Source organism: Amycolatopsis sp. WAC 04169, assembly GCF_003947535.1.
GTDB classification, from domain to species: Bacteria; Actinomycetota; Actinomycetes; order Mycobacteriales; family Pseudonocardiaceae; genus Amycolatopsis; species Amycolatopsis keratiniphila.
Map to the genome: position 1 here is coordinate 173015 of NZ_QHJI01000010.1, position 230686 is coordinate 403700.

General features: G+C 69.7%; 191 protein-coding genes, 2 tRNA genes, 1 pseudogene and 1 riboswitch (2 of these 195 cut by a window edge). Of the genes and pseudogenes, 79 read left to right on the forward strand and 115 right to left on the reverse strand.

Features of this window, described 5'->3' with window-relative positions; all coding sequences use genetic code 11:
- Positions 1-176 carry the end of an excinuclease ABC subunit UvrA gene (locus DMC61_RS28240; RefSeq protein ID WP_233594983.1) on the forward strand. It extends 2173 nt beyond the left edge of the window, so the window shows 176 of its 2349 coding nt (coding positions 2174-2349); its start codon lies beyond the left edge, outside the window; its stop codon occupies positions 174-176.
- Between the two features lie 86 nt (positions 177-262).
- Here DMC61_RS28240 and yidC read toward each other — a convergent pair whose 3' ends face one another.
- The gene (gene yidC / locus DMC61_RS28245; RefSeq protein WP_125692706.1) at positions 263-1039 is read right to left on the reverse strand and encodes a membrane protein insertase YidC; all 777 of its coding nucleotides are present in this window, start codon (positions 1037-1039) and stop codon (positions 263-265) included.
- Positions 1040-1106: 67 nt separating this feature from the next.
- A complete protein-coding gene (locus tag DMC61_RS28250; protein WP_125692708.1) occupies positions 1107-1463 on the reverse strand; it encodes a DUF6412 domain-containing protein in 357 nt (118 codons plus the stop codon).
- A 63-nt stretch (positions 1464-1526) separates the two neighbouring features.
- Between DMC61_RS28250 and DMC61_RS28255 the strand changes: the two genes are divergently transcribed.
- From DMC61_RS28255 to DMC61_RS28265, 3 genes are all read left to right on the forward strand, one after another.
- Entirely contained in the window at positions 1527-3146 is a 1620-nt protein-coding gene (locus DMC61_RS28255) for an ABC-F family ATP-binding cassette domain-containing protein (protein WP_125692710.1), read from the forward strand.
- 104 nt (positions 3147-3250) lie between these two features.
- Positions 3251-4264 carry a YdcF family protein gene (locus DMC61_RS28260; RefSeq protein WP_125692712.1) on the forward strand — a complete coding sequence of 338 codons (1014 nt, stop codon included), beginning with the start codon at positions 3251-3253 and terminating at the stop codon, positions 4262-4264.
- Between the two features lie 135 nt (positions 4265-4399).
- Positions 4400-5221, forward strand: coding sequence for a class I SAM-dependent methyltransferase (locus DMC61_RS28265; RefSeq protein ID WP_125692714.1), 822 nt, complete (start codon positions 4400-4402; stop codon positions 5219-5221).
- A 4-nt stretch (positions 5222-5225) separates the two neighbouring features.
- Here DMC61_RS28265 and DMC61_RS28270 read toward each other — a convergent pair whose 3' ends face one another.
- Positions 5226-6827, reverse strand: coding sequence for an ABC-F family ATP-binding cassette domain-containing protein (locus DMC61_RS28270; RefSeq protein ID WP_125692716.1), 1602 nt, complete (start codon positions 6825-6827; stop codon positions 5226-5228).
- Positions 6828-7197: 370 nt separating this feature from the next.
- Between DMC61_RS28270 and DMC61_RS28275 the strand changes: the two genes are divergently transcribed.
- Positions 7198-8001, forward strand: coding sequence for a DUF2382 domain-containing protein (locus tag DMC61_RS28275; protein WP_016335133.1), 804 nt, complete (start codon positions 7198-7200; stop codon positions 7999-8001).
- Positions 8002-8019: 18 nt separating this feature from the next.
- On the opposite strand, the gene DMC61_RS28280 is transcribed toward DMC61_RS28275, so the two are convergent.
- The 3 genes from DMC61_RS28280 to DMC61_RS28290 all read right to left on the reverse strand — a co-directional run bounded on the left by DMC61_RS28280 (position 8020) and on the right by DMC61_RS28290 (position 11186).
- Positions 8020-9687: a serine/threonine-protein kinase gene (locus DMC61_RS28280; protein ID WP_125692718.1), complete on the reverse strand. Its 1668-nt coding sequence runs from the start codon at positions 9685-9687 to the stop codon at positions 8020-8022.
- A complete protein-coding gene (locus tag DMC61_RS28285) occupies positions 9684-10472 on the reverse strand; it encodes a hypothetical protein (RefSeq protein WP_125692720.1) in 789 nt (262 codons plus the stop codon). The genes DMC61_RS28280 and DMC61_RS28285 overlap by 4 nt, the downstream gene beginning before the upstream one ends.
- Before the next feature lie 171 nt (positions 10473-10643).
- Positions 10644-11186 (reverse strand): hypothetical protein, encoded by a 543-nt coding sequence (locus tag DMC61_RS28290; protein ID WP_233594984.1) that lies wholly within the window; start codon positions 11184-11186, stop codon positions 10644-10646.
- On the opposite strand from DMC61_RS28290, the gene DMC61_RS28295 reads away from it, so the two are divergent.
- Positions 11143-11445 (forward strand): hypothetical protein, encoded by a 303-nt coding sequence (locus tag DMC61_RS28295; protein WP_016335137.1) that lies wholly within the window; start codon positions 11143-11145, stop codon positions 11443-11445. The two genes, DMC61_RS28290 and DMC61_RS28295, sit on opposite strands and share 44 nt — an antisense overlap.
- Before the next feature lie 2 nt (positions 11446-11447).
- On the opposite strand, the gene DMC61_RS28300 is transcribed toward DMC61_RS28295, so the two are convergent.
- The 5 genes from DMC61_RS28300 to DMC61_RS28320 all read right to left on the reverse strand — a co-directional run bounded on the left by DMC61_RS28300 (position 11448) and on the right by DMC61_RS28320 (position 16831).
- Positions 11448-11885 carry a response regulator gene (locus DMC61_RS28300; protein WP_125692724.1) on the reverse strand — a complete coding sequence of 146 codons (438 nt, stop codon included), beginning with the start codon at positions 11883-11885 and terminating at the stop codon, positions 11448-11450.
- Positions 11882-13405 (reverse strand): ATP-binding protein, encoded by a 1524-nt coding sequence (locus tag DMC61_RS28305; RefSeq protein WP_125692726.1) that lies wholly within the window; start codon positions 13403-13405, stop codon positions 11882-11884. The genes DMC61_RS28300 and DMC61_RS28305 overlap by 4 nt, the downstream gene beginning before the upstream one ends.
- A complete protein-coding gene (locus DMC61_RS28310) occupies positions 13402-14628 on the reverse strand; it encodes a PP2C family protein-serine/threonine phosphatase (RefSeq protein WP_125692728.1) in 1227 nt (408 codons plus the stop codon). Before DMC61_RS28310 ends, DMC61_RS28305 begins: the two co-directional genes overlap by 4 nt.
- 256 nt (positions 14629-14884) lie before the next feature.
- On the reverse strand, positions 14885-15868 hold the full coding sequence (locus tag DMC61_RS28315; protein ID WP_125692730.1) for a TerC/Alx family metal homeostasis membrane protein: 984 nt from the start codon (positions 15866-15868) through the stop codon (positions 14885-14887).
- A 159-nt stretch (positions 15869-16027) separates the two neighbouring features.
- The gene (locus DMC61_RS28320) at positions 16028-16831 is read right to left on the reverse strand and encodes an LLM class flavin-dependent oxidoreductase (protein ID WP_125692733.1); all 804 of its coding nucleotides are present in this window, start codon (positions 16829-16831) and stop codon (positions 16028-16030) included.
- A 150-nt stretch (positions 16832-16981) separates the two neighbouring features.
- On the opposite strand from DMC61_RS28320, the gene DMC61_RS28325 reads away from it, so the two are divergent.
- The gene (locus tag DMC61_RS28325) at positions 16982-17422 is read left to right on the forward strand and encodes an SRPBCC domain-containing protein (protein ID WP_125692735.1); all 441 of its coding nucleotides are present in this window, start codon (positions 16982-16984) and stop codon (positions 17420-17422) included.
- On the opposite strand, the gene DMC61_RS28330 is transcribed toward DMC61_RS28325, so the two are convergent.
- Genes DMC61_RS28330 through DMC61_RS28350 form a run of 5 tightly spaced genes read right to left on the reverse strand, consistent with a single transcriptional unit; the run spans position 17388 to position 21309 of the window.
- Positions 17388-17819, reverse strand: coding sequence for a MarR family winged helix-turn-helix transcriptional regulator (locus DMC61_RS28330; RefSeq protein WP_125692737.1), 432 nt, complete (start codon positions 17817-17819; stop codon positions 17388-17390). The two genes, DMC61_RS28325 and DMC61_RS28330, sit on opposite strands and share 35 nt — an antisense overlap.
- Entirely contained in the window at positions 17816-18190 is a 375-nt protein-coding gene (locus DMC61_RS28335; protein WP_125692739.1) for a hypothetical protein, read from the reverse strand. Before DMC61_RS28335 ends, DMC61_RS28330 begins: the two co-directional genes overlap by 4 nt.
- A gap of 28 nt (positions 18191-18218) precedes the next feature.
- Complete coding sequence (locus DMC61_RS28340) at positions 18219-19445, reverse strand: glycosyltransferase (protein ID WP_125692741.1); 1227 nt, start codon at positions 19443-19445, stop codon at positions 18219-18221.
- On the reverse strand, positions 19442-20275 hold the full coding sequence (locus tag DMC61_RS28345) for an SDR family NAD(P)-dependent oxidoreductase (protein WP_125692742.1): 834 nt from the start codon (positions 20273-20275) through the stop codon (positions 19442-19444). Before DMC61_RS28345 ends, DMC61_RS28340 begins: the two co-directional genes overlap by 4 nt.
- Positions 20272-21309, reverse strand: coding sequence for an alpha/beta hydrolase family protein (locus tag DMC61_RS28350; RefSeq protein ID WP_125692744.1), 1038 nt, complete (start codon positions 21307-21309; stop codon positions 20272-20274). Before DMC61_RS28350 ends, DMC61_RS28345 begins: the two co-directional genes overlap by 4 nt.
- A 447-nt stretch (positions 21310-21756) precedes the next feature.
- On the opposite strand from DMC61_RS28350, the gene DMC61_RS28355 reads away from it, so the two are divergent.
- The 4 genes from DMC61_RS28355 to DMC61_RS28370 are packed head-to-tail and all read left to right on the forward strand — an operon-like array spanning position 21757 to position 29870.
- Positions 21757-22416: a hypothetical protein gene (locus DMC61_RS28355; RefSeq protein WP_125692746.1), complete on the forward strand. Its 660-nt coding sequence runs from the start codon at positions 21757-21759 to the stop codon at positions 22414-22416.
- A gap of 37 nt (positions 22417-22453) precedes the next feature.
- Positions 22454-24190 (forward strand): fatty acyl-AMP ligase, encoded by a 1737-nt coding sequence (locus tag DMC61_RS28360; RefSeq protein ID WP_199750126.1) that lies wholly within the window; start codon positions 22454-22456, stop codon positions 24188-24190.
- Entirely contained in the window at positions 24187-28383 is a 4197-nt protein-coding gene (locus DMC61_RS28365) for a type I polyketide synthase (RefSeq protein WP_125692749.1), read from the forward strand. The genes DMC61_RS28360 and DMC61_RS28365 overlap by 4 nt, the downstream gene beginning before the upstream one ends.
- Positions 28380-29870, forward strand: a complete 1491-nt coding sequence (locus tag DMC61_RS28370; protein WP_125692751.1) for an MFS transporter — start codon at positions 28380-28382, stop codon at positions 29868-29870. The genes DMC61_RS28365 and DMC61_RS28370 overlap by 4 nt, the downstream gene beginning before the upstream one ends.
- Here DMC61_RS28370 and DMC61_RS28375 read toward each other — a convergent pair.
- Positions 29845-30264, reverse strand: coding sequence for a VOC family protein (locus DMC61_RS28375; RefSeq protein ID WP_125692753.1), 420 nt, complete (start codon positions 30262-30264; stop codon positions 29845-29847). The genes DMC61_RS28370 and DMC61_RS28375 overlap by 26 nt on opposite strands.
- A gap of 88 nt (positions 30265-30352) precedes the next feature.
- Between DMC61_RS28375 and DMC61_RS28380 the strand changes: the two genes are divergently transcribed.
- Entirely contained in the window at positions 30353-30937 is a 585-nt protein-coding gene (locus DMC61_RS28380; protein ID WP_125692755.1) for a TetR/AcrR family transcriptional regulator, read from the forward strand.
- 157 nt (positions 30938-31094) lie between these two features.
- Here the strand turns inward: DMC61_RS28380 and DMC61_RS28385 are convergent.
- The 8 genes from DMC61_RS28385 to DMC61_RS28420 form a co-directional block, all read right to left on the reverse strand.
- Positions 31095-31169: transfer RNA gene (locus DMC61_RS28385), tRNA-Val, on the reverse strand.
- Positions 31170-31205: 36 nt separating this feature from the next.
- Positions 31206-31280, reverse strand: a tRNA-Val gene (locus DMC61_RS28390).
- Between the two features lie 79 nt (positions 31281-31359).
- The gene (locus tag DMC61_RS28395) at positions 31360-33204 is read right to left on the reverse strand and encodes a serine/threonine-protein kinase (RefSeq protein WP_125692757.1); all 1845 of its coding nucleotides are present in this window, start codon (positions 33202-33204) and stop codon (positions 31360-31362) included.
- Positions 33205-33213: 9 nt separating this feature from the next.
- Positions 33214-35097, reverse strand: a complete 1884-nt coding sequence (locus DMC61_RS28400) for a serine/threonine-protein kinase (protein ID WP_125692759.1) — start codon at positions 35095-35097, stop codon at positions 33214-33216.
- Between the two features lie 49 nt (positions 35098-35146).
- Complete coding sequence (locus DMC61_RS28405) at positions 35147-37357, reverse strand: cation-translocating P-type ATPase (protein ID WP_125692761.1); 2211 nt, start codon at positions 37355-37357, stop codon at positions 35147-35149.
- 149 nt (positions 37358-37506) lie between these two features.
- A complete protein-coding gene (locus DMC61_RS28410) occupies positions 37507-38628 on the reverse strand; it encodes a DUF6801 domain-containing protein (RefSeq protein WP_125692763.1) in 1122 nt (373 codons plus the stop codon).
- Between the two features lie 63 nt (positions 38629-38691).
- Positions 38692-39924, reverse strand: a complete 1233-nt coding sequence (locus DMC61_RS28415; protein ID WP_125692765.1) for a DUF6801 domain-containing protein — start codon at positions 39922-39924, stop codon at positions 38692-38694.
- Between the two features lie 249 nt (positions 39925-40173).
- A complete protein-coding gene (locus DMC61_RS28420; RefSeq protein ID WP_125692766.1) occupies positions 40174-40404 on the reverse strand; it encodes a hypothetical protein in 231 nt (76 codons plus the stop codon).
- 7 nt (positions 40405-40411) lie between these two features.
- On the opposite strand from DMC61_RS28420, the gene DMC61_RS28425 reads away from it, so the two are divergent.
- Both DMC61_RS28425 and DMC61_RS28430 read left to right on the forward strand, forming a co-directional pair.
- Positions 40412-40984, forward strand: a complete 573-nt coding sequence (locus tag DMC61_RS28425) for a hypothetical protein (RefSeq protein WP_125692768.1) — start codon at positions 40412-40414, stop codon at positions 40982-40984.
- Positions 40985-41020: 36 nt separating this feature from the next.
- The gene (locus tag DMC61_RS28430) at positions 41021-42238 is read left to right on the forward strand and encodes a lipase family protein (RefSeq protein ID WP_125692770.1); all 1218 of its coding nucleotides are present in this window, start codon (positions 41021-41023) and stop codon (positions 42236-42238) included.
- 246 nt (positions 42239-42484) lie between these two features.
- Here DMC61_RS28430 and DMC61_RS28435 read toward each other — a convergent pair whose 3' ends face one another.
- Positions 42485-43681: a CdaR family transcriptional regulator gene (locus DMC61_RS28435; protein ID WP_125692772.1), complete on the reverse strand. Its 1197-nt coding sequence runs from the start codon at positions 43679-43681 to the stop codon at positions 42485-42487.
- Positions 43682-43995: 314 nt separating this feature from the next.
- On the opposite strand from DMC61_RS28435, the gene DMC61_RS28440 reads away from it, so the two are divergent.
- The 4 genes from DMC61_RS28440 (at position 43996) to DMC61_RS28455 (ending at position 49341) form a co-directional block, all read left to right on the forward strand.
- Complete coding sequence (locus DMC61_RS28440; protein ID WP_125692774.1) at positions 43996-45207, forward strand: CdaR family transcriptional regulator; 1212 nt, start codon at positions 43996-43998, stop codon at positions 45205-45207.
- 341 nt (positions 45208-45548) lie between these two features.
- Positions 45549-46538, forward strand: a complete 990-nt coding sequence (locus tag DMC61_RS28445; protein ID WP_125692776.1) for an alpha/beta fold hydrolase — start codon at positions 45549-45551, stop codon at positions 46536-46538.
- Positions 46539-46877: 339 nt separating this feature from the next.
- Positions 46878-48068 (forward strand): helix-turn-helix domain-containing protein, encoded by a 1191-nt coding sequence (locus DMC61_RS28450; protein ID WP_016335166.1) that lies wholly within the window; start codon positions 46878-46880, stop codon positions 48066-48068.
- 37 nt (positions 48069-48105) lie between these two features.
- Positions 48106-49341 (forward strand): CdaR family transcriptional regulator, encoded by a 1236-nt coding sequence (locus tag DMC61_RS28455; protein WP_125692778.1) that lies wholly within the window; start codon positions 48106-48108, stop codon positions 49339-49341.
- Positions 49342-49480: 139 nt separating this feature from the next.
- Here the strand turns inward: DMC61_RS28455 and DMC61_RS28460 are convergent, their stop codons facing one another.
- The 11 genes from DMC61_RS28460 to DMC61_RS28510 are packed head-to-tail and all read right to left on the reverse strand — an operon-like array spanning position 49481 to position 59366.
- A complete protein-coding gene (locus tag DMC61_RS28460; protein ID WP_125692780.1) occupies positions 49481-50101 on the reverse strand; it encodes a hypothetical protein in 621 nt (206 codons plus the stop codon).
- 11 nt (positions 50102-50112) lie between these two features.
- Positions 50113-50616 carry a hypothetical protein gene (locus DMC61_RS28465; protein ID WP_125692782.1) on the reverse strand — a complete coding sequence of 168 codons (504 nt, stop codon included), beginning with the start codon at positions 50614-50616 and terminating at the stop codon, positions 50113-50115.
- Positions 50617-50621: 5 nt separating this feature from the next.
- Positions 50622-51722: an MCE family protein gene (locus tag DMC61_RS28470; protein WP_125692784.1), complete on the reverse strand. Its 1101-nt coding sequence runs from the start codon at positions 51720-51722 to the stop codon at positions 50622-50624.
- Positions 51722-52699 (reverse strand): MCE family protein, encoded by a 978-nt coding sequence (locus DMC61_RS28475; RefSeq protein ID WP_125692786.1) that lies wholly within the window; start codon positions 52697-52699, stop codon positions 51722-51724. The genes DMC61_RS28470 and DMC61_RS28475 overlap by 1 nt, the downstream gene beginning before the upstream one ends.
- A complete protein-coding gene (locus DMC61_RS28480; RefSeq protein ID WP_125692788.1) occupies positions 52696-53700 on the reverse strand; it encodes an MCE family protein in 1005 nt (334 codons plus the stop codon). Before DMC61_RS28480 ends, DMC61_RS28475 begins: the two co-directional genes overlap by 4 nt.
- Entirely contained in the window at positions 53700-54710 is a 1011-nt protein-coding gene (locus DMC61_RS28485; protein ID WP_199750127.1) for an MCE family protein, read from the reverse strand. Before DMC61_RS28485 ends, DMC61_RS28480 begins: the two co-directional genes overlap by 1 nt.
- A complete protein-coding gene (locus DMC61_RS28490; protein ID WP_125692790.1) occupies positions 54707-55720 on the reverse strand; it encodes an MCE family protein in 1014 nt (337 codons plus the stop codon). Before DMC61_RS28490 ends, DMC61_RS28485 begins: the two co-directional genes overlap by 4 nt.
- Positions 55717-56940, reverse strand: coding sequence for an MCE family protein (locus tag DMC61_RS28495; protein ID WP_125692792.1), 1224 nt, complete (start codon positions 56938-56940; stop codon positions 55717-55719). Before DMC61_RS28495 ends, DMC61_RS28490 begins: the two co-directional genes overlap by 4 nt.
- On the reverse strand, positions 56937-57776 hold the full coding sequence (locus DMC61_RS28500) for an ABC transporter permease (protein ID WP_007033208.1): 840 nt from the start codon (positions 57774-57776) through the stop codon (positions 56937-56939). The genes DMC61_RS28495 and DMC61_RS28500 overlap by 4 nt, the downstream gene beginning before the upstream one ends.
- A gap of 4 nt (positions 57777-57780) precedes the next feature.
- The gene (locus DMC61_RS28505) at positions 57781-58584 is read right to left on the reverse strand and encodes an ABC transporter permease (RefSeq protein WP_016335176.1); all 804 of its coding nucleotides are present in this window, start codon (positions 58582-58584) and stop codon (positions 57781-57783) included.
- A gap of 2 nt (positions 58585-58586) precedes the next feature.
- The gene (locus DMC61_RS28510) at positions 58587-59366 is read right to left on the reverse strand and encodes a hypothetical protein (protein WP_125692794.1); all 780 of its coding nucleotides are present in this window, start codon (positions 59364-59366) and stop codon (positions 58587-58589) included.
- 237 nt (positions 59367-59603) lie between these two features.
- On the opposite strand from DMC61_RS28510, the gene DMC61_RS28515 reads away from it, so the two are divergent.
- Positions 59604-60548, forward strand: coding sequence for an ATP-binding cassette domain-containing protein (locus DMC61_RS28515; RefSeq protein WP_125692796.1), 945 nt, complete (start codon positions 59604-59606; stop codon positions 60546-60548).
- Positions 60545-61399, forward strand: coding sequence for an ABC transporter permease (locus tag DMC61_RS28520; protein ID WP_016335179.1), 855 nt, complete (start codon positions 60545-60547; stop codon positions 61397-61399). Before DMC61_RS28515 ends, DMC61_RS28520 begins: the two co-directional genes overlap by 4 nt.
- A gap of 119 nt (positions 61400-61518) precedes the next feature.
- Here the strand turns inward: DMC61_RS28520 and DMC61_RS28525 are convergent, their stop codons facing one another.
- Genes DMC61_RS28525 through DMC61_RS28545 form a run of 5 tightly spaced genes read right to left on the reverse strand, consistent with a single transcriptional unit; the run spans position 61519 to position 74081 of the window.
- The gene (locus tag DMC61_RS28525) at positions 61519-62649 is read right to left on the reverse strand and encodes a glycosyltransferase (RefSeq protein ID WP_125692798.1); all 1131 of its coding nucleotides are present in this window, start codon (positions 62647-62649) and stop codon (positions 61519-61521) included.
- Positions 62646-63431: an alpha/beta fold hydrolase gene (locus DMC61_RS28530; RefSeq protein WP_125692800.1), complete on the reverse strand. Its 786-nt coding sequence runs from the start codon at positions 63429-63431 to the stop codon at positions 62646-62648. Before DMC61_RS28530 ends, DMC61_RS28525 begins: the two co-directional genes overlap by 4 nt.
- A 4-nt stretch (positions 63432-63435) precedes the next feature.
- A complete protein-coding gene (locus DMC61_RS28535; RefSeq protein WP_125692802.1) occupies positions 63436-63735 on the reverse strand; it encodes a phosphopantetheine-binding protein in 300 nt (99 codons plus the stop codon).
- Between the two features lie 15 nt (positions 63736-63750).
- Positions 63751-67779 (reverse strand): beta-ketoacyl synthase N-terminal-like domain-containing protein, encoded by a 4029-nt coding sequence (locus tag DMC61_RS28540; protein ID WP_125692804.1) that lies wholly within the window; start codon positions 67777-67779, stop codon positions 63751-63753.
- Positions 67773-74081: a type I polyketide synthase gene (locus DMC61_RS28545; protein WP_125692806.1), complete on the reverse strand. Its 6309-nt coding sequence runs from the start codon at positions 74079-74081 to the stop codon at positions 67773-67775. Before DMC61_RS28545 ends, DMC61_RS28540 begins: the two co-directional genes overlap by 7 nt.
- Before the next feature lie 303 nt (positions 74082-74384).
- Between DMC61_RS28545 and DMC61_RS28550 the strand changes: the two genes are divergently transcribed.
- Both DMC61_RS28550 and DMC61_RS28555 read left to right on the forward strand, forming a co-directional pair.
- A complete protein-coding gene (locus tag DMC61_RS28550; protein ID WP_125692808.1) occupies positions 74385-75185 on the forward strand; it encodes an SDR family oxidoreductase in 801 nt (266 codons plus the stop codon).
- Positions 75186-75187: 2 nt separating this feature from the next.
- On the forward strand, positions 75188-76153 hold the full coding sequence (locus DMC61_RS28555) for an aldo/keto reductase (protein ID WP_125692810.1): 966 nt from the start codon (positions 75188-75190) through the stop codon (positions 76151-76153).
- Positions 76154-76533: 380 nt separating this feature from the next.
- Here DMC61_RS28555 and DMC61_RS28560 read toward each other — a convergent pair whose 3' ends face one another.
- From DMC61_RS28560 to DMC61_RS28570, 3 genes are all read right to left on the reverse strand, one after another.
- Positions 76534-77043, reverse strand: coding sequence for a TetR/AcrR family transcriptional regulator (locus tag DMC61_RS28560; RefSeq protein WP_233594985.1), 510 nt, complete (start codon positions 77041-77043; stop codon positions 76534-76536).
- Positions 77044-77096: 53 nt separating this feature from the next.
- Entirely contained in the window at positions 77097-78302 is a 1206-nt protein-coding gene (locus tag DMC61_RS28565) for an MFS transporter (protein WP_125692812.1), read from the reverse strand.
- 122 nt (positions 78303-78424) lie between these two features.
- Positions 78425-81001, reverse strand: a complete 2577-nt coding sequence (locus tag DMC61_RS28570; protein ID WP_125693130.1) for an exo 1,3/1,4-beta-D-glucan glucohydrolase — start codon at positions 80999-81001, stop codon at positions 78425-78427.
- A gap of 339 nt (positions 81002-81340) precedes the next feature.
- Between DMC61_RS28570 and DMC61_RS28575 the strand changes: the two genes are divergently transcribed.
- The gene (locus DMC61_RS28575; protein ID WP_125692814.1) at positions 81341-82147 is read left to right on the forward strand and encodes an NmrA family NAD(P)-binding protein; all 807 of its coding nucleotides are present in this window, start codon (positions 81341-81343) and stop codon (positions 82145-82147) included.
- Between the two features lie 497 nt (positions 82148-82644).
- Here the strand turns inward: DMC61_RS28575 and DMC61_RS28580 are convergent, their stop codons facing one another.
- Positions 82645-83121 (reverse strand): Rrf2 family transcriptional regulator, encoded by a 477-nt coding sequence (locus tag DMC61_RS28580; protein ID WP_016335192.1) that lies wholly within the window; start codon positions 83119-83121, stop codon positions 82645-82647.
- Between the two features lie 113 nt (positions 83122-83234).
- Between DMC61_RS28580 and DMC61_RS28585 the strand changes: the two genes are divergently transcribed.
- Positions 83235-83966 (forward strand): SDR family oxidoreductase, encoded by a 732-nt coding sequence (locus tag DMC61_RS28585; protein ID WP_125692816.1) that lies wholly within the window; start codon positions 83235-83237, stop codon positions 83964-83966.
- A 53-nt stretch (positions 83967-84019) separates the two neighbouring features.
- Here DMC61_RS28585 and glpD read toward each other — a convergent pair whose 3' ends face one another.
- From glpD to DMC61_RS28600, 3 genes are read right to left on the reverse strand one after another with little or no spacing between them, the layout of a single operon-like run.
- A complete protein-coding gene (gene glpD, locus DMC61_RS28590; protein WP_125692818.1) occupies positions 84020-85732 on the reverse strand; it encodes a glycerol-3-phosphate dehydrogenase in 1713 nt (570 codons plus the stop codon).
- A gap of 5 nt (positions 85733-85737) precedes the next feature.
- Entirely contained in the window at positions 85738-87255 is a 1518-nt protein-coding gene (glpK, locus tag DMC61_RS28595; protein WP_125692820.1) for a glycerol kinase GlpK, read from the reverse strand.
- Positions 87256-87266: 11 nt separating this feature from the next.
- Complete coding sequence (locus DMC61_RS28600; protein WP_125692822.1) at positions 87267-88088, reverse strand: MIP/aquaporin family protein; 822 nt, start codon at positions 88086-88088, stop codon at positions 87267-87269.
- Positions 88089-88239: 151 nt separating this feature from the next.
- On the opposite strand from DMC61_RS28600, the gene DMC61_RS28605 reads away from it, so the two are divergent.
- The 5 genes from DMC61_RS28605 to DMC61_RS28625 all read left to right on the forward strand — a co-directional run bounded on the left by DMC61_RS28605 (position 88240) and on the right by DMC61_RS28625 (position 94150).
- Positions 88240-89007: an IclR family transcriptional regulator gene (locus tag DMC61_RS28605; protein ID WP_125692824.1), complete on the forward strand. Its 768-nt coding sequence runs from the start codon at positions 88240-88242 to the stop codon at positions 89005-89007.
- 13 nt (positions 89008-89020) lie between these two features.
- Positions 89021-90973, forward strand: coding sequence for a glycerol kinase GlpK (gene glpK / locus DMC61_RS28610; RefSeq protein WP_125692826.1), 1953 nt, complete (start codon positions 89021-89023; stop codon positions 90971-90973).
- Between the two features lie 175 nt (positions 90974-91148).
- Positions 91149-91418: a hypothetical protein gene (locus DMC61_RS28615; RefSeq protein WP_125692828.1), complete on the forward strand. Its 270-nt coding sequence runs from the start codon at positions 91149-91151 to the stop codon at positions 91416-91418.
- Between the two features lie 355 nt (positions 91419-91773).
- Complete coding sequence (locus DMC61_RS28620; protein WP_233594986.1) at positions 91774-93264, forward strand: metallophosphoesterase family protein; 1491 nt, start codon at positions 91774-91776, stop codon at positions 93262-93264.
- Between the two features lie 79 nt (positions 93265-93343).
- Positions 93344-94150: a serine hydrolase gene (locus tag DMC61_RS28625; protein WP_199750128.1), complete on the forward strand. Its 807-nt coding sequence runs from the start codon at positions 93344-93346 to the stop codon at positions 94148-94150.
- On the opposite strand, the gene DMC61_RS28630 is transcribed toward DMC61_RS28625, so the two are convergent.
- Complete coding sequence (locus DMC61_RS28630) at positions 94107-94742, reverse strand: MerR family transcriptional regulator (protein WP_125692832.1); 636 nt, start codon at positions 94740-94742, stop codon at positions 94107-94109. The two genes, DMC61_RS28625 and DMC61_RS28630, sit on opposite strands and share 44 nt — an antisense overlap.
- A gap of 344 nt (positions 94743-95086) precedes the next feature.
- Here DMC61_RS28630 and DMC61_RS28635 point away from each other — a divergent pair, with 344 nt between their 5' ends.
- The 4 genes from DMC61_RS28635 (at position 95087) to DMC61_RS28650 (ending at position 98243) form a co-directional block, all read left to right on the forward strand.
- Positions 95087-95950, forward strand: coding sequence for an alkaline phosphatase family protein (locus DMC61_RS28635; RefSeq protein WP_125692834.1), 864 nt, complete (start codon positions 95087-95089; stop codon positions 95948-95950).
- Positions 95951-96182: 232 nt separating this feature from the next.
- Entirely contained in the window at positions 96183-97172 is a 990-nt protein-coding gene (locus DMC61_RS28640; RefSeq protein WP_125692835.1) for a PD40 domain-containing protein, read from the forward strand.
- A gap of 9 nt (positions 97173-97181) precedes the next feature.
- A complete protein-coding gene (locus DMC61_RS28645) occupies positions 97182-97730 on the forward strand; it encodes a cysteine hydrolase family protein (protein WP_125692837.1) in 549 nt (182 codons plus the stop codon).
- A gap of 12 nt (positions 97731-97742) precedes the next feature.
- Complete coding sequence (locus tag DMC61_RS28650) at positions 97743-98243, forward strand: VanZ family protein (RefSeq protein ID WP_125692839.1); 501 nt, start codon at positions 97743-97745, stop codon at positions 98241-98243.
- Here the strand turns inward: DMC61_RS28650 and DMC61_RS28655 are convergent.
- From DMC61_RS28655 to DMC61_RS28670, 4 genes are all read right to left on the reverse strand, one after another.
- Positions 98207-99898: an NAD(P)/FAD-dependent oxidoreductase gene (locus DMC61_RS28655; protein ID WP_125692841.1), complete on the reverse strand. Its 1692-nt coding sequence runs from the start codon at positions 99896-99898 to the stop codon at positions 98207-98209. The genes DMC61_RS28650 and DMC61_RS28655 overlap by 37 nt on opposite strands.
- Complete coding sequence (locus tag DMC61_RS28660) at positions 99895-100650, reverse strand: carbon-nitrogen hydrolase family protein (RefSeq protein WP_125692843.1); 756 nt, start codon at positions 100648-100650, stop codon at positions 99895-99897. Before DMC61_RS28660 ends, DMC61_RS28655 begins: the two co-directional genes overlap by 4 nt.
- 118 nt (positions 100651-100768) lie before the next feature.
- Entirely contained in the window at positions 100769-102805 is a 2037-nt protein-coding gene (locus tag DMC61_RS28665) for an acyltransferase family protein (RefSeq protein ID WP_125692845.1), read from the reverse strand.
- Positions 102806-103274: 469 nt separating this feature from the next.
- A complete protein-coding gene (locus DMC61_RS28670) occupies positions 103275-103838 on the reverse strand; it encodes a DinB family protein (RefSeq protein ID WP_125692847.1) in 564 nt (187 codons plus the stop codon).
- A 92-nt stretch (positions 103839-103930) separates the two neighbouring features.
- Here DMC61_RS28670 and DMC61_RS28675 point away from each other — a divergent pair, with 92 nt between their 5' ends.
- The gene (locus tag DMC61_RS28675) at positions 103931-104878 is read left to right on the forward strand and encodes a YafY family protein (protein WP_125692849.1); all 948 of its coding nucleotides are present in this window, start codon (positions 103931-103933) and stop codon (positions 104876-104878) included.
- Positions 104879-105008: 130 nt separating this feature from the next.
- On the opposite strand, the gene DMC61_RS28680 is transcribed toward DMC61_RS28675, so the two are convergent.
- Complete coding sequence (locus DMC61_RS28680; RefSeq protein ID WP_125692851.1) at positions 105009-106826, reverse strand: NAD(P)/FAD-dependent oxidoreductase; 1818 nt, start codon at positions 106824-106826, stop codon at positions 105009-105011.
- A gap of 157 nt (positions 106827-106983) precedes the next feature.
- Here DMC61_RS28680 and DMC61_RS28685 point away from each other — a divergent pair, with 157 nt between their 5' ends.
- Both DMC61_RS28685 and DMC61_RS28690 read left to right on the forward strand, forming a co-directional pair.
- The gene (locus DMC61_RS28685) at positions 106984-108186 is read left to right on the forward strand and encodes a GAF domain-containing protein (RefSeq protein ID WP_125692853.1); all 1203 of its coding nucleotides are present in this window, start codon (positions 106984-106986) and stop codon (positions 108184-108186) included.
- A gap of 44 nt (positions 108187-108230) precedes the next feature.
- Complete coding sequence (locus DMC61_RS28690; protein WP_233594987.1) at positions 108231-109475, forward strand: sodium:proton antiporter; 1245 nt, start codon at positions 108231-108233, stop codon at positions 109473-109475.
- A gap of 122 nt (positions 109476-109597) precedes the next feature.
- Here DMC61_RS28690 and DMC61_RS28700 read toward each other — a convergent pair whose 3' ends face one another.
- Both DMC61_RS28700 and DMC61_RS28705 read right to left on the reverse strand, forming a co-directional pair.
- Complete coding sequence (locus tag DMC61_RS28700) at positions 109598-110107, reverse strand: SRPBCC family protein (protein ID WP_125692857.1); 510 nt, start codon at positions 110105-110107, stop codon at positions 109598-109600.
- 145 nt (positions 110108-110252) lie between these two features.
- The gene (locus tag DMC61_RS28705) at positions 110253-110888 is read right to left on the reverse strand and encodes a DUF4230 domain-containing protein (protein ID WP_125693134.1); all 636 of its coding nucleotides are present in this window, start codon (positions 110886-110888) and stop codon (positions 110253-110255) included.
- A 111-nt stretch (positions 110889-110999) separates the two neighbouring features.
- On the opposite strand from DMC61_RS28705, the gene mptB reads away from it, so the two are divergent.
- Positions 111000-112439 carry a polyprenol phosphomannose-dependent alpha 1,6 mannosyltransferase MptB gene (mptB, locus tag DMC61_RS28710; RefSeq protein ID WP_125692859.1) on the forward strand — a complete coding sequence of 480 codons (1440 nt, stop codon included), beginning with the start codon at positions 111000-111002 and terminating at the stop codon, positions 112437-112439.
- On the opposite strand, the gene DMC61_RS41240 is transcribed toward mptB, so the two are convergent.
- Positions 112343-112888, reverse strand: a complete 546-nt coding sequence (locus tag DMC61_RS41240; RefSeq protein WP_158634144.1) for an SRPBCC family protein — start codon at positions 112886-112888, stop codon at positions 112343-112345. The two genes, mptB and DMC61_RS41240, sit on opposite strands and share 97 nt — an antisense overlap.
- Before the next feature lie 60 nt (positions 112889-112948).
- Between DMC61_RS41240 and DMC61_RS28720 the strand changes: the two genes are divergently transcribed.
- Positions 112949-113530, forward strand: a complete 582-nt coding sequence (locus DMC61_RS28720) for a TetR/AcrR family transcriptional regulator (RefSeq protein ID WP_125692863.1) — start codon at positions 112949-112951, stop codon at positions 113528-113530.
- A gap of 2 nt (positions 113531-113532) precedes the next feature.
- Here DMC61_RS28720 and DMC61_RS28725 read toward each other — a convergent pair whose 3' ends face one another.
- Positions 113533-114435 carry a LysR family transcriptional regulator gene (locus tag DMC61_RS28725; RefSeq protein WP_125692865.1) on the reverse strand — a complete coding sequence of 301 codons (903 nt, stop codon included), beginning with the start codon at positions 114433-114435 and terminating at the stop codon, positions 113533-113535.
- 82 nt (positions 114436-114517) lie between these two features.
- Between DMC61_RS28725 and DMC61_RS28730 the strand changes: the two genes are divergently transcribed.
- Together DMC61_RS28730 and DMC61_RS28735 are read left to right on the forward strand one after the other, a co-directional pair.
- The gene (locus tag DMC61_RS28730; protein ID WP_125692867.1) at positions 114518-115729 is read left to right on the forward strand and encodes an MFS transporter; all 1212 of its coding nucleotides are present in this window, start codon (positions 114518-114520) and stop codon (positions 115727-115729) included.
- A 79-nt stretch (positions 115730-115808) separates the two neighbouring features.
- Positions 115809-115877: riboswitch (guanidine-III (ykkC-III) riboswitch) on the forward strand.
- Between the two features lie 11 nt (positions 115878-115888).
- Entirely contained in the window at positions 115889-116203 is a 315-nt protein-coding gene (locus DMC61_RS28735) for a multidrug efflux SMR transporter (RefSeq protein WP_063277207.1), read from the forward strand.
- 94 nt (positions 116204-116297) lie between these two features.
- Here the strand turns inward: DMC61_RS28735 and DMC61_RS28740 are convergent, their stop codons facing one another.
- Both DMC61_RS28740 and DMC61_RS28745 read right to left on the reverse strand, forming a co-directional pair.
- The gene (locus tag DMC61_RS28740; RefSeq protein ID WP_125692869.1) at positions 116298-117623 is read right to left on the reverse strand and encodes an alpha-lytic protease prodomain-containing protein; all 1326 of its coding nucleotides are present in this window, start codon (positions 117621-117623) and stop codon (positions 116298-116300) included.
- Between the two features lie 134 nt (positions 117624-117757).
- Entirely contained in the window at positions 117758-118741 is a 984-nt protein-coding gene (locus DMC61_RS28745; protein WP_125692871.1) for a LysR family transcriptional regulator, read from the reverse strand.
- 162 nt (positions 118742-118903) lie between these two features.
- Between DMC61_RS28745 and DMC61_RS28750 the strand changes: the two genes are divergently transcribed.
- Both DMC61_RS28750 and DMC61_RS28755 read left to right on the forward strand, forming a co-directional pair.
- Positions 118904-119692, forward strand: a complete 789-nt coding sequence (locus DMC61_RS28750; RefSeq protein WP_125692873.1) for a hypothetical protein — start codon at positions 118904-118906, stop codon at positions 119690-119692.
- Positions 119693-119849: 157 nt separating this feature from the next.
- Positions 119850-120164 (forward strand): hypothetical protein, encoded by a 315-nt coding sequence (locus DMC61_RS28755; protein WP_125692875.1) that lies wholly within the window; start codon positions 119850-119852, stop codon positions 120162-120164.
- Between the two features lie 15 nt (positions 120165-120179).
- Here the strand turns inward: DMC61_RS28755 and DMC61_RS28760 are convergent, their stop codons facing one another.
- The 4 genes from DMC61_RS28760 to DMC61_RS28775 all read right to left on the reverse strand — a co-directional run bounded on the left by DMC61_RS28760 (position 120180) and on the right by DMC61_RS28775 (position 124778).
- Positions 120180-121367 (reverse strand): sodium:proton antiporter, encoded by a 1188-nt coding sequence (locus DMC61_RS28760; RefSeq protein WP_125692877.1) that lies wholly within the window; start codon positions 121365-121367, stop codon positions 120180-120182.
- 92 nt (positions 121368-121459) lie between these two features.
- On the reverse strand, positions 121460-123730 hold the full coding sequence (gene secD / locus DMC61_RS28765; protein WP_125692878.1) for a protein translocase subunit SecD: 2271 nt from the start codon (positions 123728-123730) through the stop codon (positions 121460-121462).
- Between the two features lie 55 nt (positions 123731-123785).
- On the reverse strand, positions 123786-124172 hold the full coding sequence (locus tag DMC61_RS28770) for a hypothetical protein (RefSeq protein WP_233594988.1): 387 nt from the start codon (positions 124170-124172) through the stop codon (positions 123786-123788).
- A 30-nt stretch (positions 124173-124202) separates the two neighbouring features.
- Positions 124203-124778: a TetR/AcrR family transcriptional regulator gene (locus DMC61_RS28775; RefSeq protein ID WP_125693136.1), complete on the reverse strand. Its 576-nt coding sequence runs from the start codon at positions 124776-124778 to the stop codon at positions 124203-124205.
- Between the two features lie 81 nt (positions 124779-124859).
- On the opposite strand from DMC61_RS28775, the gene DMC61_RS28780 reads away from it, so the two are divergent.
- Entirely contained in the window at positions 124860-125189 is a 330-nt protein-coding gene (locus DMC61_RS28780) for a rhodanese-like domain-containing protein (RefSeq protein ID WP_016335231.1), read from the forward strand.
- Here the strand turns inward: DMC61_RS28780 and DMC61_RS28785 are convergent.
- Positions 125180-125830 (reverse strand): maleylpyruvate isomerase family mycothiol-dependent enzyme, encoded by a 651-nt coding sequence (locus DMC61_RS28785; protein WP_125692882.1) that lies wholly within the window; start codon positions 125828-125830, stop codon positions 125180-125182. The genes DMC61_RS28780 and DMC61_RS28785 overlap by 10 nt on opposite strands.
- Positions 125831-125937: 107 nt before the next feature.
- Here DMC61_RS28785 and DMC61_RS28790 point away from each other — a divergent pair, with 107 nt between their 5' ends.
- On the forward strand, positions 125938-126351 hold the full coding sequence (locus tag DMC61_RS28790) for a RidA family protein (RefSeq protein WP_125693138.1): 414 nt from the start codon (positions 125938-125940) through the stop codon (positions 126349-126351).
- A 77-nt stretch (positions 126352-126428) separates the two neighbouring features.
- Here the strand turns inward: DMC61_RS28790 and DMC61_RS28795 are convergent, their stop codons facing one another.
- The gene (locus DMC61_RS28795) at positions 126429-132809 is read right to left on the reverse strand and encodes an Ig-like domain-containing protein (RefSeq protein WP_125692884.1); all 6381 of its coding nucleotides are present in this window, start codon (positions 132807-132809) and stop codon (positions 126429-126431) included.
- 237 nt (positions 132810-133046) lie between these two features.
- On the opposite strand from DMC61_RS28795, the gene DMC61_RS28800 reads away from it, so the two are divergent.
- Positions 133047-133973 carry a hypothetical protein gene (locus tag DMC61_RS28800; RefSeq protein WP_233594989.1) on the forward strand — a complete coding sequence of 309 codons (927 nt, stop codon included), beginning with the start codon at positions 133047-133049 and terminating at the stop codon, positions 133971-133973.
- Here DMC61_RS28800 and DMC61_RS28805 read toward each other — a convergent pair.
- The 7 genes from DMC61_RS28805 to DMC61_RS28840 all read right to left on the reverse strand — a co-directional run bounded on the left by DMC61_RS28805 (position 133960) and on the right by DMC61_RS28840 (position 146051).
- The gene (locus DMC61_RS28805; RefSeq protein ID WP_125692886.1) at positions 133960-134799 is read right to left on the reverse strand and encodes an alpha/beta fold hydrolase; all 840 of its coding nucleotides are present in this window, start codon (positions 134797-134799) and stop codon (positions 133960-133962) included. The genes DMC61_RS28800 and DMC61_RS28805 overlap by 14 nt on opposite strands.
- Complete coding sequence (locus DMC61_RS28810; protein ID WP_125692888.1) at positions 134796-136499, reverse strand: ABC transporter ATP-binding protein; 1704 nt, start codon at positions 136497-136499, stop codon at positions 134796-134798. Before DMC61_RS28810 ends, DMC61_RS28805 begins: the two co-directional genes overlap by 4 nt.
- Positions 136496-139015 carry an ABC transporter ATP-binding protein/permease gene (locus DMC61_RS28815; RefSeq protein ID WP_125692890.1) on the reverse strand — a complete coding sequence of 840 codons (2520 nt, stop codon included), beginning with the start codon at positions 139013-139015 and terminating at the stop codon, positions 136496-136498. Before DMC61_RS28815 ends, DMC61_RS28810 begins: the two co-directional genes overlap by 4 nt.
- The gene (locus tag DMC61_RS28820; RefSeq protein ID WP_125692892.1) at positions 139015-139713 is read right to left on the reverse strand and encodes a TetR/AcrR family transcriptional regulator; all 699 of its coding nucleotides are present in this window, start codon (positions 139711-139713) and stop codon (positions 139015-139017) included. Before DMC61_RS28820 ends, DMC61_RS28815 begins: the two co-directional genes overlap by 1 nt.
- Positions 139714-140054: 341 nt before the next feature.
- Positions 140055-141593, reverse strand: coding sequence for a S8 family serine peptidase (locus DMC61_RS28830; RefSeq protein WP_125692896.1), 1539 nt, complete (start codon positions 141591-141593; stop codon positions 140055-140057).
- Positions 141594-141620: 27 nt separating this feature from the next.
- Positions 141621-143078, reverse strand: a complete 1458-nt coding sequence (locus DMC61_RS28835; protein ID WP_125692898.1) for a serine protease — start codon at positions 143076-143078, stop codon at positions 141621-141623.
- A 159-nt stretch (positions 143079-143237) separates the two neighbouring features.
- Positions 143238-146051 (reverse strand): AAA family ATPase, encoded by a 2814-nt coding sequence (locus DMC61_RS28840; RefSeq protein ID WP_233594990.1) that lies wholly within the window; start codon positions 146049-146051, stop codon positions 143238-143240.
- Positions 146052-146436: 385 nt separating this feature from the next.
- Between DMC61_RS28840 and DMC61_RS28845 the strand changes: the two genes are divergently transcribed.
- Together DMC61_RS28845 and DMC61_RS28850 are read left to right on the forward strand one after the other, a co-directional pair.
- Positions 146437-147027 carry a papain-like cysteine protease family protein gene (locus DMC61_RS28845; RefSeq protein ID WP_016335241.1) on the forward strand — a complete coding sequence of 197 codons (591 nt, stop codon included), beginning with the start codon at positions 146437-146439 and terminating at the stop codon, positions 147025-147027.
- A gap of 4 nt (positions 147028-147031) precedes the next feature.
- Positions 147032-147784 (forward strand): hypothetical protein, encoded by a 753-nt coding sequence (locus DMC61_RS28850; RefSeq protein ID WP_125692902.1) that lies wholly within the window; start codon positions 147032-147034, stop codon positions 147782-147784.
- 38 nt (positions 147785-147822) lie between these two features.
- Here DMC61_RS28850 and DMC61_RS28855 read toward each other — a convergent pair whose 3' ends face one another.
- Genes DMC61_RS28855 through DMC61_RS28865 form a run of 3 tightly spaced genes read right to left on the reverse strand, consistent with a single transcriptional unit; the run spans position 147823 to position 151093 of the window.
- Positions 147823-149304, reverse strand: a complete 1482-nt coding sequence (locus DMC61_RS28855) for an NAD(P)/FAD-dependent oxidoreductase (RefSeq protein WP_125692904.1) — start codon at positions 149302-149304, stop codon at positions 147823-147825.
- Entirely contained in the window at positions 149301-150149 is an 849-nt protein-coding gene (locus tag DMC61_RS28860) for an SDR family oxidoreductase (protein WP_125692906.1), read from the reverse strand. Before DMC61_RS28860 ends, DMC61_RS28855 begins: the two co-directional genes overlap by 4 nt.
- Complete coding sequence (locus tag DMC61_RS28865; RefSeq protein WP_233594991.1) at positions 150146-151093, reverse strand: patatin-like phospholipase family protein; 948 nt, start codon at positions 151091-151093, stop codon at positions 150146-150148. Before DMC61_RS28865 ends, DMC61_RS28860 begins: the two co-directional genes overlap by 4 nt.
- 48 nt (positions 151094-151141) lie before the next feature.
- On the opposite strand from DMC61_RS28865, the gene DMC61_RS28870 reads away from it, so the two are divergent.
- Positions 151142-151774, forward strand: a complete 633-nt coding sequence (locus DMC61_RS28870; RefSeq protein WP_125692908.1) for a TetR/AcrR family transcriptional regulator — start codon at positions 151142-151144, stop codon at positions 151772-151774.
- 99 nt (positions 151775-151873) lie between these two features.
- On the opposite strand, the gene DMC61_RS28875 is transcribed toward DMC61_RS28870, so the two are convergent.
- The 5 genes from DMC61_RS28875 to DMC61_RS28895 form a co-directional block, all read right to left on the reverse strand.
- On the reverse strand, positions 151874-152818 hold the full coding sequence (locus DMC61_RS28875; protein WP_125692910.1) for an AraC family transcriptional regulator: 945 nt from the start codon (positions 152816-152818) through the stop codon (positions 151874-151876).
- 91 nt (positions 152819-152909) lie between these two features.
- Positions 152910-153725, reverse strand: coding sequence for a CoA ester lyase (locus DMC61_RS28880; RefSeq protein ID WP_125692912.1), 816 nt, complete (start codon positions 153723-153725; stop codon positions 152910-152912).
- Positions 153722-154501, reverse strand: coding sequence for a MaoC family dehydratase N-terminal domain-containing protein (locus DMC61_RS28885; RefSeq protein ID WP_125692914.1), 780 nt, complete (start codon positions 154499-154501; stop codon positions 153722-153724). Before DMC61_RS28885 ends, DMC61_RS28880 begins: the two co-directional genes overlap by 4 nt.
- On the reverse strand, positions 154498-155652 hold the full coding sequence (locus DMC61_RS28890; protein ID WP_125692916.1) for a CaiB/BaiF CoA-transferase family protein: 1155 nt from the start codon (positions 155650-155652) through the stop codon (positions 154498-154500). The genes DMC61_RS28885 and DMC61_RS28890 overlap by 4 nt, the downstream gene beginning before the upstream one ends.
- A gap of 17 nt (positions 155653-155669) precedes the next feature.
- Positions 155670-156818 (reverse strand): acyl-CoA dehydrogenase family protein, encoded by a 1149-nt coding sequence (locus DMC61_RS28895; RefSeq protein WP_125692918.1) that lies wholly within the window; start codon positions 156816-156818, stop codon positions 155670-155672.
- Positions 156819-156904: 86 nt separating this feature from the next.
- Between DMC61_RS28895 and DMC61_RS28900 the strand changes: the two genes are divergently transcribed.
- The 3 genes from DMC61_RS28900 (at position 156905) to DMC61_RS28910 (ending at position 160036) form a co-directional block, all read left to right on the forward strand.
- Positions 156905-157852 (forward strand): LysR family transcriptional regulator, encoded by a 948-nt coding sequence (locus DMC61_RS28900; protein WP_125692920.1) that lies wholly within the window; start codon positions 156905-156907, stop codon positions 157850-157852.
- Entirely contained in the window at positions 157849-158631 is a 783-nt protein-coding gene (locus DMC61_RS28905; protein WP_125692922.1) for an alpha/beta fold hydrolase, read from the forward strand. Before DMC61_RS28900 ends, DMC61_RS28905 begins: the two co-directional genes overlap by 4 nt.
- Positions 158632-158695: 64 nt before the next feature.
- Positions 158696-160036, forward strand: a complete 1341-nt coding sequence (locus DMC61_RS28910) for an MFS transporter (RefSeq protein ID WP_125692924.1) — start codon at positions 158696-158698, stop codon at positions 160034-160036.
- A gap of 747 nt (positions 160037-160783) precedes the next feature.
- Here the strand turns inward: DMC61_RS28910 and DMC61_RS28915 are convergent.
- The gene (locus DMC61_RS28915) at positions 160784-162022 is read right to left on the reverse strand and encodes a DUF222 domain-containing protein (RefSeq protein ID WP_370456434.1); all 1239 of its coding nucleotides are present in this window, start codon (positions 162020-162022) and stop codon (positions 160784-160786) included.
- Positions 162023-162085: 63 nt separating this feature from the next.
- Entirely contained in the window at positions 162086-163132 is a 1047-nt protein-coding gene (locus DMC61_RS28920; RefSeq protein ID WP_125692926.1) for an NAD(P)/FAD-dependent oxidoreductase, read from the reverse strand.
- A gap of 81 nt (positions 163133-163213) precedes the next feature.
- On the opposite strand from DMC61_RS28920, the gene DMC61_RS28925 reads away from it, so the two are divergent.
- On the forward strand, positions 163214-163777 hold the full coding sequence (locus tag DMC61_RS28925) for a TetR/AcrR family transcriptional regulator (RefSeq protein WP_125692928.1): 564 nt from the start codon (positions 163214-163216) through the stop codon (positions 163775-163777).
- On the opposite strand, the gene DMC61_RS28930 is transcribed toward DMC61_RS28925, so the two are convergent.
- From DMC61_RS28930 to DMC61_RS28955, 6 genes are all read right to left on the reverse strand, one after another.
- The gene (locus tag DMC61_RS28930; RefSeq protein ID WP_125692930.1) at positions 163774-164769 is read right to left on the reverse strand and encodes a TerC/Alx family metal homeostasis membrane protein; all 996 of its coding nucleotides are present in this window, start codon (positions 164767-164769) and stop codon (positions 163774-163776) included. The two genes, DMC61_RS28925 and DMC61_RS28930, sit on opposite strands and share 4 nt — an antisense overlap.
- Positions 164770-164809: 40 nt before the next feature.
- Entirely contained in the window at positions 164810-165724 is a 915-nt protein-coding gene (locus tag DMC61_RS28935) for a LysR family transcriptional regulator (RefSeq protein ID WP_125692932.1), read from the reverse strand.
- Positions 165721-166902: a glycine C-acetyltransferase gene (locus DMC61_RS28940; RefSeq protein ID WP_125692934.1), complete on the reverse strand. Its 1182-nt coding sequence runs from the start codon at positions 166900-166902 to the stop codon at positions 165721-165723. Before DMC61_RS28940 ends, DMC61_RS28935 begins: the two co-directional genes overlap by 4 nt.
- Positions 166902-167933, reverse strand: a complete 1032-nt coding sequence (gene tdh / locus DMC61_RS28945; protein WP_063276890.1) for an L-threonine 3-dehydrogenase — start codon at positions 167931-167933, stop codon at positions 166902-166904. Before tdh ends, DMC61_RS28940 begins: the two co-directional genes overlap by 1 nt.
- 70 nt (positions 167934-168003) lie before the next feature.
- The gene (locus tag DMC61_RS28950) at positions 168004-168684 is read right to left on the reverse strand and encodes a GNAT family N-acetyltransferase (protein ID WP_125692936.1); all 681 of its coding nucleotides are present in this window, start codon (positions 168682-168684) and stop codon (positions 168004-168006) included.
- A gap of 55 nt (positions 168685-168739) precedes the next feature.
- Positions 168740-169423: a TetR/AcrR family transcriptional regulator gene (locus tag DMC61_RS28955; RefSeq protein WP_063276892.1), complete on the reverse strand. Its 684-nt coding sequence runs from the start codon at positions 169421-169423 to the stop codon at positions 168740-168742.
- Between the two features lie 66 nt (positions 169424-169489).
- Here DMC61_RS28955 and DMC61_RS28960 point away from each other — a divergent pair, with 66 nt between their 5' ends.
- Positions 169490-170248: a sigma-70 family RNA polymerase sigma factor gene (locus DMC61_RS28960; RefSeq protein ID WP_125692938.1), complete on the forward strand. Its 759-nt coding sequence runs from the start codon at positions 169490-169492 to the stop codon at positions 170246-170248.
- A gap of 2 nt (positions 170249-170250) precedes the next feature.
- Here DMC61_RS28960 and DMC61_RS28965 read toward each other — a convergent pair whose 3' ends face one another.
- Entirely contained in the window at positions 170251-171990 is a 1740-nt protein-coding gene (locus DMC61_RS28965; protein WP_233594992.1) for an ABC transporter ATP-binding protein, read from the reverse strand.
- Between the two features lie 73 nt (positions 171991-172063).
- On the opposite strand from DMC61_RS28965, the gene DMC61_RS28970 reads away from it, so the two are divergent.
- A complete protein-coding gene (locus DMC61_RS28970; RefSeq protein ID WP_125692939.1) occupies positions 172064-172633 on the forward strand; it encodes a TetR/AcrR family transcriptional regulator in 570 nt (189 codons plus the stop codon).
- A 52-nt stretch (positions 172634-172685) separates the two neighbouring features.
- A complete protein-coding gene (locus tag DMC61_RS28975) occupies positions 172686-173567 on the forward strand; it encodes a CPBP family intramembrane glutamic endopeptidase (protein ID WP_125692941.1) in 882 nt (293 codons plus the stop codon).
- Positions 173568-173637: 70 nt separating this feature from the next.
- Here the strand turns inward: DMC61_RS28975 and DMC61_RS28980 are convergent, their stop codons facing one another.
- A complete protein-coding gene (locus tag DMC61_RS28980) occupies positions 173638-174687 on the reverse strand; it encodes an NAD(P)-dependent alcohol dehydrogenase (protein WP_016335269.1) in 1050 nt (349 codons plus the stop codon).
- A gap of 88 nt (positions 174688-174775) precedes the next feature.
- Here DMC61_RS28980 and DMC61_RS28985 point away from each other — a divergent pair, with 88 nt between their 5' ends.
- Together DMC61_RS28985 and DMC61_RS28990 are read left to right on the forward strand one after the other, a co-directional pair.
- A complete protein-coding gene (locus DMC61_RS28985) occupies positions 174776-175378 on the forward strand; it encodes a TetR/AcrR family transcriptional regulator (RefSeq protein ID WP_125692943.1) in 603 nt (200 codons plus the stop codon).
- An 89-nt stretch (positions 175379-175467) separates the two neighbouring features.
- Entirely contained in the window at positions 175468-176823 is a 1356-nt protein-coding gene (locus DMC61_RS28990) for an MFS transporter (protein WP_125692946.1), read from the forward strand.
- 6 nt (positions 176824-176829) lie between these two features.
- Here DMC61_RS28990 and DMC61_RS28995 read toward each other — a convergent pair whose 3' ends face one another.
- The 6 genes and pseudogenes from DMC61_RS28995 to DMC61_RS29020 form a co-directional block, all read right to left on the reverse strand.
- On the reverse strand, positions 176830-177285 hold the full coding sequence (locus DMC61_RS28995; protein WP_125692948.1) for an ATP-binding protein: 456 nt from the start codon (positions 177283-177285) through the stop codon (positions 176830-176832).
- A gap of 90 nt (positions 177286-177375) precedes the next feature.
- On the reverse strand, positions 177376-177987 hold the full coding sequence (locus tag DMC61_RS29000) for a TetR/AcrR family transcriptional regulator (protein WP_125692950.1): 612 nt from the start codon (positions 177985-177987) through the stop codon (positions 177376-177378).
- Entirely contained in the window at positions 177987-178820 is an 834-nt protein-coding gene (locus DMC61_RS29005) for a class I SAM-dependent methyltransferase (RefSeq protein ID WP_125692951.1), read from the reverse strand. The genes DMC61_RS29000 and DMC61_RS29005 overlap by 1 nt, the downstream gene beginning before the upstream one ends.
- A gap of 72 nt (positions 178821-178892) precedes the next feature.
- Positions 178893-179672 (reverse strand): annotated as a pseudogene (locus DMC61_RS29010) (hypothetical protein); the annotation flags it as partial.
- The gene (locus DMC61_RS42025) at positions 179573-181645 is read right to left on the reverse strand and encodes a YhgE/Pip domain-containing protein (RefSeq protein WP_125692953.1); all 2073 of its coding nucleotides are present in this window, start codon (positions 181643-181645) and stop codon (positions 179573-179575) included. The pseudogene DMC61_RS29010 and the gene DMC61_RS42025, both read right to left, overlap by 100 nt.
- A complete protein-coding gene (locus tag DMC61_RS29020) occupies positions 181645-184341 on the reverse strand; it encodes an MMPL family transporter (RefSeq protein WP_125692955.1) in 2697 nt (898 codons plus the stop codon). The genes DMC61_RS42025 and DMC61_RS29020 overlap by 1 nt, the downstream gene beginning before the upstream one ends.
- Positions 184342-184457: 116 nt before the next feature.
- On the opposite strand from DMC61_RS29020, the gene DMC61_RS29025 reads away from it, so the two are divergent.
- Both DMC61_RS29025 and DMC61_RS29030 read left to right on the forward strand, forming a co-directional pair.
- Entirely contained in the window at positions 184458-185111 is a 654-nt protein-coding gene (locus DMC61_RS29025; protein WP_125692957.1) for a TetR/AcrR family transcriptional regulator, read from the forward strand.
- Positions 185112-185292: 181 nt separating this feature from the next.
- Positions 185293-185733 carry a hypothetical protein gene (locus DMC61_RS29030; RefSeq protein WP_125692959.1) on the forward strand — a complete coding sequence of 147 codons (441 nt, stop codon included), beginning with the start codon at positions 185293-185295 and terminating at the stop codon, positions 185731-185733.
- On the opposite strand, the gene DMC61_RS29035 is transcribed toward DMC61_RS29030, so the two are convergent.
- From DMC61_RS29035 to DMC61_RS29050, 4 genes are all read right to left on the reverse strand, one after another.
- Positions 185705-188587, reverse strand: coding sequence for a BTAD domain-containing putative transcriptional regulator (locus DMC61_RS29035; protein WP_199750129.1), 2883 nt, complete (start codon positions 188585-188587; stop codon positions 185705-185707). The two genes, DMC61_RS29030 and DMC61_RS29035, sit on opposite strands and share 29 nt — an antisense overlap.
- A gap of 20 nt (positions 188588-188607) precedes the next feature.
- On the reverse strand, positions 188608-189270 hold the full coding sequence (locus DMC61_RS29040; RefSeq protein WP_125692963.1) for a response regulator transcription factor: 663 nt from the start codon (positions 189268-189270) through the stop codon (positions 188608-188610).
- Positions 189267-190433, reverse strand: a complete 1167-nt coding sequence (locus DMC61_RS29045) for a sensor histidine kinase (RefSeq protein WP_125692965.1) — start codon at positions 190431-190433, stop codon at positions 189267-189269. The genes DMC61_RS29040 and DMC61_RS29045 overlap by 4 nt, the downstream gene beginning before the upstream one ends.
- 112 nt (positions 190434-190545) lie before the next feature.
- Positions 190546-190917 (reverse strand): MmcQ/YjbR family DNA-binding protein, encoded by a 372-nt coding sequence (locus DMC61_RS29050; RefSeq protein WP_125692967.1) that lies wholly within the window; start codon positions 190915-190917, stop codon positions 190546-190548.
- 113 nt (positions 190918-191030) lie between these two features.
- Here DMC61_RS29050 and DMC61_RS29055 point away from each other — a divergent pair, with 113 nt between their 5' ends.
- From DMC61_RS29055 to DMC61_RS29065, 3 genes are all read left to right on the forward strand, one after another.
- Positions 191031-192245, forward strand: a complete 1215-nt coding sequence (locus DMC61_RS29055; protein ID WP_125692969.1) for an SGNH/GDSL hydrolase family protein — start codon at positions 191031-191033, stop codon at positions 192243-192245.
- Positions 192246-192455: 210 nt separating this feature from the next.
- A complete protein-coding gene (locus DMC61_RS29060; protein WP_125692971.1) occupies positions 192456-193841 on the forward strand; it encodes an FAD-binding oxidoreductase in 1386 nt (461 codons plus the stop codon).
- Positions 193842-193868: 27 nt separating this feature from the next.
- Positions 193869-195131, forward strand: a complete 1263-nt coding sequence (locus tag DMC61_RS29065; protein WP_125692973.1) for a class I SAM-dependent methyltransferase — start codon at positions 193869-193871, stop codon at positions 195129-195131.
- 5 nt (positions 195132-195136) lie between these two features.
- Here the strand turns inward: DMC61_RS29065 and DMC61_RS29070 are convergent, their stop codons facing one another.
- A complete protein-coding gene (locus tag DMC61_RS29070; protein ID WP_125692975.1) occupies positions 195137-196747 on the reverse strand; it encodes a thiamine pyrophosphate-binding protein in 1611 nt (536 codons plus the stop codon).
- Positions 196744-197520 (reverse strand): cyclase family protein, encoded by a 777-nt coding sequence (locus DMC61_RS29075; RefSeq protein ID WP_125692977.1) that lies wholly within the window; start codon positions 197518-197520, stop codon positions 196744-196746. The genes DMC61_RS29070 and DMC61_RS29075 overlap by 4 nt, the downstream gene beginning before the upstream one ends.
- Before the next feature lie 97 nt (positions 197521-197617).
- Here DMC61_RS29075 and DMC61_RS29080 point away from each other — a divergent pair, with 97 nt between their 5' ends.
- The gene (locus DMC61_RS29080) at positions 197618-198094 is read left to right on the forward strand and encodes a GNAT family N-acetyltransferase (protein WP_125692979.1); all 477 of its coding nucleotides are present in this window, start codon (positions 197618-197620) and stop codon (positions 198092-198094) included.
- 114 nt (positions 198095-198208) lie between these two features.
- Entirely contained in the window at positions 198209-199453 is a 1245-nt protein-coding gene (locus DMC61_RS29085; protein WP_125692981.1) for an HNH endonuclease signature motif containing protein, read from the forward strand.
- A 54-nt stretch (positions 199454-199507) separates the two neighbouring features.
- On the opposite strand, the gene DMC61_RS29090 is transcribed toward DMC61_RS29085, so the two are convergent.
- The 3 genes from DMC61_RS29090 to DMC61_RS29100 form a co-directional block, all read right to left on the reverse strand.
- Positions 199508-200863, reverse strand: coding sequence for a deoxyguanosinetriphosphate triphosphohydrolase family protein (locus DMC61_RS29090; protein WP_125692983.1), 1356 nt, complete (start codon positions 200861-200863; stop codon positions 199508-199510).
- A 127-nt stretch (positions 200864-200990) separates the two neighbouring features.
- Positions 200991-201854: a sigma-70 family RNA polymerase sigma factor gene (locus DMC61_RS29095; RefSeq protein ID WP_125692985.1), complete on the reverse strand. Its 864-nt coding sequence runs from the start codon at positions 201852-201854 to the stop codon at positions 200991-200993.
- Between the two features lie 9 nt (positions 201855-201863).
- Positions 201864-202778: a glycoside hydrolase family 16 protein gene (locus DMC61_RS29100; RefSeq protein WP_125692986.1), complete on the reverse strand. Its 915-nt coding sequence runs from the start codon at positions 202776-202778 to the stop codon at positions 201864-201866.
- 121 nt (positions 202779-202899) lie between these two features.
- On the opposite strand from DMC61_RS29100, the gene DMC61_RS29105 reads away from it, so the two are divergent.
- The 3 genes from DMC61_RS29105 to DMC61_RS29115 are packed head-to-tail and all read left to right on the forward strand — an operon-like array spanning position 202900 to position 207345.
- Positions 202900-203610, forward strand: a complete 711-nt coding sequence (locus DMC61_RS29105) for a GntR family transcriptional regulator (RefSeq protein ID WP_043848210.1) — start codon at positions 202900-202902, stop codon at positions 203608-203610.
- Between the two features lie 52 nt (positions 203611-203662).
- Complete coding sequence (locus DMC61_RS29110; protein ID WP_125692988.1) at positions 203663-207058, forward strand: TM0106 family RecB-like putative nuclease; 3396 nt, start codon at positions 203663-203665, stop codon at positions 207056-207058.
- Positions 207055-207345: a hypothetical protein gene (locus tag DMC61_RS29115; protein WP_072026510.1), complete on the forward strand. Its 291-nt coding sequence runs from the start codon at positions 207055-207057 to the stop codon at positions 207343-207345. The genes DMC61_RS29110 and DMC61_RS29115 overlap by 4 nt, the downstream gene beginning before the upstream one ends.
- Position 207346: 1 nt before the next feature.
- On the opposite strand, the gene DMC61_RS29120 is transcribed toward DMC61_RS29115, so the two are convergent.
- Positions 207347-210430, reverse strand: a complete 3084-nt coding sequence (locus DMC61_RS29120) for a BTAD domain-containing putative transcriptional regulator (RefSeq protein WP_125692990.1) — start codon at positions 210428-210430, stop codon at positions 207347-207349.
- A gap of 118 nt (positions 210431-210548) precedes the next feature.
- Here DMC61_RS29120 and DMC61_RS29125 point away from each other — a divergent pair, with 118 nt between their 5' ends.
- The 5 genes from DMC61_RS29125 (at position 210549) to DMC61_RS29145 (ending at position 214415) form a co-directional block, all read left to right on the forward strand.
- Positions 210549-211418 carry an alpha/beta fold hydrolase gene (locus DMC61_RS29125; protein WP_125692992.1) on the forward strand — a complete coding sequence of 290 codons (870 nt, stop codon included), beginning with the start codon at positions 210549-210551 and terminating at the stop codon, positions 211416-211418.
- A 62-nt stretch (positions 211419-211480) separates the two neighbouring features.
- Positions 211481-212101 carry a hypothetical protein gene (locus DMC61_RS29130; RefSeq protein WP_125692994.1) on the forward strand — a complete coding sequence of 207 codons (621 nt, stop codon included), beginning with the start codon at positions 211481-211483 and terminating at the stop codon, positions 212099-212101.
- Between the two features lie 107 nt (positions 212102-212208).
- Positions 212209-212706, forward strand: coding sequence for a hypothetical protein (locus DMC61_RS29135; RefSeq protein ID WP_125692996.1), 498 nt, complete (start codon positions 212209-212211; stop codon positions 212704-212706).
- 144 nt (positions 212707-212850) lie between these two features.
- Positions 212851-213540 carry a sigma-70 family RNA polymerase sigma factor gene (locus tag DMC61_RS29140; protein WP_125692998.1) on the forward strand — a complete coding sequence of 230 codons (690 nt, stop codon included), beginning with the start codon at positions 212851-212853 and terminating at the stop codon, positions 213538-213540.
- A 95-nt stretch (positions 213541-213635) separates the two neighbouring features.
- Positions 213636-214415, forward strand: a complete 780-nt coding sequence (locus tag DMC61_RS29145) for a hypothetical protein (protein WP_016335303.1) — start codon at positions 213636-213638, stop codon at positions 214413-214415.
- Here DMC61_RS29145 and DMC61_RS29150 read toward each other — a convergent pair.
- Complete coding sequence (locus DMC61_RS29150) at positions 214405-214926, reverse strand: hypothetical protein (protein WP_125693000.1); 522 nt, start codon at positions 214924-214926, stop codon at positions 214405-214407. The genes DMC61_RS29145 and DMC61_RS29150 overlap by 11 nt on opposite strands.
- A 38-nt stretch (positions 214927-214964) precedes the next feature.
- Here DMC61_RS29150 and DMC61_RS29155 point away from each other — a divergent pair, with 38 nt between their 5' ends.
- Both DMC61_RS29155 and DMC61_RS29160 read left to right on the forward strand, forming a co-directional pair.
- Complete coding sequence (locus DMC61_RS29155) at positions 214965-215402, forward strand: MarR family winged helix-turn-helix transcriptional regulator (RefSeq protein WP_125693002.1); 438 nt, start codon at positions 214965-214967, stop codon at positions 215400-215402.
- A 60-nt stretch (positions 215403-215462) separates the two neighbouring features.
- Positions 215463-216635, forward strand: a complete 1173-nt coding sequence (locus tag DMC61_RS29160) for a CdaR family transcriptional regulator (RefSeq protein WP_125693004.1) — start codon at positions 215463-215465, stop codon at positions 216633-216635.
- On the opposite strand, the gene DMC61_RS29165 is transcribed toward DMC61_RS29160, so the two are convergent.
- Positions 216632-217015, reverse strand: a complete 384-nt coding sequence (locus DMC61_RS29165) for a hypothetical protein (protein ID WP_016335307.1) — start codon at positions 217013-217015, stop codon at positions 216632-216634. The two genes, DMC61_RS29160 and DMC61_RS29165, sit on opposite strands and share 4 nt — an antisense overlap.
- Positions 217016-217239: 224 nt before the next feature.
- Between DMC61_RS29165 and DMC61_RS29170 the strand changes: the two genes are divergently transcribed.
- The gene (locus DMC61_RS29170) at positions 217240-218274 is read left to right on the forward strand and encodes a DUF3068 domain-containing protein (RefSeq protein WP_158634145.1); all 1035 of its coding nucleotides are present in this window, start codon (positions 217240-217242) and stop codon (positions 218272-218274) included.
- On the opposite strand, the gene DMC61_RS29175 is transcribed toward DMC61_RS29170, so the two are convergent.
- A complete protein-coding gene (locus tag DMC61_RS29175) occupies positions 218268-218966 on the reverse strand; it encodes a class I SAM-dependent methyltransferase (protein ID WP_125693149.1) in 699 nt (232 codons plus the stop codon). The genes DMC61_RS29170 and DMC61_RS29175 overlap by 7 nt on opposite strands.
- Positions 218967-219129: 163 nt before the next feature.
- Here DMC61_RS29175 and DMC61_RS29180 point away from each other — a divergent pair, with 163 nt between their 5' ends.
- Positions 219130-220362, forward strand: coding sequence for a glycosyltransferase family 4 protein (locus DMC61_RS29180; RefSeq protein WP_125693151.1), 1233 nt, complete (start codon positions 219130-219132; stop codon positions 220360-220362).
- A gap of 925 nt (positions 220363-221287) precedes the next feature.
- Here the strand turns inward: DMC61_RS29180 and DMC61_RS29190 are convergent.
- The gene (locus DMC61_RS29190; RefSeq protein WP_016335312.1) at positions 221288-221467 is read right to left on the reverse strand and encodes a hypothetical protein; all 180 of its coding nucleotides are present in this window, start codon (positions 221465-221467) and stop codon (positions 221288-221290) included.
- Positions 221468-221470: 3 nt separating this feature from the next.
- Positions 221471-223162 carry a hypothetical protein gene (locus DMC61_RS29195; protein ID WP_125693006.1) on the reverse strand — a complete coding sequence of 564 codons (1692 nt, stop codon included), beginning with the start codon at positions 223160-223162 and terminating at the stop codon, positions 221471-221473.
- A gap of 69 nt (positions 223163-223231) precedes the next feature.
- Between DMC61_RS29195 and DMC61_RS29200 the strand changes: the two genes are divergently transcribed.
- Together DMC61_RS29200 and DMC61_RS29205 are read left to right on the forward strand one after the other, a co-directional pair.
- Positions 223232-224431 (forward strand): lipopolysaccharide biosynthesis protein, encoded by a 1200-nt coding sequence (locus DMC61_RS29200; protein ID WP_125693008.1) that lies wholly within the window; start codon positions 223232-223234, stop codon positions 224429-224431.
- 118 nt (positions 224432-224549) lie between these two features.
- Positions 224550-225491, forward strand: coding sequence for a hypothetical protein (locus DMC61_RS29205; RefSeq protein ID WP_233594996.1), 942 nt, complete (start codon positions 224550-224552; stop codon positions 225489-225491).
- On the opposite strand, the gene DMC61_RS29210 is transcribed toward DMC61_RS29205, so the two are convergent.
- A complete protein-coding gene (locus DMC61_RS29210; RefSeq protein WP_125693010.1) occupies positions 225459-229385 on the reverse strand; it encodes an alpha-(1->3)-arabinofuranosyltransferase in 3927 nt (1308 codons plus the stop codon). The genes DMC61_RS29205 and DMC61_RS29210 overlap by 33 nt on opposite strands.
- Before the next feature lie 40 nt (positions 229386-229425).
- Between DMC61_RS29210 and DMC61_RS29215 the strand changes: the two genes are divergently transcribed.
- On the forward strand, positions 229426-230130 hold the full coding sequence (locus DMC61_RS29215; protein WP_125693012.1) for a class I SAM-dependent methyltransferase: 705 nt from the start codon (positions 229426-229428) through the stop codon (positions 230128-230130).
- Here DMC61_RS29215 and DMC61_RS29220 read toward each other — a convergent pair.
- Positions 230124-230686 carry the final stretch of a hypothetical protein gene (locus DMC61_RS29220; protein ID WP_125693014.1) on the reverse strand. It continues 1183 nt past the right edge of the window, so only the last 563 of its 1746 coding nucleotides appear in the window; its start codon lies off the right edge, out of view; the stop codon is at positions 230124-230126. The two genes, DMC61_RS29215 and DMC61_RS29220, sit on opposite strands and share 7 nt — an antisense overlap.

A 230686-nucleotide genomic window follows, 5' to 3' on the forward strand; every position in this document is an offset into this window, starting at 1 on the left:
ACATCGGGCCGGGCGCGGGTGCCGAAGGCGGGACGGTGGTGTTCGAAGGCACGCCATCGGCTTTGGCCGAGCACCCCACGTCGCTCACCGGACGTCATCTGCGAACGCGTTCCCGGCGCCGGACGGCGCCGGGAACACCCACCCGCCCGGGAACAGTTCCCGGGCGAGCGCGATGATTCCCCATCGGGCTTTGCCCGACACGCCGGTACCGAACAGTTCTTGGCCCTGGTTCACGTGATCTGGCCGACACACCACCGGCCGGTCAGCGGCCTGCCTCCTCCCGGTCGACGACCTTGGTGAGGAAGTGCTGCTGCCCCAGCGTCCACACGTTGGTGGCCAGGAAGTACACCAGCACCCCGATCGGCACCGGGAAGAACGCCCCCGACACCAGCATGCCGACCGGCGCCAGGTACATCATCAGCTTGGTGATCCCGGCCGTCTCGGGAGAGGCCTGCCGCGCGAGTCCCGACCGCATCGACAAGAACGTGGCCAGGCTCGCGATCAGCATCAGCGGCACTCCGACGGCGATCATGTGGACGTGGTCCGTGCCGAACGCGGCCAGTTCCGCCGCGGGTTGCGAAAGCCAGTTGCCGAGCTTCGCGCCGAACAGGTCGGCGTTCAGGAACGACCGCACACCGGCGTGGTCGAAAACGTGGTTCGAAACGGCTCCCGGGGTGAAGTCGCGCAGGACCCAGTACAGCGACAGGAACACCGGGAGCTGGATCAGCGCCGGGAGACAGCCGCCCAGCGGGTTGGAGCCGCTTTCGGCGTGCAGTTCTTGGATCTCTTTCGCCATGCGCTGGCGGTCTTTGCCGTACTTCTCCTTGATCCGCCGCATCTCCGGGGCGAGCGCTTGCATACGGCGGCCCGCGCGCAACGCGCCGAGAGCCGGCTTCACCAGCAGGAGACGCAGCGTGAAGACGAGAAACACGATGGACAGCACCCAGGCGATGCCCGAGTCTGGGCTCGACACGGCACCGAAGACCTTGTGCCAGAACCAGAGAATGGCGGAAACGGGGTACAGGAAGACATCGAACATGACCAGGTCACTCCGTCGGTCGAAGGTATGCGGGCAGGAGTGACTGCCTCACCTTCGAACGAAAAGGTCAGGCAGTCGCGATGCCCGCTGACGGAGCCCTTGGCCGGACGCGGCCGCGTGCGTCGGGGTCGCGCAGGCTCAGGAACAGCTGCGCGCGTTCGCGCAGGCTGATGGCGCGCACCCGCATCGCGGCGGCCGCCGGTTCCAGGCGGAAATGCACCGCGAGCGCGAGCAGGACGGCGGCGAGGGACGCGGTCAGCGCGGCGGCCAGCCCGAGCGGGTTGGCGACCGCCACCGACGCCGTCAGCGCGGTGGCCAGGCTCAGCGGGTTGATCCCGCCGACGACCGGGAGCACGACGAACAACTCGGGCAGGAACAGCGCAAGCATCAGCTTGAGCCGCACGCCGAAGTAGGTTCGCTCCACGTCACCGACATTACCGGAGATATTGCGTTGCGTGACTCCCGAGCGCGCGGGCAGGCTGTCGCCATGGGTCACGTGGAAGTCGCGCACGTCGAGTACCACCTGCCCGACGGACGGCTGCTTCTCGACGATGTCTCGTTCCGGGTCGGGGAGGGCGGTGTCTGCGCGCTCGTCGGCGCCAACGGGGCGGGCAAGACGACGTTGCTGCGGCTGATCTCGGGGGAACTCTCCCCCAGCGCGGGTTCCGTGACCATCAGCGGCGGCCTCGGGGTGATGCCCCAGTTCGTCGGGTCGGTGCGCGACGAACGGACCGTGCGGGATCTGCTCGTCTCGGTGTCGCCGGACGCGCTCCGCGCCGCCGCGCGTGCCGTCGACGAGACCGAATTCGCCTTGATGGAACGCGACGACGAGGCGAACCAGATGGCGTACGCACAGGCGCTCGGCGACTGGGGCGACGCCCGCGGCTACGAGGCCGAAGTCGTATGGGACAAGTGCACGACGGCGGCGCTCAACCTGCCGTACGAGAAGGCGCGCTGGCGCGAGGTGCGCACGCTGTCCGGCGGCGAACAGAAACGGCTGGTGCTGGAGGCGCTGCTCCTCGGCGGGGCCGGCGTCCTCCTGCTCGACGAGCCGGACAACTACCTCGACGTCCCCGGCAAGCAGTGGCTGGAAGAACGGCTGCGCGAGACCCAGAAGACCGTGCTGTTCGTTTCGCACGACCGGGAACTCCTCGCGCGGGCGGCGAAGAAGATCATCAGCGTCGAACCCGGGCCCGCCGGTGGCGACGTCTGGGTGCACGGTGGCGGCTTCGACACCTATCACCAGGCGCGTGCGGAAAGGTTCGAACGCTTCGAGGAACTCCGCCGCCGGTGGGACGAAAAGCACGCCCAGCTCAAGAAACTCGTCGCCGACATGCGCCAGTACGCCGCGCGCAGCGACGAGATGGCCTCGCGCTACCACGCCGCGCAGACGCGGCTGCGGAAATTCGAGGAGGCCGGGGCGCCCGCCGCTCCCCCGCGCGAACAGAAGATCACCATGCGCCTGCGCGGCGGCCGGACCGGGGTCCGCGCCGTCACCTGCGCGGGGCTCGAACTCAGCGGCCTGATGAAACCCTTCGATCTGGAGGTCTTCTACGGCGAACGGGTCGCGGTGCTCGGCTCGAACGGCTCCGGCAAATCGCACTTCCTGCGGTTGCTGGCGGGTGAGGACGTCGCGCACGACGGACAGTGGAAGCTCGGCGCCCGCGTCGTCCCCGGTCACTTCGCGCAGACGCACGCCCACCCCGAACTGCTCGGGCAGACGCTCGTCGAAATCCTCTGGACCGGCTATGCCCGGAGCCGCGGGCCCGCGATGAACATCCTGCGCCGCTACGAACTCGACGGGCAGGGCGACCAGCGGTTCGAGAAGCTGTCCGGCGGTCAGCAGGCGCGGTTCCAGATCCTGCTGCTGGAGATCGGCGGCGCCACCATCCTGCTGCTCGACGAACCGACCGACAACCTCGACCTCGCTTCGGCGGAAGCGCTGCAACAGGCGCTGGAAGCCTACGAAGGCACCACCATCGCCGTGACGCACGACCGCTGGTTCGCGCGATCCTTCGATCGGTACCTCGTGTTCGGCTCGGACGGGCAGGTGCGGGAAACGACGGAACCGGTGTGGGACGAGCGGCCGGTGCAACGCGCGCGGTGACCCTCTCGGGTCAGTAAGAGCGACACACCAACGGGAGGTGCCTTCGGCGGCTCCGTCGTGTGCTTGAATGCCGCCGCCCGCATCGTCCCAAGGCTGGAGTTCCCGTGGAGGCCGCTGCCATCCCCTTCGCCATCGCGGCCCTGTGCTGCGCGGCGTTCCTGGTGAGCTTCCTGCGCGACCGGCGCCGGTTGCGGAACGGCTTCTACCTCTTCTTCGCGCTGCTCTTCCTCGGCGTGACGTTCATCGCGCTGCTCGCCTCGGTGTCTCCCGAGGCCGCGGGTTTCGTCGCGGTCGGGGTGATCCTGCTGATCATCCCGACGGTCCTCGCGCTGACGGTCTTCCTGATCTTCAACGGGATCACCATGCTCCGCCGGGAGGGACGCAGGCTGGCCAACGTCCTTTCGCTGCTGACGGGGATCGGCATCTGCGCGCTGATCGTCTTCAACGCGACGGTCACGCAGCTGGCTTGGGAGCCCCTCGACATCGTGCGGGGCATCCTGAACGGCCTCGTCGTCTACTTCTCGTTCCTTTTCGTCTGTTTCCTCCTGTACTCGATCGTCTACGGCCGCATCCGCACCGAGAAGGGCGTGGACTTCGTGGTGGTGCTGGGGTCGGGGCTGCTGGACGGTCACCGGGTCCCGCCACTGCTGGCCGGGCGCCTGAACCGCGCCCGGCGCGTGCTCGACGCCGAAGCCCGCCGCGGCGGGGAACCGATGGTGGTCACCTCGGGCGGGCAGGGCCCCGACGAGGACCTGCCGGAGTCCCACGCCATGGCCGAGCATCTGGTCGGGAACGGGGTGCCGAGGGAGCGGATCCTGCTCGAAGACCGGTCGCGGACGACCTTCGAGAACCTCACCTTCAGCGCCGAGATCATGCGGCAGCGGAAGGCGGACTATCGCTGCACGGTCGTCACGAACAACTTCCACGTGCTCCGCGCCGCCCTCATCGCCCGGCGCGCCAAGGTGAACGGCCAGGTCATCGGGTCGCCGACGGCTTGGTATTTCTGGCCGAGCGCCACGATCCGCGAATTCGTCGCCATCGTGGTGGAGCACAAGTACAAGAACCTGGTGGTGTGCGGGCTCATCGTGCTTTCGCAGGTTTCCCGCGCCTTCTCGTGAGCCCCGCCTTCGAATACCGGCCATCAGAGGAATTGACACCCCGGATCGAATTCCGGGTACCCCCACTCAAGCCCGCATGACAAATATCCGCCATCCGTTTGACAACACCGTTTTCGCCGGGCCATCGTCCTGCGCATGAGCGCTTACACCCGGCAGGCGATGGCGCGGCTGTTCGACCGGACGGCGGAGACGTACGACGCTCTCGGCGTCGACTTCTTCGGCACGTTCGCCGAAGAACTGCTCGACCGGGTCGCGCTCGTCCCCGGCGAGCGGGTGCTGGACGTCGGCTGCGGCCGGGGCGCGGTGCTGTTCCCGGCGGCCGAGCGGGTCGGCGCGAGCGGATCGGTGCTGGGGATCGACCTGTCCGCGGAAATGGTCGAGCGCACCGCGAAAGACATCGAGGCGCGCGGCGCGAGCGCCTCGGTTTCCCTTATGGACGCCCAAGAACCGACCCTGCCCGACGCCGCCTTCGACGTGGTCCTCGCGTCGTTCGTGGTCTTCTTCCTGCCCGATCCGGTCGCCGGGCTACGGTCATGGCATCGCGTTCTCGCACCTGGCGGCCGGCTGGGCGTGACCACCTTCGGCGCCGACGATCCGCGCTGGGCCGCCGTGCGTGAGGTGTTCAAACCGTTCGTACCGCCGGAGCTGGCCTGGACGCTCGCCATCAGGTCGGGCCTGTTCGCCACCATCGAAGGTTTCGGCCAGGCCGTGGAGTCGACGGGCTTCACCGGTGTCACGTCCGTGGAACGCGTCTATCCGGTGAAGTTCGCCGACCCCGGGCACTGGATCACCTGGTCCTGGTCGCACGGCCAGCGGATGTTCTGGGAGCTGATCCCGCAAGACCGGCTCGACGCCGTGCGCCGGGCCGTGCTCGCGGAGCTCGAACCGCTCCGCGAGCCCGACGGCAGCGTGGTGCTGGCGCAGACCGTGCGCTACACCCTCGCCCACCACGATTGACGGTTCACAACGCGAGCCTCGGCCAGGACGCCGTGTCCCGTGAAAGCTGCCGGTCGTGCGTCGCGATCACCACCGCGGCCGGTGTCGTCCCGAGCGCGGCGGTCAGTTCGTCGACGAGCGCGGCGGACAGGTGGTTGGTCGGTTCGTCCAGCAGCACGACGTGCGGGCGAGCGGCCAGCACGAGCGCCAGGTCCAACCGTCGCCGGGCGCCGACCGACAACTCCTCCACCGGCCGGTGCCGGTCGTAACCGGCGAGCAGGCCCAGTTCACCCAGTCCCGGGCCGGAGATCCCCGTCCTGGCGAGCCGTTCGTCGTACAGCTCCATCGCCGTCCGCCTGCCCGGCAGGTCGGATTCCTGTCCCAGCCGCCCGATCCGCGCCGACCGGGAGCGGGTGACCGTGCCCGTGTCCGGCTCCAGTTCCCCGGCCAGCACGCTCAGGAGCGTCGACTTGCCCGCTCCGTTGGGGCCGGTGACCACCAGCCGGTCGCCGCTTTCCAGCGCCACGTCGACCGGACCCGCGAGCCGTCCGGCCACCGTGATCCCGGCGGCACGGAGCAGGACAGCGCCTCCGTGTGACGGCAAGTCCGGCATGGAGAACCGGGCGGGCGGCGGCGGGACGGCCACGACGTGCCCGGCCAGCTCTTCCTGCCGCCGGTGGACCGAGCGGACCAGTCCGGGCGCGCGGGTGGCACGGACATGCCTGCCGGTGCCCTTGGGCGGGCGCCAGTTGTCCCGCAACCGGTTCCGGGCGGCGGACAGATCGTCGGCCAGCCGTTGCCGCTCGGCGATCTGCTCGGCGTGCTCGGCTTCCCAGCGGGCGCGTTCGGCACGGCGCGCCTCGACGTAACCCGCGTACCCGCCGCCGTGGACGCGCGGCCTGCCGTCGCTCGACGGATCGAGGTCGATCACCGTGGTGGCGACGTCCGCGAGCAACGCCCGGTCGTGGCTGACCAGGACCACCACACCCGGATGCGCGCGCAACCGCTCGGTGAGGTGGTCGAGGCCCGCCGCGTCGAGATGGTTCGTCGGCTCGTCGAGCAGCAGGACCGGATGCCCGGCGCCGAGCAGGCAGGCCAGCCGGACCCGGTGGCGCTGCCCGACCGAGAGTGTCCCGAGTGGACGGTCACGGTCGTCCACGGCGTTCAAGGCCGCCAGCGACACTTCGACGCGCCTGTCGGCGTCCCACGCGTCGAGGGCTTCGGCCTGTTCCAGCGCGGCGGCGAAAACCTCGTCCGCGCCCGGAAGACCGTCGCTGAGCGCCTCCGTGGCGGCCTCGAGACGAGCCAACGCCGCACGGACGGCGGTCAGTTCGAGGTCGATCAGCGCGCCGACGGTGTCGGCCGGGCCGAGCGGGATCTGCTGGTCGGCGACGCCGACCGAACCCGAGCGGTGCACCTCGCCGCGATCGGCGGGCAGGTCGCCGGCGAGCACCCGGAGCAGGGTGGTCTTGCCGCGACCGTTCTCGCCGACGATGGCGACCCGGTCACCGGCCGCGGCGACGAGATCGACGCCGGAGAGCACGGGCCGTCCCCCGAAGGAGAGGTGGACGCCGGACAGGCGGACGTGCGCCGCGCGCACAGGCGCGGGCGAAAGAGGGGAATGCATGAAGGAACTGCCTCCGGTGAAGGTGATGAGCAGGAAGAACGAACTCCGGTACCGCGGCTCGCGGTACCGGTGGAGGCGTCGTTCCTCAGAGGAACAGCAGTTGCTGCATCACGCCCACGAGGGTAGGACACGGCCGGAAGCCCCCGCATCCGATTTTCGGAATCACACCTTCGCGCCATCCCCCAGGCGTGCTCAGCACCACCCGGACACCCGCTTTCACCTGCGACGACGCCCTGCTCCTAGCCCGCGAGCGTCGCTTCAAACCACCACTTTCCGGGGTCACCCACAGGTGCACCACGACGGTTGCCATGATCACCGGCCCGGCCGACGGTGGGCTTCTCAGCAGCATCTTTCGAGAGGAGCAGGACCGATGGCGAAGACCATGCAGCCGCAGGAACTCATCGACAGTGCCGTGGTCGACCCGACCGGGAACAAGCTCGGGAAGGTGGGCAACGTCTACCTCGCCGACGCGACGCGCCAGCCGGAATGGATCACCGTCAAAACGGGCCTGTTCGGCACCAAGGAGAGTTTTGTCCCGCTGTCGGGAGCGCATGCGGACAAGGAAGGCGTGCACGTCCGCGTCGACAAGGACGCGGTCACCGACGCGCCCCGTATCGAGGCCGACGGCCACCTGTCCGCGGAGGAGAGCGCGCAGTTGTACCGGCATTACGGACTGCCGATGCCGAGGACGTCCCCGGACGGCCGGATGGACGACCGGACGCAAGGCCGGGGCGACACCGGTCGTGGCAAGGCCGGCATGGACCCGGGCACACGCGCGGACACCGGCAAGCGGGACCGGGACGCCGAACCCGCCATGACGCGCTCCGAGGAACGGCTGAACGTCGGCACCGAGCAGGTCGAGACCGGCCATGTCCGGCTGCGCAAGTACGTCGTCACCGAAGAGCAGCAGGTCACCGTTCCGGTCAGTCACGAGGAGGTCCGGATCGAGCGGGAGCCGATCACGAAGCCGGGCGGCGAGCGGGCCGAGATCGCCGAGGACGAACAGGAAGTCGTGCTGCACGCCGAGAAACCGGTGGTGAACAAGGAAACCGTCGCGGTCGAGCGGGCGAGGCTCAAGACCGAGACCGTCACCGAGGACCAGACGATCTCCGGCAAGGTCCGCAAGGAACAGTTCGAGGTCACCGACGACGAGGGCAAGCACCGCAAGTCGTGACCCGGGGCGGTCCGGGCGTCAGCGCGTGCGCCGGACGCGGGCGGCCGCGACCACGAAACCGGTCGCCACGGCACCCGCGATCGCGCAACCGACGCCGAAGAGGACCGCGGGCTCGTGCACTCTCAGCACCGAGACGCACAGCCACGCCGTCGCACCGAACAGCAGGCCGAGCACCGGCCCGCCGGCGAGCGCGCCCCGCCAGCGGTGTCCGTTCCGGATGGTGCGCAGCCCGGATTCCAGGTACGCCAAAGCGAACAGGGCGAGGATCAGGCTGCCCGCGCCGAGCGCGCTCGCGAGCGGATGCTGTTCGGTGACGACGGTGAAGGTCCGCGGGACACCGTCCGCGGTCAGGGTCGCGGTGACGGCGCCGCCGGCGATCCACCGGGTGAGCCCGGGGAAGGCGAGATCGGCGCGGAAGCCCTCGCCCTCGGGTTTCGGTACCGCCGACGCGGAACCGAGCGGGATCCCGGCGGCGGAAAGGGCGAGGGTGACCTGTCCCGGGTTCCCCTCCCCGGTCACCGCGAACGTCTTGCTGAGGTCGAGGGATGCCGACGAGGCCGCGACGCCGTCGATCTTCAGCGTCGTGGCCTCGTGCGGCAGCCGTTCCGGCGTGAGCAGGGTGAGCAGCACGAGCACGATCGCGGCGGCCGCCGCGGCGAGCCGGAACCAGAGCACCGTGCCGGAGCGTTTCCTCGGCTCGAGATCCGCGCGGGTCGCCGACACCGTCGGATCCGGTGCGGGTCGGCGGACCGGCCGGGTCGGGCCGTCTCCGGCAGGTGCCGGGGCACCGATCGCGGAGATCACCCTCGGGGTGAGGTGCCGGACGGGCACGCGGGAGCGTTCGAGCCAGCCCGGCCCATACACGGCGGTGGCGGCGGAGGCGAGGTCGGCGGCGAAGGTCTCCGCGTCGCGGTACCGGGAGTCGAGTTCGCGCGAGAGACTGCGCATCACGACCCCGGCGAGCGGTGACGGCACGCCGTCGATCGGACGCGGATCGGTGAACATGTGCTGGCGCATCATGCTGATCGCGCCACGGGTGTTGTCGAACGGCAGCTTCCCGGAGAGCAGTTCGTAGAGCACCGTGCCCGCCGAGTAGACGTCCGCCGCCGGGCTCAGCGCGTTGCCCATCGCCTGCTCGGGCGCGATGTAGGCGGGCGTGCCGAGGACTTCGCCGCCGTGCGTGACGAGGGTGGCACCCTCGCTGATCACCTTCGCGATACCGAAGTCGGCCACCTTCATCACGCCTTGGGTGGTGAAGAGCAGGTTCTTCGGTTTGACGTCGAGGTGCAGCACGCCCGCTTCGTGCGCCGCGTGGAGCCCCGCGAGCATCGCCAGCCCGATCGCGCAGGCCTGTTCCCCGCCGATCTCCCCACTGTGGAACCGGCTGTGCACCGTGCCACCGTCGAGGCGTTCCATCACCATCAGATGCTCACGGCCGGTACGCACGTAGTCGTACACCGGCACGATGTGCGGATGGTCGAGGCTGGCCAGCACCCGGGCTTCGCGGTCGAAGAGTTCGCTGCTGACGGCGTGGTTCAGCACGTCCCACGGCAGTTGCTTGATGGCGACGTCGCGGCGCAGCGAACGGTGGACGCCGGCGAAGACGACCCCCATCCCGCCCTGGCCGATCGCGGCCCCGATCTCGTACTGCGGTAGCGCGGCGACGACCTCGGCGGGTGCGCTCATCGGTTGAATTCCTTGGTGGCGTCGGGAAAGCGGACCGTCTCGTCGCCACCGGGACCCGGCGCGGGATGCGGGGTCAGGTAGCCGAGCAGGAAGGCGATCACGGCGGCGCCGAGGACCACCGGGATCTCGATCGCCGGCTCCGGCGGGACGAGCCGCAGCACCGACAGCGAGACGACGGCGACGAGCCCGGTGCCGAATCCGGCGGGCAGGAAACGCAGGCCGCGCCGCCACCGGTTGGCGGGAAGTCGGTGGCGGGCCAGCGCGAGCAGGGCGGTCAGCCACGCCAGCACGGTGAGCACGAGCATCGCGAGCCCGAAAGCGCCGTAGACGGACCAGAAGGAGCCGCGGATGTCCGCGACGGTGGTCGCCTCGCCGAGCGTGCCGCGCTGGGCGTCGAGCAGTTCGACCGTCGACGGGAGCAGCCCGATCGCCTGACCGGACAGGTCGGCCATGTCCAGCACGAAGGTCCGGGTGACCCGGCTGTGCGCGGGGACCTCGAACGGTGCCGTGGTGTCGTAGGCGAAGAAGGTCAGGGCCAGCGCCACGCCGGACACCCGCACGCTGCGGACCTTGAGAGCGGTCCCTCCGCTGTTGGTCGCCGTGACGGTGAGTTCGACCTGTTTCGCCGGATCGATCATGACCGTGGCGTTGGCGATCGGCCGGTCGTCGAGGGTGACCGCCAGGTCGAGCTTGCCACGGGCGACGTCGTCCGCACTGGCCGGTGGTGAGCCCAAGAGGACCGCGCACAGCCCCAACGCAACCCCTGCCGCGATGACACGTCCCATTTTGCGCATCCCCTGTTTTCCTCGGCCGACTGGTCCGGAATGCTACAGCGAGTACTTACCGGAGAGGCACGTCCCAATGCGTATCGTGGTTCGCCTGATATTCGGCACCGTGACCGGGTTGTTGTTCCTGCTTTCCCAGGTGGGAACGGGAAACGCGCAGCAGTCCCCGTATCAGTCCACGGTTGGTTTGAAACCTTCGAGCGGACCCGCCGGGAGTTCTTTCACCATTTCCTGGAATTTCTCGCCCTGCAAAGGACCTATTTCTTTCACGTGGGACGGAACGGCCGTCACGTCGGTCAGCGCCCCCAGTGGACAGGTCGGGACGACGGTGCCGGGCAACGCGGCACCCGGTAGCCACACGGTCACGGGCACCTGCACGAACGCCCGGACCGGCCAGCCCCTGACCGGGAGCGCGATCTTCCGCGTGACCGGGACCGTCACCACAGCCCCGCCGACGACGAAGGTGCCGCCGGCGACCAAGCCGTCGGTTCCGGTGACGACCCCGACCAGACCGGGGACGACCACCACCCCGGTCACCACGACGACACCGCCGCCCACCACCACGACAACGCCACCGTCCACAACGGACACTCCCCCGCCGCCGACGGACGTCCCGTCGACGAGCAGCACCCCGCCGGGCCCGAACGACCTGATCCTCGACCGGCCGAGCGTGCAGCCCGGCGAAGCGTTGTCCGCGACCGGCAAGGGCTGCACCCCCGGCGAACGCGTCACGCTGACGTCGGACGGCGAACGCGTCGGCGGCGCCTACGCCGACGGCACCGGCGCCTTCACCGCGGCCGTCGAATTCACGCGGATCGAAGCGGGCAGGCACACCGTCGTCGCGGACTGCGGCGTCCGGCTGACCGGCGCCGTCGAACAGGTCGTGACCAGTTCATCCGGCGGGCACAGTGGAACCCTGGTGGTGCTGGTGTTCTTCGTGCTGGCCGGGATCACCGTGATCCGCTTCCCCTGAGGTCAGCGCGGAAGCTTCACCACGGTGACGAAGAAGTTGTCGATCTGGCGCACCACGTCGATGAACCGGTCGAAGTCGACCGGCTTGGTGACGTAGGCGTTGGCGTGCAGGTCGTAGCTACGGAGGATGTCCTCTTCGGCTTCGGAAGTGGTGAGCACGACGACCGGGATGGTGCGCAGTTCCGGCGACGCCTTGACCTCGCTGAGCACCTCGCGGCCGTCCTTGCGGGGCAGGTTCAGGTCGAGCAGGATCAGCCCCGGACGGTCCGCGTCCTCGTACGGCGCTTCCCTGCGCAAGAACTGCAAGGCCTGCTCGCCGTCGGAGACGACCGAGAGCGTGTTGCGGATCTTGTGGTGCTCGAACGCCTCCTGCGTCATGAGGACGTCGCCGGGGTCGTCTTCGACCAGCAGGATGTGGATCGGTTCCAGAGACTCGGTCATGCTTGCTCGTTTCCTTCGTCGGAGTTCTGCGCTGCGGGCAGGGTGAAGCAGAACCGGGTCCCGGACGCGACGGTGGTGTCCAGCCAGATCCTCCCGCCATGGTGTTCGACGATCTTGCGGCACAGGGCCAGGCCGATCCCCGTGCCCGGGTATTCGCCGCGGCCGTGCAGCCGCTGGAAGATCACGAAGATCCGCTCGGCGTACTCGTCGCTGATGCCGATCCCGTTGTCGGCGACGGAGAAACGCCAGTCATCGCCATCCCGCTCAGCGGAGATCTCGATCTCCGGCGGCTCCTCGCCGCGGAACTTGATCGCGTTGCCGACGAGGTTCTGGAAGACCGCCACCAACAGGGATTTCTCCCCGCGTACGACGGGTAGCTCGCCGTGGGTGATGTCGGCGCCGGACTCGGCGATCGCGTCTTCGAGGTTGCCCAGCGCGGTGTCCAGCAGTTCCCCGGACTCCAGCAGGACACTTTCCCCCGGGCGCCGGCCGACGCGGGAGAAGGCGAGCAGGTCGTTGATCAGCGCCTGCATCCGTTTCGCGCCGTCGACGGCGAAACCGATGTACTGGTCCCCCCGTTCGTCCAGTTTTCCCTGATACCGCTTCTGGAGCAGCTGGCAGAAACTGGCCACCTTGCGCAGTGGCTCCTGCAGGTCGTGCGAAGCCACATAGGCGAACTGCTCCAGGTCCGAGTTCGACCGCTCCAGCTCGCGGGTCCGGGTCACGATCAGTTCCTGCGCCCGCTCCAACCGCGCGACCTCTTCGAGGACCCGCGAACGCAGTGACTCCACATCGGACGCCAGCTCTCGCATCTCCTTCGGACCGGAGCCGCGGACCTCGCGATGAACGTCGGTTTGCGCGACGTCCCGGACCTCGGAGGCCAGCTGACGGATCGGCTTGATCAGTTTCCGGTGCAGGACCAGGAAGACCAGCGCGAACGCGGCGCAGAGCAGGACCGCGATCACGACGAGCATGGCCCGCAGGACGTCGGCGGAGGCCGCCAGGTCCTCCCGCGCGTCCAGCCGGTCGGCCTCCAGGCGGTTCTGCAACACACCGAGCGCCGCGCGGACCTCGTCGAACAGCGGTTTGCTCGCGTCCACCTGCGCGCCGGTGGCCGGAACGCCGGCGAGCACGGGTTCGATGACCGTCCTTCGCCAGGTCGCGGCGGCGCTCAGCACCCGGTCCAGCTCGTCACCACTCGCGGTACCGGGGACGACGCCGAGCCGCCGCAGCTCGGCGACGGCCGCGTCCTGCGCCCTCAATCCGTCCCGGTACGGCTCCAGGAACTCGGATCGTCCGGCCAGGATGTAGCCGCGTACACCGGTCTCCTGGTTCAGCATCGCCGTCGAGAGGGAGGTGGACTGCAGCACCTGCGGACCGGTGACGTCCAGCAGCCTGGCGCGCGAATCGGTGAGGTTCGTCAAGGCCAGCGCGCCGGCCACGATCGCGCCCCCGAGCAGCAGGCCGGCGATCACCCCGGACAGCACGGCCCAGCGGCTGATCGACCAAACGGGCTTCATCGCGGCGGCTCGCCGGAATCGAACGTGAGCAGTGCCAGCGCGACGTCGTCGTCCAGGGGCCCGCCGTGCAGGAGGTCCATCTCGCTGATCAGGCGATCGAGTGCCGCGGCGGAGTCGCCCTCGGCGTTCAGGCTGTCCAGCGCGGCGGCGGCCATCCGTTCGAGCCCGACCCGTTCGCCGCTGCCCTCGACGCGACCCTCGAAAAGGCCGTCGGTGTACAGCAGCAACGACCATCGCGGCCCCAGGGGCACCATCAGCTCCTGCCACCCCGCACCCGGCGCGACGCCGAGCGGCGGGCCGAGTTTCTCCCTGGACAGCAACCTGCCGCCCGAGTCGTCGACCAAGAGCGGCTGCGGATGACCGGCCAGTGCCATCCTCAGTGAGCGGCGGTCCGGGGCGACGGTGATCATGCAGACGGTGGCGAACAGCGGCCCCAATGCCTCGTGCCGCAGCATTTCCTCCACCATCGCCAGTGTTTCCGCCATCGGCAGCCCGGCGAGCACGACCGAACGCCACGCGATCCGCAGCGCGACACCGAGCGCCGCTTCGTCCGGACCATGCCCGCACACGTCCCCGATGACCAGTTGCAGGGTGCCGTCGGGGAGTTCGACGGCGTCGTAGAAGTCGCCGCCCAGCAACGCCCCGTTCCGGCCGGGCCGGTATCTCACCGCGAGTCCGAGCCGGGGATCGGTCACCAGCGGTGTCGGCAGCAGACCCCGTTCGAGGCGCGCGTTCTCCCTGGCCTGCAACTGATGCTGCAACAGTTGCTGCTCGACACGTTCGGCGCGGCTGCGTTCCCAGGAGTACCGGAGGGTCCGCGCCAGAAGCCTGCCGTCGACATGCTGTTTGACCAGGTAGTCCTGGGCACCCGCGCCCAGCGCCGCCACCCCGGTGGCCTCGTCCTCCTGGCCGGTCAGGACGATCACCGCGGTCGACGGCGCGTGCTGCCGGAGCCTGGTCAGGCCGGTCAGCCCCGTCGCGTCCGGAAGCTGGAGATCCAGGAGCACGCAGTCGGCCGTGATCGGCCGTGCGAGGGCCCGTTCGAGCGTCGTCACCCTGTCGAGGACGACCTGTTCCAGGTTTTCGACGGCGTCCGCGAGCATTTCTTCGACCAGCAGCGCGTCGACGTCGTCGTCCTCGACCAGCAGGACATGCAACCGGGTCGGCTGGAAAGAAGATCTACGGGGCGGGGACTGCTCGCCGTAACGCACGGCGTTGGACAAGGACAGCCACCTTTCCTCACCGGATTTTCCGGCGCGCGAACAGAAGACGGCTGTCTTCTCAACCACCGGGAGCGTACCGGCCGTACCGGACATGCCGTCGGTCCGGACTACCGACACGCCAGGTTTCCTGCGGTCAGGGACCACGCGGCGGCCGCGGCGGCCGCATCGCCGCGAAGACCAGGAGCAACGCGGCCAGGAAGAGGGCGGCGACCGCAAGATCGATCAGGAAACCGACGACGAGTTCGGTGATCATCACTCACTCCCGTGCCGCCCGGGCGGCTTCGCGACGACGCGCGTACAGGCTGGTGAACGACACCGTGACGAGGACCGCGACGATCACGCCCAGCGAGGCCGGGGTCGGGACCTGCGGCACCGACGGCCAGATGCCGTGCGCCCAGTGCAGCACCAGCTTCACCCCGATGAAGGCGAGGATGATCGCGAGGCCGTGGTTCAGGTGGACCAGCTTCGCGAGCGCCGAGTGGAGCACGAAGTACAAGGCGCGCAAGCCCATCAAGGCGAAGGCGTTGGTGGCGAACACGAGGTACGGGTCTTCGGTGATGCCGTACACCGCGGGCACGGAATCGACCGCGAACACCACGTCGGTCGCGAAGACCGCGACGACCACGACCGCCAGCGGGGTGAGCGCGCGGCGTCCGTGTTCACGCACGGTCAGCCTGGTGCCGCGATAGTCATCCGTGACCGGCATGAGCCTGCGCAGCAACCGGACCGACCGCAGTTGCGACAGATCCATCTCACTCTGACCGCCGGACATGGCCTCGCGCAGGATCTTGATCGCCGAGACGAACAGGATCACGCCGAAGACGAGGAACGCCCAGGTTCCCGCCGACAGCATCGCGGCACCGGCCGCGATGAACACGCCGCGGAGCACCAGCGCGCCCACGATGCCGTATAGCAGCACCCGTTGCTGCACCTCGGACGGCACCGCGAAGGCGGCGAGCAACAGCATGAAGACGAACAGGTTGTCGACCGACAGGGATTTCTCGACGACGAACCCCGTCATGAACTCGAGCGCCTGACCGCCGCCGAACTCGAGCCACAACCAGAGCCCGAACACCACCGGAAGCGCGAGGTAGAAGACCGACCAGCCGGCGGCCTCCCGTATCGACACCTCGTGGGGGCGCCGGGTCACCGCGAAATCGGCGACGAGCAGTGCCAGCAGGACGGCGATGCTGATCGCCCACAACCCCGGCGATCCCACGGTTGCCACGGACTCGGGCATGGAGCCTCCTCGAACTCGAAGTTCGAGGTCTCCTTCACCCGGCGGGGGCGGCCTCCCGGGGACACCGGCGGGGTGTCCGTACTGACCGGGCAAGCTCTTGGGAAGTACTCCCCTCGTCGGTCCAGTATCGCATTTAGTAAAGAGATATTAAAGCTTGGGTCAAGAAGGGCCCTCCCTCAAGACGCCGCGCACCGCGTCGACGGACAGGTCGTCCCAGGGAAATTCGGCCATCCACCAGGTCGCCCCCGCGCGCTCGTAGGGTGCGAGATCCGTGCCCGCCGGCACGCCGATGGCGAAGTCGTACGGCGTCTCGTCGCCCTCGCGCAGTGCGGTGATCGTCTCGACCGCCTCGGCGAACTCGTCCGCGTGCGGCAGGTTGACCGGGAAGAACCCGTCGTAGCGCGCGGCCCGGCGCATCGGCTTCGTCTTCCCCGGGAAACCGGCCAGCCACACGGGGATCGGGCGGGCGGGCCGAGGCAGGAAGGTGATGTCGTCGACCGTGTAGTGCGCGCCGTGGTGCCGCACCGGCTCACCGGACCAGGCGGCGGTGAGGATCTCGAGCGATTCGTCGAGCATCTCGGCGCGCTTGCGATCGTCCGGTTCGTCGCCGGTCCTCGAGAACTCCTCGCCGAAGCGGTCACTGCCGAGCCCCGCGCCGAGGATCAGCCGTCCGCCGCTCAACCGGTCCAAAGTGGCCGTCTCGCGGGCGAGCTTGACCGGACGGCGACGGGCCAGCGGCGTGACCATCGGACCGAACGCGAGGTTCTCGGTCGCGGACGCGACGGCGGCGAGGGTGATCCACGGATCGGCGATCGCGCGCACCGGCTCACGCCACCGGATGTGGTCCCAGACGAACAAGCCGTGCCAGCCCGCTTCTTCGGCTTCGGCGGCCAGGCGCGCGATGATCACCGGATCGGCGAGTTCGTCGAAGATCGGGAGCCAGAGTGCTGAACGCAGTGTCATGCCTGCGACCGTACGGACCGGCACCGACGTTCAGGCCGGTTTAGCGTGACCGAGTGGACGCCACGCGTGCTGCCCGGTTGACAACGCTACTAGAGTTCAACCAGGGCATTGATTAACCTATCGGTTGAATACCTGCGGAAGAGAACCACGATGACCGACCTGACGATCACCCGTCTCCTCGACGCACCGCGCGATCTCGTCTTCCGCGTGTGGACCGACCCGGACCATCTCGCGCAGTGGTGGGGCCCGGCCGGCTTCACCGGCAAGTCCTGCACCGTCAACCTCACCGTGGGCGGCAAGTGGCGCACCTGCATCAGCGACGGCGAGACCGAGCTGTGGATGTCGGGCGTCTACCACGAGATCGTCGCGCCGGAGCGGCTCGTCTTCAGCTTCGCCTGGGAGGAGCCGGAAGGCTTCCGCGGGCACGACACCCTCGTCACGGTCGACCTCTCCGACCTCGACGGCAAGACGGAAATGTCGTTCCACCAAGCGATCTTCGAGACCGTGGCGGAGCGCGACAGCCACCACGAAGGCTGGCAGTCCTGCTTCGGCCGCCTCACGGAGCATTTAGCTGATGCGAGCGGTCGATGAGTTCGCTCATGGCCCGCTGAAGCTCGCTTCGCCGCTTCTCGCTCCATCCGTCGGTGAGCTGATCGAAAATCTGTTCCTGCCATCGGTGGGCCTGATCGAGCATGGACCGGCCCGCCGCGGTCAGCGAAACCTCGCGGCGGCGCCCATCGTTCCGCGAGGCCTCCATGGACAGGCAGCCCGCCTCGATCGCGGCCTTGACCAGCCGCGACGCGCCGCTCTGGTCGAGGCCGATCTCGACGGCGATCGCGTTCACCGTCGTCTCGGCCCCGCGCCCGGCGAGAGAATGGGCCGCCTCGCAGACGAGGACGAGACGCCCCTGGTCCGCGACTGCCGCCGTCCGGCGCGACCAGTGCCGCACGAAGGCGAACAGTGCCTGGCCCGGACCTGGGGCGCTCATTCGGTCGCCGCCATCTCGCGGCAGATGTAGGCCAGTTCGAGCGCGGACTTCAGATCGGGCAGCCGGAGCGCCGCGGTGACCTTGCCGCCGCCCACCCGGAACACGGTCGCCACCCGGGTCGGTCCCGCGCTTTCGGGCCAGGTCGCGTCCTCCTCCACCACCATCAGGTGATCGCTGACCGGATGCCACGATCGCGGCTTCAGCCTGATCCCCGAGCGATCCACCCAGTCGGCGAACTGCGCGGACGTGATCGGCCCGGCGCCCTTCGGCCCGAGAACGACGACGGGATCCCCGACCGCGTCCGCCGCTCGCCTCAGGTCGCCTTCGTTGACGCTCTCGTGCCATTCGTTGATCGCTGTCTCGAGGTCCATGCCCCAACTATATGCGAAACGCATACATTTAGCCCACCGATCGCAGCACCTGCCGGGCCCTTGCCACCCCGTCCTCGTCACGCAGTCGCGCCGCGACGTACTGCGCATCGCGACGGAACAGGAGGTTGCCGGACAGCTCCAGCAGCCGCGCGGTCAGCGAATCCGCGGTCAGCTCCCGTAGCGGCAACGGTCGCGGCCCGGCGCCGAGGCGGAAGACCCGGTCGCCCCAGTAGGGCTGGTCGGAGAAGACCGGGCAGACCAGTGAGGGAACACCCGCGCGCAACGCTGCCGCGGTCGTGCCCGCGCCACCGTGGTGCACCACCGCCGCGGTACGCGGGAACAGCCACGCGTGCGGAACGTCCCCGACGGTCAGCAGATCGTCGTCGTCGGCTCGGGCCTCGGTACCGAGCAGACCGCGCAACCCCACCCGGCGCAACGCGGTGCGGACGGCCGCGAACGTCCGTTCCGCCTCCGACGGCCGCATACTGCCGAAACCGACGTACACCGGAGGCGGCCCGGACGCGAGGAAATCACGCAGGCGCGGGTCCGGCCGCCAGGCCGCGGGCGCCTCGAGAAACCAGTACCCGGTGACATGGACCCGTGAGGGCCAGTCCTTCGGCCGGGGAACCACGGCGTCGGAAAACCCGCACAGCACCGGGGTTTCCGTCCGCCGGGGCCCGCGCAGCCCCGCCGCGGGCAGACCGAGTGTCCGCTCGCGCCATCGATCCACCTCCGGCCGCAGCACCTGCCAGGCGACGGCGTCGACGGCGCGGAAGCTCAGCCGCCTGCCGCACGGCCCGGTCCTGGCCGCCCACGGCACCAACGGATGGGCGAAGGCCCCCGTCGGCACGCTGGGCTGGTAGTGCAGTTCGACGTCGGGAACACCGAGCGACGCGCCCAAGTGCGCGCCGAGGAATCCCAGCGTCGGGGCGAGCACGAGGTCCGCTCCCGCCGCGCCCTGGTGGACGTCGGCCAGCAGACGCTCCATCACCGGGGCCAGCGCGCCGCGCAACCCGCGCAGGAAGGTCGCGGACGTGCGCCCCTCGGTCCATTCGCGCCCGCCGTCCGAACCGAGGACCTCCGCCGGATCGGCCGAGAGGGGCGCGAAATCCAGGCCGTGCGACGTGACCAGGGTCCGGAACCGTTCGGCCGCCAGCACCCGCACCCGGTCACCGTCAAGGCCACGGCCCAAGGCGATGCACGGCTGGACGTCACCCCGCGAGCCGGGAGCGACGATCACGGCGAGCCGGCTCATCGTTTCGCCGCCGTCAGCCGGTAACGGAGGCGGAACGGCAGATTCGCCAGCACCGCCGCGATACGCGCGTCCTTGCCCACCAGGTATCGCGGCGCGACACGGCGTGCGGTCAGCGCGTGGACCACGACCCGCGCCGCCCGCTCGGGCGGAACACCGTTCCGCGCGGACCGCTCGGCACTGCGTTCGGCCTCGTCCAGTTGCGCCGCGTACCTTTCCCGCGCGGCCTCCGGCAGCGCGGCGCGCACCTCTTCGGCGGCGGCGCGGGCGCGCGACCAGATCGAGGTGGCGACGGCGCCGGGCTCGACGAGGACGACGCCGATCCCGGACGGGGCGAGCTCGGCGCGCAGGCTGTCGGTCAAGCCGACCAGGGCGAACTTCGACGTGTGATACGGCCCCACCATCGGCCCCGCGATCCGCCCGCCCATCGACCCGACCGTCACGACCCTGGCACCGGACGCGGCACGCAGCGCGGGCAGCATCGCCTGTGTGACGGCCAGCTGACCGGTGACGTTGACCTCCAACTGGTGCCGGAAATCGTCGAGCGGGACGTGTTCCAGTGGCCCCGGCCGAGCCATCCCGGCGTTGTTCACCAGCCCCCGCAAGGGGCCCGCCGCCGCGACCTTCTCCCCACAGGCCGCGATCGACGCCGGATCCCGGAGATCCATCCTCAGCACGGTGACCGCTTCACCGAAGGTCCGCGCGAGGTCGGTTTCGTCCGCGTCGGTGCGCACGCTGGCCCACACGTGGGCGTCCCGCCGGACGAGTTCGGCCACGCACGCCCGGCCGATCCCGCTCGACGCCCCGGTGACCACAAAGGACGGACGGGTCACGACGCCTCCCCCGTCTTCACCGGCGCGGCGAGGGCACGCAGCATCCGCGGCCACGTCTTGTGCAACTGGTCCTGCCAGTACGCCCAATGATGCGTGCCGGCCCCGTAGAAGTCCGTCATGACCGGGACACCGAGCCGGTTCAGCCGGTCGGCCATCGCGGTGGTCTGGCCGGAGCAGAGGAATTCGAGCAGCATCGCGCCGGGCAGCACGTCGATCGGGAGCTTGCCGTCGAACGGACCCGGAAGACCGTTGCCGGTGGACAGGTACAGCTCGGTGCCGCGCAGTCGGTCGGCGTTCACCAGCGGATCGTGCGCGTCCCAGCGCGACGCCTCACGACGGCGGTCGCCCCAGAGCGCTTCGGGGTCTTGCCGGGCGGAGGCGACGATCGCGTTGGTCAGCAGCTCGCCGTACGGACCCGTGGGGTTGAGATTGCCGCTGAACGACCCGGCGAACCGGAAGACCCCCGGCCGCCGGGCCGCGAGTTCGACCGCGCCGTAGCCGCCGAGCGAGAGCCCCGCCGCCACCCGGCGGCCGTCCCCGCGATAGCCGCGATCGATCAACTGCGGGATCTCGACGGCGGTGAACGTCTCCCATTGATTGAGCACGACGTCCTTGCCGTAATTCCACCAGTCGGAAAAGAACCCCGCGGAACCCGAGCCCGGCATCACCACCAGCGCGCCGGAGTCGTCGGCGAGCTTCCGGATGTCGGTGTTGGCGGTCCAGCCGCGATAATCCTGCAGCCGCGTCTCCCCGGCGAGCAGGTACACCGCCGGCCACTTCCGGTCCGGCTCGGCGGCCCACCCCGACGGCAGGATCAGCCGGACCATCGCGTAACTCCCGACGCCGACCGAGCGCACGGTGAGGTCCAGTATCCGCGGGTCACCGTCCACAGTGGTCTGGGCCACGACGTGCGAGCCGTCGTCGGCCCTGGCGTCCGGGACACCGCTCTCGGCCCGCGCCGGAGCCACGACGACGGCCGGCAGCAGGCAGGTGACGGCCGCGACCGCCCACAGCCGCCTCGAAGTATTGCGCATACGTAATCCTTTGTCCCGGTCGTTCGACAGAATTCGAAAATGTGACGGCGATTACCCGAGAAAGAAAATCAGAGGTGGCGACACGTTAAGCGGAACGAGCCCCTCCAGGCAATTGTCCTGCCCACAATCCGGGAGGACAATATGAATGCCAGGGAAACAAGAAATCCCTCGACCTCCCCCAGTCGGGTGACCCATCACTCACGGACAGTGAGCGACTGTGGCACGGGAGTACCAGACCGGCGCGCACACCTGCGAAAAGGCCGATACTCCCAGGTCACACCCTGTACACGAAGGACATTTACGTTCTCTTGACACCTTCCGGTATTCGATTTCCCGTCGTAGCCTTCGTCGTGCCGCCCGGGTTCGGCGTTCCCTGACGCGACTCCGGCGCCCGCGTCCCACCGAAGGGACCACACCTCCCCAAGGACCCTTCCGAAAGGGCTATTCATGGCTGCCCGAATTCGCGCACTCGTCGTGTCCGCCGCCGCGGTCGCGACCATTTCCGGCGCCCCCGGAGAATCGATTCAGGCCGCACCCGCCCCGCCTTCGCCCACCGTCCCGGAGGCCGCCCTGCTGCCACCGGGAACCGTCCCGCGAGCGTCCGCGCGCGACGGTTTCGACGTGGCCTCGGCACTGTCCACCCCGGACAGTCGCGAGAGCAGGGTCGACGTCGGTGGTTGCGAAGACGTCGTCCACGGCCGGCTGGTCGGCGACGGCGCCGCCGGCCAGGGCTTCCAGTCCGCCGTCCCCGGCGGCCAGGTCTCCGAACTGGTCGCCCGAATGACGAACCCGCCCGATCTGGCGGCCTGGGCCGCGCAGGCCGGGCGGTGCTCGAAGGTGACGGTCGACGACGCGGCCGGTACCGCGGTGTCGACCGTCACCGTCCACCCGGCTCCCGCCGTGCCGGGTGCGAAAACCCTTTCCTACGAACAACTCCTGACGCTTCCCGGACAGCCCCCCGAGTTGCCGGGGCTGCGTCTGCGCACCGTCGCCATCGCCGCCGACGACGTGCTGGTCGTGCTTCGTGACGCCGGGACCACCGGCCTCGATCTCGACGCGCTCGCCGTCGACGCCTGGCGGCACGCCGCCGGTCCGCTCGGCCGTTGATCCCCCGCACCACCCCGCCGAACCCCGAGGAGACGTCATGTCCTTGGCCCCCGAAAACCTGCCCGCCACGGCCGGCCCCACCCTCCCCGACTGCCTCCGGCATTGGGCGGACACCGACGGCGACCGGCCTGCGGTCACCTTCACCGACTTCGCGACCGATCGCGCCGGGCGACGGCGGACGCTGACGTGGAAACAACTCAAGGACCGTGTCGACGCCGTCGCGGGCGCGCTGCCCGTCCGGGCCGGTGACCGGGTGGCGATCCTGTGCCCGCAGAGCGCCGAGTACGTCGTCGCCTTCCTCGGCGCGATCACCGCGGGCGCGATCGCCGTGCCGCTGTTCGATCCCGGGCTGCCCGGGCACGCCGGACGGCTCGCCGCGGTACTGACCGACTGCTCCCCCACCGCGGTGATCACCACCGCCGCGGCCGAAGACGCGGTCCGCGAGTTCCTGGCGGGCCTGCCCGGCGGCGAGCACGTCACGGTCGTCGCGGCCGACAAGGCGGGACCCGTCCGCGCCTGGCCCGCCCCGGCGGCGAGGCCGGACGACGTGGCGTACCTGCAGTACACCTCCGGCTCGACGCGCAGCCCGGCAGGAGTGGTGCTGACCCACGAGAACGTGCTCGCCAACGTCCGCCAGGCGGCGCACGGGCTCGGGATCGCACCGACGGGGACCACGGTGTCGTGGCTGCCGCTGTTCCACGACATGGGTCTCGTACTCGGCTTGATCACGCCGCTGGCGCTGGGCATGCGATCGGTGCTGATGGATCCGCTGGCCTTCATCGAACGTCCGGTGCGCTGGCTGGAACTGCTCGGCGACCACAACGGGAGCTGGAGCGCCGCCCCGAACTTCGCCTTCCACTACGCCGCGAGCCGGGTGCGCGAGGAAGACCGCGCCAAGCTCCGTCTCGACCGGGTCGCCGCGATCGTCAACGGCGCCGAGCCGATCAACCCCGGCGTGCTCGACCGGTTCCACGAAACCTTCGCCGAAGCCGGGTACACCCCGGACAAGACCCGGCCCGCGTACGGGCTGGCCGAGGCGACCGTGTTCGTCACCACCGGCCCCGGCGTGCCGCCCCGGGTCACCACGTTCGACCGCGCCGCGCTGGGCGCCGGAACGGCACGGCCGTCGGACGACGGCCTCAAGCTGGTCGCCTGCGGTGTCCCGGTGGGCCAGCAGGTCGCGCTGGTCGATCCCGAAACCGGCGTCGCGCTGAAGGACGGTTCGGTCGGCGAGATCTGGGTCCACGGCCCGAACGTCGGCACCGGCTACTGGCAGAAACCCTTGGAGAGCACCGAAACCTTCGGCGCGAGGCTGACCGGCGACCACGAGGGGCTGCCGGACGGCCCTTGGTTGCGCACCGGCGACCTCGGCGTCCGATACGACGGCGAGGTCTACATCGCGGGCCGGATCAAGGACCTGCTCATCGTCGACGGCCGCAACCACTACCCACAGGACGTCGAAGCGACCGCGGCCTCGGCCGACCGCGACATCCGCCCCGGCAGTGTCGCCGCGTTCGCCGTCGAAGGCACCGACACCGAAGCCGCGGTCGTCGTCGCCGAGCGCCGCGGCCACAGCGCGCTGACCACCGAGGACGAGCGGACGCTCGCCGCGGCGGTCCGGCGGCTCGTTTCCGACGCGCACGGCCTCGCGCTGCGCGACGTCGTGCTCGTCCCGGCGGGTCTGGTCCCGCGGACCTCCAGCGGCAAGATCGCGCGGAGCGCCTGCCGCGACCGTTACCTCGCCGGCGATTACGGAAAGGCCCTGGTGCGATGAGAAACCCGTCGTTCGACACCCCCACATTGCGCCGCTGGCTGCTGGACACGGTCGCCGGGCACACCGGCGTCGACGCGGCCAGGCTCGAAGCCGACCGCCCGCTCAGCGACTACGGCCTGTCCTCCCGCCAGGCCGTCGGTATCGCCGCCGACCTCGAAGACCTGCTCGGCACCCCGCTCCCGGCCACCCTGCTGTGGGAGAGCCCGACCATCGACCACCTGGCCCGCTCGCTCACCGGCGGCACCGAGCCCGAACCCGAACAGCCGGGCACGGATCGTCGCCGGACCGATCCGATCGCCGTCGTCGGCCTCGGCTGCCGCTGGCCCGGCGCGGACGGCCTCGACGAGTTCTGGGAACTGCTTCGCAGCGGGCGGGACGCCGTCCGGACCGCGCCGCCGGGCCGGTGGAGCGCCGACGCGGCCCCGATCGTCGGCGGTTTCCTCGACGACGTGGCCGGTTTCGACGCGGACCACTTCGGCATCACCCCGCGTGAAGCGTCCACAATGGACCCACAACAGCGGATGCTGCTGGAGGTCGCCTGGGCAGCGCTGGAACACGCGGGGATCGCCCCGGCCTCCCTGCGCGGCAGCCGGACCGGTGTGTTCACCGGGATCTCGACCCACGACTACGGCCACCTCACGATGGCGGGCGGTGGCGTGGATCTGTGGACCGCCACCGGCGCGGCCGGGAGCATCGCGGCCAACCGGCTCTCCTACGTCTACGACCTGCGCGGGCCGAGTATGGCGGTGGACACCGCCTGCTCCTCGTCGCTGGTCGCGGTACACCACGCGGTCCGCGCGCTGCGTGACGGCGAGGCGGATCTGGCCTTGGCGGGCGGGGTGAACCTCATGCTGCTGCCCGGTCCGACGGCCGCGTTCGCCGCGGCGGGGCTGCTCGCCGGGAACGGCCGATGCAAGACGTTCGCCGCGGACGCCGACGGCATCGCGCGCGCCGAGGGCTGCGGTGTCGTCGTGCTCAAGCGGCTGGCCGACGCCGAATACGACGGGGACCGGGTGCTGGCGGTGATCCGCTCCACCGCGGTCAACTCCGACGGGCGCTCACAGGGCATGGCCGCACCGAACCCCGTCGCGCAACAGGACATGCTGCGCACGGCGTACCACGGCGCCCGGCTCGATCCGTCCACTGTGGACTACGTCGAGGCACACGGCACCGGCACGTTGCTGGGCGACCCGATCGAGGCCCGCTCGCTCGGCGCGGTACTCGGCAAGGACCGTCCCGCCGACGCACCGCTGCTGATCGGCTCGGTGAAGACGAACATCGCGCACGCGGAGGCGGCCGCGGGGATCGCCGGGCTGATCAAGGTCGTGCTCGCGATGACCCGGGACGAACTGCCGCCTCAGCTGCACTTCACCGCCCCCAACCCGCACATCCCGTTCGACGACCTGCGCCTGAAGGTGGTGACCGAACCGACGCCGTGGCCGCGCCGGTCCGGCCGTGCCACGGCGGGTGTGTCCGCGTTCGGTTTCGGCGGGACCAACGCACACGTCGTCCTCGAACAGGCGCCGCCGCCGGAGCCGGTCCCGGACCGCGGCGACGTCCGCATCGGCCTGCTGTCCGCCCGTACCCACGACCGCCTCACCGAACGCGCGACGCAGCTGGCGAACTGGCTGGAAGCCACACCGTCGCTGTCCCTGGCCGACGTCACCCACACCCTCTCCCGGCGCGACAACGGCGGTCCGCACCGCGCGGCCGTCGTCGCCGGGGACACGGCCGAGCTGGCCGGGCTGCTGCGCGCCGTCGGCTCCGGCGCCGATCCGCTGCCCGCGGGCGCGGTCACCGGCACCGGGCGGAGCACCGACGGGCCGGTGTTCGTGTTCTCCGGCCACGGCTCGCAGTGGCCGGGCATGGGGCAGGGACTGCTGGCCGCCGAACCCGCGTTCGCCGCCCAGGTCGACAAGCTCCACGACCTGTTCACCGAGCACACCGGCCGCTCGCTGCGCGCGCTGCTCACCAGCGGGGATCCCTTGTCCCTGCCCGAAACCCAGACGGCCATCTTCGGGATCCAGATCGCGCTCGCCGCCCAGTGGGAGGCGCTCGGCGTCCGGCCGGCGGCCGTCGTCGGGCACTCCCTCGGCTCCGCGGCGGCCGCCGTGGTGAGCGGCGTGCTCACCCCCGACGAGGCCGTCCACCTGGTGGCGACCCGGGCCCGGCTCCTGGGCACCATCGGGCCCGGCGGCGCGATGGCGGCGGTCGAACTCGCGCCGGAAGAGCTGGACCTGTACCCGGACATCGAACTCGCCGTCGAATCCGCACCCGGTCAGCTGACCGTGGCCGGGGACGCGACCGTGCTCGACCTCCTGGTCGCGGAGCTCGAAGCCGTCGGCCTGCGGGCGCGCCGGCTGCCGGTCGAGGTCGCCGGCCACTCCGCCCGCGTCGACCCGGTGCTGCCCGCGCTCCGGGAGGCGCTCGTCGAACTGGGCGGCCGTCGTCCGACGGTTCCGTGGTACGACACGGTTCTGGCCGATCCGCGGGAGCTGCCGGACTTCGACGCCGGGTACTGGGCCACGCATCTGCGTCGTCCGGTGCGGTTCCGGCAGGCCGTGGCGGCCGCCGCCGCGGACGGACACCGCGTCTTCCTCGAAGTGTCGCCGCATCCGATCCTGCGGGGTTCGGTGGCGAGAACGCTCGAAGCCGAGGAGATCGGCGACGCGCTCGTCACCGGGACCTTGCGCCGGGGCCAGGACGAGGTCCGCGCGCTGGGCGCCGCCGCGGCCGAGCTGTACTGCGCGGGCACCCGGATCACCACCGCCGATCCGGACGACGGGGCCCGGCTGGTCGACGTCCCGCCGATGCCGTGGCGGCACGAACGGCACTGGTACACCTCCGCTGAGGAAGCACCGTCGTTCGCGGCCCGCACCCCCGAGCCCGAACCCGTGCGGAGCGGCGGAGGCGACCGGCTCACCGAGATCGTCGCCGCCGTCATGGGGCTGCGCCCCGACCGCCTCGACGCCCACGTCCCGCTGGTGGAGCTCGGACTGGATTCCCTGATGGCGAACCGGATCCGCGAGGCCGTCCGCCGGGAGTTCGGCACCGAACCCGACTCGGCCGCCGTGCTCCGGGGCGCCACGCTCGCCGATCTCAGCCGCGATCTCGCGCCCCGGGAGAACGAGGAACCACTGCCGTCGCGCGGTCGCGCCTGGGACGCGGCGGACCGGCTGGTGCTGCGCCTGTGGCAGGAGCACACCGGCACCGAAGCGGCGGGCACGCACGTCCGGCTGACCGAGACGGCCGCACCGGACCGGCTGGCCGAGCTGCTCGCCCAGGGGCTCGGCACCGAACTCGCCACGGCTGTCGACGCCGCCGAACTCCGTCGGCACGACACGCTCGCGGCCATCGCCGACGTCGCCCGCGCGGTTCTCGACACGCGGGAGGAGCGGGGTCCGGTGCACGTCCTCGCGCCCGGTGAGGCCGGAGTCGCGCCGTTGCTGCTGTTCCACCCTGGCGGCAGCACTTGCACCGTGTACCGGCCGCTGCTGGAGCGGTTGCCCGCCGGTGTGCCGTGCGTCGGGTTCGAACGCGTTCCCGGTGTCAGCATCGAAGAGCGGGTCGAGCAGTTGCTGCCGTTGGTGCGGGAACAACGTCGAGGCCGGCCGTACCGGCTGGCGGGCTGGTCGTTCGGCGGGGCGCTGGCGTACGGCGTCGCCGCGCGGCTCGCCGAAGAAGGCGAGGAGGTCGAGTTCGTCGCGCTGATCGACACGATGCTCCCGCTTCCGGAGCCGGATCTCGATCCGCGGGCGTCATCGGCGCGGCGGTTCCTGCGCTTCACCGGATACGTCGAGGGGACCTACGGCCGTGAAGTGCGGCTCGGCCACGAGGAGCTCGCACCGCTGCCCGAAGAGGAGCAGATCGAGCTGACCATGCGGCGGGTCGCCGAAGCGGGTCTGCTCAGCCCCGGCGTGCTCCGGCACCAGCGTCAGTCCTTTTTGGACACACTGGCGGCCGAACGCGGTACGCCCCGCCGCTACGACGGCCGGGTGGTGCTCTACCGGGCGACCGAGCAGTACGCGGCCGGGCTGGCGATGGAACCCCGGTATTCGCGCACGGATCTCGCGGCGGGCTGGGCGGAACTGTGCCCGGGGCTGGAGATCGTGCCGGTCGAGGCGCATCACCTGTCGGTGGTCGACCCGCCCCACGTCGATGTCGTGGCGAGGCATCTGACGGGACTCCTGTGACCACGGCCCGGGCCGAGCGAGCGGTCGACCGCGCCTGGCCGCTTTTGGCGGTACTCGGCGCCGGGCTCTTCCTCGTGGCGGTCGACGCGACCGTGCTGCACGTCGCGTTGCCCGACCTCGTCCGGCAGCTGCGGCCGGGCGCGGCGGCTCAGGTGTGGATCGTGGCGATCTACCCGCTGACCGCCGCGCCGCTGCTGCTGCCGTTCGGCACCCTCGGCGACCGGTACGGGCGGCGGCGCGTACTGGTCGCCGGGTACGTCGTGTTCGGGATCGCGTCGCTCGGCTGCGCGTTCGCGCCGAACGTGTCGGTGCTGCTGGGCTGCCGCGCGCTGCTCGGCTGCGGCGGCGCGATGATCATGCCAGTGACGATGTCGCTGCTCCGCGAACTGTTCCCGGACCAGCGGCGTCGCCGCACGGCGATCGCGGTGTGCAGCGGGATCGCGGGCACCGGCTCGGTGTTCGGGCCGATCCTCGGCGGCGTGCTCGTCGAGGTGTGGGGCTGGCGGGCCACGTTCCTGCTGAACCCGCCGGTGATCCTGGCGGCGGTCGTCCTGGCGCTGCGCTGGCTTCCCCGGAACCCGCCCGGGCGGCGGCCGTGGGACGCGGTCAGTGCGGCGCTCGCGGCGGGCGGTGTCCTCGGGATCGCTTTCGCCGTCGGGCATCCGGGCGCCTGGACCACGGCCGTCGCCTCGGGCGTGACCGGATGTGTCCTCATCGGACTGTTCCTGCGGCGCCAGCGCCGGACCGACCCGCCGTTGCTGGACCTCGCCCTGTTCCGGCGACCGGGCGTGCGGGCCGCGGTCGCCGGGGTGCTGCTGGTGATGAGCACGCTCGTCGGGCTCGGCCTGCTGTTCGCCCAATACCTGCAGGTGGTGCTCGGGCTCTCGCCCACGGCGGCGGCGGGCCGGCTGCTCCTCGTGCTGGGCGCGTCGGCCGTCGGCAGTGTGGTAACGCCTTCGCTGCTGGGCCGGTTCGGCAACGCCCGGGTCCGCACGGCCGGGTTCGCGGTGGCGGCCGTCTCGTTGCTGGTCCCGGCGGCGGGTTCGGCGGCCATGACGTCGCCGGTACTGCTGGGTGCCGGGCTGACCGGGCTCGGCCTGGGGATGGCGCTCGCGCTGACTTCGAGCACCGACACCCTGCTTTCGGCGACGTCGGCGGACCAGGCGGGCGGTGCCGCGGCGGTGGAGAAGACCGGCTACGAACTCGGTGCCGGCTTCGGGACGACGGTGTTCGGTTCCCTGGCCGCCGCCGTGTACGCGGGACACCTGGCCGTCCCGGCGGGCGTGCCGGAACCGGCGCGAGCGCTCGCTCTTTCGGGGCCGGCTCAGGCGGAGGCGGCCGCCTCAGGCCTCACGGCGCAGTTAGCCGACGAATTGCTCGACGCCGCGAGGGCCGCCTGCACCACAGGGCTTCAGGTGTCGGCGGCGGTCGCTTGTGGACTGTTCCTGGTGGCCGTGCTCGTCAGCTCGGGCGTGCCTCGTCGGTGAACTGCCCGGCGAACTCGCCGGTCGGCGGGATCTCCTGGATCACGTCGATCAGGACGCCGTTGGGGTCGGCGACGATGAAGTGCCGCTGCCCGAACTCCTCGCTGCGCAGCGAAAGCGCCTCGGGCAGCCCGGCGTCTTCGACCAGCCGCCGGTGCTCGGTGTCGACGTCTTCGACCTCGAAGTTCAGCAACAGTCCCTGCACGGGTTTGCCCGCCCCGCCGGGAATGGTGTCGTGCCCCGGGGCGAGGATCGCGAGCTCCCACTCACCGCGTTTGAGGCTGACGTACCAGTCGGCCTCGAAGGTGAGCTCGAAGCCGAAGTGATCACGGTAGAAGTCCCGTGTCTCGGCGATCTTCTCGGTCATGAGAACGGGATAAAAGCTGGTCAGACGCATGATGCCGCCTTGTCTCGCTAACAATACCGACCGTCGGTTTGTTTTTTCGAAGTTAGCCAACCGACGGTCGGTATGTCAAGATCCAGGTATGGCCCGCACGAAACAGCAGCAGCGCGAAGAGACGATGGAGGCGTTGACCGCCACCGCCCGCCGGCTGTTCGCCGAGCACGGGTACGGCAAGGTCGGCCTGGAGACCATCGCGCAGACCGCGGGTGTGAGCAAAGGCGCGCTCTACCACCACTTCAGCAGCAAGGCGGAGCTGTTCCGGCATGTGCTCGGCGTCGTGCAGCACGACGTCGGCGAGCAGATCGCGCGAGCCGCGGACGCCGCGCCGGACTCGTGGGCCGGACTGCTCGCCGGCTGCCGCGCGTTCCTCGCCGCCGCGACCGATCCGGAGACCCAGCAGATCATGCTGCTGGACGGTCCGTCCGTCGTCGGCTGGCAGGACTGGCGCGAGCTGGACGCGGAATCCTCCGCCCGGCACCTCGCCGAAGCCCTGACCGGCTTGATGACCGAGGGCGTTTTGGCGAAGCGCCCCGTCGAACCGTTGGTACGCCTGCTTTCCGGCGCGATGAACGAGGCCGCCGTCTGGCTCGCCCACTCCCCCGACCCGAAGGCCGACCTCGCCGCGACCATGTACACCCTGACACCGATGATCGAAGCGCTCCGCTAAGCCGGAACTCGCGTGATCAGAGGCGTAACTCGCGTGATTGGGGCCGCATCACCGAGTTCGGCGTCCAATCACGTGAGTTACGCCTTCAATCACGCGAGTGACGCGTTCGGTTACAACGCGAAAAGGCCCCACCCGGTGTCGGATGGGGCCTTTTCGGTGGTGGGCGATACTGGGATCGAACCAGTGACCTCTTCGGTGTGAACGAAGCGCTCTCCCCCTGAGCTAATCGCCCGTGGTACGAACTTCGGTCCACCGGAGGAAGCGAACCTGGTGCGCGATACTGGGATTGAACCAGTGACCTCTTCCGTGTCAGGGAAGCGCTCTCCCGCTGAGCTAAACGCGCGTGGTGTTTCGTTCGTACTGGCGATAGCTTAGCGGACCCCGTTTCCGAAGCCTCACAGGGGGTTCCCTATCCGCGAAGCTCAAGGTCTCGGCAGCCGTGAGGCGATCGAGCCCGCGATCTCCTTGGCCCGGTCGCAAGGGCTTCCGCTCCCCTCGCGCGCCAGAAGACGGACGGCGACGTGTTCGACCTCGCGGTCCGGCAGCGGCCGATGCTGCCAGGTGACGGCGCAGTTCGAACCGCCGAACTCCCGCATGTCACCGGTGACACCGCTGCCGAGGTCGACCGGCGATCCTTCCGGCGCGTAGGCGCCTCGCTGCAGCTCGACGGTCAATGTGTCCCCGCCGCCCACCCACTCGCAGATCCGCAGCGTCCGCGGCGCGGGCTGCGCGTTGGGCACGGCCTTGCCGAGCACCGCGGGGTCGCCGACCGTGCACGGGTCGAGCGGCAGGATGCTCGCCGGATCACCCGTACGGTCGACCTCGTGCGTGCGCAGCCGGGTGAGCGCGGCGCTCAGCATGTCGTCGGCGGCCTTGCAGGGATCACCTTCCCGCCCCGGATGGGACACGACGACGCCGAGCCGCCGGTCCGCCGGCAGTTGCGCGACCGAATCGCAGCCGCCGCTGATGGTGCTGCGCAGCAACGGCAGCCCTTCGGCCGTGCGGTCCGTCCGCTCGACGCTGCTGGTGCTCACCCCTTCACCGAGCCGGAGTTCGAAGCTGACGCCCTTGAGCCCGGTGTACCTGCAGCGAGCCGGGTAGATCGGGCCCGTTTCCGGTTTCAGGGTGCCGAATTCCTGCACGAACCGGCCGGCGAGCACCTTGCACGGATCCACCAGCCGCAGGCGTTCCGCGGCGAGCGCATCGTTCGCCGACAGCGACGTGACCCCGGGATTCTCGGGTTTGGCGTGCTCGGCGATGGCGAGGCCGAGCGCGACCATCCCGGCGACGACGAGCAGGACGACCGCGGCGAGCGAGCCGAACAGGATCTTCTTGGTCCGCGGCGCCATCTTCTTGGGCGGCGGCCGCCAGATCGGCAGCGGCAGAGCCAGCACCGAGCGCACTTCGGTGTCCTGCTGCCGGATCCGGGCGTGCACGGCGGGCGGCCAGGGCGCCATACCTGGCGGCACGGGACCGAGGAAGTCCAGGATCTGTTCGGGAGTCGGCCGCCGCGCCGGGTCCTTGGCCAGACAGGGTTCGGCGACCCGCCGGATCTCGTCCGGGACCGCGCTGAAATCCGCCGTGGCGTGCACGACGTTATACAGCGTCTGCGGCGCGGTCGGGCCGGTGAACGGGCCACGGCCGGTCGCGGCCATGACGAGGATCGCGCCGAGGGAGAACACGTCGCTCGCGCCGGTGATCTGCCCGCTGCCCGCCTGTTCCGGGGACATGAAAGCGGGCGAGCCGATGATCGCGCCCGTCCCGGTGAGGTCCTGCGCCTCCTCCGCCACCCGCGCGATGCCGAAGTCGATCACCCTCGGCCCGTCACTCGTCAGGATGATGTTGCTGGGTTTGAGATCCCGGTGGATCAGCCCGGCACGGTGGATCTCGGTCAGCGCCGCGGCGAGCCCGGACGCCAGCAGCCGCACCGACTCGGCGGGCAGTGGTCCGGCCGCGTCCACGGCCTCCTTCAAGGACGGTCCCGTGACGAAGACCGAGGCGAGCCACGGCGTTTCCGCTTCCGCGTCGGCGTCCATGACCGCGGCCGTGTACGCGCCGGAGACCAGCCGCGACGTGGCGACCTCGCGCCGGAACCGCTCACGGAAGCGCGGGTCGTGCGCGAACTGGGCGTGCAGCTGTTTCACCGCGACGAGCCTGCCGTCCGGGGCGAGGCCGAGCACGACGCGGCCCATCCCGCCTTCGCCGAGTTCGGCGATGATCCGGTACGGGCCGATCTGCCGGGGTTCGCCGGGGTTCAACGGTTTCACTGACCAGCCCTAGGGTTTCGGAAGTTTCTGCAGCAGCACCCCGGCGAAGGCCTTGGCCTTCTCGCAGGCTTCGTCGGCGGTCATCTTCGTACCACTGGTCCCGACGGTGAGCTCGACGTTCTCGCCGTCCCGGTCGCTGACGGACCGATGCTGCCAGGTCAGCGAGCAGGTGGAACGGGCGACGCCGTCGTCCTTCTTCGCCAGGTACACCTTGGCGCCGCCGAGATCGAGGGTGGCCGTCTCCGTGTAGTACGAGTCCTTCGACTGGGACGGCGGGTACGCCCGCACGAGGCTCAGCCGGACATTGCCCGCCGCGTCGTACCGGCATTGGTGCAGATGTTCGCGGATCGTTTCGACGACCGGTCCGATCAGCCGGTCCGTCGTCACGGGGCCGACCAGCGCACACGGGTCCAGCGGCGCCAGGGTCCCGGCGGGGAGGTCGCGTTCCTGGCCGCCTGCCCGGATCCGCTTCACCGCGTCGGCGAGCGCGGCCTTCACCACCGAACACGCGGCGTCCTTTGTGGACATCGAGTTGACGTCGACGGTGAGCTTCGTGTTCGGCAGGCCGGAGACCGGGACGGCGACCGCGCACGCGTCGTCGGATCCCTTGATCCGCAACGGAAGCCCTTCCAGCTCGCCGCCCGCTTCTCCTTCGACCAGGTCGCCGCCGACGGCGAGCTCCAGCCACTTGCCCGCGGGCGAAGAGTACGTGCACGAGTCGAACTGCATGTCGATCTTGGTGCTCAGCTTGCCGAACCCGGGCACGTCGCGGCCTTTCAGGACCTTGCACAGGTCGACCCGGCGCAGGTTGTCCGGGCCGAGCGGGTCCTGGTTGACCGGGGTGGTGATCGGCTCGTCCGGTTGCGGCGGTGAACTCGGCGCGACGGCCGCCGGCGGCGGATCGTCGCCGCTCAGGGAGACCGCCGCGACGACGCCACCGACGAGCAGCACGACGGCGGCCGCGGCGAGCCCGGCGTACAGGCCACGCCGGGATCGCTTCGGCGGTGGCGGGTTCAGCAGCCGCTGGACCTCGGCCTGTTGCGTGGCGATGAGGTGGGACACCACCGGCGGCCACGGGCCGGCCATCGGCGGGATCGGGCCCAGCCGCTCCAGCACCCAGGACGGCGACGGCCGGTCCGCCGGGTTCTTCGCCAGGCACGGCTCGACGATCTGCCGGATTTCGGGCGCCAGATGCCGCAGGTCGGGGTGGACGTGCACGACGTTGTACAAGGTGTGCGGGGTGGACGTCCCGGTGAAGGGATTCGCTCCGGTCGCGGCCATCACCAGGAGCGCGCCGAACGAGAACATGTCGCTCGCCGGGGTCAGCGGCTTGCCCTCGGCCTGTTCCGGCGACATGAACCCGGGCGAACCGATGACGGCGCCGGTATGCGTGAGTTCGGAGTCGCCTTCGACGGCGCGGGCGATGCCGAAGTCGATCACCCGGGGGCCGTCACCGGTGAGGATGACGTTGCTCGGCTTCAGGTCGCGGTGGATCAGCCCGGCCCGGTGAATGTCGCCGAGCGCCAACGCGAGCCCGGCGGCGAGATGCCGGACCGCCACCGGAGGCAGCGGACCGCCGGCGGCGACGGCCTCGGACAGCGCCGGTCCCGGCACGAACACCGAGGCCAGCCACGGCGTCGGCGCGTTCGGGTCGGCGTCCATGACCGGTGCGGTGTACGCGCCGGACACCAAGCGGGAGGTTTCGACCTCGCGGCGGAATCGCTCGCGGAAGCCGGGGTCCTGCGCGAAACCGGGATGGATCTGCTTGATCGCGACCAGGCGGCCGTCGGAGGACGTCCCGAGCAGCACCCGGCCCATCCCGCCCTCGCCGAGCGCGGCGAACACCCGGTAGCGCCCCACGCCGGTGGGTTCGCCGGTGTTCAACGGCTTCACGAAGGCCCCCTTGTTCCGAGGGGCGATGGTACAAAACCACCCGGAAGTGTCACGCGGCGCGTCGGAAGTCCTTGAGCCGGAGGCTGTTGGACACGACGAGCACCGAGGACAGCGACATCGCCGCCCCGGCGATCAGCGGGTTCAGCAGGCCCAGCGCGGCCAGCGGGATCGCGGCGACGTTGTAGCCGAACGCCCAGGCCAGGTTCCCCCGGATGATCCGCAGCGTGCGGTCGGCGAGCCGGATGGCGTCGGGGACCACGCGCAGGTCTTCGCGGACCAGCACCATGTCGGCGGAGCGGACCGCGATGTCGCTGCCCCGCGCCATCGCCATGCCGAGATCCGCGGTGGCCAGCGCCGGACCGTCGTTGATCCCGTCGCCGACCATCGCGACCCGCGCTCCCCCGGCCCGCAGTTCCTCGATGACCGCGGCCTTCTCCGCAGGAAGCACCCCGGCGCGTACGTCGGAGACGCCGATCTCCTCCGCGACCACACGAGCGGCGGCTTCGTTGTCGCCGGTCAGGAGCACGGTCCGCAGGCCGAGCGCGTGCAGGGCCTCGACGGCGGCCGGTGCCGACGGCTTCACGGCGTCCCGGACCTCCAGGTGCCCGGCGACCCGGCCGTCCACCGCGACGAGGATCGCCGTCGCGCCGTCCGCCACCGTGAAGTCGCCGGGGATCCCCCGATCGGCGAACAACCGCGCGTTGCCGACGAGGACGTCACGCCCCTCGACCTCGCCCTGCGCGCCGAGCCCGGGCAGCGCGGTGAAGCGTTCGACCGGGGGCAGGTCCGGCAGCTCGGCCCGCGCCGCGGTCACCACGGCCGCCGCGATGGCGTGCTCCGAACCGGCCTCCAAGGCCCCGGCGAACCGCAGCAGCTCGCCGGTGGTGAACCCGTCGGCGGGGCGGCACGCGGTGACGGTCATCTTCCCGGTGGTGACGGTGCCGGTCTTGTCCAGCACGACGGTGTCCACCGTGCGGCTCGCCTCGAGCGCGTCCGGGCCCTTGATGAGGATGCCGAGCTGGGCGCCGCGGCCGACCCCGGCCATCAGCGCGGTCGGCGTCGCGAGCCCGAGCGCGCACGGGCAGGCGATGATGAGGACGGCGACGGCCGCGGCGAACCCTTCGCGCGCGGGTGCCCCGCCGAGCAGCCAGACCGCGAGCGTCAGCGCGGCCACGCCGAGCACGGCGGGGACGAACACCGCGCAGATCCGGTCGACCAGACGCTGCACCGCGGCCTTGCGGGCCTGCGCGCGTTCCGCGAGCGCGGTCATCTGGGCCAGCTGGGTATGCGTGCCGACCGCGGTCGCGCGGACGACGAGCCTGCCGTCCCGGTTCACCGAAGCACCGATGACCCGGTCGCCGGTGGTGACCTCCGCGGGCACCGGCTCACCGGTCACCGCGCTGACATCCACAGTGGACAGTCCGTTGTGGACGACGCCGTCGGCGGCGATGGACTCCCCCGGCTTGACCACGAACAGGTCGCCGACGGCCAGTTCGCCGATCGGGACCATCCGCTCGGCTCCGTCCCGCAGCACCCGGACGTCCTTGGCGGCCAAGGCGTCCAGCGCGGCGAGAAGCCCGGCGGCGCTGCGCCGGGACCGGCTCTCGAAGTACCGCCCGGCCAGCAGGAAGGTGGTCACCCCGGCGGCGACGTCGAGATAGATGGCGTCGGCACCGGCCGCCGTCGGGCCGAAGCCGATCCAGTAGCCGGGTTCGGTGCCGCCGGCGAAGGCGGACCACGCCGACCACGCGAACGACGAAAGCACGCCCAGCGAGACCAGGGTGTCCATACTGGACGACCGGTGGCGGAGGTTCCGCAGCGTGGCGCGATGGAACGGCAGCGCGGACCAGAAGACGACGGGCACGGCCAGCACGAGGCACAGCAGTTCCCAGCCGGGGAATCGCAGCCGCGGCACCAGGGCGAGCGTGATCGAGAGGTTCCCCAGCGGGATCGCCAGCAGCGCGGCGACGACCAGCCGCCGGCGGAGATCCCGGACCCGCGCGAAACCGGTGTCCGGATCCTCGTCGCCGCGGATCTCCGCCGTGTAGCCGGATTTGCGGACCCGCTCGATGAGCACGTCGTCGGCCAGCGTTCCGGGGACCTGCACGGTGGCGCGTTCGGTCGCGTAGTTCACCGACGCGCGCACCCCGTCGAGCTTGTTCAGCGTGCGTTCCACCCGCGCGGAACAAGCGGCGCAGGTCATCCCCGACACGGTCAGCTCCACCGTGCGGACGGTGGCCTCCGGCGCGGAAATCGTCATTTCGTAGCACTCCCAGGTTTCACCGATGGTTCCTCGGTGGTGGAACAGGTGTCCCTGGTGGTGTCGCGACGCAGATTACCGGCGGCGGGAACCGGACCCGCCGCCGGGCCGACTACTACGGTGGTGGTGCAACAGGTGTCCCCGAGGTATCAGGCCTGGCGTGGGGTCAGTGCGAGTTCGAAGGTGTTGCCGTCTCCCTGGAAGAGGGTGCTCACGTACGAGGTGAACGCGCCGCAGCCGGTCAGCGGCGCGAGCGAGTAGGTGCCGGCGAGCGCGCCGCCTTTCGCCATGGTGAAGCCCTCACCGGTACGCAGTTCCGCCGTCGACGGCGCCGAAGTCCGGCAGGACGGCCCGGTGCTGACCGGCATGCCGACGAGGGTCACGAGCGGAAGCACGGTGGTGAACCGGGGCCGCGCGACGAAACCGGTCCCGGCGAGGTCGCCTCCCTGCGGTCCGTCGGCGACGAACTCCAGATCGGCCGAGCCCGGCAGGAAGCCGAACAGCCGGAAGTCGGCATGCGCCTTGTCGAACACCGGGCCGCCGCTGAACACGGTGGCCGCGGTGGGGCTCAGGTCGAAGGTGCCGGTGAGCGGCGCCGCTGCGCCCAGCGCTTTGACGCCGGTCTTCCCGGCGACCGCGTACCGGTGTCCCGCGGGTTTCTCACCGAGTTCGAAGGAGAGCAGGATCGGGTCCTGGCCGGGGTCGAGCGCGCAGTCCGAGGTGAACGAGCCGAGCCCGGTGAAGGAACCGTCGGCCTTCTTCGGGGTGAGACGGGTGGTGAAATCGCCGACGGTCAGCGTCGTCTTGCCCGGTTTCGCCAGCGTGATGGTGGGCACCGAGCCGGTCGCCACCGTGGCGAACGTACCGGACGGCGGGAGATCGGTCTTCGCGACATTGAGCGGGATGCGCACGGGAAGCGGGTTCGCGTCGCCGTTGACCAGTGTCACGCCCGCCGCGGCGGTGCCTTCGATGGTGGTGGCGCCGACGAGGTTCAGCCCGCGGGCCGCCTTGTCCGGCACGGTCACCGTGATGGTCAGCCCGGAGGTGGTGAGCGTGCCGCCGGGCGCCGTCGGTACTTCGAAGTCGGCCTTGATGTCCACATCGAGCTTCTGCAACCCGATCAGCGGGAACGGGCAGGTGAACGACAGCTTCTTGTCGACCGGCGTACCGGCCGCCGCGCTGCGGACGGCGACGAACAGCAGGCAGCCGGCGGTGATCAGCACGACGAGGCCCGCCGCGAGCAGCATCCGGACGTTGGCACGAAGGGGCATGGTCGCCTTCCCGAAAACGGCACCGGCCCCCGTCGCGGGAGGCGACGGGGACCGGCTGCTGACTTACTTCTTGGTGAGGTTCAGGTCCAGCGTGTTGCCGTCGCTCTTGGCGAACGCGCTGACCCAGTCGTTCAGCTGACCGCAGTTCTGCAGGGCGGACAGCGAGTAGGTGCCGGTGAGCTTCCCGCCCTTGAGCAGGTCGAAGTCCGGACCCGTGGTCATCTCGCTGGTGGACGGGCTGACCGTGCCGCACTTCGGGTCGGTGCTGATGGGGATCCCGAAGATCTGCACGCTCGGCAGGAACACGTTGAACTTGATGTGCGCCTTGAACCCGGTGCCGACGAGCTCACCGGTCTGCTTGCCGACCTGTTCGACCTTGATCTCCGAACGCCCGTCGATGAACCCGAACAGCTTGAACTGGGTGGACGACGGGTCGAGCTTCAGGTCACCGGTGAACGTCTTCGAGGCGAGGTCCACGTCCGCGTCGAAGCCACCGTTGATCGCGGCCGTGCTGCCGAGCGACTTCAGCGCGGTCTGTCCCTTGATGCCGAACGCGTACTTGATTCCGCCGCCACCGGGGGTGGAGGTGGGCGGAGTCGTCGGCGTGGTCGGCGTCGTGGGGGTGGTGGGCGTGGTCGGGGTGGTGGGCGTGGTCGGGGTGGTCGTGCCGCCACCACCTTCACCGATCTTGATCGTGGCCAGGGTGTTGTTCTGGCCGGGATCCTGCGTGCACGGCGCGTCGATCGTGCCGTCCGGCGTGATGCCGGTGACCGAACCGTCGGCCTTGCGCGGGGTGACCTTCAGCTGAATGTCACCCACGGTGATCTTCGCCTCGCCGGGCTGGTTGAAGGTCAGCGAAGGTGTCTTGCCCGCCGCGTTGACCGTCATCTCGCCCGAGGTGGGGATGTTCTGCTTGGCGATGTCGTTCGGGACCTTCACCGGGAGGTTGAGTCCCGGCGCCGCCACGGTCGCCGCCGCGATGGCCTGGCCTTCCAGCGTGGTCGCACCGATCAGGTTGAGCCCGCTGACCGTGTCCGCGTTGATCGTGGAGACGGCCTTGATGTCGAACGTGCCGGTCGGCTGACCGGTCTTGACCGACAGCGGGAGATCGGTGTTGATGACCACCTTGAGCGACTGCGACCCCACGAGCGGCAGGTTGCAGTGGTAGTTGAGCGGGAGCGAGATCGGATCGGCGACACTGGACTGTGCCCCGACCACGAGTACCGCGGTGGCAAGCCCCACGGCACCGGCAGCGGCGGCGGCGACCGCCTTCTTGGTTCCTCTACGGTGACTCACGATCGTCCTTCCGTGGTATCAACGATGATACGAAACGGCGTACAATTCCCCAGAGCAATGAATATCGGCCCGGGAGAATTCTCCGGGTAGCGACGATGTCTGACGGATCGCAACCGAACAGTAAACTAACGACGCGTACGCACCGCTATCAAGTGCTTCCCCGGAAAAGTTGACGCGCCACCGGTAAATTGTCACGCTGGCACGGTGCGACGGAGGTGTTCCTAGTAGCGGCACATGGGTTTCCCCAGTTCAGAGCCGGATCAAGCCGCTCGCGGAACCGCTGACGAGGGTGACAATCGCGCCCGGGAAAACTATCTCGCGCATGCCAATCCGCCTTTTCCGGCCGCCGCCCGCCTTGCCTGCCGGATTCTTTCGTGAGTAACCTCGCGGTTCAGCAAGCCGGTCACCGCCGACCATCGCGGAATCCCGCTCGTCGCGCCGGGGCAGGCCCTCTTTCGCCGAATTCGACGGGGAAACCATGAAAAGAATGCGCCGCACGGCAGCGCGAATCGCGTTCGCCGCCGTCTCCGTGACCGCCGCGTCGGTCCTGCTGACCGCCTGCGGGCCGGACGACCCCGCCGACGCGGGCAGGCACGCCGACCCGGCCGCGCTCGCGTGGGTGGACAAGGTGTGCTCGGGCGTCGCGACGGGCTCGGCGAAGCTGTCCCAGCCGCCCGCGTTCGATCCCGGCAACCCGCAGGCGACGAAGACCGCCATGGTGAGCTTCCTGAACTCGCTGTCCGCCGCGCTCGACGACATGGCGGGCGGGATCCGCAACGCCGGCGTGCCGCCGGTCCCGGATGGACAGTCCGCCGTGGACAAGGCCACCACCACACTCGGCGAGACCAAGTCGAAGGTGTCCGCCACCTTGACCCGGATGCAGGACGCGAAGGTCACCGACCAGGCGAGTCTGCAGAAGGTCGTCGCGGACGCGGACAGCACGATGAGCGGGCTGAGCGAGCCGGAAGGCCCGATCAAGCACCTGCGCACCAACCCTGAACTGGATCTCGCCTTCACCGAGTCCACGACCTGCCGCCAGGTCTACGGCGGCAACGCCTGACCCCCCGACCAGCCACCCTGCCCTGGAGGCCCGGCCGTGCCGACCCCGTTCCCCCGTCCGTCCCGCCGGGCGCTCGCCGTCGCGCTGGCGATCGTCCTGTCCGCCGGTCTCGTGACCGTGTTGACCGGAAGCCCGGCGAGCTCCGCCGTCCCGGCGGCGTCCGACGACTCGTTCTACACCCCGCCTTCCCCGCTTCCGGCGGGCAAACCGGGTGACATCATCCGCTCGCGTGTCTCGAAAGCCGGTCCGCGTAAGGATTCCGTCAACGCGTGGCAGGTCATGTACCTGTCGACGAACGCGCTCGGGCAGCCGGACGCGGTGACCGGGACCGTGCTGGTGCCGAAGAACGTGGACCCGGCGAAGGCGCCGATCGTCTCGTTCGCCGCCGGTACGCACGGTCCCGCGTTCACCTGCACGCCGTCGAAGATGATCGACATCGGCGCGTTCTACGAGCAGTCCGGTCTCGACGACGCGCTCGACGCCGGGTACGCCGTCGCCCTCACCGACTACGAGGGCTACCGCCAGGATCCGAAGACGACCTACGTGGTCGGGCGTTCGGAAGGCCCGGCGGTGATCGACGCCGTCCGCGCCGCGCAGCGTCTGCCGGAGGCGAAACTGTCGGCCGACGCCAAGGTGCTCTTCCGCGGGTACTCGCAGGGCGGCGGAGCGGCCGCCTGGGCCGGGGAGCTCCAGCCCGCCTACGCGCCGGAGCTGAACCTCGTCGGCGTCGCCGCCGGCGGCGTGCCCGCCGACCTCGTCCAGGTCACCCTGCAGCTCGACGGGAAGTTCGGTTTCGGTGTCTTCGCCTACGCCCTGATCGGCCTGGACAACGCCTACCCCGAACTGAAACTGGACTCGTTCCTCAGCGACAACGGCCGCGTGAAGCTCGCGGAGATGCAGAAGAACGCGTGCACGTTCGAGCTGCTCACCACCTATGCGAACAACAAGATCGCCGACTACACGACCAGCGCCGGGTACGTTCGTCCGGAATGGGTGAAACGCCTCAACGAGAACAAACTCGGCGGCACTCCCCCCAAGGTCCCGGTGTTCCTCTACCACGCCACCCAGGACCAGCTCGTGCAGTTCGCCCAGGCCGACGCGTTGCACAAGGCCTACTGCGCCGCCGGGGTCAAGACGACCTGGAAGACCTTCGAAACCGACCACATCACGGCGGTCTACACCGGGAACGCCGACGTGCTCGCCTTCCTCAAGGACCGGGTCGCGGGTGCTCCGGCGACGTCGAACTGCGCCTGATGCCCAGGTCGTGAGTGGCGATTGCGCGTGTGCGGCGGGACGGCGCACGTGATCAGACGGACGACACGCGTGACTGGACGGACGCCACACGCGCAGCCGGAGCCGGTCCCGTGTCGTCCGCCTGGACACGCGTGTCGTCCGTCTGGACACGCGTGTCGTCCGTCTGGACACGCGTGTCGTCCGTCTGATCACACGTGTCGTCCATCCGATCACGCGACCCAGCGTCCTTTGTGGACAAAAAGCGAGTCACACGTCGGCGGGCCGCAGCCGTTCCGCGCGCAACGCCAGCTCGATCCGCAGCCGCTGATCCGGATCGTCCAGCCGCTCGCCGAACAGCTCGGAAAGCCGCCGCAGTCGCGCTCGCACCGTCTGCGGGTGCACGGCGAGCTGCCGGGCGATCTCGGGCGCGCTCCCCCGCGTCTGCACCTGGGTGAGCAGGGTCGCGGACAGCTCGTCGTGCTGACGCGGCGCCAGCCCCGACAACGGTTCCAGCGCCTCGCCCGCCAGCCGGTCGAGCAGGAACTCGTCGGCGAGCAACAGCAGCGTGGTGATGTGCTCCTCGCACCAGAGCACCGGCCCGACCGTGGTGATCATGCCCCGCTGGGCGAGCTCGGACGCGCGGCGCGCGATCCGGTACGACTCGGCGGCCTGCGCGGTCGGGACGGACACCCCGACCGTCGCCGACCAGCCGGACGGCAGCTCCCGCAGACCGCTCAGGTCGGCTTCGGGGCAGGCCACCAGCGCACCGGGCAGGTCGGAGACGAGATCGACGGGAACCGCCGAGGGCAGCAGCCCGGCCGGGAACGGGGGCGCTCCGGGTGACGCGGTGAAGACGACCGCCGTGATCCGCTCCGGGATCCGCCAGCCGATGGCGACGGCGAGCGCGCCGGCGTCGGCCTGGCTGTACCCGGTGCCGCCGGCCAGCAGCCGGAACAACCGCGCCCGCTGCTCCGCGGGACCGGTCGCCTCCGCCTGCGCGGCGTTGTAGCCGTCCGCCAGCGCCATCGTCACCTCGACGACGTCGCCGAAGAGGCACTCGGCCGCGCCATAAAGGACGTCGCCGGGGAGCTGGAGCTGACGGCCGATCGAAGCGATCGAACGCCACAGCACCCGGCTAGAGACCCTGAACGCCGCCTGCGCGGCTTCCCGGCTGAGTCCTTGATGGAACGCGATCCGCCCCTGCGCGCGGAAATCGACCAGGAGGTCGTTCTGCAGCAGTTCGGGGACGCCGACCCGGTCGATGGCGCGTTCGATACTGCGCCGGGTCAGCTCGACGGCCGCCGCGCGGGCCTCGCCGTCGCTGAACACCTCGGCGCATTCACCGACCTCGGACATCACGCCTTCGACGCAGTGCCGGGCGATCGCCGGGATCCGCGGGCGGACGGCGTCGCCGAGTTCCCTCGGCAGGCGTGCCCAGAGGGCGCCGACGGGCTGCCAGCTCACGTGTGCGATCCCCCGTTGAGAAGTTGGCCGACGATTACGGGCACCAATTCCCTTTCGTCCGCGCGCCACCGGCGCACTCGAATGCACGGAGCGTAGAACCGTCGACACATCCGTGTCAAAAGACGTCACACCGAAACGCCCGTCCGTTGTCACCTCGGTGAGCCCCGCGACTTTCCGTTGCAAATTCAACGTCACATTCGGGGTACAGGCCGTCCGCCGATCCAGTACAAACGGCCCCGCACCGTTCCCGTCGATCCGACGCGGTCATGCAAACGGATTCATGTTTTTCTCCCCGGTTCGAAGAAAATCAAAGGGTGGTCTTGGTGGTCGAGTACCGCGGTTTCGGCATGCTGGCGACGTTGCCGCGTTCGCTCGGCGAAGAACTGCGTCCGTATACCGGGCACGCCGCGGCCGCCATGGTCAAGCAGGTGCAGCGATCGGTCACCGCGTATTCGCAGCCGTTGCGCGGTGTCTTCGGCCGCGTCCTGGTCGTCTCGTGCGAGCGGGCGGTGCGGCATTACGTCGACTGCATCGGCGATCCGGACCTCCCCCACGACCGCTGGATCGACTTCTACCGCATGCGCGGGCGGATGGAGTTCGCCGAGGGCCGGAGCCTGGAACCGTTGCACGACAGCGTGACCGTCGGCGCGCGGGCGGCATGGCGGGCGATGCGGCCCATCGTGCGCGGGCTCGGCGTCGGTCTCGACGTCATCGCGCTCGCGGCGGAGTCCGTCTTCGTCTACGTCGACGAGCTGTGCGCCACGACGATCGAGGGATACCAGCAGGCGGAAGCCAGGGCCGCCGGCGCGATCCCGCTCCGGCGGCGACGCCTGCTGGAGCTGATCGCCCAGGCACCGGACGGCTCGGCGTGCAGTATCGCCAGCCTGGCCGACGGGGCGGGCTGGCGGGTTCCGAGCGCCGCCGCGATGGTCGCCCTCCAGCGTGCCGCGGGCGCTCCCGCCTTCCCGGAGCACCTCCTGGACGACACCGTGCTGGCCGACCTCGACAGCGCGGAGCCGTATCTGCTCACCGCGGACCCCGACACCGACCTCGCCCCACTGAAGGACGCGTTGGACGGCTGGCGGGTGGCCGTGTCCCCCGTCGTACCGCTCACCGACGCCCCGGCCGCCCTCCGCACCGCCCGCCGCGCGCTCCTGCTGACCGGCGAGGACGCGCCCGGCCCGATCATCTGGTGCCGGGACCACCTCGCCACGCTGTGGCTGCTCGCCGAAGACTTCCTCGGCGCCGAACTCGCCAAGCAGAGCCTCGACCCGTTCACCTCGCTGAGCGAGAAACAGCAGGAACGGCTCAGCGAAACCCTGTTGGCGTGGCTGGAAACCCGGGGCGGGGCACCGGAGATCGCACAACGGCTCGGCGTGCACCCGCAGACTGTGCGGAACCGTCTCCGTCAGCTGGAGGAGCTGTTCGGCGACCGCCTCAGGGACGCCGACGACCGGTTGAACATGCAGCTCGCCCTGCGCGCGCAGCGCCTCATGCGCGCTCACCGGCGCGACGAAGGGACCTGATGCGCCGCACTCGCCGTTCCGGTGGCCGCACGGTGGGGAGCACCCAGCGGAGGCCGCGGCGGGCGTGCTTCGCCCTCGGCTGGTCGACGTGGAAGTCCGCCCGGCAGGCCATTGCGTTTCTCCCCGTGGTGACGGGTGTTTACCGACGCTTTCCTGAATACCGGGACGGTGGGAAAATGTCGATGCGCAATAGCCCGTCGTCCCCGCTTTTGGCATCCGGCTCGGGGTCGGTACCGGCATTCTTGTCACGCGGGTCGCAATCGCCCGACGTGTCCCGCGACACGCTGACGAACCGGCCGTTCCACACGTTATTTTGACGCCTGACAACGGAAAGGCGGGACATGGCCCTCCAAGCGCGCACACTGACCCTGCACGGCCGGGAAATCCGGCTGCGGGAATACGTTCCGTCCACAAAGGACACCGCGGGCGAGCCGCTCGTGCTGCTGCACGGGATCTCGGGCAGCGGCGAGACCTGGGTCCCGTTGCTCGACCATTTCGAGCGGAGCAGGTTCGGGCGCCGCGTCCTCGTCCCGGACCTTCCCGGCCACGGCGATTCGGCCGCCCCGCGAGCCGACTACGGCCTCGGCGCGATGGCCAGCGTGGTGCGCGACGTCCTCGCGCTCACCGGGAACCGGCACGCCACCATCGTCGGGCACTCCCTCGGCGGCGGGATCGCGATGCAGTTCGCCTACCAGTTCCCCGAGATGTGCGCCCGCCTGGTGCTCGTGGGCAGCGCCGGACTCGGCCCGCAGGTGACCCCGGTACTGCGCGCGACGGCGCTGCCGGGGGCCAAGGTGACGCTGTCCCTCGCGGTCAACCCGGCCACCGTCGCGATCGCACGCGGACTCGCCGCGGCATGCCGGTCCCTCGGCGGGAAACTCTCCCCCGAGACCCGCGAGCTGACCCGTCACCTTGCGTCACTGGCGGACCCGGGCAGGCGGCGCGCCTTCCTGTTCATCGCCCGCAGCCTGATCGACCTCCGCGGCCAGCGCGCGAGCGCGATCGACAAGCTCTACCTCGCCAGGGAGGTGCCGACGCTCGTCGTCTGGGGCGCGCACGATCCGCTCATCCCGGTCGCGCACGGCCGGAAGACGGCGGAAGTGCTGCCGGACAGCCGATTGACCGTGTTCGAAAATGCGAAACACTTTCCACATGTGGCCGACCCGGCCCGGTTCGCCGGCGAGCTCGAAGGCTTCCTCGCCGCGACCGCGCCCGCCAGGCTGAGCCTGGACGAGGTCGTCGAGGTGCTCATCCGCGCCAGCGAGGCGGCGAAAGAGCCCGGAAACGTCCAGGAAAAGTTGTCATCCGGACGCCATCTCAAGCCTGCCTAAATGTCACTCGCCGCCGGTTCGGACCACCCGTTCGGGTGTAGTCCATCCAGGTGGCCGATCAAGCTCCCGCCAGCCGTTGACAGTCCTCTCGGCCGGATTTTATGTTGCGTGAGCCACAAAATCTGGATCGGCTTCACCGTTGAAGAGGCTGATTTTGTTGCCAGCAAGGATAAAAACATGACCGACTTGGATACCGGATTCTCGCGGCACGATCTGCGGACCGCACGACCCGACCCCGACGTGCGCCACCCCGCCACCCCGCACCGCCAGCCACCGGGTCCGGTCCAGCGACCGCGCGCCTTCACGCCGGCACCGAGAACCCCAGTGGAGAACCGACCTGTGCGCAGCACCGGTGCGAATGGACTGTGGGCGTCACTGCCCAGAGACCTGGGCGAGCGGTTCCGGCCGCGGGCCGACCCCTTGGCACGAGCCATCCTGCAGGAGGTGCAACGAGCCGTCCCCGAATACGCGCAGCCGTTGGAAGGCGCGTTCGGACAGATGATCACGCAGGGTATCCGGCAGGCGATCCTGCACTGCCTCGACACCGTCGGTCAGGGGACGGCGCCGCTCGACAAATGGTCGGCGGTGTTCCGCAACCTCGGAAAGGTCGAATTCAGCGAAGGCCGCAGTCTCGACTGTCTCCAGACGGCGTACCGCGTCGGCGGCCGTGTCGCGTGGCGGCACGTTTCGGAATTCGGGCAGGCGATCGGAGCGGACGCCGATCTCCTGTGCACCGCGGCCGAGGCGATTTTCGCTTACGTGGACGAGATTTCCGCACTGTCCATCGAGGGCTACACGGCCGCTCAAGAACGGGCCGCGGGCACCAGGGCGAGACGCAGGCGCCGGTTGCTCGAACTGATGCTCTCCGATCCCCCGTCCTCACCGCAGTCGATCGCGTCGCACGCGGCGAACGCGCAGTGGGCACTGCCCACCGAGGTCACGGTCGTCGCGCTGGAACGACGGCTCGGCCCACTGGACCCCGACAGCGCCGATCTGGACGCCGACGTCCTGGTCGACTTCGAAGGTCCGAAGCCCTGCCTGGTCACCGGCGACCCGGACAAGCACCTGAAGGACCTCGCCGAGCGGCTTCCCGGCTGGCGCGCGGTGATCGGCCCGGCCGTGCGGCTCACCGAAGCGCCGCGTTCCCTGCTGTGGGCCCGCCGCACGCTGCGGCTGGTCCAGCGCGGGGTCCTGCCGGACAATCCGGTCACGCGGTACAGCGACCACCTGTCCACCCTGTGGCTGCTCGCCGACGAGTTCCTGGTCCGTGAGCTGTGCACGCGCAGCCTCGCCCCGTTCGACGACCTCACGCCCAAACAGCGGGCGCGGCTCGGGGAGACGCTGCTGATCTGGCTCCAGTCCCGGGGCAGTGCTCCGGAGATCGCGAAGAAACTCAAGGTCCACCCGCAGACCGTCCGCTACCGCATGCACCAGCTCATCGATCTCTTCGGCGACCGGTTGAACAACGCCGACGACCGGCTCGACATGGAGATCGCCCTGCGTGCGGAGGCCCTGCTCGCCGACGACTGACCAGATCAGCGTTTCCCACTCACAACGAGGTGACGAGGTGACCCGACCGCAGGACGCCCGCAGCGGGGTCGAGGCGACGTACGGACCGCTGCTCACGCCCGCCCGGCCGGGTGGGTCGAGCGGGCGTCCGGTCCAGCTCTGGGCGCTGCTGCCGAGAGAACTGGCGACCGTGTTCCGGCCAGGGCTGGGCGATACGGCCGGGGAGGTGGTCCGGGAGATCCAGCGGACCATCCCCGAGTACGCGCGGCCACTGGACGGCGCGTTCGGGAAGGCGCTCAAGACCGGCGTGCAGATGGCGTTCGTGCAGTTCCTCGAGCGCCTCGGCAACCCCGAGGGGCCGTCGGAGGACCGGCGGAGCGTGTTCGTGAGCCTGGGTGTCCAGGAGTTCCATCAGGGCCGCAACGTCGACGTCCTCCAGGCGGCCTACCGCGTGGGTGCCAGGGTGACCTGGCGCCGGATGGCCGAAGTGGGGCGCCGTGCGGGGGTGCCTTCCGCGACGCTGTGCTTGCTCGCGGAAGCCATCTTCGCCTACATCGACGAGCTTTCGGCACTCTCGGTCGAGGGCCACGCGGAGGCACGGGAAAAGGCCGCCGGCGCACTGGAGCGCCGGCGGCACCGGCTGATGGAACTCCTGCTCGCCGAACCCCCGTCGCCGCCCGAGGTCGTCAAACACGCCGCCGACCTGGCCCGCTGGCAACTACCGGACCTGCTCGTCGCCGTCGCCCTCGACCAGCCGCCGGACGACGCCCCACCGGCCGCGCTCACCGACTTCGAGAGCACCTCACCCTGCCTGCTGCTGCCCGCTCCGGAACCGGACGAACGGGAGCGATTCGCGGAAGCTCTGGCGGTCAGGCGGGCCGCGATCGGCCCCGCGGTCCCGCCCGTCTTCGCGGCCCGTTCCCTGCGTGCCGCTCGCGAAGCCCTGCGGCTCGTCGACTCCGGCGCGCTCGTGGACGAGCCCGTGACGTGGTGTGTCGACCATCTTTCGCGCCTGTGGCTGCTCAAGGAACCCTTCCTGGCCGCCGAGCTCGTCCGGGAACGGCTCGGGCCGCTGGCCGGGCTGACCGGCAAGCAGCATTCACGGCTGGCGGGGACGCTTCTGGCGTGGCTGGAGACCTGCGGGAACGTGCGCGAGGTGGCGGAACGGCTCGCGGTGCATCCGCAGACGGTGCGTTCCCGCGCCCAGGAACTGGAGGCGCTGTTCGCGGACGGGCTGCGGGATCCTGAGCGGCGGTTCGAGATGATCCTTGCTTTGCGGGCTGCTCCTTCTTGACGGTTTCGCGCGTGAAGGCCCCCTTCCCTCTGCTGAGCCGAGGGAAGGGGGCCTTCACGCGCTGGCTCGTCGCGGGTGCCGCGGCTGACGTTGCGAAAGTGGCTTTCGCAACCCTCGGGCCAGACGCGGCTCCCCGACGTCAGGCGGCAGCCAAAGCGGTCACCCGCCACTTCCCCTCAGCCCGTTCCGCACTCACGCTCAGCTGAGCCGCCCCCGTACTCCGCTGCCCATCCCCCCGCACACCCGTCTGGTCGAGAAACACCAGCAGCGAAGCCCGGTCCCCATCGAGGACCTTGACACCCGAGACCACCGCGGTCGAGGTCACGACCAGCTTTTGCTCCGCCGCGAGCCCCCGCACCTGCGCGAACAGCTGGTCGTACTGTCCCAGCGCCGGCCCGGTGAGGACCGCCTTCGCGGCTTGCTCGCTCTTGGCGGGGTCGTCGTAGCGGTAGGAGAAGACGGTGCCGAGCGCCTTGCCGATCTGGTCGCTGACCTCGGCGGTGGTGGCGACGTCGGTCAGCGCGGTGTTGTGCGTCAGCGCCGCCGTCGCGTCCCTTGCCTCGATGGCGAACCACCCCGCGAGGCCCGCCATCACCAGCGCGATCGCGCCGAAAACCACCGCGCCCCGCCGCCGCACCGGAGCGACGACGACCGGGCCCTCCTCAGGCACCTCAAGCAAGGCGACCCGGGTGCTCCCGCCCATCTTCCCGGCCACCTTCACCGCGCGCCGTGCCGGTTTGTCGGCTCGTTTCGTGGTCATCGCGTCCTCCGTCAGGGCTTTCCGGTGTCGGTCACCGGCACCTGGCCGAGCGACGTGACGCGCCACCCGTCCGGTGTCCGGGTCAGGCCGGCGCGGAACCGGTTGTGCTTGGTCACGGCTTCCCCGCCTTCTGGCCGCACCTCGAGTTCGACCGAAGCGATCACCTCGGCCGCCCCGCCGCCACTATCCACTTCTGTCACCGCGGCGTCGACGACCCGGCCGGTGGTAACGGTCTTCGCCTGGCCGATCCGGCCGAGGCCGCCTTCCCGGTCGCGCGCCAGCTCTTCGTGCAGCGCGCCGCCGGACAGGTTCAGCCAGTTCTGGTAGCCCTGTTCCGCCTGCCGGTAGTCCAAAGTGGTCAGTGCGGCGACCGATTGCCTGCCCACCTGCAAGGCCTCGTCGCGGACCGTGGCCCGTGCGACGCCGTCGTCGTGCGCGGCGTCCCACCACGAGTAGCCGAACCAGGCCGCCGCCGCGGTGGCGACGGCTGCGAGGAATGCGGCGATCCGGGTCATGGCCTTCACCTCCTGGGCAAGTTCTGCGAGCCGCGCACGTTCGTCGGATTGCCCTTCGGCAGGGCACAGCGCGCCGCGGTGTTCAGCGGACGCGGCGAGGTGTCGAGTCCGTCGCGATAGCCGGTCCCGTAACCGGTGACGCACGGCGGCGGATCGAAGAACGTCAGCGAGAGGCCGACGTGCGCGCCGTCCGGCCCCATGATCGCGTGCCCGGCGGCGACCGCTTTCGGCGCGGTGACCAGTAGCTGCTCGATGCCGTCCTGCCGCGTTTCCAGTACGTCCGCGGTGGTCAGCAGGTTCGCCAGCAGGATGCCGAGGCTCGGCCCGGTCTCCCGCAGCAGCGTGCTGACCTCGTTCGCGGCCGCCGGGACGGCCGGGATCAGCCGTCGCAGATCGCCGTCGGAGCTCTTCAACGTCGCGGCGAGCAGTTTCGCGTTCGCGCCGAACGAGCGGATCGCGTCCGCCTGCGAGACCTGGGTGTCGAGCACGGTCTGCGCGTCGGTCACGAACCTGGTCAGCGGGCCGACATGCGCGCTCGCCGCCTGCACGAACTCGATCCCCCTGCCGACGAGCTGATCCAGCGCCGGGCCGGCGTCGGAAGTCGCGTTGTACAGCTCGTCGACCACGGTCCGCAGCGCCGGCTTCGGCACCGAGTTCGCGAAAGAGTCCACACTGGACAGGACGACGTCCACCGGCAGCGGGATCTTCGTGTCCGCCTCGGCGATCACCGAACCGTCCCGCAGCATGGCGCCGTTGTCGCGGCGCGGCCGAAGGTCGACATACTGCTCGCCGACGGCGGATCGGTTGGCGACGACGGCTTCGGTGTCCGCGGGCACCTCCGGGCCGCCCGGCTCGATTTCGAGGTCCACCTCCATCCCGGAGGCGGTCAGCCGCAGTTCCCCGACCCGGCCGATCGGCACGCCCCGGTAGGTGACCTCGGCGTTGCTGAAGATGCCGCCGCCGGTCGCGAGGCGCACCTTGACGGTGTACCCGCGATCGAGCACCAGTTTGTCCAGCCCCGCGTACGTCGCGCCGACGTACGCGACGCCGAGGACGGCGATGGTCACGAAGACCACCAGTTGCACGCGGACGAACTTGGTCAACATCAGCGGCCACCACTGTTCTTGAAGGTCAGGAACGTGTTCAGGTAATCACCGCGGATGGCCTCGAGCGCAGCGTCGGGGAACGGGAAGGTGAAGATCATCTCCATCGCCTTCGGCAGTTCGTCCCCGGACTCGGCCAGCTTCCGCAGCAACGGTTCGAGTGCCTTGAGGTCGGCGACGAGGTCGTCCTTGCTGCGATTCACCGTGTCGACCGCGACCGAAGTGAGCCCGTCCAACGACTTCAGCATCCCGACCAGTGCCTGACGCTGCTGGTTCAGCACCTCGATGCCGGGGGTGAGCCCGTTCAGGGTCGCCTTGATCTCTTCGGTGTTCGCGTTCAGTGTCCCCGCGAGTTTGTTGACGCTCTCGATGGCGCGGGTGATCTCCGCCTTGTGTTCGTCGAGCCCGCGCACGAAAACGTCCAAATTGGACAGAAGGCTGCGTGCCGCGCTCTCCTTGCCGCCGAGCGCGTCGTTGAGTTCACGGGTGATGTTCTGGACCTGCGCGACACCACCGCCGTTGAGCAGCAGGGAAAGCGCGCCGAAGACCTCCTCGATCTCCGGGGTCAGCGAAGAACTGGCCAACGGGATCACCGCGCCGTCGACCAGCCGTCCGCTCGGCGTCCCCTCCGGAGGCGGCGCGAGCTCGACGAACTTCTCGCCGAGGATGCTCGCCTGCCGCAGCCGCGCGACGGCGTTGGCCGGCAGGTTCACATCACCGTTGATGAGCAGGCCGACCACCGCGCTGCGGCCGTCCGGCGCCAGATCGACGGTCCGCACCTGGCCGACCGGGACGTCGTTGACCTTCACCCCGGACTGCGGCACGAGGTCAAGCACGTTGGTGAAACTCGCCGTGACGTGGATCGGGCGCTCTCCCAGCGCGGCACCTCCCGGCAGCGGGATGTCGTAGACGTCGACACCGTCGCTGCAGCCGGGGGCGGCCAGCACGAGGACGAGTACCGCGGCGATCCGGGTTTTCATTTCGCCCCCGAGAATTCGGTGAGGTTCCCTCGTCCGTCCAGCGTTCCCGCGCCCTGGTTGTACGCGCCGAGCACGTTCGCCAGCGCGTTCGGCGCGGCGTCGAGTGCTTCGCTCAGCGACGCCTTCTGCTGGGTGAGGAGCTTGGTGATCTCGGCGAGTTTGTCCACATCGGACTTGACCTTGCCCCGGTTGTCCTTGATGAAGCCCTGCACCACGCTGAGCGCCTCGGTGAGTTCGGTCATCGCGCCGGAGAACTGGTCCCGCTGATCGGCCAGGATCTTGCTGAGCGAGGAGATCTGCTGGATCGCCTGTTTCACCTTGCCGTCGTTCGCGGCGAGCATCGCGGTGAACTTGCTGATGTTGTCGATCGAGGTGAAGAGGTCGTCCTTGGAGTCGCTCGCCGTCCTGGCGAACTCGCCGAGGTTCTTGATCGCCTCGCCGAGTTTGCCGCCGTTGCCGTCGAGGTAGGTCGCGGCCTTGGTGAGGACGTCGCTGACCGCGCCGTCCCGGTTGGCGCCCTTCGGTCCCAGCGCGGTCATCAGCTGGTTGAGACTGCCCAGGAGTTCGTCGACCTCGACCGGGGTGACCGTGCGCTCGGGCGGGATCCGCGCGTCGCCGCCCAGCTCCGGTCCGCCGAGGTACACCGGGGTGAGCTGCACGTACCGGTCGGCGACCAGGCTCGGCGTGATCACGACGGCGCCGACGTCCGCGGGCAGCTTGACGTCGGGTCGCACCGTCATGGTCACCTCGACGTTCGTGCCGCGCGGTTCGACCTTGGTCACCGAGCCGATCGGGACTCCGAGCACTCGTACCTCGGTGTTCGGGTACACCCCGACGGTCGCGGTGAAGAACCCGGTCACGACGCGGTCGGCCTGCCGGGTCAGCAGCGGCCAGGCCGCCGTCACCAGCAGCCCCGCGACGACGGCGACCGCGAGCCGCCGCATCCAGGCCCGCCGCCGGGCGTGGGCGCCGAGATCCGTGAGTGTGAAGTGGCGTCCCATCAGCGTCCCCCTTGCCTCGAAGGCATGCAGCTGCCCGGCGTGCCGCCGGTCGGGACGAGCCCGCAGATGTAGGTGTCGATCCACCGGCCGTTGCCGACCGCGTTGCCGAGCAGCCGGTAGAAGGGGCCGGCGAGCCGCAGGCTTTCGTTGAGCTTGTCCTGGTTGCGCAGCAGCACGGTGGCGACGCGATCGAGCTGGTCGAGCGCGGGACCGAGCGTCTTCTGGTTGTCCGCCACCAGTCCCTTGAGCTGGATCGACAGGTTCTTCACCCCGCTGAACAGCTTCGCGATCGCGTCCTTGCGCGCGTTCAGCTCCGTGAGGAGCGTGTTGCCGTCGCGGATCAGTGCCTCGATCTGCTGCGAACGGTCACCGAGCGTCTTGGACACCTTGTTCGTGTTCTCGAACAGCTTCACGAGTTCCTGATCCCGGGAAGCGAGCGTCTTCGACAGCGCGGTGATGCCGTCGAAAGCTGTCCGGACCTCCTGCGGTGTGGAGGCACCGAGGGTTTCCGACAGCGTTCCGAACGCCTTCGCCAGCTGATCGGTGTCGATCGCGCCCACCGTGTTCGCAAGGTCGTTGAACACGGTGGTGACGTCGTACGGCGAGCTCGTGCGCTGCACCGGGATCGGCTCGTCCGGATCCAGTTCGGCGTTGCCGACCGGATCGAGGACCAGGTTCTTCTGCCCCAGCAGGGTTTTGATCTTGATCGACGCGGTGGTCCGGTTGCCGACCCAGGTGTCCTTGACCCGGAACAGGACCTTGACCTTGGCGCCGTCCAGCAGGACGTCGGAGACCTCGCCGACCTTCACCCCCGCGACCCGGACCTCGTCGTTGCGTTTGAGCCCGGCCGCTTCGGTGAACTCCGCCGCGTACGTGGTGCCGCCGCCGATCACCGGGAGATCGTCGGAGAAGAACACCGCCGAACCCGTGATGGTCATCAGCAGCGCCGTGATGGCGCCGACGACGATGGGATTGCGGCTGCGGAAGGGTTTGATCCTCGGCGCTTTCATCGGCACCGTCCCTGGGTCAGCGGGATACCGACCGGCGGACCGCCGGGGGCGGGCGGCGCGTCCGATTTCACCGAGCACAGGTAGAAGTTGAACCACGAACCGTACGAGACCATCGCGCCCATGCGGTCCAGCTTCTTGGGCAGGTTCGCCAGGAACTGCTCGAACACCGGGGTGTTGTCGGCGAGGTTCTTCGACAGGTCGCCGAGGGTGTTGATGCTGTCCTTCAACGGCGCGCGGCCGTCCTGGAGCAGATCCGCGGTGGCCGTGGTGAGTTCGCCGAGCCCGCCGATCGCCTGCCCGATCGGTTTCGCGTCACCGGCGAGCCCGGAGACCAGTTGCGCGGTGACGTCGACGAGCTTGTCGAACTGGTCGCCCTGCGAGTTGAGCGTGTCGAGCACCGTGTTGAGATTTCCGATCACCTGGCCGATCACCTGGTCCTTGCCCGCCAGGGTGTTCGTGAGCGACGCGGTGTGCTCGATGAGGCTGTCGATGGTGCTCCCCTCGCCCTGCAGCACCTGGACGATCTCGAACGACAACTGGTTGACGTCGCTCGGCGAAAGCGCCTGGAACAACGGTTTGAACCCGTTGAACAACGCCGTCAAATCCAGCGCCGGCTGGGTCCGCTCCGGTGGGATCAGCGCGCCCTCGTCCAGCGGCGGCGGCCCGTCCGGACCAGGGTCGATCGAGAGATACCGCTGGCCGACGAGATTGCGGTACCGGATGGTGACCGTGGCCCCGGCCGTGAGACGGCGCTTGTTCTCGACCGAGAACCGCACGTCCGCCAGCCGCCGTTCGACCACGCCGACCGAATCCACCTGGCCGATGCGGACACCGGACATCCGGACCTCGTCGCCGGGGTTGACCGACGTCGCGTCGGTGAACCTCGCGGTGTAGCCGACCGTCGTGCCGACCCCGGAGTTGGCGATGGTGATCGCCAGGATCCCGGTCGCCACCGCGGTGATCACGAAGAAGATCAGGCCTTTGATCGCCGGCCCCGCGACACCCCTCATCGGACGGTCACCTCCGTACCGCGCAACGCCGGGCCCACGAGCACGCTGCTCCAGTCCGGGACCTCGGCCGGCTTCATCCCGAGCGACGGCGCCAGGATCTCGGCGACCAGCCCCCGCTCCCCCTTCGAATTGGCCGGGCCGAGGTCCCCATCGGCGGCGAACGCGACCGCCGCCGAAGACCCGCCGCCGCCATAGCAGCGCGGCCCGCCCTTCTGGTCGAACCGCGGATCGTCCCGGCCCGGCACGTACTTGTCGCGCGGGTCGTGGACGGACAGCGTCACGTGCAGCCCGGGTTCGCCGGTGCCCTTGCCCAACGCCTTCTCCATCACCGGCTTGAGCCGGTTGACCGCGTCGAACAGGCAGGGGAACTCGGGTGCATACCGGGACAGCAGTTCCAGGGTCGGCCTGCTCTTCACGCTGACACCGATGATGTTGTCCTTGTTCTGCACCAAGAACTTGTTCAGGTCGCCGCTCGCGGTGGTGACGCTCGTGTACAGCTTGTCGAGGTCCGCACGAGTGTCCACAATGGTCTTCGCGGTCGTCGAGAGATCCGAGAGGGCCTTGAGGATGTCCGGCGCCGCCCCGGTGTACAGATCCGCCACGTCGGCGAGACCGCTGACGTCGGCCTTGAACTGCGGCATCAGCGGATTCACCTGGTTGAGGAGGTCGTTGAGCTGGACGATGCTGTCCCCCAAGGACTTCCCGCGGTTGTCGAGCGCGAGCGAAATCGCGCCCAGTGAGCTGTTCAGCTTCTGCGGCTGCACCGCCCGCAGCAGGGGCAGCAGGTCACCGAGGACGCGTTCGAGTTCGATCGCGTTGGCCGACCGGTCCTGCCCGATGACGTCGCCGTCCCGCAGCGATCCGCCGGCGGCCCGCTCCGGGAGCACGAGGTTGACGTATCGCTCGCCGAACACCGTCTTCGGCAGCAGCCGCGCCGAGACGTTGCGCGGCAGCTGATCGATCTTCGCCGGGTCGATGGCGAGGTCGATCTCCGCGCCCTCCGCCGTGCCCCGGACCGCCCTGACCTCGCCGAACGGCACACCCCGGACCTTGACCTCGGCGGGCGGGGCCAGCTGGTTGCCGACGCGGTCGGTCTTGAGTGTGACCAGTTCCGCGCGCTCGAAGTCCTTGTTGAAGATCGCGACGGCGAGCCAGCCCAGCAGCACCAGGATGACGAGGAAGATCACCCCCGCCGCCTGCGTTCGTGCCCGCGCGCTCATCCGGACACCTTCACCGTGGTGGTCGCGCCCCAGATCGCCAGGCTGAGAAAGAGATCGAGCACGCTGATCAGCACGATCGACGTCCGCACGGCGCGACCGACCGCCACGCCGACGCCGGCCGGGCCGCCCGCGGCGCGATAGCCGTAGAAACAGTGCGTGAGGATCACGCCGACGCTGAACACGAGCACCTTGCCGAACGACCACAACACGTCTTCAGGAGGTAAGAACAGGGAGAAGTAATGGTCGTAGGTTCCGCCGGACTGTCCGAAGAAGACCACCGTCGTCACCCGCGAGCCCAGGTACGAGATCAGCAGGCCGATCACGTAGAGCGGGATGATCGCGATGAACCCGGCCACGATCCGCGTGGTGACGAGGTAGGGCATGCTGCGCACGGCCATCACTTCGAGCGCGTCGATCTCTTCGGAGATCCGCATGGCGCCCAGTTGTGCGGTGAACCCGGCGCCGACCGTCGCGGACAACGCGAGCCCCGCCGAGAGCGGCGCGATCTCGCGGGTGTTGAAGTACGCGGTGAGGAAGCCGGTCATCGCGGAGATGTTGATCTGGTTCAGCGCGCTGAAACCCTGGAGCCCCACCGTGATCCCGGTGAACACGCACAGGCCGACCATCACGCCGACGGTGCCGCCGATCACCGCGAGCGCCCCGCTGCCGAAGGTCACTTCGGCGAGCAGGCGCACCACTTCGCGGAAGTAGCGGGTGACGGCCATCGGGATCGCCGCGAGCGCGCGGATGTAGAACAGCAACTGGTCGCCCAGCTCGAAAAGACTGTTCCCGGGGCGTTTGAACGCCTCGCGGGCCCGTTCGGGGACGCTGGTCACGGGATCAGGTTCCCTTCGCCGGGACGAGCTGCAGGTACAGCGCGGTCAGGATCGTGTTGACGAAGAACAGGAGCAGGAACGTGATCACCACCGACTGGTTGACGACGTCGCCGACCCCCTTGGGGCCACCTCTCGGGTTCAGCCCCCGGTAGGCCGCGACGACACCGGCGAGGAAACCGAAGATGAACGCCTTGATCGAGCTGACGACGAGGTCGGGCAGCTGGGCCAGCGCGTTGAAACTCGCGAGGTACGCCCCCGGGGTGCCGCCCTGCACGATGACGTTGAAGAAATAGCCGCCGAGCACACCGACGACGCTGACCAAACCGTTCAGCAGCACCGAAACGCCGATGGCCGCTTGGACGCGGGGCACGATCAGGCGGTGGATCGGCGAGACGCCGAGCACCTCCATCGCGTCGATCTCCTCGCGGATGGAGCGGGCGCCGAGGTCCGCGCAGATCGCCGACCCGCCCGCTCCCGCGATGATCAGCGTGGTCACGATCGGACTGGCCTGCTGCACCACCGCGAGGACGCTCGCGGCGCCGTTGAACTGCTGCGCGCCGATCTGGCTCGTGAGCGAACCCAGTTGCAGCGAGATGACCGCGCCGAACGGGATCGACACGAGGATCGCGGGCGTGATCGACACACTCGCGATGAACCAGAACTGCTGGATGAACTCGCGGACCTGCACCGGGCGGCGGAACATCCCGAGGACGACGTCGATCCCCATGGCGCACATGCGGCCGAATTCGCGCAGTCCCGCGGCGGCCTTCTCCGGCGCGCGGGCGAGCAGGGCGACTGGATTGGCCATCGTCAGGCTCCACATCCGTTGGGGGGCGGGCCATCGCCGACGCATCGCAGCCTGAGGTTGGTGACCAGGGTGTTGCCGGGACCGGACACCAGCCCGGTCAGCAACGGGCTCAGATCCTCACGCACCCCGCATCCGGCGAACGCCGGTGTGGCGAAAGTGCTCGTGACCTTCACCGGCGGCGCGGGGAACGCGAGCGGCACCAGGGCCTTGATGTTCACCGCGACCGATTGCGCGGTCCGGCAGTTCGGGCCGACGTCGAGGACCTTGCCGTCCACCTTGGCGTTCGAGAGCTTGATGAACACCTTGTTCGTGACGTCGGTGAGCGCGCAGATGTTGGTGCCGACCGCTTTGCAGTCGCCGTTGGCGCCGGTCTTCACGAGGACCGTGCCGGTGGCGTCGCCGTCCGGGATGAGTGCGACGTCGCCGGTGGCGGGCATGAACCGGAAGGACACGAAATAGCTCGACGTCGGCGGGATGGCGAGTTTGCCGGTGATCGGCACCTGCCCGGAGAAACCGAGGATCTTGCCGTCGAACCGGCCCTGCGGGAAGGTGATGTCCGAACCGAGTTTCGCGACGCGGCTGGTCGTGGGCTGTTGTTCGTCTCCGACGTAGAACCCGAACGTCAGCCCGGCTTGCGCGATGGCGGGTTCCTGCGCGACGGCTTCTCGTGCCTGCTGCGTCCGCGCGGGATCGGCGGAGGCGGAAGCCAAGGAAAGCGCCCCCAGCCCCAGCACCGCCGGGAGTAGGAAGGCGCGCAGAACGCGCCCGGTCAGCACTGACATTCGGGCTTCCTCATTTCGATAGTCCGGCCGAACGGCCAACTGGTGCAGCACGCTACTGACGGAATGCCGGAGGGACAAGTAATCGGGGAACGGCGGCTTCGCGTGGGGAAAAGATTGTAATGGGCGTAACTGTTTTGCCTTGGGTCTCGTGAGTGGTAATGACGGTTCTAACCGTCCTTGCCACTCACGAGGCTCTGGGCATTGCGGCAACGCCGAAAACCCCGCTACGTTCGGCGAATGGAGCAGGCTGCCATCGAGGTGACCGGCCTCGCCAAGCACTACGGTGAAGTGACGGCCCTCGCCGGCGTCAGTCTCCGGGTCGGCCGCGGCACCGTGCTCGCGGTACTCGGCCACAACGGCGCGGGCAAGACGACGTTGATCGACATCCTCAGCACCCGCGTCAAGCCGACCGGCGGAAGCGCGAAGGTGTGCGGTTTCGACGTCGTGCGCGCCGGTCATCACGTCCGGCGGAGGATCGGCGTCACCGGGCAGTTCGCGGCGGTCGACGACGCGCTCTCCGGCCGCGGCAACCTCGAACTGGTCGCCAGGCTGCTGGGCGCGAACCGGCGCCAGGCCAGGGGCCGCGCGGCCGAACTGCTCGCCATGTTCGGCCTCGACGACGCGGCGGACCGGCCGGCGCGGACGTACTCCGGCGGGATGCGGCGGCGGCTCGATCTGGCCGCCGGCCTGGTCGGCTCCCCCGACGTCCTGTTCCTCGACGAACCGACGACCGGGCTCGACCCGCTCAGCCGGGCGGGGCTCTGGGACGGCGTCGAACGCCTCGCGGCGCGCGGCACCACCGTCGTGCTCACCACGCAGTACCTCGAGGAGGCGGACAGACTGGCGGATCACGTCATCGTGCTGGGGCTGGGGCACGTCACGGTTTCCGGGCGGCCGTCGGAACTGAAGGCGCGGCTCGGGGAAAGGACCGCGACGCTGACCTTCGGCACCGACCTGGCCGCCCGCCGGGCGCTGGCCGCGCTGCACCGGCTCGGGATGAGCTGCACGACGTCGGCCTCCGGGCTGGTGATCGGTGTCGCGCTGTCCGGGCCCGCCGACATCACGGTGCTGGTCCGCGCGCTCGACGCGGCGGGCGCGCCCATGAAGGACCTCACCGTCGCCGAGCCGACACTCGACGACGTCTACCTTTCACTGCACCGGAATCCGGCGGCCGCGCCATGACCGAGGCACGGCACCGAGCACCGTCGCAGCCGGTGCTGACCGATCCGGCGACCTGGCCGCCGAGCACCTTCACCACCCAGGTCCGGGTGCTCGCGGTCCGCTCGCTGAAGACGGCCTTCGGTGACCGGCGGCTGGTGTTCTTCGGGCTGCTGCAACCGATCGTGCTGCTCCTGCTGTTCAGCCAGGTGTTCACCGGGGTCAGCACGCTGCCCGGGGTCGCGGCGTATCAGGGATACGTGAACTTCCTCGTCCCGGCGACACTGGTGAACATCGCGATGACCACGGCGATGAGTTCGGGCGCCGGCCTGCTCGCGGAGATCTACAGCGGTTTCACCGGACGTCTCCGGTGCATGCCGATCAGCCTTTCCGCCGTCCTGGTGGCGCGCACGATCTCGGATTCCGCCCGGCTCGGCGTCCAACTGCTGGTGACCACGCTCGCCAGCGTGGTGCTGCTGGGTTTCCGGCCGACCGGCGGCGTTTTCGGTGTCACCGCGGCATTGCTGCTCACGCTCGTCGTCGGCTGGTGCCTGAGCTGGATCTTCGTCGCCATCACGACCTGGCTGCGCAAGGCCGAAACCCTGCAGATGGCGTCGTTCGTGGTGATGTTCCCGCTGATGTTCTCCTCCAGCGCGTACATGCCGCTGGAGACGATGCCGTCCTGGCTGCGGATGGTCTCGGCGCTTAACCCGCTGACCTACGCGATCGACGCGACCCGTGCGCTCGCGCTGGGACGTCCGTCGGGCTGGTCGATCCCGATTTCGCTGGCGATCGCCGCCGTCGCCGCGGCAGCCGGTGGGTGGATCGCGGCCCGGACCTTCCGGACCCCGCGCGACGTCACCCCGATGACCTGAGCCTGAACCCGTCACTCGCGTGATCAGGGACGTATCTCGCGTGATTGAAGGCGAAACTCGTGAGTTCCGCCCCCAATCACGTGAGGTCCGCCTTCAATCACGCGAGATACGGCTAGCCGTCAGTGCGGAAGGGACTCGAGGTGGTCCGCGGCGGCCACGACTCCCCCGGCCGCCGCGAACGAGGCCCGCACCCGTGCGGCCGCCGCGGCGTAGGCGGGATCGGTCAGCACTTCGGTGACCGTGTCGCGGATGTCGGGCGCCTTCGCGCGGTCGAAACGCAGCCGCAGCCCGCCGCCCGCCGCCTCGACCTGCTGAGCCAGCATCGACTGGTCGTCCCTGATCGGCGCGATGACCAGCGGCAGTCCGGAGGCCAGGGTCTCGCAGACGGTGTTGTGCCCACCGTGACAGATCACCGCCGCGGCTTTCCGCACCACTTCCGCCTGCGGGATCCGCTTGACGACCAGCACGTCGTCGCTGAGCAGTTCGCCGGTCGGATCGACGACGAGGCCCTGGACGTCCGGCATCCCGGCGAGGGCGTCGACGCATTCGGACAGGAACCTGCGGCCCAGAGCCGCGTTGGCGGTGCCGAGGGTGGCGATGACGAGCGGGCGGCCGTCGAGCCGGTCCCACGAGAACCCCACCGGCGGCGCGGGGGCCAGCGCGGGACCGACGAACCGGACCGCGCCGACGTCGGCGATCGGGCCCGTCAGGGACACGGTGGTGAACGCGAGGATGAGGTCCGGCGAGAACCGCAGGTCGCCACAGGACACCTTGTGCCGGGCGCGGAGGCCCTCCTGCAAGCCGTCGACCCAGGCGGCGATCTTCGGCATGGCGCCCAGCGGATCACCGAGTTCGGTGGACGTCGACGCCGACGTCACCCACGGCAGGGAGCGGCGGCTCGCCACGAGGGCGCCCGCGAATGCCTGCTGGTCGGTGAGCACGACGTCGGGCCGGAAAGCCTCCACCGCCTTCTCGACACCGGGGACCATCGCGTCCGCGAGCGGGACCAGGTACTGCTCCCACAGGTACTTCAGCGCCGCGAACCCGCGCAGGCCTTCGGGACGCCGTTCGACGGCGAACTCCAGCGCGTCCCCCGCCGCGTACACCCGGCCTGCCCGCGTCAGTTCGGACGTCGTGGGTTCCGGGCCGCACCAGGCGACGTCGTGGCCGCGGCCCACCAGTTCGGCGGCCACCGCGCGCAACGGCGCCACATGGCCGGTGAGCGGCGGGACGACCAGCAGGTACTTCATCCGCGCGGCCTCCCGTGCCGGTCGATCCAGTTCAGCAGCAGCTCCCGGACCTCGCGGTGCTGCTCGACGAGCACCGAATGCCCCTGGCCCTCGAAGACGTGCAGCTCGCCGCGGGGCAGCAGCGACGTCAGCGCGGTGAGATCGTCGGCCTGATAGCCGTGACTGCCCAAAATGGACAGTACGGGGCAGCCGATCCCCGCCACCTGGTCCAGGGTCAGCAAGGGACCGAGCGGGACCTCCTCGGCCATCGACGTGGCCATGATCCGCTCGGCAGCCATTCTCGCCAGCCGCCGGTGATGTGCGCTGTAGTTGGCCTCGATCCAGTCGAAGCTCTCCTCGACCTTCAAGAACCGCACGGTGTGTTCGAGGATCTGCGACATCTTGCCCGCCCACAGTTCGGTGGCGGGCTCCGACTCGATGCACACGATGCTGCGCACCCGTTCCGGTTTCGCCACGGCGTAGCTGTAGGCGAGGGTGCCGCCGAAACTGTTGCCGACCAGGTGCACGGACCGGTCGAGGTCGAGCTGGTCGAGCAGGTCGTCGAGATCGGCGACGAAGTCCGCGATCGTGTACCCGCGCTCGGGGCGTTCGGTCTTGCCGTGCCCGCGCAGGTCGTAGCTGATCACGTCCACCCCGGCGGCGGCGACCGGCGGGGCGAGCGTGAGGTAGAAGCTCGCGAGGCTGTCGGTGCCCATCCCGTGCAGGAACACCACGGTCTCCGTACCCCCGCCGGGCACGAGCTGCACGTTGGTGCGCAGCCCGTTGACGGTCATGGTCGGCACTGGCTCAGCCCCGTTCGGCGAGGCGGGCGGCCACGTAGTCCGCGATGTCGCCGACCCGGAGTTCGATCACGTCGTCGAGATCCTTCTCCGCCAGGAATTCCGCGAGGTTGACGTCCGCGCCGAAGAACTCGGCGAGGATGCTCGCGAAGGTCACCAGATCGATGCTCTCCAGCTGGAGATCCTCGTGGAAGGTGGTCTGCGGGGTGATCTCGATGCCGAGGACGTCGGTGTCCCCGACCAGTTCCTTCAGCAACTCGGCCACGGTGCCGAAGACCGACGCCGGACTCTCCTGTTCGATCGTCATGCTGTGCTCCTCTTCTTACCCGCGGTTCCAGGCCACCACGTGCCCGGGGATTCCGGCGAATTCCGCCCCGATACCGATCTCCTCGGCCAATCCCGCCAGCTCGCCCTCGGCCCGGACCGCGATCCGGGGCGGCGTCGCGGTCTCTTCCCTGACCAGTGCGACCGCGACGTCGCCCGCCGACGCGACGGCCACCGCCAGCGGCGGCACGGCCCGGCCGTACAGCCCGGTCACCCTGGTCCCGTCGGCGCTCACCCGGAGTTCCGCCGGGTACACGCCGTCCAGGCCGAGTTTCGCGCGGACCGCGTCCTTGATCGCGATCCGCTCCAGCAGCCAGCCGCGCTGCCGTCGCGGCGCGCAGGCGGCGAACTCGGCGCGTTCCTCCGCGCCGAGGTAGATGCCGGCGTAGATGTCCCGTGCGGCCGGGCTCGGCCACCGGTCCGTGACCACGGTCCAGCCGCCGTGGTGGTCCTCGGAAAGCCGATGCCGGTCCGGGAAGGCGTAGACGCGGTGGGCGGGCCGGTCACACGGGAACCGGATGTCCCGCCACTGTTCGATCTTGGCCAGGACGGTGCCGTCCAACACCAGTTCCGCGTCCATCTCCAGGACGTCCGGCCGGGGCAGCCGGACCCGGACGACGCAGCGCAGCTTCGTGCCCGGCGCCGGTTCCGGCGCGAACCAGGTGACCCGGCCCATCGACGTCGGGAACGCCAGCAGCGCGTCCGCCTTGGTCGCCATCAGCCAGCAGCCCAGCAGCTGGCCGACGTTGTCCAGCAGCGCTCCGGGCGCGGACGGTACGACGAGGTCGCCGCGGATGTGCCGCTCACCGAGCCCGATGAGCTTGTCGAGCCCCTGGTACGCGGGGCCGTGGAACATCTCGCGACGGGTGTAGATCTCGGCGGCGCTCAGTGGCGGCGCCGTTTCCGGCCCCGGCGGCGGAGACGGCCGCGGAGCCGTGGGATAACGCTGCGCCAGATGGACGTCCATGCTGGCGTGCGGTCCGATTTGGACACTGATCCGGTCGCCCTCTCGGGTCATCGAGAGCGGCACACGCACCGCCGGAGCGGCGATCAGCCACCGGGAGAACGCCGCGTTGCTCACCCCCGTCGCGACCGTGCCCGGCCAGGCCCGTTCCGCCTCACGGCAGGCCAGGTCCACCAACGTCGTCGCGGGCACGGTGGGACGGAAGTCGGCTTCGTCGGGCCAGTCCGCGCGCTGGCGGAAGAACCGATGATCGACCAGATACGGCATTGTCGCGAGCGAGACGTCCACAGTGGACTCGATAGTGCGCCGTGCCGCCGCATTGGCGACGCTCGCCGCGGCCTCCCGGGTCTCCGCGAGCAGCGCGGTGAACTCCGCGACGATCGCGTCCGGGATCCCGTCGGCCAGTTCGGGCACCTCACCGGCACCCGCGAACATGCCCTTGACGTCGCCCTCGACCGAAAGCAGCGTGCCCGCCGTGTCGATCCGCGTCCGGCGCGGCTCCAGCGCGTCGAACGCGGGGCGTCCGCCCTCCACCCAGACCGCGGTGGCGACCCGGCGCAGCTGGGCGAGGCCCGCCCGCGTGCCGGAGGACGCCGGGATGACCAGATGCGGCCGCGTGCCCAGCGTGTCCGAAACGAACGAGCCCAGCTGACCGGCGCCCGCCTGCACGAAGACCCGGGCGCCGTCTGCGTAGAGCGCGTCGACGAGTTCCCGGAACCGGACCTTGCGCACCAGGTGGGCCAGGTACAGCTCCCGCACCTCCACCGGATCCGCGGGATACGGCCGGGCCGTGGTCGCCGACCACACCGGGGTCCGCGGCGGCTTCAGGTCCAGTTCGGCCGCGAGCCGGGTGAACGGGCCGAGCCGCGACCGCATCAGCGGGGTGTGGAACCCGGACCGGAACGGCAGCGTCCTGGCGACGACGCCGTGCTGGGCGCACAGCTTCGCGAGCCGGGCCGCGGCGGCCGGGTCACCGCAGACGATCGTCTGCCGTGGCGCGTTCTCGTGGGAGATCATCAGCTCCGGCTCGGCGGCGAGCAGTGCCTCCGCCCGCTCCGCGGAGCAGCCGAGCACGAGGAATTCCGCGTCCGGCAGCGTGAATCCCTGCGGCCAGTACCGGTTCAACATGTCCTCTGTGGACTGTCCGGGGTACATCCCCGCCGCCTGCATCGCGGTCCATTCGCCGACGCTGTGCCCGGCCAGCAGGTCGGGTTTGATCGCGAGCCGCCGCAGCGCGGTGTCGAGCAGCAGCCCGACCTGGGACACACTGGAGGCGCGGGCGAGCACGCTCGCCGTCGACCATTCGGGCCGTTCGAGGCCGAAATGCCGGGCGACGTCGGCGCAGCGCGGTTCCGCGTCCGCTTCCAGCCCCGGGTAGACGAACGCGGTCTTCGCCCCGGCCTGCTCCAGCAAGGGCGCGGTCGTGCACCAGATGTCGTTGGGCCCGTGCCAGGAACCGCCCTCGGCCGCGATCTTCGCCAACACCCTCCGCGCGACTTCGAGCCGCTTCCCGGTCGGCCCGACGATCCCGATCCGGCACGGGCCGTGCTCGCCGGACTCCGGATCCGGGCGATCGAGCAGCGTGCGCAGCCCGTCGACGGTGGACGCCGCGAGCAGGAGGACCCGCTCGGGTTCCCCGGTCACCTTGGCCCGCCTCGGCCGCGACGGCGCGGGGTCGGCCTCCTCCAGGACCACATGCGCGTTGACCCCGCCGAAACCGAAGGCGTTGACCGCCGCCCGCCGCGGGACCTCACCCGACCGCCACCGCTCGGCTTCGGACAAAGCACGGAACCGGGTCTTGTCCAGCAGCGGACTCGGGTCGGCGCAGTTCAGCGTCGGCGGCAGGACGGCGTGGTGCAGTGCGAGCGCCACCTTGACCAGACCGGCGGCCCCGGCGGTCGGCATGGTGTGCCCGATCATCGCCTTCACCGCGCCGATCGCCGCGCGGGGACCGTCCGGCGGTCCGAACACCTCGGCGAGGGTGGCCAGTTCGGCGGCGTCCCCGGTGGGGGTCGCGGTCCCGTGCGCCTCCAGCAGGCCGAGCGCGCCGGGCGCGGTGGGATCGAGCCCCGCCGACGCCCACGCGCGCCGCAGGGCCAGCGTCTGCCCGGAGACGGCCGGGCTGAGCAGGCTCGCGCCCTTCCCGTCGCTCGACGTCCCCGAGCCACGGAGCACCGCGTAAACCCGGTCACCGTCGCGGCGCGCGTCGTAGAACCGTTTCAGCACGACCATCGCGGTGCCCTCGCCGATCAGGAGGCCGTCCGCGTCACGCGAGAAGGGGCTGATCCGCTGGCTCGGCGAGAGGGCGCCGAGCTGGGTGAACATCGACCAGAGCGTGTCGTCGTGGCAGTGGTGCACGCCGCCGGCCAGCACGACGTCACAGCGGCGGCGGGCGAGTTCGCCGATCGCCTGGTCCACGGCGAGCAGCGAGGACGCGCAGGCGGCGTCCACCGTGTACGCGGGGCCGCCGAAGTCCAGCCGGTTGGCGACCCGCGACGCGGCGAGGTTCGGCACCAGCCCGATCGCGGTGTCCGGCCGGAACTCGCCGAGCGGCTCCAGCAACGCGTCCCGCAGTCTGTCCAGCATCTCCGGACGCGCCGACGGCAGGAGATCCCGGACGGCGCCGGTGATCTGGCGGACCGACCGGACCCGCTGGTCGAACCGCTGGAGCCCGGGCGAGAGATAGCCGCCCCTGCCGAGGATCACGCCCACGCGTTCGAGGTCGCCCAGCCGTCGCAGGCCACCGGCGTCGTCGACCGCGGCCGCGGCCACGGCCAGCGCGACCAGCTGGTCCGGCTCCATCCCGGCGACGGTGCTGGGCGCGATACCGAGCGCCGTCGCGTCGAAGTCCAGGCTGTCGGCGACGAATCCGCCGCGTCGCCCGTAGGTCCGGTCCGGGGTGCGGCCGTCCCCGTCGTGGAAGCTCGGGTCCCAGCGGTGCGGCGGGATCTCGGTGGTCGCGTCGGTACCCGAAACGATGTTCTGCCAGTATTCGTCCACAGTGGACGAACCGGGAAGGAAGACACCCATCCCGACGATCGCGACCGGCTCCTGGTTCACCACAGCGACGCCGTGTACAGCACCGAGCGGACGTCGGCCGGGCCGTAGGCCAGCTCACGCAGGAGCGCGGCGGTGCCTTCGTCCGGATCGATCAGCGCCACCTCGCGGCGCTCGTACTCGCGCGCGAGCTCCGGCGACACCATGCCCGCGTGATCGTCCGAGGGCGCCCACGGTCCCCAGTGGACGGTCAGCGCGCGGCAGCCGGTGCGGTCCGCCCACTGCCCGCCGAGGGTTTCGAGCGCGTCGTTCGCCGCCGCGTAGTCGGTCTGTCCCCGGTTTCCCAGCACCGCGGAGATACTGCCGAAGAAGGTCACGAAACCGGGCCGCACGCCGAAGTGCTCCAGCGCGTCGAGCAGCGCCCGCGCACCGTCCACTTTGGTCCCGTAGACCGTGCGGAACGACTGCTCGTCCTTGTCGGCCATCAGCTTGTCGTCGATCACCCCGGCCGCGTGGACGACGCCGTCGATGCGGCCGTAGCGGGTGTGCAGATCCTTCACCACCTGCCGGACGGCGGCGGCGTCCCGCACGTCGAGCGACCGGTACGCCGCGGTACCGCCCGCCGCGGTGATCTGGTCGAGCGTCCGCGCGATCTCCCGCTGGGCCAGCACGGTGCGCACCCGGCGTTCGATATCCGCCAGCGAACCGCCACGCGCGGCCAGCGCCGAGCGCATACCCGGCGCGTCACCGGGAAGGTCTTTGTCACCGGGTTCGGCGGGCCACGGGGTTCGGCCCGCCAGCTCGATCCGGCAGCCGCTCGCCGCCCGCGACCCCGCCGCCCGCGCGGTGATGCCGCGGGCACCACCGATCAGCAGCAGCACGGAATCCGCGTCGAGGCCGAGCGCCTTGACCTCTCCGCCGCCGGGGCCCGCGCCCGCGTACGCGACGGAACCGAGCGAACCCGCGGACGGCTCGAACGCCGCGCGCCCCGCGGTGTCGTAGCGGACGGCCGCCGGCCCGTCGGCGATCGCCTCTTCCAGCGCGATCCGTCCGATGTCCACTGTGGACTCCACTTCGACCAGCCTGGTCGGCTCGCTCCGTTCCCGCGCGGCGGCGCGGACCAGACCGCGCAGCCCGGCGGTGTGCCCGGCGCCCGTCTTCGCCACCACGACCACCGCGCCCTTGGCACTCTTGACGAGGCCGAACACCTGCGCGGCGACGGGTTCTTCGGCGTCCGACAGCGGGTTCAGCACGATGGCGATGTCGGCATCGCTCTCTTCGGCCGGAAAACCGCCCGCGTCGGCGAACACCGCGCGGACCGACTCGGCCAGTTCCTCCTGGCCGGGCTCGAAGCTCACCGAGACGGTTTTGCCCGCCACCTTGGCGAGGTCGGGCGTGCCGAGCGGCGCGGACACGCGGTCGAGCAGGTACCGGCCGGGTGCGGTGCCGGCGGGCGCCTCGTCCGGGGTCGCTGCGGCGGTGACCGGGGCGGCCGGTTCGAGCCACTTCCGCAGCCGCGCGGCCAGCGCACTCGCCGTCCGGTCGCGGCTGAGCTGATCCTGGGCGTCGTCGTGCACCCGGCCGGAGAGGCCGAGCTTCGCGAGCAGCGAGCCCGCGATCTCGGTGCGTTTGATCGAGTCGATGGAAAGATCCGCTTCCAGATCGAGATCGGCGTCGATCATCTCGGCCGGATAGCCGGTGCGTTCGCTGATCGCGCCGATCACGGCGGCCAGGACATCCGTGACAGGAGCCTCCGCGACCGGTTCCGGCTCGGGCACGACGACCGGGGCCTCGACCGGCGGCAGCAACGCGGGCACGACCGGAGCCTGCACCGGAGCGGGGGCGAGCGGCGCGGTGCCGAGGTACCCCAGCATCACGTCCCGCTGCGCCGCCAGCAGTTCGCGGCTGGTGCGGAGGAATTCGACGACGGCCTGGTCACGACCGGGCGCGGGCTGGTTCATGGTCGTCCTCGGGATTCGTCGGGCGGGCACGAGCCCATGGGCGGGGACCTCGCCGCCGGGCGCGCGGACGGTCTGGCCGTCCACGGTCCAGGCGGGTTTGGGGAGCGGGCCGACGCGGACACGACCGCGGAAGAGCCGTTCGGTACGCACATCGACACCGGTGAGCGCCAGGCGCGCGAGCGCGGTGAGGAACCCGCGCAGCCCCGGGCCGCCGGGGTCGCACGCGATCACGGTATGCGGACGGTCGCCGAGGATCTCCTTGGCCAGCCGGGAAAGCACCTGCCCCGGGCCCGCCTCGACGAACGTGCGCGCGCCCGCCGCGTACATGTCCTCGATCAGTTCCACGAAGCGCACCGGCGAGCCGATCTGCGCGGCGAGTTCGGTGCGGACCGCCCCGGCTTCGTACGGCCGTGCGGTGCGGTTCGACCACACCGGCGGCCCCGGCTCACCGATCTCGGCGTTGTCGAGGTCGACGGCGAACACGTCGCTCGCCCCGGCCACCAGCGGGCTGTGGAAGGCGCAGGCGACCGGGATCCGTTTGGCGCCGATCCCCTGTGCCCGCAGTTCGCGGACCGCCTCCTCGATGGCGGCCGTCGGTCCGGAAAGGACGGTCTGGCCGGGTGCGTTGTGGTTGGCCAGTACCACGTCCGGATGGTCCAGGGCGGCGGCCAGTTCGTCACGGGACGCCTTCACCGCGGCCATCGCGCCCGGGTCGGCGCCCGCGACTTCGGCGATCGAGCGGGCCCTGGCCCGGCTGAGCGCGACCAAGGTCGCCGTGTCGAACGCACCCGCCACCGACAGCGCGGTCAGCTCGCCGTAGCTGTGCCCCGCCAGCAGATCCGGCCGGACGCCGAGGTCGGCGAGCAGGCGGCAGACCGCCGATTCGACGAGCCCGAGCGCGGGCTGCGCGACGCGCGTGTCCTTGAGTGCCTCGTCTTGCGCGGTGCGGGCGTCCTCGGTGAAGGCGCGCGGCGGGAACGTGGTCGCGGCGACGTCGGGAGCGAGCCCCAGGACATCGGCCAGTTCGGGGAAGTGGACGAACAGCTCCGCCAGCATCCCCGTCCGCTGGCTGCCCTGTCCGGGGAACAGGAACGCGACCGCGCCGGCCTCGATGTCCTGCGCGACGAACCCTCCGTTCGCTGCGGCCTCCCGCAGCTCCGCGAGGTCGCTCGCGACGATCGCGAGCCGCACGGGCTCGGATCCGCCTCGCTCGGCGGCGAGGGCGGCGATCTCCCGCAGCGGACGTCCTTCGTTGTCCGCCAGCAGATCCCGCAGCGCGGCCCGAGCGCTCTCCACGTCGGCGCCGCGGAGCAGGACCAGCTCGGCGTCCCAGTCACGCGGGCCGTGCCGCCGTCCCGGTGGGACTCCCGGGGCGGCGAGCACCGCGTGGAAATTGGTCCCACCGAACCCGAACGCGCTCACTCCGGCGAACTCGCGTCCGCGCGGAACCGGCGCCGGCCGGGCGCCGGTGGAGAAGGTGAAGGGACTGCTCTCGGCGTCCCAGGCGGGGTTCGGCCTGCTCAGGTGCAGCGTGGGCGGCACGACCTCGTGCCACAGCGCCAGCGCCGCCTTCATCAGGCCCGCCAGCCCCGCGGCGCATTTCGTGTGCCCGATCTGGCTCTTCACCGAACCCAGCGCGCACGTGCCGGGCTCGGCGCCCGCGGCGAGGAAGAACTCGGTGAGCGTGGTCAGTTCGGTGGCGTCGCCGACGACCGTGCCGGTGCCGTGCGCTTCCACCAGCGAGACGTCCGCCGGGGACACGCCGGCGTCGCGATAGGCCCGCGCGAGGGCTCGCCGTTGCCCCTCGGGACGCGGCGCGGTGAGGCCGAGCGCCTTGCCGTCGCTGGCGGCGCCGACCCCCTTGACCACGGCGTACACCCGATCGCCGTCGCGTTCGGCGTCGGAACGCCGCTTGAGCACGAGGCACGCGACGCCTTCACCGAGCGCGATCCCGTCCGCCGACGCGTCGAACGGACGGCACCGCCCGGTCGGCGACAGGGCACCCGCGGAGGTGAACATGAGGTAGTCGTTGACCCCGTTGTGCAGGTCGACGGCGCCGCACAGGACCATCGAGCTCGTGCCCGCCCGCAGTTCCTTGACCGCGAGGTCGAGCGCGGCCAGCGAGGAGCCGCAAGCGGCGTCCACCGTGTAGTTGGTGCCGCCGAGGTCGAGCCGGTTCGCGATCCGGCCGGAGATGACGTTGGCGAGTGTGCCGGGGAACGAGTCCTCGGTCAGTTCCGGCAACTGCGCCAGGAGTTCCTCGGGGACGTCTTCGAGATAGCTCGGCAGCAGCGCGCGCAGGACACCGGCGTTCGCCAGATCTCCCCCGGCCTCGGCGCCGAAGATCACGCTGGTGCGCTCGCGGTCGAAACCGCCTTCGCCGTAACCCGCGTCTTCGAGGGCACGCCGCGCCGTCTGCAGGGAGACCAGCTGGGCCGGGTCGATACTGCCCATCGACTTGGGCGGGATCCCGTACGCGAGCGGGTCGAAGTCAACCTGCGGCAGGAAACCGCCCCATTTCGACGTCGACTGGTCGGCGTAGATCTCCTTGTCCCAGCGCTGATCCGGCACCTCGGTGACGGCGTCCGCGCCGCGCAGGACGTTCGACCAGAAGGCCGGGAGATCGGGCGCGCCGGGGAACACGCACGCCATCCCGACGATCGCGATGTCACAGTCCACAACGGACTCTTCGGCGGGAGGGCGGGCGGCGAGCAGTTCCGCCGCGCCTTCGGTGACGTCCAGATGCAGGGCGGCTATGTCGGTGCGGTCTTCGCGCAGGACGGTCACCTGCCCCGCCATGTACATCCCCTCGGCGAGCTGGCCGAGCGTGTCGACCTCGACAAGCGCCTCGCCTTCCCGCCGGATGCCCTTGCTGGCGATCCGCAGCCGTCCGGTGTTCAACTCCTCCAGCCGTTGCCAGATCTCCTGCGGCGGGACGCCGTCCGCGCGGAGCCCGGCCTTCAGCGCGGCGAACTCGTCGGTGTACGGGCTGGGCAGGCAGCGGGTGAGGTGCCCGGGCGCGGTCTCCAGGGTGACCGTGGACCCGGCGCCGAGCACCCGGTCCTGGAAGGTTTCGGTGATGGCGCCGTGGGTCACGGCTTCCTCGGTGAACAGGTACGCGGTGCCCATCAGGACGCCGACGCCGTCGCTCAAGGGCTCGGCCATAGCCGACACCATGGCGGCGGAGCGGGCGTCGTGGATCCCGCCCGCGAACAGGACCTCGACGTCCTCGGCGCCGTGTTCGCGCAGGACGTCCAGCTGCTGCTCCCACAGCACGAAGCTCGACCGCGGGCCGATGTGCCCGCCGCATTCGGCGCCCTCGAAGACGAACCGGCGGATCCCGGCGTCGAGGAACTGGCGCAGCAGGATCGGCGACGGCACGTGGAGGAAGGTCGCGATGCCCTCGGCCTCCAGCGCCTTGGCCTGCGCGGGTTTCCCGCCCGCGATCAGCACGCAGCGCGGGCGGGCGGCCCGGATCGCCGCGAGCTGCTCGGCGCGGAGGGCCTCCGGGACGAAGCCGAGGATGCCCGCTCCCCAAGGTCGGTCGCCGAGCGCTTCGGCGGTACGGCCGAGAAGTTCGGTGGTCTTGGCGCCGTTCGCGGTGGCCACCGCTACGAACGGGAAGCCGTCGTTCGCGGCGACAGCGGCAGCGAAACCGGGCTGGTCGCTTACCCGCGTCATCGGCCCCTGCACGACCGGCAACCGGGTCCCCAACGTGCGGCACAGCCGTACGCCTTGGTCCGAGGGGATCGCCGAAGGCGCCGCGAGCGACCGCACGACCGAACGGACAGCGCTTTCAGCGTCCTCGAAGCGTTTCGCGAACAACGCGCTGAGCCCGTCGTCCGCCCTGGCGAGCTCGTTCCGGGACGCCGCGGGCACGTCGGTCTCGGGGAACAGGCCGAGTCCGTCGAGCACCACCCCCGCCGCGCCACCGGCGATCGCGGCCGCCGCCGTGCGCGGCCCGATGCCCCCGTACGCCCACACCGGGACGTCCTCGCCGAACCGCTCCAGCAACCGTTGCAGCAGGACGAACGTGGTGAGGTCGGAGCCGCCCGCTTCGGCCCCCTTCGCCACCAGACCGGAGGCGCCGGCGTCGAGCATGCGGACGGCCTGCTCGACACCGGTCACCTCGGCCAGCACGGGGAGGCCGGCCCTGCCCCGCCAGACCGCCCCCTCGGCCAGCAGCACGAGCCCCGCGCCGCTTTCCCGCACTTCTTCGTCCCGCACGGTGCGACCGGCCGGGATCCGGACACCGAACGGGAAGCGTCCGTCCGATGTGGACACTGTGGACCCGAGCTCGACGATCCCGAGACCGCCGCCCCTGACGACGGCGGCCGCCAGCCCCGGATCCGGACGTCCGAGCGGGTTGACGCCGAGTACCCGCGTGCGCGCCGTCGCATGACTCACCGGCGGACCTCCTGTTCGGCTGGGGCTGGTCGAACCTCGCCGGGTTCGGCGATCTTTCAGCGGGATTCACAAGAAATAACCTACTTGCCGCAGAGAGCGCAATACTTTCGTGTGAAAACTCGGAAAACAAGGGAACGCATGCTAAAGTCCGGCGCCGGAAACAAATATGTCGACACCGCCAGAACAAGCCACTGACCTGCACTTTTATCACGGTCGTCGGCGATTTTGACAACGCATTGCTCACCGATATAACAAAACACAAGAATTGTCATCGAACGCAGAATCGATAACCATGGAGCGCATGTGGAAGTGACAGGACGGGTCGTCGTGCTGACCGGCGCGGCACACGGTATCGGCGCCGCCATGGCCAGGCGGTTCGCCGCCGAGGGCGCCGCCGGGGTGGTGGTCTCCGATCTCGATCTCGAGGGCGCGGAAGACGTCGTCGCCGGGATCACCGCCGCGGGCGGCACCGCGATCGCGCGTCACGCCGACGCGTCGTCCAAAGAGGACTTGAAGATGCTGGTGACCGAGGCCCGCGCGGCGTTCGGCCCGGTGGACCTCTTCTGCTCCAACGCCGGTGCCGCGTTCGGGACGGGGGTGCACGCCGCGGACGAGCAGTGGACGCGGTCGTGGGCGATCAACGTCATGCAGCATGTGCACGCCGCGCAGGTCGCGCTCCCCGCGATGCTGAGCCGGGGCCACGGATACCTGCTGATCACGGCCTCGGGCGCGGGATTGCTGGGCACCCCCGGCGACGCGCCGTATTCGGTGACCAAGCACGCGGCCGTCGGCCTGGCCGAATGGCTGGCCATCACCTACCGTCCGCGCGGGGTGCGGGTCAGCGCGCTGTGCCCGCTCGGCGTGCGGACCGCGCTGCTGGAGCCGGGTATCGCCGCCGGCCACCCCGCCGCGCTCGCGATCGCCGCCGCGGCGCCGCTGCTGGAACCGGAGGATGTCGCGGAGTCCGTCGTGCAGGGGCTGGCTTCGGAGGAGTTCCTGATCCTGCCGCACGAATCGGTGCGGGAGACCTACGCCCGCAAGGCGGCCGGGCTCGACGAATGGATCGACCGCACCATCCTCGAAACCGGCGCGCGGAAGAGGTGACCATGGAGTACCGCAGGCTCGGCGCGAGCGGGCTGTCCGTCAGTGAGATCTCCTACGGCAACTGGCTCACCCACCCCGACGGCGCGGAATGCGTGCAGGCCGCGCTCGACGCGGGCATCACGACGTTCCACACCGCGGCCGCCTGGGACGGCGGTGCCGCCGAAGAGAACCTCGCCGCGGCGCTGAGCCACGCGCGCCGCGACGATCTCGTGCTGTGCACCGGTGTCTTCTGGCCGGAAGGCTCCGGCGTCAACGCCGCCGGTCTCAGCCGCAAGCACCTGATGACTTCGGTGAACGGCTCGCTGCGACGTCTGCGCACCGACTACATCGACGTCTACCAATTATTGCGGTTCGACTACCGCACGCCGCTGGAGGAGACGTTCCTCGCGCTGTCGGATCTGGTGCGGCAGGGGAAGATCCTCTACGCGGGCACCGCGGAATGGACCGCGGAGCAGCTGCTGGAAGCGCGGCCGATCGCCGAGCGGCACGGCGTCCCGCTGGTGGCGAACCAGCCGCACTACTCGATGCTCTGGCGGGTCGCCGAGGCCCAGGTGATGCCGGTGTGCGAACGGTCCGGGATCGGCCAGTTCGCGTCGGTCCCCCTCGCGCAGGGCGTGCTGACCGGTAAGTACCGGCCGGGCGAGATCCCGCCGGATTCACGGGGCGCGAAGGCCGTCGAGACGCGGCCGTTGCTCCTGCCGGACCTCCTCGAACGGGTCGGCATGCTGCGCGGCGTCGCCGACGAGGCCGGGCTGACCATGGCCCAGCTGGCGCTCGCGTGGACGTTGCAGCACAACACCGTCGCTTCGGTGGTGATGGGCGCGAGCACCGCCGCCCAGGTGACCGAGAACGCGAAGGCGGCCGGGGTGGTGCTGGACCTCGACGCGCTGACGCGGATCGATCACCTGCTGGGGAGCTTCGTGCAGACGGATCCGCGGCTGACCTGGTCGCCGCCGGCGACCACCTGATGGCCCGCTTCGCAAGTACGTGAAGGCGCTGGAGGTGTGTCGCGAAAGTGGCTTTCGCGACATGATCGCCACGGCGGTACCCGGGCCCGGCCACAGCCGACGCTGCGAAAGCCACTTTCGCAACCTTCAACGTTGCGAAAGTGGCTTTCGCAACCCCCGGTCAAGGTCGCCCGGCAAGACCACGGCGAGCAAGAAACGCCACCACAGAGGAGGCCGCGCGTGGACGACACGCGTGATCAGACGGACGACACTCGGCGACAGAATCTGTCTTACCTACCGGACTTCCCCTGCCGCCAGTGTCAGCGAGCGTGGAGGATTTGGGACGCTCAACGTCCCAAATCCTCCACAACCGACCACGCCCCGGCGGTCTTCCGGTGCCATCAAAGCTCCGAGGCCAAAGCGGTCCGCAGGAGGGCCTCGAACCGTTCCACCGTCGGCGGTTCGTCACGCAGCAATCCCTGCAGCAGAACACCGTCCACCAACGCGACCAGCATCTCGACCCGCACCGGATCGCGCGTGTATCGGCGCGCGAAATCCGCCAAGGCCGCCATCCAGCGATCGGTCGACTCGCGGAGCTTCGGCTCCCGTGCCGCCAAGAGGTACAGCTCGTACTCCGCCAGCAGATGGCCGGGCCTGGCGACGACTTCGGCCAGCAAGGTGGCGAACCGCCGCAACGCGTCCTCACCGCCGTCGGCCTCGGCGGCGAGCACCCGCATCCGCTCGGCGTCCTCGTCCATGCACCAGGTGAGCGCGGCGGTCAGCAGTTCCTCGATCCCCTGGAAGTGGTACGCGGCCGCGGTCGCGGGCAAGCCGGCCTCGCGGGCGACGGTGCGGTGGCTGACCCCCGAAACCCCGTCCCTCGCGACGATGCGCAGAGTGGCCTCGATCAATTCCCGTTTGCGTCGCTCGCCCTTGGCGAGACGGCCGTCGGTGATCGGCTCGTTCAGCAGGCCACCTCCTCGCTGGTCACGGTCTTCCTGCTCAGCAGAGGATACGAGAGCACGGCGACGAGGATGATCAAAGCACCGGCGGCGACCGCCACGGCGAATCCGCCGCCGGGCCCGAACCGGTCGACGGCCTCACCGGACACCGCCGCGCCCAGCGCGACCCCGACACTGAGACCAGTGATCGCCCACGTCATCCCCTCGGTCAGTTTCTCCGCCGAGACGACCGTTTCGATCATCCCCATGACGACGATCATCGTGGGAGAGAAGAACAATCCGGCGACGAACACCACCGCGCACAGACCCACGACGCCGTCCACGAGCAGCAGCGGCACCGAGCTCGCGGCCGTGCCCGCGGTACCGATCAGGAGCAGCCGAGGCGGTGTCATGGCCGGTTTGACCGTCCCGAAGACCAGACCTGAGATGGCGGAGCCCACCGCGTAAACGGACACGACGACACCCGCGGCCGACGGCGACCCGGATCGCTCCGCGAACGCAACGCTGACGACGTCGACCGTGCCGACGATGATGCCGCCCGCCATCAGGGTCAGCACCAGTACCCGCACCGCGCCCATCCGGACAGGCGAACTCCCGGCCGATCCGGTCGTCGGCCGCACGGGTGGTTCCGTCCCGCGTTGCGCGACGAACAGCACCACTCCGATCGCGAGGAACACCACGGCGACCAGCGGCCCGGCCTCGGGGAACACGGTCGTGCACAACGCCACCGACAGCGCGGGCCCGATGACGAAGGTCAGTTCGTCGACCACCGACTCCAACGCGAAGGCCGTGTGAAGCCGGGGCGAGCCGTGGTACAGCCACGACCACCTGGCCCGGACCATCGCCGCCATGCTGGGCATGAACCCGGCCAGGACCGCGAACACGTACAGCGTCCAGACGGGCGTCCCGAAGCGGGCACAGAGCAGGAGAGCGCCGAGCGCCATCACACTGATCCCGGTCGCAGGCACCAGGATCCGGCTCTGCCCACGGCGATCCACCAGCCGCGAGACCTGAGGCCCGAGTAGCGCCATGGACAGCGTGAACGTCGCCGAGACCAGCCCGGCGAGCCCGTAGTCGCCCCGCGTCTGCGCCAGCATCGTGATGATGCCGATTCCCGTCATGGGGACCGGCACCCTGGCGACCAACCCCGCGGCGAAGAAGGCGAGTGAGCCCTTCGCGGAGAACAGCTCTCGATACCGGCCTGGCACGGCACACCCCCACAAGTTGAACGACTGTTACATTTTGAACAGTCGTTACACTTTATACCTGCGGCTCGGGACACGACGAGGGGTCCTTCCAAGACCTCTGGAAGGACCCCTCGCGGTGGAACTCAGTTCAGACTCGAGCAGGGTCTCGCGTCAGGATCCTGCGCTCCCTTGGGCACCCACCGCACGTTCGCGAACGAAGCCGAGAACCGGCCGTCGGTGTACACCAGGAACGGCGTGTTGACGTTCTCCAGGTCCAGCCCGTTCGCGAAGCACGACACCGGGATCTTCACCGTCGACTTCGGCGCCCCCGCCAGATCGGTGAACAGCTTGGTCGCGTTCACCTCGGAGAAGCACGGGTAGACGCAGTGCATGCTGATCACCGTCCGGTTGGCCGGCGCCTCGTGCACGACCGTGTCGAACTCCAGCGCCGCGTCGGCGTTGAGGTAACCGCGCAGATCGTTGGTACCGGCCGGGTTCTGGAAGTAGATCTGCGCCGGGCCGGTGCCGGTCCAGGTCGACTTGAGCCCGTCCTGCTGCACGTTCACGTCCGACTGCACGACGTTGATCTCGGCATGCGACGCGGTGCCGTCGGGGCCGATCTCGGTACCGCCCCAGTTCTCCGCGGAACCGATGAAACCCTTGTACGGCGCGACATCGGTGCGGTTGAACACCTCGAGATCCTCGGTCGCGGTGCCGCCGCCACCGGTCGAGCCACACGTCACCGGCCCGGCCGTCTCGTCCAGCTGCCCGATGGTGACACGCTGTCCGGTCTTGAGGCCGTAGCCGAGTTTGAACAGCGGGTCGTAGTCCGCCGAACCCGCGTTCAGCGGCGTCTGGCACGCGCTCTTCGGCCACGAGTACGGCAGCGTGGCCTTGAAGCCGCCCTTGACCAGGACATCGGCGACGCCACCGCCTTCGGTGCCCGGCAACCAAGCGGCGACGAACGCGTCGGAGCGGTTGATCTCCTTGTTCATGTACAGCGGGCGGCCGCCGACGTAGACGGTGACGACCGGAGCGCCCTTCCCACGGACCTTGTCCAGCACGGCCAGATCCTCGGGGTACAGCCTCGACGCCTCCAGAGTCTTGCGCGTCAGGTCGCCGACGCCTTCCGCGTAGGGGGTCTCACCGATGACGGCGATGACCGCGTCGTAGCCCTTCGGGTCGGTGTCGCCCTTCTCGTCGAAGGTGACGTTGACGTCGCCGAGCTGTTGCTTGAGCCCGGCCAGGATCGACGTGGCGTTCGGGAAGTCGGCGTTGGTGTTGCCGGTCCCCTGCCAGCTCAGCGTCCAGCCGCCGGTCTGGTTCTGGATGCTGTCCGCGCTCTTGCCGACCACGAGCACCTTCGACTTCGGCTTGAGCGGCAGCACGTTGCCGTTGTTCTTCAGCAGCGTCTGCGAGGAGCGGACCGCGTCGCGCGCCAGCCAGGTCTCCTTCAGCGCTTCGTCGGAGTTGGCGTAAGAACGGTCCGACGGCTTCTGCGACTCGTAAAGCCCGGAGCGCAGCTTCACGCGCAGGATGCGGGTCACCGCGTCGTCGATCCGCGAGAGCGGGATCTGTCCGGAGTTGACCTGGGCGACCGTGTTGGCGATGAACGCCTTCCAGTCGTTCGGCACCATCACGATGTCGATGCCGGCGTTGATCGCCTGCGGGCAGGAGGCGTTGGTGCAGCCGGGAACCTGGCCGATGCCGTTCCAGTCGGACACGACGAGACCGTCGAAGCCCATCTTGCCCTTGAGGATCTGGTTCAGCGCCTTGTCGCTGCCGTGCAGCTTGCCCTCGTCGATGCCGAGCTCGGCGTTGGTCCAGCTGTTGAACGACACCATCACGGTCTGGGAGCCCGCGGCGAGCGCGCCGTAGTAGCCCTGGCCGTGGACGTTAATCATCTCGGCCTCGGACGAGGGGTTGACACCCTGGTCCTGCCCCTTGAGGGTGCCGCCGTCGCCGATGAAGTGCTTGGCGGTGCCGATCACGCCGTTGTAGCCGATGCGTTTGGTCGAGCCGTCCTGGAGACCGTTGATCGCCTCGTAGCCGTAGGCCCTGGTGATCCGCGGGTCCTCGGAGAACCCTTCGTAAGTGCGTCCCCAGCGGTCGTCCTTCACGACGGCCAGTGTCGGCGCGAAGGCCCAGTCCTGGCCGGTGGCGCGGATCTGCCGGGCCGTCGCCGCGGAGATGTCGCGCACCAGGCACGGGTCGTGCGCCGCGCCGAGCCCGATGTTGTGCGGGAAGACGGTGGCCCCGTACACGTTGTTGTTGCCGTGCACGGCGTCGATGCCCCAGATCACCGGGATCTTCGTCCTGCTGCTCTTGGCGGCGTCCCAATAGGAATCGGCGAGTTTCAGCCAGTCCTGCTGGGAGGCGTGCTTGTCCTTGTTCGGCCACGAGCCGCCGCCGTTGAGGACCGAGCCGATCGAGTACTGCCGGACCTCGTCGGGGGTGATCGCGGCGATCTCGGGCTGCGTCATCTGCCCGACCTTCTCTTCGAGGGTCATCCCCTCGAGGATCCTGGCGATCCGCTGTTCGTCACCGGCCTTGCCCTTGAAACGGCTCTCGACCTTCGGCCAGTCGGCGAGCGTCGGCAGGCTCTTCTCGATGCGGGCACAGCCGTCCCGGTCGAGCGCGGGTTTCCCGATCACCGGCTGCTCGGCGGCGACGGCAGCGGGCGTGGCCACCACGGCCCCGCCGAGCAGGGTGAGACTCATCAAGGCGATCAGCGGACTTCGGCGCGCGCGAGCACGTCTTGCCATGGTCTGGTCCATTCTGCGGGAGGCGGGGACCGGCCGATCCTCACCGGCCCCGGCGGCGGCGTCAAGAGTTTCGGGGCGATATGCCGCCTGTTAATTTTTGCCGTGAACTAAGACTCACCCGGCCACTCGCCGCCGATTGCGCCGCTTGGCGGTGTACGGCAGCGCGAACAGGGACAGCCCGCTGAACATCAGCAGGAAGAGCTGCGGCACCGACGCTTCCCGATTCCCGACCGGTCCGCTTGACCTCCACATTACTTGAGCTTTTACCTTCGCTGGAAACGAAGGGAATCACTCATGACCGTCTTGGTAACCGGAGCAACCGGGAACACCGGCCGCCACGTGGTGGCCGAACTCGTCCGCCGCGGGGAACGCGTCCGGGCACTCACCAGGAACCCCGGCGAAGCCCGGCTTCCGGCGGGGGTCGAACTCGTGAAAGGCACCCACACCGCTCCCGAGACACTGACCGAAGCCCTGGAAGGTGTCACCAAGCTGCACATCACCGTCACGGCGGGGCTCGCCGACGTCGGCGCCGATCTGGTCAAGCGTGCCGTGGACGCGGGCGTGCGCCGGATGACCATCGTGTGGGGCGGTTACGTCGGGCCGACCGAACAGACCATGGCCGAATCCGGGGTCGAATGGACGCGCCTGGAGCCGCAGGAGTTCATGTCCAATGCCCTGACCTGGGTCGATTCGGTCCGCGCGGAAGGCGTGATCCGCGAGCCGTTCGACCTCCCGAGCGCCGTGGTGCACGAGGGCGACATCGGCGCCGTCGCCGCCACTGCGCTCGTGGAAGACGGACACTCCGGCAAGGTCTACAACCTCACCGGGCCGCAGGCACTGACCACGAGCGAACGGATCGCGATCCTCGGCTCCGCGGTCGGCCGCGACATCGCGCTGGAGAAGATCACGCGGCAGCAGGCGATCGACCGGATGCTGGCCGACGGCGTCCCGGTCGCGGACGCCGAGTACGTCGTCGGCTGGCACAGCGATCCGCCCCTGGAGGCGCGCACCGTCGTCGACACGATCGAGAAGGTGACCGGACGGCCTGCCCGCACGTTCGCGCAGTGGGTCGCCGAGCACGCCGACCGGTTCAAGCCGTGAGCGGTCCGACCGCCTTCACGATTTCCCGCACCTGGGCGGTGCAGCGGGCCTGAGCGGCGGAGCCGACGCCCGCGATCGACTCCTCGACGATGTAGGAATCAGGACACTCAACGTCCCGACTCCTACATCGTCGACACCAGGTACGCCGAGCAACGACCTCGGACCGGCGAGGTTATTCGAGTGTGGAGGATTTGAGACACTCAACGTCCCGAATCCTCCACACTCGACCGTGCCACGGCGAGCTTCCGGAACCCCTTCGGCGACCGCTGACATTCGCCTTGCTAAGACCTGGGTACGCAAATACCGACCTGTTCTAACCCCGAACGCCAATCACGGCCACCCGAACCGAGTCGGTTGCGTGACTGGGTGGACGACACCCGGACGCGACCGATCCTGCCGCGAGTCGTCCGGCTGGACACGCGTGTCGTCCACTCAGTCACGCGTGTCGTCCGTCGGATCACGCGTGCCGTCCAAACGCGACCACCCGGACCGGCGCGCTACCCCTCAGCGGCCTTGAACCACGCGCCGATCCCCGCGAGCGCGCCCGGACCGTAGTCACCCCGGACGTCGTCGGCCAGATCCGCGATGGACACGGCGCGCAACGCCGCCCGCCACTGAACCTCGGCGTTCGCCATGGCGCGGCTGATGGCGCACGGCGTCGTGCACGCCTCGGGCGGCGTCGCCATCGGGCCCCGCTGCCGGATTTCGGTGCAGATGAAGGCCGGGCCCGGCCCGTCGATGGCCTCGACGACGTCGAGCACCGTGATCTCCGAAGGCGGCCTGGTGAGGACGTAGCCGCCGGCCTTCCCCTGCACCGACCGGATGAGATCGGCCCGCGAAAGGGCCTGGAGCTGCTTCGCGAGGTAGCTCGGCGAGACGTCGTGCAGTTGCGCCAGGCGCGCGGCGGGCGCGGGTTCGTCGACGGAGGTCAGCACGACACAGCAGTGCAGGGCCCACTCGACCCCACCGGACATCTTCACCCGGATGACTCTAACCCGCCTCTTGACTCGGACACAATCTATCCGAGTAATATCTCGGACATGCGGTGTCCGGATTTACGGGCGCCACCGACGAAGGGCACTGGGTCATGAAATTCGCGATCATCGGCGGGACCGGGCTGATCGGCTCGCAGGTCGTGCGCAACCTGAACGAGGCAGGGCACGAGGCGGTGCCGCATTCGCCGTCCACCGGGGTCGACCTGCTCACCGGCCAGGGCCTGGACGCCGCGCTCGACGGCGCAGACGTGGTCGTCAACCTCACGAACTCGCCGACCTTCGACGACGCCTCCCCCGCGTTCTTCCGGACGTCGATGGACAACCTCGTGGCGGCCGCGAAGAAGGCGGGCACGGGGCACTTCGTGATCCTGTCGATCGTCGGCGTCGACCAGGTACCGGAGCTCGACTACTACCGCGCCAAGACCCTGCAGGAGGACATCCTCAAGGAGAGCGGCGTCCCCTACTCGATCGTCCGCGCCACCCAGTTCATGGAATTCGTCGACGCGGTCCTGTCCTGGACCTCCGACGAGACCGCGGTCCGCCTGCCCAGCACGCCGATCCAGCCGATCGCCGCGGCCGACGTCGCCGCCGCGGTGTCCGAGGTCTCGGCGGGAAAGCCGTTGAACGGCACCCTCGACGTGGGCGGCCCGGACGTCTACCCGCTGGACGAACTGGGCCGGATCACCTTGTCCGCCAAGGGAGACACGCGTCCGGTGACCGTCGACGAGACGGCGGGCATGTTCGCCGCGGTCAAGGGTGACGTGCTCACCACGAAGGACGGCGCCCGTATCGCAGAGACCCGCTACCTCGACTGGCTCAAGTAACGTGAAGGCCCCCTTCCCTCGGCCCAGCAGAGGGAAGGGGGCCTTCACGCGCTTCAGCTCGGCAGCAGCGCCGGAGCCGCGAGACGGCTGGCGTTCGCCGCCTCGTCGTCCGGCTGGGCCTGCGCGGAACGTTCCGCTTCGACCCGCGCGAGATAGTTCGCGACCTCGCGTTCCTGCTTGTGCGAGTCCCAGCCCAGCAGGGGCGCCATCAGCTCCGCCACCACCGGCGCCGCGGTCACGCCGCGATCCCGCTCCTCGATGGAGATCCGGGTGCGCCGCGTCAGCACGTCCTCCAGGTGCAGCGCGCCCTCGTGCGAGACCGCGTAAACGACCTCCGCCTTCAGGTACTCCGCCGTCCCCGGGATCGCTTCGCCCAGTTCGGGACGGTCCGAGATCGACTCCAGGATGTCCTCGATCGCGGTGCCGTAGCGCTGGAGGAGATGCTCGATGCGGGCGATGGGCAGCCCCGTGCGCTGCACGAGCGAATGCCGCGCGCCCCATAGCTCGTGGTACCCGGTCGCGCCGACGATCGGCAGCCGCTCGGTCCACGACGACGGCGCGGGGCGGCCGAGGTCCTCCACCGCGACGTCGACCGCGTCGGCGGCCATCACGCGGTACGTCGTGTACTTGCCACCGGCCACGATCACCAGACCCGGCACCGGATGCGCGACGGCGTGCTCCCGCGACAGCTTCGTGGTCGACGTCGCCTTCGCGGCCAGCAGCGGCCGAAGCCCGGCGTAGACGCCTTCGATGTCGTCGGCGGTGATCGGCGTACGGAGAACGGCGTTGAGGTGGTCCAGCACATAGTCGACGTCCGCCTGGCTGGCCGCCGGATGCTCGCGTTCGAGGTCCCATTCGGTGTCGGTGGTGCCGACGATCCAGTGCCGCCCCCACGGGATGACGAACAGCACGCTCTTCTCGGTGCGCAGGATCAGCCCGGTGTCCAGGTCGATCTTCTCGCGCGGCACCACCAGGTGGATGCCCTTCGAAGCACGCACGGTGAACGGCGCGGGGATGCCCGCCGCTTCCGCCATGTCGTCGCTCCACACGCCGGTGGCCGCGACGACCGTCTTCGCCCGGACCTCGATCTCCGCACCGCTCTCGCGGTCGACGACCTTGGCCCCGACGACACGTTCGCCGTCGCGGATCAGCGAGGTCACCCGCGCCCGAGTGAGGACGGAAGCCCCTTGCTCGGCCGCGGTCCGCGCGATGGTCATCGTGTGGCGGGCGTCGTCGACCTGCGCGTCGTAGTACTGGATGGCACCGATCAGGGCGTCGTCCGCGAGGCCGGGGGCGACCTTGCCCGCGCCGCGCTTCGACAGATGCCGGTGCCGCGGCAGGGCCCGCGCTCCGCCGAGGGTGTCGTAGAGCGTGACACCCGCGCCGATGTAGCCGCGTTCCCAGACGCGGTGCTTGAGCGGCACCAGGAACTTCACCGGCCGGACCAGGTGCGGTGCGAGGGTCTGCAGGAGCAGGCTGCGTTCCTTCAGCGCTTCGCGGACCAGCTTGAAGTCCAGGTTCTCCAGATAACGCAGCCCACCGTGGATCAGCTTCGAAGACCGGCTCGACGTTCCGGCGGCGAAGTCGCGGGCCTCGACGAGCGCGACGGAGAGCCCGCGCGACGCCGCGTCGAGCGCGACGCCGGCACCGGTCACTCCCCCGCCGACGACCAGCACGTCGATCTCCTCGCGAGCGAGCTTGCGCAGCGTCTCGGCACGGTAGACCGGGGAAAGCGGTACGGGTGTCACCTTGTTCCTCCTGTTCATCGGGCTCACTCGACCTCGACCCAGTCGAGCGTGCGGCCGACGGCCTTCTGCCAGCCCGCGTAGCCCTCGGCGCGCTGTTCGTCCGTCCACGACGGCTCCCAGCGCTTGTCCTCGTTCCAGTTCTGTTCCAGCTCGTCGGTGCTCTTCCAGAACCCGACGGCGAGCCCGGCCGCGTAGGCGGCGCCGAGCGCGGTGGTCTCGGCGACCACCGGCTTCGACACCGGCACGCCGAGGATGTCCGCCTGGAGCTGCATGCAGAGTTCGTTGGCGGTCACGCCACCGTCCACACGCAACACGTCGAGCGTGACGCCGGAGTCGTTCTGCATGGCCTCGACGACGTCGCGGGTCTGGTAGCAGATCGCTTCGAGCGTCGCCCGCGCCAGATGCGCGTTGGTGGTGGCGCGGGTGAGACCGACGATCGCGCCGCGCGCGTCGGAACGCCAGTACGGGGCGAAAAGCCCGGAGAACGCGGGGACGAAGTAGACGCCGCCGTTGTCCTCGACCTGGCGCGCGAGGCTCTCGCTCTGGGACGCGCCGCTGATGATGCCCAGCTGGTCGCGCAGCCACTGCACGGCGGAACCCGTGACGGCGATGGAACCCTCCAGCGCGTACACCGGCTTCTCGTCGCCGAACTGGTAGGCCAGCGTCGTGAGCAGCCCGTGCTTCGAGCGCACGACCTCGTGCCCGGTGTTGAGGAGCAGGAAGTTGCCGGTGCCGTAGGTGTTCTTGGCCTCGCCGGGACGGAAGCACACCTGGCCGACCGTCGCCGCCTGCTGGTCGCCCAGCACGCCGGTGATGGCGACCTCGCCGCCGAGCGGGCCGTCCGCACGGGTCACGCCGAAGCGGCCGTTGTTCGACGACGGCGCGATCGACGGCAGCATCTGCTTGGGGACGCCGAAGAACGACAGCAGTTCGTCGTCCCACTCCAGCGTTTCCAGGTCCATGAGCATGGTGCGCGACGCGTTGGTCGGATCCGTCACGTGCACGCCGCCGTCGGGCCCGCCGGTGAGGTTCCAGATGAGCCAGGTGTCGGTGGTGCCGAAGAGCGCGTCACCCTTTTCGGCGTCTTCGCGGACGCCCTCGACGTTCTCCAGGATCCACTGGAGCTTGCCGCCGGAGAAGTAGGTGGCGGGCGGCAGACCGGCCTTCCGCCGGATGACGTCGCCCTTGCCCTCGCGTTCGAGCGCCGAGGCGATCCGGTCGGTGCGGGTGTCCTGCCACACGATGGCGTTGCAGTACGGCCGCCCGGTGCGGCGGTTCCACACCACGGTGGTCTCACGCTGGTTGGTGATGCCGAGGGACGCGAGGTCCGCAGCGGTCAGCTTCGCCTTGTTGAGCGCGGTGGCGATGACCGAGCGGGTCCGCTCCCAGATCTCGGTGGCGTCGTGCTCGACCCAGCCCGGCTTGGGGAGGATCTGCTCGTGCTCGAGCTGGTGGCGGGCGATCTCGTTGCCGCCGTGGTCGAAGATCATGAAGCGCGTGCTGGTGGTGCCTTGGTCGACGGCGCCGATGTAGTCAGGCATGGTTTCTCTCCTTAGGAAACGCGCTCGATGTCTTTGGCGGGCAAGGCTTCCGGTGCCGGTTCGGCGGGCAGGTAACGCTCGATGAAGAACTTGTAGATCGCCCCGCCGATGACCGCGCCGATCACCGGCGCCACGATCGGGATCCACCAGTACGGATAGCCGTATTGGTCGGTGAACGCGGTGTCGTAGCCGGTGAGCCAGGACATCAGCCGCGGGCCGAAGTCGCGGGCTGGGTTGATCGCGTAGCCGGCGTTGGTGCCCCAGGCCATGCCGATCGCGACCACCAGGAAGCCGACGACGACCGGGGCGAGGTTCGCGGCGGGCGCGGTGTTGCGGAGGTCGGTGATGGCGAAGATCACCAGCGCCAGAATCGCGGTGCCGATGATCTGGTCGCGGAAGGCGCCCCAGTCACCCACCGGCAGGGTTCCGTTACCCGGAAGAGTGGAGAACACGCCCTGGGTCTTGATCGTCAGGCCGGGGTCCGCGGCGTTGAGCACCTCGGCGTAGTTCCAGCGCACCAGCAGCGCGCCGAGGAACGCGCCGGCGGTCTGCGCCAGGGCGTACGGGGCGACCTTGCGCCACGAGAAGCCTTTGAACACCGCGAGCGCCACGGTGACGGCGGGGTTCAGATGCGCGCCGCTGATCCGTGAAGCCACGTAGATACCCAGCGTGACACCGATTCCCCACGCCCACGCGATGCTGTCGTGGTCCCCGATGCCCGCGGCGACGACTTGGGCCACCACCCCGCAGCCGAACAGGATGAGGATCATCGTCCCGACGAACTCCGCCGCCAGTTCGCCCGCCAGTCCGCGAGCCTTGAGGTTTCGCACCATTGCTTCCTCCACAAAGGACACCGTTGCCCTGTTGAGGCCGAAGTTAAGTTCGGGGAAACCCGGGGTCAACGGACGCGGGTCGGCATTGTCGAACGTCCGAAGACGATGTTCGACATTGTCGAATCGGGGCCGGTCGGGCTACGGTTGGGCCGTGCCCGGTCCGATCCAGTCCATCGAGCGCGCCGCCGCGATCCTGCGGTTGCTGGCGCGCGGTTCCGGCCGTCTCGGGGTCGGCGAGATCGCCGATTCCCTCGAACTCGCCAAGGGAACGGCGCACGGGATCCTCCGCACCCTGCAAGGGGTCGGCTTTGTCGAACAAGACCGCGACAGCGGGAAATACCAACTGGGCGCGGCGCTCCTGCACCTCGGCACGAGCTACCTCGACGTCAACGAACTCCGCTCCCGTGCGATCAACTGGGCCGACGCGCTGGCCGCGCGCAGCGGCGAGGCCGTCCGCATCGGCGCGCCGCTGGAGGGCCGGGTCCTGGTGGTGCATCACGTGTTCCGGCCCGACGACAGCCTGCAGACGCTCGACGTCGGCACACTTCTGCCGTTGCACGCGACAGCGCTCGGGAAAGTCCTTCTGGCCTACGACACCGGTCTCGTGGCATCGTTGCGCACCGGCGGACCGGAGGCCTACACCCGCCGGACACTGGTCACCCAGACCGCGATCAAACGCGCCTGCGGCAAGGTGCGCGAGGCGGGCTGGGCGAGCGAGAACGGCGAGATGATCACCGGCGAGGCCGGGATCGCCGCGCCGATCCGCGGCCACGGCGGCATCGTGGTCGGCGCGATCGGGGTCTCCGGCGCGGCGGAACGGATCTGTGAAGCCGACGGCAGCCCGATCCCGCGGCTGCTCGGCCACGTGCGCGACGCGGCACGGGCGGTCTCCCGCGATCTCGGCGCGTCCCGATGGTGATGGAGGTGCTCGCGTGGTCCAGCGCTATGTGATGTCGATCGACCAGGGCACCACCTCGACCCGGTGCATCCTGTTCGACGCGCGCGGCAGGCTGGTGTCGGTCGCGCAGCGCGAACACACCCAGCATTTCCCGCGTCCGGGCTGGGTCGAACACGACGCGACGGAGATCTGGCGCAACGTCGGCCGGATCGTGCCGCAGGCGCTGGCCGACGCCGGCGTCGAAGCCGGGCAGGTGGTCGGCCTCGGCATCGCCAACCAGCGCGAGACGACGGTGCTGTGGGACAGGCACACCGGCAACCCGGTCGGACGGGCGATCGTCTGGCAGGACACCCGCACCGACGCGATGCTCGAACACCTCGCCCGCGAGCCCGGCGCCGACCGCGTCCGGCGGCTGTGCGGGCTGCCGCTGGCCACGTACTTCTCCGCGCCGCGTATCCGATGGATGCTCGAACGCACCCCTGGCCTGCGGGAACGCGCCGAACGCGGCGACGTCCTGTTCGGAACGGTGGAGAGCTGGCTGATCTGGAACCTGACCGGCGGCCCCGAGGGCGGCGTCCACGTCACCGACGTCACCAACGCCTCGCGCACCATGCTGATGAACCTGCGCACGCTGTCGTGGGACGACGAACTGCTGGAGTTCTTCGACGTCCCGCGCGCGATGCTGCCGGAGATCCGGCCGTCGACCGAGGTGTACGGGACGACGTCGCGGGTGGTGCCAGGGATCCGGATCGCGGCGGCACTCGGCGATCAGCAGGCGGCGCTGTTCGGCCAGACCTGCTTCGCGCCCGGCGAGGCGAAATGCACGTACGGAACCGGCAGCTTCCTGCTGCTCAACACCGGTCCGACGCCGGTGCTCTCGGCCCACGGCATGCTGACCACCGTCGGGTTCAAGATCGGCGACGAGCCCGCCGTGTACGCGCTCGAAGGGTCGATCGCGGTCACCGGCTCACTGGTGCAGTGGTTCCGCGACGGGCTCGAACTGATCGGCAGCGCTCCCGAGATCGAGACGCTGGCGCGGACGGTCGAGGACAACGGCGGCTGCTACATCGTGCCCGCCTTCTCCGGCCTGTTCGCGCCGCACTGGCACAGCGAGGCACGCGGTGTGATCGCCGGGCTGACCTCGTACATCACCAAGGGGCATCTGGCCAGGGCCGTGCTGGAGGCGACGGGCTGGCAGACGCGGGAGGTGGTCGACGCGATGAACGCCGACTCCGGGCTCGCGCTGTCGACGCTCAAGGTGGACGGCGGGATGACCGCCGACAACCTGCTGATGCAGTTCGTCGCCGACGTCCTCGACGTGCCGGTGGTGCGCCCGATGGTCGCCGAGACGGTGTCGCTGGGCGCGGCGTACGCGGCCGGGTTGTCGGTCGGTTACTGGCCGGACCTGGAGGGTCTGCGCCGGAACTGGCACCGCGCCGGGCAGTGGCTGCCGACGATGGACCCCGCCCGCCGAGACAGTGAGTACTCGCACTGGCGTCAGGCCGTGGAGCTGACCTTCGGCTGGATGCGCCCCGGCCCGACGGCGGCTCCCCCGGGCTCCGACCTGGTCGAGGTCGTCCTGGCCGATCACCGCCGGATCGAACAGCTGTTCCGGGACCTGCGCAACGACGAGGCCGACCGTCCGGCGCTGATCGCCGAGCTCTCGGCGTCCTTGGTCGCCCATGCGACCGCGACGGAGCGGATCGTCCGTCCCGATGCGACGGAGAGCGGGCTCGCGGACGAGCTGCTGGCCGTGCTGGAGTCCGCCGACTCCGAGAAGGCATTGGCAGCGCTGGAGAATTCGGTGGACGCGCATATCCGCGCGGAGGAACGCGGGTTGCTGAACGAACTTCGGCGCACACTGTCCACTTCGGATCGCACCGGCCTCGGCCGGGCGTTCGTGGCCGAGCGGCAGCGGCAGCTGGACCTCGACTGCGGCTCCGCCGAGCACGTCCGCGAACAAGGTTCCCGGCTGCGCCTCTCGTGACGTGCTAGCCTGTCGCCGTGCGCCGCTTTTCCCGACTCCGCTTTTCCCGACTCGTAGTCAAGCGCGCCGGCTGAACCAGGTCGCCGGCGCGCATTCCGGCGACCCCTCGATACGGGGCATCTCCCGGGACCTGGCCCTCCATGGCCTGTACGTTTTCCCGCCTTTGGAGACCACGATGTCGATCACCGCTTTCCAGGTTCCCTCCCCCCGCTCGTCCATGCTGGTCCGCCGCCGGATCGCCACGTACTTCGTCGGCGGCGTCGAACAGATCCCCGGCCTGCTCGACGCGCTCGGCTGCCTGGTCCACGACCTGTCCGTCGACGTCCGCGACGGCGTCCGGGAAAGCACCATGACCTGCGCCGTCCTGATCGACGCCGCCGAGGTCGAGCCCCTGCTGGCCAGGCTGCGCGACCTGCCTTCCGTCGTCTCTTCGGAACCGGTCTGACCCGAAAGCCCGCAACTCGCGTGATCGGAGACGCAACTCGCGTGATTGGGAGGCGATCACGATGCACGCCCTCCAATCACGCGTGATCGCTGTTCAATCACGCGTGTGCGCCGTCTGATCACGCGTGATCGCCGTTCGGGCACAAAATCCCCTATGCCCGGAGTCACTTGCACGGTTCCGTGCAGCCGGTCATCGGACGGCCCTACACCTCTTGACTTAGTTAAGAAGCCTTCTTAACTTCGATTTCATGGCCGAAACTCCCCGAAACAGCAGGTCCGAAGCCTATCGTCGACTCAGCCTGGCCGAAAAACACGACAATTTCGTCAAGCGGTATTCGCGGCGGACCCTGTTCCGAGTGGGCGCGGTGGGCGGGGCGGCACTCGCCGCCGGCGGCGTCCTGCTCCCGGGTACGGCCGCGGCCTCCCCCGGGCCGATGGTGCTGCTCAACGCCGACAAGGTCGCCGGTTCGGCGCTGCGGCCGTTCGGGCGGCACATCGCCTACGGGGCCGACCCGTCCCAGCAGGTCGTCGTCTCCTGGCAGGTGCCCGCGGCGGTGACCGCGCCGTTCGTCCGGATCGGCACCGTACCGGGCGACTTCAGCCCGCCCATCCAGGCCGAGGCCCGGGCGCTGACCAGCCAGATGTCCTGGCAGCATCCGGTCGAGGAGATCCCGCCGAACAGCCCGAAGTCGATCACCCAGTACTACCTCCACGCCCGGATCGACCGCCTCCTGCCCAACACCACGTACTACTACGTCGTCGGGCACGAGGGCTACGACCCCGCCGCCCGGCTCGGTGAGATGGCGAGTTTCCGCACCGCCCCCGCCCCGGGCGGTGATGGCACGTTCACCTTCACCGCTTTCGGCGACCAGGGCGTCGGCTACAACGCCGTCGCGACCAGCAGCCTGATCGCGGGCCTCGACCCGGCCTTCCACCTCGCCATGGGCGACCTGAGCTACGCCCTCGAAGGCGAAGGCGGGCACCCGGAGGAAGACCAGTACGACGCGCGGCTCTGGGACTCCTTCTTCGTGCAGAACGAACCGGTCACCGCCGGGATCCCGTGGATGATGGCGCTCGGCAACCACGAGATGGAGGGCTGGTACTCCGAGGACGGTTACGGCGGCGTGCGGGCGCGCTTCACCATGCCGGACAACGCCTGGGACGGCTCCACCTGCATCTACTCGTGGCGCTACCAGAACGTCGGCATGATCAGCCTGGACGGCAACGACGTCTGCTACAACAGTCCGTCCAATCTGGACTACACCAAGGGCAAGCAGCTCAACTGGCTCGGCAAGACGCTCGCGGCCTTCCGCGCCGATCCCACGATCGACTTCATCGTCGTCTACTGCCACCAGTGCACGTATTCCACCTGTCATTCCAACGGCGCCGAACTCGGCGCACAGAAGGACTGGGCACCGCTGTTCGACAAGTACCAGGTCGACCTGGTGCTCAACGGCCACAACCACATCTACGAACGCACCGACCCGATCCGGGCGGGCAAGGCCGTCAAGAAGGTGCCCTCGCGCGGGACCACGAACCCGGTCAAGGACGGGACCACCTACATCACCGCGGGCGGCGGTGGCGGCAGTGTCTCCGAGTTCCCCGCGCCCGACACGTACCTCGGTCACGAGACGAGCAACGACTCCCCTGTCCCGATGAAGTACTCGGAACGGGACGGTCAGGATCGCACCAAGAAGGTCACCTGGTCCCGGGTCCGGTTCCGTGGCTACAGCCTGGTCGCGGTCGACGTCATCGCGGGCACGGGCACCACACCGCCCAAAATGGACGTTCGCGCGATCAGCGCCGACGGCACGCTCGTCGACCAGATCATCGTGCAGCGTTCCTGACCTGCGGCTCTTCCTCTCGTTACAGAGTCATGACATGAACAAGACGGGGTCACGATGATCGTCTCTGAACATCGGCACCATGTTCGACCAACGAACCAGGCCCATCGCGGTGCCCGGCGCGAACCGGCGACCACGACTTCGCGTGACGATCCTGATCGCCGTCCCGGTGATCGCCGCGATCCTCGGCTACGTGATCTTCCAGTCCGTCGCGGAAAGCCGTCCGGTTCCGGAAAGGCGCGACGCCACCGTGGTCTTCGACCGCACCTCGGGCGAGCAGGTGGTCGCCGAGCGGGGCTCGGAAAGGTTCCGCACGGCGTCGGTGGTGAAACTGTTCATCGCACTGGACGCCGTCACCCGCAAAGCGAGCAAGGCCGACGAAGCCCAGCTCCACCGGATGCTGGCGAAAAGCGACGACGCCGTCGCCAACACGCTCTGGACCAGGAACGGCGGCCCCGCGATCGTCACCAGGACGGTGGCGGCCGCGGGCCTGCAGAACACCACCCCACCCGCCGACGCCGGCCGCTGGGGCGACACACTGTCCACAGCGGACGACATCGCCGCGGTGTACCGCCGCATCCTCAAGCTGCCGAAGGCCAAACGGGACGTCATCCTCGCGCCCCTGCGCCAGGCGAGCCGCATCGCGGCCGACGGGTTCGACCAGCACTTCGGCATCCCTTCGGCCTTCGGCGACCGGCCATGGGCCGTGAAACAGGGCTGGGCGGCCGGGCGCGGCTCGGTGGACGCGCACACGACGGGGCTCGTCGGTGAAGGCGACCGCTACATCGTCGTCATCCTGTCCGGTTCCGCCGAAGGCACCGGTCTCGACGCCGCGACGGCCGCGGTCACCTCGGTGGCCAGGGCCCTGGCTCCACGACTGGGAAAGTAACCTCGGCCGCGTTTTCCACGGCGATTTTGAAAGCGCTTACAAGAAGGTCGGCGAAACAGGCTCGCGGAGCCGCCGAGCCACCGTCCACTTGGGTTTTCAGCGCGGCCAGCTGGTCACCGGCCAGCGGCGTGACCCGGTCCATGAACTGCCCGAGGAACCTCAGAGCGGCGACGGGCGGGATCCCGGCGACGGCGAGGTCCGCCACCGCGCGCGAAACCGACGGCCGCACGACCGCCAGGGCTCCCGTGCCGTCCCTGCCGAGCACGCCGTGGCGCTCCAGGCACCGGGCGACGGTGGGCTGGTCGCGGGCGATTTCCACCATCGCCGCGTCCAGCTGCTCGGCGCGGTCCACTGTGGTCGTTCCGAGCATCGCGGCGATGGACACCAGGTTGAAGCCCTGTTTCTGCAGCATCGTGATGCGCCGCAGACGCCGCAGATGGGCCGGCCCGTAGTAGGCGGACCTGCCGTGCCGGACCGGCGGGGCGAGCAGGCCCCGCGTCTGATGGGCCCGGATATTGCGCGCCGACATGCCGACGATCGTGGAAAGTTCTTCGATCGTGTATCCGGCCGGCCTCGGCGAAAAGGACTTCACGGCGACAGCTTAACCAATGGTCGGATGAGTACACCACAGCGCCGGGGCAATGGCAGTACCACTGTCAACCGGCTGAATCAGCGAGTGGCCATAAGTTCATCGGTTCCGGGCAACGAACACAAGGTCGGCGGCTGGTTTACATGGTTTCGTGCCAAGCAATGCCGGTTTTGGGGTGTTCCACACTCCCCGATTACTCCAGTCAGGCGATCTTGATGGGCCGATGACTTGGTTGCCGTTTAAATGCACCAGAGACATCCGATGTCTCGACTCTGTCGACGCCCGCGGAGCGCCGCTGAACCCGATGGTTGGTCGTCAAAGTTTCAACCTTTTCCCAGGAGGTTTCCATGTTCTGGAAACGGATCGCGGTCGCGGCCGTGGCCGCGACCGGTTTGGCCACGGCACTGGTGGTGTCCCATCAGGACACTCCCGCCGCCGCGACAGAACCCGCCGCGGCGAAAGTGCCCGCGTTCGACCACATCGTCCTCGTGATGTTCGAGAACAAGGACTACAAGGAGATCAGCGGCAGCTCCAAAGCGCCGTACTTCAACAAACTCGCCTCGCAGGGCGCCAAGTTCACCAAGGCGTACGGTACGACGCACCCGAGCCAGCCGAACTACATCGCCCAGTTCGCGGGTTCGACGCACGGTGTCGACAGCAACAAATGCCAGGATCTCGGGAACAAGGAGAACCTCGCCTCCCAGCTGGCGGGGATCGGCAAGAAGTTCGTCGGTTACGCGGAAAGCATGCCTTCCGACGGCTACACCGGCTGTACGAAGGGCAAATACGCCCGCAAGCACAACAGCTGGGTCAGCTTCAGCAATGTGCCGTCGTCGGCGAACAAAAGGTTCTCGTCGTTCCCGAGCGACTTCACCAAGCTGCCCCATGTCGCTTTCGTGACCCCGGATCTGTGCAGCGACATGCACGACTGTCCGGTCGACACCGGTGACAAATGGCTGAAGGACAACCTCGACGCGTACGCGCAGTGGGCCAAGACGCACAACAGCCTGCTGATCGTCAATTTCGACGAGGACAGCGGGACGTCGGTGAACCAGATCTTCACGACGTTCGTCGGCGCCCACGTGAAGCCGGGCAGCTACAGCGAATCCATCAACCACTACTCGATCCTCCGCACGATGGAGGCGGCGTTCGGCCTGCCGGGCATCGGAAACGCGGCCAACAAGGCGCCGATCACGAGCGTGTGGCAGTAATCGGGTGAATCCCGCGGGCGTGTCCACTGTGGACGCGCCCGCGGGCGGCCACGCCGGGTGCGGAAAATGCCCTTCGCCGAGACCCAGCGACGGTGTCGCGAAAGCCACTTTCGGGACGTCTGATGTCCCGAAAGTGGCTTTCACGACACGTCTTGACCATGAGGCGCGCCATGATCCGGACCTCGCCTCACCCCTCACCAGTTCTTTCGGTTCCCCGCAGGAAGGCACGACCGTGAACACCCGCACCCGCGTCCTGATCGCCGTCACCGGAGTACTCACGCTGGCCGCGGCCGCCGTGGTGTACGTCGGGGCGGCGAGCGCGCGCAACCAGGGCACCGCGTCGGCGGGCACCAGCGACGCCGTCACCCTCGACGGCGGGCGGTTGCTCTTCCGCAGCACCGCCGACGCCGACCGCGGGCACGTGTCCAGCGTCAGCGCCGCCGACCCCGGAGGCGCACGGGCGGTGTCGACCGTGTCCTGCAGCCGGGTCTACGCGGCGGGTGGCACGGGGATCTGCCTGCGACCCGAAACCGGCTTGACCACCTACCAGCTCGCCGTGCTCGACAGCCGGCTCGCGGTCACGCAGGAGATCCCGCTGGTCGGCCTGCCCAACCGGGCGCGGGTCTCACCCGACGGCAAGCGGCTGGCGTGGACGGTGTTCGTCACCGGCGATTCCTACAACGGCGGCCGGTTCTCCACCCGTGCCGGCACCCTCGACCTCACCACCGACAGCGTCGAGGGCACGCTGGAGGACTTCGCCGTGACCGTGGAGGGCAAGCCGTACAAGGCGGCCGACTTCAACTTCTGGGGCGTCACCTTCACCCGGCGGCCGGGCCGGTTCTACGCCACCATGTCGACCGGGTCCCACCGGTACCTCGTCGAGGGCGACTCGGCCGCCCGGACCGTGAAGACCTTGCGGGACAACGTCGAATGCCCGTCCCTCTCCCCCGACGAGACCCGCGTCGCCTACAAGGCCGCCATCGACGGCGATCCCGCGAAGGGCTGGCGGGTGTCGGTGCTCGACCTCGCGAGCGGCACCGTGACGCCGCTGGCGGAGACGAGGAACGTCGACGACCAGCCCGCGTGGCTCGACGACCGCACCGTCGCCTACGCCCTCCCCCGCACTCAAGGACATTCCGACGTCTGGGCCGCCTCCGCCGACGGCTCGGGTGCGCCGCGGCTGCTGATCCCGGAGGCCGAGTCACCCGCCGCACTGCCTTAGGCTGCGGGCATGAGGGCCGCGCTGCTGATCGTCGACATGCAGGAAATGCTCGTTCCCCTGGTCTGGCGTGGCGAGGAACTGGCGGCGCGGATCGCCGCGCTCGCCAGGAAGGCCCGCGAGAACGGGGTCCCGGTGATCGCGCTGCGGCAGATCGGCGCGCCCGGCACCGACTTCGACCCGGCGTCGCCGGGCACCCGGGTCAGCGCGCTGCTCGGCCTCGAACCGGTCGACTTGGTGGTCGACAAGACCGCGACGGATTCCTTCTACCGCACCGGGCTGGCGGGGCTGCTCGTCGACCGCGGCGTCGACACCGTGGTGCTGACCGGGCTGGCCACCGACTACTGCGTCGACGCGACCGCCCGGTCCGCGCAGAGCCACGGCCTGGACGTCGTGCTGGTCGCCGACGGCCACGCTCCCTCGGCCGACGGCGACCCCACCACCGGGCTGACCGCCGAACAGGTCGTCGCCCGGCACAACCTGCTCCTGAGCACAGCGATCCATCCCGGTGGACGGCTGCGTGTGGTGCCGTCGGCGGAGGTGGAGTTCACCGGCCCGTAGGATCGGCGGGCCATGATCACGAACTTCCTGCTCGACCACTCCGCCCTCGTGCCGGTGGCAATCCTGCTGGTGGCGCTCGTCTGCGCCGTCCTGGGCCACCTGTTCGCGGGCAGGCATCGAGTCCTCTGGACGCTCGCGGGAGTGGCGCTGGTACCGGTCGTCGCGCTGACGCTGGTGCCCACCCGGCACACGATCGACGAGATCCTGTGCACGGTCCAGTTCTCCCTGCCCACGCTCGGCTCGGTGGAACTCCTAGCCAACGTGGCGCTGTTCCTGCCGCCGGTCTACTTCGCCGCGCTGGCGTCCCGGCGCCCTGTGACGATGCTCGTGGCGGGCTCGGCGCTGTCCGCGGTGATCGAGGCCCTGCAGGCGTTCGTACCCGCGATCGGCCGCGCCTGCGACACCAACGACTGGCTGATGAACACCATCGGCGCCCTTCTCGCGGCGGGTATGGCGTGGCCGGCAGGCCGCCGCGCTCAGTCGGGCAGTTCCACGGGCGCGATGTCGTCGTAGACGTCGCCGGGCCCCGGGTTCGCCGGATCCGTCTCCCCACCGAAGTGGTGCAGGACGCCCCAGACCGCGTTGAGAGCCGTCTGCACCGCGCCTTCGGCCCAGCCCGCCGTCCAGGAGACGTCGTCGCCCGCCAGGAAGAGGCCGCGGTGACGCTCCTCCAGCCGGTCCTGTTTGAAGTGGGTGAACAGCCGGTGCTGGTAGCGGTAGTGGCCGGGCAGGTTGGCCTTGAACGCGCCCATGAAATGCGGTTCGGCCTCCCAGGACACGGTCACCGGGTCGCCGATGATGTGCCGCCGGACGTCGACGCCGGGGTAGATCTCCTTCAGCGACTGCAACATCACCTCGACCCGCTCGGACACCGAAAGCGGCAGCCACTTCAGCGAATCGTCGGCCCAGGTGTAGGACAGGCAGATCACCGCGGGCGCGTCCGGATCGTCGCCGAGCAGGTAGGTGCCGCGCGGCATGCGGTCGGTCAGCGTCATGCTCATCGTGTCGCGACCGGTCTCCGGGTCCTTGTCCAGCCAGAACGGCCGGTCCACCGGGACGAAGACCTTCGAGGACTCCATGTAGTGCGTGCGCTCGATCGCCGTCCAGTGGTCGATCGGGAACAGCGCCTCGTCGCATTCGATCTTCGACAGCAGCATCCAGCTCTGCGCGGTGAACACCGCCGCCGGGTAGGTGCGGATGCGGCCTTCGGTGTCGGTCACGGTGATGTTGTTCGGCGCGGTCCGGTGCAGCCGGGCGACGCCGGGGTTCGGGCTCCCGCCGTGCAGCGAGCTCAAACTCGTTCCGGCGGGCCAGAACGCGATGTCCTCGGGCGCGTGTTCCCACAGCCGCAACGGAAGCCGCCTGCTGCCGCCGACGATGCTGCGGTGCTCGTCGTCGGCGCCGGTGTAGACCACCCGCAGGATCTCCAGGATGGAGTTCGGGAAGTCGGTGTCCCAGCCGCCGGTGCCGAAGCCGACCTGCCCGAAGATCTCGCGGTCGCGGAACGAGGCGAACGCGGGCGAATCGCAGAGGAAACCGTAAAAGGTTTGGTTGTCCAGCTTCGGGACGAGTTCGTTCCACAGCCGCTTGATCGTCTTCACGTCGCGGTCGCGGATCGCCTTCTGCATCTCGGTGAACGCCGCCTGCTCGGACAGCGTGCTGTCCCACGCGGCCGCGACCTTGCCGAAGACGGCGGGGAGTTCGTCCGCCGTGCGCGCGTAGTGGCTCTCCCCCTTGAGGTCGACGACGGTGCTCGGCGTGCCCGGTGCCAGCGGGTTCGGGAACGGCGTGGTCTCCAGGCCGACCTTGTCGATGTAGTGGAACAGCGCGGTCGACGCCGGCGGGAAGCGCATCGCGCCCATCTCCGCGACGACGTCGTCCGGGCAGCCGGGGAAGTTCACCGTGCGCAGGCGGCCGCCGATCTCGGCGATCTCGTACACGACCGGGCGCAGCCCGAGTTTCATCAGCTCGTACGCGGTGACGATGCCCGAGAGACCGCCGCCGATCACCGCCACCTCGGTGCCGTGCCGCTCGGCCGGGAGGGAGCCGAGCCCGGCTGGGTGGGCGAGGAAATCGTCGTAGGCGAACGGGAAGTCGGGGCCGAACATGGTGATCGGGCGGTCGGCCGGTTCGTCGTGGTGGATCGCGGTCGGGAGGGCGGAGGTCATGCGGGAAGTCCTCGGTACAGATCGGGCCGTCGGTCGGCCAGGTGGGTGTTCTCCAGCCGCGACGCGACGAGCGCGTCACGGGTCGCTTCGGCGCTGATCAGCTCCGGGCCGGCGCCCGCTCGGGCGAGTACCTCGCCGGTCGGGGCGACGACGCAGGACCGGCCGCAGTAGGTCAGTTCCTGTTCGGTGTCGCACCGGTTCGCGTACGCGACGTACAGCTGGCTCTCGTAGGCGCGGGCGGGCACCAGTGTGTCCGCGACCAGTTCGTACGGGCTCATCAGCGCGGTCGGCACCACGAGCAGTTCGGTCCCGGCCAGCGCGTGCGCCCGCACCAGCTCGGGGAACTCGACGTCGTAGCAGATCAACAGGCCGATCCGGAGACCGTCGAGTTCGGCCTGCACGACCGCCTCGGCGCCCGGCTCGAACCAGTCGCGGTCGATGTCGCCGAACAGATGCGTCTTGCGGTAGTTCGCCAGGCGTCGTCCGTCGCGGCCGATCAGCTGGACGCTGTTGTACACGCGGCCGCCGTCGGATTCGGGGTATCCGTAAGCCAGCGCGACGCCGGATTCCCTTGCCAGCGCGGACATCCGGGCCGCCGTCGGACCGTCGGCGGGTTCGGCGAGCTCATGCGACCGGGCGCCGATGTGGTAGCCGGTCGTGATCATCTCGGCGGCGATCACGAGATCGGCGCCCGACGCCTCGACGGCGGACGGCAGCTCGGCGTACGAGCCCTGGTGGACGGCGACCCTCATGCCGACGACGATATCCGCCGTTTCGATGCACCGATAAGGGCGAATCGTTGCGCAAGAGATTGACAGACCAGCGATTCAGTGCGGTATCGCGCAACCCAGCGGAGATCTGTTGTCTGGATCACCCGCCCGGCGGTGGCTCCTCCGCGTGATCGTCCGCCCAGCCGAGCGCCTCGGTGATGGCCTTGTCCGCGATGGCCGACATCGTCGACATGTAGGTACCGCTGACGTGGTTGTCGTCGAGGTAGACCAGCACGTTGCCGATCACCGGCGGGCAGACCTCGGCCGTGCAGAAGTAGTCGCTGAAGTCGACGAACCGCACGTTCGGCGGCAGATCCTGGAGCGTCTCGTACGGCGGTTCCGCGGCATAGAGGTCGTAGCGCGGCGTGGCGCACTCGGGCGCCTCCGCGCCGCGGCTCTCGACGCACGCGGACGGCGACTGGCCGAAGCGCGGGTTGTCCCGCACCGCCAGCACCGGGATCCCGGCCTCGTCGACCTTGCGCCACTGCGCGATGTAGCCGGCGGGAACCCGTTCTTCGACACCGACCTTCACGTCCCTGGTGCCGATCGTCATCACCGCGTCGGGACGGGTGGTGACGATTTCGTCCACCACGGCGGTGTTCCAGTCGATACAGGACTGGTCGCCCGGTACGGCGTCGGAGTCGGTGGAGAACGGGCAGCCACCGCGGAGGATCGACGTGACTTCCCAGTTCTTCTTCTCGGCGATCGGGAGGAGAGCGCCGAGGAACTGCCCGGCGTGCGAGTCGCCGGCGACCACGATCCGGCGAGTGGGATGCCCCGTGGTCTGCGACGTACAGATTTCGAGATCGGCGTTGCGCGGCGAGGTTCCGCACCGGGCCGGGTCGAGCCCCGCCCAGTCCTCGGACACCGCGACGAACGACGGCACCAGCGCGGCGTAGGCGGCACCCCAGTACGTGAACCCTTCGGTATGCGCGAGCGCGCCGGGATGGTCGGGATCGTCGACCGCGATCGAGTAGTTCTCCGCCTGACTCACGCTCACCCACTGCCAGGCACCGGTCGCGGCGAGCACGGCCGCGAGCGTCGCGGCACCGAACCGGTAGGCGCCCCAACGGTTCCCGGCACCGATCGCGGATACGCGGACCGGCTTTTCGACCAGGTGATGGGTCAGCACGGCGAGGACGAACGCCAGCGCGATGATCACCGCGCCCCCACGCAGGCCGACCTCTTCGCGGTCACGCGCGACGAGGTAGAAGACCAGGACCGGCCAGTGCCAGAGGTAGAGCGCGTAACTGAGGTCGCCCAGGTACTTCAGCGGGCGGCTGCTGAGGAAGCGGTCGGCGCCGGCTTTGAACGCGGTGTCGCCCGCGAGGATCACCAGGGCGGCCGACAGCGTCGGCCAGAGCGCGAGATAGCCGGGAAAGACCGTCCCGACCTGGAGCACCAGCCCGCAGGAAACGAGCCCGGCGACCCCGGCCCAGCCGAACACGATCCGCGCCGGCCGGGGCACCTGGACCCGGTCGATGAGCAAGGCGAGCAGGCCACCGAGCGCGAATTCCCACACCCGCGTCAGCGAATCGAAGTACGCCAGCGGCTGATCGGCCGCGGTCAGCCACACCGAGTACGCGAGCGAGGCCGCGAACACCACGCCGAGCACGCCGGTGAGCATCTGGCCGACGTTGCGCTTAGCTCGTTTGGCGATCAGGAGCACCAGGCCGACCAGCAGCGGCCAGACGACGTAGAACTGCCCCTGGATCGACAACGACCAGAAATGCTGGACGACACTCGCCGAGTTGTGCTGGGCGAAGTAGTCGGCGGAATCCGCCGCCAGCTGCCAGTTCTCCAGGTACAGCGCGGAGGCGACGACCTCCTTGATCGTCTGGAACCAGCGGTTCTGCGGCAGCAGCACCATGCTCACCGCGACCACCAGCATCAGCACGGTGAGCGCGGCCGGGAACAGCCGCTTGATCATCCGGCCCCACATCGGCCGGTACTCGATCTTCCCCCGCGACGCCGCGCGGTAGAGCTGACCGGTGACGAGGAACCCGGAGATCAGGAAGAACGCGTCGACGCCGCCGGAGATCCGGCCGAGCCACACGTGGTAGACGACCACCAGCACACACGCGAGCGCCCGCAGTCCCTGGATTTCCGGGCGGAACCGCCGCTCCGTCTCCCGCACACAACCACCACCATGATCACCTGCCGCCGACGGGCCGGGACCCTACGGCAGGAAGCTGTGAGCAAGCTATGCCCCCTCGTGAGTGGCGAGGACGGTCAGAGCCAACCGTGTCCTGGATACCTACTGGCGGTCTTGCGTGACTGGAGGGACGACACACGTGATCAGACGGACGACACCCGTGTCTGGGCGGACGACTCACGGCGAAGGCTTTGCCACGGCCGTGTCGTCCATCTGATCACGAGTGTCGTCCGTCGGATCACACGTGCCGTCCGTTCAATCACGCGAAGCCCGTTCGGCAAAGGTGGTCGTGAGGGGCGATTCGGGTCAGAGCCAAGGCGGGACTCGCGTGATCAGGGACGTAACTCGCGTGCTTGGACGCCGCACTCACGTGTTCCGCCCCTGAGCACGCGAGATCCGCCTTCAATCACGCGAAATCCGGCTTCGATCACGTGAGTGCGGCGCCCGAGGGTCAGGTCGACTTCTGGCCGTCGATGCTCTCCCGCAGGATGTCGGCGTGCCCCGCGTGCTGCGCGGTCTCGGCGATGACGTGCGCCAGCACCCGGCGCACGCTGCGCACCGAGCCCGGCGGGTTCCAGGGCGCCTCCGGCAGCGGATGCGTCGCGGAAAGGTCCGGGATCGACGAGACGATCTCCTTCGTCCGCGCGGCCACCTCTTCGTAGCGCGCGAGGATCCCCGCGAGGGTGTCGCCGGGCAGCATCCTGAAGTTGTTCTGGTGGTCGATCGCCCACTGCGGGAACTCGCGGGCGGTCCCGGCGCCGATGTCGGCCCAGGTGACGCCTTCCGGCAGGTCGTAGGTCATCGCGGACGGACCCTCGACCACGAAACGCAGCCACATCTCCTCGATCGAGGCGACGTGTTTGACCAGCCCGCCGAGGCTCAGTTCGCTGACCGTCGGACGCTCGTCGAGCTGCTCGTCCGTGAGCCCCTGGACGGTGGTGGTCAGCGCGGCGCGGACGGTGTCGAGGGCTTCGAGCAGGTCGGCGCGCTCGGCGTCGAGGATGGTGGCGGTCATCGGGCCCTCCGTGTTGTCGTTTTCTGGCACGACACGACTCTCGCAGGGGTAGAGGACAGGTTGTGGCCGCTACTGGAGGCATCATGGAAAACATGCCGAAGACCTCCGCGCGACTGCTGTCGATGCTCTCGTTGCTGCAGGCCCGCCGCGACTGGCCGGGGGCGCTGCTGGCCGAGCGGCTGGACATCAGCCCGCGCACCGTGCGGCGCGACGTCGACAGGCTTCGCGAGCTCGGCTACCCCATCGCGACCATCAAGGGGCCCGACGGCGGATATCGGCTCGACGCAGGATCCGAGTTGCCGCCGCTGCTGTTCGACGACGATCAGGCGGTCGCGCTGGCCGTCGCGCTCCAGATCGCCACCACCAGCGGCGCGGGGATCGAGGAGGCGGCGATGCGGGCGCTGCACACGGTCCGGCAGGTGATGCCCTCCCGGCTGCGGCGCCGGATCGACACGCTGCGGGTCACCGCCGTCGAATCACCCGCGAGCCGGTCGGAGCCCCGCGTCGACGGCGATGTCCTGCTCGCGCTCGGCGCGGCGGTGCACGCCCGAGAGGTCCTGCGATTCGACTACGCCGACGCGCGGCGCCGGGCCGAACCGCATCACCTCGTCACCTGGCACGGCCGCTGGTACCTCGTCGCCTGGGATCTGGATCGCGCGGATTGGCGCACCTTCCGGGCCGACCGGATCTCTCCGCGCACCCCGACCGGCCCGCGGTTCACGCCGCGCGAACTGCCGGTCCCCGATGTCGCCACCTTCGTCGCGAGCCGGTTCCGTGGCGCGTCCGAGTCCGGCGAATGGCCGTGCCGCGGGGAAGTCGTCCTCGATCTCCCGGCGGCCACGGTGTCCCACTACGTCCGCGACGGTGTCGTGGAGGAACTCGGGCCGGATCGGTGCCGTCTGGTGCTGGGCTCGTGGTCGTGGGCCGGGCTCGCGGCGAGTATCGGCCGGTTCGACGCCGACATCGAGGTCGTCGGTCCTCCCGAACTCCGGGAGGCGTTCGCCGTGCTGGCCCGCCGTTACGCGAAGGCCGCCCGCTGAACACGGGTACGACGCCGGGGACCGCCCAGGGTCTGGAGGCGGTGCCCGGCGCCGTCGACCGCCCGTGGTCCGGGGGCGGCGCCCTCCGGTGCCGGCCCGCCCGGGGTCCGGCACCGAAGCCTCTGGGCCGTCACGACTTGTGGTGCACCTCCTGGAGCCCGTACACCGGCGTCGGGATGCCCTCGTAGCGCGCTTTCAGTTGCAGCGCCAGGTAAAGCGAGTAGTGCCGCGACTGGTGCAGGTTCCCGCCGTGGAACCACAGACCTTCCTTCTGCGTGGGCTTCCACATGTTGCGCTGCTCGCCCTCCCACGGCCCGGGGTCCTTCGTCGTCCCGGAGCCCAGGCCCCAGCATTTGCCGACGAGGTCCGCGGTCTCCTGCCCGACCAGGTCCGCGACCCAGCCGTTCATCGAGCCGTAGCCGGTGGCGTAGACGACGAGGTCCGCCTTCAGTTCCGTGCCGTCGGACAGCACCACCGCGTCACGGGTCAGATGGTCGACCTGGCCATGGGCCAGCTTGATCTTCCCGTCGGCGACCAGTTCCGACGCGCCGACGTCGATGTAGTAGCCGGAGCCGCGCCGCAGGTACTTCAGGAACAGACCGGATCCGTCGTCGCCCCAGTCGTGCTGGAACCCGGCCGCCTCCAGCCGCGCGTAGAAGTCCTTGTCCCGCTCACGGATCGCGTCGTACACCGGGATCTGGAACTGCGGCATGATCCGGTACGGGATCGACGCGAAGATCATGTCCGCCTTGTCGGTGGTGATCCCCGAGCGCACCGCGCGTTCCGAATAGAGGTCACCGAGTCCCAGGTCCATCAGCGAATCCGACTTCACCACATGCGTCGACGACCGTTGCACCATGGTGACGTCGGCGCCGTGTTCCCACAGTGCCGCGCAGATGTCGTGCGCGGAGTTGTTGGAGCCGACCACGACCGCCTTCTTGCCGGCGTAGGAATCCGGGCCGGGGTGCTGGGACGAATGGTGCTGATCGCCCTCGAAGTCGTCCATTCCCGGGAACGACGGGAGATTCGGCTTGCCGGACATCCCGGTCGCGAACACGACGTGCCGCGGGGTGAGCACCAGTTCCTCGCCCTCACGGACGACGGTCACCAGCCACTGCCGCGCTTCCTCGTCCCAGGACGCCGAGGTGACCTCGGTGCTCGTCCAGTACGGCACCTCCATGAGCCGCGTGTACATCTCGAGCCAGTCGGCGATCTTGTCCTTGGGCGCGAACACCGGCCAGTTGTCCGGGAACGGCAGATAGGGCAGGTGGTCGTACCAGACCGGGTCGTGCAGGCAGAGGTTCTTGTACCGCTTGCGCCACGAGTCGCCGGGCCGCTGGTTGCGTTCCAGGACGAGCGTGGGCACGTCGAGCTGCCGCAGCCTGGCGCCGAGCGCGATGCCACCCTGGCCGCCGCCGATGACGACGACGTACGGCTGCTGCTCGTAGCCGAGCCGGGTCTGTTCCTCCTCGCGCTTCTCCGCCCACGACTTCCGGCCACGGACGACGCCGTGCTCGACGCCCTTCGGCCGCTGCTCGTTGCGACGTTCCTCGAACCCTTTGAGCTCGCGCAGACTGGTCAGCAGGGTCCAGGCGCCTTCGTCCTTCAACCTCAAGTGGCCCTTCGCACGACCGGTCGCGGTTTCGAATTCCAGCCAGGCTTCGGTCACACCATCGGCTTCGGTCGGCGTCTCGGTCGTGCGGAACCCGGAGGGGTCGATCCGGTCGAGGCAGTCGCCGAGCATCCCGGCCACCTCGTCGCGACCTTCGACCGTCTTGATCGTCCACGTGAAGGCGACCAGGTCACGCCAATAACTGTCGACGGCGAAAAGCGCCGCGGCGGCTTCGACGTCGCGAGCGGCGAGGGCCGATTCGAATCGGCTCAGCCAAGCGTCCACCCGAGCCTGCGGCGAGTTCGTCGCCTCGATCCGGTCCACCGTCTGTGTCATGGCCACTCCTGAACTTCGGCGTTCGGCTGTTACCCCGATCACACGCCGCGGGCGGGTGGAGCGGCAAGGGTTGCAGCGAGTTGCAGCGCGGCCTCATGGCGCGTCCCGTCCACCGGTCCTATGCTGGTCAGTCGACGCGATGGTGCGGAGGTGGCCCGTGGTCGTGCACAGCTCGGTTCCGCCAGGCGCCGACCTGCCGATGCACGCCCGCGACCTGATCCGCATGCACGAAGCCGTGATCGGCGGCGGCCGTCCCCGGGTCCGGCCGCGGCCGCTGGTGTCGCGTTCCTGGTCGCGGATGCTGAGCCTGGGGCTCGCCGCCGACGGGGTGAACACCCGGGATTCGGTGCCGCTCGACGAGGTCACCCGTCGTCGGCGCGCCTCCCCGCTGCGGTTGGTCGTGGAAGACCTCGGGCAGGTGGTCGGCGCGACGGCCGACACCGCGAACATGCTCCTCGTGGTGACCGACGCCGACGGCATCATCCTCTGGCGGGTGGGTTCGCCCGCCGTGCGGCGCCGGGCCGACACCCTCGGCTTCACCGAAGGCGCCGTCTGGACCGAGACCAGGGTCGGCACCAACGCGATCGGCACCGCGCTCGCCGAGGCCGCGGCGGTGGAACTGCTCGCCGGTGAACATTTCGAGCAGGGCCAGCATCCCTGGTACTGCACCGCGTCCCCGGTGCACGATCCGCGCACCGGCGAACTGCTCGGCGTGATCGACGTCAGCGGTCCCGCGCTGACGTTGCATCCGGCGATCGGCGCGCTCGTGGAGACCGGGCGGCGCCTGGTCGAATCCGAACTCTGGCGGCACCACCAGCAGGGGCTCGACCGGTTGCGCCGGACCGCCGAACCGGTGGTGACCGGCGTGGGCGGCCCGGTCCTGCTGGTGGACGACGACGGCTGGGTGGCCCACTCCGCCGGCGTCGCCTCCGGCGCGCGGATCGCCGCGCCGTCGGAAGGACAGATCCTCGCCGTGCCCGGGCTCGGCGCCTGCCTGCCCGAGCGGCTGACCGAAGGCTGGCTCGTCCGCCCCGCCGACACCGCGCGCCGGGTCCGGCTGGATCTCGAACTCGGGCACGCGCCGATGCTGCGGATGGCGTCGGGCGACGTCGGCTGGGTCCGCACCGTGACACCACGGCACGCGGAGATCCTGGTGCACCTCAACACGGCAGGCCTGGCAGGGCTTTCGGCCGAGGCGCTCAGCAGGGCGCTCTACGGCGACGCCGAGCATCTCGTCACCGTCCGTGCCGAAGTTTCCCGGCTACGACGACTACTGGGGGCCATTGTGGACACCCGGCCGTACCGGCTCGCGGCGGGCGTCACCCTGACCGTCCATAAAGGACTCGAAGTCGGCGGCTGAACCGCGTCCGGTTGCCGGACGATCAGTCCGGGTACCCCGCGCGCATGGAGATCTTGCTCGCCGGAGCGGGCGTTCTGGCGTTGTGCGCCGCCGTGCTGCCGAATCTGCTGCACGAACGCGCGTTGTCGATGCCACTGGTCCTGTTGGTGGGCGGGCTGGTCTTCGGGCTGCTTCCCTTCGCGCACCCCTACGGTCAAGGTGTCCTCGACCCACGGTCACAGGTGGGCACCGTCGAAGTGATCACCGAACTCGGCGTGCTGGTGTCGCTGGTCGGCGCCGGCCTGAAGTCGGACCGGCTGATCGGCTGGCGATCATGGAGCTCGACATGGCGGCTGCTGGCGATCACGTTGCCGCTTTCGGTCTGCGCGGTCGCCCTGCTCGGCTGGTGGGCGCTCGCCCTGTCGCCCGCCGCCGCGCTGCTGCTGGGCGCCGTGCTTTCGCCGACCGACCCGGTGCTGGCGAGCGACGTCCAGGTACCCGCGCCGCACACCGACGACGGGCGTGGCTCGGACAACGAGATCAGGTTCACGCTGACCTCGGAGGCCGGGCTCAACGACGGCCTGGCGATGCCGTTCGTGTTGCTGGCCCTCGTCTTGGCGGGGACGGCGAGCACTTCGCCGGTGCCCTGGCTGCTGACCGAGGTCGTCGTCCCGCTCGCGATCGCCGTCCTGGTCGGTTTCGTCTGTGGCCGGCTGCTGTCGTGGCTGATGTTCCGGGTGCGGCACGAAAGACTGCGCCTTGGCGAGTACTCCGACGGCCTGGTGGTGCTGGCCATCGCGTTCCTCCCGTTCGCGCTCTGCGAGTGGCTGGACGGTATCGGCTTCGTCGCGGTGTTCACGGCCGCGGCGACCATCCGCGCCAGCGAACGGTCGCACGAGTACCACGGGGTGCTGCACGAATTCGGCGATCAGCTGGAACGGCTCTTCGTCGCGCTGGCCCTGCTCGGTCTCGGTGTCGCGCTGGGTGACGGGCTGCTGGCGGGTCTGACGCTCGCCGAGATCCTGGTGGCGGTCGCGGCGGTGGTCATCGTGCGCCCGCTGTTCGGCGGGCTGGCACTGCTCGGCGGCTCCACCACCCGGCCCGCGGCGACGGCGATCGCGTTCTTCGGCATCCGCGGGATCGGAAGTCTGTACTACCTCTCCTACGCGCTGGGGCACGGCGATTTCCCGATGAGCGACTCGTTGTGGCGGGTCACGGCGCTGACGATCGCGGTTTCGGTGCTCGTACACGGGCTGCTGTCGGGTCCGGTGATGCGCAGGCTGGAGGACCGGGGGATGCAGAACCACTGAGCGGGGGCCAAATCCGTGAAGGCCTCCTTGAGGGACCCTGGGTCCCTCAAGGAGGCCTTCACGGACTCGCGGCGCAATGAAGGGGGCCTTCACGTACTTCAACTTGCCTTCAAGCACCGGAGTCAGCGATGCCACTCCCGGCCCTCGAGCCGAGCCTTCACCCGCTGCAACGTGGTCGCGATATTGGCCTGATTCGTCCCGGCGCGATCCGGCTCGCCGGTGATGAGGATGGCGAGCGGGACGAACCACGGCGGCACCCGCAGCCAGTTCGTCACGGTGAGGCGGCTGCCGTCGCCTTCGGGGACGATGTCGTACTCCCATCGCGAAATCGGCACGAAGAACGGCGTGCGCACCCGGTAGGCGAACCTCCGCCCGGGTTCGGCCTCGACGATCTCGGCGTGGGTCACCCAGCGCCGTCGTCCGTTGCGGTTGCTGCCGGCGAACCAGTTCCCGACGCGCGCTTCGGTCGCGCCGCGGATCCAGCGCGCCTTGCGCAGTTCCTCGGTGCACTCCGACATCGCGACCGGATCGCTGACGAGCCGGTACACCTGCTCGGGGCCGGTGTCGATCGTGACCTCCCCGGTCGCGATCGGTTCGCTGTAGGTCAGGCTGTCCCTCGGCTTCGTCGCCATCGCGCCTCCCAGTCGACTTCGCCAGCCCACCAGCAGGAGCCCCGCCGGTCAAGCCCGGCGCGGAAAGCACCGCACGGACGCGGAATCATTCGTGCGGCGATGAGTGCCGGGGGCCCGGCTTGCTTCATTCGCGTACGAAGTCGGGTCAAGTGGCCGGTTCGGCCGGGAAGACGACCTGGAAGCCCAGCGCCCGCAGCATCTGCGTGAGCATCGCCCTGGTGTTGGCCTTGGCGCGTTCGAGCAGGCCGGAGTGCTGCGCGGCTTCGCCGATCCGTTTCTCCGCGGCGAGATAGAACGGCCGCTGATCCTGAACGGACACGAGTGCGCCGAGCCGGTCGATCAGGCCGCGTTCCTGGCCGAAGACGTAGCTGCGTGCGTTGTCCAGGTTGGGTTTCGCCAGCTTCGGTTCGGGCAGCCGCACCTCGACCGTCCGCCGGTCTTCGGACACGGTCAGCGAATTCTCCACCAGCGGCCCGAAATCGACGTACGCGTCGACGGAACCCGCCGCCACGAACAGCGTGCGTTCCCCGGCGATGCTCGCGGGCACCCACGCGACATCCTTCTCGATGTCCACGACGACCTGATAGTCACCGACGGCCGCGTGGTACTGGCTCAGATCCCGCACCGCCTGGAGCACCGCGGGCTGCGAACGGTCCACAGTGGACGTTCCGAACGGGTCGAGCTTCGGCAGCAGCCCGGTGATCTGCAGGGCCGCGGCGACGATCAGGAGCCCGGCCAACGCGAACGCCCCCAGACGTACCCAGCGTTTCTTCACGCCCACCACCGCCTCTCCGTCCGCGGGAGTACCCGGCGGACGCGGCTCCGAAGCGTCGAAGGCGGATTCCCGTACGTTCGGCGGAACCGGGTTTCGCACTTGGAGTAGTTTGGCCGCATGCAGAACGTCTTGCCCGCGCCGGAGAAGGCCGGGCTGAACATCTCGGCGTTGCACTGGGCGGGTTTCCTCGGGATCGCCGTACTCGTGCTGGTCACGTCCGGGATCGGCCTGCCCTCGGTGCTGGTGGTGGCGCTGGGCGTCGCCGGGATGGCCACCCTCGTGCTGTCCTGGCTCGGCATCGGACGGCTCGCCGCCGGGCTGCCCGAGCGGCGGCTGCACTGGATCGCGGTCTCGTGGTGCGCGCCGCTGCTCGTCGCGCGCCCCCTGTTCAGCGGCGACATCAACAGCTACCTCGCGCAAGGCCTGATCGCGGCCAAGGGGCTGGACACCTATCTCGTGGGGCCCGCCGAGGCGCTCGGCGCCGATTCCCCGGTGACGATGGCGGTCAGCCACTACTGGCGGGACACACCCGCGCCGTACGGGCCGGCGTTCGTCGCGCTGGCCCGCACGATCGCCCAGATCGCCGGGGACGCCTTCGTGCCGACGGTGCTGCTCCACCGGCTGCTGGGCCTGATCGGGATCGTGCTCATGGCGTGGGCGCTCCCACGGCTCGCCCGCCGCGTCGGGGTCTCGCCGTCGATCGCGTTGTGGCTGGCCGTGCTCAACCCGCTGGTGCTGTGGCACGTCGTGGCGGGCGTGCACAACGACGGGCTCATGGTCGGGCTGATGGTCGCCGGGCTGGAACTCGTCCTCATGGGCGCCGCGAAGACCGGCGCCGCCCGCCCTGCCCTGATCGCGGCGGGTGTGATCGCGGTGAGCGCGGCCGCGAACATCAAGATCGTGGCCGTCGCGGGCCTGCTGTTCGTCGGTGTGGACCTGTTCCGCCGGGCGACGCCCGCCGGCCGGGTGGCGGTGGCGCTCGGGTTGCCCGCCGGATTCGCCGCCGTCACCGCGGCGATCTCGCTCGGCAGCGGGCTCGGCTTCGGCTGGGTTCGCGTGCTGTCCGGCGTCTCTGGCCAGGTCCACAGCTGGATGGCGCCCACCAACGAACTCGGCTTCCTCGTCGGCGGGATCGGCAAGATCTTCGGGGCCGACCTGACCGACGGCGCGATCGAGGTGTTCTCGCTCATCGGCGCGATCCTCGGTCTCGCCGTCGGCGCTCGGCTGCTGTGGCTCACGTACCGGGAGAAGCTGCACCCGCTCTACGCCGCGGGCCTGACCTTCGCCGCGATGCTGGTCCTCGGGCCGGTCGTGCAGCCCTGGTATCTCCTGTGGACGGTCGCGTTGCTCGCCGTGAGCCTCACGACCGACCGCGGACGGTGGATCCTCGCCGTCGTCAGCGCCGTGTTCGGCGTGCTGCTCCCGCCCGCGAACGGCGGCGCCGTGTCCTTGGCGCTGGGTTACCTGATCGCCGTCGTGCTCATCGGCGGCACCTTGTTCGCACTCAAGCGGAAAGGCCTCTTGCCGGAGATCAGGTTCCGCAAGAGCCGGACGTAACGGCTCCATCGAGCAGGCCTCTCGACCGTGCCGGTGAGTTCACGCTCGGCACGGTCGAGGCAGTCTTCCAACAGCGCGTCGTGCATCGGCCGCCACAGCAGCGGATACGTCAGCCAAGCGGGATGCCGGAGCCGCAGCACCATGAGGTGCCCGAGTTCGGTCTTCCCGTTTTCCGTCGTCCGCAGGGTGAATTCGTGGAATCCGTCGAAGCCGCGCGGCGCGGTGAAGCGGAACCGCACCGACTTCCCGGGCTCGTAGGACTCGACGTGATATCGCACCGGCCCGTGCCCGCCTGTCGCTCCCACCCCGAGCGGCCGGTCGAACCGCATCGGCGGCCACGCGTCGACGGGCCAGAGCCTGTCACCGTCCGTGGACAGCGTGTCGATCAGCGCGCCGACGCGCTCCTGTTCCACATCGACGATCCGGTGATGCCTGTTCCATACGCGCATTCGCGCCTCCCAGTTATAGAGACCTTCCCCTAAAACGATAGTAGAGGATAGTCTCTGAAAATGGGACGGCCACCGCGGCACACCGCCGACGACTTCCTCGACGCCGCAGTGCGGATCTTCGCCACCGAAGGCGCGGCCGGGGTGACCATGTCGGCCGTCGCCCGTGAGGTCGGCGCGCCGAGCGGGTCGATCTACCACCGCTTCCCCGGTCGTCCGGCGCTGCTCGCCGCCGTCTGGCTCCGCACCCTCGACGGCTTCCAGCAGGGCTACCTCGAAGCCCTCGAGCAGGAGCCGGCCGTCGAAGCAGCCGTCGAGGCCGCCGCGCAGGTCGTCCGGTGGTGCCGCGCCCATCCCGCCGAGGCGAAACTGCTCTACGGGGGCGACAGGGCACTCGGCGTCGACGACTGGAGCGCCGAGGATCGCGCCCGTGTCGAGGCCGCCAACCACCGGCTCGACACGGCGATCACCAAGGTGCTGCGGAAACTGCGTCCGCTGACCGGCCGGAGTACCGACGAACTGATGCTCGCCCTCGTCGACCTCCCCTATGCCGCGGTGAAGAGACATCTCGACCGCGGCGAGGCACCGCCGCCGCGCACCGTCGACCTGGTGACGAGGACGACCCGCACGTTGCTGACGGGCTGAGCTCAGGTCCGGGCGGGGATCGCGAGGGAGAACTCCCCGCCGTCGACGAGGTCCAGCAGCAGCCGGGCGGCCCGGCTCGGCGGGCGCTCTCCCCTGGTGGCGATGGTCAGCGGCCAGGTGAGGCCGGGCTCGTCGAGCGGGATCGTCCGGATCCCCGCGAGCAGCTTGAGATCGGGCACGACCGCGACGCCGAGCCCCGCCGCGACATACGACGGCACGGCGCGCAGGTCGGCGACCTCGACGATGACCCGCCGCGGCGCCCCGAGCGCCTCGAAAGCGCGGTCCAGGGCCACCCGGTTGCCGAAGCCGCGGGGATTGTCCACGAACGACTCGCCCGCGAGATCCGCCAAGGTCAGCGACCGCCGCCCGCTCAGCCGATGGCCGTCGGGCAGCACGGCGACGAACGGCGCCGAGCCGAGCAGTTTGGTGTCGAGCCCGGCCAGATCGGATTCGGGCAGGCCGAGGAGGGCGACGTCGAGCCTGCCCTGACGCAGGTCCTCGGCCAGCCCGGTCGATCCGGTGATCGACACCGAAACATGCAGGTCGACCAGCGGATAGCGGCGGTGGAACGCGCCGAGCAGATCGGGCAGGTCGAGATCGCCGACGCTGGTCAGGGTGCCGATGCGGAGGCTGCCCCGCAGGCCTGCGGAGGCGTCGGTGACCACCTCGCGGGCCCTGTCGAAGGCTTCCAGCGCGGCCTTCGCCTCGGGCAGGAACACCTTGCCCGCCGGGGAGAGCTCGACCCTTCGCGTGGACCGATCGAACAGCTTGACGCCCAGTTCGGCTTCGAGGGCCTGGATCGTCGCCGAGACGGTGGACTGCACCGCGTACAACCGCTGGGCGGCGCGAGTGAAGCTGAGCTCCTCGGCGACGGCGACGAAGCATTCGAGCTGACGGGTCTCCACGCCTTCGATTATCGCATCCGTCGATAACTGTGACCAGGATTGTTCGTTGGACTTGGATGATCCGAAGATTCACAGTGGAGGCATGCTGAACAGCGTCGCCCTCCCCCGTCCCGCGTTCCGGCGGATCAGCCACGGTCGCGGTTTCTGGGTCATCGCGGCGGCCTACGCCGCCTCACTCGCCTTCTCCACCGTCCCCACCCCGCTCTACGTGCTCTACCAGCAGCGCGACGGCTTCCCGACCTACGTCGTGACCATCGTCTTCGCGGCGTACGCCGTCGGTGTGATGGGCAGCCTGTATCTCGCCGGCCATGTCAGCGACTGGCTGGGACGACGGCGGGTGATCCTCGCCGCGACCTTGACCCAAGCTCTTTCCGCGACGCTTTTCCTGGCGTGGCCGGACGTTCCCGGGCTGATCCTGGCCAGGCTCGTCGGCGGCGCGGGCATCGGCGCGCTGACCGCGACCGCCACCGCGCACCTGTCCGAACTCCGCGCCGTCGCCCGGCCGCGGGAGGACCACGGCCGCGCGGGACTGATCGCGACCGCCGTCAACATGGGCGGACTGGCGCTCGGACCGCTGTTCGGTGGCGTGTTCGCGAGCTATTCGGCCGAGCCGCTCACCACTCCGTTCGTGTTCTTCCTGGTCCTGCTGCTCGCCGCGGCCATCGCCGTCGCGCTCGTACCGGAAACCGTGGAGCGTGCCGAAGAACGGCCCGCCTATCGGCCGCAGCGCGTCTCACTGCCCTCGAGTGCGCGGCCCGCCTTCTTCGGCGCGGCGATCGGCGCCTTCGCGGCGTTCGCGATCACCGGTCTGTTCATGGCGCTGACGCCGACGTTGCTGGCGCAGGGCATGCACGAGAGTTCGCGGCTGCTGGCCGGTCTCGCGTCGTTCTCCGTGTTCCTCGCGGCGGCCGCGGCTCAGGTGCTCTTCGCCGGTCTGGCCAGGAAAACCCAGCTGCGGCTCGGCCTCGCGCTGATGGTGAGCGGACTGGTGGCGCTGCCGGTCGCGGTGACGACGTCCCAGCTGTGGCTCTTCGTCGCGGGCGGGATCGTGGCGGGTGCCGGCGTCGGGCTGAGCTTCCGCGCCTCGGTGGCCACCGTCGCCGCCCTCGCCGAACCGCCGGTGCGCGGCGAGGTCCTCGCCGCCCTGTTCCTGGCCGCCTACGCCGGGCTGGTCCTGCCCATCCTCCTCGTCGGCATCGCGCTGATCTGGCTGCCGAGCGCGTGGGCGCTGATCGGATTCTCGTTGCTGGAGCTGGGTTTGCTCGCCTGGTCGGCCCCCAAGGTGCTGACCTGACCGTCCACAATGGCGCGCCCGCGTGGTGACCCTCGTCAAACCGGCGGGCGATCCACGCGGGCGATGTGCCATCCTGGTTACGGAACCTCCTCAACGAGGTCCCCGGACGAGTGGGTGCCGTACCCGGCCAGCGACAAGACGGCGCTCTGGGAGCGCGTCATGTCGTGGCTTGTCCTCATCGTCTCGGGTGTGCTGGAAGCCGTATGGGCCACCGCCCTCGGCAAATCCGAAGGCTTGTCCCGGCCGGTGCCGTCGGTGATCTTCGGCGTCACTTTGGTCGCCAGCATGGTGGGTCTCGCCTACGCGATGAAGGATCTCCCCGTCGGCACCGCCTACGCGGTCTGGGTCGGCATCGGGGCTTCGCTCACCGTCGCCTACGGCATGTGGTCGGGCGCGGAAACCGTTTCGGTGGCCCGGATCCTGCTGATCGTGGGGATCGTCGCCTGCGTGGTGGGCCTGAAGGTCCTGCACTGACCCCGGCAAAGAGGGACCGCCCCCGACGCACGGACGACGTCGGGGGCGGTCGGGTCCGGGCGCACCCCTGCGTGTGGCCCGGACGGCTAGGTGGTCAGGCTCGCGCCCAAAGCGCTGGGACGTTCGGGGGCTCCCAACCGACCTGAGCGGTGTGGCCCTGCAGGGCCCGGTACGAAGCGCCGTCGTAGGTCACCGTCGCGCCCGCGGCGTAGGTGGTGCCCGCCGCCCAGGTGCCACCGGGCGGGTTGTTCGACGTCGTGGTGGTCGGCGTCGTGCTCGACGGCGGGTTCGAACCCGAGGTCACCAGGCGGAGGTTGTAGACGCTCAGGATCTCCGAGAGCGGCTGGAAGTAGAACGTGCCGCCCGAGCTGCAGTTGCCGGAGCCACCGGAGGTGACGCCCTGCGCCTGGTCGCCCGCGAGCCACGAACCGCCGGAGTCACCCGGCTCGGCGCAGGCGCTGGTCCGCGTGAGGCCGGAAACGGTGCCCTGCGGGTAGTTCACCGAAGCGTTCTTCTGCTGGATCGTGCCGCAGCGCCAGCCCGTCGTGGAACCGGAGCGGCAGACCGACGCGCCGACCGCGGCCTCCTGCGAACCCGCCACCGGCACGGTCCCCGGGTAGCGGTTCACCAGCGGGCGCGGGGTGTTGCCCGCGTCCACCCGGACCCACGCGTAGTCGTTGCCGGGGAAGCTGGAGCCCGCGACGGTCCCGCTCGGGTTCGAGGTACGCGTGCCGGTGGTGCCGCAGTGGCCCGCGGTGACGAAGCCGCCCTCGACCGAGAAACCGATCGAGCACCGGCCCGAGCCGAAGGTGTAGGCGTTGCCGCCGATGACGTCGATCAGCGGGACCGGGCTTTCGGTGCTGGTCTCGACCCGCACCGCGTCGGCACGCACGCCCGAGGCGGTCGCCCACGACTTCGCGGCGGCTTCGCCACCGGCGTTGGCCAGGACGACGATCGAGTTGGTGGTGGCGTCGACGTACCAGCCGGGCACGGTCTTCGGCGCGCTGGTTCCCTTGGCGTCCAACGACAACTTCGCCGCGTCGAGCTGCGCGGCGCTCCGGGCGACCGTCTTCGGGGTCGCGCCCGCCGCACGGACGACGCCTTCCAGGGCCGCGTCGGTGACCGCGACGGTCAGCGTGGTCCCGGACGCGTCCAGCCACGAGCCCGCGTAGGACGGGCCGAGCCGGGATTTGAGGTCGCTTTCGGCGCGGGCCGCCTTCTGCTCGACGGCGAGGCGGGTCCTGGCCTGATCCGGGCTGATCTTCAGGTCGCGCGCCATGGCGGCGACGATCTCCGACTGGACCTGGTCGGCCGCCGAGGCGGTCTGGCCGGCGCTGGCGCTCGGCGTCAGCGCGACGGCCGTGACCAGGCCCGCGCCGGTAAGGGCCGCCGCGGCGGCCGCTACGATCTTTCGGTTCATTTCAGGCGTTTCCTCACCGCGTTCCGGAAGAAGATCTCGTCCCAGACCGTACGAGGCACCTGCTACAAATGGTACATACCATTTAGGTCATATCCACCCCAATGGACTGGACCTTTCGACCGCTTCCGCGCTGGTCAGCCCACTCCCGCGTCCGTGTAGTCGACGCCATAACCCGGATTCAACTCCAGATACTTCGAGTAGGTCGGTCGCCGGTCGATGAGTTCGCCGTACACCGCCCGAGACAGCGCGATCATCTCCGCGGCGAAGGGACCCATCTCCCCGCGCTCCGACCAGCCGACGAGATTCCGCCAGCTCAGCGGATTCCCCGCGATCGGGACCGCGACGATCCCCGGGATCTCGTGGAACAGCGGCTGGCACAACACCACCGCGTGCCCCGATTCGACCATCTCTATACAGGTCAGCACATCGGTCTCGTACAACGAACGCGGCGTGAATCCCGATCGGGCGCACGCGGACGCGAAACAGTCGCCGAAGCATCCGTCGCCCGGCGTCGCGCACCACCGTTCGTCCGCGAGGTCGCCGAGGTCGACCTCGTTCTGCTGCGCGCGCTCGTCACGCGCGGACATCAGCACGAACACCGGATGATGCGCGAGCGTCCGCCAGCGGAGACCGGGCTCCGGCGGTGGGGCCGCGTCACCGCAGACGCCGACGAAGGCGAAGTCCAGCGCGCCTTCGGCGGTCATGTCCGCGAGTTTGTTGGCCGACCACGACGTATGCGTGGCGACGTGGATATCGGGATGAGTGGTGCCGAGGCGCTGCAGGAGCGCCCCGAGCATCGGCCCCGTCGCCGAGCCGAGCCGCAAGGTCACCGGCTCGCCGGTGCCCGCGTGCTGGGCGAGCCGTGCCGCCTCGTCGTGCAGAGACGACACGGCGGGGAGCACCATCTTGGCCCGGTCGAGGACGAGGAGGCCGAGCGCGGTCGGCCGGGTGCCCGTGTGATCGCGCAGGAACAGCTTCCCGCCGAGGGTCCGTTCGATGCGCTTCAGTTGTGCTGTCAGTGCAGGCTGGGCCATTCCGAGCGTGTTCGCCGCCTTGGTGATACTCCCGAGTTCGGCGATCGCGCACATGATGCGCAGGTGGCGCAGTTCCAGCTCCATCCCTCTACGTTAGTAGACATAACTGGACTGGACCAGACAAATGGTTGAGCCAAATGGCTTCGTATCGGTTGGTTCGCGTGATGCCATCGATGTCAGCAATCCCGGACATGCCGGGGCGTCCGGCCGATACTGTCTCCACGCAACCGACGACGAGGGGGTTCAGTGGCGGACGAGCGTGGACGGATCCGGCGATCGCTGGCGCGCGTGATCACCGACGACAACCTGGATCTGTACGTACTGGGCACCGTCGCGCTGGCGTTCACCGTCCTGGGCGCGACCGGGATCTCGGACGTCAAAACGCTTTCCTCCGTGGTGACCGCGCTGCTGGCCCTGCTCGCCTTCTCCCAGATCCGCTCGCGGCGGCTGACCGAACAGGTCCGGGATTCGAATCGCGGCGGACCCGGGTCGCTCTTCGAGCCGGAGTTCCCCGCGGATCTCATCTCCCGGCGCGCGGCGGCCTTCGACATCCTGCTCATCGGTCATTCGATGACCAGGACCGTGCAGGGCATGCGCAGCGATATCCGGTCGATCCTGGAAGTGGGCGGACGGATCCGGGTACTCGTCCTGGACCCGACCGACGAAGCGCTCGTCGAAGTCGCCGATCGCCGGATTTCCCCAAGTCTCGGACAAGGACGGCTGCGGCAACGGATCCTCGCGACCTTGGACGAACTGACGTCCTTGAAGAGCAGGACGAGCGGCAGGCTGGAGGTCCGGGTGTCGTCGCGGATCTCCTCCGCGGGCTTCAACTGTCTCGACGTCTCCACCAAACGGGGACTGATCTGCGTGCAGCACTACGAATACCGGCCCGCCGGTGAAGCCTCGCCGGTGTTCACAGTGGAACCGAAGGACGCGCCCTGGTACCGGCATTTCGCCGACGAGGCCGAACGGCTGTGGGAGGACGGCACGCCTTGGCCGCTGTCCGGCCCGGACCAGCCCGCAACACCCTTGTGAACAACCGGGGCGAAGATCCGGAGGCGTTAGGGAACAGCGCCGAACCGTACGACCTGGCCGTGGACGGGCAAGTGACCCGGTAACGGTTCGGAAACGGGGCTCGCCCCGCTCGATCGCTCTCTCATAGAGTGCCGCTTTCGCGCCCAGGGGAGGGTTCGTGCACATCCACGCCAGACGCCGATCCATCAGCTTCAGCGGCCGGACGATCACGATCAAGGCCGCGGTCCGCGGGCTCAACGACAAGAAGCACACGTTCGGCCTCGAGAAGGTCACCGCCATCAAGAACATCCCGCCCACGGCGTTCAAGCCGGGGAGGCTCGTCTTCGAAGTGACCGGCGCGTCCAAGGCGATCGTCGAGGACGTGCCCATGTACGCCGACAAGGTCGACATGAACACCTTCACCTATGGCGGCATGAATTCGAAGCACGTGAAAGAGCTCGAAGCGGCGATCAGGAAGGCGATGAGCGGCTGACGACGAGGGCGCCGGTCAGGTCCTCTTCGACTTGCGGTTCAGGAACGCCGAAGCCCCGACGCCGTGCGCGGCGACGCTCGCCAGCACGGTCACCGACATCACGCTCAGCGCGACGTCGGCCGCCTCGCCGTCGAGCGAGTTGAAGGCCAGCAGCCCGAACACGATCGACGCCGCGCCGCGCGGGGCCAGCAGGCCGATGGTCATCCGGTCCTTCCACCGGAAGTCCGTCCGCAGCAAGGCGAGCAGCACCGGGATCAGCCGGGCGACGGTCAGCGCGACGACGCTGACGAGCACGATGCCCCAGGTGAGCCCGAACGACAGCACCAGCACCGCGGTGCTGCCGAAGACGAACCACATCAGCAGCCCGCACAGCGAACTGACGTCTTCGGCGAGCCCGAGTTCCTCCTCGCCGGGGTGCCGCGCGGTCTTGTACGCGATCCCGCAGATGAACGCGGCGACGAACCCGTTGCCGCCGATCGCGACGGCGGCGGTGTAGGTCAGCAGCGGCAGCGCGACGGCAGCGACCCGCGCGGAATGCCGGGTCGACCAGCCGTGTTTGGCCGTCACGTTCATCGCCACCGCGGCCACCGCCCCGATGACGGAGCCCGCCAGCACGGCCAGCAACGCCGCCGGGATCGCGGCCTGCAGTGCCTCACCCGGCGTGTTCGCCTGGTGGTGGCTCCCCGCGAGGGTGAGCGCGAAGATGAAGACCGGCGCGACGACGCCGTCGTTGTAGCCGCTCTCGACGTTCAGCAGATGCCGCACGCGTTCGGGCACCCGGACGTCGTGCACCACCGACGTCGCCGGCGCGAAATCCGTCGGGGCGATGATGCAGGCGATCAGCAGGACCGCCGCCCAGCCGAGGCCCGGCAGCGTCAGCAGGCCGACGCCCATCACGATCAGGATCGTCAGCGGCAACGCGATCAGCAGCAGCCGCACCGCCGTTTTCGCGTCGTGGCCGAGATAACCGCCCTTGACCGCGGTGGCGTCCACGAACAGCAGCAGCGCGAGGATCAGTTCCGCCGCGTTGAGCGCGATCTCGGTGTTGAGCCCGGTGCCGAGATCGTTGCGGGTGGTGAACCCGATCGCCAGCCCGGCCGCGACCATCGCCATCGGCGCGGTGATCTGCCAGCGTTCCAGCCGTGCCGCGGTCATCGTCCAGGCCAGCACGACGACCGCGCCGACGAGCACGCTCTGGATCATCTACCCCGCCCCTCGTTCCCGGTGGACTCCCCTGCCACCGGGAACGAGCATACGGGCCGGGCGGAGCACGGCGGTCCACAAAGGAACGTCGATCACACCACCGCGCCGTTGTCGTCCCGCTGCCGTGTCGGATTCGCCTTCCGGACGGGACGGCCCGCCCCGGGCCACCGCTTGTCGAGCAGGATCGCGACGGGCCCCGCGGTGGCCACTGTGGACACCGTGCCCGCGACGAGACCGAGCAGGAGCGCGAGGGCGAAGTCGGCCAGCGAGCCGTCCCCGAGGACCAGCAACGCCCCGAGGACGAACAGCACGCCGATGCCGGTGTTGATCGTCCGCGGCAACGTCTGCAGCACCGCCGTGCCGACGACGCGCGGGAACGGCTCCTTGCGGTGTTGTCCCCGCACTTCCCGCACCCGGTCGAAGACCACCACCGAGTCGTTGACCGAATAGCCGATCACCGTCAGCAGCGCGGCGAGGAAGACGCCGTCCATCGACTTGCCCAGCCAGGCGAAGATCCCGAGGATGATCAGGACGTCCTGGGCGAGCGCGGCCACCGTGGCCAGGCCGAGCCGCCAGTCGAACCGCACCGCCAGGTAGATCAGCTGCGCCAGCACCGCGAGGCCGAGCGCGATCACCGCCTTGGTGCGCAGTTCGGCGCCGAGGCTCGGGCCGATCTTCTCGTCGCGGATCTCGGTGGCGTCGCCCGCGACCCCGGCGACGGCGGCCCGGATCCGCTCGGTGGCGTCCTCGTCGATGGGCTCGGTGCGGACCGAGATGTCCTTCTCGTCGGACATCTGCACGACGGCGCGGGGGAATCCGGCGTCGGAGACCGCGTCCCGGACCCGCTCGACGTCGGCGGGCGCCGAAGTGCTGTATTCGACGACCCGGCCGCCGGTGAACTCGACGCCGAGGTTCGGCCCGGCCACGAACAGCCCCGCGATCGCGGCGATCACGACCGCGCCCGCCACCATCAGCCAGCGTTTCGGTTTCCCGAGGAATGCGGGATCGCGGCGGTTCACCCACTGCCGGACCCGGCCTTCGTGGGTGAGCCCGGACAGCCGCGGTCTGCGCGCGACCACACCCCGCATCGTGAGGTGCAGCAGCAAACGCGTGAGCACCAGCGAGATGAACAACGCGACGACGACGCCGATCGACAGCGTCACCCCGAAGCCGCGCACCGGGCCCGACGCCAGCCAGAACAACAGGCCCGCGGCGAGCAGGGTGGTCACGTTCGAATCGACGATCGCCGACAACGCGCCGCTGAACCCGCGGCTGACCGAGCGCGGCAGCGAGCCGCCCCGTTTGACCGAGTGTTCCTCTCTCGCCCGTTCGAAGACGAGCACGGTGGCGTCGACGGCCATGCCGATCGCCAGCACGAACCCGGCGAGCCCCGGCAGGGTCAGCGTCGCGCCGACGGCGAGCAGCGCGGCATAGGACACGGCCGCGTACGCCACCAGCGCGCCCACGGCGATCAGCCCGGCCAGCCGGTACACCGCGAGCAGGAACAGCGCGGTCAGCGCCAGTCCGATCACGGCGGCGCGGGCGCTGGCGTCGATGGCGGCGGCGCCGAGGGTGGGCCCGACGGTGCGCTGCTCGATGATCTCGACCGGTGTAGGCAGCGCGCCGGCGTTGATCAGCAGCGCCAGATCCTTGGCCTCGGCGGGCGAGAACCGCCCGGTGATCTGCGTGCTCCCGCCGACGATCCCGACTCCGCACGCGACCTGGGGGCTCACCTGCGGCGACGAGATCACCTTGTCGTCGAGCGCGATCGCCACCCGGCGGGCGGGATCACCCGGCGGCGAGCAGGCGGCCTGCCCGGTCAGCCGCTCCCAGGCACGACCGAAATCCCCTTTGAAGTCGACCGAAACGAGCCAGCCGCCGCCCTGCGAATCGATCGACGAGCGCGCCTCGTCGACGCCGTCGCCGGTCAGCGCGGCGGGCCCCAGGGTGATCGGCTGCCCGCTCTCGTCGTCGAGGACACGGGAGTCCGCGGCGCCGGAGGCGAGTACGGGATGGAAGGACAGCTGCGCGGTGCGGCCGATCACTTCGACGGCCTCGCGCGGATCCCGGACGCCGGGTAGTTCGACGATGATCCGGTTGTCGCCCGAGCGGGCCAGCATCGGCTCGGCGACCCCCAGCGCGTCGACGCGGCGGCGCAGCACCTCGAGTGTCCGGTCGGTGGTCTCCGCGTCGGCGGTGACGGTGGGCGAATCCTTGGTCTCCAGCACGATCTGCGTGCCACCACGCAGATCGAGCCCCAGTCTCGGGGCGGTGGTCAGCAACAGGTACAGGGTCGCGGCGAGGACGACCAGCGAGACGACGGCTCGCCCGGTCATGCCTCGACGCGCGGTTTCGCGCGGCACGAAGTTCTCCTTGGTGATTTCCCGGTTCGGGCACGCGGATACGCGCCCGTGAGCGTCAGACGGCTACCGGGAAAGGAGGAGCGCGATCGCCCGGCGCGAGGCGGTTCGCCGTGCGCGAGGCGGGAGTGGCTTCGTCGTGGAGTTCGCTGAGGCGGAGCAGCGTCGTCGACGCGGGCCCGTGCGGGACGGTGCCGAAGAGAGGCAGGTCACCGTGACCGTGCACACCCAGGAGCGCGGGTTCGGCGGCGAGCCTGCCCGCGGCGCGCACCGGCGCGACGGCCTTGGAGACCGAGGAGTCGACCGTCGCGTTCGCCCCGCGCGACTCGTCCGCCGAAGCGGAACCGCCCGAGTGGAGCGCGAAGAACAGGCCGAGCGCGGTCAGCACGGCGGCGAGCAGCACCGGCACGGCCTGCGCGGCCGTCCTCCTGCTTTCCACCGTCATCGACACACTCCCGGGTTTCTCGCCGACACCTTACTGGGATCCGGCCGCCCGCCACAGGCGCGTGATCCCGGCGCGGACGCGGTCCTCACCCAGTTCCGGCAGCAGGGCGGTCAGATGCTCGGCCGCCAGCGGGGCCAGCAGGGCGTGCGCGGCGTGCTCCGGGTCGGGGGTGCCGTCGAGCAGGATCGCGACATGCCGGTGCCAGAACCGGTATGCCCCGATGCGGTAGCGCGCACCCGGCGCGGCGGTCTCCGACATCCGCACCAGCGGCAGGTGTTCGAGCACATAGCCGACATACGCGTCGGCGAAGGCCACGAGCCGGTCGGCCGGCGGAGCGCCCGGGCCCAGTGGCGGCGGCCCGTGCAGGATTCCTTCCTGGAGCAGGCGTTCCCGCGCGTCCAGCAGCGCGACGGCCAGCCCGGCCTTGTCACCGAAGCGGCGGAAGAGCGTCCCCTTGCCCACCCCCGCGGCCGCCGCCACCTGATCCATCGACACCGCGTCCACCCCGTGCTCGGCGAACAGTGCCGCCGCCGCGTCCAGGATCGCGGCCCGGTTGCGGGCGGCGTCGGCACGCTCCTTGGGCGGCGGCGTGCGCAGGAGTTCCAACGACGTTGCAAAAGCGGACTGCGGTCCGTTATGGTCGTGAGGCACATGCGGACTATAGTCCGATTAACTGGAGGTAGCGACATGACCGCACTCATCACTCGTGACGAGCTGAAGGCCGCGATCGACGCGAAGACCGTGACGGTGGTCGACGCGCTGGGTGGCGAGTACTACGCCAAGCAGCATCTGCCCGGCGCCGTTCCCCTCGTCCTCGCCGACGTCGACGCGCACGCCGCGACCGTGCTGCCCGATCGCGGCGCCGCCATCGTCACCTACTGCTCGAACCCCGCCTGCCCCAACAGCGGCCAGGTCGCCGACCGGCTCACCGCGCTGGGCTACACCGACGTCCGCAAGTACCGGGAAGGCATCGAGGACTGGGCCGGCGCGGGCCTGCCCCTCGAGTCTCAGGTCTGAGCGGGGGCGCGCTCCCGCAGGATCGCAACCCCGTCGCCGTCGAGTTCGGCGAGATAGGCCGCCCGTCCGGTCATGGCCATGATCAGCGCCAAGGTCGTACCCGAGACGAGCGGCCCGGACCCGGCGGCGAAGGGGCCGTCGGTGGCTTGCAACCGCAACCCGCCGATGCGTCCTTTCGCCGTCACCACCATGTCCGAGCCTCCGTAGTACCCGGCCAGTTCGGTGAGGACGGGGATCGGGTAGTCGCGGCGAAGGCCCAGCGGACGGCGGATGTCCTCGGCGTGCACGATCGCCTCACCCAGCATCGCGATCTTCGGCAACGGCGGTTTCGTCGTGCTGGTGACCACGCGGCGGAAGCGCTCCAGCGTCTCGGCGCCGTCGTCCCCCATCTGCTCGGCGAGCCGCATGGCGACCTGCTTGTCGAAGTCCCACCGGCAGCGGATCACCCCGGTCATCCACCTCAACGGCGTGAGGCTCGCCCCCGCGGTGACGTGCGCGAGCACCTCGCGCACCGTCAGCCCGGCGCACAGCGACGGCGTCTCCCATCGCTCCTCGGTGAGCCCCGCGAGGTCGTCCGCCAGCGCCGCCCGCTCGGCGTGGACCAGCGGCCAGAGCCCGGTCTTCGTTCCTGAATCCGTCATCCGGAACCCTTCCAGTCGTCGTTCGTCGAAGGTGAGACTCCCGGCGCGGCCCGGAATCATCGGTACGTTGGAGACGATTTTCCCGAGTGGACGAAAGAAGAGAACTGATGATCCAGCGCTGGAATCCGGAGACCGTCGCGGCGCCGATCGGCCCGTACAGCCATCTGGTCCGCGTGCCCGCCGATCACGAACTCGTGGTCGTGTCCGGTCAGATCGGCGTGCTGCCCGACGGCGAACTCGCCGGGCCCGACGCCGAGTCCCAGACCCGCGCGTTGCTCGGCAACCTCGAACGGCTCCTCGAAGACTCGGGTGCCGGGCCTGAGCACCTGGTCAAGGTGTTCAGCATGCTGTCCGGCACCGAACACCTCGCCGGGTTCCGCACGGCGATGCGCGAGACCTTCACCCGCTGGTACCCGGAAGCGGACTGGCCCGCCCAGTCGCTGATCGTCGTGGCGGCCCTTGCCCGGCCCGAGCTCGTCGTCGAGGTGGAAGCCCTGATCGCGGTGCCGCGCGCCGTTTAGCAGTGGCTCGGCCCCAGTCCGTGAAGGCCTCCTTGAGGGACTCTGGGTCTCTCAAGGAGGCCTTCACGGACTCCGGTCTAGGACTCCCGGCGCCTCCGTCCGGCGAGGAGCAGCAGCGCGCCGATGGCCAGCATCCCGAACGCCAGCACCGTCATCGTCTTCACCGGTGAGCCGGTCACGGCCAGACCGGGCGGACGCGGGGTGGTCGGCGGCTGCGGGTTCGGCTTCTCCGGCGGCTGCGGCGTCGGGGGCGTCGGCGGAACCGGGGTGTCGGTCCCGCAGTCGGGGTTCGCCGAACCCGGCGGGCAGTTGCCGCCGGGCGTGTCCGACGTGACGACGTTACGGAGGCGGTGGTCACCGGTCGCCGGCTTCCGCACGGTGACCGCGTAGGTGACGGTCGCCTTCTCCCCCGGCTTCAGCTCGCCCTTCCAGGTGAGCTTCGGCGCGGAGTAGGTGACCGTTCCCATGCTCGCCTTCGCGGCGCCGTCGAAGGTCGCGTCGTCGAGCACCTGGCTCAGGTCGTCGGTGAACGTCGCGTCGTCCACCACGGCCTGCCCGGTGTTCTCCACCGTGACGGTGTACGTGACGACCTCACCCGGCTTCGCCTCCGTCTTGTCGACCGTCTTCTTGATCTTCAAGCTGGACAGCGGGGTCGTCGTGCCGCACTTCGGATCCTTGCTGCCCGGCGGGCAGTTGCCGCCCGGGGTGTCGGAGGTGATCACGTTGGTGAGCTTGCCGTCGCCATCGGTCTTGGTGACCTTGACGCTGTACGTCACCGTCGCCGTCTGCCCGATCTCCAGGTCACCGGTCCAGGTCAGCTTCGGTTCCTCGTAGGTCACCGAACCGATCGTCGCCGCACCGTCCTTCTGGAACACGGCGTCGTCGAGGACCTCGGTGAGGTCGTCGGTGAACGTCGCACCGGTCAGCTTCGTCTTGCCCGTGTTGCGCACGGTCACCGTGTACTTCACGACGTCGCCCGGGTTCGCCGTGGCCTTGTCCGCCTTCTTCTCCAGCGAGATCCCGGGCACCGGGGTGACGGTGGAACACGCCGGGTCGTCGGACTGCGGCGGGCACGTGCCCGGAGTGTTGGTGCTGACGGTGTTCCGCAGTTCGTGATCGCCCGTCACCGGGTTCTTCACCTTCACCGAATACTTCAGCGTGGTCGTCGCCCCGACCGGAAGATCGCCCGCCCACACCAGGTTCGGCGCGGCGAAGGAGAACGTCCCGGCGACCGGGGCCGCCGTGGCGTCGTCGGCGTAGTCGGCGTCGTCCAGGACCTCGGACAGGTCGTCCGTGACCCGTGCGGCGTCCTCGCCGACCAGCGGGACCTTGCCGGTGTTGGTGACGGTCACGGTGTAGGTGACGACGTCGCCCGGGTTCGCGGTCTGCTTGTCCGACGTCTTCTTGACCGTCAGTTCGCGGGACGGCACGTCCGCGACACAGTTCGGGTCGGTCGAATCCGGCGGGCAGTTGTTGCCCGGTGTGTCCGAGGTGACCACATTGGACAGTTTCTTGTCACCGGGGTTCGGGCTCTTGATCTTGACCGTGTAGGTGATGGTCGACGTCTGCCCGATGCCCAGCGAGCCGGTCCACGTCAGCTTCGGCGCCGCGTAGGTGACACCACCGATCGTCGCCGCGCCGTCGTTCTGATAGTCGGCGTCGTCCAGGACCTCGGTCATGTCGTCGGTGAAGGTGGCGCCGGCCTGTTCGGTCTGCCCGGTATTGGTGACGGTGATCGTGTACTTCACCGTGTCACCGGGGTCGACCGACTTCTTGTCGGCGGTCTTCTTGATGAGCAACCCGGACACCGGCGTCGTCGTGCCGCAGTCCGGATCGGTCGAACCCGGCGGGCAGTTGTTGCCCGGTGTCTCCGAGGTGACCACATTGGACAGTTTCTTGTCACCGTCGCCAGGGTTCTTCACCTGGACCGAGTAGGTCACCGTGGCGGTGGCGCCGATCTCGAGATCGCCGGTCCAGGTCAGCTTCGGCGTCGCATAGGTGACGCCGCCAATGGTCGCCGCGCCGTCGTTGCGGTAAACGGCGTCGTCGAGCACCTGGGTGAGGTCGTCGGTGAAGGTGGCGCCGGTCAGCTTCGTCTGACCGGTGTTCCGCACGGTGACCGTGTACTTCACCACGTCACCGGGGTTCGCGGACGTCTTGTCGACCGACTTCTTGATCTCCAGGCCCGAAACCGGAGTCTCCGTGCCACAGTCCGGATCGGTCGAACCCGGCGGACAGTTCCCGCCCGGCGTCTCCGAGGTCACGACGTTCTTGAGCCGGTTGTCACCGGTGTTTGGGTTCTTGACCTTGACGGTGTAGGTCACCGTAGTGGTGGCGCCGACTTCGAGATCGCCCGTCCACGTCAACTTCGGTGCCGCGTACGTGACGCCACCGATCGTCGCCGCACCGTCGTTCTGATAGTCGGCGTCGTCGAGCACCTGCGTCAGGTCATCGGTAAATGTCGCACCAGAGATCTTCGTCTGGCCGGTGTTGGTGACGGTCACCGTGTACTTCACGACATCGCCGGGATTCGCGGACTTCTTGTCGACCGACTTCTCGATCTTCAAACCGGAAACCGGTGTCGTGGTGCCGCACTTCGGGTCCGTCGAGCCCGGCGGGCAGTTGCCACCCGGCGTCTCCGAGGTGACCGTGTTGATGAGCTTCTTGTCGCCCGGAGCAGGGTTCTTCACCTTGACCGAGTACGTGACCGTCGACGTGGCGCCGATTTCAAGGTCGCCCGTCCAGGTCAGCTTCGGCGCCGCATAGGTGACGCCACCGATCGTCGCCGCTCCATCGTTCTGGTAGTCGGCATCGTCGAGCACCTGCGTCAGGTCATCGGTGAAGGTGGCACCGGAAATCTTGGTCTGGCCGGTGTTCCGCACGGTGACCGTGTACTTCACCACGTCACCGGGGTTCGCCGACTGCTTGTCCACGGACTTCTCGATCTTGAAACCGGAAACCGGTGTGGTCGTGCCGCACTTCGGATCGGTCGAGCCCGGCGGGCAGTTCCCGCCCGGCGTCTCGGACGTCACCGCGTTCTTCAGCAGGTTGTCGCCCGTGTTCGGGTTCTTCACCTTGACCGAGTAGGTCACCGTGGAGGTGGCACCTATCTCCAGGTCACCGGTCCACGTCAGCTTCGGCGCCGCATAGGTGACGCCACCGATCGTCGCCGCACCATCATTCTGATAGTCCGCGTCGTCCAACACCTGCGTCAGGTCATCGGTGAACGTCGCCCCGGTCAGCTTGGTCTGGCCGGTGTTCTTCACGGTAACCGTGTACTTCACGACATCGCCCGGGTTCGCGGACTTCTTGTCGACCGACTTCTCGATCGTCAGACCCGACACCGGCGTGGTGGTCCCGCACTTCGGATCCGTGGACCCCGGCGGGCAGTTCCCACCCGGCGTCTCCGAGGTGACCACATTGGACAGTTTCTTGTCACCGGTGCCGGGATTCTTGACCTTCACCGTGTACGTGACCGTCGACATGGCACCGATCTCCAGATCACCGGTCCACGTCAACTTCGGCGCCGCATAGGTGACACCACCGATCGTCGCCGCTCCATCGTTCTGATAGTCGGCGTCGTCCAACACCTGCGTGAGATCGTCGGTGAACGTCGCACCGGAAATCTTGGTCTGCCCCGTGTTCCGCACCGTCACCGTGTACTTCACCACGTCGCCCGGATTCGCCGACTGCTTGTCGACCGACTTCTCGATCAGCAATCCCGAAACCGGCGTCGTCGTACCGCACTTCGGATCCGTCGAACCCGGCGGGCAGTTCCCACCCGGCGTCTCCGACGACACCGCATTCCTCAACACGTTGTCGCCCGTGTTCGGATTCTTCACCTTGACCGTGTACGTCACCGTGGACGTGGCACCGACCTCGAGATCACCCGTCCACGTCAACTTCGGCGCCGCATACGTGACACCACCGATCGTCGCCGCACCGTCGTTCTGGTAAACGGCGTCGTCGAGCACCTGCGTCAGGTCGTCGGTGAACGTCGCACCGGTCAGCTTCGTCTGCCCGGTGTTCTTCACGGTGACCGTGTACTTCACCACGTCACCGGGGTTCGCCGACTGCTTGTCGACCGACTTCTCGATCAACAGCCCCGACACCGGCGTCGTGGTCCCGCACTTCGGATCCGTCGAACCCGGCGGACAGTTCCCACCCGGCGTCTCCGACGTCACCACGTTCTTGAGCCGGTTGTCACCGGTGTTCGGGTTCTTCACCTTGACCGAGTAGGTGAACTCCGCGCTCTTACCCGCGGCGAGCGTGCCGGTCCAGGTCAGCTTCGGCTCCGCGTAGGACACCGAGCCGGGCGACGCGGTGGCGTCGTTCTGATAGACCGCGTCGTCGAGCACCCCGGTCAGATCGTCCACGACCTTGAGGTCCGCCGCGGTCACCTTGCCGGTGTTGGCGACGACGACCTTGTAGCGCACGGTGTCGCCGGGGTCGGCGGACTCCTTGTCCGCGGTCTTCGTCACCGTGTACGACGGCGACGGCACCTTGGTCTTCGCGCACGCGGCCGCGGGATCGTCCGGGCAGCGGTTGTCCGGCGGGACGACCGGCGGCGGTCCGGTCGGCACGTTCGCGCGGTTCACCAGTTCCTTGCCGATGGCGGCTTCCTCGACCTTCACGCGCACGGTCAGCGTGGCGGTCTCGCCGACCGCGAGACCGTTCACGGCCCAGTCGATCGGCCCGGTTCCGGACGTGGTGCCCTTCGAGGGAGTGGACGACACGTAGGTCGTTCCCGCCGGCAGGGTGTCGCGCACCGTGAGCGCGGGAACGGGGATCACGCCGGTGTTCCGCAGCGTCACCTGATACGTCAGGGTGTCGCCGGGGATCGCCTCCGCGAGATCGACCGTCTTCGTCAGCTGGTACCCGGGCGAGGCGACCGTGTTCCGCACCGTGTTCGACGTGCGTTCCTGCGGCCGTCCGGTGTCCTCGCCGCGGAAGGTCAGCTTGCCGGTGTTGTCGAGTTTGGTGCCGTCCGGCACGTCGAGCCCGACCTTGACCTTGAACGCGACCTTCTGTGACTGCCCCGGCCTCAGATTCCGGAGGTTGCACGTGACCACCTGCCCGGCCGCCGAACAGTCCGGATTGGACCCGGCCACGAACGTGACGCCGTCGGGCAGGGTGTCGGTGAGCACGACGTTCGTCGCGGTGTCGAGGTCGGTGGTGGAGCCGTCGGCGTGCCGGTTGGCGACGTCGAAGGTGTAGGTGATCTCGCCGCCCTTGGTGACGTAACCCGGCGGGTTGTCGTCGGTGTTGCCGACCGGGTCGTTGGCCTTGGTGATCTGCAGATCCGGTTCGAGCGCGTCGGTGACGAGCCAGATCGTCTGCGGGTACAGCGCGTCGCCGACGGTGCCGATCTTCACCTGGAGCGCGGTGGTCCCCGCGGGGACCTTGCCGGTGATGTCGATGCTGCGGGCGTCGTATCCGACGTTGTTCACCGGATTGGGAGTCCGCGACGTGACGTTCGTGCCCGAGCCGGTGGCCGTGACCCGGTCGATGCGACTGCTGAAGGCGTTGTTGGTCGCCACCCCGCCGGGCGCGGGCATGGCGATCGTCTGCAGGCTGGAGGCGTCCGGGCCGACCTGGAGGTAGTCGCCGGTGATGGGCGCGTCGCCGTCGCCCGCGACGATGCCGAGTTCGACGTTGGGCTGACGCGAGGTCGGGGCCTTGATCCCGCTCAGCGCGATGGTCGCCGAACTCGGCGTGCTGCCGCCCGCGACCACCTGCATCCCGTCCCAGACCTGCAGGTACCGCAGTGGCTCGCTGGGCAGTTCGTAGGCGACCACCAGCGACCAGCCACCCCAGCAGCCGAGGTTCGTCCGGCTGATCGACTGGCCCTGGCAGGCCTGGATGTCGGCGACCGTGTAGGACCCGGCACCGGCGTTCGTCACGAGGGACGTGACGTCGGCCGCGCCACCGTAGGCGTACAGCGTCGGGACCCCGCCCGTGGTGGTCGCGGGGAACCAGTCGTAGGTTTCGGCGGTGATGCGCTGATACGCGCCGGAGCCCGGGGCCTTGATGGAGACCTGGTTGCCCCGGTTCCCGTCACCGGAGGTCCCACTGCTGGCGACCGGGTTGAACTGCCAGTACAGCCGGGCGTTGAGCACCTTGGCGCCGGCGGGGACGTTCAGGTTCGCGGCGGACGCGGTGTTGCCCGGCGCGGCCGGGTCGGTCTTGATCCACGACACCGGGCTCGCGTTGCTCGCGGACTCGTTGCAGACGACGCCGACGCCGCACTGCACGACGGAGTTGGCGGCCATCGTGATGCCGCCGTGCGCCAGCCCGGAGTACACCGGCTCCGGCCCGATCGGCCGCTCGGTGCCCGCGCCGCGCGGCTGGATCTGGGCGTTCGCCGGCAACGGGGCGCCCATCAGCAGGGCCACGACGACCACCGAGAGCAGTGCCACGCCCCGGCGCCACCGATTCCGCCCACGACGTTCCGCCATGCCGCCTCCGCCTCACCCCTCGCTCCCGTCGGCCCAGGTCAGGACGGCGGGGACAGCGAGCCCGATCGAGGGTCATCCTGGGTCGGCAAGATCGTCGTCGGCAAGCGGGAGCAGCGGTGTCCCCTGGATAAAACCCGTTGAGTGGCCCCGAAACCCCCGGACGGGTGATGAGACACCGTCCACAACGGACAATGGCGAGGGTGGCGTTCCGGCGCGAAATCCGGCATTGTCGAACACGTGATCGAAACTCCTTATCGCGGCTCCGGCCCCTATTGCTATACCCATTCCCTCGCGATGCTGCTCGGCCCGGAGGCTCCGGGCCCCGACGTGCTCGAAACCGTGACCGGCAGCCCCTTCGGCATGCAACTGGTCGGCGGGACGCTGCCGTTTTTCGACGCCTTCGGCTGGGATCCCGATCTCGGCATCGGCGAGGCGCTCGACGCCCTCGGCTGGCGCGCGGAAACGAAGAGCGAGCCGGATCCGGACGCCGCGTTCGCCCGGCTCGCCGAGAGCCTTCCCGGCGGGCCGGTCCTGATCGGCCCGGTCGAGATGGGGCACCTGCGCCACCAGCCGGGAATGACCGGTCCGATCGGCGCCGACCATTTCCTGGTCGCGCTCGACGCGGACGACGAATCCGTCACCGCCCACGACCCGCAGGGATATCCGTACGCGCGGATCCCGCGGAAGGATTTCGCCGCCGCCTGGCTCGCCGAAACCGTCGCCTACGGCAAACCGCACACGATGCGGACGAATTTCGTGCGGCACACCGTCGTCTCGGAAGAAGCCGCGATCCTCGCGGCGCTCCCCCGCGCGATCAGGCGGCTCGGTGGTGAAGAGGACACCGGGCTCCCGCCCGGCACGGTGGGCAACGGCGACGCCGCACTCGCGCTCGCCGCCCGGATCGAAGGAGGCTGTGATCCGGAACTGCGTGGGCTGCTCGTCCATTTCGTGGTGCGCCTCGGCGCCCGGCGGACGAACGACGCCGCGACCTGCCTGCGCCGGGTCGGCCACCACGCCGCGGCCGCCGTCCTCACCACGCAGGCGCGGCTGATCGGCTCCCTGCAGTACGACCTCGTCGTCGAGGACGACACACGGGCCGCCGCGACCCTCCGGACGCTCGCCCCGACCTACGAAGATCTGCGGCGGGCGCTCACGTCATCCTGAGGATCTCGCGGACGATCACCTCGGGCTCGGTCTTCGGGACGTAGTGCCCGGACCGCTCCGCGATCACGTGTCTGCCGGCGGGCGAACGGGTCACCCGGTGGACGTGGGACGCGTTCGCCCGCGCTCTCATCCCGCCGCCGAGGCCGCCGGACACGACCGTGAGCGGGATGTCCCCGAGTTCCGGCGGATCATGCCGCCAGAGGGCCAGTTCGTCGAGGAAGGTGCGGGCCTGCTCCCGGTGGGTCCGCGTCGTCCCGACGGTGAACGCCTCCCGTTCGAGGTCGCGGCGGACGTCGTCCGGGATGTCCCGCAGCAGCCCGCGGAAGACGACCTTGAGCAGGCCCAGCCGCGCGAGCACACCGCTGACCCCGAGCATGACGCGTTCACCAGTGCGGAAGACCCGGCCGAAGAGCACTTCAGCCGCTTCGTCGGTCGGGTCGACCAGCACCAGCCCGGCGATCCGTTCCGGACGGCGGGCGGCGGCCTGCCGCACGATGGGCCCGCCCGCGCTGTGCCCGGCCAGGATGTACGGCCCCGGGCCGAAATGGTCGAGGACGTCGTTGAGGTCGTCGGCCATCCGGCGCAGCGTGCGGCCGCCCGGGTCGGGGGCGCTACGGCCGAGCCCGGAGCGGTCGTAGGCGATCGCGCGGGTGTGGCGGCCGACCTCCGGCTGGACCGCCGCCCAGGACGACCGGGTGGCGGCCGCGCCCGCTTCGAACACGACCGTCGGCCCGGTGAAGCCCTCCGGCCCTGGATGCACCATCGCGTGGAGCCGTCTGCCGTCGCGGGTGACGACCCATTCCGGCTCGCCTTGGGTGTGGGTCATCCCGCGGTGATCCGCCAGCCGGTGGCGTCGAGCTGCCGCCGCCAGAAATCGGCGAAACGCCCTTGCGCCGCAAGGAGTTCTTCGACCGTGCCGGATTCGGTGATCCGTCCGTCCTCAAGGAAGAGCACCCGGTCGGCGTGCCGGATCCCGGCGATCCGGTGGGTGACGATCACCCGCGTCCGCGGCACGGGGTCGGTGCTGAGCGAGCGGACCACGGCGTCCTCGTTCTCGGTGTCCAGCGCGCTGGTCGCCTCGTCGACGAGCAGGACGGGCGCCGGTTTGAGCAGCGCGCGGGCGATGGACACCCGCTGACGCTCGCCGCCGGAAAGAGCGGTGCCCGCCTCGCCGACGGCCGTGTGTTCCAGCAGTTCGCCGACCCTGGCGAGCCCGGCGACCTCGGCGACCCGCTCGTCGCTCGCCGAGGGATCCCCGGCGAGCACGTTGTCCCGCACCGATCCCTCGAAGAGATACGGCTGCTGGAAGACGAAGGTGACGAGATCCCGGCGGAATTCCGCGACATCCGTGCCGTCGGCGAGCACACGCCCGCTCGTGGGCCGGTGCAGACCGGCGAGCAGCGCGAGCACGGTGCTCTTGCCCGAGCCGGACGGCCCGACGATCGCGGTCGTCGTCCCCGGTTCCAGGGTGACGTCGAAGTCCTCCAGCACGTTCTCGGTGTCCGGCGAGTAGCGGAAACCGACCTTCTCGAACCGGATCCGCGGCGCCTTGGCCGGTGCGGCGGCCTCTCCCTCGGCGGCAATGGGCGCGGTGAGGACGGTGTGGATGCGGCCGAGCGTGGTGGTGGCGGTCTCGATACCGGGTGCGAGATCCCCGAGCGCGGTGAACGGTTCGAGGTACCGGGCGATCACGACGATCAGCGCGACGGCCTCGGGCACGGACAGCTCGCCTCGCGTGGCGAGCAGGACGGTCGTCCCCGCGAGCAGGACCAGCGCGAGCTGACCGGCGACGCCGAACAGCACCTGCCCCGGGATCTGAAGCCGGAGCAGCCGGACGGTCGCGCCGTGGTGCGCGGCGAGCGCGGCGCCGGCGTGGCTGCGCGCGGGCTCGGCGCGGCGTGCGGCACGCAACGTCTGCTGGGTGCGGGCGAACTCGACGATCCGTTCGGTCAGCGTGGTGTTCGCCTCCGCCGTCACCCGGTCGGCGCGGCGGGTGATCCGCCCGGTCGCCCACAGCGCGCCCAGCAGGACCGGGACCCCGGCCAGCGCGGCGACGCCGAGCGGCCAGGCGATCGGCAGCAGGGCCAGCGCGATCGCGATCGGCAGGAGGACCGCGCCGATGAGCGGGGTGAGCAGGTACCCGACCAGGCCGACGAGGTCGGGGCCGGTGGCGGCGATGGCCTGCCGGGCGGTCTGGGTGTGCTCACCGTCCAACCAGGACAGCCGCACGTTCGTCAGCCGCTCGGCGACGTCGTGCTGAGCGTGGTCCAGCACCCCGAAGCCGAGTTCGAACCCGAGCCGCCCCACGACGGCGTCGACGGCCCAGCCCGCCGCGGTGAAGGCCGCGAGCGCACCGAGCCAGGGCAGCGCGTCCGAAGGCTTCGTGCCGAACAAGGCACCCACCAACGGCACCAGCAGGACGACACCGGCGGCGCGCAGGAGCACCGAAAGCACGGCGAGCACGACATAGCGCCGGAACGCCGGGCGTTTCGTCGCGGGGATCAGGCCCAGCAGTGTGCGGATCACGCGGTCACCCCCGCACCGGCGCCTGCCTGCCACAAGCGGGCGTACCGCCCCTCCGAGGCCAGAAGTTCTTCGTGGGTCCCGCTTTCCGCGATCCGCCCGCGGTCGAGGACGACGATCTGGTCGGCACCGGTGACCGTATGCAGGCGATGGGCGATGACCAGGACGGTGCGGCCCGCGGTGAGCCGGTCGAGTGCTCGCTGCACGAGATACTCCGACTCGGGATCGGCGAAAGCGGTCGCCTCGTCGAGAACGAGGACCGGGGCGTCGGCGAGGATCGCGCGGGCGATGGCCACCCGCTGGCGTTCCCCACCGGACAGCTGGGACCCGGCATCGAGGACGGTGTCGTATCCCTGGGGCAGCCGGAGGATCCGCTCGTGGATCTGCGCGTCCCGGGCCGCGGCGACGACCTGCTCTTCGGTGGCGCCGGGGACGGCGAGGGCGATGTTCTCCCGCACGGTCCCCCGGACGAGTCGCGGATCCTGGAGCACGAACCCCACGCGGCCGTAGAGTTCGTCGGCGGCGAAGGCGCGGACATCCCGGCCGCCGACCCGGATCGCTCCCTCGGTGACGTCGTGGAAACGCGCGACGAGGGCGGCGAGGGTCGACTTCCCCGCTCCCGACGGACCGACCAGCGCGGTCACCGTGCCGGGCCGCAAGGTCAGGGAAACGTTCTCCAGCACTGGAACGCCGGAACGGTAGGCGAAGTCCACCCGGTCCAGTTCCACGGTGCCCGGCTCGACGCCGTCGCAGGCATCAATCTCCACTGTGGACAGTTCGGGTTCGTCGAGCACGACCTGGATCCGGCGCGCGGCCAGCATTCCCTCGCGAACGCCGCCGAGGCCGTAGCCGATACCCAGCAGCCGCGCGCCGAAAGTGGTGCCCAGCACCAGGAACGGGATCAGCGTCACCGGCTCCATACCGCCGCCGGCCACCATGAACGTGCCGGTACCGGTGATCAGGAGCAGGAAGGTGGCGGGTCTCGTGGCGAAGTCCAGCATGGTCTTCTTGCCGGTGAACGGGCGCTGCCAGTCGCCGAGGAAACCGATGTACTCGTCGAGCCGCCGCCGGAACGACGAAGCCGCGGCGCCGCCGAACACGCGGATCACCGGCTGGCCTTCCAGGTACGCGCCCGCCTCGCCCGCCATCCGTTCCGCCCAGCGCATCGCCTGGCCGGTCTTGGGTCCGGATTGGACGACCATGATCGACGTGGTGACGAGGTAGACGAGGATCGGGACGAGCAGGACGAGGGCGAGCCGCCAGTCCACCGCGAACAGGTACACCAGCACCGCGACCGGCGCGACGACGGCCGCCACCGCGTCGGGGACGGCGTGCGTGACCAGGTAGTGGAGCGACAGCGTGTCGCCCTGCACGAGTTTCGCGACCGTGCCCGATCCCCGGGCGGTGAACCAGCCCAGCGGCAGGCGCGCGAGCTTGCCGAGCAGGCGCTGCCGGAGGTCGCGGGCGAACCGCGCGTCGGCCGCGTGCAACCAGAGCACGACCGCGGACTCCAGCAGGGTGCCCACGCCGAGCAGGACCAGCGCCGAGACACCGAGCGCCCACAGCGATTCGCCGCCCGTGAGCAGCCGCCGGACCAGTTCCACCAGCAGGACGAAGGGAGCGAGACCGATCAGCGTCACGACGGCCTGCAGGATCGCGGCGACGATCAACGTCCGCCGGACCGGTGCGAGCAGCCGTCCTGCCGCCTGCGCGCGCCATGCCCCCTTCGGCGCCTGCTCGACGGGCTTCGGGACTTCGGCCGGTTCTTCCTTTTCTCCGCGGAAAGCACCCATGGCGCGGCCGTAGTACCAGTACGCCCGGCCGTGCACCTCGGACTTGGGGAAACCGAACGCCTCACGCAAACGCGCCTTCAGATGTTTGAACGAACCGGCTTCCGTCGCGATCCACGCCTGCCAGTCCGACCAGTCGCGCGTCTCGATCGACGCGGCCAGCGAAGTCGCGTCCAGGCGCGGCACCCAGTGCACGGTCAGCCGCGGATGCCCGCCCAGCGGGATCAGCCTGTCGGTCTCGTCGTGCTCTTCGAGGTACAGCTCGATCGGCAGGTCGGCCGGGACCACCTCGAGGATCGCGTTGATCGCGGGGATCGAGGCGGAGTCGCCGATCAGCAGATAGCCGGCGGGCGGTTCGGCGGGGACCGAGAACGACGAGGAACCCAGTGACATCACCGGAACCTTCGCGCCCGGGCGTGCCTCACGCAGCCAGCGCGACGCCGGGCCGGCGGGCTCGTGCAGGACGACGTCGATCGCGAACGTGCCGGTTTCCGGGTCGGCCTCGGTGAGCGTGTACGCGCGCTGGAACTCCGTCGTGCCGCCTTCCGGATCCGGGAACCAGAACCGGAGCCAGGCCGCCGGCTCCACGACGACGTCCTCGAACAACGTCGGCGAAACGAACCGCACCCGCACGAATTTCGGCGTGATCTCCGCTGTCTCGACGACGGTCGCTTCGTGGTCTCTGGCCCCGAAACCGCGCATCACCGCGCCCTGGAATCCGCGCGCCATCACAACCCCTCCCCCGTGGCGGCCAGATCGGCCACCATCTCGGCGACCGGCCTGCCGGGCGGACACGACCCGATCAACCCGCGGATCGACGCGGTCAGCAGCAGCCGTACGTACTCGGGCCGCGGCACCTGCGGCAACGCGGCGGACGGCTCGGCGAGCCGGTCGTCACGGGACAACCGGTCGCGGACCGCCTGCCTCTCCCGGTCCAGCCCCTCGCCGTCGGCCTCCTCGGCGGCCGCACTGTTCTCCTCGGAGGCGGTCATCGCGATGGTCATCGACGCGACCGCGCCGCTGAGCACGATCGCCGCGCCGGGCTCGTAACCCCGGCGGACGAGCGCGTCGACCTCGATGTTCAGCAGCCGCTGGCCGCCGTCGCCGCGCGGGAACAGCAGTTGCAGATACCCGGCGAGGCCGGGGTGCTCCAGCATGAAGGCCCGCATCTGCAGCGCGAAGGACAGCAGATGCCGTTCGAGGTCGTGCCGTGGATCGTCCTGGAGCCGCAGCTCGGCCAGGATGCTCTCCCCGACCAGCCGCTCCAGCCCCCACCGGCTCTCGACGTGGCGGTAGAGGGCGGTCGCGGTCACCCCCAGCCGGACCGCGACCGCCTTGACGCTGAGCCTGCGCATCCCGAGCTCGCGGCCGGCCCGCACGATGTCGTCCACCGCGACCATGGCCGGGCGGCCACCGATGTTCGGCATCTCGCCCCCTTGGGAAAGTTATAGGGGGAAACTAAGGGTGTGCTTACCTTCATGTCAAGGTGCGGTGTCCCCGGTGGCCGGAAGCTGCCAAGGGCCTGCCCGCCTGCCTCGCTGGGCGGCGCGGCGCGTTGCGAAAGCCACTTTCGCAACGTTGAAGGTTGCGAAAGTGGCTTTCGCAACGCGCCCCACGGAGCCACCCGCAGTGCCCCCGCGCAGGCGAGTGAACGCGCGGTTCGCGACCAAGCGAGGCCAAGCCGTGTCGCGAACGAACACCGGCGGAGCCGCCGAAGCGGCCCCGCCGGTGTTTCCCTCCCCGCCCCTGCCGGCGAGTCTCAGTGACTTCAGAACGTGACGGTGAACCCGTCGATGCTGCCGGTGTCGAACCGGTAGACGTCCTGGGCGCTCAGCTTCCAGGTGCCGTTGGCCGCTTCGGCGGAGGCGTCGACGGTGAACGTCTGGTGCACGCCCTCGGCCGAGCCGACACCGCCGGAGTCCTTCAGGCGGTAGGCCTTGCCGCTCGGCCCGATCAGGTCGAGCACGAGGTCGGCGCTGTAGGTGTGCGAAACGTCCACCTTGACCGACAAGGACGCGGAAGCCTTGCCGTCACAGCCTTCCTGGGTCACGGAACTGGTCACGGCCGCCCCGGCGTCCGGAATGGACACCGGCGTGGTGTTCGACTTCGCCCCGCAGTTCGGGCCGGGACCGCCGCTGCCGATGAACGACACGTTCAGCAGCTTGTTCGGCGAACCGCTGCCCGCGTTCTTGATGACACCCGCGGTCGCGCCGTTCACCAGCGCGTCCCGCACCTGCTGCGGAGTGGCGCCGGGGTTGGCCGAGAGATAGAGCGCGGCCGCGCCGACGACGTGCGGCGTCGCCATCGAGGTCCCGCTCATCCCCGCGGAGCCGCCGCTGCTCGGGCTCAGCGACGTGATGTTCGTGCCGGGCGCGAAGATGTCGGTGCAGCTTCCGTAGTTGGAGAACGAGGACCGGTTGTCGGCGGAGTCCGAGGCGTTGACCGTGATCGCCTCGGGCACCCGGGCCGGGCTCGTGTTGCAGGCGTCGGTGGAGGCGTTGCCCGCCGCCACCCCGTACACGACACCCGACGCGATCGACCGCTTCACCGCGTCGTCCCCGACCCCGGGGGCGTCCATCGTCAGGCTCATGTTCGCCACGGCGGGCTTCTTCGCGTTGGCCGTCACCCAGTCGACGGCGTCGATGATGCCCGAGTCCGGACCGGAATTGTTGCACCCCAGCACCTTCAGCCCGACGATCTTGACCTTCTTCGCGACGCCGTAGGTCTTGCTGCCGATCGTGCCCGCGGTGTGGCTGCCGTGCCCGTGGCAGTCGGAGCCGTCCCCGCCCATGAAGTCCTTGCCGAGGCTGGCGCGGCCTTCGTATTCCGGGTTCGACGGGTTGATACCGCTGTCGAGGTCGTACGCGGTGACGCCCGCGCCGTCGTTCGGATAGGTGTAGGCCTTGTCGAGCGGAAGGCTCTTCTGGTCGACCCGGTCCAGCCCCCAGGTCGGGTTCTGCTGGGTGCCGGTACCGCGCGCGGTGCCGTCTTCGTACACCGCCTTGACCGACGGGTCCGCGGCCAGTTTGCGTGCCTCGGCCGCGGTCATGCTCTTGGCCGAGAACCCGCGGAGAGCCGCCGTCCACACCGAACGGACCTCCCCGCCGTAGCGCTTGGCCAGTTCGGTGGACGCCGTCTGTCCGGCCGCCGCGACGTCGTGGAGGACGACGATGTACTGGTCGCCGTAATGCTCCTTGGCGGGGATCACCGTGCCTTCGGCTTCGGCGGCGACGGCCGATCCGGCGCCGAGCGCGAGCAGCGGGCTCAGCAGACCGAGCGCCAGCAGCGTTTTCGTCTTGTCACGCATGGGAAGTCACCTCTGTTTCGGCGAAGGTCACTGGACGGTGAGGGTGTACGTGGTGGTCGCGGTCTTGCCGCCGCCGTCCTTGGCGGTCACCGTGATCGGATACGTGCCCGGCTGGAACGGCGCGAAGACCTGCATGGTCGAACTGCCGCCACTCGAAACGGTCTGCGGCGAGAAGAACGGGTTGACCGGCAGCCCGGAACCGCTGGCGGACAACGTGATCGAACCCGTGCCGCCGGTCGCGGTGACGGTGGCGCTCACGAGCGAACCCGCGCGGCCGGTGCCGGACGACGGGTTCACCGTCACCTTCAGGTCACCGACGGGAGGTTCGCCCGCACCGACGGTGAGCGAAAGCCCCGCGGTGGCCGTGTCGGTGGTCCCCTTCCCGGAAATCGTGACCTGGTAGGCCTTTTCCGGGGTACCGGCGGCGGTCTCGATGGTCAGCTTGGCGACCTCGCCCGCTTTGATCGTGGCGGGCTGGAACGTGGCCTTCGCCCCTTCGGGCAATCCCGACGCGGACAGTGTGATGCTCTCGGCACCGTTCTTGCCCGGTTTGCTCGTGACACTCGCCGACACGTACTTGCCCGGCAACACCTTCACCGACGAGGGCGAAGCCGCGAGGGTGAAGACGTCACCCGGCTGCTCGCCGCCGATCTGCTGGGCGACCCAGTCCCCCATGTCGTTGTTGAGCCTGCTGTAGACGCTGTACCAGCGGAAATCGCTGCGGCTCCAGGAGGTGACGCCGACGACCTTGCCGTTGACGACGAACGGTCCGCCGCTGTCGCCCGGCAGCACGGTCTTGCGGCCGTCGGAGTAGCCGGCGCAGATCATCGTCTTCGGGTCGACGCCGTTCTCCACGCCGGTGCACTGGCTCGCGTTCACGATCGGCAGGGTCAGCTTGTGCAGCGTGACGTCCTGCGTGGAGTCGTTGATGTCCTTCTTGCCGTAGCCGAGGCTGAACCCGTCCTTGCCCGGCGCCTCCAGTCCGGTGTCGGCGGAGGTGGCGACCTTCGCGTAGCCGCCGGGCGGCACCGGGATGTCACCGTCGACGGTGATCACCGCGACGTCGTAGCCGTACCAGGGCTGGGTGAACTTGGGGTGGACCTTGTAGTCGACGGCCTTCAGCTGTGTGCCGCCCGCGCTCTTCAGATCGTCGAGTCCGTAAAGGACGCTCTTCTCGCCCGCCAGCTCCTTGCAGTGGGCCGCGACCAGGACCTTTCGCGGAGCGATGACGGAGCCGGAGCAGCTCTGTCCCCTCGGCCTCGAACCGCCTTCGCGCAGGGCGGCGATGACATACGGGTAGTCCTTGACCGACGCGGGCGAGCCGCCGATGCTCTGGCCGTGGACGCCGCCGGACGGCAAGGGCGCGGCGTCGGTCGGGGAGACGGCGCGAAGGGGGTCGGCCGGTTCCGCACCGGCGAGACCCGCCGCCGGTGCCAGCGCGGCCATGGTCAGGGCGACCACGCCGAAGATCCGTTTTCTGCTCACGGTGCTTCCTTTCCGGGAAATCGCGACTGCCCGACAACTGTCGATCGACGGCGGAAGCGGAACAATAGTGGACTACGGGGCTCGCTCCACTATTTAAAGAAACCGCCATTGACCTGCGGTTTCTCTCGTCGTACCCAGCGAATCGCCGAATACGTGCCCTTAGTGAATGTCGCTGAGCAGATCAGCGGTCAGGACGGTGCGCGAGGGCAATCCCAATTTGCGCAGCGCTCGTCCGACGTGGATCTCGACCGTCCTCGGCGAGAGGAACAGCCGCTCCCCGATCTCCCGGTTGGTCAGGTTCTGGGCGGCGAGCCGGGCGACTTCGAGCTCCCTCGGGGACAACGCTTCGCCGTAGCCCTTGCGTCCGCGCCGGGGCATCTCCGGATCGCAGCGGCGCAACGAACGCCGGCAGCGGAGCGCGTCCACGGCGGCGCCGAGGCCCGCGTACGTCGTCTCCGCGGTGGTGAAGGAAGCGACGGCACGCTCGCGCACCCCGGCTTCGGAGAAACACCCGGCGGCGAGTTCGTCGGCATAGGCCGCGAAGTACGGGAGCGGCAGTGCGCTGTAGGCCTGCGCGGCGCCCAGCAGCAGTTCACCGGCGGCCAGTGTCTCGCCACGCGCCTGCGTGAGCATGCCCCGGCACAACAACGCCGACGCGTTGGCGACCGGGGCGTCCTTGCCGTCGATGCCCTGCCGGAACTCCGCGAGCAGCTCCCGCGCCTCGACGTGCTGTCCCAGCCCGAGCATGGTGCGCACGGCGAACGGCATCAGCTCGGCCGCCCAGACCCAGTTGTTCTTGCGGCGCACGGTTTCCAGGCCGAATCCGGCCAGGCGCCGGGCGGCCTGCAGATCCTTGCCCGCCTGATGGACGGCCACCCGGCCCGCGTACGCCGATGCCTGCACCGGGACACTGCCCGCGGACAGCGCGAACGCGGCGTCGAAACTGCGCAGGGCCGCGGTCGGCCGGTGCTGCCCGTACTCGTACCAGCCGAGCACCAGCAGCGGCTCGGCCGCCAGCGAACCGTCCTTGTCGACCCGTGTCAGCATCGCGCGCGCCTTCTCCGCGACGCTCGCCCATTCCCCCATCGCGAGGTCCAAGCGCAGCTCCGTACCGTCGGCGAGCGCGTCGAGATAGGGCTGGTGGTCGTCGCGGATCAGCCGCCGCGCGGTCGTGAGGTAGGCCCGCGCCACCGGATAGTGCCCGTTCCACGCCACCGCGTCGGCCAGGTTGATGTAGGTGCGGGCGACCTGACGGCAGACCTCGGCCGACTCCGGTGCCCGCGGCAGGTCGGCGATCTCGTGCCAGGCCTCCGGATCGGCGATCTGCATCCGCGCCGAAAGCCGGTTGGCGGTGATCGCGGCGAGCAGCCCGGCGTCGTGCTCCCCCTTGCTCACCTGCTCGGCCTCGTCGAGCCAGCGGAAGTTCTCCTCGACCGGGACGGTCCCGATATGCGGCAGCGCCAAGGTGACCAGCCCCCTGGCGAGCAGCGCCTGCCGCCTGCCGAGGTCGGCCGCGCCCAGTTCGATTTCGAGCCTGCCCGCTTCGACCTTGCCCACCTGGTTGATCAGCACCTGTCCGAGGTGGACCCGGATCTCGCCCCGCGCGGCCTTGCTCAGCGGCCATTCGCGCAGGATCTCCCGCAGCAGCCGGACCGTTCCGGCGTGCGCGATACTGCGCGGCAGTTCCCTGCCGAGCCGGACGGCGAACGATTCGCGCGCGGTGCGTGGCAGATCCGCGTCCCGCAGGGCCGCTTCGAGCAGACGGCTCGCTTCCTCGGTCCGGCCGTCTTCGATGGCGTTGTCGACCGCGACCCCGGTCCACTGTGTCCACGCGGCGATGTCACCCGCCAGCCGCGCGTGACGGGCGATGAGCGACGCGAAGGGTTCGGCGCTCGCGGCGAGCCGGGCGGCGGCGCGTCCGTGCATCCCGCACCGCTGAGGCCCGGGCAGCAAGGCGTAGACCGCTTCGGCGATCAGCGGGCTCCCCGAGACATAGCGGCCACGGCCGAGATCCCGCAGCAGTCCCGCTTCCACGGCTTCGGTGATCGCGCCGTCGATCCCCGCGGACGCCGCGACCGCGCCCAGCTCCGGCTCACCGGCGGGCGATCCCAGTACCGCGGCCGCGCGGACGACGTCCCTGGCGGCGGATCCGATCGCCTCCATCAGCCCGGAAACCCGGCTGCGCACGATCGGCGGCACCGTCGCCGACGCCAGTCTGTCCACCGAAAGCGCTTCGGCCGTGTCGCCGACGCTCTGGACCAGCGCCGTCAGATCGACGGCGATCCCGGACGTCCGCCGGTGCGCCGCTTCGGCGAAATCCGGCGCGCAGCGGCCGAAGGAGGCGTCCAGCAACGTCCGTACCTGGACGTCGGTGAACGCCGTGAGCGAGAGATGCGCGGCGGTCTCGCGCAGTGGCGGGAATCGTCGCGGCCCGCATATCGCCGCGCTGACCACCACGCTCAGCGCCGCCGGCGGGGAAGCCGCGAGCCCGCGCAGGAATTCCCACGTGTCGTCGTCCGCGCAGTGGACGTCGTCGAGCACCAGGACCGCCGGGCCGCAGCCCGTCAACACCTCCCGCACGGCCCGGAACTCCTGCTGCCGGACGGTCTCCGCGTCCGCGTTCTCCGGGAACGGCGGCAGCCACGGCGACCATTCCGGAACGAGCCGCCGCAGGACACCGGTCACCGGGGAGAAGCCCGCCGCGTGGGCGGCGGCCACGGCGCTCTTCTCCAGCAGCGCGTCGACCAACGGCGCCAGACGGCAAGGCCGCGAGAACGAACCGCACCGGGCGGACCACACGACGCGCGAGGCGAGCACGGGATGGGCGGCCAGTTCTTCGAGCAGCCGGCTCCGGCCCACCCCCGGTTCGCCCTCGACGACGGCGACCGACGGCGGGCGCGAGGCGACGCGCACCAGTTCGGCCAATTCGGTGTCGCGGGCCACGAACACCGGTGCCGTACCGATCGTCGGCATGCTCGGGACCATACCGAGCGGACACCCGCCGAAAGGCGGGAACACGAACAGTGACCATGAACCGCGCGCTTTCCGCTGGTCCACACCACCGCAGTCACAAGTTCGCCGCACGGTTAACTCGATCGGGCGACGACGACCTGCGGTGACACCGACGCTCGCATCGGCAATACGGACCCTTAGGTATTGCCGCGAACCTTGCCATGAGACCACCGGAGGGTGAATCTCAGACTGTTCGCAGTGCCCCTCTGTCACTTCATCACAGCGCACCTCCCCTGCACGCGCCGGTCCACCACCCATTCGGGTAGCCGAAGTCCCCACCTGTCCCTTTACGGGTGGCCGCCGCGCTTGCTTCGCGTTCGACCATCCAGTTAGGAGTGTTCCGACGGTGAAGACCTCGTTCAGGCGCGGGCTGGCCACGGCCTGCGCCGGTGTCGCCGCGCTGGTCGCCCTGCAGGCGCCCGCCGCCGCGGCACCCGCCATCACGGCGGCCACCACGATCCCGATCAACATGCAGGCACAGGAGAAGAGCAACTGGTGCTGGGACGCCAGTGGCAACACGATCGCCGCCTGGTGGGGCCACTCGCTCACCCAGACGAAGTTCTGCCAGATCGCGCACAACGAGTCCGGTACGGACTGCGCGAACAACCAGGGCTACCTGAGCGATCAGCAGCGCGTGTTCCGCTGGCTCGGGTTCAGCAACGTCGGCACCTACAGCTCCTCGGGCCAGACGCTGACCTTCGCCTCCATCAAGAGCCAGGTCGACGCGCGGCAGCCGATCGGCACCCGGATCGGCTGGCGCAACGGCGGCGGTCACATGCACGTGCTCTACGGCTACGACAACACCAACGGCGCGACGACGGTGTACTACGGCGACCCGTGGGGTTCCAGCCCCCGCTACAACCAGATGAGCTACAGCGCCTACCGGTCCAACAACTCGTTCACCTGGACCCACACCGTCTACGGGATCAAGGACTGAAACCATGAAGCGAACCTTCCTCGGCGCCACGATCCTCGCCCTCGGCCTGTCGCTGGCGCTCGGCGGCCAGTCCTCCGCGGCCGACGCCCCCAGCGGCGCGCCCACCGCCGCCGACCTCGCCGCGGTGTCCACAGTGGTCACCAGTGACGCGACCACCCAGCGGCTCGCCAAGGCGCAGTTCCCCGGCGCGGCCAAGGCGGACACGGCCCTCGCGGCCAAGACCGCCAAGGCCGATCCGCGCACACCGGTGGCGGTCTACCAGCCGACCGCCGCCTTCATCGCCGGCACCTCCACCGTCCCGGCCGAACTCGCCTACGTCGCCACCCCGGCGACGCTGGGCAACGGCGACGCCGCGACCGTGTGGTCGCAGCGCGAGGGCTCGGGCTGGTCGGTCTACAACGTCGCCTCGGGTGACGTCGAGAAGCGCCTCGCGGCGCAGGTCGGCAAGGGCTACCTCCTGAGCGAACCTCAGGCGGGCGCCTGGTACGCCGTCGACGGGGACACCGTGACCGTCCTCGACGGCTCGTCGGTGGCGAAGACCGGCGAGAAGATGTCGCTCGCCGCCTACCGCGAAGCCCTGCAGAGCCGCTACGGCGACAAGCTGCCCGGCTCGGCCTACGACCGCACCGGTGCCGCCGGCGGTTACGGTGCCGCCCCGGTGGGCGACACCGAGGTGCCGTGGTGGCCGTACGCGCTCGGCGCGGTGTTCCTCGCCGCCGCGGGTACGGCCGTCACGCTGCGGCTCCGCAAGCAGTAGGCGCCAAGGGTGCCGGGACCGCGCGGGGTTCCGGCACCCTACGCGAACGTGTAGTCCTCGATCGGGAAGCTCTGCGCCTCCTTGATCGCGTTCAGCGTGGAGGACGGCCGCAGCAGCGTCGCCTCCCCGTGCGGGTTGAAGTAGTAGCTGTTCGCCGGGGCGCAGTTCCCGAGCGTGAAGATCGAGTCGCCGAGGCGCTCGGTCATCCGGTCGAGGAACGCGTCGTTGGCCTCCTGCGTCACCTCGAACTCCGTCGCGCCACGCCGCCGCATCGCGCCGAAGAGCCGGTCCATATGCCGCATCTGGGTCTCGATGGTGGTGAAATAGGACAGTCCCGAGTAGGAATACGGGCTGTTGAGCGAGATGAAGTTGGGGAACCTCGGGATCGCGACGCCCTCGTAGGCCTGGAAACGGTTCTCCCGCCACCACTTCCCGAGATCCCGGCCGTCGCGCCCGATGATCTCGATCGCCGGGAAGTTCGCCTCCCACAGGTCGAATCCGGTCGCCAGCACCAGGACGTCGATGTCCCGCCGCCGCCCGTCGGCGGTCTCGATGCCGCTCTTGTCGATCTTCGCGATGGACGTCGTCTCCAGATGCACGTGGTCCTTCGTGAAGGCCGGGTAGTACTCGTTGGAGAACGTCGGGCGCTTGCAGCCGAACGAATAGCGCGGCGTCAGTTCCTCGCGCAGCCCCGGATCCCGCACCTGACGGCGCAGATGCGCCTGGCACCACAGCTTGCCGAGCCGGTTCGCCATCGGCAACTGCTTGTAGTGCAGCACACCGGAGACCATCATCAGCTCCAGCAACGCGGTCCCGGTCAACCGGGCGGCCCGCTGGGTGAACGGGAGCGCCGCAAACGCGCGCCGGACCGCCTTCGGCACCGGGAAGTCCAGTTTGGGGCTCACCCAGATCGGCGTCCGCTGATAGACGGTGAGGTCTCGCGCGACCTTCGCGATCTCGGGGATCAGCTGGACCGCGGTCGCGCCGGTGCCGATCACCGCGACCCGCTTGCCCGCGAGGTCGTACTCGTCGTCCCAGGCGGTGGTGTGGATGACCTTGCCGCCGAAGGAGTCGATCCCGGCGATGTCGGGTTTCTTCGGCTGGGAAAGGAATCCCGTGGCGGTGAGGAGGTACTTCGCGGTGACCGGGTCGCCATCGGCGAGCGTGACCTTCCAACGCGCGTCCGCCTCGTCCCAGACCGCGCCGGTGACCACCGAGCCGAACCGCATGTAGCGCCGCAGCCGGTACTTGTCCGCGACGTGCTCGGCGTACCGCTTGAGTTCCGCGCCCGGCGCGAAGAGCCGCGACCAGTGCGGATTCGGCTCGAACGAGTACGAGTAGGTGGCCGAGGGGATGTCGACGGCCAGCCCGGGATAGCGGTTCACATGCCAGGTGCCGCCGAGGTCGGATTCGCGTTCGAGGATGAGCAGGTTGTCGTAGCCGAGCCGGTTGAGCTGGATCGCCGCGCCCATCCCGCCGAAACCGGCTCCCACGACGACGGCGTCGTATTGCGTGGTCATGCGTTTTCCTCCCGGTGGGTGTCCTGGTCGAGGCGGGCGCGGTAGCCGTCCCGCTCGGGTGAATCGGGCCGTAGGGCGCGGTCGTCCCGCACCAGACGGCGGAACGCGTTGAGCGCCGGTTCGGGGGTCACGGCCGCGAGGGTCGCGAGCGCGCCGACGTAGCCGGGCACGGCGATCTCGGCGGCACGGGTGCGGACGGAATCCACCACGGCGTCGGCGATCCGGCCCGGTTTCACCTTCGGGATCGGCCGCATGTCGAGCCCCGAGGCGAGCGCGGTGTCGACCGCCGACGGCAGCACGGCCGAGACGCTCACGCCGTGCGGCGCGTACTCCAGCCGGGTCGCCGCGGTCAGCCCGACGACGGCGAACTTGCTGGCGTTGTAGATCGCCAGCCCTTTCACCGGGAACTTCCCGGCCAGCGAAGCGACGTTGACGATATGCCCACGCCCGCGTTCCAGCATGCCGGGCAGCGCCAGCCGCATACCGTGGACGACGCCGAAGACGTTGACCTCCATGGTCGCCCGGTTCAGGGCGTCGGAGAGGTCGAGGAAGCCGCCGTTCGGCATGATCCCGGCGTTGTTGACGAGCACCGCGAGCGGTCCGTTCGCCTGGTCGGCCTCGCCGAGGAACGCGGCGAACGACGCCGGATCGGCGACGTCCAGATGATGCGCGGTGCCGCCGATGCCGGCGGCGGTCCGTTTCGCGGCTTCGAGGTCCAGGTCGCCGATCGAGACGCGCGCGCCGAGGGCGGCCATGCGTTCCGCGGTCGCGCGGCCGATGCCCTGCCCCGCGCCGGTGATCGCCACGTGTGCCCCGTCGAGGTCAAGAGGCGGGTACTTGGTCATGCGCGTACTCCTTCTCGTTCGAAGGCTTCGGCGACCAGGGCGGGCGCCGTCCTCGACGCCGTGGCGAGCACGTGCTCCCGACGCCGTCCGTCCATGAAGTTCGCGCCCATGGCGGCGAGATCGGCGGGCCCCGGCTCGATCCGCACCACCCGGACACCGGCCGCGCGCAGCCGCCGCGCCTCGTCGTCGACCCGCCTGGTCATCGCCGTCCGCAGCAGCCGTTCCAGCCGGGCCGCACCGCGGGCCGGTGCGCCGCCCTCGCTGCTCATCGGCGCGATCAGCACGACCTCGCCGACGTCGTGACCGAGCAGGAGATCGGCCGAGGTCGGGGAGACCGTGCCGCCGTCGAGCAACGGCCGTCCGTCCACAACGGACGGTGGAAACCAGCCGGGGATCGCCCACGACGCGGCGATCGCCTCGCCGAGGCGGACGGGTGGCGCGTCCGGGGAGCCGAGCGCGACCCGCTTCCCGGTCAGGTCCGCGGCCATCAGCCAGGTCGCGGGATGCGGCACCCAGCCGCCGGGCGCCAACGCGTCCCCGAGCTCATGAAGCCAGCTCGCGTCGCCCCGGCCCCGGGGCAGGAGGCCCGCGAGACCGGCGAGCGTGTCGACGTCACGGCGCAACGCGGCCCGGACCAATCCGGCCGCGGGCCAGCGCGGGGACGGCACCGGCGGAAGCCTGTCCGGAACGCGGCGGACATGCGCGGCGACGACGGCGTCGCCATCGGGCGCGCCCGCCACCGCGTCGAGGATCGCCTTCGCGGGGATGCCCGCCCCGAGCATGGCCGCCGCTTCGGCCCCCGCCGACGTGCCGACCAGGATGTCCGCCTCCCGGGGGTCCCAGCCGGCCTCGGTGTGCAGCGCGTCGAGGACGGCGGCCGTCCAGGCGAACCCCAAGGTGCCGCCGCAGCCGAGCACCAGTGCTCTCGCGGAATGACGTGTCATTTCCGGAACGGTATGTCATTTGAACGCGTCAGGCAATAAGCTGGCGGAATGACGACGGAGATCCCGGTCAGCAGGGCCGCACGGAAGAAGCAGGAACTACGGCGCGAGATCGTGGAGACCGCGTTCGACTGCTTCGCCGAGCGGGGCTACCACGCGACCGGGATCGCCGACATCGCCGCCCGGCTGGGCATCGGGCACGGCACCTTCTACCGGTACTTCCAGAACAAGCGGGACATCGTCGACCACGTCATCACGGACCTGGTCGAGAAGGTGGTCGGCGCGCTGGCCGCGGACAACGCGCCGGACGCGGTCAACAGCCTTGCCGAGTACCGCAAGCAGAGCGCGCGCATCGGCGACGCGCTCGCCCGGATCTTCGGCGACGACCCGCGGATGGCCCGGTTCCTCCTGCTCGAAGCGGCGGGTATCGACGCCGAGATGCGGGAACGGGTGCTGGACTTCTACGAGACCGCCGCCGAGCTGACCGCGGGCTATCTGCACCACGGCGTCCGCCTCGGGTATCTGCACGAGGACCTGGACGTGGACTCCACCGCCCGCGCGATCAACGGGATGATCCTCGCGTCGATCCTGTCCGAACTGCGCGATCCGTCACCGGAGCGGCAGGCCGCGATGAGCCGGGCGGTCCGCCGGGTGATGTACGACGGGATCGCGACACACCAGTAAGCGGGGTCTGGGCGGTACTGGTGCCACGCTCATGGAACAGGGTCCGGACCGCCGGGTCTAGCGCCCGGAACGCATACCGGCACCGACGAAAACGAACCCTCAGTGATTCCGCAGGGTGTGACTGGGCGGTTCGCCGAAGGCCGCGCGGTACTGCGCGCTGAACCGGCTGCCGTCCAGGAAACCCCACTTCGCCGCGACACTCGTCACCGTCGTGCCGCCACCGGGTGCGGCGGCGCGGAGGTCCGCCCTGGCCAGGTCGAGCCGGACCCGGCGCAGGTAGGCCATGGGCGTGGTGTCCAGATGCCGCCGGAACGCCAGTTGCAGGGCCCGCACCGAGACCCGGCAGGCGCGGGCGACGTCGGCGACCCCGAGGTCGAGGTCCGGGTTCGCCTCCAGGAAGGCGACCGCGCGGCGCACGGTTTCCGGGACGGCGTCCCGGCGGTCAAGCGGGCGGTCTTCGCTCGCGCCCGTGGTGAAGGTGTCGAGTGCCATGGCCGCCATCAGCCTGCCCGCCGCGCCGAGCACCAGCGGGCCGTTCTCCACGCCCGGATCGGTGAACAAGGCGGTCAGGTAGTCGACCGTCCGGCACCATCGCCGGGCCTTCTCGGGGCTCACCGGCTCGTAACACAACCGCTCCACCACGGGCGCCGGGTCGATGCCGCCGAACAGCGAGAGGTCGATCCCGGTGATCTGCAGCCGCGTGCCGTGCAGCCCCGTCCGGTACTCGCGACCGGGATGCGGGCCGGCGAACACGTCTCCCGGACCGAGCCTGCGGTCGCTGATCCCGTCGTCGAGTTCCTGCTCGCCGTCCAGCACCCGCAACAGCACCATCCTGCCCAGCGGCTGGACGACGACCTCCGTGGTCAGCGTGTTGTGCAGGAAGTCGAAATGCATGCCCCCGAGGTCGCAGCGGTTGTGCTCGAAACGGTAGCTTTCGACGCTGCCGCGCACCCGCAGGCGATTGTCGCGGTACGCCTCGGCGAGCAGGGCACACGCCTGTTCCGGATCGGTGGTCGCGAATTCCGTCACCTTCGGCTCGTGCACGCCGACCACGCTTCCTTTCCGTTCACCCGTAACGAAAAGTCCGCCCGGAACGCTACCGCCGCCCGGTGGGCCCCACCAGGGTCCGTCGGTGTCATCCGGCTGGTCGGAATGGCTCACCCGCGCGCTCGAGGATCGCCCTGGCCCGGGCTTCGACCGGTTTGTCGATCATCTGGCCGCCTGCCACAGCCACCGACCCGTCGCCCGCGAGCGCGGCCACTCCTCTCGCCCACTCGATTTCGCTCGCCCCCGGAGACAGCTCACGATCGGCGACCGCGACCTGGCGCGGGTGCACGCAGAGTTTCCCGGTGAAACCGAGGGTCTTGGCGTGTTCGAGATCGGCGACGAGCGCGGCTTCGTCGTCGAGCGCCGTGGTGACGCCGTCGATCGGGGCCGCCCGGCCCGCGGCTGCCGCAGCGACGACGATCGCGGAGCGCGCGTACCGCAACGCCTCGTGCGACCGGTGATCGACGCCGAGTTGCGCGGCCAGATCGACACTGCCGAAAGCGGGCCGCACCACGGCGTCCGCACCGCAGACCGCCACCGCGTTCGCGATCCCGGCCGCCGTCTCCACCAGTGGCACGATCGGGACCCCCGGCAGCCGGCCGGCGAGGGAATCGATCTCGGCGGGGTCCTCGGCCTTGGGCAGCATCACCGCGAGCGCGCGGCCGACACTCGCGACATCCTCGTGGTACCAGGCGGTTCCGGCGGCGTTGATCCGGACGACCGCCCGATGGCCTTCTTCCAGCCACGCCCGGACGTGTTCGCGGGCGGCGTCCTTCCGCTCGGGCGCGACGGCGTCCTCCAGGTCGAGGATCACGACGTCGGCGCCACTGGCCGCGGCCTTGGCGAAGCGGTCCGGCCGGTGACCGGGGACGAACAGGAAGGTCTTCGCGCTGGTTTCGTTCATCGGCCGAGGCTCCGCATCGTCCCGGTCGCCGTTCGCCGTCCGTGCCGATCACGCACGGCGGTGCCGCTCTCGTCTGCCCGGACGATCATGCCCTGATGGTCGAACAGGGGCGAGACGAGGCGGTAGTCGAAGGCCAGCCGTCCGGCACTCCCCCGCCGCCGTGCGGCTTCGGCCATCGCGAGCGCCTGCAGGGGGCCGTGGGTGAGCAGCCCCGGATAGCCCTCGACATCGCGGGCGTAGTCACGGTCGTAATGGATGCGGTGAGCGTTGTAGGTCAGCGCCGAGAAGCGGAACAGCAGCGTCGGCGAGACGTCGATCGCCCATTCGTCCTCGGCCACCGGCACTTCCGGCTCCTCGACGGCCGCTTCGACCTGCCCCGAAGCGGCGTCACGGTAGACGATGTCCTGCTCCTCTTCGACCACGACCGCGCCGTCCTGGACGATCCTGTGGCCGGTCACGACGAAGGTCAGCCGTCCGGTTCGGCCCTGCTTCTCCTGCGTGGAAAGCACTTCCGTCTGCCGTTCGGCGGGCAGACCGCACCGCAGCGGGCCGAGCGTCCGCACGCGACCGCCCGCCCACATCCGGCGGCGCCCGGGCTCCGGGACCTTGCCGCGCATCGGATGCCCGTCCGGCCCCAGATCGGCCTGCGCGGGCCGGTCCAGCAGGTAGAACCAGTGCCACAGCGGGGGCAGGCCGTCGCGGTCCAGATCCGGCAGGTCGACGTCGAGCAGCGAGGCCAGCGCCTCCGCGGGGCCCGGCTGCAGGATTTCCCTCACGTTCGCACCTCCTGCCGGGCGCCGAACTCGGCCCGGATCGTCTCGTTGTGCGCACCCAGCGCGGGTACCGGCCCCATGACCGGCTCGCGGCCGTCGACCTCGACCGGTGGGAGCAGCGCCTCCAGCGGGCCCGCCGGGGTTTCCACCGCGCGCCACCGGTTCCGCGCGGTCAGCTGCGGATGCCGGGTGAACTGCTCGGGCGTCCGCATCCGGGCGTTGGCGATCCCGGCCCGCTCCAGAAGATCGCCGACCTCGTCCGCGGTCAGGCCGGTGAAAGTCGTTTCCAGGATCGCGGTGAGCTCGCCGTCGTTGCGAACGCGGTCGTCGTTGGTCCGGAAACGCGGATCTTCGGCGAGTCCGGGGCGCGCCAGGACGTCCCGGCAGAGCACGACCCATTCCCGTTCACTTTGGACGCTCAGGAAGATCTGGTCGTCACCGGTGCGATACGGCCCGTACGGCGAGATCGACGGATGCGCCGCCGCCGTGCGCCTCGGCGGTTCCTGGCCGTAGCGGGAGAAGTAGGCGGGTTGGCTCATCCATTCACCGAGCGAGTCGAGCATCGCGACGTGCAGGCTCGCCCCGTCGCCGGTGCGCTCGCGCTCGTACAGCGCGGTGAGGATGCCGCTGTAGGCGTACATCCCGGTGGCGATGTCGGCGATCGAGATCCCCGCCTTGGCCGGGGTGTCCGGCGTCCCGGTGGACATCACGAGCCCGGTTTCGCACTGCACCAGCAGATCGTAGGCCTTCTTCGTCCGATATGGACCTTCCGGACCGTAGCCCGAGATCGAACAGTGGATGAGATCCGGACGGTCCGCGCGCAGCGTGGCGGCGTCGAGGCCGAGCCGTTCCGCCGCGCCGGGGGCGAGATTCTGCAGAAAGACGTCCGCCCGGCCGATCATCGCGCCGGCCAGCGCCCGGTCCGCCGGATCCTTGATGTCCAGCTCGATGCTTTCCTTGCCCCGGTTGAGCCAGACGAAGTAACTCGACTGCCCGTGCACGGTCCGGTCGTAGTCGCGGGCGAAGTCGCCGACGCCGCGGCGTTCGATCTTGATCACGCGCGCGCCGAAGTCGGCGAGCTGACGTGAGGCGAAGGGCGCGGCGACGGCCTGTTCCAGCGCGACGACGGTGATTCCCTCGAGTGGTTGGCGCATGGAGCCTTCCTCGGTGTTCAGGACGGGATGCGGTGCCGTTCGATCAGCTGGCGCGCGATCACGCCGCGCTGGATCTCGTTGGTGCCCTCGCCGACGATCATCAGTGGCGCGTCACGGAAGTACCGCTCGACGTCGTACTCCGTCGAATAGCCGTAGCCGCCGTGGATGCGGACCGCGTCGAGCGCGATCTCCATCGCGGCCTCGGAGGCGAACAGTTTCGCCATCCCGGCTTCGAGGTCCGCGCGTTCACCGGAGTCGTAGCGGCGCGCCGCGTGGTGCACCAGCTGGCGCGCGGCCTCGAGTTTGGTCGCCATGTCCGCGAGATGGTTTCCGACCGACTGGTGCTGCCAGATCGGTTTGCCGAAGCTCTCGCGTTCCTGGGCGTAGCGCAGGGAGTCCTCCAGCGCGGCCCGGCCGACGCCGAGGGCACGGGCGGCGACCTGGATCCGGCCGATCTCCAGGCCCCGCATCATCTGGGCGAAGCCGTGTCCCTCCACGCCACCGAGCAGGGCGGTGACCGGCGCGCGGAAGCCGTCGAAGGAGAGTTCGCAGCTCTCGACGCCCTTGTAGCCGAGCTTGGGCAGATCCCGCGAGACCTCGAAACCCGGCCCTTTTTCCACCAGCAGGACGGAGATGCCCTGGTGGGCGGGTTCGGCGGCGGGGTCGGTCTTGCACAGCAGTGCGACCAGCTGGGACCGGCGCGCGTTGGTGATCCACGTCTTGCTGCCGTTGATGACGTACTCGTCGCCTTCGCGGCGTGCGGTGGTGCGGAGTGCCTGCAGGTCCGAGCCGCCGCCGGGTTCGGTGAGCGCCATCGTCGCGCGGATCTCGCCCGTCGCCAGCTTCGGCAGGTACGTGTCCTTCTGCTCCTGCGTGCCATACGTGGCAAGGAGTTTCGCGACGACGGTGTGGCCGCCCATCGCGCCGGCGAGGCTCATCCAGCCGCGCGCGAGCTCCTCCGTCACCGACGCGTAGCACTGGGCCGAGACGTGGGCCTCGCCCCAGGGCTCGGGCACGGCCAGCCCGAACACGCCCATCGCCTTCATCCGGTCGATGAGTTCGCCGGGATAGGTGTTCGTGTGGTCGAGCTCCCGCGCGACGGGCCGGACCTCGCGATCCACGAACTCGGCCACGAGGGCGACGATCTCGGTCTCTTCCTCGGTCATGTGATTATCATGGGCGATGATGAGAAGGTATGTGAAATACCGAATCATGATAGCCGCATACCGGTCCGCGATGTGAAGGGACGAGGGTGGACTTCAAGCAGCTCAAGGCGTTGGTGACGGTCGCCGAGGTCGGCAGCGTGACCCGCGCGGCCGAGCTGCTGCACCTGGTCCAGCCCGCGGTCACCCGGCAGATCCGCACCCTGGAACAGGAACTCGGGGTGCCGTTGTTCGAACGGACCCGCCACGGGATGCGCCCGACCGAGGCGGGCGCGACGCTCGTCGAACGCGCACGCCGGGCACTCACCGAACTCGACCGGGCCCGGGCCGAGCTGGCCCCGAAACCCGGGGTGGTCACCGGGATCGTCACGGTCGGCCTGCTGGAGAGCGCCGCCGAACGACTCGCCGCGCCACTGACGACGGACGTGCTGCGCGAGCATCCGGGTATCGAATTGCGGCTGCTCACCGCGTACTCCGGGCACCTTCAGCGGTGGATCGACGACGGTGACGTCGACCTGAGCCTGCTCTACAACCTGACCAGCACGCCGTCGCTCAACGTCCGTCCGCTGGTCCGCGAACGGCTCTGGGCGGTCGCGCCCCCTTCGGCCGGGCTCGATCCCGCGCGGCCCGTCCCGTTCGCCGAGGTCGCCGCGCATCCGCTGGTCATGCCGTCCGAAGGGCACGCGCTGCGCACCCTCATCGACGGCGCGGCCCGTGAGGCAGATGCCGAGGCAGAGGTCACCGTGCAGACCAACGCCATGACCCTGCAGAAGCGCCTCGTGCTCGGTGGCCACGGCTGGACGATCCTGCCCGGCATCGGCATCGCGGCCGATGTCGCCGACGGCACCCTGAGCGCCGCTCCGGTGTGTGAACCGGAGGTCTGGCGGACCGTCGTCCTCGGCACGCCGAGGACGGGGCGTGTGACGCCCGCCGTCGATGCCGTCGCCCGGGCGCTGGTCCGGCAGATCCACCGGACCGTGCGCGAGGGCGAGTGGCCCTCGGCGCGGCTCTGGGAAGACCGAACAGGAGAAGAATGAGCACGCTCCCCCGCACCGGCCACGCCGTCGCCGCCGACGGCACCCGGCTGGCCTACCAGTGGCACGGCAAGGGCCGGCCGCTCGTACTGCTGGCCGGGCAGGCGAACGACCACACGTGGTGGGACCGCACGCGCGGGGACTTCCCGAGCACGATCACCATGGACTATCGCGGCACCGGCGCCAGTGACGCACCCGATTCCGCTTACTCCACAACGGGTTTCGCGGAAGACGTGATCGCCGTGCTCGACGAGCTCGGGGTCGGCGAGGCCGACGTCTACGGCACTTCGATGGGCGGGCGCGTCGCGCAGTGGGTCGCCGCGCGGTATCCCGATCGGGTGCGGCGGCTGGTCCTCGGCTGCACCACGCCGGGCGGCAAACACGGGGTCGAGCGCTCGAACGATGTGCGGCTGGCCCTGGCGCGACGCTCCTCCGTCGAGGCGCGGGAAACACTGGAGGACTTGATGTACACGCCCGCCTGGCGCGCGGCGAATCCCGGCCCGTACCGCGTGCTGGGCGCGCACGGCATGCCGCCGCACGCGGTGCGCGGGCATCTCGTCGCGAGCAACACCCACGACGCCTGGGACGTGCTCCCTGAGATCAGCGCGCCCACCCTGGTCCTGCACGGCGACGACGACCTGCTCGCGCCTGTGGCCAACGCGCCGTTGCTGACGGACCGGATTCCCGGCGCGCGGATGCATCTCTTCGCGGGGGCGCGGCACGCCTACTTCGACGAGTGCCGTCCCGAATCGAGCGACCTGGTGAGCGACTTCCTCGGGTAGACCATGCCGACCGGGTATGTGCCCATCGCGGATTTCTATTTCTCAACCGCAGGGATCACAGCTCATGATGGTCGGCATTCCCGGAGCGAAGGAGCTTCCCTTGCCGCACAAGACACCCGGCGTCGTCGCGAACGTGGTCCGCGGCTGCCTCGGAAACCTGGTCGAGTGGTACGACTGGTTCGCCTACGCCTCGTTCAGCATCTACTTCGCGGCCAGCTTCTTCCCCGAGGGAAACCTGACGGCGCAGTTGCTTTCGACGGCCGTCGTGTTCGCGGTCGGCTTCCTGATGCGCCCGCTCGGCGGCTGGCTCCTTGGCCTCTACGCTGACCGGTTCGGTCGCCGCGCCGCGCTGACCCTTTCCGTGACGCTGATGAGCTTCGGCTCGCTGGCCATCGCCCTCACGCCCGGCTATTCGTCGATCGGCATCGTCGCGCCCGTGATCCTGGTGGTCGCCAGGCTCGCGCAAGGTCTCTCGGTGGGCGGCGAGTTCGGTTCGAGCGCGACCTACCTGTCCGAGATCGCCACTCCGCGGCGACGGGGGTTCTACTCGAGCTTCCAGTACGTCTCGATCACCGTCGGGCAGCTCTCGGCCCTGCTGGTGATGATCGTGATGCAGTCGCTGCTCACCGAGGCGCAGATGTACGCGTGGGGCTGGCGGATCCCGTTCGTCCTCGGCGCGATCGCGGGGCTCGTGGTGATGTACCTCCGCCGCAGCATGGTGGAATCGGAACACTTCCAACGCTCTTCGGCCGCCGGTTCGCCGCCTGGCGGCTTGCGGGTCTTGCTGCGCGAGCACCGATGCCAGGTCCTCGCCGTCCTCGGCCTCGCCATCGGTGGGACGGTGGCGTTCTATACCTTCACCAGCTACCTGCAGAAGTACATGGTGAACACCGCCGGGATTCCGAAGCCGACCGCTTCGCTCATCGGTTTCGCCGCCTTGTTCCTGTTCATCTTCATGCAGCCCGTCGCCGGCGCCCTCTCCGACCGCTGGGGCCGCCGTCCGGTCATGTTCGGCTTCTCCGTCGGCGGCATGCTGCTGACCGTGCCGATCATGACGCTCGTGGGGCGGACGGGGAATCCGTGGATCGCCTTCCTGCTCATGATCACCGCCATGGTCTTCCTCAGCGGCTACACCGCCCTGTCGGCCATCATCAAGGCGGAAATGTTCCCCACCAACGTCCGCGCGCTCGGCGTCGGCCTGCCACACGCCCTGGCGACCGCGGTGTTCGGTGGGCTTTCGGAACCGATCGCGCTGGCCTTGAAGCAGGCTGGGCACGAGAGCGTGTTCTTCTGGTGGGTGACCGGGTGCATCGGGTTGACGTTCGTGGCGACTTTGGTGGTGCGGGAGCCTTCGCGGGGCTCTTCTTTGGAGGTTGGTGGGGTGCCTGCTTCCGTTGTGAGGTGAGGGCTGGTTGCGTTGTTGGGTTCCGGTCCGCCCGTTGCCGGATTTCGGCAAGTCGCGCGCGGCTGTGGCGGAGCTCCTCACCAGCACGACTGTCGCCGAATTCCGGCGACAGTTTTGTGGCCATGTCTCGGAATGGTGGCGGCGCGATCGTTAGGGTTCCAGTCCGGCTCGTCCTTCGATCGGGTCCCTCGGGGACGCCCCCTCTCGCGAGCTGTCGCCAATTCTCGGCAACCTAGTCCCGGTGACGCCGCTGTCGGCTCTCACACGGCCACGTGGTTCTCGCCACTTTCCGGCAACAGTTCAGCACGGCGGTTCGGTTCATTCAGCGGCGGAGGCGAGCTGTCGCACCGCTGTCCTATGGGCGTGGTGATCGCGAGGGCGCCGTCCGACGCCTCACTCTCGCGAGCCGTCGCCAATTCTCGGCAACCTAGCCCCGACGACAGCGCTGTCCGCTCCCACACGACCACATTGTTCTCGCCATTTTCCGACGACGCCACCGATCGTGGCGCGACTCAAGCCGGGACCGTTACCGGAATCGCAACGTTATGAGCACCGTGGCCGTTCTCCGGCGACGACACACCACGGCAACGGAGGCGAACTGCCGTAACCCTGCCTTGCGGGCATCGCGAACGTGAAGACGCCGTCCGGGCCCGAAGCCTATCCTCGCGAGCCGTCGCCGTTTCTCGGTAACTGGGCCCAGATGACACCGCCGTCCGCTCTCACACGGCCACGTTTTCCAGCGACGACTCAGAACGGTGGCGGTTCCTCAGCCCGAGGCTCATGTAACGGCGGAGGCGAGCTCTCATACCTCTGCCCCGCAGGCGTAGTGATCGTCAGGGTCCCGTCAGAACCCAACCGATAGTTCCAACCAGGCTCGTCCTTCAACCGATGGTCACGGCGACACAGATCGACCAGCTCGGTATCCGCGGTATGGCCACCGAACTGCCACGGCACCGAATGATCCAGATCGCAGGCCTGCGCCACCCGGTGACACCCAGGTCTTCGGCACTCACGATCCCGCACCCGCACGAACTCACCCAGACCGGCGGTAGGCCGATACCGATCCCGCCCCAGATCGAGAACCTGCCCCGACAACGGATCCGTGATGATCCGCCGCAACACCGTATTCGCCCCACCAGCGATCTCCCGCGCCGACGACGCCGGAATGTGCCCATGCCCCGCCATCTCTGCCGGGTCGTCGTTCAGCCCGAGGTAGGTGTTCAAGTCCATGTAGAGGAACACCTCGGACCGTTCGGTCTTCCCACCCGGGCCACCCAGCAAGAGATCAAGAGCCACATCGGCACGCAACTGATCCAGCGTGCGTGTCTCCCCACCAGCCCGCAGCGCCCGCGCCTCACGATCGATCCGCGTATACGCGGCAGCCACCTTCTCCACAGGACCGTCCTCGACCTCGATCGACGCCACCCCGGTCTCACCGTGCCGCACAGACAAACGACGGCCGCCACGATTCCGTTCAGCCCGCCGAGCCGCCCCGTCACGATCGGCCATCATCGCCGCATGATTCGCCGCTTTCCGGACCTGGTCAGAGTTCCGGTCCGATAGCCGATCTTCCAGAACCGCATCCACCGCGCGGGCGTCCTCATCCGACAACCACGCCGTGGCCGCAGCGACTTTCATCGCCCCGAAACCACCCACCTTCCCAGCATCCAACAACCCCAGCGTGCGAGGCAGACGGGTCGTCAACGCCTCAGCCGTCGACACCAGACCAGCCGCATGACCATCCACAACAGACAAAGCCAACGCGACCTCCTGAACCACACTGGAGACACCATCACGATGCCGACTCAACCGCCCCAAAGCACGAAACCGAACAGCCTCCAACCTCGCGATCCCCTCCGACGCCGCAACAGCCACAGCCACGGCATCGTCATCCCCCAGCGAATCCAGCGAAGCATTGACCTCCTTCAAAAATTCCGACGAAGTGATTTCCTTGAGTAGCGCCACAGTGGCGTTGAGAGTGTCCACACCAAGAACGTACAACCGGCCACCGACAGTTTCCGAAACCGTTGCGGGACAACGCAATCAGCGCTAATCCACATCAAGCAACCCCTCAGCACCGTTCTCCAACCGCCGCGCGATCTCCGCCGACCGCGGCAACATGGTCGCCTCGTAAACCGCGACGGCCTCACCCAAACTGGCCGAACCAGCCAGCGCCAGGGCGAGTTCACAAGCGTCGAGCATGGCCAGGTTCACGCCGACACCCAGCGGCGGCATCAGGTGAGCGGCGTCGCCGAGCAGGGTCACCCACGGCTTGTGCTCCCACGTATGCGGAACGGGCAGGGCGAACAACGGCCGGTCGACGTACGGCCCGTCGTTGTCGGTGATCATCCGCAACAGTGACGGCGACCAGTCGGAGAACGCGTCGAGCAGTCGCGCGCGAATCTCAGAGCTGGCCCCGTCCGCAGGCATCCGCTGGACGATGTAGACCCGGATGTGGTCGCCACTGTTGCGCTGCGCGAAAAGGCACCGCTCGCCGTCGGCCGCCATCGCGCTGCCCTGGCCGACGAGTTCGGCGATTTCGGGATGCGCGGTCCGGACATCGTCGAACCATGCCTCCAGGAAGGTGATGCCGGTGTATTCGGGCACGGCCGCCGACAACGCCGGACGGACCCGCGACCACGCACCGTCGGCGCCGATGATCAGGTCCGTCTCGACCGTGCTGCCATCCGTGAACCGCAGGAGCCCGGGAGCTTCGACACGGTCCAGGGTCCGTCCCCAGTGGACAGTGTCCGGCTTCAGCGAGTCGAGAAGCAGGCCACGCAGCTGACCGCGGTCGATCTCCGGTTTGAACAGCTCCCCCTCGGCCGGGACATGGTGCGCCAAGAGCCGTCCGGAGGGATCCAGTTTGCGCATCTCCTGCCCTTCCGGGCGGGCGAGCGCGAAGAACTCCTCGAGGAGGCCGGCTTCGCGCAGGGCCAGCTGTCCGTCATCCGCGTGGAGGTCGAGAGTGCCGCCCTGGTTTCGAGCACCGGGATGAGGGTCGCGGTCGTAGACCGTCACGGGAATGCCGTGCTGCTGCAGGATGCGGGCGCAGGTCAGGCCACCCGGACCCGCTCCGATGATGCTGATCGTCATGCACCCAGAAAAGCAGAACGAGTTAAAAAGTGCAACGAGTCAACTTAGTTACTGCGACAACCTATGCGGTAGAGTGCGCCCATGGAGACACCGGGACGGCGTGAACGCAAGAAGGCGGCCACCCGCCAGGCACTGGCGGACGCCGCGTTGAGCCTGTTCCTGGAGCGCGGCTACGACCAGGTCAGCATCCGCGACATCGCCGAGGCGGCCGACGTCTCGACGACGACGTTGTTCAAGCACTTCCCCGGCAAGGAAGCGCTTGTCTTCGACGAGTCGGCAGATCGCGAGGCACGCCTGATCGCCGCCGTCAGGGATCGCGAGGAAGGCCAGAGCATCGTCGAGGCGTTGCGCGAGTACGTGCTCGCCACCTGGCTTCCGATCACGACGCACCCCCAATACGCCGAGTTCACCGCGCTGGTGAGCGGCACCCCGGCACTCCAGGAGTACGGCGAGCGCATGTGGACCCGGCACGCCGCGGCCCTCGGCGCCGCCATCGCCGAGGAGACCGGCGCCGGCTCCGAAGACATCGCCTGCCGCGCGCTCGCCCGCTTCGTGCTGGACATCCCGGCACTCACCCGAGGCCGAAAGGATCCGCGAGAGGACGTCGAGAGGATCTTCGATCTCCTCGAACGAGGCTGGCGTTAGTCCTCTTCGGGACGGGAGCCGCGCAGCGAGCCCGGATGCGCCTTGGCGGAGGGATCCTTGCGGGTCTTGAGCAGGCTCGCCACCGTCACCACGACGAGGATGCCGATGATCACCGAAAGGCTGACCGGCGTCGAGATCTCCGGAACACGCTCGTCGATGTCCACGTGGGCCCAGTGCAGGATCAGCTTGATCCCGATGAAGCCGAGGATCACCGCGAGCCCGGCCGACAGGTACACCAGGCGATCGAGCAGGCCCTTCACGAGGAAGTACAGCGCCCGCAGGCCCAGCAGGGCGAACGCGTTGGCCGCGAAGACGAGATACGGCTCGTCGGTGACCCCGAAGACCGCGGGGATCGAGTCCAGCGCGAACAGCAGGTCGATCCCGCCGATCGCGAGCAGCACCACCACCAGCGGCGTGCCGACACGCTTTCCGTCCACCCGGGTGGTCAGCTTGCCGCCGTCGTACTCGGTCGAGAGCGGCAGCAGACGGCGCGCGGACCGCACCACCACGTTGTTCTCGACGTCCGGATCCTCGTCCCGATGCCGGAACAGCTGGACGCCGGTGTAGATCAGCAGCAGCCCGAACAGCAGGAACATGAAGGAGAACAAGGAAAGCAGCGTCGCGCCGAGGGCGATGAAGATCGCGCGCATGATCAGCGCGACGACGATGCCGAACGTGAGCACCTTGTGCTGGTGCTCCTCGGGCACCGCGAAGGTGCTCATGATGATCACGAAGACGAAGAGATTGTCGACCGACAGGCTCTTCTCCACGATGTAACCCGCGAAGTACTGCTGCCCGAAGTCGCCACCGTGCGCCACTGTCAGCCAGACGCCGAACGCCACCGCGACCAGGATGTACCCGACCGACCAGGCCACCGCCTCGCCGAAGCCGACCTTGTGCGGCCGCACCGCCGCGAGGATGAGATCGAGTGCCAGGAGCCCGAGCACCAGCCCGATCGTGACGATCCAGGTGAGGGCATCGATCTGGAGCATCCGCACCCTGTCTTTCCTTCGACGGCAGGTGAGGATGATCCTAAGTGCGACTCCCCCGGCCCGCATTCGCATGACCGGGCGCCGCGTCCAGCAACGCGGCGAGCACGGTCTTGAGCAACGGGTGGTCCGCGCTGCCCCGCCGGACGGCGGCGAACACGCGGCGCAGCGGCGGTTCGCCGCGCAACGGGACGGCGACCGCACCGGGAACGGCGGTGAAGGCGTTGCGCGGCACCAACGCCACGCCCTCGCCGGCGGCGACCAGGGTGGTGATCGCGTGGAAATCGTCGGAGACGTGCCGGATCGCCGGATTGGCGCACACGATCATCAGCACGTCGCGGCAGGGATTCCCGGGTTTCGGCGCGATCCACTCGTCGTCGGCGAGCTCGTCGATGTCCACTTCGGACGCTCCGGCGAGCCGGTGCGTGGTGGGCAGCACGACGTCGAAGGGCTCCACGTACAACGGGAACCGGGTGAGCCTGCTTTCATCCGTCCGTGGCGAGAGCCGGTACTCCTCGGTGATCGCCAGGTCGACCTCTCCGTCGAGCAGCAGCGGGATGCTCGCGTGCCCCTCGACGTCCTGCACCTGCATGGTGACCCCGGGCGAACCGGCGCGCAGCGAGGCTATCGCCGGCGCGACGACCATCGTGATCGCGGAGGCGAAACTCGCCAGCCGCACCATGCCCTGGACACCGGAATCGAGCGCGGCGAGGGTGGCCTGCGCCCGTTCCAGTTCGGCGGCGACGGCGTTGGCGTGCACCACCATCAATTCACCCGCCGGGGTCAGGGAGACCCGCCTGCCCCGGCGGCGGAGCAGCTGCTGGCCGCACTCGGCTTCGAGGGCGGCCAGCTGCTGGGAGACCGCGGACGGCGTCAGGTGCAGCGCCTGGCCCGCCGCCGTCACGGTGCCGTGGTCGGCGAGGGCACGCAGCACGCGCAGCCGTCGCGGATCGATCATTCGTCCATCATGGACCTTGCCGTCACGAACGCGTCGACGGCCCGGTTCACGTCGTCGGTCGAATGCGCGGCCGACATCTGCGTCCGGATCCGGGCCTTGCCGTGCGGCACCACCGGGTACGAGAAGCCGATCACGTAGATGCCCTGGTCGAGCAGCAGATCCGCCATCTTGCCCGCCTTGGCGGCGTCGCCGATCATCACCGGGATGATGGGGTGCTCACCCGGAAGCAGGTCGAAGCCGGCTTCGGTCATCCGGCGCCGGAACAGCTCGGTGTTGGCACGCAGCTTGTCCAGCAGCTCACCCGAGGACTCCAGCAGTTCCAGCGTGGCGAGCGCGGCCGCGGTGATCGACGGCGCCAGCGAGTTCGAGAACAGGTACGGCCGCGAGCGCTGCCGCAGCATCTCGACGATCTCCGCGCGACCAGAGGTGTAGCCGCCGCTCGCGCCGCCGAGCGCCTTGCCGAGGGTGCCGGTCAGCACGTCGACCTTGTCCTGCACGCCGAACAGCTCGGGCGTACCGCGGCCGGTCGGGCCGGTGAAGCCGACGGCGTGCGAGTCGTCCACCATCACCAGCGCGTCGTACCGCTCGGCCAGCTCGCAGATCTCGTCGAGCGGCGCGAGGTAGCCGTCCATCGAGAACACGCCGTCGGTGGCGATCATCCGGTAGCGCGCGCCGGACGCCTCCTTCAGCCTGGCCTCCAGATCCGCGACGTCACGGTTGCGGTAGCGCATCCGCTTCGCCTTGCAGAGCCGGACGCCGTCGATGATCGACGCGTGGTTGAGCTCGTCGGAGATGATGACGTCCTGATCGGTCAGCAGCGTCTCGAACAGCCCGGCGTTGGCGTCGAAACAGGAGCTGTAGAGGATCGTGTCCTCGGTGCCGAGGAACTCCGACAGCTTCGCCTCGAGTTCCTTGTGCGGCTGCTGGGTTCCGCAGATGAACCGCACCGACGCCATGCCGAAGCCCCAGCGGTCCAGCGCCTCTTGCGCGGCCTTGATCAGCTTGGGGTGGTCGGCGAGGCCGAGGTAGTTGTTGGCGCAGAAGTTGAGGACGTCGCCGCCGCCGACGCTGACCGAAGCCCGTTGCGGTCCCTGGATCACCCGCTCGCCCTTGTACAGCCCGGCTTCCCGGATCTCGGCGAGCCCGGCCTTGAGGTCGTCGCGCATCGCGCCGTACATCAGTTCTCCGTCCAGTCCAGAATGACCTTGCCGCAGCGGCCTTCCCTTGCCGTCGCGAACGCCTTCTCGTATTCGGTGTAGCCGAACCGGTGGGTGATCACCGGCGAGATGTCCAGCCCTGCCTGCAGCAGGACGGACATCGAGTACCACGTCTCGAACATCTCGCGCCCGTAGATGCCCTTGAGCTGGATCATCTTGAGCACCACGGACGCGACGTCGACCGACACGTCGGAAGCGGGGAGGCCGAGCAGCGCGATGCGCCCACCGTGGGACATGTTCGCGATCATGTCGCGCAGCGCCTCGGGCCGCCCGCTCATCTCCATGCCGACGTCGAAGCCTTCGGCCATGCCGAGCCGCTCCTGCGCGTCGGCGATGGTCGCGGAGGAAACGTCCAGCGCGAGGTCGACGCCGACCTTGCGGGCCAGTTCGAGGCGGTGCTCGCTGACGTCGGTGACCACGACGTTGCGCGCGCCCGCGTGCCGCGCGATGGCGGCGGCCATGATGCCGATCGGGCCGGCGCCGGTGACCAGCACGTCCTCGCCGATGACGGGGAAGGACAGCGCGGTGTGCACGGCGTTGCCGAGCGGATCGAAGATCGCGGCGATGTCGAGGTCGACCTTGGTGCGGTGCACCCAGGCGTTCATCTCGGGCAGGACGGCGTACTGCGCGAAGGCGCCATCGGTGTGCACGCCGAGGCCCTTGGTCCTGGCGCACAGGTGACGCCGTCCGGCCTTGCAGTTGCGGCAGCTTCCGCAGACGAGGTGTCCCTCGCCGCTGACCAGGTCGCCCACCTTGACCGTGGTCACCGACCGGCCGATCTCGACCACCTCGCCGACGAACTCGTGGCCGATGACCAGCGGCGCGGCGATGGTGCGCGCCGCCCAGTCGTCCCAGGAGTCGATGTGCAGATCGGTACCGCAGATCCCGGCGCGCAGCACGCGGACGGCGACGTCGCCGGGGCCGACGGCGGGGTCCGGAACGTCGGTGAGTTCCAGCCCGGGTGCTCGGTCGGCTTTGACCAATGCCTTCATGGCGCGAAGTCTGGCCCGCCCGTGCTGTTCAGTCCATCGCGAGTTTCTGAAATCCCTCGTTAGCGTGTCTTCACAAGGAGCCGGGGACCCGGGCCATCACGAAGTCCGGCCGCGGGATCACTTCGAAGCCGATCGACTCGTAGAGCCGGATGGCCGGCGTGTTCGTCGCCGCCGCGTGCATCATCGGGTGTTCGCCGCGGGCCCGGATCCCCGCCGCCACCGCGCGGATGAGCCGGGTCGCCAGTCCCTGGCCGCGATACGCCGGGTCGGTGCAGACGGCGCTGATCTCGGTCCAGCCGGGCGGGTGCATCCGCTCCCCCGCCATCGCGATCAGCTCGCCGTCGCGCCGGATTCCCAGATATGTCCCCAATTCGATGGTCCGCTTCCGGAACGGGCCCGGTTTGGTCCGCTCGACGAGGTCGAGCATCTCCGGGACGTCGTCGGGCCCCAGCACGACCGCTTCGGGATCTTCGGCGGCTTCGAGCGCGACGTCGACCAATTGGACCCCGGCGATCCTGCCGAGGACTTCCCAGTCGGCGGGGACGGGCAGCGCGTTGTGGACGGTGACCGTCTGGCCGGGCCCCGCCAGCGCGGCGACGTCCGCCCATACGCCCTCGTCCGGTTCCGGCGGCAGGGCGAAGAACGGCGCGACGTCGACCTGGTAACGCAGGGCCTGGCCGGAGCGCTCCGCGAAATGGGCGTGCGGGCCGGTCAGCGAAGCCCAGGCGGGGTCGTCGAAAGGGGTGGCCATGATCGCTCTGACACCCGCGAGCCGGCATTCATTCCCGCTCCCACATCCTGAGCGCTCAGCCGCCCGGCACGAGCAGCGGCGAATGCGGGTCGAGCTCGACCCCGCGTTCCCGGAGCGTGTCGTCGATGACCCGCCAGATCCACCGCACCAGCTGGCTCGCGAGTTCCGGAAGTTCGAGGCCGCCCGGATTCTCCAGCCAGCGCGCGGCACTCGTGTCGACGAGGCCGACCAGCCCGAAGGCGAGCGGTTCGGCGATCCGGCCGTCGAGGTCGAAGGTGTCGAGGTAGTGCTCGAACAGCACGGAGAGCTGCCGGGCGATCGCCGTCCTGACGTCGGTGATGGCGTCGCCGCCGCGCCGCCCGGCTTGGGAATGCCTGGCGAGATAGCGGTAGAGGTTCCCGTGTTCGGCGAGCCAGCCGGTGTGCGCGCCCACCGCGATGGTGATCAGCTGCATCGGCGTCCCGCTCGGGTCCCACAGCGGGGCCAGCTCGGCGGTGATGAGCCGGACGGCGCGGTCGGCGATCGAACGCTGCAGGTCGGCGGCGTCGTCGAAATGCTTGTACACCCGGGTTCTCGCCACCCCCGCCTCGTCGGCGATCTGTTCGGTGGAGACCTCCGGACCGTGCTCGGCGATCGCGCGCAGCGCCGCGTCGACGAATTCCCGCCGGCGGCGCTCCCGCTGTCCCGCCCAGCGCGCCGCGCGGCCGTCCGGCCGTGGCGCGTCGGCTTCAGGCGTCATCCCCCGGAGTTTATCCGGGGCCGGGTTACCGGTACACTGCCGTACCCGTTACTTCGGGAGACCGCGATGAGGACTGACGTCGACGACACCACAGCGGATGCCACGCTGCTCGACGCCTTCCGCGCCGGTGACATCGCCGCCGGCGAAACACTCTTCCGACGGCACGCCGAGCCGCTCCGCCGGATCGCCGCGGGCTGGGTCGCCGAGCCCGCCGAACGGGACGACCTCGTGGCCGAAGCCTTCGTGCGGGTCCTGAGCGTCATCCGCGACGGCGGCGGGCCGCGCGAAAACCTCCGTCCCTATCTCGCGGTCACCATCCGGAATCTCGCCGGCAAGTGGAGCCGTCACCACAAACGGGTCGAGCTGTACGGCACGACCCCGGCGGTCGAAGAGGCCGCCGGGGCCGTGGGTACGGAAGAACTCGTCATCCTCCGGTCGAACGCCCGGCTGGCGTGGACCGCGTACTGCGCGCTGCCCGGCCGCTGGCGGACCGTGCTGTGGCGGACCGAAGCCGAGGGCGATTCCCCGAAGGTGGTGGCGCCGCTGCTGGGCGTGTCGCCCAACGGCGCGTCCGTCCTCGCCCTGCGGGCCCGCGAAGGATTGCGCCAGGCCTTCCTGCAGGCGCAGGTCCCCGAGACGGGAACGCAGTGCTGCCAGGAAGCGCGGCGCCGGATGGGCGCGTGGCTGCGCGGCGGCGTGCCGGGCCGCCGCGCGGACCTCATCGCCGCGCATCTGGCGGACTGCGAACCCTGCCGGACCGTCGCCACCCGCCTCGACGAGGTCAACCGCGAGATGCCGCCGGGCGTCCGCGCCGTCCCCGCCTGAGGTCAGCCGGGTACCGGGGCGGCCTCCCCCGCGATCCTCAGTGCCTCCACCAGTTCCCGGTACAGCGTGTCGGTGGCGAGCAGGTGCTCGTGGCTTCCGCTCGCCCGGACGCGGCCTTCTTCCATCACCACGATGGTGTCCGCGTCGATCACGGTGGACAGCCGGTGCGCCACGGTGACCACGGCACCCTCGCGGGCCAGCCGCCGGATGCAGTCGTGGATCGCGCTCTCGGTCCGGCCGTCGACCTGCGCGGTCGCCTCGTCCAAGAGCACCACGTCCGGCGTGCGCAGGATCGCCCTGGCCAGCGCGATCCGCTGGCGTTCCCCGCCGGACACCGACGTCGACGAAAGCGGCGTGTCCAGGCCGTCTTCGAGCGCGGCGATCTTGTCGCTCAGCCGGACTTCGGCGAGCGCCCGCCGCACCTCTTCCTCGGTCGCGTCCGGATGGGTGAAGAGCAGGTTCTCCCGGATCGTCCCCGGCACGATCGGCGTCTCCTGCTCGACGTAGGCCAGCCGGGACCGCACGTCCGCGTACGGCAGGTCCGCGTACTCGCGTCCGTCCAGCAGCAGTGCACCCGACTGCGGCCGCACGAACCGCATGATCAGCGACAGCATCGTGGTCTTGCCCGCGCCGGACGGCCCGACGATCGCGGTGTGCCCGCGTCTCGGGATCGCCAGCGAAACGTCGCGCAGCGCCGGGTCGCCGCCGTAACCCGCGGTCACGCCGCGTAGTTCCAGCACCGGGCCGTCGTGGTCACCCGAGGACTCCGCCTTGGCGGGCGCCTGCTCCTCTTCCACCTCCAGCGCGTCCATCTCCCGGATCCGCCCGGCCGCGGCGATCCCCGCCTGCAGCGCGGTCATGTTCTGGCTCAGTTCGGTGATCGGCTCCATCAGCGCGAACGCGTACAGCAGGAACGCGATGAGGCTCGACACCTCGAGCAGGCCCGCACCGACGCGCCAGGCGCCGAGACCGAGGATCACCAAGGTCGCGGCCTGGATACCCGTCCAGGCCACCACCCAGGCGACGGCTTCCCGCCGCACCGCGCGGACGCCGTGCGCCGTGGCTGCTTCCGCGTCGACCAGGATCCGGTCGGCCTGCCGGGTTTCGGCCCGGCTGGCCTTCACCGTGCGGATCGCCCGCAACGCGCCCTCGAGAACGCCGCCGAGCCTGCCGACCCGATCCTGCGCCTTCTCCTGCTCCTTCGCGATGGCGGGCATGAGCCAGGTGAACAACGCGATCACCACGAGCACGGCCGCCACCGTCGTCGCCAGCAGCACCAGGTCGAGCACGCTCATCAACACCAGGGTGCCGACGAGCATCACCACACCGTTGATCAGGCCGATCACGCTGGACGACGCCGCCTCGCGCAACAGCACCGTGTCCGAGGTGACGCGGGTGACCAGTTCTCCCGTCGGCCGTTTCGTGATCGCCGGGATCGTCGCGCGGAAGAACCGCCGCACCATGGATTCCCGGGCCTTCAGCACCACCCGCTCGCCGACCGTGCCGAGCAGGATCCACTGCACCAGCCAGATCACCGCGCCGACCACCATCAGGCCGAGCAACGCCAGCACGGGGCCGGCCAGCGACGCCGACGAGCCCAGTGAGTCCAGCACCCATTTCGTGACCATGGGCGTGGCGAGACCGGTCGCCGAGCCGAGCAGGGCGAGTACCAGGCCGATCGCGAGTGCCCCCTTGTGCGGCCGCGCGAACGACCACAGCACCTTCAATCGTGGAGTCTTCATGGTTCTTAATGGAACACGCGTGTTCTAAAATCGTCAACCGAGTTCCATATCGGGAGCGAGGTACGGTACCGCCATGACTGAGGGTGTGGTCACCGAGACGGGTGTCCGGGCGAGGACCCGGCGCGCGATCCTGGACGCGGCCATCGAGACGTTGACCAAGCAACCGAGCGCCACGCTGGCGGATATCGCGGCGGCGGCGAACGTCGGGCGCACCACGGTGCACCGGTACTTCGCGGAGCGATCGGACCTGATCGACGCCATCAGCCACGACGCCCTCGACAAGATCTCCCACAGCACCGAACGGGCCCGGCTCGACGACGGACCGGCCCCGGAAGCGCTGGCGCGGCTGTGCCAGGAGTACTTCGAACACGGCGACATCTTCCAGCTGCTGTTCACCATGCCGGACCTGGTGACACGGCCCGAATGGACGGAGGAGAGCGACGACGACCGCCGCCTGCTGCGGCTCGTCGAACGCGGGCACGCGGAGGGTTCGATAGATCCGGCGATGACGAAGGAGTGGCTGCTGCAGCTGCTCTGGAGCCTGCTCTACACCGCCTGGGAGCTGACGCGGGAGAAGACGCCGAAGCACGAGGCTCTCACCTTGTGCCTGCGCAGCCTGGAAAAGATCATCGCGGTCGGCTGAAGTCCTCCGAAGTGATGACGCGGACTCGCGCCGCTTCGAAGATCCTGACCCGGTGACAGAAAAGACCGGCACCCGCCCGGGTGCCGCCTGGGGAATCCTCTTCGGCGGGCTCGCGGTGTTCGTGGCCGCCCCCGCACTGCTGCTGACCACCGGGCACGACGCGATCAGACCGTCCGCGGATTCGGCCAAGGAGCTTTCCCTCGCGGGCGCCCTGGTCCCCGCGCTGGCCGGGCTCCTGCTGATCCACGGGATCCCGCTCCACGCGCCGAAACTGCTCCCCGAGGTCACCGACCGGCGCGGACTGGGGAGACAGGCGACGGCACTGGCGCTCATCGCGTTCCTGTGGCCGCTGGCGTTGTACCTGCTTTCGGCGGCGGGACAGCAGGCGCTGGTCCGCGACGTCTGGGCACTCGCCAAACCGCTGGTGTTCCTTGTGCTGCCGTTGATTCTGCTTCGGGCTCTGCCCGCGCGGGATTCCTTCCGGCTCACGTGGCGGCCCCGGGAGACCTGGCAATGGCTCGCGCCGATCCCGGCGGTGCTCGTGTTCGGCTGGCTCTACGTCCTCGGCCCGCTCGCGCCGCCGCTTCCCACCACGGAGGACTACCCGGACCCGGTGTACCTGGCGATCGGCGCGACGCTGACCTTCTTCACCGCGAACGTCCTCGAAGAGGTCTTCTTCCGCGGCATGCTGCAGACCCGGCTGGAGGCGCTTTTCGGGCGGTGGCCGGGAATCCTGCTGTCGGCGCTGCTGTTCGCATGGCTGCACCTGCCGACCCACGGACAGGGCTCACTGCCGCTCACCTTGGGCGCGATCGTGGCCTTCCAAGGGTTCTTCGGCCTGTTCACCGGCTACCTGTGGTCGCGCTACCGCAATCTGTGGGCGCCGATCGCCGCGCATACCGCGATGAACACGCTGCCGCTGCTGCTGATGTGAGCCGGCTTTCCGTGAAGGCCTCCTTGAGGGACTCTGGGTCCCTCAAGGAGGCCTTCACGGACAGGGAAAGTCACGCGCCAATGGTCGCCGCGTCGATGACGAACCGGTAGCGGACGTCGCTGTTCTCGACCCGGTCGTAGGCCACGTTCACCTGGTCGGCCGAGATCGTCTCGATCTCCGCGCCGATCCCGTGCTCGGCGCAGAAGTCGAGCATCTCCTGGGTCTCGGCGATCCCGCCGATCATCGAGCCGGCGAGCACCCTGTTCCCGCCGAGCAGCGAGAAGGCGTTGTAGGACAGCGGTTCGCCGGGCGCGCCGACGTTCACCATCGCGCCGCCGACGCGCAGCATGCCGAGGTAGGAGTCGACGGGCAGCGTCGCCGAAACGGTGTTGAGGATCAGGTCGAAACGGCCGCGCAGCGCCTTGAACGTCGACGCGTCACCGGTCGCGAAGTAGTCCTTCGCGCCCAGCTTCAAACCGTCCTCCTGCTTCTTCAGGCTCTGGCTGAGCACGGTGACCTCGGCGCCCATGGCGACCGCGATCTTGACCGCCATGTGCCCGAGCCCGCCGAGGCCGACGACGGCGACCTTCTTGCCCGGCCCGGCGCCCCAGCGGTTCAGCGGGGAGTAGGTGGTGATGCCCGCGCACAGCAGCGGGGCGGCGACGTCGAGACCGATGCCTTCCGGGATACGGCAGACGAAAGCGTCCTTCACGACGATCTGGCGGCTGTAACCGCCGTAGGTGTTCTCACCGTCGAAACCGACTCCGTTGTAGGTCTGGATGTTGCCCTTGACGCAGAACTGCTCGGTGCCCGCGAGGCAGTACTCGCACTCGCCACAGGAATCGACCATGCAGCCGACCCCGACCCGGTCGCCGACCTGGTACTTCGTCACGTCGGAGCCGACCGCGGCGACGACGCCGGCGATCTCGTGCCCGGGCACCATCGGGAAGATCGCGCTGCCCCAGTCCTCCTTCACCTGGTGGATGTCGCTGTGGCAGATCCCCGCGTACGCGATGTCGATCAGCACGTCGTCCGGACGCAGGTCGCGACGCTCGATCGTCGTCGGCGACAGGGCGGCACCCGGGGACGGCGCGGCGATGGCGTGCGTGGTCGTGGTCATGAAACCCTCCGAGAAACAGTGAGACCATGTAAGAGGTCACTTACAACCAGCGTAAGAGGGCTCTTACATATTCCGCGACCGGGACGGTGTGATCCACGACATGGGCGGCAAGTACCATCACGGCGACCTTCGCGCCGAACTCGTCCGGGTCTCCCTCGACCTGATCGCCGAACAAGGGCTCGGTGCGTTCTCCGTCGCCGAGGTCGCCAGGCGCGCGAAGGTCAGCCCCGGCGCGCCCTATCGGCACTTCCCGGACAAGGAAAGCCTGCTGGCCGCGATCGCCGCCAAGGTCGCCTGCCAGCTGGCGGACAGGGTGCACGACGCCATCGAGGCCGAGAGCGAACCGGTCGCCGCGCTCGCCGCGGCCGCCGGCGCCTACACGAAGTACCTGATCGAACGCCGGGCCGGGATGAACATCATCTACTCGGACGGCCTGCAGGGCCCGGAGCACGCCGCACTGCACGAGCAGACCCGCCGCCTGACCGACCAGTTCGTCATGCTCTGTCTCACCGTCGCCGACCGGCCGGAGGACGGGCTGGAACTGATGGAGCAGCTGTTCACCCAGGCGCATGGCTACGGCACGTTCTACCTCGACGGAGTGTTCACGAAACAGGGCTACGCCACGGAAGTCGTGGTCCGGAAGTCGGTCGAGGCCGCCCGCGCCGCCATCGAAGGCCGCACGAAAATGTGATGTGATTCACGTCCGATTTGTCCGATTACCGGGGCTCCCCGCGCCGACAGGATGCGAAGCGCAATCCTTTCGACAGCGAGGAGAACCGCGTGAACATCGGTCAAGACGTCGGGTCGTGGCGGGAACTGGGCCGCCATTCGAGCACCGCGTCGGTACTGGCGGGCGGCGTGCTCGTCGGCGCGATCACCATCTACGTGGCGGCGAGCCTGCTGCCCACGGCGATCGAGGAAATCGGCGGACGGTCGTTGTACGCCTGGACCATGACGGCGTTCCTGGTCGCCCAGATCGTCGCGACCATGGTGGTGGGCCAGGCGCTTTCGCGCTTCGGCGGCAAGGGTTCCTATCTGGTCGGTTTCGGCGTCTTCGCCGCGGGCTCGGTGGTGTGCGCCGCGAGCCCGTCGATGCCCGTCCTCCTGCTCGGCCGCGGGACGCAGGGCCTCGGTGCCGGTCTGCTGACCGGACTGGGCTTCGCCCTGATCCATTCGGCGCTGCCGCCTCGGTTGTGGAGCCGGGGCAGTGCGCTGATCTCCGCGATGTTCGGAGTCGGCAACTTCGTGGGCCCGGCGCTGGGCGGGTTCTCGGCACAGTTCGGTTCGTGGCGCTCCGCCTTCGCGGTCCTCGCCGTGGTGGCGGCCGCGCTGGCGGTCTTCGTGCCCCGGGCGCTCCGCGGCGGCGAACTCCCGGCGCAGGCACCGCCGGTCCCGGTCGTTTCGCTGGCGCTGATCGTCGGCGCAGCCGGAGCGGTGAGCGTGGCGGGGATCCTGTCCGACACCCTCGCGATGGCCGCCCTCATCGCGGCGGGTCTCGTACTCGTGAGCGCGTTCCTGGTGACGGAGAACCGTTCGGCGGCGAGTGTGCTGCCCGCTTCGGTCTACCGTCGTGGTTCGCGGTCGCGGTGGATCTACCTGACGATCATGGTGCTGGCGTCCGGCGTCGCGGTGGAGACGTTCCTGCCGCTGTTCGGGCAGCGGCTGGGCGGGCTCCCGCCCGCGGCGGCGGGATTCTTCGCCGCCGCGCTCTCCTTGGGCTGGTCGGTGAGCCAGCTCGTCAGCGCATCGGCCGGTAAGACACGACGGCTGGTGTTCGCCGGACCGGCCTGTCTCGCCATCGGGTTCGCCGTGCTGGGACTCCTGCAGACCGAACAACCGCCGCTGCCTGTCGTGCTCGCCTGGCTGCCGGTGCTCTCCTTCGGCGGCACGGGAATCGGCCTCGCGATGCCTCATCTGTCCGTCGCGGCGATGACCTCCGCGCCGGACGGCGAGGGCGGTCAGGCGGCGGCCGCGATCGCGACGGTACTGACGATGTCGACCGCGTTCGGCGCGGCGGTCGCCGGCCTGCTTGTCAACCTCGGCGGCGCTTCGGTGGTCATGTCGGCGAGGTGGCTGTTGTTCGGATTCGCCGCCATCTCCGCGCTCGGCCTGCTCACCGCACGCCGCGCCGTCTGAGGCAGGTCAGTTCCGGGAGCGCTTCGTACGCGGAAGCGCTTCCGGGCAGCCGCCGTCGCACCGGATATGCGCCCAGACGAGTTTCCCGCCGCGCACCGGCTCGCGCCGGACACCCCATTGCACGGCCACCCCGTCGACGACGAGAAGGCCGCGCCCGCGGGGATCCTCGATCTGCGAACAGCGCGCCCGCGGCTGCTCGACGCTGACGTCGGCGACTTCGATGCGCACGGCGCACGGTGACACGCCGCGCCACAGCTGGATGTGGCGTGCGCCACCCCCGTGCACATAAGCGTTGGCGACGAGCTCCGTCGCCGCCAGCAGGACGTCGTCGCGATGCCCCTCGCCGAGATCGGGAAGGCATCTGACCACCCAGGCGCGCATGTCCGGCAACGCCCGTGGCGTCGTGGCCCGCAGGTCGAGCACCCAGGTTCCCGGCACCGGATGCTCCGCGATGTTGATCATGGAGCCACCCTTCCCCTCGCGCGCGACCTCCCTGCTGAAGTCGCACAACCGGGTTACCCAGAACGCCCGCCGATCAACCCGTCACGGGAATCACCGCACCGCGATGCCTTCCAGCACCGTCTTGACCACGGCTTTCACGGCCGGCGAGGTCGTCACTCGCGGGCCGTGCGGGAGCAGTGCGGTGAGCACCGATTCGTGGCAGACGCCGACCAGCATCGCCGCGGTCGCGTCGACATCGCCGTCCAGCCTGCCGAGTTCCTTTTCCTCGCGCAGGTATCGGGCGAGGCGATCCCGCCAGGTCTCACCGTCCCCGGTCAGTTCGCCGAACCGCGCGAGTACGGCGGGGCGGGCGAGCAGGCCGGCGAACGCGGGCAGGATCTCCTTGTGCAGAGCCAACCCGTACGCCAGATGGGCGCGGAGGTTGCCCTCGACCGTGGCCGAGCCGGGCGCGGGCAACTCGCCGAGGCCGGCTTCGACCCGCCGCACGTGTTCCGCCAGCGCGTCGGCCAGCAACTCCTCCTTGTCGGCGAAGTGGTTGTACAGCACGCCATCGGCGACCCCGGCCGCCCGCGCGATGGCCCGGACCGTGAGTTCCGCGGTGCCGTTGGCGGAAATCAGGTCCGCGGCCGTGCCGATCAGATGCTCGCGCAGACTCCGGCCGTCTTCGGTGTCGCGCAGTGCGGCGGCTTTCCTCGGTGCCATCAGGATTTCGCCCTGACCAGCCAAGCGGCACCACGCAGCCGAACACCGCCGGGCCCGTCAAAAGGTTGGAGCGCTGCCGAAAGCGCCTCTCGCGCGCCGTTCGCCGCTTCTTCGCCGGCCAGACCGAGGTGATACTTGACCGGCCCCCAGTCGGCGATGAACCCGGCGGCGTCGGCCACATCGCTCCCCCAGACTTGATCGGCCTCGACGCGAGTGGCCGTCACCTCGCGGAATCCGGCGTCCGTGAGCACCGAGCGAGCCCGTTCGGGATCGGCGAAAGCCGTCGGACCGGTACCGTCCTCGCCGGTCGGCGTCGGCAGGAACGGTGCCAGCGCACCGAAAACGGTGCCGAGATCGGTTCCCGCCAGTGCGGTCATGCACAGGAACGCGAGCCTGCCGCCCGGTTTCAGCGCCCGGCGTACGTTCGCGAAGGCGGCCACCGGATCCGCGAAGAACGTCACCGCGAACCGGCTGAGCGCGACGTCGAAAACCCCTTCCCCGAACGGGAAGACCTGGACGTCGCCCTGCTCGAACCCGACGTTCGCCACGCCTTCGGCCTCCGCGCGGGCCCGCGCCGTGGCGAGCATCGGCGCGGACAGGTCGATCCCGGTCGCGCCTCCGAGCGGGGCGCGGACGGCGGCGAGCCGGGTGACCTGTCCGTTCCCGCAGCCGATGTCGAGCACCCGGTCCCGCTCGCCGATTCCGGCCGCCTCGAACAGGAATTCGTTGAACCCGCTGTTCACCGCGTCGTAGCGCCCGTCGTGCTCGGCCCAATGCCGTCCCTCGTAGCCGTTCCACGCCTCGGACTGCGCGGTGTTGACGATGCCGGACATCCCAGAACCTCCTCCGTTATGAACACGCGTTCATGAACACGTGTTCATACTGGTCGAGACCCGGCCGCGCCGTCAAGCGGTGACGGTGAACTCGGCGGTGCGGACCTCGCCCTCGTGCTGGAAATCGAGGAACAGCCGGTAGGTCCCCGCCGTCGGGAACCCAGCGAAGAAGGTCACCTCGGGCCCCGCCGCGGTCCGGCCGTCACCGGGCTCGCCGTCGGGGTGGACGTGCAGATACGCGAGGTCGCCGCCGCGCAACGCGACCAAGTGCCCGTAGGCGCCAAGGTACGGCTGGAGATCGGTGACCGCACGGCCGTCCTTGGTGACCGTGAGGGTCACCTTCGACGGCATCCCCGGCATGAGTTCCCCGTCGAGACGGACCTGGTAGCCGTCGACCTCCGCGACGCGCGAGGTCCGGTATTCGACCGGACGGAAGTCCCCACCGGCGAAGAGGTCCACCCCCAAGGTGATCCCCTCGCCACCACTGGGCTTGAAGTCGGCGAAGACGCGGTAGACCCCGGCGTCGTCGATGGTCAGCGGGACCGACCAGATCCCGTCGTCACCGAGTTCGGGGTGGACGTGCTGGAACCCCGCGGTGTCGCGGCGGACGACGATGAGGTGCAGCCGCTTTTCGTGCTCGACGTCGTAGGCGGTCACCGGCGCGCCGTCGGCGCCGAGGATCCGGAAGGTGAAGGGAGCCGTCGTCCCGGGGATGAGCGTCGTAGTGGTGGGCGCGAGGGTGTAGCCACCCGTCACATACCCTTCAGGGGTAGCCGCAGTTCGCGTCCGGGCAAGGACCTCCGCCGGTCCGTCACCATGATCATCGCCAGGGTCCCGATCCCCAGCCACACCACGAGTTGCACGATCCCCGACGTCAGCCCGTCCGTCCCGGTCAGCAGCGACCGCAACGCCACCAAGGCGCCGTTGGTCGGCAGGATCCCCAGTACCGTCCCGAAAAAGCCAGGCACGGTCGAAACCAGCGAAGCGCCGACAGTGAGCACGAGGATCGCGAGGGCGGCGAAACGGCCAGGGCGTTTGAAGATGGCCACCAGCGCTTGGTTGACGACGGTGAACGTCCCCGCCGCGAGCACGAGTACCACCAGTAGCGTCACCGCCTTACCGAAGCTCAGGCCGAGGAACGCCCAGAACACCCCGGTCAGGATCAGTGCGGTCAGCACCGCCAGCGTCGCGCCGGGGACGGCCGCGGCGAGGATGATCCGCCAGCTCGGTTCGCGGGTGGTGAGCACGCTCGGCGGCACGGCCCGGATCACCTGGTACGTCGCCAGCGCGCACCCCCACAGCGCCAGCACGAGGATCAGCGCGACCGCGCCTTCGCCGAACGAGCCCGAACCCGCCGTGTCGGCGATCGCGGGGGTGGCGGCGACCTGTTTGAGGTGGTCGCGTTCGGCCTGGGTGTAATCGGGCACCTTGCCCCGGCCCTCGTCGAGGCCCTTGGCCAGCTCCGACGCACCGGATTCGGCGCGCTCGGCGCCGTCGGCGGCGGAGCGGGCACCGGTGGCGAGTTCACCGGCACCGGTGGACAGCGTCGTCGCGCCGCCGGCGAGTTGGCCGGAGCCGTCGGCGAGCTCCCGTGCCCCGGAGTCGGCGGCCTTGACCCCGGCGTCGAGTTTCCGCGCGCCGTCGGCCGCCGTGCCGATGCCGCCCGCGAGTTCCTTCGACTTGTCCGCGAGCTGCTTGTTCCCGTCGGCGACCTTCTGCGAGCCCGCCGAAAGGTCTTGCACCGCCTTCTTCGTCTGCACGACGGCGTCGCGGATTTCGGCACGTTTGCCGTCGAGGATCGCGGCGTCGGCCGTGAGCTTCTCCGAAGCGGCCTTGAGATCGGCGCAGAACTTCGTGTCCTGATCGCATTTTCCGGCCAGTTCGGCGAACTTCCGCGCCGAGTCGGCCGCCGACGGCAACGCGTCGATGATCCGTACGACCTTGTCCGCCAGCGGCGAGATCTTGTCGGCCAGTTGCTTGTTGCCGTTCGCGACCTGCTGTGCGCCGTCGGCCAGTTCCCTGGTCAGCCGGGGCAACTGGGCGGTGTCCTTCTCGGCCTGGGTCAGCCCCGACGACAACCGGCCGGAACCGGCGGCGAGCTGTCCGGTGCCGTTCGCGAGCTCGCGCGCGCCGTCCGCCAGCTGACCGGCCGCACCGCTGAGCTTTCCCGCCCCACCGGCGAGTTCTCCCGCGCCCGCGGCCAGTTTCCCGGTCCCGTCGGACAACTGCCGCAGCCCGACGACGAGCTGGCCGCTGCCGTCGGCCGCCTGCACCAGCTGCTGGTGGATCGAGGAGAACCCGACGTACAGATTGTCCACATAGGTCTCGACGATCTGCCGGTTCAGCGCGGTGAGCGTGGCGTTCGCGACCTCCCGGCTCGCCACCGGGTCGACCAGACCGGTGCGCTGTGACGTCTCGACGCGCATGATCGCCTGCTTCGCGTCGAGCGGTTCACCCGACGTCGAGGTGGCCTGCGCGGAGAAGTCCCGCGGAATCGTCACGACGGCCGAGTACGTGCCGTCGGAAATGCCCTCCTTCGCGTCCTCCGCGTCGGTGAGCACCCACGTGTACGCGGAATCGTCGCCGTGCACGAGGTTCCCGGCCAGTTCCCGGCCGAGCGGGATCAGCTGCCCGTTCACCGTCACCGGCTCGTCGTCGTTGACCACGGCGGCCTTCGCCGCACCGTGGTTGTCCTCGGGCGACCAGAACGCCCACGCCAGCCCGAGCGCCACGATCACCGGCACGAGCACGATCCCGAGCCAGGTTTTCCAGGTCAGCGGGCCGAAGGCGGTCGCGCGGGCGGAACCGGTGAAGAAGCGGGACATCAGCGGACCTCGGCGGGGACGGGGGCGGGTGTCATGGCGAGACCCGCGACGGCGGTGGTGGGTAACAGATCCCGCACGATGGCGAGGCTCTGGCAGGACACGGCGAACGTCGCGGCCCGGCTCGCGAACGCGGCTCGCAGGCCCGCGCGCTGGGCGGTGGCGACGACGGTGTCCAGGTCGTCGAGGAAGACGAGCGCGACACCGTCGTCGAGCGCTCGGCGGACCTCGCCGGCGGGATCGTCGGTCTCCTTACAGGCGACGAAGGCGACGTTCCGCCGGACGGCGTGCGCGTGCTGCGGCAGCACGCGGCCGAGGACCTTCAGGTCCCCGCGGACATTCGGCACCCGGCCGGCCAGCGCGTAGAGCAGCGCGCTCTTGCCCGCCGGGCCGGAACCGTGCACGGCGAGGATCTCGCCCGGGCCGAGATGCAGTTCGACGTCGCGGAAGATCGTGCGGCCCCGGTCGTCGTCGACCCGGAGACCGGCGGCACTGATCACTTCAGGCGAACCGGGCGCGGGCCAGTCGGCGAGCCGGAGTTCGTGGACGAGACCGTCGCCCTCGGCGTCGAACACCGGGAGTTTGCGGTCCAGCCACGGCGGCAGGCCCCAGGCACGCGGGCCCAGCAGTGCGAGGATCGCCGGGACGAGCGTCATCCGTACCAGGAAGGCATCCACGAACACTCCGACCGCGAGGCTGAACGCGATCGGTTTGATCGTGGCGCTGCCGTCGGGCACGAAGGCGGCGAACACGCCCAGCATGATCACTGCCGCCGCGGTCACGACCCTCGACGCGGACACGAAGCCCGTCTCGATCGCTTTGTGCGCGTCGCCGTGATGGACGTAGTCCTCCCGGATCCGGGACACCAGGAACACCTCGTAGTCCATGGCGAGTCCGAAAAGGACACCCATCAGGATGATCGGCAGGAAGCTGATCACGCTGCCGGTGCGGGTGACGCCCAGCGCCTCCGCCAGATGTCCCTGCCCGAACACGAACGACGTCGCGCCGAACGCCGCACCGATCGACAGCAGGTAGCCGAAGGTGGCTTTGAGCGGCACGAGGATCGAACGGAACACCATCGCCAGCAACACGAGCGAGAGCCCGACGACCAGGATGCCGAACGGCAGCAGCGCGTCACCGAGTTGCGTGGACACGTCGATGCCGACGGCGGTGAAGCCGGTGACCGCGGTCTGCACGCCGTACCGGTCCTTGAACTGTCCTTCCATCGATCGCAGCCGTTCGACGAGGTCGTCGGTCGCCTCGTCGTAGGCGCCGGTCGTCGGCACGACCTGGATGATCGCGGTGTCGCCCTTGGGGTTCGGCGTCGCGAGCGGGACGACGGCGACGCCGGGCACCTTGCGGATGTCGTCGGCGATGCCGTTGGTGATCCCGACCGGGTCGGTGGTCGACAGGATGTCCGCGGTGACGACCAGCGGCCCGTTGAAGCCGGGTCCGAAATGCTCGGCCACGGCGTCGTAGGCGACCCTGGCCGGGGTGCCGTCCTCGTCGGTTCCGTTGTCCGGCAAGGCGAGCCGGAGATCCAGCGCGGGCACCGAGGCGATCGCGAGCACCCCGACGATCAGTCCGATCGTGACCCACGGCGACTTCGTGGCGAGCCGGACCCAGCGGAGGCTGAACCGCGTCTTCTTCTTGGTCTTCCGTGCCTTCCGCGGCTTCTTGGGCCGCAGCCGCTCACCGGCGAACGCCAGCAGTGCGGGGATGAGGGTGATGGCCACGATCACCGCGACCGCGACGCCGCCCGCCGCCGCGATCCCCATCGTCGTCAGGAACGGGATCCCGGCGACGAACAGGCCCAGCAGGGCGATCACCACGGTGAGCCCGGCGAAGATGACCGCGGATCCGGCGGTGGCGGTCGCCCTGGCGATGGACTCCTCGACCTCGAGACCTTCGGCGAGCTGATCCCGGTGGCGGGAAAGGAGGAAGAGCGCGTAGTCGATGCCGACGGCGAGCCCGAGCATGACCGCGAGCATCGGCGCCGTGGAGGACACCGTCGCCACCGACGTCGCCGCGTAGACCAGCGCCACCGAGACGCCGACGCCGAGAATCGCCGTCAGCAAAGGCATTCCGGCCGCGATGAACGAACCGAACACCGTCAGCAGCACCACGAGCGCGATGACGAGGCCGATCCCCTCGGTGGGGCTGAGCTTCGGCACCTTGTCCGAGAACGCGTCGCCGCCGGTGAGCACCTCGGTGCCGTGGCCGATCCGGTTCTCCAGGTCCTGTGCGATCCCGGCGAGCGCGGTCCGGGTCGACGGCTGGATGTCGGCGAGCCCGACGTCGAGTTGCACGGTGACCAACGCGGCGCGGCCGTCCTTGGACACCGCGTCGTGCACGGCCGGGTCGAAGGGGTTGACCACCGTCGAGACCTGCGGGGCCCCGGTCAGCTCCGGGACCACGGCGGAGACGGAGTCGCGCACGGCCGCGGAATCGGCCCGCTGTCCTTCCGGGACGAGCACCACCAACTGCGCCGAAGTCCCGCTCACCTGAGGGAAGACGCGCCCGAGGTGATCGAGCGCCTCCTGCGACTCCGAGCCGGGGATCGCGAACGTGTCGTCGGTGCCCTGGCCGAACAGCAGCGCCGCGCCGCCGGAAACGCACAGCACGATCAGCCACAACGCGGTGACCAGTACGCGTCCGCGGGCGGCCAGCCTGCCGAGGCGGTAGAGGAATGACGACACGATCGGCTCCCGGCGCTCGTTGGATACATGGCGTATCGTAATACACGCTGTATCCGATTCACGATGTATCCTGTCCCACAGCCGGGTGAACCGGGCCGATGCGAAAGAATGGCGAGATGACCGAGGAGCGGAGCGCCACCATGACCAGGCGCCGGGCGGACACCCGCCGACGGCTGATCGACGCGGCGTACGAGGCCTTCTCCGAACGCGGCATCCGGGACACCCCGGTCGAGCTGATCTGCGAACGCGCCGGCTTCACCCGCGGCGCCTTCTACTCGAACTTCAGCTCGAAGGAAGACCTCTTCCTCGCCCTGTTCCAGGAGGAGAACGCGATCCGGCTCGAACGGTTCCGAGAGGCCACCGAGAGCGTGCTCGGCGGCACCGTCGTCGGCGCGCACGAAGACCTCTCCCCCACGCTCGGGCGGATCGCCGAACTGTTCATGGTCGCGCTCAACGCGGACAAGGACTGGTACCTGCTGTGCGCGGAATTCCGCACGCAGGGCCTGCGGCAGCCGGAGATCCGCGACCGGATCGGCGCCGCGTTCCGGTATTTCCACACCGAACTGGGCGCGATCCTGGTCGGTACCCTCGACCGGATCGGCCGGAAACTGACGATCTCGCCGGACGACGCGGTGCTCGTCCTGGTCGCCCTGTACGAACAGGGACTGCAGAACTACCTGTTGGAGGGCGGCGAACTCCCCGCCGACGGCCGGTTCGTCAGCGAACTGATCCCGAAGGTGATGGCGTCGCTCATCGTCCCGGTGAGCTGACGCCCCGTCCCGATAGCCGGTACAGGCATCTCCCTCGGGCACCCAGGTCGCTCACGACGGCGCCGGGGGTTGGCCGCCCGGGCGTGAGGCCACCGGCGTTTCATCGGGATTTCATGGCTCCGCCCTACGGTTCCGGGCACGGATCCGCGACCGCGGACCGGTGGTCCACGAGGAGACGTGCATGAGCCCGGCGAGCCGGACCCCGTACAACATGGTGACGCCCCGGGGCGACGCGCCGAGCCCCGGGCAACGGGACGGGGTCGTCGGCCCGGGTTGGAGCTGGGCGGCGTTCTCCACGCCGTGGGCCGACGGCCGCCCGTCTCCGAAGTACCGGTGGACGCTGTTCGACACCGCCGCGGACGCCGTCGACGATCTCCTTAGTTGTCTCGACGACGGCGCCGTCGGCCGTCGCGGCGCCCTGTGCTCCTCCGTGCTCCGCAAGCGCGGCGCGCCAAGGGAATTGGTGCTGTGCGACGCCGCGGAGTGGGCTTACGCCGTCCACGAGGTCCGCGCCGGGGTGCACCTCGCGGACGCCGCCGACACCTATTTCGCGCGCTGGCGGACGAACATGGCCGGGCACCGATTCACGATCGTCAACGCCGGAGTACCGACTGTCTGGTGAGTTCCAGGCCTTCCAGCGCGAGAGTGCGCTGAGCGGGATCGCCGTCGGGCCCGATGGTGGTGAGCACCCATTCGAAGTGCTCCCGCGCCGCCACCGGATCGCCCGCCGCGAGATGGGTGCGGCCGAGCCGGTTGCGGATCTCGGACTCCATCCCGACGACGGTCTCCTCCGTGACCGCCGTCAGCGCCCGCCGCTGCAGTTCGAAGGCCGCGTCGAGATTCCCCAGCTCCAGTTCCGCGGCGCCCAGCCGCGCGAGACTGGTCGCGATCAGCAGGCCGTCCGTGGTCTCTTCGGCGAGTTCGACGGAACGTCGGAGGTCCAACACCGCTTCGGCGAACCGGCCGGTTTCGAGGCGGACGGTGCCGCTGTGGCACAGCACCCTGGCCACCATCCCGGGACTGCCGATCTCCTCGCCCACCGCCTGGGCGCGCCCCAAGTGGCCGAGCGCTTCTTCGTGGTCGCCTTGCAGATAGGCGAGATAGCCCAGCGCGGACAACGATCTCTCAGCGAGCCAGCGGTCACCCACCTCCTCGGCCAGGACCATCACCCGCCGCATGCCGGGGATCGCGAGATCCTGCCGTCCCGCGATCAGGTCCACCATGGTGAGCCCGCCCAGTGCCCGCGCCTCCAGACCGCGGTCTCCGGAGGACCGACCCGCCTGCTGCGCGTCGTCGAACCAGCCGCGAGCCCGGTCCAGCTGTCCTTGCATGGCGTAGGCGTAGCCGAGGCAGAACTTCAGCGACGAGACGAGACGTCCGTCCCCGGCCCGTTCGGCCAGCGGCAGCGCGATCTGCAACGCCGTCCGGCATTCGTGGTACCGCTGCTGGCGCGCGAGGTAGTCGACCAGTCCCTCGGCGACAGAGCACGCGAGGTCTTCGAGCCCGGCTTCGGCCGCCTGGCTCACCACCTCCGGCAGATCGCCGACGGCGTCGAGCCAGGCGGAAGCGTCGCGCTGGCCGGTGAACGGACCGCCCGTCTCCAGCGGGAACCGCGCGACACCCCATTCGCTCGCCCGCCGGGCAGCGCCGAGGTACAACCTGTACACCCGTTTCCGTGCCGCTTCGGCGGCCTCCTCGGGCATTTCCCCGGCGAGCCGCCGGGCGTAGACGGCCACTAGGTCGTGCAGCCGGTAGCGGCCGCTCGCCGGCTCCTGCACGAGGCTGGCGTCGACCAGGCTTTCCAGTCGCCGCTCGGCTTCGGCGGGCGAACAGTCCAGCAGCGCGGAGACCGAGAGCCGGTCGAATTCGGCCGTCGGCGACAGGCCGAGCACACTGAACGCGTCCTGCTCGGCGGGCCGCAGCTGTTCGTACGACAGGCGCAGCGCCACCTCGACACTGCGGTCCTCGGCGGTCAGTTCGCCGAGCCTGCGCTCGTCGTCCGACATCCGGTCCACCAGGTCCTTGAACGTCCACATCGGACGGTTCTGCAGCCGGGCGCCCGCGATCCGCAGCGCGAGCGGCAGGCGCCCGCACAGCCCGGCGAGCGCGCGTACGGCGAACCGCTCCCCCTCGGCCCTCGGCGCTCCGACGATGCGGCCGAGCAGCCGTTCCGCCGCTTCGAGACCCAGCGCGCCGAGGGAAACACGGCGATCGGCGTCCAAACCGGACAGACGGCGACGGCTGGTCACCAGCACCCGGCTGCCCGGCCCGGACGGCAGCAGCGGCCGCACCTGCCCGGCGGACTCGGCGTTGTCGAGCACCAGCAGCAATCGCAGGTGCGCGGTCGCCGCGCGCCACGACGCGGACAGCTCGTCGAGATCGTCCGGCATGAGCCCGTCCTCGACCCCGACCGCGCGCAGCAGCCGCCGCAGCGCGCGCTCCGGCGTCACCGGCTCACGGCCTTCGGTGTAGCCGTGGAGATCCACGAACAACGCACCGTCCGGATAGGACTCGCGGAGCCGATGGGCCGCGCGCACCGCGAGCGTGGTCTTCCCCGCGCCGGGGACGCCGTCGATGGTGTCGACCGAGACCGACTCCGGATCGCCGTCCTCCACGAGCAGCGCGAGTTCCCGGTCCCTGCCGACGAGTTCGCCGTTGGTGGCGGGCAGTTCGTTGCGGATCCGGCGGGCGGGCTCCCTGCGCGGGGCGACGCCGAGCAGCGCTTCGTCCCCGCGCAGCACCGCCTCCTGCACCTGCCGCAGCTCCTCGCCGGGCTCGACACCGAGCTGCTCCACCAGCCGCTCGCGGACGTCGGTGAACACCTCCAGTGCCTCCGCCTGCCGCCCGCCGCCGTAGAGCGCGCGCATCAGCAGCGCGGCCAGCGGCTCGCTCGGCGGATCGGCGGACACCAGCGCCGAGAGCTCGCCGATCACCTCGTCGAACCGTCCGAGCTTCAGCTGGACCCGCAGTTTCCGGCGCAGCAACAGCAGTTTGCGTTCCTCCAGCCGTCGCCGCTCGCCCTGGACGAACGCGCCGGGCAGACCCGTCAGCGGCTCGCCGTGGAACAGCCGCAGCGCGTCGGCGAAGGTGTCCACCGCGGCGACGAGGTCGCCCGATTCCTCGGCGGCGACCGCGACGGCGGCGACCTCCTCCAGCCGGACGACGTCAAGGAGCACCCCATTACCGGAGAACCGGTAGCCGCCGCGATCGGACACGATCACCGAGTCCCGCGGCTTCGTCCCCGAGGTGTCCAGGCATTGCCGCAGCCGCCGGACGTACACCGGCAGCACGTTGGACTCCGGCGGCTTCTCCCAAAGCCCGTCGGTGAGTTCGTAATGGCTGACCGTCACGTCCGGGCGCAGCAGCAGCGCGGCGAGAACGGCCTGCTGGCGGACCGGACCGAGGTCCAGCCGGGTCTCGCCGTGCCAGGCCCGCAACGGGCCGAGCACCTCGAATCGCAGCTTCGGTTCCGACATGATCCCCCCTTCGTTCCGCACTAGCCCGGCACCACGATCCCGTGGTCGAACGCGTACACGATCGCCGCCGCCCGGTCCCGCAACTGGAGCTTGGTGAAGATCCGGCCGATATGGCTTTTCACGGTCACCTCCGAAATCACGAGAGTCGCGGCGATCTCCGCGTTGGTCAGCCCGCGGCCGATCGCCCTGAGCACGTCCTGTTCCCTCGGTGTCAGCAGTTCCGGTGAACGCCCGCCGCTGCCGTTCCCGGCGGCCTGCCGATAGGCGGCGAGCACCCGCCCGGTGACCCCGGGATCCAGCCAGGCGTCGCCCGCGGCGACCGCCCGCACGGCCCGGATCAGGTCTTCGGCGGGAGAATCCTTGAGCACGTAACCGGCCGCGCCCGCCCGCAGCGCGTCGGCCAAGAGGTTGTCGTCGTCGAAGGTGGTGAGCGCGAGTACGGGCGGATGCCCGCCGGTCCGCCGCAGCCGCCTGGTGGCCTCGACGCCGCCGATGTTCTTCATCCGCAGGTCCATAACGATGACGTCGACCTCGTGCTCGGCCAGCGCCGCGGGCACCTCCGAGCCGTCGCCGCATTCCCCCGCGATGACGAACCCGTCGCGCCGCCGCAGGATGCGCCGCAGCCCGGACCGGACCAGCTCCTGGTCGTCGACCAGCAGCACCTGGATCTCGGCGGCGGTCACGGCTTGGCTCCCGGCACGGTGACGCGAACGATCCACTGCCTGCCGCTGGGCCCGGCGCTCAGATCGGCGCCGAGCTGCGCCGCCCGGACGGCCATCCCGGCCAGTCCCGAGCCGTCCTCGGCCGCGCGCCGGACGGTCGCGGGGAGGGTGTTGCTGACGACGAGATCCAGCCCGGAACGGCCTGCGTTCAGCCGGACCTCCGCGGTCGCGCCGGGGGCGTGCTTGACGACGTTGACAAGTGATTCCTGCACGATCCGGTAGAGGCCCAATCCTTCCGAGGCGCCTACCCGGCCGAGGTCGCCTTCCTGTGTATAGCGCACCGCCAGTCCGGCGCTGCGGGTGCGTTCCACCAGCGTCGCGATGTCCTCCACGCCCGGGAGCGGCGCGCTCCCCGACGGGGAGTCGGCGAGCAGACCGACCGTGCGGCGGATGTCGGCCATCGCGGCCCGTCCCACCTGCTCGGCCTCGGTCAGCGCTTCGATCGCCTCGTCGACGTCGCGGTCCTGCTGCAGCGCGTGCCGGGCACCGGTCAGGTGCAGCAGGGTGATGCTGAGCGAATGGCCGACGACGTCGTGCACCTCACGCGCGATGCGCTGGCGTTCGGCGAGCAGCGCCTTGTCGCGGGAGACGTCGCGTGCGCCGCGTTCGGCGTCGAGCGCCCGGGTGTACCAGCGGACCACGAGCCCACCGCAGAGGCCGAGCAGGACCGCGACCATGTACACGGGCCCGCCGATCAGCCCGCCCCAGATCCCCGCCACGGCCAGCACCGACTCGCCGGCGACCGTGACGAGGGCGATCCCCCACGACGTGCGCAGGACACTGCCCGCTTCGGTGGCCGCGACCAGCAGCAGCAACGGCGCGAAATCCGGAAGCACCGGCTCGATGAGCAGGATCGCGGCCGCGACGATCAGCGCGGCCATCCGCACCCACAGCACGACCCAGCCCGTGAGCGCCCAGACCAGCGGTGTGGCGATCACGAGCAGCCCGCCCAGCGCGATCGGCTGCGGCGGCACCAAGGCGTCCCTCTGCACCACCGCGACCAAGGTGAACACCACGCTCACGAAGGTCGAACTCACCGGAACCCACCAGGGCAGGGCGAGCCCGGCCCGGGCGAGGCTCACCTGCGCCCGTGCCCGGAACCGGTCCCGCAAGATCTCCAGCACGGACATCAGCCTAGGAAGTCGCGGTATGCGCGTCATCGTGCGGCGGGCGGCACGCATCTCCGCCCACGGTAGGAGGCAGAGACCGATGAAATCCCGATGAAACCTCGGGCGCTCACTCCTGGCTGAGCGCGACCCAGTTCAGTTTCTCCTGTTCTCGTTTCGGCAGGCCCGCGACGACGAGGTCGTACGAGTCCTCGATCATCTCCCGGACGAAGTCGTCGGTCAGCGAACCGTCCAGCTCGACGGTGTTCCAGTGTCGTTTGTTCAGGTGGTAGCCGGGGATGATGGCCGGATGCTCGGCGCGCAACCGGACGGCCAGGTCGGGCTCGCATTTGAGGCTGATCCGGAGCGGTTTCGCCCTGAGCGGGCCGAGCGCGAACACCTTGCCCGAGACCTTGAACACGTTGATGTCCTCGCCGAACGGGAACTCCTCCCGGGCGCCCGGGAGGGCGAGGCAGAGCTTCGCGAGCGCGGCTGGCTTCATGGCGTTCAGGCTAATCGCGCCCACCGACAGAAACCTGTCCCGTCCGGGACGTTGACCGCTTGTCGGTGATTCACTGACGATGGGTGGAGCCGACTGGGTGGAGGCGAAACCGAATGCGCGTGAAGCAGCTCGCCGTAGCGGGAATCCTGTTGCTGGGCGTGGTGCCCGGGGTCGCCGCGGCGGCCCCGCCGTCCGGCGTGGAAAGCGCCGCCCCGAGCGGCTGGGTGGGCACCTGGGCGGCGGCCCCCGCGGCCGCGGTGGCCGGGACCGACAACGGCTATCCGAACTTCTCGATCCGCAACATCGTGCACACCAGCGTCGGCGGCCACGAGGTGCGTGTGCGGCTGTCCAACGCCTTCGGCCGGACTCCGGTGCTGTTCGGCCGGGTGACCGTCGCGGTCGCCGCCGGCCCGGACACCCCGCAGGCCGTGCCGGGCACGATGCGCACGCTGACCTTCGGCGGGGATCGCGAGGTCACCGTGCCGCCGGGTGCCGACATCCTCAGCGACGGTGCGGCGTTGACCGTGCCGAGGGACGGTGATCTCCTGGTCACCACGTACACGCCGACACCGTCGGGGCCGGTCACCTACCACCCGCTGGCGATGCAGAACTCCTACTTCACCCGGAACGGCGACAAAGCGGCCGACGAGTCGGCGGCGTCGTTCCCGGAGAAGACCGCGGTCTGGCACTACGTGTCCGGAGTGGATGTCCGGGGCCGCGGGCTGCGGGGCAGTGTCGTGGCGATCGGCGATTCGATCACCGACGGGGCGAACTCGACCTGGGGCGCGAACCTGCGCTGGCCCGATCAGCTCGCCGACAAGATCAGCGCGCGGACGGGCGTGCTCAACGCCGGGATCAGCGGAAACCGGCTCTTGCTCGACGGCGGCAACTACGGCGTCAACGCGCTGGCCCGGCTGGACCGCGACGTGCTCGGCCAGTCCGGCGTGCGGACGGCGATCGTGTTCGAGGGCATCAACGACATCCAGCAGACGCCGCACCAGGCCGACCCCAACAAGATCATCTCGGCGTTGAAGCAGATCGCGGGCCGGGCGCACGACCGCGGCCTGCGCGTGCTGGGCGCGACGATCACGCCGTGGAAGGGCTGGGGTTCGTACACGCCGCAGCTCGAGGAGACCCGGCAAGCGGTGAACCGGTTCATCCGGACGAGCCGGCTCTTCGACGGCTACATCGACTTCGACGCGGTGATCCGCGATCCCGCCGACCCGCAGCGGATGAAACCGGAGTACGACTCCGGCGATCACCTCCACCCCGGTGACAAGGGCTTCACCGCCATGGCGAACGCCGTCCCGCTGGCTGGGCTCGGCTAGGGCGTGTTTCATGAGCCCGTTCGATGGGCTTCGTGATCCAGGTGGTTCCTGGCGGTGCGGGCGGATCGGCCTCGTACCGGGTCGTACTCGGCCGCATCCGCCCGTGCCGCCAGGGACCGCCTGGGCGCGAAGACCGCGAACTTGGCTTATGAAACGCGCCCTGGGAAAGCAAGGGCTGCGCCAGGCGGTTCGGTGCGGCACGATGAACTGATGGCGAGCAGTGACAGCGGTATCCGGGAGACGGCGCGGCTGGTCCGGTTCGCCGAACACGAGGCGCGTGCCGAAATCCTCCGTGCGCAGCTCGCCGATCTCCACGGCACCGTCCGGCTGGCGAAGCGGACGTCGAACCTGTTCCGGGCACGGAAGGCGACCAGCACGCCGGGGCTGGACGTCTCGGGATTCACGCACGTGCTCGACGTCGATCCCTTGGCGCGCACGGCCGACGTCGAAGGCATGGTCACCTACGAGCAGCTGGTGGACGCGACCCTGCCGCACGGGCTGATGCCGCTGGTCGTGCCGCAGCTCAAGACGATCACGCTCGGCGGCGCCGTCACCGGCCTCGGCATCGAGTCGTCCTCGTTCCGCAACGGGCTCGTGCACGAATCGGTGCTGGAGATGGAGCTGCTCACCGGCGACGGCAGGATCGTCGTCGCCCGGCCGGACAACGAGCACAGCGATCTCTTCCACGGTTTCCCGAACTCCTACGGGACGCTCGGCTACGCGTTGCGGTTGAAGATCGAGCTGGAGCCGGTCAAACCGTACGTCCGGCTCGACCACGTCCGGTACGAAGACACCGAGGAGTACTTCGCGGCGCTCGGCGAGGCATGCCGGAGCGGGTCGGCGGACTTCGTGGACGGAACGGTCTTCGGACCGGGCGAGCAGTATCTGACGCTGGGTACCTTCACCTCGTCGGCACCGGTGACCAGCGATTACACCTGGCTCGACATCTACTACAAGTCGATCCGCTCCCGCGAGACCGATCACCTGAGCGTCCGGGACTACCTGTGGCGCTGGGACACGGACTGGTTCTGGTGCTCGCGGGCGTTCGGCGTGCAGCACCGGCTTCCCCGGCTGCTGCTGGGCAGGCGGCTGTTGCGGTCGTCGGTCTACTGGAAGGTCGTGGCGCTCGACCGCCGGTTCGGGATCGCCGCGAAACTGCTCAAGCTGCGCCGCCTCCCACCGGAAGAGACCATCGTCCAGGACATCGAAGTGCCGCTGTCGCGGGCCGCGGAGTTCCTGGACTTCTTCCGCCGCGAGATCCCGATCAGCCCGGTGTGGATCTGCCCGCTGAAGCAGCGGCCGGGCGGCGTGAACTCGCCGCTGTACGAAATGGACCCCGAGACGCTGTACGTCAACTTCGGGTTCTGGTCCGCCGTGCCACTGGACCCCGGCGAGGCGCCGGATACGCACAATCGGCTGATCGAGGCCGAAGTGACCCGGCTCGGCGGGCGGAAGTCGCTGTACTCCGACAGTTTCTATGCCGAAGAGGAGTTCTGGCGGCTGTACAACGGCGACGCCTACCGGAAACTGAAGACGGCCTACGACCCCGACGGCCGCCTGCTCGACCTGTACGCGAAATGCGTGCGGCGGCGGTGATCGGGCCAGGGAAGAAGAGAGACGACCATGGCTGAGACGACCACCGTCGGGAAGATCTTCGAGCGGTTGCTCGGCCCGAGCGCCGAAGTGTCCATCACCGCCTACGACGGCAGCACGAGCGGCCCGGCCGACGCGCCGGTGTCGATCCGGGTGCGGTCGCCGCTGGCGCTGACGTACCTGATGTCGTCCCCCGGCGACCTCGGGCTCGCCCGTGCCTACGTCGCCGGCGCGCTCGATGTGGACGGTGACCTCTACTCGGCGTTGCGCGCGCTCGTGGCCCACGTCGATCAGCTCAGCGCCGCGGACCGGCTGTGGCTGCTGCGCGAACTCGGGCCGAAGCACTTGCGCCGCGTCGCCCCGCCCGCCGAAGAACTGCCGAGCCGCGCCAAACGCGTCTTCGACGGGCTACGGCACTCGAAAGCGCGCGACAGCAACGCGATCTCGAACCACTACGACGTCTCGAACCGGTTTTACGAACTGGTACTCGGCCCGTCGATGGCCTACACGTGTGCCGCCTATCCTTCCGAAGGCGCGTCACTGGAAGAGGCGCAGGCGCACAAATTCGACCTGGTGTGCCGGAAACTCGGGCTGCGGCCCGGGATGCGGCTGCTGGACGTCGGTTGCGGTTGGGGCGGGATGGTCGAGCACGCCGTCGCGAACTACGGCGTCGAGACGCTGGGCGTCACCCTTTCGCGCGAGCAGGCACAATGGGCGCAGAAGGACATCGTGACCAAGGGGCTCGCGGACAAGGCCGAAGTACGGCACCTCGACTACCGCGATGTCACCGAAACGGGCTTCGACGCGGTGTCTTCGATCGGGCTCACCGAGCACATCGGCGCGCGCAACCTGCCGTCGTACTTCCGTTTCCTCGCCGGGAAACTGAAGCCGCACGGGCGCCTGCTGAACCACTGCATCACCAACCCGGACACCTCCGTCCCGCACCGGTCACGCGGGTTCATCGACCGGTACGTCTTCCCCGACGGCGAGCTGGAATCCGTCGGCGAGATCGCCACCGCGATGCACGACAGCGGGCTGGAGGTGCGGCATTCGGAGAACCTCCGCGAGCACTACGCCACCACCCTCGGTGCCTGGTGCGCCAACCTCGACGCGAACTGGGACGAGGCCGTCGCCGAAGCGGGCGCCGGCCGGAGCCGCGTGTGGGCGCTGTACATGGCCGCGTGCCGCCTCGCCTTCGAGCGCCGGGAAATCGAACTGCACCAGGTGCTCGGGGTGAAGGTCGGCCCGGACGGCGACGCGGGCATGCCGCTGCGGCCGGACTGGGGCGTTTAGAGGACTCAATGCCGGAAGGCTTCGGCGAGCCACCACGAGCCGCCGTCGTCGGCGATCTTGGCGTCGACGACGAGCGGCGCGGCCCGTGGGCCGTCCAGCCAGTCCTTGACGGCGGCGAGATCCTCGACCGACCGCACGGTGACCCCGGCGCAGCCGAAACCGCGTCCGATCGCCGCGATGTCGGTGTCGGGGAACCGGACCGTCGTCATGTCCGCGGCACCGAAATGGTGGATCTCGGCGCCGTACGCCGCGTCGTTGTAGACGATGACGACGAGCGGGATCCGTAGCCGGACGGCGGTTTCCAGCTCGGAGAGGGCCATGTGGAACCCGCCGTCGCCGACTCCGAGCACCGGCAGGCGCTCCGGCTTGGCCAGCGCCGCGCCGATCGCCGTCCCGAGGCCGAGCCCGATGCTTTGGAACGCCTGAGTGAAGCAGAAGCCGTTCTCGTCGGGCACGGACAGGTACGCGCTCGGATAACCCATGAAGTTGCCGGAGTCGATCGAGACCACCCGTTCGGACGGCAGAATCTCGTCGAGACGGCGGCTGAGCGTACGCGGATCGATCCTCCCGCCCCCGGATAGGTCGTTATACGGGACGTCGTTCCATCGGGTGCTTTCAGGGGTTTCGCGGCTCCTGTGGTGGCCACGCCTTCCGAGTTCGGCGTGCACGTCCACGGCCGTGCTGGTGACGTCGCCGACGACGCCCAGGTCGATCGGCCGGTGCGCGCCGAGCGCCGCCTGGTCGACGTCGACCTGGACCAGCCGGGCGGCCGGACCGAGCAGCGTGCCGTGCCGGGTGGTCCACACGTTCAGCGCGCATCCCCAGCCGATCACGAGGTCGGCGTCCCTGACGAGATCCGCCGCTCGCGGCGACGAAAAGCCGCCCGAGATCCCGATCGAGAAGGGAACGTCGTGGAAGAGGCCGTGCGCCACCGCCGAAGTCGCCAGCAGCGCACCGGATCGTTCCGCGAGTTCCTTAAGTGGTGCTGCGCTCCCCCGTGCGCCGCGGCCGGCGATGAACACCGGCCTGCGCGCTTCGACCAGGAGGTCTGCCAGTTTTGCGACCGCGTCGGCACTCGGCCGGATCGACGCCGGGCCGGGGATTTCCGGGACCGGGGCCGATTCGGGCGCTTCCTGGGCTTGGACGTCGAGCGGCAGGTTGAGCAGGACCGTCCGTCGTTGTTGGACCGCCGTCCGATAGGCACGGACGGTGTCGGCGACCGCGATCCGCGCCCCGTGCACGCGCTCGGGCACCGCGCCGACGGCGGCCGCGAGCGCGTCTTGGTCCACCCGGAAGTTCGACAGCACCGCCGACGCCGCGGTGTCGCCCGCCACGACGATCATCGGGGTCCGGCTCTTGGCCGCCTCGGTGATGCCGGTGAGCGCGTTGGTCAGCCCGCAGCCCTGATGGAGACTCAGTACCGAGACCTGGCCACTCATCCGGGCGTACGCGTCGGCCATGCTCGCCGCGCCGCCCTCGTGCCGTGCGGCGACGAACCGTGCCCCGCCCGCCCGCAGCCCGTTGGTCGCCTCGAAGTTGCCGCTGCCCACGACCCCGAACGCGGCGCCGACGCCGAGTTCCGCGAGCGTGCGGCCGACCAGTTCCGCGACGTTCATACCCGCTCGACCAGCGCGTAGACCCTGGCGGGGCTGCCGGAACCGCCGACGATCGGGAGCGGGCTGACGACCAGCAGGGAGCCGGTGGCAGGCAGACTCGCCAGGTTCTGCAACTGGGTCAAGCCGTGTTTTCCGGCGCCCAGAAGGAGTTCGTGGCAGGGGAAGGCCGGTTCGATGGCGAGTGCCTGCCCCGCGTCGGTGCCGACGGTCTCCACGCCGAACCCGGTGATCGGCGCCTCCTCCGCGAGCCAGCGAGCGCACTCCCCCGAAACGCCAGGGGTGTGCGGGCCGTTCTCGTCGTTGTTGAGGAAGGCCTCCTGGTCGTGCGAGCGCGCGTCCCAGCCCGTGCGGTAGAGCAGCCAGCCGCCCTCGGGCAGCGGCCCGTTCACGCGCTCCCACTCACGGATGTCTTCGATGGACAGCAGATAGTCCGGGTCCTCGGCCGCGCGGGCGGACGCGTCGAGCACCACGGCCGGGGCGACCAGCGTGCGCAACGGCACCTCGGAGACGTCGTGGCCGTCCTTTCCCGACACCCAGTGCACGGGGACGTCGAGGTGGGTCCCGGTGTGCTCGCCGGTGTGGATGTTGTTCCAGTACCAGCGCGGCCCGCGTTCGTCGTACCGGCTGATCTCCTCCAGGCCGAACGGGATCGTGTTCGCGAACGGCTCCGGCAACTGGAGGATCGGGGTGTTCGCGCTCAACGGGGCGGTGAGGTCGACGACCTCGATCGCGCCCGTGGTGATCGCGGAGTTCAGCTGGGCCAACAACGACATGCGTGCCTCCCGGGAGTGACTGCGGCGTCTCGGCCACCTTAGGCGGATTTCGGGTTTGATGGTTGCCGGGAACGTCGCCGGCAGACGGAGGAGATCGATGGTCGAGGTGGCACTGCGGCCGGTCGAGGACCGCGACCTGGACACCTTGTACGAGCTGATGCGTGACCCCGAATCGGTGAGGATGGCCGCGTTCATCGCCAGGGACCCCGACGATCGCGAAGCGTTCGACCGTCACATGGCGAGGTTGAGGACTTCCCCGGACCTCACCCTGCGTGCGGTGACCGGCGACGGGCGCTTCCTCGGCACCATCGGCAGTTTTTTCGTGGAAGGCGACGCCGAAATCACCTACTGGATAGACCGTGCGGTTTGGGGGCGGGGAGTCGCCAGCCGCGCCCTCGCTCTGTTTCTGGAGATGGTCGAAGTCCGGCCTTTGTACGCCCGGGCCGCCAGTGACAATTTCGGGTCGCTTCGGGTGCTGCGGAAGGCGGGGTTCCGTGTCATTGGGACCGAGGTCGCGTACGCGTCGACTCGGGATGGTGAGATCGATGAAACCGTTCTGCGGCTTGAGGTTTGAGGGGTGGCGGTCCACGAGCCGGACGGGGCGGCGCGTTTGCGAACACTGCTTGAATAGATTTCAAGAAACCTTTTCAGATTCGCACACTTGTTCGATGCTTGCTATTCTTGCGGAGTGTCCGGACAACGTATCCTCGAACCGCCGCAGGAGCTGTGGCGTGCCGGTGCGCGCGAGCTCGCGCACGGTGTCGTCGAGCGGTTGTCGGTGGCACGTCAGGCGCTGGCGGAGGTCGGGCAGTTCCTGGTCGAGATCGAATCGCGGGGCCCGATGGAGTTGTTCGGGCACGGCTCGACAGCAGGCTGGTTCGCCGAGACCGCCCGCATCAGCCCGAAAGAAGCCGGTAACCCTGTCGCCCGTGCGCTGGCGCTGAACGAGAGCCGGAACCTCGACGGCACCCCCGCTTCGGCTTTCGCGCCCATCGCCGGTGCCGCAGCCGCAGAAGGCGACCTCGGGCATCAGCAACTCGACCCGATCCTCGCGGTACTGAAGAAAATCCCGGACGACGCCTCGGCCGACGACCGGACCGGCGCAGAGCAGATCCTGGTGACCCTGGCCCGCCACGCAGGACCGCAGGAGATCAGCAACGTCGGCGCCGAACTCCTCGCCCACCTCGACCCCGACGGCAACGAACCCAAAGACGAAGACCTCAAACCCCCATCACGCGAAGTGCACCTGCACAAACGCGACGACGGGTGGTGGCGGCTCAACGGCTTGCTGGACCCCGAATTCGGGGCCCGCGCCAACGCCCTGTTCGAAACCTGGGGACAACGAAGACCCGTCGACGAGGACGGCAACCGTGACCTGCGTACTCCGGGTGAGCGCAATGGTGACGCGTTGTTCGACGCGATCCATTACGCGATGACCAACGACAAAGCGCCCACCCTGTCCGGAGACCGCACCACCGTCGTAGTCACCATCCCGCTGGAAACCCTGACTTCCGGGCTGGGGGCGGCCTGCGTGGACGGAGTCGCGCAGATCACCGCCCGGCACGCCCGCATGCTGGCCTGCGACGCGAAAATCATCCCCGCCGTCCTCGGCACCGACAGCGAACCCCTCGATATCGGCCGCGCCGCCCGTAGTGTCACTCCTGCTCAGCGCCGCGCCTTGAATCTGCGCGACCACGGGTGCGCGTTCCCCGGCTGCCGGCGAAGACCGAAACACTGCGAAGCCCACCATATTTTGCCGTGGGGGCAGCTCGGCGACACCGATCTGAACAATCTCTGCCTGCTCTGCCGCTACCACCACATGGTCATCCACGGACAATCCGGCTGGAAAGTCCAGATCACCAACGGCCGACCCGAATTCATTCCACCGCAATACCTGGACCCGCTGCAAACACCCCGCCACAACCACCGCTGACACCGAGGGAGCCCGCCGACCCACCAGGCGACGGGCCCCTCGGCATGCGCTCGCTCAGTTGAACCAGGTTCCGAACATCGAGCTCTGCGACCGCCCCGCCAGTCGCTCGCCAAGATCGACCGCTTGCGCTTCGGTGAGCAGACAGATGTAGTCGGTGACGGCCCGCGCACAGCCGGCTTCCTTGTTTTTCTCCGACATGGCCTCCGCCGTGTCATCCTGCGTGATATCGCGATAGATCCCCCGGAGTTGGATGGGGATTTTCGGGCTACTCGGAGACTTCTCCAAGCACATCATCAGCCGATCGAAGAGCGAACCGATGATCCGCTTCTGACCTTCCTGCTGGATGGCAAGCGGAGGCCTGTTGATCACGTAGAACCACGTGAGTTCCTTCAGCGCGGCGACCCGGTACTGGCTGCTCTGCTCGATCTCGACGTAGGGTGGTTCACCGAGTAGCCGGACCGCCTTCACGAAGCGGGTGAGGTGGCCGCTGCTGATCTTGTTCATCTGCACCCGGTTCTTACGGGTTTCCCAGCACTGGGAGTGCAGGCGTCCGCCGAACTCGGCGATGATCGTTTCGAGCTCGTTCCGGAATCGGAACTCGTCGAATCCCCTGTGCTGCTTCAGCCTGCGGAGGCCATGCTTGAGTATGCGCTCCTTGTCCACCGACAAGCTGTGCAGCGGGATGAGACCGGCACGAAAGTAGTCCTCTAGATCATGCGTCGCGTAACTGATGTCGTCCGCCCAATCCATCAGGACAGCGTTCGCGGATCTCAAGTCACCGCGGCTGCCTTGCCGCGCCCAGTCGAAGTCCACCTTTTCGGTCTGATACGCGCCCCATTTGTCCCCGTAGCCACGGTCGGTCCATAGGGCTGTCGACTTGGACGAATGCTTCAGACACGGATACTTGAGGATCGCGTTCAACGTCGCCTGGGTCAGATTGAGACCTGGGTGCTCCATCTTCCGCCGGGCGAGTTTTGTGACCACCCGGAAGGACTGAGCGTTCCCTTCGAAGCCTTCCAGCCCGTCGATCTGGGCCAGTCGCTGACCGAGGACCTCCTCCGCGATGTGGCCGAACGGCGGGTGTCCGATGTCGTGCACGAGTCCCGCCGTCTCGACAACGTCCTCGTTCAGATTCGATCCTTCCGGGAAACCACGCTTCAGATCGTCCAATTGATAGCGCAGGTGCTGCACGAGTCTTCGCCCCATCTGAGCGACCTTCAAACTGTGGGTCAGCCGGTTGTGCAAGACCAGCTGCTCATTGACCGCAGCGACCTGCGCCACCCCGGCCAGCCGCCGGAACGCGGACGAATAGAGAACCCGGTCCCGATCCCGCTGATAGTCGTCCCGATACGCGGTGTCCTGCTCCTTCACCGGATGACGCCGGGCCTTCCCGACTGTCCCCTCCGACATGGCCGCCTCCTCGTCGTGACTCAAAAGAGCTTCGAAAAGAAGGCGGCCACCACCAGAAGACCGTTAACGAATCCGGTGAAGACACCGGACCATCGGTATTCGTTCGCGACCGAACCGCAACCCCGGATCAGTCCACCATCACCAAATCCAGCCCCCGCACCCGTTCCCGGTCCGCGATGACATCGATCTCGCTGATCTTCCCGTCCGCGAACTCGAACGCGAGCACCACGGAAGGCCGTCCTTCGTCGGCCATCACGAGGCCGATACCGCCGTTCACCAGCGCGAGCTGGGTGACCGCCGCGCGCACCGAAGCGGCCGCCGCGCCGCGAGCCACCACGTTGGCGCCGCGCAGGAAGATCGGTTCGCGCGAGGGGCCTGCCGCCTTGTCCGCGCGGAGGACGACGTCGGGGTGCAGGAGTTCGAGGAGCGCGGCGAAGTCGCCGCCGCGGGCCGCGGTCAGGTAGGCGTCGACGACCTGGCGCCGTCGCGCGAGGTCCGGTTCCGCGGCGGTGGAACGACCCTGGACCCGGCGCCGGGCCCGGCTCGCGAGTTGCCTCGCGGCGGCCGGGGTGCGGTCGATCAGCGGGGCGATCTCGTCGAACGGCACCGCGAACATGTCGTGCAGGACGAACGCGAGCCGTTCGGCGGGAGCCAGCGTGTCCAGCACCACCAGCATCGCGAGCCCCACCGAGTCGGCGAGCACCGCGTCGGCGGCGGGATCGACGGAGGAGTCGGCCGGTTCGGTGAGCTGGTCGTCGAGGGATTCCTCCCGCCGGTGGTCGCGCGAGCGCAACACGTTCAGGCACACCCGCGCCACCACCGTGGTCAGCCAGCCGCCGAGGTTCTCGATCTCCGCCGCGTCGGCGCGGTTCAGCCGCAGCCACGTGTCCTGGACGGCGTCTTCGGCCTCACTGGACGAGCCCAGCATCCGGTAGGCCACCGCCCGCAGCCTGGTCCGGTGTTCCTCGAAACGTTCCGTCAGCCGATCCACCGTTCACATCTAACAGCCACCGAGATCGTCGGTGAACCGCACACCCGAAGACCGGTACGACGCGGCCCGATCGGCGGCGGCCTGCGGCGTCAGCACCTCGTTCTTCGCGTAGTAGACCCAGTCCACCTGTTCGAGGTAGGTGCTCGTCCCGCCACTGTGCTGCGTGAGGTCGATGAACCACTGGTTCACGTTGAGCGACATGTTCTGCCGCGGGTACACGTCGAACGGCCCGCCGCGGTCGTGGTCGGCCACCAGGGCGCCGTCGATGTAGTACCGCACATGGCCGTCGGAAACCGTCGCGACGACGGAGCGCCAGCCGTCGATACTGCGGCGCTGGCTGTCGCTCTTGTTCTCGGCGTACCAAGGATCCGGCGTGTAGGTGTGCCAGCTGGTCTGGAAGTTCACCGGCCCCGCCTCGCCCCATCCGCCGTTGGGCAGGTACTCCGAGAAGTCCAGCTCGCTGTAGATCGGGTCGTTGGCGTAGCGGAGCGGGCTGATCGTGAAGAAGGTCTGGTTGATCCGGTCGCCGTCGGGGCCGGACGCCGGCGCGTCGGAGAAGCGGATCCGCGCCGCGTACGTGCCTTCGAAGAACCGCCGATCGGGCTGCATGATCTCGGTCTGCGTCGTCCCCGCGGGTGTGCCGTCGGTGGTGGAGGCGAGTTGCAGCACCTTGTCGCCGTCGGACGTCGGGAACGTGATGCCCTCGGGCGCCCAGCGCGCACCGCCGACACCGGGGCCACCCGCTCCGGAGCGCACCTGCCAGCCGTGCTGGGCGAGGAGACCGTCGGTGTGCGAGCCGTAGTGGAAGTCGTCGAACAGCGCCCCGCAACCGGCCGCTCCCGAAGCGGCGCCCGGCGCCAGAGCCAGTGCGGTGACCGACAAGGCCGCGACGGCGGCGGCGCGGAACTTCCCTGAGGTCGACATCTCGTCTCCTTTACCACTGGTCAGTTTCTTTCCACCGTCGCCCGGTGAAGTGGTAAAGTCAATAGGTCTAGACAACTTGTCCACCAGCCAATTCGCTGTGGCCACTGGGTAAGCTGTGGTCATGCGGCGCACAGAGGTCAAGGATCGGCTACGCCAGCTCATCGAGCGGCGGCAGCCGGGCGAGGTCCTGCCTTCGGAACGCGCGCTGAGCACCGAAATCGGCGTCTCACGCCCCACCCTGCGGGCCGCGATCGACGAACTGGAGCGCGACGGTCTCGTGGTCCGCGAGCACGGCCGCGGCACGTTCACCGCGCCGCGCAAGATCTCCCAGGACCTCCTGCCCGCCACCGGCGGCGAGCAGTTCGCCCCGCCCGCCGAGGGCCACTGGACGAGCCGCGTGATCGACTTCGCCACCACGCCGGCGGGTGCCCGGCTGGGCAAACGGCTCGAAGTCTCCCCCGGCCACGTACTGGTGGCCGTCACCCGCGTCCGCGTCGTCGAAGAGGCACCGATGGCGATCGAGCGGATCCTCGTGCCGCGCGACCTCGTGCCCGATATCACGGCCGCGGGTTTCGAGTCCGGCTCGTTCTACGAACTGCTCCGCACGCGGTACGAGGTCGTGCCCGCGACGGCCGTGCAGATCATCGAGCCGACCGTCACCGATCCCGACGAGTCCGGCCTGCTCGGCGTCCCGCAGCACTCCCCCGCGCTGCTGTTCGAACGCACCACCCGCGACGACGGCGGCCGCGTGATCGAGTACACCCGCTCGATCTACCGGGGCGACCGCTACCGGATCACCTCGCACCTGACGTTCGACCACACCTCGGGCTGACTCCGGCGCGCCGGGGCCGTCGCGGCCGGAGTCCATGTAAGACTCCCGGGCGATGTACACCCCGTCCGATCTCGCCGACCTGCTCGAATGCGAGCACCGCAGCCTCCTCAACCAGGCGCTGGCCGCCGGCCTGCCGGGCGCGCCGCGGCCGGGGTCCGGGCCGGATCAGCTCGCGGTCACGCACGGGCGCGCGCACGAGGTCGCGACGCTGGACAAGCTGCGGGGCGAGCGGAGCGCCGTCGTCGAGATCGACGAACGCGATCCGGCCGTCGCCGCGAAGGCCACCGAAGAAGCGCTTCGGGCCGGTGCTCCGGTGATCTACCAGGCGGTCTTCCACGACGGCGAGTTCTCCGGCCGGGCCGACTTCCTGATGCGGGACGACGAAGGCCGCTACGAGGTCTACGACACGAAGCTGGCCCGGCACGCGAAGCCCGCCGCCGTCGTCCAGCTGACCGCGTACGCCGACGCCCTGCGCCGGGCCGGCTGGCCCGCAGGTCCGCAAATGCACCTGTTGCTGGGCGATCACAGCACGCGCTCGTTCCGCGTCGACGACTTCCTCCCGTTGGTGGACCGGCTCCGCGCCCGGCTGCGGAACCGGCCGCCCACCTTGCCGGTCCAGCTCTGGGCCGACGAGCGGCCCGCGTGCGCCGGCTGCTCCTTCGCCGCGCACTGCGCGAGCGCCCGCGAAGCCGACCGCGACCTTTCGCTGGTCGCGGGGATGCGCGGCGATCAGCGGCGCAAGCTCGTCGCGGCGGGACTCGGCACCATCGACGCGCTCGCGGCCGCCGCACCGGAAGACCGACCGCGCGACATCTCGACGACGTCGTTCACCACGCTGCGCGCCCAGGCCGCGATCCAGGTCCGGCAGGACGAAACCGGGCAGATCGCCTACGAGATCATCGATCCGGACGCGCTGGCCGAACTGCCGCCACCCGCGCCCGGCGACGTCTTTTTCGACATGGAGGGCGATCCGTACGCGCTGGCCGGCGAAGGGCTCGAATACCTCTTCGGCGCCGTGACCGCTGACGGCGGCACGAAGTTCACCCCGTTCTGGGCGCACAACCGGTCGCAGGAGAAGCGGGCCTTCGAAGAGTTCGTCGACTTCGCCACCGCGAGGCTCGCCGAGCATCCCGGCTCGCACGTCTACCACTACGCGCCCTACGAGGTCACCGCGATCAAACGGCTCGCCGCCGTGCACGGGACCCGTGAGGACGCCGTCGACCATCTGCTGCGCAGCGGCGGTCTGGTGGACCTGTATTCCGTGGTGCGCAAGGCACTCCGGGTCTCGCAGCGGTCGTACTCGATCAAGTATCTCGAACCGCTCTACATGCCCGAGGCACGCGACGGCGACGTCAAGACGGCGGTGTCGAGCATCGAGGCCTACGAGGAGTACCTGACGCTCACCGCCTCCGGCGAGACCGAGCACGCCGACGAGGTGCTGCGCGGGATCAGCGACTACAACGAATACGACTGCGTCTCCACGCTGCGGCTGTTCGAGTTCCTCCACAAGATCCGCGTGGACGAAGGGATCGCGCTCGCCGAGCCGCCCGAAGAGTCCGATGTGGACGCTCTGCTGCGCCAGAGCGAAGAGGACGTCGCGGCCCAGAAACGCGCCGAACGCGCGGCACAGCTGGCCGCGCTGGTCGATCCGCTGCTGGACGGGCTGCCCGACGATCCGGCCGAGTTCACCGGCGAGGATCGCGCCCGCGCGCTGCTGGCCGCGTCGGTCGGTTACCACCGCCGCGAGACGAATCCGGCGTGGTGGGAGTACTTCCGTCAGCTGGCCGCCCCGCTCGGTGACCTGGAGACCGACAACGCCTGCACCGTCCCGATCTCGCTGGAAGCCGGGGAATGGGTCCCGCCGTCGGGCCGGGTCCGCAAGGCGAAGCGCTCACTCGTGCTCCGCTGCGACCCGGACCGCCCGCATCCCTTCGCCCCCGGCGACGACGTCCGCCTGCGCTACGGCGCGGCCGCGCGCGACGCCAAGGTCGTCTCGGCCACCGCCGTCGAACTGACCCTCGAAGAAAGCTGCGCGCCCGACGAGACCACCGCCGACCGGCCGGTCGCGGTGCTGCCCGGGAGCCCGGTCCGCCCCTCCCCCAAGGACGACGCCGTCGCGGACCTCGCCCGCCTCGTCGTCGACGGCCTGCCGGCGCTGCCCGCGCATCCCGGCGTCGATCTGCTCCGGCGCACGACACCCCGGCTTCGCGACGACAAGACCTTGCCCGAACCGGGGGCCGACCTGGTGACCACGGTGATCGAAGCAGTCGAGGCGCTCGACGGCTCCACGCTGGCCGTCCAAGGCCCGCCGGGCGCGGGCAAGACCTATCTGGCGGGCAGGCTGATCGCGAAACTCGTGCGCGCGGGCAAGACGATCGCCGTCACCTCGACCAGTCACAAGGCCGTGGAGAACGTGCTGTCCGCCGCGCTGAAGAACGCGCCGGATCTGCCGTGCGCGAAACGCGCCAAGCGCACCCCGGATCCGGCCGCGCCGTGGGAGCAGCCGAAGACCAACCCCGCGCTGGTGAAGTGGCGTGAGGAGCACGACACCGGTCATCTGGTCGGCGGCACCGCCTGGACGTTCGCGAACGCCGCGATCCGGGAAGAGCCCTTCGACCTGCTGATCATCGACGAGGCGGGCCAGTTCGCCCTGGCCGACGCGCTCGCGGTGTCGATGTGCGCCAAGAATCTCCTGCTGCTGGGCGATCCGCAGCAGCTGCCGCAGGTCGTGCAGGGCACGCATCCCGCCGGCGCCGAGGCGTCCGCGCTCGGGCACCTGATCGGCGAGGCGGACATCATCCCGGCCGAACTCGGGTACTTCCTCGACGAGACCCGGCGGATGCATCCGGCCGTGTGCGCGCCGGTGTCACGGCTGTCCTACGCGGGCCGTCTGCACTCGCATCCGTCGGCGGCCGAGCGGGCGATCGACGGCGTCGAAGCGGGCCTGTACCTCGCCGAGGTCGACCACCACGGCAACACGACGCGGTCGGTCGAGGAGGCGGAGGCGGTGACCGCCCTCGTCGCCGAACTCCACGGCCGCGCCTGGACCGATCACGGCGAGCCCCGGCCGCTCGGCGACGAGGACATCCTGGTCGTGGCGCCGTACAACCTGCAGGCCCGGGTCGTCGCCCGCGCGCTGGACGAGGCGGGGCATCCCGGCGTGCGGGTGGGCACGGTGGACCGGTTCCAGGGGCAGGAGGCGCCGGTGGTGATCACCACGATGACCTCGTCGTCGGCCGTCGATCTGCCACGTGGCCTGGACTTCCTGCTCTCCCGGAACCGGCTCAACGTGGCACTTTCGCGGGCGCAGGCGCTCGCGATCGTGGTCTGCTCGCCGCGGCTGGTCGAGGCCGACATCCGCACGGTCGACCAGATGCGGCTGGTTTCGGGCATGCTCGGGTTGATGACCGAAGCCGTGCCGTGGCACGCAGGACGGAGTGGACGATGACCGAGAACGACCCGGACAAGGAAATCCTCGACGCCGAGATCGTCGAAGAGTCCCCGACGGCGCCCGTCGAGGTCCCGGAGCCGGATTACAGCGAGAGCGGCGTGCCCTCGTTCGACCACGTGCGAGACCGGATCGAGCAGCGCTACACGACCTCGCTGGGCTCGACCGAACTCGCGGGCCTCGGCGGCAAGGAAGACGTCGCTTCGCTGGACAAGAAGATCGCCGACCGCGACAAGGCCGCGAAGGACAAGCTGGCCGAGATCCGCCGCGCGATGCGGGAGCAGTGAGCTAATCCCAATGCGGTGAACCGGCTTTCACCGCGACGGCCCGCGCCTTCCGGTAGTGCCCGGCGGCGGCCTCCGGCCTGCCGAGAGCCGTGGCCAGGTCACCGAGGTAATGGGCGACCGGGCGGAGGGTGAGCATCCCGCTCCCGGCACCGGCGATCTCGTCCTCGGCGGGCAACAGGTCGGCGTACAGGCGTTCCATCGCCGCCCGGTCGCCGAGTTCGATCGCGACCACCGCGTGCAGACAGGTGCGGGCCTCGAACAGCAGGTCCCGGGGCGAATCCGGGATCGGGAGGGGCGGACGGCACCAGCTTTCGTAGGCGCCGTAGCTCTCCTCCAGCGCTCGCGGTGGCAAACCTCGCTGGAGCCGGTCGCAGAACAGGGCGAGCGCGAGGATCCCGTTGTCCACTCCGGACATGGCCGTTCCGGCGAGCCCCGCCGCCGCGGCACGATAGGCCGCTTCCCCACCGGGGCCGGTCATCGCGGTCCGCATCGCGCGATACCACCGGGTGAACACGCCGACGAGCGGCAGCCCGTACTTCTCGCCGAGCTCGTCGGCCGACGCGGCGTGCCGATCCGCGGTGGCGAACTCCGCGAGCGCGCTGTTCGCCTGCAGGAGCACGAGATGTCCGAGCACCTCGAACGTCACCAGCCCGTGCCGTGAGGCGAGATCGACCAGTTCGGTGCCGATCGCGGCCCGCTCGGGGGCGAGCCCCGCACGGTCGAAGGACTGCAGGAACCGGGCGTTGAGCGCGAACGCGAGCAGTGCCGGGTCTTCGAGCTCGCGAGCGAGTGCCTCGGCTTCCCTGGCCGCCTCGCGAGCCCGCTGTCCGCCCGCGTTGCGCAGTTCGACGGCGAGGGTGGCCAGCAGGCGGCACCGTTCGGCCCGCCGATCCCGCGGTAGGGCGGCCAAGGTCCGCTCGACGGCGCCCGCGATCCGGGAAGCGAGCTCCCTGTCGTCGCTCTCGGTCCAGCTGGCGGGAACGTCGAAGGCGCCGATCGTCCGTGCGGTCAGCAGCGGATCGTCCAGCTTTTCCGCCAGTTCCAACGCTTCGGCCCGATACCGCCGGGACCGGCCGAGGCCACCGGCGACGGCCGAAGCACGGGCCAGGCCCATGATCAGCTCCAGCCGCCTCTCCGGGTCGGAACCGCCGGAGCGGTCGTACGCGGTGAGCGCCGCCTCCCAGAGCCGTGCCGCTTCCGTTGGGGCGAAACGACTTTCGGCACGTTCCGCGGCCGCTCGCGCGTACCGTGCGGCCCGGTCGCCATGCTCCTCCGACAGCAGGAAGTGGTATGCCAGCGCGTCGACGTCGTCCGGGCGAAGCCGTTCCAGCGCCTCGGCGATCCCGCCGTGCTCGCGGGCCCGTCGCGAACGGGAGAGGTCGTGGTAGAGCGTGTCGCGGACGAGCGCGTGCGCGAACCGGAACCGGTTCGGCGCCCGTTCGGCCAGGATTCCTTGCCTGGCCGCGATCTCCACCGCGTCGAGCGCGGTTTCCCCCGCCAGCGCCTCGAGTACGTCCAGATCGACGTCCGTGCCGAGCACCGCCGCGCGCCGGACCACTCCGCGGACCTCTTCTGGTAACGCGTCCACCCGGTGCCGGACGACGTCGCGGACTCCCGGCGGCACCGCGGCCAAGGCGGCGGGCCCCTCGTCGGCCAGCAGCCGGGCGAGTTCACGGACGAAGAACGCGTTCCCGCCGCTGCGCCGATAAAGCACCGCGGCGGTCTCCGGCTCGACGTCTTCCCCGGTCGTGGCTCTGACCAGCGCGGCGATCTCGGTCTCGGGCAGCCCGCCGAGATAGATCCGCGCCGGCTCGTGACGAGCGGCCCGGCCGAGGAAGTCCGTCAACCGGGCGGGCGGATCGGTGCCGCGATAGGTCGCGACGATCAGCACCGGCTCGCTCAGCACCGCGGCCAGCAGCGCCAGCGTCTCCTCGCCCGCCCAGTGCAGGTCGTCGAGGACGAGCAGCAAGGGTGCGGCGCCGGACAGGTAGGAAGCGACCGCCCGGTGCCATCGCCAGCGCGCGGCGAGGGGATCTTCGGTCGCCGGATCCGCCGTCGGTGGCGCTCCGTACCCGGCGTCGGCGAGGGTGGCGAGGATCCGGGTCCAGGCGTAGGCGGGCGGCGCGCCCTCGTCGTCGGGGTTGCTTCCCCAGGCCGTGGTCCAGCCTCGCAGGGCGAGACGGGCGGAGAACGCCTCGGCCAGCGCGGTCTTCCCCACCCCCGCCTCACCCGACACGAGCACGAGCCGCGACCCCGCCGAGGCTTCTTCGAGCCTGGCCAGTTCCGCGTCCCGCCCGATCAGCGGCCGCTCGGGGACCTCGGGCACGGACGGCGCCAGCCGGGGCGCTTGCGCGAGGATGTCGGCTTCCAGGTCCCGCAGGCCCGCGCCGGGATCGATGCCGAGTTCGTCGGCGAGCCGTTCTCGCGTCGCGCGCAACACCGCCAGGGCCTCGCCTTGCCGTCCGGAGCGGTAGAGCGCCAGTGCCAGCAGCCGGGAACCGTTCTCCCGCAAGGGATATTCGCGTACCCGTGGCTCCAGCTCGGGGATCACCTCGGCGGCCCGGCCGAGTGCGAGAAGGGCCTCGGCACGGAGTTCGCCCGCCAGCAACCGGAGTTCGGTCAGCCGGGAGACCTCGCCGAGCGCCCAGCCTTCCCCGGCGAACTCGGCGTACGCGGGACCGCGCCACAGCGCGAGCGCGGTGTCCACTTGAGACAGTGCAGCGTCCGCCCGGCGGGCGTCGAGGAGCTCACGGGCCGTGGCGACGGCGGCCTCGAAATCCCACGCGTCGACGGAATCCGCGCGCAGGGCGTAGCCGCGGGCGACCGTGACGAGCAGCCGCGCGGGCTCACGGGGCGCGCGATCCGGTTCCAGCGCGCGGCGCAGGGCACCGACGAAGGTCTGGACCGCGCCGACCGCGCCCTCGGGCGGGCGTTCCCACAGGTCGTCGACCAGGCGTTCCACCGGCACGACCCGGCCGCGGGCGATCAGCAGCCTGGCCAGCACCGCGCGGTGCCGAGGGCCCTTGAGCCCCACCTCGCCTCGCCCGTCCTCGGCCACGAGCGGGCCGAGTACCCCGAACCGCATCGTCACCTCCTTCACCGACGGTGATCATCGTGCCCTGGCCGCTCGGTCGTCGCTGACCGGGTGCTGATTCGGGCCGGGAACGCTGGTGGTCATCACGGAACGACCAAGGAAGGTACCCATGCGCATCACCGGATTCGACTACCAGCGCGTCCCCGTGGCGGACGGCGTGGCACTCGACGTCGCCGTCGCCGGGACGGGCAGCCCGATCGTGCTCCTGCACGGCTTCCCCCAGACCCATCTCATGTGGCGGCACGTCGCGGCGGATCTGGCGGCCGACCACACCGTCCTCTGCCCTGACCTGCGAGGATACGGCGAAAGCGACAAGCCGGCCGACACCGGCGAGACCTACTCGAAGCGGTCGATGGCGGCCGACGTCGTCGCCGTCGCGAAGGCCTTCGGCCACGACCGGTTCGCCCTCGCCGGGCACGACCGGGGCGCGCTCGTGGCCATCCGGGCCGGGCTCGACCACCCGGACAAGGTGAGCCATCTCGCGATCCTCGACGTGCTGCCGACGCTGGACATGTGGGACGTGCTGCACGGCGCCGGCGCCGCGGTCGGCTTCCACCTGTACCTGATGGCCCAGCCGCCAGGACTGCCGGAACAGCTGATCGCGGGCGCGCCGGACGCGTTCTTCGGTCACTTCCTCGACGCGTGGACGCGCGACGGCGACGCGATCCCCGCCGATGTCCGCGCCGCGTACCTCGAAGCGTCACGGAACGCGGTGCCCTCGATCGTCGCCGATTACCGCGCGTCGGCGGGCATCGACGTCGAGCACGACGAGGCGGACCGCGCGGCGGGCAACCGGCTCGCCATGCCGCTCACCGTGCTCCAGCAGGACTGGGGCGCCGTGCTCGGCTACGACGCCGCCGCGCTCTGGCGGGCGTGGGCGACGGACCTGGACCACCGGACGGTCACGTCGGGTCACTTCATGGCCGAAGAGTCGCCGTCGGAGGTGGCGAAGGCGCTTCGCGACCTGCTGACACGCTAGGCCGGGGGCGAGTCCCTTAAAACGCCGTGGCGCCTGCCGGGCCCGCCCCGTATCGTCGCCGCGTGCCCAGGCTCTTTCCAGTGGTGGAATCCTTGCCGCCCGGCTATTCGTCGTTCGATCTGTGGCCGTTCCGCAGCCCCGACGGCGAGTGGATTCCCCTGCGCCGCGAGATGTCGTCCGACGACGTCGGGGCGGTCGTGCTCTCGCTGCTCGGGCACAGCACGAGCGGCGAGCTCACCCGGCCCGACGTCGGGGCCGCGTTCGACGAGCTGATCCGGCTCGAAACCCTCTTCCTCCCCGGGGGTCTGCTGCTCGAAGCCGAGGGAATCGCCGTGACTCCAGGTTGCTGCTGTGACCTGACCGACTGGCCGGACTGGCACGGGATGCCGGACGGGAACGTGCCCGACCTCGGTCACGGACCGGGGACGATGGTCGAGTTCGACGGCGACATCATCCGGTTCTGGCCGGACGTGGACGACGAGGACTGGGAGTCCCCCGAAGGACGACGGCTGGAGATCCGGCGTCACGATCTCCCCGGCCTTCTCCAGGGCGTGCACCGAGATCTCGCCGGTTTTCTCGAAGCGCTCCGGGCGTGGGTGCGAAACCTCGAGCCGTCTCACGCGGATCAGGTGGTCGCCGCCGTAAGCGGCTACCTGCGCGTCGGAGCGAGCCCATCGGCTTGAGCCGAACGGCTCAACCCGCACCCCCACAGGTGGCAATCGACCGCCGTTCGGGTTTGGTCGTCACTCGGAGGGGTATCGGGAGGCGGCATACCGAACGAGGGGCCGCCATGAAACCGACCGTCGAACGCGCACCCACCGTGGCGCGTGATCTCCTTTCGCTCACCAGATCGGGTGAAGCCGACCGACTCGCGTCCGCACTGGTCTCCATTGCCACCTCCAGCCGGCGAAAACCGGCGCTCGACGACGTCGTCGGCCGGCTGGTCGACACGTTCTCCTTGGCGGCCAAGGATCGTCGTCGTTCGCTGCGGATCGGTGAACCGTTCACCCTGCGTCTTCGGGATCACGCGGGCATGACGGTCCGGCCCGACCGCCTCGAGCCGGGAGTGGCCGCGATCGTCCGGGCCATCGCCGCCAGCGTCCGCGACGACCGGGACACCTGCGCCGACCAGATCGGGCAAGCCTGCGGGAACGCCGATCTCGATCAGCGGATCCGGGTGCTCGCGCACTGCGTGGTCTGGACGGCGGATCTTCTCAGCACCGACACCACCGCCTATCCGCCGGTGTTGTCCTGCCTCACGGCGCCGAAAGGTAACAGTCCACAATAGACATTGCGCGGTTCGGATGACTTCCGGACCGTCGTATGGACATCCCCTGCACGGAACGGCAAGCTGGACAACCGCGCACGAAGTCCCAGCCCCCGATGACGGGCGCACCTTGGCGGCCAGTTCCCCCGAACCAGGAGTGCAGACTTGGACGAGGTAGCGCCCTCGACGGTACCCGCGGACTCCCGTGCCGCCGCCACGGCGGGACGGCTGCCCAACCCGGACAGCAGGTTGGTCCGGGCGGCCGTGGCCGGTGACCCGGACGCGCTCCGGGACCTGACCCGTTTCCTTTCCCCGCATGTGTTCCGCTACTGCGCCAGCAGGCTCGGAAGCGCCGGAACGGGTGCCTGCGACGCACAGGACTGCGCACAGGAGGTGTTGCAGGCGGTGCTGATCGCCTTGCCCCGCTACCGGTACCGCCCGGACCGGTTCCTCGCGTTCGTCCTCGGGATCGCCGGGCACAAGGTGGCCGACCTGCACCGGCGCCGTTCCCGCGAACCGGTCTCCTGCGTGCCCGAGATCGGCGACGGACTGACGGCGTGGGCGCGCCGCGACCCGGACGAGATCGAACGGCTGGAGCACCGGTTGCAGGCCGGGGTCCTGCTGGCGCGATTGCCCATGCCACATCGGCAGGTGCTCGCGCTGCGGTTCGTGTTCGGGCTGTCGGCCGAGGAGACGGCGGAACGGCTCGGCCTGCCGAGCGCGGGAGCGGTCCGCGCGGCCCAGTTCCGGGCGCTCGCCCGGTTGCGGGTCCTGCTCACCGAGCGGAACACCCGGCACGCGAGTGATGTCCCGCTCATCGGGCAAGTCGCGGAACCGGAGCTCGTCCCGGTATAGAAAAGTCCACTTAGGACGTTCCGCTTCTTGTACGGGCCTTGTACGGCGTTCCTCCATCCTGGCTCCCTATTCGGGGAAACCACGGGAGGACACAGATGAAGATCCGATCGAGGATCGCCAGAGGCATGGTGGGCGCGGCGGGCACGATCGCGCTGGCCGGGGCGATCATGCTCGGCGGCGCGGGCCAGGCGCTCGCGGCGACGGGCACGGTGAACACCGATTCCGGTGCGGCGGTGACCGTGCGGTCGAGCCCGAGCACCAGCGCGAGTTCGGTCGGCACCGTCGCGAGCGGCACCGCCGTCACCATCGACTGCCAGACGAACGGCTCGACGGTGACCGGGAAGTACGGCACCACCGACATCTGGGACTACGTGCCGTCGAAGGGCGGCTACATCAGCGACGCCTACGTCTACACCGGTTCGGACGGCCGGGTCGCCCCCGACTGTGCCGGCAGCACCCTCTCCTGCTCCACCGCCGGCACCGGCAACCCGCGGACCTGCGCCGAAGCCATCGCGTGGGCGAAGGCGCACGTGCACACCCACAACGACCCCGACTACTACCGCTGGTGCGACCGGATCAACGCGTGGGCCTACGGCTGGAACGCGAGCGGTTCGGAGACGGCCTACGTCCACTGGACCCAGATCCCCGGTTCGTTCAAGCACCCCGGTGACACCCAGGTCCCCGCGGGCGGGCTCGCCTTCTTCAGCAACGGCGGTACCGGGCACGCGATGTTCTCCATCGGCGGCGGCAAGTTCCTGTCGAATGACATCCACGGCCCCGGCAGCTTCACCGAGACCACCATCGCGGAGATCAAGAACACCTGGGGCTACACCTATCTCGGCTGGTCGCAGCCGTGGTTCAAGATCAACCACTGACCGCACGAGTGGCCTCGAAACGCTGCCGGACGAAGGGGTCCTCGTCCGGCAGCGTTTCCTCCGCCCGCCAGGAGAAACTCGTGGCGGTCAGTTCGGAGAAGATCCACCGGCGCCGGACGCCGCCGGTGTCCGCCTCGATTTCGAAGCCGTCCTCCGTCGGCTTGCCGAGGAACGGGATCACCCAGCCGTTGCCGGGACCGAGCCAGGTCGACCGGAACGCGCCGATCTTCTCGTCGTAGAAGCGCAGGCTCATCCCCCACTCCCCGTCCACGCCGCCGGTCCTGCTCGCCCTGGCCGGGCTGATCCACACGTCGGCGAGCGCACGGCCGTCCAGCGCCCAGCCGAAATGCCATTCGCCGTCGACGGTCCGGACACTCCCGTCCTCGGCGTGGTTGTGCACCACCAGGTCCCAGCTGCCGATCAGCGGCTCGAACACACTGAGCCGGGCGGCGAGCTCGGGGCGCGGCCCGGCGGCGGTGAACACGGCGGCGATCCGTTCGGTGACGTCCATGCGGCCAGAATGGGCACTTTGACAGTATGCTGTCAACTATGAGCGAGCTCGTCCACGACTACCGGTTGCTGATCGCCGCCGTCTACGAACTGGCCGGGGTGAGCCGCCGGATCAGCGAACGGGAGGCCGCCGGAGAGGGCACGACGGTCGCCCGCTGGCACGTGCTGAGCACGGTGTCCGAAGAACCGCTGGCCGTCCCCGCCATCGCGCGACGGCTCGGCCAGGTCCGCCAAGCCGTCCAGCGCGTCGTGGACGACCTCACCGAGGCCGGCGAACTGTGCGCGCGGCCCAATCCCGTTCATCGGCGCTCGGCCTTGTACGCCATCACCCCCGAGGGCGAACGACTGCTGCGACGACTGTGGGACGCGAGTGAAACCCGGCGCCGGGACGTGCTCGACGACAGCGGTGTCACCCCCGATGAGCTGCGGCGGGCCCGCGAAACCCTGCGCAGGTTGTCAACCGCGCTCAGCTCGTGAAACCGCCCTTTCGTCGCATCGTGATAAAAAGCGGCCGCACCATCGGGTTAGAGTTGACGGATGGGCACCGAAGCTCTCGCTACTCCCGCACCCCGGGAGCAGCGTGTGCTCATGCAGGCGATGCTCACCCGGCTGCCCGAGTTCAGTGATCGCCTCGCCCGGCTGCTCAGCGACGAGGACGAGTTCTACCACCAGGTGGACAGCACCGCGCCGGACGAGTTGCGCAAGGTCTGCCGGGCGAATCTCGAGCGGGCGCTGACGGCGCTCGTCGAAGGGCGGGGGCTGCCGCTCGACGCGGCCCGCAAGACCGGGCTGGCCCAGGCCAGGCAGGGTATCCCGCTGCCGTCCGTGCTCCGCGCGTTCCGGATCGGCGGGATCTTCGTCTACGAGCGCCTGCTGGAACTGGCGGGCCCCGGCTTCATCAACCCGGCGCGCACGGTGGAGATCAACTCCAACGTGTGGAAGACCATCGACCTCTACTCCGACGCGCTGACCACCGCGTACAGCGAGGTCGCCGCCGAACTCTCCCAGGAGAAGCTCGCCCTGCTCGACGGTCTGCTGCAGGGCCGGTTCGCCACCCAGCCGGAGCTCGAGAACGCCGCGAAGGAACTCGACCTCCCGGCCGCGGGCACGTTCGTCGCCGTCGTGACCGAAGCCGTCGAGCCGGAGGAACGGCCCGGTGTCGAGGCACTGCTGCGGGCTCGGCGCTGGAAGTCGGCCTGGCGGCCGGGCGCCGAGGTCGGCCTGGTGGTGATCGATCGCGTCGAGGACGTCCGGCGGCTGCGCGACCTGCTGGGCACCCTGCCCCTGGCGGCGGGGATGAGCAGGCCGTTCAACGGATTCCTCGAGGTACCGGACGCGGTCCACCGGGCCCGGATCGCCCGCCGCTCGCTGGCCGCGGGCGCCGCCGGTGTCGCCGTGTTCGGCGACTCGCCGGTCACCACACTGGTCGCGAGCGCGCCGGAGATGTCGCGGGACGTGCTGCGTTCGGTGCTGGCCGGGCTGCTGGTGCTGCCCCAAGCCGAGCGGCAGGTCCTGCTCGACACCCTGATCGCGTGGTTCGCCGGGCACGGCTCGGCCAAGGAGGCCGCGGACCGGCTGATCGTCCACCCGAACACGGTCCGCTACCGGCTGCGCCGGGTGCAGGAACTGACCCGGCGCGACCTGTCCGACCCGGTCGACGTCGGCGAACTCTACGTCGCGCTGGAAGCGGTCCGGCTGACGGAGGCTTAGCCTCTTCTCTCCGGCGCCATGTCGGCGTCGATGATCCTCGCGAGGTCCAGCAGCGTGTGCCCGAGACCGGGCCGCGCGGTGAGCCGCACCGCGAGTGTCCGGCCGCGCGCGGTCGTGGCGACCGGCAGCGTCACTTCGGGATTCGCGGATCTCGTCCACTGTGGACGGCGGCCGGCCGCGGACAGGACGATGTCGGGATGCGGCGACCGCCGCCCGGGACGCCACCGTGACCTCCTGGCGTCGAGATCACGGATCACGTTGCCGTGCAACGAAAGCAGCGCGGCGACGTCGGCGACGGCGTCGCGGAGCTCGATGTCGGTGATGGAATCCGAGTAGGCGCCGATGTCCAGCGCGCGACGATCGTTCGGGTCCTGCGGCACAGAGTTCCTTTCCACGCACCGGAAGTCGTCCGATGGTGGTCCCCATCACGTTGTTCCGGGGAACAAACATGTTTGGCGGACTGCGCCGAATGGGGGCGCCCGTACCACCTTCCGGTCGCATGGCGCGCCTGTGACCGTCGGTCACACCTTTGACGCCGACCGGCGCGCGGGCCAGTATCTGGCGACTGATTACCGATGGGTAATGTGTCTCACCAGGAGGACCGTTGCGTCGAGCGTTGAGCCTGATCTTCTTGGCACTAGGGGTGTTCGCCGTCGCCGGCGCGGTGCTGCTGCCGACCTATGTGAAACCCCAGCTCGCCAAGGTGCCGCTGAACCAGGAATCGACGTCGGTCCTCGAAGGCACCGCGTCGAAGGTGCTCGCGGTGAAGACGGTGGACGGCAAGACCGTCACGGAGATCCGTGACGACGCCAAGCTGAAGGCGACCGCCCGCGTGGTGGCGAACTTCGCGCCGCCGGAGATGCAGGAAGGCACGGACGTCGCCGTGTGGCTGATGGCCGTGTCGGTGGTCGACACCAGCGATCAGACCGTCGTCAGCGCGAGCAAGCGCCAGGTCTGCTTCGACCGCCGTACCGCGGAAGGCTACGTACCGCCGGGCGGCGGCCAGGAGTCGAAGTGCTCCGACAACAGCAGCTTCGTCACCAAGCTCAAGGAGAAGCCCGCGAAGGAGGGCGAGAAGCCTGAAGAGGTCCAGGAGTACAAGCCGCAGCCCGGCCTGAACTTCAAGTTCCCCTTCGACACCGAGCAGAAGGACTACCAGGTCTACGACGACAACACCGGCCGCGCGGTCCAGGCCCGGTTCAAGGGCGTCGAAGAGATCAAGGGCGTCGAGGTCTACAAGTTCGTCCAGGAGATCCCCGACACGAAGATCTCGATGAAGAAGGTGCCGGGCTCCCTCATCGGCGCCACCGGCGATTCCGTCGAAGCGGGGCAGTTCTACCAGGGCACCATCACGAGCTGGATCGAGCCGGTGACGGGCATCCAGGTCAAGCAGGAACAGCAGTCGCACCAGGAACTGCGGTCGGCCGCCAACCCCACCCCCACGGTGGTCTTCGACGGCAAGCTGGCCTTCACCGACGCCACCGTCGACGCGATGGTCAAGCAGGTCGGCGAGAACAAGGGCAAGCTCGACTTCATCGGGAGCACCGGACCGATCGTGCTCGGGGTCTCCGGCGCCGTCTTCCTCGCCCTCGGGGTCTTCCTTCTCGTGAAGCGCCGCCCCGCTCCCTCGCGTCACTGACGCTTGCGCAGCACCATCACCAGATTCCACGACGCGACCTCCCGGACACCCGGGACATGCGCGATCCATTGGGCCCAGGAGGGGTGATAGCGCGGGTAGACCTCCTGGAGATCGGCGAGCGGCGCGGCCTTCCCCCACCGGATGGCCGCGCCTGCCGAAAAGGCGAAAAGACTCTCGCCGAATTTGTTCTTCGGCTCCTTCCCGTTCTTTTCGGTATAACGCCGCCGGGCGTAGTGGCCACCGAGGAAATGCCACGGCGCCGTCTCGTGCCCGCCCCACGGTGAATACCACGGCGTGAACGAGGCGAAAATCGTTCCGCCGGGTTTGGTCACCCGGCACATCTCGGCCAGCATGACCTCGGGTTCGGAAACGTGTTCGAGGACGTTCGACGAATAGCAGACATCGACGGATGCGGTACGCACGGGGAGTTTCGTCCCGCTGCCGCGCACCATGTTCTCCCCCGCCTCGCCCCGTGCCGTCAACTCGCCGACGTCGGGGTCTATGCCCAGATACGTGGCTCCCGCGGCACGGAACGCGTCGGAGAAATAGCCGGGGCCACCACCGACGTCGACGATGGTTCGGCCGTTCAACGGAGTGTGCTGCGCCAATTGCCGGACCGAGTCCTCGGCGAGCACCGAGTAGAAACCGTCCGGATCCGTCTGTTCGGTGAGAAAAGCCCGGAACAACGTCACCGATCTGCGCAAGGTGGCGCGATGAGGCATCGTCACTGGGGTCACCGACCGATTACCGACCATCGAACCATCGCTTTCCGAGAATGATTCATCTACCGTGTACGCACCGGTAACCTAGCATTGTCGCTAACAGGTTGGGAGAACCACGATGGAAAGGCCACGTGTGCTGCTCGTCAACTGGCGCGACACCGGGCATCCGGAGGGTGGCGGCTCCGAGCGGTACGTCGAGCGGATGGCCGAAGGGCTCGCCAAGGCCGGATACCGGGTCGAGATCCAGTGCGCGGCGTACCCGGGCGCCAACGCCGGGGAATGGCGTGACGGCGTCCGCTATCGCCGCCGTGGCAACAAGTTCGGCGTGTACCCGCACGCGCTCCGGGCGATCCGGAAGGCGCACGCCGACCTCGTCGTGGACGTGCAGAACGGGATGCCGTTCTTCGCCAGGCTCGTCGCGGGCTGTCCGGTCCTCGTGCTGGTGCACCACGTCCACAAGGAACAGTGGATCAGCGCGCTGGGCGAGACACTGGGCCGCATCGGCTGGTGGATCGAGTCGCGGCTGGCGCCGTGGCTGTTCCGCCACTGCCGCTACGTCACGGTTTCCGAGATCACCAAGGGCGAACTGGCGGGCCTCGGTATCGAGGGCTCGCGGATCACCGTGGTGCCCAACGGATTGGACACTCCCCCGCGTGGCAAGGCCGTACGGGAGACCGAACCGACGCTGGTCGCGGTCAGCAGGCTGGTGCCGCACAAGCGGATCGAGCACGCGATCGACGTCGTCGCCGAACTGTCCCGGCGCTGGCCGACGCTGAAGCTGGAGGTCGTGGGCCAGGGTCCTTGGGAAGAGGTCTTGCGCAAGCACGCCCGCGACAGGGGCGTCGAGGACCGGGTGCGGCTGCACGGCTGGGTGGACGAGGACGAGAAACACGAGATCCTGGAACGGTCCTGGCTGCACCTGTGCCCGTCGGTCAAGGAGGGCTGGGGCATCGTCATCATGGAGGCCGCCGCGCACGGGGTGCCCTCGGTGGCCTACCGGGCGGCCGGCGGGGTGGCCGAGTCCATTGTGGAGGGCAAGACCGGACTGCTGGCCGACGACTTCGCCGATTTCACCGCGCAGGTCGACGGGCTGCTCGCCGACCGGGTGCGGCGGACCGAAATGGGCCGGGCCGGGGTCACGTGGGCCGGTCTGTTCGACTGGGAGCACAGCGTGAACCGCTTCGAGTCACTCGTGCGCGACGTGGCCGGGGTGGCCATTCCCCAACCGAGGGTCCTGACGCCGCAGGGCTTCGACGATCCCGTCGGCCAGGTCGGCCGTGGCGGCGTCGTCGAAGTCCTTGCGGCGTGCGCGCACGGTGACGGTGCTCGTCTCGCCGACGGTCACCGCGCCGAACGCCACGCCTGAGCGGCCGCTGGCGGCGGGATAGAACGCGATCGAGGTGACCGCGTCCGCCGCCGAAACGACGCCGAGGTTGGAAACCAGATAGGTCGAACCGAGCCTGCCCGCCAGCAGCCGGGTGCCCAGCCGGGCGATCCGGCTGCTGCGGGCGGGGAAATCGGGCTCCGGCGGCTGCGTGGCCAGCAGCGCGCCGACTTCGGCGACCGTGGGCCTCCTGCCGAGCCGCAACCGGAAGAACGCGCTGTCGTGCACGGGTTCCGGGGTGGCTCCGCCTCGCCACGACGCGCCGACCGCGGCCACCACGCGCGCGGTTTCCTCGCCGTGCCGGGCATTCCACGTCTCGGTCAGGTCGGCGGCGGCCGCGGCGAAGGCGGAGGACCCGAACCGTGAGCGCGGGAGGATCCTGGCGCTGAACACGTCCCCAGGGCCGCTTTCGGCTCGCTCCGGGGTGATTCTCGCCGGAGGCGCGAAAAGTGCTTCAGCGAGCCGCTGGAAGGCCGAGACGAGAAAGGACCGGTCCGCCGTGCGGGCGCCGATTCCCTTGGCGGCGGACGAAATCGGGACGTCGAGCGCCAGCCCGAGGACGGCGAGCAGGCCGAGACCGTCGAGCGCGCCGTGGTGCGCGGCGATCAGCACGACCGGTTCGTCGGTGCCGACGGCGACCCGGAGCAGCGGGGCGCCGCGTTCGTACGCCGCCTCGGCGAAGCGGTCGCGGACCGCCGGGAGTTCTTCGCTCCGAACGGCTTCGACGTCCGGAGCGGCACCGAGCCACGGCCGTTCCTCAACCGCGACCGCCAGCCGCATCCGCGCCTTTTCCGGCGTCAGGGCCGAAGACAGCCTCGCTTCCAGGAGGATGCTCCAGGAAACGGTGGGGTCGCCGTAGAGCCCGACGACCCGGCCGGCGTGGTCGGAAGCGAGCTCGGACACCGGCTCAGCGGTTGCCGTAAATGACGTGCTCGGGGCTCGAGTTCGGGTTGAACTGCTCCTTGATCTTCGCCTGCACCTGGGGGGCGGCGTCCGGATCGGCGGTGTTCGTCAGCGCGTAACTCCCGCCCGCGGCCGTTGCGAGCCCGATGATGACGGCGGCGGCCGCGCCGATGAGGGTGCCCAAGACCTACTCCTTCCGCGACAGGGAATTCCTGCGTCGGCTCAATGTACGCACCGGTAACTTGAGGCACAACAGTGCGGCCGCGATCGACACCAGCGCTACTCCGTTTGCCAGCACCACGGGCGCCGATGATCGCGTCCCGGTCACGGCGGGCTCACCGGGAGTGCGGTAAAGCGTGAGCCAGTCACCGGACCACACCGGTTCCGCGCCGGTCAGCAACCGCGGATCGACCCGCCCCGGTGTTCCGTGTTCGACGAGGATCCAGCCGATTCCCGCCGCGGACAGGTCTTCCGGCGACTTCGCCGCGCGGACACGGTCCATTCTGGAATCCTCGCCGGAGATCTCCTCGCCGCCGACCCGCAGCGTGTCGTCGACGACCACCGTCTCCGGGAGTGCTCGTGGCGCCGGGTCCAGCTGGGTCCGGTGGTCGTTCCAGGCGAAACTCCGGAACGTGGACAGCGGCAGCGCGACGACGTCGCCGGGCCGGTCGTCTTCGGCGAGCACCCGGTGGACGGCGTTCCAGTCGTCCGGGTAGCGCACCGCTTCGAGCCTTCCCCAGCCGCCCCAGGCGAGATCGGGCATGGTGAGCAAGGGAAAGAGCGCGGCGGCCGCGACGAGCGCCCCACGCGTCGCCCCGGTCCGCAGACGTGTGGCGGCGGCCTCGACCGCGAGCGCGAACCCGAGCGCGACCGGAAGCGCCCACCAGGCCACCCATTTCTGTGCATCTCGCAGCAGCCCCGCGCCGGGCACGTGTCCCATCGCCCAGGACAGCACGGATTCGCCGAACGGCAGGGTCGCCAGCGCGGCGAGCACGACACCGAGAACTCCCAGCACCAGTAACGCTCTCGCCGGCGGCGTGCCCCACTTCTGCGCCAGCGGGCGGAGCCCGGCCAAGGCCACGGCGACCGTGACGAGGATCAGCACCGGCGCCATCGGCGCGCCCCGGCTGCCCGGGACGACATCGCCGTTCCAGATCCCGCCGAGCCCGAGCACGCTCAGGATGGCCGGGCCCCAGCTTTCCGCGCGGGCGCTGAACGCGGCCACCCCGGCGGGATCGGACAACGTTCCGCCTTCGTGCAGGAACGTCGGAACGAGCCACGGCAGGTTGAGCACGACGGCGAGGCCGAGGGTGTGGCCCAGTTTTCGCGGTCCGGCCAGGGCGATCGCGGTGAGCGCGGCCAGCACTCCGCCGGGTGGGGTGAGCATCGCGGGGGCACAGGCGAGGATCAGCCGCGCGAGCGCCCTCGGTTCGTTCCGGCGCAACGAAAGCGCGGCGCGCACGATCCACGGGAGGCAGGCGTAGGTGAGCAGGAGCGGCCAGTGCCCGATGAACAACCGCTCCGCGAAGTAGGCCGTCCACGCGTAACCGGTGGCGGCGACGATCCGCGTACCGAGTTGCTCCGTCGGGACCAGCCGCGCTGCGCCGTATGCCGCCACGAACAATGAAAGCAGCAGAATGGTTTTCTGGACGATGTCGCCGGGAACGACGGCGGTCGCGAGCGCGATCACGGCGTCGGCGGGGACCGACCGCGGCAGCGCGGAGCCGAGCCCGACCGCGTCCGGGATCAGCGACTGACGCTGGGCGAACACCATGTCGTAGCTCAGGACGAAACCGCGTCCGAGCAGAGGCAGGAAGACCAGCAGCGCCAGCCCCGCCGACACCGCGGCGAGGACGGGACGTTCGCGCCGTGCGTCCAAGTGCCCTTCCCTTTCCGCCTCGTTCGCGGTTATGGTCGCCGAGATTACTCGCCGGTAATGGGAGCTCTGTTGAGCGTAGACGTCGAGGTCGACCGGACCAGGACCGACAAGCGTGTCGCGGCGGTCCTCGTCTCGCTCGCGCTGGGCGCGAACAACGCCGGCGCCTACGCGCTGAGCATCGTCGCCGCCCGGCTGCTCGCGCCGAGCGCGTTCGGCGAACTGAGTTCGCTGCTGGCGGTGCTGGTGATCGGCGTCGTGCCCGCGATGGGGCTGCAGACCGTGGTCGCGCTGCGGGTGGCCCGCAAACCACAAGACAGCGGGACACTGCTCGCGCTCGGCCTCACGACGAGCGCCATCGTCGCGACCATCGGGCTGCTCCTGGCGCCGGTGCTGGTCTTCGTGCTGCACCTGGACTCGGTGGTGCCCGCGCTGCTGCTCGCCGTCACACTCGGGCCGCTCACGCTGCTCGGCCTCTTCCACGGCCTGCTGCAGGGCGGCGGCCGGTTCGCGCGGCTTGCCGGGCTCATGTCGCTCGAAGGCGCCGGGAAGGTCGGCGGCTCGCTGATCGGCCTGCTGATCGGCGGCGACGCCACCGGCGCCCTGGCAGGCACCGCGATCGGCTCGTACCTGGTGATCTTCTGCGGCTGGGTCCTCTGTGGACGGCCGCGGCCCCGCAAGGCGGGCTGGCACGCGGGCGAGGTCCTGCACGCGGCTCAAGCGATGCTGGCGCTGGTCCTGCTGGTGAATCTCGACCTCGTGCTGGCGCGCCACACCCTCCCCGCCGGGGAAGCAGGCGAATACGCGCTCGGCGCGATCGTCACGAAGATCGCCTACTGGCTCCCCCAAGCCGTCGGCGTCCTGGTGCTGCCCCGCTTCGCGAACGGCGACGACCGGCGCCGCATCCTGCCCGCCGCCCTGGCCGTCTGCGCTGCCCTGGACGCCTTCGTGCTGGTGGTTTCTTTCGCTTTCGGATCGCGCCTGCTCTCGTTCATCGGCGGCTCCGGCTACGCCACCAGCACCATGCCGGTCTGGCCGTTCGCCCTCGCCGGCTCGATGCTCGCGCTGGTGCAGATCCTGCTGTTCTCGCGTCTCGCCGCCGGTGACCGGCGGGTGACCGTGCTGATGTGGACGACCGTGGTGGTGGAGACGGTGCTGGTGACGACCTGGCTGCACTCTTCGGCCGCTCAGGTGGTGACCGTCGCTGCTTGCTGTGCCGGGGCGCTCGCTTTGTCCGGAGCCTTGCTGGAGCTGCGGTCGCGACGGCGGTGAGGGACCGTGTGGATTTTGGGACGTCAGATGTCCCAAAATCCACACGGTCACGCATGAAAGGTCCGGTCACGAAGCCAAGCCGCCGGGTTCTGTCAGTGATCGGCTCCAAGCTGGTCGAGTGCGTAGAGGAGATTGGGCACGCCACCCCTTGATCACCAACGGCCCGAAGGTGATCACGGCGAAACAGCTCGAAGCCATCGGCATGCCGCGCCGGACGATCTCGCGAAGGTGCGAGCCCGGCGGGCAGTGGCGAATGCTGCTGCCCGGCGTCGTGCTGCTCCAGAACGGCGAGGCCACCGACGAGCACAAGATCCACGCCGCGCTCCTGCATTCCGGCCCCGACTCGATCCTGACCGGCGTACGCGCGTTGGAGCGCTACGGGCTGCGCAACCTCCCGGACACCGACGAGGTCCACGTGCTCGTCCCCGCGAACCGCTCGGTCTCGAACTGCGGGTTCGTCCACATCGAACGGTCACGACGTCTCCCGAATCCCAGACCTCGGTCCGGAGTCCCGACGGCTCCGGTGCACCGCGCGGTGATCGACGCGGCGCGGAGGACACCGCACAAGGACGCGATCACGGCGATGATGGCCGAGTCCGTCCAGCGAGGTTTCTGCCTGCCGCGATTCCTCACCGACGAACTCGACGAGGGCCGCCGGACAGGCAAGGAACTCCTGCGAAGCGCGCTTCTCCCGATCCTGGGCGGCGCCCGATCGGTCGCCGAAGCCGACGCCTGGCGTCTCTGGCAGCGATCGGACCTGCCCGAGTGCCGATGGAACGTCAAGATCTTCGGCGCGGACGGCACCTACATCGCGCAGCCCGACGGCTGGTGCGACGAACTGGGCTTCGCCTGGGAAATCGATTCCCTCGAGCATCACGCGGGAGACACCGGCTTTCGCGACACCCTCGCCCGCAATGCCCGTTATGCCGCAGCCGGGATCGTCGTCGTCCAGACGCTGCCATCAAGGCTGCGTTCGGAGCCCGGCAGAGTCGTAGCCGAGCTCCGGGCGGCACTGGACAGCGCTCGCCTACGACCTCGGCCCGACGTCCGGCTCGGGTGACCGGCCCGCGAACCAAGGCACACACATCGCCACCATCGCCGCCGCGGCCAGCAGCAGCGAAGCCTGCGTCACCGGCCCATAGGCCCACTCCTGCCCGTGCCCCAGCAGCCGCCCCACCACCGCGACGAGCGTTCCCACGACCATCCCGCCGAAAGCGAGATATCGCGGCGCGCGTTCGCTGAACTGGCGGGCCAGCAGGACGGCGATCAGCAGCACGATCGGCAGCATCCCGCCCAGTACGGCCAGCAGTCCGATCAGGACCACCGGCACCACCGGCCCGGAACCGGCTTCCACCGAAATACGACGACGGCGGACCGGCCACAGCGCCCCGAGCAGCACCAAAAGGATCGCGACCGCCCCGATCAGCAGGCCCGAGCGGTACTTCCAGTCCGGCGTGAACTCCAGTCGCACCACACCGCCGGAGCCCGCGGGCAGGATCCATGCCTGCTGCCAGCCGTCGACGCGCGTCTTCACCAGCGGGGTTCCGTTCAGCGAGGCGGTCCAGCCCGCGTTCGCGTTCTCCGGAACGGCCAAAATGGACTCGTCGCCGCCCGCCACGGTGACCGATCGGGACGTCGCGTCCCACGAGTCCACGGTGACGGCGCGATGCGCGGCGGGCGAAACGGCCCGGCCTGCCGGTTTGAGCCAGAGGTCTTGGACCACGAACGACTCGGAGCGGTCAGTCCGCAGTTCGTGCCCGCCGGCAGCCAGGTCCACGCCGCCCGCCGAATCGGGGCACGCGGACAACGTCAGCGGCCGGTGCGCGACGAAGTCGGCGAGCGTGCCGCGCACGGAGGTGTCGTAGTCGAAGCCGTCCAGGCGGACGTTCGGCCCCGATCCACAGGGCAGGGTGAATTCCGCCGCCGGGGCGGGAAGTTCCGCACCGGTCAAGGAAAGGCTCCCGATGCCGAGCGAGTGCCGGGTCCGCTGGTCGTCGTCGAGGCCGGCGAACGCGATCTTCAGCTGCGAGGTCTCCAACGGCGGGAAAGTCGCCGCGCCGGCGGCGTCGAGTTCGACGGAACGGCTCGACGTCGGCGTCGTCAGTTCCAACCGCGCGGGGGCACGCGAGTCGGCGGCGACGCGGATCCCTGAGATCGTCTGCGGTTTCGTCCAGTCGAGGGTCATCGTCGGCCGCAGATCCGTGACGTCGGGCTGCCAGGCGGTCGCGGGATTCCCGTCCACCGCGGCGAACGCGCTCGCCGACGGATCCCCGCCCAGTTGCGACGTCGCCGAAACCCGCAAGCCCGGCAGTTCCACCGGGACCCGGCCACCGCCCGCGGGCAGCACGGTGCCGCCGAATTCGTACGCGCTCTGCGACGTCGTCGAAAACAGCCGCCGGATCCCGTCCGGTTCCTCCCCGTCACGGCCCGCGTTGGCGTCGCAGCGGCCGGGCACGCACGCGTATCTCGGCTGCGGCCCGCGTGTGAACGCGAATCCCGGAGGCGTTCCCGCGCCGAGATCGGCGGGGACTTCCAGCGCACGCTGCGGTTCCACGCCCGGGATCTTCAGCTCCGAGACCCCGACGTTCCCGTCCTGCCTGCCGACCACGAGCGACAGCAACGTGATCCGCACCTTGCGCGTCACCCCTTCCGGCACCGGATAGGTGTGCGCCCCCGCACCGCGGACGACCTGGTGGTCGACGGAACCGTTGTCCGTGGTGATCCGGATCCTGGTCGGCGGCCAGCCGACGCGGATGTCGTCGACCATCGCGAGATCGACCGAGTTCACCAGCCTGGGGGTGTCGAGTTCGACTTCGAGCCACTCCCCGAGCGGCCCGGTGAAGCTCGACGAATGCCAGGCGGTACGCGGATCCCCGTCCAGCGCGGCGAACGGTTGATGGCTCGGATCCGAGCCACCGAAGGCGTCCGCGAACGAAGCCGCCGTCGACGCGGTGACCGAGCGGATCCCCCGGTACGCGGCCAGGGTCTGGTGCTGCTCACCAGGAAACGGCAGGACGTCCAGCGCGGCTCGTTGCTGGCGCGGGGATTCCCCGGCGGTCAGCGTCTGGCTCAGGTTGTCCCGCACCCCGCCGACGTTGCGTTCGGCGCGGCGCAACCCGTCGGTGACCAGCCTCGGCCCCGTCGGCGAACCGCCGTCCCCGGTCAGCACCGTCGGCGTACCCGGGTCGAGTTGCCCGGAGTTCATCAGCGGCAACAGGTTCTCCGGGCCACCGCTTACCGTCGGAACGTCCTTCGTGGACGTCGCGGTGACGAGCGGCACCGGCCGTTTCACCTCGAAGACCTCCAGCGGCCCGAACTGGGCCGACTTCTCGATCCCCGGCGATCCCGCCAGCCCGGCGCGCAAGGTCGTGAAGTCGGGCGCGCCGACCTTGGCGCGGTCGACGTCGCCGCGCAGCAGCAGGAACCGGTAACCCGACCGCGCGAGCAGCGCGGCGAGCCCGGGATCCCCTCTGCCGTCGGCCAAGGCCGCGTCGACCGAGTCCATCAGGCGGGTGTTGCCCTCCGAGCCCAACGGGACCTGGTTGCGCACCGCCCACGGGCTGTCCGCGATGGCCTGCGCCGGTTCGTCCACCGTGCGGCCCCAGTCGTACTCGCCGAACCCGGTCGCGGGCAGCAGCAGCGTGCGCGCCGTCGCGTCGGTCTTGGCGACGTAGCCCATCGCGTCGTACCAATACCCCGGTACCTCGTCCCAGCCCGGCCCCGGCCGCAGCGTCAGCAGCCACACCGGCGCCGCCATCGCCACGACCAGCAGGGCGCCCAGCGCGGGCCGCAGATTTCGCCGCAGCGCGGGCGCGGCGCTGGTGATGCCGTGGACGAACGCCAGCATCAACGGCAACCGCAGCACCGGTTCGAACTTGTGCACGTTCCGCAGCGGCGCGAGCGGGCCGTCGAGCAGATGCCGCACGGGTTCCGCCAGCGGGCTGTCGAGCGTCCCGACGTAGCCGACGGTCAGCAGCGTCAACCCGGTCAGCACGCCGAGCACCAGGAACCGCCGCTCGGGCAGCCCACGCCGCGCGAGACCGAACAGCCCGACCGCGGCCACCAGCCCGGTCGCCGTCATGAGCACCGGATTGTCGATCAGCGCCCAGCCCGAAGGCCACCATGGCGTGCCCTGCACCACGTAGGCGACCCACTGGTTGGTGCCGCGCAGCACCTCGAAGAGCGACATCGGCGCGGTGGTGTTCGTCGCGGATTCGATGTAGTCGAGGAACGGCAGGCTGTACTGGCCGAGCAGCACCAGCGGCAGGAACCACCACAGCACCACGCCGACGACGAAGACGAACCACCAGATCACCAGCGCGACATGCGTGCTCCGCCATTTCCTGGTCAGCAGCCACAATCCCGGGAGCACGAGCGCCATCACGACCATCGCGCCGTTGATCCCGCCCATGCACAGCACGGCGAGCGCGGACAGCCCGGCGGCACGGCGCGGCGAGCCGATGCGATCGGCGAGGATCAGCGGCAGCAGCACCCACGGCAGCAGGACGGCGGGCAGCATTTCCGAGGACAGCGAACCGATTTCGGTGACCATCCTCGGCGCGAGGGCGTAACCCACTGCTCCGATCAGCCGAGTCCGTTCGTTCCCTATTTTCAGCGCGCGGGCCACGAGCAGGGCGCCGCCGAACGCGACCGAGAGCAGGATCGCGCACCACAGCCGCTGCGCGATCCACACCGGTATGCCGACGGCTTGGCACGCCGCGAAGAACGGCCCCATCGGGAACAGGTAGCCGTAGGCCTGGTTCTGCAGCTCCCCCGCCGTCGCCTGGGGATTCCACAGGTGCAGCGCCCGGCCGAGGAAGGCCAGCGGATCCACGGCGAGGTCGAGTTTCGTGTCGAAGGTCGTCCTGCCGGGACGCTGCACAAAGGACAGCACGGTGAGTGCCAGCACGATCCACGTGCTCGGCCTCTTCACGAGCGCGCCGGGGGTTACCATCCGGTAGATACTAGGCGGAAACGTGGCTACTATGCGCCCTATGACAGACGGTTTCGAAGAAGCGTGGTCGCTCGCCGAACCCGTCAAGGGCTGGATGACGCGGGATCAGGGCCTCGCCTTGTGGAACGCCGCGTGCCGGCTGGACAAGGGCGATCTCATCGTGGAGATCGGCAGCCACCAGGGCCGTTCGACGATCGTGCTCGCGAGCGCCGCTCGCACGGTCGGGGCGCGGGTGGTCGCCGTCGACCCGTTCGTCGACGGCCGGTTGTTCGGCGGATCGCCGACACGCCAACGGTTCGAGGCGAACCTGAGAAAGGCGGGCGTCGAGGACGTCGTCGAGCTCGTGGCGGAGTACAGCACGAAGCTCCGACCGCGCTGGGACCGTCCGATCCAGCTGCTCTACATCGACGGCAAACACGACTACTGGACCTACACCGACGACCTGCGCTGGTCGGCGAACCTGGACGACGGCCGGGAAATCCTGGTCCACGACTGCTTTTCCTCGATCGGCGTCACACTGGGCACGATCGCGAAAGTCCTCTTCGGACGGCGCTACACCTATCTCGACCGCGCGACCTCGCTGGCCCGGTTCCGGCTCACCCCGCCGTCGGCGAAGGACAGGCTGCGGGTTGTCGCCCAGCTTCCGTGGTTCGCGCGCAACGTCGGGATCAAGATCCTGCTGCGGCTGCGCCTGGCCCCCGTCGCGAAGATCTTCGGCCACGACAGCCCGTACGACCCCTACTGAGTGAGCGGTTTGCCGACGTCGACCTTCGCGAGACAGACGGGAGCCCCCTTCGCGGACAACTGAAAGCCGATCTTGTCGAACAGACCCTCGATCGGCAGGTACATCGTGTGCAGGCCGGGCTGGAACCACACCGGCACACGGGTCCCGTCGCGGTCCACGAACCCTTCGCCGCCGTCCGCGGTGAAGTAGTCGATCCGGAGCAGGTACCGGCCGAGAACGGGCGTGTCCAACGGAACCCGGACCAGTTGCTCGCCGACGGTGTAGCCACAGCCCGCCACCGGACCGGGCACGCCGCGGGAAACCGGTTCCACGCCGGTGATCGTCTTCGCGGTACCCGAGTCGTCCAAAAGGGACATCCGGCTGGTCGGCTGGTCGAACTGGAAACCCGGGATCAGGCCCACCACCCGTGAGGCCCGGGCGTTCTCGCCGAACCAGCCGTGCAGGACGTCGTTCGGCACGGGCGTGTCGAACAGGACGAGGTCGGGGTCCCGTTCGATCGAAGCACGCGCGTTGGCGAGGAACTCCCGGGAGTGCTCGAACCGTAATCCGGGCGCCA

Excerpts from the sequence above, each read along its gene's own strand:
- yidC (WP_125692706.1), bottom strand. The coding sequence starts at position 1,039 with ATGTTCGATGTCTTCCTGTACCCCGTTTCCGCCATTCTCTGGTTCTGG.
- DMC61_RS28255 (WP_125692710.1), top strand. The coding sequence starts at position 1,527 with ATGGGTCACGTGGAAGTCGCGCACGTCGAGTACCACCTGCCCGACGGA.
- DMC61_RS28265 (WP_125692714.1), top strand. The coding sequence starts at position 4,400 with ATGAGCGCTTACACCCGGCAGGCGATGGCGCGGCTGTTCGACCGGACG.
- DMC61_RS28270 (WP_125692716.1), bottom strand. The coding sequence starts at position 6,827 with ATGCATTCCCCTCTTTCGCCCGCGCCTGTGCGCGCGGCGCACGTCCGC.
- DMC61_RS28275 (WP_016335133.1), top strand. The coding sequence starts at position 7,198 with ATGGCGAAGACCATGCAGCCGCAGGAACTCATCGACAGTGCCGTGGTC.
- DMC61_RS28280 (WP_125692718.1), bottom strand. The coding sequence starts at position 9,687 with ATGAGCGCACCCGCCGAGGTCGTCGCCGCGCTACCGCAGTACGAGATC.
- DMC61_RS28285 (WP_125692720.1), bottom strand. The coding sequence starts at position 10,472 with ATGGGACGTGTCATCGCGGCAGGGGTTGCGTTGGGGCTGTGCGCGGTC.
- DMC61_RS28300 (WP_125692724.1), bottom strand. The coding sequence starts at position 11,885 with ATGACCGAGTCTCTGGAACCGATCCACATCCTGCTGGTCGAAGACGAC.
- DMC61_RS28305 (WP_125692726.1), bottom strand. The coding sequence starts at position 13,405 with ATGAAGCCCGTTTGGTCGATCAGCCGCTGGGCCGTGCTGTCCGGGGTG.
- DMC61_RS28315 (WP_125692730.1), bottom strand. The coding sequence starts at position 15,868 with ATGCCCGAGTCCGTGGCAACCGTGGGATCGCCGGGGTTGTGGGCGATC.
- DMC61_RS28320 (WP_125692733.1), bottom strand. The coding sequence starts at position 16,831 with ATGACACTGCGTTCAGCACTCTGGCTCCCGATCTTCGACGAACTCGCC.
- DMC61_RS28325 (WP_125692735.1), top strand. The coding sequence starts at position 16,982 with ATGACCGACCTGACGATCACCCGTCTCCTCGACGCACCGCGCGATCTC.
- DMC61_RS28330 (WP_125692737.1), bottom strand. The coding sequence starts at position 17,819 with ATGAGCGCCCCAGGTCCGGGCCAGGCACTGTTCGCCTTCGTGCGGCAC.
- DMC61_RS28335 (WP_125692739.1), bottom strand. The coding sequence starts at position 18,190 with ATGGACCTCGAGACAGCGATCAACGAATGGCACGAGAGCGTCAACGAA.
- DMC61_RS28340 (WP_125692741.1), bottom strand. The coding sequence starts at position 19,445 with ATGAGCCGGCTCGCCGTGATCGTCGCTCCCGGCTCGCGGGGTGACGTC.
- DMC61_RS28350 (WP_125692744.1), bottom strand. The coding sequence starts at position 21,309 with ATGCGCAATACTTCGAGGCGGCTGTGGGCGGTCGCGGCCGTCACCTGC.
- DMC61_RS28355 (WP_125692746.1), top strand. The coding sequence starts at position 21,757 with ATGGCTGCCCGAATTCGCGCACTCGTCGTGTCCGCCGCCGCGGTCGCG.
- DMC61_RS28360 (WP_199750126.1), top strand. The coding sequence starts at position 22,454 with ATGTCCTTGGCCCCCGAAAACCTGCCCGCCACGGCCGGCCCCACCCTC.
- DMC61_RS28365 (WP_125692749.1), top strand. The coding sequence starts at position 24,187 with ATGAGAAACCCGTCGTTCGACACCCCCACATTGCGCCGCTGGCTGCTG.
- DMC61_RS28375 (WP_125692753.1), bottom strand. The coding sequence starts at position 30,264 with ATGCGTCTGACCAGCTTTTATCCCGTTCTCATGACCGAGAAGATCGCC.
- DMC61_RS28380 (WP_125692755.1), top strand. The coding sequence starts at position 30,353 with ATGGCCCGCACGAAACAGCAGCAGCGCGAAGAGACGATGGAGGCGTTG.
- DMC61_RS28405 (WP_125692761.1), bottom strand. The coding sequence starts at position 37,357 with ATGACGATTTCCGCGCCGGAGGCCACCGTCCGCACGGTGGAGCTGACC.
- DMC61_RS28410 (WP_125692763.1), bottom strand. The coding sequence starts at position 38,628 with ATGCCCCTTCGTGCCAACGTCCGGATGCTGCTCGCGGCGGGCCTCGTC.
- DMC61_RS28420 (WP_125692766.1), bottom strand. The coding sequence starts at position 40,404 with ATGGTTTCCCCGTCGAATTCGGCGAAAGAGGGCCTGCCCCGGCGCGAC.
- DMC61_RS28425 (WP_125692768.1), top strand. The coding sequence starts at position 40,412 with ATGCGCCGCACGGCAGCGCGAATCGCGTTCGCCGCCGTCTCCGTGACC.
- DMC61_RS28445 (WP_125692776.1), top strand. The coding sequence starts at position 45,549 with ATGGCCCTCCAAGCGCGCACACTGACCCTGCACGGCCGGGAAATCCGG.
- DMC61_RS28460 (WP_125692780.1), bottom strand. The coding sequence starts at position 50,101 with ATGACCACGAAACGAGCCGACAAACCGGCACGGCGCGCGGTGAAGGTG.
- DMC61_RS28465 (WP_125692782.1), bottom strand. The coding sequence starts at position 50,616 with ATGACCCGGATCGCCGCATTCCTCGCAGCCGTCGCCACCGCGGCGGCG.
- DMC61_RS28470 (WP_125692784.1), bottom strand. The coding sequence starts at position 51,722 with ATGTTGACCAAGTTCGTCCGCGTGCAACTGGTGGTCTTCGTGACCATC.
- DMC61_RS28475 (WP_125692786.1), bottom strand. The coding sequence starts at position 52,699 with ATGAAAACCCGGATCGCCGCGGTACTCGTCCTCGTGCTGGCCGCCCCC.
- DMC61_RS28480 (WP_125692788.1), bottom strand. The coding sequence starts at position 53,700 with ATGGGACGCCACTTCACACTCACGGATCTCGGCGCCCACGCCCGGCGG.
- DMC61_RS28485 (WP_199750127.1), bottom strand. The coding sequence starts at position 54,710 with ATGAAAGCGCCGAGGATCAAACCCTTCCGCAGCCGCAATCCCATCGTC.
- DMC61_RS28490 (WP_125692790.1), bottom strand. The coding sequence starts at position 55,720 with ATGAGGGGTGTCGCGGGGCCGGCGATCAAAGGCCTGATCTTCTTCGTG.
- DMC61_RS28495 (WP_125692792.1), bottom strand. The coding sequence starts at position 56,940 with ATGAGCGCGCGGGCACGAACGCAGGCGGCGGGGGTGATCTTCCTCGTC.
- DMC61_RS28505 (WP_016335176.1), bottom strand. The coding sequence starts at position 58,584 with ATGGCCAATCCAGTCGCCCTGCTCGCCCGCGCGCCGGAGAAGGCCGCC.
- DMC61_RS28510 (WP_125692794.1), bottom strand. The coding sequence starts at position 59,366 with ATGTCAGTGCTGACCGGGCGCGTTCTGCGCGCCTTCCTACTCCCGGCG.
- DMC61_RS28515 (WP_125692796.1), top strand. The coding sequence starts at position 59,604 with ATGGAGCAGGCTGCCATCGAGGTGACCGGCCTCGCCAAGCACTACGGT.
- DMC61_RS28520 (WP_016335179.1), top strand. The coding sequence starts at position 60,545 with ATGACCGAGGCACGGCACCGAGCACCGTCGCAGCCGGTGCTGACCGAT.
- DMC61_RS28525 (WP_125692798.1), bottom strand. The coding sequence starts at position 62,649 with ATGAAGTACCTGCTGGTCGTCCCGCCGCTCACCGGCCATGTGGCGCCG.
- DMC61_RS28535 (WP_125692802.1), bottom strand. The coding sequence starts at position 63,735 with ATGACGATCGAACAGGAGAGTCCGGCGTCGGTCTTCGGCACCGTGGCC.
- DMC61_RS28555 (WP_125692810.1), top strand. The coding sequence starts at position 75,188 with ATGGAGTACCGCAGGCTCGGCGCGAGCGGGCTGTCCGTCAGTGAGATC.
- DMC61_RS28570 (WP_125693130.1), bottom strand. The coding sequence starts at position 81,001 with ATGAGTCTCACCCTGCTCGGCGGGGCCGTGGTGGCCACGCCCGCTGCC.
- DMC61_RS28575 (WP_125692814.1), top strand. The coding sequence starts at position 81,341 with ATGACCGTCTTGGTAACCGGAGCAACCGGGAACACCGGCCGCCACGTG.
- DMC61_RS28580 (WP_016335192.1), bottom strand. The coding sequence starts at position 83,121 with ATGTCCGGTGGGGTCGAGTGGGCCCTGCACTGCTGTGTCGTGCTGACC.
- DMC61_RS28585 (WP_125692816.1), top strand. The coding sequence starts at position 83,235 with ATGAAATTCGCGATCATCGGCGGGACCGGGCTGATCGGCTCGCAGGTC.
- glpD (WP_125692818.1), bottom strand. The coding sequence starts at position 85,732 with ATGAACAGGAGGAACAAGGTGACACCCGTACCGCTTTCCCCGGTCTAC.
- glpK (WP_125692820.1), bottom strand. The coding sequence starts at position 87,255 with ATGCCTGACTACATCGGCGCCGTCGACCAAGGCACCACCAGCACGCGC.
- DMC61_RS28600 (WP_125692822.1), bottom strand. The coding sequence starts at position 88,088 with ATGGTGCGAAACCTCAAGGCTCGCGGACTGGCGGGCGAACTGGCGGCG.
- DMC61_RS28615 (WP_125692828.1), top strand. The coding sequence starts at position 91,149 with ATGTCGATCACCGCTTTCCAGGTTCCCTCCCCCCGCTCGTCCATGCTG.
- DMC61_RS28625 (WP_199750128.1), top strand. The coding sequence starts at position 93,344 with ATGTTCGACCAACGAACCAGGCCCATCGCGGTGCCCGGCGCGAACCGG.
- DMC61_RS28635 (WP_125692834.1), top strand. The coding sequence starts at position 95,087 with ATGTTCTGGAAACGGATCGCGGTCGCGGCCGTGGCCGCGACCGGTTTG.
- DMC61_RS28645 (WP_125692837.1), top strand. The coding sequence starts at position 97,182 with ATGAGGGCCGCGCTGCTGATCGTCGACATGCAGGAAATGCTCGTTCCC.
- DMC61_RS28650 (WP_125692839.1), top strand. The coding sequence starts at position 97,743 with ATGATCACGAACTTCCTGCTCGACCACTCCGCCCTCGTGCCGGTGGCA.
- DMC61_RS28655 (WP_125692841.1), bottom strand. The coding sequence starts at position 99,898 with ATGACCTCCGCCCTCCCGACCGCGATCCACCACGACGAACCGGCCGAC.
- DMC61_RS28660 (WP_125692843.1), bottom strand. The coding sequence starts at position 100,650 with ATGAGGGTCGCCGTCCACCAGGGCTCGTACGCCGAGCTGCCGTCCGCC.
- DMC61_RS28670 (WP_125692847.1), bottom strand. The coding sequence starts at position 103,838 with ATGACCGCCACCATCCTCGACGCCGAGCGCGCCGACCTGCTCGAAGCC.
- DMC61_RS28675 (WP_125692849.1), top strand. The coding sequence starts at position 103,931 with ATGCCGAAGACCTCCGCGCGACTGCTGTCGATGCTCTCGTTGCTGCAG.
- DMC61_RS28680 (WP_125692851.1), bottom strand. The coding sequence starts at position 106,826 with ATGACACAGACGGTGGACCGGATCGAGGCGACGAACTCGCCGCAGGCT.
- DMC61_RS28690 (WP_233594987.1), top strand. The coding sequence starts at position 108,231 with ATGGAGATCTTGCTCGCCGGAGCGGGCGTTCTGGCGTTGTGCGCCGCC.
- DMC61_RS28700 (WP_125692857.1), bottom strand. The coding sequence starts at position 110,107 with ATGGCGACGAAGCCGAGGGACAGCCTGACCTACAGCGAACCGATCGCG.
- mptB (WP_125692859.1), top strand. The coding sequence starts at position 111,000 with ATGCAGAACGTCTTGCCCGCGCCGGAGAAGGCCGGGCTGAACATCTCG.
- DMC61_RS41240 (WP_158634144.1), bottom strand. The coding sequence starts at position 112,888 with ATGCGCGTATGGAACAGGCATCACCGGATCGTCGATGTGGAACAGGAG.
- DMC61_RS28720 (WP_125692863.1), top strand. The coding sequence starts at position 112,949 with ATGGGACGGCCACCGCGGCACACCGCCGACGACTTCCTCGACGCCGCA.
- DMC61_RS28730 (WP_125692867.1), top strand. The coding sequence starts at position 114,518 with ATGCTGAACAGCGTCGCCCTCCCCCGTCCCGCGTTCCGGCGGATCAGC.
- DMC61_RS28735 (WP_063277207.1), top strand. The coding sequence starts at position 115,889 with ATGTCGTGGCTTGTCCTCATCGTCTCGGGTGTGCTGGAAGCCGTATGG.
- DMC61_RS28740 (WP_125692869.1), bottom strand. The coding sequence starts at position 117,623 with ATGAACCGAAAGATCGTAGCGGCCGCCGCGGCGGCCCTTACCGGCGCG.
- DMC61_RS28745 (WP_125692871.1), bottom strand. The coding sequence starts at position 118,741 with ATGGAGCTGGAACTGCGCCACCTGCGCATCATGTGCGCGATCGCCGAA.
- DMC61_RS28760 (WP_125692877.1), bottom strand. The coding sequence starts at position 121,367 with ATGATCCAGAGCGTGCTCGTCGGCGCGGTCGTCGTGCTGGCCTGGACG.
- DMC61_RS28770 (WP_233594988.1), bottom strand. The coding sequence starts at position 124,172 with ATGACGGTGGAAAGCAGGAGGACGGCCGCGCAGGCCGTGCCGGTGCTG.
- DMC61_RS28780 (WP_016335231.1), top strand. The coding sequence starts at position 124,860 with ATGACCGCACTCATCACTCGTGACGAGCTGAAGGCCGCGATCGACGCG.
- DMC61_RS28785 (WP_125692882.1), bottom strand. The coding sequence starts at position 125,830 with ATGACGGATTCAGGAACGAAGACCGGGCTCTGGCCGCTGGTCCACGCC.
- DMC61_RS28790 (WP_125693138.1), top strand. The coding sequence starts at position 125,938 with ATGATCCAGCGCTGGAATCCGGAGACCGTCGCGGCGCCGATCGGCCCG.
- DMC61_RS28795 (WP_125692884.1), bottom strand. The coding sequence starts at position 132,809 with ATGGCGGAACGTCGTGGGCGGAATCGGTGGCGCCGGGGCGTGGCACTG.
- DMC61_RS28805 (WP_125692886.1), bottom strand. The coding sequence starts at position 134,799 with ATGACCCACACCCAAGGCGAGCCGGAATGGGTCGTCACCCGCGACGGC.
- DMC61_RS28815 (WP_125692890.1), bottom strand. The coding sequence starts at position 139,015 with ATGGCGCGCGGATTCCAGGGCGCGGTGATGCGCGGTTTCGGGGCCAGA.
- DMC61_RS28820 (WP_125692892.1), bottom strand. The coding sequence starts at position 139,713 with ATGCCGAACATCGGTGGCCGCCCGGCCATGGTCGCGGTGGACGACATC.
- DMC61_RS28830 (WP_125692896.1), bottom strand. The coding sequence starts at position 141,593 with ATGCGTGACAAGACGAAAACGCTGCTGGCGCTCGGTCTGCTGAGCCCG.
- DMC61_RS28840 (WP_233594990.1), bottom strand. The coding sequence starts at position 146,051 with ATGCCGACGATCGGTACGGCACCGGTGTTCGTGGCCCGCGACACCGAA.
- DMC61_RS28850 (WP_125692902.1), top strand. The coding sequence starts at position 147,032 with ATGAAGCGAACCTTCCTCGGCGCCACGATCCTCGCCCTCGGCCTGTCG.
- DMC61_RS28855 (WP_125692904.1), bottom strand. The coding sequence starts at position 149,304 with ATGACCACGCAATACGACGCCGTCGTCGTGGGAGCCGGTTTCGGCGGG.
- DMC61_RS28860 (WP_125692906.1), bottom strand. The coding sequence starts at position 150,149 with ATGACCAAGTACCCGCCTCTTGACCTCGACGGGGCACACGTGGCGATC.
- DMC61_RS28865 (WP_233594991.1), bottom strand. The coding sequence starts at position 151,093 with ATGACACGTCATTCCGCGAGAGCACTGGTGCTCGGCTGCGGCGGCACC.
- DMC61_RS28870 (WP_125692908.1), top strand. The coding sequence starts at position 151,142 with ATGACGACGGAGATCCCGGTCAGCAGGGCCGCACGGAAGAAGCAGGAA.
- DMC61_RS28880 (WP_125692912.1), bottom strand. The coding sequence starts at position 153,725 with ATGAACGAAACCAGCGCGAAGACCTTCCTGTTCGTCCCCGGTCACCGG.
- DMC61_RS28890 (WP_125692916.1), bottom strand. The coding sequence starts at position 155,652 with ATGCGCCAACCACTCGAGGGAATCACCGTCGTCGCGCTGGAACAGGCC.
- DMC61_RS28895 (WP_125692918.1), bottom strand. The coding sequence starts at position 156,818 with ATGACCGAGGAAGAGACCGAGATCGTCGCCCTCGTGGCCGAGTTCGTG.
- DMC61_RS28905 (WP_125692922.1), top strand. The coding sequence starts at position 157,849 with ATGAGCACGCTCCCCCGCACCGGCCACGCCGTCGCCGCCGACGGCACC.
- DMC61_RS28910 (WP_125692924.1), top strand. The coding sequence starts at position 158,696 with ATGATGGTCGGCATTCCCGGAGCGAAGGAGCTTCCCTTGCCGCACAAG.
- DMC61_RS28920 (WP_125692926.1), bottom strand. The coding sequence starts at position 163,132 with ATGACGATCAGCATCATCGGAGCGGGTCCGGGTGGCCTGACCTGCGCC.
- DMC61_RS28925 (WP_125692928.1), top strand. The coding sequence starts at position 163,214 with ATGGAGACACCGGGACGGCGTGAACGCAAGAAGGCGGCCACCCGCCAG.
- DMC61_RS28930 (WP_125692930.1), bottom strand. The coding sequence starts at position 164,769 with ATGCTCCAGATCGATGCCCTCACCTGGATCGTCACGATCGGGCTGGTG.
- DMC61_RS28935 (WP_125692932.1), bottom strand. The coding sequence starts at position 165,724 with ATGATCGATCCGCGACGGCTGCGCGTGCTGCGTGCCCTCGCCGACCAC.
- DMC61_RS28940 (WP_125692934.1), bottom strand. The coding sequence starts at position 166,902 with ATGTACGGCGCGATGCGCGACGACCTCAAGGCCGGGCTCGCCGAGATC.
- tdh (WP_063276890.1), bottom strand. The coding sequence starts at position 167,933 with ATGAAGGCATTGGTCAAAGCCGACCGAGCACCCGGGCTGGAACTCACC.
- DMC61_RS28950 (WP_125692936.1), bottom strand. The coding sequence starts at position 168,684 with ATGGCCACCCCTTTCGACGACCCCGCCTGGGCTTCGCTGACCGGCCCG.
- DMC61_RS28955 (WP_063276892.1), bottom strand. The coding sequence starts at position 169,423 with ATGACGCCTGAAGCCGACGCGCCACGGCCGGACGGCCGCGCGGCGCGC.
- DMC61_RS28960 (WP_125692938.1), top strand. The coding sequence starts at position 169,490 with ATGAGGACTGACGTCGACGACACCACAGCGGATGCCACGCTGCTCGAC.
- DMC61_RS28965 (WP_233594992.1), bottom strand. The coding sequence starts at position 171,990 with ATGAAGACTCCACGATTGAAGGTGCTGTGGTCGTTCGCGCGGCCGCAC.
- DMC61_RS28970 (WP_125692939.1), top strand. The coding sequence starts at position 172,064 with ATGACTGAGGGTGTGGTCACCGAGACGGGTGTCCGGGCGAGGACCCGG.
- DMC61_RS28980 (WP_016335269.1), bottom strand. The coding sequence starts at position 174,687 with ATGACCACGACCACGCACGCCATCGCCGCGCCGTCCCCGGGTGCCGCC.
- DMC61_RS28995 (WP_125692948.1), bottom strand. The coding sequence starts at position 177,285 with ATGATCAACATCGCGGAGCATCCGGTGCCGGGAACCTGGGTGCTCGAC.
- DMC61_RS29000 (WP_125692950.1), bottom strand. The coding sequence starts at position 177,987 with ATGGCACCGAGGAAAGCCGCCGCACTGCGCGACACCGAAGACGGCCGG.
- DMC61_RS29005 (WP_125692951.1), bottom strand. The coding sequence starts at position 178,820 with ATGTCCGGCATCGTCAACACCGCGCAGTCCGAGGCGTGGAACGGCTAC.
- DMC61_RS42025 (WP_125692953.1), bottom strand. The coding sequence starts at position 181,645 with ATGTCCCGCTTCTTCACCGGTTCCGCCCGCGCGACCGCCTTCGGCCCG.
- DMC61_RS29025 (WP_125692957.1), top strand. The coding sequence starts at position 184,458 with ATGACCGAGGAGCGGAGCGCCACCATGACCAGGCGCCGGGCGGACACC.
- DMC61_RS29030 (WP_125692959.1), top strand. The coding sequence starts at position 185,293 with ATGAGCCCGGCGAGCCGGACCCCGTACAACATGGTGACGCCCCGGGGC.
- DMC61_RS29035 (WP_199750129.1), bottom strand. The coding sequence starts at position 188,587 with ATGTCGGAACCGAAGCTGCGATTCGAGGTGCTCGGCCCGTTGCGGGCC.
- DMC61_RS29050 (WP_125692967.1), bottom strand. The coding sequence starts at position 190,917 with ATGAAGCCAGCCGCGCTCGCGAAGCTCTGCCTCGCCCTCCCGGGCGCC.
- DMC61_RS29055 (WP_125692969.1), top strand. The coding sequence starts at position 191,031 with ATGCGCGTGAAGCAGCTCGCCGTAGCGGGAATCCTGTTGCTGGGCGTG.
- DMC61_RS29060 (WP_125692971.1), top strand. The coding sequence starts at position 192,456 with ATGGCGAGCAGTGACAGCGGTATCCGGGAGACGGCGCGGCTGGTCCGG.
- DMC61_RS29065 (WP_125692973.1), top strand. The coding sequence starts at position 193,869 with ATGGCTGAGACGACCACCGTCGGGAAGATCTTCGAGCGGTTGCTCGGC.
- DMC61_RS29070 (WP_125692975.1), bottom strand. The coding sequence starts at position 196,747 with ATGAACGTCGCGGAACTGGTCGGCCGCACGCTCGCGGAACTCGGCGTC.
- DMC61_RS29075 (WP_125692977.1), bottom strand. The coding sequence starts at position 197,520 with ATGTCGTTGTTGGCCCAGCTGAACTCCGCGATCACCACGGGCGCGATC.
- DMC61_RS29080 (WP_125692979.1), top strand. The coding sequence starts at position 197,618 with ATGGTCGAGGTGGCACTGCGGCCGGTCGAGGACCGCGACCTGGACACC.
- DMC61_RS29090 (WP_125692983.1), bottom strand. The coding sequence starts at position 200,863 with ATGTCGGAGGGGACAGTCGGGAAGGCCCGGCGTCATCCGGTGAAGGAG.
- DMC61_RS29100 (WP_125692986.1), bottom strand. The coding sequence starts at position 202,778 with ATGTCGACCTCAGGGAAGTTCCGCGCCGCCGCCGTCGCGGCCTTGTCG.
- DMC61_RS29105 (WP_043848210.1), top strand. The coding sequence starts at position 202,900 with ATGCGGCGCACAGAGGTCAAGGATCGGCTACGCCAGCTCATCGAGCGG.
- DMC61_RS29110 (WP_125692988.1), top strand. The coding sequence starts at position 203,663 with ATGTACACCCCGTCCGATCTCGCCGACCTGCTCGAATGCGAGCACCGC.
- DMC61_RS29115 (WP_072026510.1), top strand. The coding sequence starts at position 207,055 with ATGACCGAGAACGACCCGGACAAGGAAATCCTCGACGCCGAGATCGTC.
- DMC61_RS29120 (WP_125692990.1), bottom strand. The coding sequence starts at position 210,430 with ATGCGGTTCGGGGTACTCGGCCCGCTCGTGGCCGAGGACGGGCGAGGC.
- DMC61_RS29125 (WP_125692992.1), top strand. The coding sequence starts at position 210,549 with ATGCGCATCACCGGATTCGACTACCAGCGCGTCCCCGTGGCGGACGGC.
- DMC61_RS29135 (WP_125692996.1), top strand. The coding sequence starts at position 212,209 with ATGAAACCGACCGTCGAACGCGCACCCACCGTGGCGCGTGATCTCCTT.
- DMC61_RS29145 (WP_016335303.1), top strand. The coding sequence starts at position 213,636 with ATGAAGATCCGATCGAGGATCGCCAGAGGCATGGTGGGCGCGGCGGGC.
- DMC61_RS29150 (WP_125693000.1), bottom strand. The coding sequence starts at position 214,926 with ATGGACGTCACCGAACGGATCGCCGCCGTGTTCACCGCCGCCGGGCCG.
- DMC61_RS29155 (WP_125693002.1), top strand. The coding sequence starts at position 214,965 with ATGAGCGAGCTCGTCCACGACTACCGGTTGCTGATCGCCGCCGTCTAC.
- DMC61_RS29160 (WP_125693004.1), top strand. The coding sequence starts at position 215,463 with ATGGGCACCGAAGCTCTCGCTACTCCCGCACCCCGGGAGCAGCGTGTG.
- DMC61_RS29210 (WP_125693010.1), bottom strand. The coding sequence starts at position 229,385 with ATGGTAACCCCCGGCGCGCTCGTGAAGAGGCCGAGCACGTGGATCGTG.
- DMC61_RS29215 (WP_125693012.1), top strand. The coding sequence starts at position 229,426 with ATGACAGACGGTTTCGAAGAAGCGTGGTCGCTCGCCGAACCCGTCAAG.